Consider the following 228,716-nt stretch of genomic DNA (forward strand, 5'->3'; position numbering starts at 1 on the left):
CGCAACACGCTACGAGAAGACGGCCAGAAACTATCTCGCCGTCGTAACTCTGGCCGCAATCGTCCTCTGGCTTCGATAAATGTCCACACAACCTAGGCTTCGGAATCGGGGTTCCGGCTTGAAGGAATTTCGGAGCGCGCTTTCGCGCGCTGATGTCTGGATTCCGGGTCTGGCCATGCAGCTTCGCTGCAAACCGCCCGGAATGAGGAGCAAATGTTTGGCTTGAAGCCAACCCCACACACCCTCATTCCGGACAAGTGAGGCGGCAGCCGAGCGCCGATCCGGAATCCAGACATCAGCGCGCGCGAAAGCGCGCTCCTCATCCCTTCCCTTCTCCTCCCTCTCCCCGGAAACGGAAAGGCCCCCCGCGAGCATCCTCGCGGGGGGCCTTTTTCTTTGTTTCAGATCGCGCCTGTCAGTGCGACAGCACGGCCAGCAGTAGCAGCGCGACGATGTTGGTGATCTTGATCATCGGGTTGACCGCGGGACCGGCCGTATCCTTGTAGGGATCGCCGACCGTGTCGCCCGTCACCGACGCCTTGTGCGCCTCCGAGCCCTTCTGATGGACCACACCGTCCTTGTCGGTGAAGCCGTCCTCGAACGACTTCTTGGCGTTGTCCCAGGCACCGCCGCCCGCCGTCATCGAGATGGCGACGAAGAGGCCCGTGACGATCACGCCGAGAAGCATGGCACCCAGGGCAGCGAACGCGTCCGACGGCGTGGCGACCATGTAGATCACCCCGAACACCACCAGCGGCGAAAGCACCGGCAGCAGCGAGGGCACGATCATTTCGCGGATAGCCGCCTTGGTCAGCATGTCCACCGCGCGGCCGTAATCCGGCTTCTCGGTGCCCTGCATGATGCCCGGCTTTTCCTTGAACTGGCGCCGCACCTCTTCCACGACAGCACCCGCCGCACGCCCCACGGCGGTCATCGAGATACCGCCGAAGAGATAGGGCAGCAGACCGCCGAACAGCAGGCCGGCCACCACGTAGGGGCTGGAGAGCGAGAACAGCGAGTTGACGTCGATGCCTTCGAAGATCGAGCCCGGCGCGGCGGTCGCCGCGAAGTGGCGAAGATCCTCGGTGTAGGCCGCGAACAGCACCAGCGCGCCGAGACCGGCCGAACCGATCGCGTAGCCCTTGGTCACCGCCTTGGTGGTGTTGCCGACCGCATCGAGCGCGTCGGTGGTGGCCCGCACTTCCGCCGGCAGATCCGCCATTTCCGCAATGCCGCCCGCATTGTCGGTGACGGGGCCGAACGCATCCAGCGCAACCACCATGCCCGCCAGCGCCAGCATGGTGGTGACCGCGATGGCGATGCCGAACAAGCCGGCGAGCTGGAAGGTGACGATGATGCCCGCGATGATGATGAGCGCCGGCAGCGCGGTCGCCTCCAGGGAAACCGCGAGGCCCTGGATCACGTTGGTGCCGTGACCGGTCACCGAGGCCTGCGCGATGGAACGCACGGGACGATATTCGGTGCCGGTGTAGTATTCCGTCACCCAGATGATCAGCCCGGTGATGACGAGACCCGACAGCCCGCACAGGAACATGTCGGTGCCGGTGAAGGTCTTCGGTCCGGCGGTGAACTCGGTGTCGAAGCCGATCCAGAAGGCGACGATCAGCGCCAGTGCCACCGCGGAGAGCACGGCGGTTGCGATGAAGCCCTTGTAGAGCGCGCCCATGATGGAATTGGAGGCGCCGAGCTTGACGAAGAAGGTGCCGGCGATCGAGGTGATGACGCAGGCGCCACCGATGACCAGCGGCAGCATCATCATCTGCGCGGCGACCGCCCCGGTGAAGAAGATCGAGGCCAGCACCATGGTGGCGACGACGGTGACCGCGTAGGTCTCGAACAAGTCGGCCGCCATGCCGGCGCAGTCGCCGACATTGTCGCCCACGTTGTCGGCGATGGTTGCCGGGTTGCGCGGATCGTCTTCGGGAATGCCCGCTTCCACCTTGCCGACGAGATCGCCGCCGACATCCGCACCCTTGGTGAAGATGCCGCCGCCGAGACGCGCGAAGATGGAGATGAGCGAGGCGCCGAAGCCGAGCGCGACCAGCGCGTCGATGACTTCGCGATCGGTGCCGTCAAGGCCCATCGGCCCGGTCAGCACCCAGAAGTAGACGGCGACGCCCAGCAGCGCGAGGCCGGCGACCAGCAGGCCGGTGATGGCGCCCGACTTGAAGGCGATGGCAAGGCCAGCCCCCAGCGAACGCGACGCGGCCTGTGCCGTCCGCACATTGGCGCGCACCGAGACGAGCATACCGATAAAGCCGGCACTGCCCGAAAGAACGGCGCCGATCAGGAAACCGATGGCCGCGGTGATGGAGAGGAGCCACCAGGCGATGAAGAAGACGACGACACCGACGATGGCGATGGTGGTGTATTGCCGCGTCAGGTAGGCCTGCGCGCCTTCCTGGATCGCACCGGCGATCTCCTGCATTCTCTGGTTGCCGGCATCCGCCGCCATGACGGACTGGATCGCCCAGACGCCATAGACGATCGAAAGAAGACCGCACAAGATTACGACATAGAGCACGATAGGGCCCCTCCCCTTATTTTATAGAGGTCACGCCCGGATCACCTTGCGGCATTTCCGGACACTTCACTGCACACGCAAGCAGACTCGCCCGCTTGCGGGATTTCACGCAGGCAAACCGTATCGAGACTTCTCACGAGGTCAAGCACAGGTTGCAGCGTTGGGGCGAAAGTAGGGGTGTCAGAACGACGCGCGCCGTTCCCGGATGGCGAGCCAGACGAGCAGCGCAAGACAGAACGCCACCACCGGAAACAGCATCCAGTTGATGGTTTGCCAGCCGTAGTCGTTGAGCACGTTGCCCGACGCGAACGAGGCCATCGCGACGAAACCGAAGACCAGGAAGTCGTTCGTCGCCTGCACCTTGGTGCGTTCCTCGGGGCGATAGGTGTCGGTGACCATCGAGGTCGCGCCGATGAAGCCGAAGTTCCAGCCCAGCCCCAGCAGGATGAGCGCGAACCAGAAATCCTCCACCGCGACGCCGGAAAGCGCGACGATACCGCAGCCGACCAGCAGTGTCAGGCCAAGAGCGACGATCCGCGATTTGCCGAAGCGCGCGATCAGCGAGCCGGTGAAGAAGCTCGGTATGTACATGGCAAGCACGTGCCACTGGATGGCAAGGGCGGCATCTGTCTGGGTGTGGCCGCAGGCGATCATGGCCAGCGGCGTCGCCGTCATGACGAAACTCATCAGCGCATAGGAGCCGATGCCGCAGGCCACCGCCACGATGAAGCGTTCCTGGCGGATGATTGTCAGGATCGGCCGACCGCTGACCGCCCGTTCCTCGGCCGTCGGCTTGGGAATGCGCACGAAGAAGACGAGGCAGAACCCGATCGTGTTCAGGACAGCGATCGCCGCGAACGAGCCGGCGAACATGATCGGCGCCAGCATGTCCTTGGTGGCGATCACCGTTTGCGGTCCGACAATGCCGGCGATGAGCCCGCCCGCCATCACCCACGAGATCGCCTTGGGGCGGAAGGCATCGCTCGCGGTATCGGCGGCGGCGAAACGGTAGCTCTGCACGAAGGCGCCGGCGATGCCGCAGCCCATCGTGCCGATCAGCAGGGTGACGAAGCTCGCCTGGATGATGCCCAGGCAGGCCAGAAGCCCGCCGAGCCCGCCCAGCACCGCCGCCCCCATGTAGGCATTGCGGCGCCCCAGATGACGCATGATATAGCCGGCCGGCAGCGTGCCGCAGGCCGTGCCCAGCACGAAGAATGTGACCGGCAGTGTCGCGAAGCTCTTGTCGGAGCCGAGCAATTCGTGCCCGGCCAACCCGCCGAGCGCGACCACGATCGAGGCCGTCGCCCCGCCCACGGACTGCGCCACCGCAAGCAGGAGAGCATTACGGCGCGCGAGCCGGTCACCGGCTTCGATATTCAACTGTGCTTGGACGGTCATGGCGGAATCCGGATCGTAGGCGGGACCTTCCGATACGTTCGATGGGCTGTCTCCGCAACACATTTTGGAATCCGAACAGTTCCAGGGCGTTCAAGCTCTCACCTTTGATGCCGTTGAATCAGTTTCTCAACGATATGAATCAAACTTCAAGCGAAATATTGCAAGTTACTGATATCAGGAGATTTACAGACATGCCTGACGCAACCGGAGGTTTTGTGCTGCAAAAGCGGGCGGCAGAACGCAGGGACGGAGAGCACCCCATCCGGCACGCTCTCCACCGTCATCCCGGGCGCTGCAACGTACAACGTTGCAGCGCCCGGGATGACGCCGGAGAGGTCCGTTGATGAAGCGGGAACGACACCGAACGGGACGGACACACACCCGGCAACGGCTTCAAAAATGCGAGTACCCGGCCGCCGCGCCGAAATCGTAAACCTCGCCGGCGCGCCGGTAAGAGACCTTTGCCCCCGCCTCGATCCGGCCGATTCGGGAAAGCGACACCCCGCTTTGTGCCACCGCCGCCTCGAAGGCGTCCGTCTTTTCCGGTGCCACGGCAACGAGCAGTTCGTAGTCGTCGCCCCCCGTCATCGCGGTGACGAAGGCCGCATCGTCTCTCACGGTCAAAGCCGCGGCATCGGACAACGGCACCGCGTCGAGATCGATCTCGGCTCCCACACCCGATGACCCCGCCATCTTGGCGAGATCGCCGACGAGACCGTCGGAAATATCCATCGAGGCGCGCGCATGGAGACGCACGGCTTCCGCCGCCTGCGTGCGCGGTTCGGGCAGGAGATAACGCTGGAGGAGATGGTCGGTCTGCGCGGCATCGAGCCCCCAGGCCCTCGCCTTGTCCCGATCGTGCCGAAGCGCGAGACCCAGCGCCGCATCGCCGATCGTGCCGGTGACATAGAGACGATCGCCAGCCCGCGCGCTCGAGCGGCGCACGGCACTCCCCCTCGGCAGCGCGCCGATGGCGGTGACGGAGAGCACCGGTCCCGCGCTCACCTTGATCGTGTCGCCGCCATAAAGGGGAAAGCCGTAGGCCTCCTGGTCCGCCTTCAGACCGGCGCAGAAATCGGCGACCCAGCGCTCATCCCAGTCGGGCGCGAGCGCGAGGCCCAGCAGATAGCCGAGCGGCCGCGCGCCCTTGGCCGCGAGATCGGAGAGATTGACCCTGAGCGCCTTTTGCGCGATCGCGCCGGCCGGGTCGACGGTGAAGAAATGAATGTCGGCGGCCAGCGCGTCCTTGGTGAGGACGAGGTCCTCACCTTCCGCCGGGCTCAGAACGGCGGCGTCATCGACGAGCCCGACGCTGCCGGGATCGGTGGCGAGCGGCGCCAGATACCGCTCGATCAGCTCGAACTCGTGCGCCCGCTCCCCCGCCATGGTCTCCCGCTACTCGCTGCGCCGGGCGTCGAACTCGCCGGGCCGTATTTCGCGCCCGATCCGGTCGAGCACCCCGTTGACGACCTTCGGCTCATCCTCGCTGAAGAAGGCCTTGGCGACCTCCACATATTCCGAGATGATCACCCGTGCCGGCACTTCCACGCGCCGGATCAACTCGTAGACACCGACGCGCAGGATCGCGCGGAGGATGGAATCGATCCGCTTCAGCGGCCAGTCCTCCTGCAGCGCCTGATGGATGCGCGGGTCGATCTCGCGCTGTTTCGCCACCATGCCCTGCATCAGATCGCGGAACCAGTCGGGATCGGCCTCGCGGTACTGCTCGCCGTCGATCTCCTGGCCCAGCCGGTACATCTGGAATTCCAGGATGATATCGGCCAGCGTCTGGCCCGACATCTCCATCTGGTAGAGCGCCTGCACGGCGGCGAGCCGCGCGAGCCCGCGCTTGTTCGCCGGCCGCATCTCGCGCACGCCCTTCCCGGCCGCGCCCTTTCCCCCGGACGGGCCGCTCTTGCCGCCTTGCGATTCCGGCTTTTCGTCTGCCATCATCTTCAGGCCCCGATTTTCTCTCGCACGGCGATCATCGCGAGCGCCGCCTCGGCGGCGAAGCCGCCCTTGTTCTTCTGGTCGACCTTGGCGCGCGCCCAGGCCTGGTCGGAATTTTCCACCGTCAGAATACCGTTTCCGAGCGCCACGCCCTGATCGACGACCATGTCCATCACGGCGCGGGCGGATTCGCCGGCCACGATATCGTAATGCGAGGTCTCGCCGCGAATGACGCAGCCCAGCAGCACGAAACCGTCATAGTCCGTGCCGCCGTCATCCGCCGCGATCAGCGCCATGGAGAGGGCTGCCGGGATTTCCAGCACGCCGGGCACGGAAATCCGGTCATAGGTCGCCCCGCCGAGATCCAGCGCAGCCACGGCCCCGCGCACGAGTTCGTCGGAGATATCGTCGTAAAAGCGCGCATCAATGATGAGCAGGTGCGGAGCGGCCATGGCTTGGTGCTTTCATATTCTTGTGTGAGGTGGCGACAGGAACCACTTATGCGGGCCTTTGTCCAGACCCTCGGTGGTGCAGTCGCGGTGCTGGGTGAATGGGGTGTCGGCTTGACGAGGCAAGGAATGAGACACGCGACAATGTCGCGGCGCGGGACGGGTTCCCATCATCCGCAGCAAACCTCGCCAGCGTCACCCCGGAGGGCACGTGGAAAGACGAGTCGTGACGCTCTGGCGTTTCATCCTTTCGATGTCATCCCGGCCGCAGCGCCTGCGGAGAGCCGGGACCCAGTAACCTCAGCCGCCGGCGCGGGACGGGAGGAGCCAGTCCACCTCTATCGCGCAAGAGCGTTTGACGGCGCTGTTTACTGGGTCCCGGGTCAAGCCCGGGATGACATCGCGAATGTCCGGACCACCGAGTTTTGTCGCCATCTTCATGAAGCAGCGGGAATGACACCATTGCCTTTCACGGCAATAAGAACGGAAGAAACACCTCCCGCCCCTCAGTCGAACTCGCGAAGCCATGTAAAAATATCGATTCAAAAATCAAAAACGAATAAATTACCTTGCGTAATTTATGTGAATCATGGCTACATAAAATTCTCATTAATTTTACACATGAGCGGACAACAATGGCATATCGAAAGAAGAATGGTAGGGACACATGGCACTGGTGCAAAAACTGCAGCAATTGGCCAACCTCGGATTTTGATGAGAAGGTGAGAAAACCCACCTCCGGGGAGCTTTGCAACGAATGCCAAGCAAAAGATGGTGCCGGGACTTGCAAAAAGTAAAGCTCTGCAAAAAGCGACCGACTCTCAGTCGAACTCGCGCAGCCGCGCCACGTAGCGGGCCATCATGTCGACCTCGAGATTGATCCGGTCGCCCACCTGCCGGTCGCCCCAGGTGGTGACGGCCACCGTGTGGGGAATGAGGAAGACGGAGAATTCGTCGCCCTCCACCTCGTTCACCGTCAGCGAGGTACCATCAAGCGCGACGGAGCCCTTCTTGGCGATGAAACGGGCAAGCTCGTGCGGAGCGCGGAAGCGGAAATAGACGCTGTCGGGATGATCGCGGCGTTCCACGACCTCCGCCAGACCGTCCACATGGCCGAGCACCAGATGCCCGCCAAGCTCCGCGCCAAGGCTGAGCGACCGCTCCAGGTTGATCCGCGAGCCCTCGCTCCAGGTGCCGGCCGTGGTCAGACTCAGCGTCTCGGCGCCCGATTCCACCTCGAACCAGCCCTCGTCGCCGTCCATGCCCGTGGCGATCACCGTGTGGCAAACACCGGAACACGCGATGGAGGCGCCGATGTCGATGCCTTCGATGTCATAGCCGCATGCGATCCGGGTACACCGGCCCGCGGGGATCTCCCCGGCTCGAACGACCCTGCCGATATCGGTGACGATGCCGGTGAACATGTCTCTATTCCTCGCGACGATAATGAACGACCCTGTCCCGTCCCAACCGGCGCGTGCTGACGCGCGTGAAGGCGGGGTTTCCGGTTATCGTTTCAAGCGGCATCTGTCCAAGCGGCGCAATGCCGCCCTCGCCGATCGGCTCCGCCCCGGTGGACAGCACAACTTCATCGACCAGCCCGCTCTTCACGAAGCTCTCCGCCGTTGCCGCGCCGCCTTCCACCATCAGCCGCGTGACCCCGCGATGCGCCAGCGCATGAAGCGCGGCGCGAACATCGATGCGGCCCGCCTCGTCCGCCGGCACGGTGATCACCTCCACGCCGGCCTTGATCAGCGCCGTGGTCCGCTCGATTGTGGCGGCGGCCGTTGTCAGCACCTTCACCGGCACCTGACCCGCCGTCTTCACGAGTTGCGAGCCGATGGGCAGGCGTGCGGCGGAATCGAAGATGTAGCGCACCGGCGAGCGGTCGGCGAGCCCGTCGAGGCGCACGTCCAGCATCGGATCGTCCGCCAGCGCCGTGCCGATGCCGACAAGGATCGCGTCGGCTTCCGCCCGCATGATATGGACGAAGCGCTGCACCTCGCGGCCCGTGATGAGAACCTGTCCGCCGCCTCTTCGCCCGATGAATCCGTCGGCGGAAACGGCAAGCTTCAGCGCGACCTGCGGCCGGCCTTCGGCGAACCGGCGGAAATGGCCGATATTGGCCGCCCGGCATTCCCCGCCCAGCACCCCGCGCACGACCTCGACGCCCGCCTCGCGCAGCATCATGGCACCCTTGTCGGCGACCCGCGGGTTGACGTCGGAGGTTCCGATGACGACGCGGGCGATGCCGGCCTGCGAAAGAGCGAGCGCGCAAGGCCCGGTGCGGCCCCAGTGGGCGCAGGGTTCCAGCGTCACATAGGCGGTTGCCCCCCTGGCCTTCTCGCCGGCCTGGGCAAGCGCCACCACTTCCGCGTGCGGACGGCCCGAGGGGGCCGTCGCTCCGCGCCCGACCACCACCGGCACGCCGTCCTTTTCCGCGACGATGACCGCGCCGACGGATGGGTTGGGCCAGGTCACGCCGCGCGTGCGCCGGCCCATGGCCAGCGCCATGCGCATGAAACGTTCGTCGTGGGGAAGAACCTTGCCGCTATCGGGCGCGACATCGTAGCCCGCTGCCGGCGACACGGAGGAAGCGTCGGCCACGGCGCCTTCCTCGCAGCACACGTCTTGCGACCCCCGCCCGCTCACGACGGATCCCGCTCCGGGGGCAGGTCTTCCGCGTTGAGCTCGCCGAGCAACGTCTCGAAGTCCTTCGCCTCGCGAAAGTTCTTGTAGACGGAGGCGAACCGCACATAGGCGACGTCGTCGAGCTCGCGCAGGCCTTCCATCACCAGCGTGCCGATCTGCTCGGCCGGAATGTCGCTTTCGCCCGAGGATTCAAGCTGTCGCACGATGCCGGAAATCATCCGCTCGATGCGCTCCGGCTCCACCGGCCGCTTGCGCACGGCGATCTGCACCGAGCGTGCGAGCTTTTCGCGGTCGAAGGGCGCGCGCCGGCCGTTGCGCTTGATCACGCTCAGCTCACGCAGCTGCACGCGCTCGAACGTCGTGAACCGTCCGCCACATGTGGAGCACACGCGGCGTCGCCGGATCGCGGTGTTATCCTCGGTCGGACGACTGTCCTTGACCTGGGTTTCCTCACCGCCGCAATAGGGACACCGCATGCACGCTTCCTAGTACTGATAGATCGGAAAACGGTCGGTCAGTGCGATGACGCGCTCTTTCACGCGTGCCTCGACTTCCGCGTTGCCGTCCTCGGAATTCGACGTACGCAGGCCGTCCATGACCTCCGCGATCATCGCCCCGATCTCGCGGAATTCCGCCTGGCCGAAGCCGCGCGTCGTGCCCGCGGGCGTGCCGAGACGGATACCGGAGGTGACGAAGGGCTTTTCCGGGTCGAAGGGGATGCCGTTCTTGTTGCAGGTGATGTTGGCCCGCCCAAGCGCTGCCTCGGCCTTCTTGCCGGTAGCGTTCTTGGGGCGCAGGTCGACCAGCATGGAATGGTTGTCGGTGCCGCCCGACACGATGTCGAGCCCCTGCTCCTGCAGGCTGGCGGCCAGCGCCTTGGCATTGGCGACGACATTCGCGGCATAGGTCTTGAAGGACGGCTGCAGCGCTTCCTTCAGAGCCACGGCCTTGGCGGCGATGACATGCATCAGCGGCCCGCCCTGAAGACCGGGGAAGACGGCCGAGTTCATCTTCTTGGCCAGCGCCTCGTCATTGGTCAGGATCATCCCGCCGCGCGGGCCGCGAAGCGACTTGTGTGTCGTCGTCGTCACCACATGCGCATGCGGGATCGGCGAAGGGTGAACGCCGCCGGCCACAAGGCCCGCGATGTGCGCCATGTCGACCATCAGATAGGCGCCCACCTCGTCGGCGATCTCGCGGAAGCGCTTCCAGTCCCAGATGCGCGAATAGGCTGTGCCGCCGGCCAGGATCAGCTTCGGCTTGTGCTCGCGCGCCTTCTCGGCCACCGCGTCCATGTCGATCAGGTGATCGCCCTCGCGCACGCCGTAGGAGACGACATTGAACCACTTGCCCGACATGTTGACGGGCGAGCCGTGGGTGAGGTGGCCGCCGGAATTGAGATCGAGGCCCATGAACGTGTCGCCGGGGTTGAGCAGCGCCAGGAACACGGCCTGGTTCATCTGGCTGCCGGAGTTCGGCTGCACATTGGCGAAGCCGCAATCGAACAGCTTCTTGGCGCGCTCGATGGCCAGTGTCTCGACGATGTCGACATACTGGCAGCCGCCATAGTAGCGCTTGCCCGGGTAGCCCTCGGCGTACTTGTTGGTGAGGATCGTGCCCTGCGCCTCCAGAACGGCGCGGCTGACGATGTTCTCGGAGGCGATCAGCTCGATCTCGTGGCGCTGGCGGCCGAGTTCCTTGTCGATCGCATCGGCAATCTCCGGATCTGCCTCGGCAAGCGGCTGGGTGAAGAAGTCCAGCTGAACGGGCTCATCGACGGAAGATTTCGAAATCGACATGAGGCACGCCTTCCTGCGTTTCGGGTGTTCAGGTGTTCGAACTGTTCGCAAGCCGGATCACGGCCATCAAGGCCCATTCGATCCGCGTTGCCGCCAATAGCATACCGCCCGGGGCGAACCAAGCCCGTTCGCTAACCATAAGGTCGGATATCCGGTCGGATTTGCCGGCGTCTGCCCCTTAAGTGGGGACAGGCCGGCAAAAGACAAACCGGCGGCCCGAAGTCTCTCACCCAGCGCAGCGCACAGGCCCTTCCCCCACAGGAGAGGCGATCGGAGGCGCACCTTCATGGTCCGTCGCAGAAAACCCGACCGGAACCGTCGTGGATATGAGTTGGGCAGATCCGGGCCTCGATCACCGGATACCTGCCATTTCGGTAAAACCCTCCAGTGTCATCCCGGACGCGGAGCGGTGCGAAGTGCCGCTTCGCAGACCCGGGATGACGCGGGAAAGCCCAATCAATGAACCCGAACCTTCAGCCGTACGACCGTGTCCGCACGGCCCGTCCTCCTCAGGCGCCGCCCTGCTCCAGCCGCCGCTTCAGCTTGCGCACGGCGAGCCGGCCGAGCTCCTCCTGCGAAACGGTGAGCGGTCCGATCATTGACACCTCGACGCCGGTCGCCTCGTCGATGGCCGAAACCTTCACCTGCCGCCCGACGCGCGTGAATTCCAGGAAAATCCGTCCCGGGCCGGACGGCGTGCCGCCCTGTGTCATGCTGTCTTCACTCCTGTCGCCCGCCTGTGTGCCGCCCTCGCGTGCCGCGCCACAATGCTTGTGCCTCCAATGCACGTTTCGTATATGCAATTTGCGCAAGCACGAACATGGGGCCTGATATGGATTTGCTATCGTCTCCCCGCGAAGGGACATGCCGTTGCGGACAGATCCGCATGAAGATTTCCGCCAGGCCCCTCGCCACTTTCGCCTGTCATTGCCGCGAATGCCAGCGCATGAGTTCAAGCGCCTTCTCGCTGACCGTGATGGTTCCCGCCGAAGGGTTCGAGATCGTCGAGGGCGAGCCCGTCAAGGGCGGGGCCCGCAGCGCCGGCATCGACCACTATCATTGCCCCCATTGCATGAGCTGGCTGTTCACCAGGGTCGCCATGCTGCCCCAGTGCGTGAATGTCCGCGCGACGATGTTCGACGAGCCGGACTGGTGCCACCCCTTCGTGGAGACCATGACCCGCGAAAAGCTCGCCTGGGTCACCACACCGGCCACCTACAGCTACGATGGCTTTCCCCCGCCCGAGGAATTCATGACGCTGCTCACGGAATACGCGTCGGCGACCTGAGCGCACGGGCGACCCCGCCCATTCCTTTCCCCGATCGCCTGCCCGTGAAACCGAAAAGGGCGCCCTCTTTCGAAGGCGCCCCTGAATGTGCCGGAAATCCGCGCGCGAGAAACCGCCGCCCTATTGCAGGACGATCTGCGGCCCCTCGATCTCGCTGCCGTTGAGACCATCGCGATTGTAGATATCCTCGCGGAAGTTGACCACGCCCTTGTCGGTCGCCCAGGCGGTCACATACGCCAGATAGAGCGGCACCTCGTTATCGAGCGTGACATCCACCCGTTCGCCGGAGGCGATGGTGGAATCGACGCGCGCGCGATCCCAGTCCGGCGTTGTCGTCTCGAGCAGCCACGTCACCATGTCGCGCACGTTCTGAACGCGCACGCAGCCCGAGGAGTCGAACCGGTAGTCCCTGGTGAACAGGCTCTTGGACGGCGTGTCGTGCAGGTAGACCTGATACTTGTTGTGGAAGTTGATGCGAACCGAGCCCAGCGAGTTGTCCGCACCCGGATCCTGACGGAAGCGCAGCTTGGTGGCATCGTCGGTGTTCCAGTCCACGTCGGTGGCCTGCAACTCGTTGCCGTGCCAGTCGTAGATGCGGATGTGGTTCTTCGCCAGATACTTCGGATCCCGCTTCATCTTCGGGATCAGGTCCTTGCGGATGATGCTGACCGGCACCGTCCAGAACGGATTGAAGTTCAGCTGATAGATCTTGGAGGCCAGGATCGGCGTCTGCCGGTCGATCTTGCCGACGACGGCCGTGTGGCGCGAACGCACCACGCCATTGTCGACCGCCTCGATCTCGGCCGCGGGAATGTTCACCATCACATAGGTGTCGCCGAGATAGCCCGACATGGCGCGCACGCGCACCAGGTTGGTCTGCAACTGGCGCAGGCGCACCGCGGCCGGCACATTCATCACCGACTGCACGACAGGACCGACCACGCCGTCCGGCGTCAGGCCATGGCGGATCTGGAAATGACGCACGGCGGCGTCCACGTCACCGTCGAAACGCTGGCCGCTGATCTTGTCAGCGGAAAGATCGCCGGAGGAGACCAGCCGGTGCCGCAACGCAACCACCGCGCCGTCCCAGGAGCCGAGCTTCAGGCTGCGTCCCGGCGTGCTCACTTCCGCCCAGCCGCCATTCGACACGATCTGCTGGTACTGGTGGATCGCCTGCTCGATGTAGGTCACCGTCGACGGCGAGAGCGTCGGCTGGTGGGTGCGGATCTGATCCAGATTCTTCATCGTGTCGTCGAGCTTGGATTCCCACTCCTCGTGCTGCTGGTAGTTGCGCAGCGCTTCAAGCGGCGATTCCGCGAGCGCCGGCCCGGCGCTCAGGCCGGCAGAGAGGGACGAGGCAAGCAGCAGCGCGGCCACAACCGCGAGGCGGCATGCCGTCGATCGGGTCTCGCCGGCGGCGAAGTTTCGGTTCACGGAGTAGTCTCCCGGATGCGGTTCGCGCAGGGGCCGCGAGGCCTCGCGCATGACGGATTTCTGGTTTGCGGTATCACCTGCGCCCGGGCAAGGCAACAAAGCCTGACTCTCGGGCACGAATTCGTGGCCCACCTGCTTCATCGGCAATGACACGGACATACATGCCGCGAGCGCGCTTATTTCGCCCGTAACCGCGGAACACTCGATACCCACGAGGCCCATTGCGACGCGTGCCCCGCAACGCCCGATCATGTCGAATCATTCGCGTCTTGCCGGGGCCGAACCTGATCGTGCGCCGAGATTCCACTTCATTATGGCAAGTTAATGTCCCGTGCGGAAGCCGCAGGACTGCCGGGCACGCACAAAAAAGCCGCACGGGCATCCGCGCGGCATCCGGCAGTGCGAAATATCGGGAAACACCGCCCGCCACCTGCGCTCAGGCGGCACCGCCTGAGCGACAAGGAGGGGGCTCGGATCAAGACCGGGAGCGCATCCATGCACATCGCATCGATGCGATCCGCAACAGGCACTTACAGCCGATAGAGGATCTGGTCGGTCCAGAACCGTTCCAGCCGGCGCAGCGACTGGTTGAGCTGCTGGAAGTCTTCCGGCGCGATCTCGCCGACCGTTTCCACCGAGCGCATGTGCCGCTCGTAGAGATCGTTGACGATGTTGGCCACTTCCAGACCGCTCTCGGTGAGGCTGACGCGGACCGAACGGCGGTCGACGCGGGAACGCTCGTGATTGATGAACCCGGTATCGACCAGCTTCTTCAGGTTGTAGGAGACGTTGGAACCGAGATAGTAGCCACGCGACCGCAACTCGCCCGCCGTCAGCACGCTGTCGCCGATGTTGAACAGCAACAGTGCCTGCACGCTGTTGACGTCCGAACGACCCATCCGGTCGAATTCATCCTTGATGACGTCAAGCAACCTGCGGTGCAAACGCTCGACAAGAGTAAGCGCCTCCAGGTAAAGCGGCTTGATTTCCGTATTACCTTCGTCCTGCGCCAGGACCTCGACTGCCCTTTTTGCCGTGATCATCTGGTTACGCCCCTTATGTCCTGTTCATGTGCGGTTTTGTTCCGCTTGATGAGGACATTAGACGTGCTGTTATAAAATCTGCTTAAAAAGCAGCATGAATCTTCTCTTAAAGACCCCTTGGAAACTTTAGAAGAATCCCACTCCGCGAACCGTGCTCCGCACCACGTTCGCCCAAGGGAATCCCTCGCGCACAAGCCCCCCGACCAGGCACCGCGAGACCTTGCCGCGCGACGCCTGACTCTGCCGCAACTCAAATTTTTTTCTAAAATGGAAGCGGTCGACGCAACCACGCCGGGCGAAAACCAAAGCCGGCAAAGCGCGTAACGATCAAGAAGCGGGAGGCTGTAACGCGGGAAGGACGGGTCCGAAGGAAAGATGTTTGCGGGGACGACCGGGCCCGGCCCCCGGCGCCCCTCCCCTATTCCTTGCGCCGCTCGCGTTCCGACAAGACCGTCAGCGTCAGATAGACCGCGATCGTCACCATCATGAAAGTGATCTCATAGGGCCGCGAGCCGAAAATATCCTGAAACATGGTGTGCATGACGACCTGCGAGAGCACCCGGAGAAGCCACATGACAGGGCCCCAGGAGGCGGCCAGCCACAGGCCGATGCCGGCCACCATGTCGAGCACGCCGAAATAGGCCGTCACCACCTGCCATTCGACCGGCATGTCGACGAACATCACCCCGCGCCACGGCACATATCCGACGATGCGCGCCCAATGGATGATGCCGCCGCCGATCAGCAGGATCGCCAGGAACCGCAGGTACCACACCAGTATCGTGCGCCATGGCGGGCGCGCACGGGCGAAATCCTGCAACAGGGTCAGCATGAATGGCACATTCCGATTATGACCGGGCCCTCATGCCCCGGCACGTCCACCGCGACGGGACCCACTGGGCCCCGCCGGCATCACACGCCTTGATGAAGCGCGGCCTCAACGCAGGTCCAGATCCCCTTCCTGCGGTTGCATGAAATGCCTGTCGATGGCAAGCGATTCCACATCCTCCAGCCGGGCCGGCTGCCAGTCGGGCGCGTTGTCCTTGTCGACAAGCACCGCCCTGACACCTTCGTAAAAGTCGTGTCCGTCGAGAATGTGGCTGAGGATCCGGTATTCCATGATCATGCAGGCGTCGAAGTCGCGACTGGCGCCCTCGTGCACCTCCTTGAAGGAGACCTTCAGGCTGGTCGGCGAGCGTCCGCGCATCGTCGCCGCCGTTTCCTTCGCCCATTCGGCATCCGCGCCCGAGACCGCATCCAGCGCCGCCAGCACCTCCTCGACGCTGTCGCGGGAGAAGCAGTCCTCGATGGTCTGCGCGCGCGGCTCCAATTCCGCCACCCCGGACGGCCGCACGGCGAAGCGCGCCAGCGCCGTCTTCGCATCGCTCTCCTGCACCAGCGCCTCCAGGATCTGGTCGAACTGGTCGCCCTCCGCGCAATGGGTCAGCACGCCCGCCCACAGCGCGTCAGCCTGCTTGAGCCGGCCGCCGGTCAGCGCGCAATAGAGCCCCACGGCCTGCGTGCGCAGACGCGGCAGCAGATGGCTCGCCCCGACATCGGGAAAGAAGCCGATACCCACTTCCGGCATGGCGAACAGCGTTTTCGCCCCGCCGACGCGATAGTCGCCATGCGCCGAAAGCCCGACGCCGCCACCCATAAGGATGCCGTCGATCAGCGACACGACGGTCTTGGGATAGTGCTTCAGCCGCGCGTTCAGCCGGTATTCGTCGGCGAAGAAGGAATTGCGGGCGGCCCGGTCGCCATCCCTCATCTCGTAAACGGCTCGAATGTCGCCGCCGGCGCAGAAGGCCTTGGGATGCATCGAGCGCAACACGATGTGATCGATCTCAGGATCGTTCTCCCAGGCGTCGATCTGCATGCGGATCGCATTGATCATGCCATGGGTCAGCGCATTCAGCGCCTGCGGCCGGCAAAGCGTGATGATCCCGGCATGGCCGCGGGCGTCAAACAGCACTTCGAACTGGGCAATCGGATCGTTCACGCGTGATTTCCTTCCTGGTTGTTCTTGTCAGGTCGCGGCCCCGGGGGCCTTCTGGAGAGGAGGTTATCGTGTTGCCCGCATGGAAGAAAAGGGCGACATGTGCGCCCTCATGCGGAAAAGGCGGCCGGACGCCAAGCACGCGGACACCTTTTTCATCAGGCATCTTCATTCAATCTTTCCGACGTCATCGCGGGCGCGCCGCAGCACGTCAGTGCTGTTGTGCAGACCCGGGACCTCGAGCAGCAGGCACCGAGGCAGATCCCGGATCTGCGAAGCGGCACTTCGCGCCGCATCGCGTCCGGGATGACGCTGGAGGGATCTGTTGAAATAGCACGGACCGGCTTGTCCAGGCTCGCTTGCCGCCCCGCTCACCCCGCCAGCAACTCGCGCGACACGATCAGCCGCATGATCTCGTTCGTGCCCTCCAGAATCTGGTGAACGCGAACGTCGCGTAAGTAACGCTCGATCGGATAGTCGCGCAAATAGCCGTAGCCGCCGTGAAGCTGCAGCGCCTCGTTGACGACCTTGAACCCGGTATCGGTGGCAAGCCGCTTGGCCATGGCGGCAAAGCGGGTGGCGTCGCTTTCCTTGGCATCCACCTTCATCGCCGCCTTGTGCAGCAGCAACCGTGCCGCCTCCAGCTCGCTCGCCATGTCGGCGATGCGGAACTGCAGCGCCTGGAATTCGGCCAGAGCCCGGCCGAACTGCTTGCGCTCCTTCATGTAGGCGATGGCGCGCTCAAGGCATGTCTGCGCCGCCCCCAGCGAACACGCGCCGATATTCAGCCGCCCGCCGTCGAGCCCGGCCATGGCGATCTTGAAGCCCAGCCCCTCGCCGCCGACGAGATTTGCCGCCGGCACCCGGCAATCGGAGAAATTGACCTGCGCCGTCGGCTGGCTCTTCCAGCCGAGCTTCGCCTCCTGCGCGCCGAAGGAGAGCCCCGGCGTGTCCTTCTCCACCACGATGCAGGAGATGCCCTTCGGCCCCTCCTCGCCGGTTCTCACCATCGCGACATAGAGATCCGCCGCCCCGCCACCGGAAATGAACGCCTTGGAGCCGTTGAGAACGTAAGCATCGCCGTCGCGCACGGCCTTGGTGCGCAGCGCCGCCGCATCCGATCCCGAGCCCGGCTCGGTCAGGCAGTAGGCGGCGAAATGCTCCATCGTGCAAAGCTTCGGCAGGAATCGCCGGCGCTGTTCGTCACTGCCGAAGCGGTCGATCATCCAGGCGGCCATGTTGTGGATGGAGATATAGGCGGCCGTCGAGGTGCAACCCTTGGCCAGCTCCTCGAAGATCACCGCCGCATCGAGCCGGGAAAGTCCGGAGCCGCCGACATCCTCGCCCACATAGATGCCACCGAAACCCAATGATGCCGCCTTGCGCAGCGTCTCGACGGGAAAGAACGACGCCTCGTCCCACTCGCGCGCATGAGGCTCCATTTCCTCACGCGCGAAATCGGCGGCCATTTCCTGAAAGGCGCGCTGCTCCTCGCTCAGGGCAAAATCCATCCCGTCTCCTCCCCGTACCGGCCTCCCCGCCGGATCGATGGTCTTTTCTGTCGGCAATCGGGATATCGGGCGGAGCGGGAAGCGTCAATCGGACAAGAAGGAGGAAGGAACGGGAGCAACGGGTGCCCCGCGATCTCTCCACCGTCATTGCCCGGACTGCGCCAGGGCCCGGACTGCGCCAGGGGATGACGGTGGAGGGCGCCAAGAACCGCAACAAGGATGCGGCGCAGGTGCCTGCGCCCATGTGCCGACCCCATTCCCCCACCCGCGTCATGGTGCTACACCATGCCTCACTGGGAGAGACACGCCGAATATTGGAGCCAGAGAATGAACGTCGAACCGCGCAAGCGCCGCCCCATGCCCGAGATTGACATGAGCGGGATCCTGGGTGGCAAGCGGATGCGACGCAACCGCCGCGCCGACTGGTCGCGCCGGCTGGTGCGCGAGAACACGCTGACCGTCGACGACCTGATCTGGCCAATCTTCGTCATCGACGGCGAGAAGCGCCGCGAACCGGTTGCCTCCATGCCGGACTGCTACCGTCTGTCCGTCGACGAGGCGGTGCGCGAGGCGGCCCTTGCCGCCTCCCTCGGCATTCCGGCGCTGGCGCTGTTTCCCTATACGGACGACGCCTTGCGAGATGAAACCGGTTCGCAGTCGCTCGATCCCGACAATCTGGTCTGCCGCGCCTGCCGCGCCATCAAAAGGGAAGTGCCGCATATCGGCCTTGTCACCGATGTCGCGCTCGACCCCTACACCAGCCACGGCCACGACGGGCTGCTGGAAGGCGAAACCATCCTCAACGACGAGACGGTGCGCGTGCTGGTCGCCCAGGCGATCAACCAGGCGGAGGCCGGCGCCGATGTCATCGCGCCGTCGGACATGATGGACGGCCGCGTCGGCGCCATCCGCGCAGGGCTTGATGCGGTCGGCTTCCAGGATATCCAGATCATGGCCTACTCGGCCAAGTACGCCTCGGCCTTCTATGGGCCCTTCCGCGATGCCATCGGCACCAACGCGTGCCTGAAGGGCGACAAGCGCACCTACCAGATGGACTACCACAATTCCGACGAGGCGATCGTGGAAGCGGGGCTCGATCTCGACGAGGGCGCCGACATGATCATGGTCAAGCCGGGCCTGCCCTATCTCGACGTGGTGCGCCGTCTGAAGGACGCGTTCGCGGTGCCGACCTACGCCTACCAGGTGTCCGGCGAATACGCGATGATCTGCGCGGCCGCCCAGAACGGCTGGCTCGATTTCGACAAGGCGATGGTGGAAAGCCTGGTCGCCTTCAAGCGCGCCGGCGCCGACGGCATCCTCACCTACTTCGCCCCGAAGATCGCCAAGCAGCTCGCCAAGGGGCTTTGAAGGGCGGGACGTTCGGCGTCTGTTGCCCATCCTTTGCGGCCCATCCTGAGGAGCCGTCGCAAGACGGCGTCTCGAAGGGTGGGCCGCTTGTCCGCGTCCACGGGATCGGCCCTCGAACCCTCCAACACCGGAATCAAAATCCCAACAATTCCATTCAACCATATGATCCAATAAGTCTTTTCACCCACCTACAACAGCTGCCCACCCGTGGGATCGCCCGTCATGTCCGTCCACGACCTCCTGCCCGCATTGATGCCGGCTGACCGGTTCGGCCTCCTTTGCCTCTATGTGATGGCGCTGACGGGTACGCCGGGGCCGGCCAACATGGCCCTCGTCGCCCTTTCCGGCACCCACGGCATCGCCCGCACGGTCCCCTTCTTCCTCGGCACGTTGGCGGGCTTCGCGATGACCTACTGGCTCGCCGCCCTCGGTCTTCTGGCGCTGGTTGCCGGGCTTCCGCTTGTCTGGGGTGCGCTGAAGATCGCCTGCATCGCCTACATTCTCTATCTCGCCTGGCTGGTCGCTACGGCCGGCCCGGCCACGCCCGACGTCACGAGCGCCCGCGCCGCCCCCGGGTTCCTGCGCGGGTTCTGGATCCATCCGCTCAATCCAAAAGCGTATGCCATGCAGGTCGCCGCCATCTCGCAGTTCACCGTGCCCGATCGCTACGGTGCCGATGCGCTCGTGATCTGGCTCACGTTCTTCCTTCTCGGCGGCGCCATGAACTTCTGCTGGATGATCGGCGGCCGGCTGCTGACGCGGTTCATGCGCATGCCGCGACTCTTTCGCGCCATCAACGTGACGCTCGCCATCCTGATGGTCGCCAGTACGCTCGCGAGCCTCGTCTCCGCCTGATCACTCCCCCCAGCTTGCCAACCGGCGCAAACGGGTGCACATCGCGGGATCATTCCCAAACCACCTCCGGTGCCATCATGCCGCTCGATGCAAGTTCCTCCGCTCTTCCCGTCACCCTTGCCGACATCAAGGAGGCGGCGCGGCTGATCGAGGGGCAGGTGGTGCGCACCCCCTTCCTGCCGGCCCCCAGCCTGTCGCGCCTCACCGGTGCGGATGTCTGGGTGAAGTTCGAAAACCAGCAATACGTCAACTCCTTCAAGGAGCGCGGCGCGCTGGTGAAGCTTCTCTCGCTCACCGAGGAAGAGCGCGCACGCGGCGTCATCGCCATGTCGGCCGGCAACCACGCGCAAGCCGTCGCCTACCACGCCTCGCGGCTCGGCATTCCGGCCACCATCGTCATGCCCAAGACGACCCCGCACGTGAAGGTCGCCGCCACCCGCTCCTATGGCGCCAGCGTCGTGCTCGCCGGCGAGACCATCGCGGATGCGCAGATCGAGGTCGAACGCCTCATCCGCGAGCGCGATCTCACCCTTGTCCACCCCTATGACGATGTCCGCGTCATCGCCGGCCAGGGCACCATCGCGCTGGAGATCCTGGAAAAGACCCGCGAGGCGGGCGTCTCGCTCGACTGTCTGGTGGTGCCGATCGGCGGCGGCGGGCTCATCTCCGGCATCGCCGTCGCTGCCAAGGCGCTGGCCCCCGAGATCGCGATCATCGGTGTGGAGGCGGCACTTTACCCATCCATGCACGCGATGCTCAACGGCGAGGAATCGCGCTGCGGCGGCAACACGCTGGCCGAGGGCATCGCGGTCAAGAACGTCGGCGCGCTCACAAGCCAGATCGCCGAACGCCTGGTCGACGACATCGTGCTGGTGGAGGAAGCGGCCATCGAGCGCGCCGTCAACGCCTTTCTGGCGTTGCAGAAAACGGTGGCCGAAGGCGCGGGTGCTGCCGGCCTTGCCGCGCTGCTGCAGGAGCCGGAGCGCTTCAGGGGCAAGCGGGTCGGCCTCGTCCTGTGCGGCGGCAACATCGATCCGCGCCTGCTCGCCTCCATCATCGTGCGCGAGCTCGCCCGCGAGGGCCGCATGGTGGCGATCCGCATGGGCATTCCGGACCGGCCGGGCGTTCTGGGCGAGATCACTTCGCTTATCGGCCAGATGGACGGCAACGTCGTCGAGGTCGCCCACCATCGCCTGTTCCTCGACGTGCCGGCCAAGGGCGCCATTCTGGACGTCACGATGGAAACCCGCGACAACGCCCACGCGGAAGAGATCATCGCCGCGCTCGAAGGCCGCGGCTACCACGTCAAGCGCGTGGCGGCGGCCGAGACGGCGGACTGAGGGCGCTTCCGTTCGCCGCCCCCGGGCCGCCTCTCCCCGCGCATGCCATCGCGCCACCGTCATTGCCCGGACAAAGCCGGGCAATGACGGAAGAAGGACCGCGGGAGCGACAAAGGGACAGGCGTGCGGCCAATGATGAAACCACACCGCCGTTCCGACCTCGCGTCGGCAGTCCGCATAGCCTGAATTGCCCCCCGGATTGAAAACACCGCGACGGCACCCCAATTTCCTTGGGTAACCGCCACACGAGGACGCGCCGACCATGAGCACCATCGAAACCAACGCGCTTTACGACCGTGATCCGCTGGAGCACATGGCGCTCTTCGAAGGCGTGCGCACGAAGCGCATCTTCGCTTTCATGATCGATGTGATCGCCATCGCCATCCTCACCTTCATGGCCGGCATCGCGGTGTTCTTCCTCGGTATCTTCACCCTCGGGCTTGGCTGGCTCGCCTACGCCTTCCTGTGGCAGGGCGTGGCGATCCTCTATTCCGCCTTCACGCTCGGCGGCCCGTTCTCCGCTACACCGGGCATGCGTGCCTTCGGCATCGAGCTGCGCCTCGTCGACGGCCGCCGTCCGACGCCGCTTCTCGCCATCGCCCATGTGGTGCTGTTCTGGGTGTCCTTCACCATGATCACGCCGCTCGTCCTGCTGGTCTCGCTTTTCTCCAACAAGAAACGCCTGCTGCACGACATCATCGTCGATGGCGTCGTCGTCAACTCGAGCGCACTTGCCCGCACTTTCTGACCAGCGCTTGCGCCGGGCTTTTGAAGCCGCTACCCGTGTCTGATTGAACACGGTCGGCAGAAACCCGTAGGGGCTCGGCTTCCGGCACGCCATCGAGATCGCGCCAGCGCGCTGTGACGTCGCGAAACACTGGGGCGTCGCCCGTTCGCCTGTCAAAGGCGGAGGACGATCCGCCGCCGGTGCGCTGGCCGCTTGATGGTATAAGGTCAGGGGAATCAATTGCGAGCGGGCGACGAATGACGGTTGCCGATATCCAGATGGCGCTCACCTTCGCGGTGATCGCGGCAACGATTCTGCTTTATGCATGGGAGCGTTTTCCGATCGAGCTGACGGCGCTCGGGTCGGTCGTCGCCTTCGTGCTCATCTTCACCGCCTTTCCCCTGGCAGGCCCCAATGGCCAGCTGGGGCCGACGGAACTGCTGATGGGCTTCGCCAATCCGGCGCTCATCACCATCATGGCGCTGCTCGTCGTCGGTCAGGCGCTGTTTCACACCGATGCGCTCGACAAGCCGACACAGATCGTCCTGCGTACCTTCCGCAGGTTGCGGCTGGCCCCCGTCACGCCGATCCTCATCGGCGTCGCCGCCATCTCCGCCTTTCTCAACAACACGCCCGTCGTGGTGATGTTCCTTCCCGTCCTTGCGGCCGTCGCCGCCGCCGCCGGCACGTCGGCCGCGCGCGTGCTGATGCCGCTCTCCTTCATCGCCATACTGGGCGGCATGACCACGCTGATCGGCTCCTCGACCAACCTGCTGGTGGCCGATGTCGCGGGCCGGGTGAGCCACGTTTCGATCGGCTTCTTCTCGTTCACGCCGCTTGGTGGGCTTCTCGCCTTCATCGGGTCGCTCTACATCATCTTCGTCATGCCGCGGCTGCTGAAGCCGCGAAAGACGATGGCCGACGAGATTCAGGGCCCGGCGGGCGGCAAGCAGTTCATCGCCCAGATCCCGGTCACCTACAATCATCCGCTGGTGGGCGCGCGCTCCGTCAAGGGCATGTTCCCGACGCTGCGCGACATGACGGTGCGCCTCGTGCAGCGCGGCGAAAAGCCGTTCCTGCCGCCATTCGAGGGGGTGGAGCTGCAGCCGGGCGATACGGTCATCGTCGCCGCCACCCGCCAGGCGCTGACCAAGGCGCTGTCGCTGCGCCAGCCGATCATGCGCTCCGATCATGGCGAGGCGGACGACGAGGACCGCTCGATCACCGATGGCGCGGTGTCGCTGGCCGAAGCGGTCGTGGCGCCGGGCTCACGCATGATCGGGCGTACCACCACACAGTCCAGCCTGAAGGCGGAATCGAACTGCGTCGTGATGGGCCTCCAGCGCCGCAGCCGCATGCCGCGCATGGCGATGACCGACATCCGTCTGGAGGCCGGCGACGTGCTGCTGCTCGCCGGCGTCCATGAAGACATCCAGTCCCTGCGCGGCAACCGCGACGTGCTGCTGATGGACTGGTCCACCGCCGAAGTGCCCAAGCGCCGCTATGCGCCGCGCGCACTCTTGATCTTCGTCGCTGTCGTGGCCATCGCCGCCAGCGGCATGGTGCCCATCGTCACCGCCGCGATCACCGGCGCGCTGACGATGATGCTGTCGGGCTGTCTCAATGTGCGCCAGGCGCTGCGTGCGCTCGACAGCCGTATCTTCATGCTGATCGGCGCCTCCCTCGCCGCGGCGACCGCGCTGGAGCGCACCGGCGGCGCGCAGGCGGTGGCCGAAGCGCTGATGACCGCCATGGCCGGCCAGCCGCCCGCCGTCATCCTCTCCATGCTGTTCCTGCTGATCGCCGCGCTCACCAACGTCCTGTCGAACAACGCCACCGCCGTGCTGTTCGCCCCCATCGCCGTCAACATGGCCGCGCGCACCGGCGTCGACGTCAACGCCTTCGTGACGTGCCTGATCTTCGCCGCCAACTGCTCCTTCGCCACCCCCATCGGCTATCAGACCAACCTGATCGTGATGGGGCCGGGCCACTATCGCTTTTCCGACTTCCTGCGCGCGGGAACGCCGCTCGTCTTGATCATTTGGCTGTCTTTCTCGTTGCTGGCGCCGTGGTATTATGGATTTTGACCTGAAGGATCTCACAGGCGGATGCGACGTTTCTGGCGGCGTGGCCTGCGCATTTTCCGCATGTTGAATTTTCTCGTTCCGGTTCATACCCTTACGAGAACATTCGAGCGACAACATAGCCAATTTTCAAGAGCTGGTTCCGGTGCGAGGCTTGGGGCATGACGAAGCCCATTACGGACAATCCGCAATTCTACCTGACGGCGCCGGCGCCCTGCCCCTATCTGCCGGATCAGGAGGAACGCAAGGTGTTCACCCACCTTGTGGGCGAGCGTGCGGGTTTTCTCAATGACGTGCTGACCCACGGCGGCTTCCGCCGTTCACAGAACATCGCCTACCGGCCCGCCTGCGATACGTGCCGCGCCTGCACCTCGGTGCGCATTCTGGTCGACGAGTTCGACTACACCCGCTCGCTGCGCCGGGTGCGCAATGCCGGCAGCGCCTATGTCGGCCGGCAAGGGCCGCCCACCCCCTCGACCGAACAGTACGATCTCTTTCGCACCTATCTCGCCACCCGCCACGGCGACGGCGGCATGGCCGACATGCGGCTGCTCGACTATGCGTTGATGATCGAAGACACCCATGTCGATACGCTTGTCATCGAATACCGCCGCCGCGCCGGAAACAGACCCGATCTTGCCGAGGAGGATCGCGGCGAGGGCCCGCTGGTGGCCGCGGCCCTCACCGACGTGCTCTCGGACGGGCTGTCGATGGTCTATTCGTTTTTCGATACCGAGATCCGGCACTTCTCGTTCGGCACCTACCTGATCCTCGACCATATCGAGCGCGCACGGCGAATGGGTCTGCCCTACGTCTATCTCGGCTACTGGGTGCCGGGTTCGAAAAAGATGGAATACAAGACCCGCTTCCAGCCGCAGGAGCATCTGGGTCCGCAGGGCTGGATCAGAACCAACGGCAGCTGAGCGGCGGCCGGTTTCCGCGCGTATCAAGGTACATCCACGCCGCTTCGCCTCACCCCAGATGCGCGGCGATCTTGTCGAAGACGTCGCGAAACATCTCGGGCGTCAAACGCCCCGTATTCGTGTTGTAGCGCGAGCAGTGGTAGCTGTCGAAAAGCGTGTAGCGGCCGAGATCGTGAACCCCGCCATGGCTGAAGGGGTACGCCGCGCGGCGCTTTTCCAGCGTCGTCAGCACCGTCTCGTGCGCCACCCGGCCGAGCGCCAGGATCGCCGAGAGGTTCTCCATGGAGCCGAGCGTGTTGACCAGGAACGGCCGGCAGGCCTTGATTTCCGGCCCCGTCGGCTTGTTTTGCGGCGGCACGCAGCGCACCGCATTGGTTATCGCGGCGCCCTCAAGCTCCAGCCCGTCATCGGGCCGCGCCTTGAACGTGCCGCATGAGAAGCCGTAAGCGGCGAGCGTCTCGTAAAGGAGGTCGCCGGCATAGTCGCCCGTGAAGGGCCGGCCCGACTTGTTGGCACCGCGCAGGCCCGGTGCGAGACCGACGACCAGCAGCCGAACCGCTCCCGCACCGCCGCGCGGCAGAAAGCTCGGCACCGGCGCATTGAACCAGTCCGGCTCCCGCGCGCGCCATTCGTCTCGAAATTCGGCAAGGCGCGGGCAGAAGGGACAGTCGCGGTCCGGGTCGGTGGCATTGATCATGGAAACGGGATGCTCGTGGCGTATCGGTGAAGCGCGGGAACCGGTGTGCGATCCGAATCGCGCACCCGGTTTCGCCACATTACCCCAGAACCGCCCGCCTCGCGGTGCGGCGGGCGGACCCGGCCGGCAGCCGAGGAAAAACCGCGGGGATAAATCGCCGTCGACGCGCCCTGCGACCAGGCCACGGCACGACGACATCGCCCCCCTTGCCCGCTTTTGCGCACTTTTCGCATTTTCTAATCGAAAGGCCGCTTTTCATTGAAAACCGAGCGAAATTCGAAACGAATTCGAAAACGGCATAAAAACGGCGTCAAGCTGTTGTCAGAAATACATTTTTTCATTTCGTGCGGCATTGACGGACAAAACGGCCGCTTCACTTGCGCGAAAGATATCCCCCCATGCGGAAGACGTGTCCCCGCCTGCGCGCGAAGGGCAGCGACCTGAAACCACACCGGACCAGCCACACGGCGGAGACCGCCTCAGCATGCAACCGGACGCCCGGCCCCGGGCTAGGGACACGCGGGCAAAGGCGTTCGGAAAAAAAGCAAAAGGCCGGGTCCTGGAACCCGGCCTTTCTGTATGCCTTGGCGCGATTTGTCTTCGAATTCAACATGCTGGCACCGGCCCGGCTTGGTGGTACAGAGCGCGGCCGGGACCGGAAACCGGCTTACAGATCGTCGAATTCTTCTTCGCGCTCGCGCTCGGCCTGCCGCTGCTGGCGTTCGGCCGGATCGCGGCCGATCTTGTTGGCCAGCGTGTTGAGATCGATGAAGTGGTCGGCCTGACGGCGCAGGTCGTCGGCGATCATCGGCGGCTGGGTCTGCAAGGTGGAGACGACCGAAACCTTGCGGCCACGCCGCTGAACCGCTTCCACCAGCGATCGGAAGTCGCCGTCGCCGGAAAACAGCACCAGGTGATCGACATACTCCGCCATTTCCATGGCATCGACTGCAAGCTCGATATCCATGCTGCCCTTGATCTTGCGGCGGCCGGAAGCATCGATGAATTCTTTGACAGGCTTTGTAACGACTTTGTAACCGTTATAATCAAGCCAGTCGATGAGCGGGCGGATCGACGAATACTCCTGATCCTCAACGAGAGCCGTATAATAATACGCTCTCATCAGATATCCCTTGCCCTGAAATTCTTTCAGCAACCGCTTGTAGTCGATGTCGAAGCCGAGGGATTTTGCGGTTGCGTAAAGATTCGCACCGTCAATAAACAGCGCAACCTTCTCGCGCGGGTCAAACATCTTTATTCTCTTTTCTTCTATGGGTTTGGACTTGCCATGTGCACAGATAAGAATGAGGCCGATCGGCTGCGAAACCCCGAACCAGAGGCGTAATGAGCACTAAAAATGAGGCACGGAGCCCGAGCCAATGCGACCAACTTCGTTTTTTGCGTCTCTAATATAAAATATAATCGTACGCAAGAACACAGTACGACTACAGATTTTGTACGAATTAAGGATCACATCCGAAATTTTCCGAAAAACTTTGACCTTCAAGACAAATTTCGGCTGAGCGGGAAGGTTACCCCAAGCGTTTCGCCACGAGACCATTCGACTTGAAGTCTGAACCCGAACGTATATCCGAACGGACACCTCGCACAGCCGCTATTCCGCCGCCCCGCCGCCGCCGGCCGGTCCCTCTGCGTGACCGGAGGTGGATGTGCGAACGCGATGCGTTGAACCTCACCGCGAACCCTTGCATTTGCGGGACGAAAACCCTAATAAGGCGAGTTCAATCCCATGCGCGCGAAAGAGCGTCCGGCCCTCTTCGGGAATGACCGTGAGGCCCGCAGACATCGCGAAACATCGCGCGCCAACGAGACATCGGGCCGGAATTGGCGCAATTGCGCCATTCGCGACCCGCGACTGGAGACCTGCAATGGCGCGTGTGACTGTCGAAGACTGCATCGACAAGGTCGACAACCGCTTCGATCTGGTGCTTCTGGCCAGCCATCGGGCCCGGATGATTGCCTCCGGCTCGCCGCTGACCATTGACCGCGACAACGACAAGAACCCCGTCGTCGCGCTGCGCGAAATCGCCGATCAGACCGTCAGCCCCGAAGACCTGAAGGAAGACCTGATCCACTCGCTGCAGAAATACGTCGAAGTCGACGAGCCGGAACCGGAAGCCGTTCCGATGGTGCCGAGCGCCTCCTCCGCCATGCAGACGGGCGATTCCTCCGAGCCGCCGGTCGAGTTCGACCGCATGTCGGAAGAGGATCTGCTCAAGGGCCTGGAAGGCCTGGTTCCGCCCGATCGCAACGACGATTATTGAGATCGGCAGCGGTGCGCCTCGTGCGTTCCGCGCGCCCACGTAACGAGCGCCTGCCGTGCGCTTGTAACGAACCTGTATCACGAGGGCGGGCGCGCATCATGCGCACCGCCCTTTTGATCATCGCCCGCCCTTTCGCGTGGTCGGGTTTCTTGCCGGATAGCCCGACGGTGGAAAGTTCGCTCCGCATCACCGGTTGCGGCGCGCTCTGGCGCTTCGCAGACGGGTAACTTATCTGAGGTAAGGTCCCTCGTCTGTTTGTCCGAAATCGGCCCTCGCGGGGCCAGCTTCAGGAATGCGTCGCCACCGCCATGATGCGCCAATACGAACTCGTCGAACGGGTCAACCGCTACAACCCGACCACCGATGAGGCGCTGCTCAACAAGGCCTACGTCTATGCCATGCAGAAGCACGGCACCCAGATGCGCGCCTCGGGCGACCCCTATTTCTCCCATCCGCTCGAAGTCGCCGCGATCCTGACCGATCTCCGACTGGACGACGCCACCATCGCCGTCGCCCTGCTGCACGACACGATCGAGGACACGGACGCAACCCGCACCGAGATCGACACGGTCTTCGGCGAAGAGATCGGCAAGCTCGTTGACGGGCTGACCAAGATCAGCCGGCTCGACCTCGTCTCGCGCCAAGCCAAGCAGGCAGAGAACTTCCGCAAGCTGCTGCTGGCGATCGCCGACGACGTGCGCGTTCTACTGGTCAAACTCGCCGACCGGCTGCACAACATGCGCACGCTGCATTTCGTCAAGGAAGACGAGCGCCGCAAGCGTATCGCGGAAGAAACGATGGAAATCTATGCGCCGCTCGCCGGCCGCATGGGCATGCAGGACCTGCGCAACGAGCTGGAAGAACTGGCCTTCCAGACCATCAATCCGGAAGCCTTCCAGACCATCACCGAGCGGCTGGCAAGCTTGCGCGAAAAGAACACCGAACTCATCGGCGGCATCGAACGCGACCTGACCGAGCGGCTGGCGGAGCGCCATATCAACGCCACCGTGCGCGGCCGGATGAAGCGCCCCTACTCCATCTTCCGCAAGATGGAGCAGAAATCGATCGGCTTCGAGCAGCTCTCCGACATCTACGGCTTCCGCGTCGTGGTTGACGATCTGGAGACCTGCTACGCGGTGCTCGGTGTGGTCCACACCGCCTGGCCGAGCGTGCCGGGCCGCTTCAAGGACTACATCTCGACGCCGAAACAGAACGACTACCGCTCCATCCACACGACCGTCGTCGGCCCATCGCGCCAGCGCGTCGAACTCCAGATCCGCACAAAGGGAATGGACAGCGTCGCCGAATACGGCATTGCCGCGCACGCGCTTTACAAGGATGGCATCAAGGGTGGCCGCAACATCGCACGGCTTGCCGATGAATCGCGCGCCTACGATTGGCTGCGCCAGACCATCGACATGCTTTCGCAGGGCGACACGCCGGAAGAATTCCTTGAAAACACCAAGCTCGAACTCTTCCACGACCAGGTCTTCTGCTTCACGCCGAAGGGCCGGCTGATCGCGCTGCCGCGCCGTGCGACGCCGATCGACTTCGCCTACGCGGTCCACACCGACATCGGCAATACCACGGTCGGCTGCAAGATCAACGGCCAGATCGTGCCGCTGGTGACGGTGCTGAAAAACGGCGACGAGGTCGAGATCATCCGTTCCGGCGCCCAGAAGCCCACCGAGGACTGGCTCACCATCGCGGTAACCGGCAAGGCGCGCGCCGCCATCCGCCGTGCCATCCGCGAGGCCCAGCGCGACAAGTACGCGACGCTCGGCCGGCTGATCCTCCAGCGCGGCTTCGAACGGCGCGGGCTGGAACTGAACGACCAGGTGCTCGCTCCCGTGCTGTTGCGCTTCTCGCAGGGCTCCGTCACGGATCTGATGGCCGCCGTCGGGCGCAGCGACATTCACGCCGCCGACGTCCTCAACGTCATCGACCCGACCCACGAGGAGGCCCATCACGAACAGATCGGCACCGAGCGGGCGACGTCACCGGAGATGGCGCGCGAGGACGGGTGGTTCGACCTGGAGGGCGGCACGGGGCTGAAGTTCCGCGTGCCGGCGGGCTCGGCCCAGGAAACCGCGTCCCTGCCGATACGCGGTCTCAAGGGCAATCTTCCCATCCGATTTGCACCTGATGGCGGGGCGGTGCCGGGAGATCGTATTGTCGGCATCCTGACGCCCGGAGAAGGCATCACGATCTATCCGATCCATTCCAAGACCCTCAGGGATTTCGACGACTACGACCAATGGCTCGACGTACGCTGGGACGTCGACAGCGAACAGGCCGAGCGCTTTCCCGCCCGTGTGGCGGTCGCGGCAATCAACGAGCCCGGCTCGCTTGCCGAAATCGCCCGGATCATCAGCGCCAACGACGGCAATATCGACAATATCAAGATGAAACGCCGCGCCGCCGATTTTCATGAGATGACAATCGATCTCGAAGTATGGGATCTGAAACATCTTAATCGTATCATCAACCAGCTGCGCGGAGCCTCCGTGGTGTCCGGAGCGCAGCGTGTGAACAACTGAAGACCTGCTGACAGCCCCGCGTGGTGGCACAGGGAAAGGAAGACATGACGAAGGACGAGGTTCTGGCCGTTTTCCGGGAATCAGGTGCCATTCTTGAGGGCCATTTCATCTTGTCCTCGGGCCTCAGAAGTCCGGTTTTCCTGCAAAAGGCGCGGGTCTTCCAGTATCCGGAGCGCACGGAGATCCTGTGCAAGGCGCTGGCCGAACGCATCCGTGCGGCGAATCTCGGGCCGATCGACTACATCGTTTCGCCCGCTTTGGGCGGCATCATTCCCGGCTACGAAACCGCCCGCCATCTGGGCGTGCCGGCGATGTGGGTGGAGCGCGAGGGCGGCGAATTGCGGCTGCGCCGGTTCAACCTGGAAAAGGGGGCGCGGGTGATCGTGGTAGAGGACATCGTATCCACCGGCCTGTCGTCACGCGAGACTGTGAACGCGCTGAGGGCCATGGGCGCCGTTGTCGTCGGCTGCGCCTGCCTGATCGACCGCTCGGCTGGCGAGGCCGATTGTGGTGTTCCGCTGATCGCGCTCGCCGAATACAAGGTGCCCGCCTATCCGGCCGATGCTCTGCCGCCGGAGCTCGCGGCCCTTCCCGCGGTCAAACCGGGCAGCCGCGGGCTTGCCTGAGTTGATCTGGATGCTCACATCCGCGAAAGGCCCTTGCGGGGGCGTCACGCGTTCAATGCCGATACCGGCCGAGTAAAAAATGCTGTTCCAGCGTCGCAATCCTCCTCATTGGCTCGAAAGGGTCCGCATCGCACTGTGGCCGCGCCACAGCTTTTCCCGCTCGGCCAGGTATTTCGCCAAGCGCGTGCTCCGTCTGACGGCGAGCCCGCACGCGGTGGCACTGGGCTTTGCGGCCGGAGCCTTCGCCTCCTTCACCCCCTTCGTCGGCTTTCACTTTCTGTTGGCCTTCTTCGTCGCCTTCGTGATCGGCGGCAACATGCTGGCCTCCGCGCTGGGCACCGCGGTCGGCAATCCCCTCACCTTTCCCTTCATCTGGGCATCGACCTACCGGCTTGGTCATGTGCTGCTTGGCCATGACCCGGCCACACGCGGCCATCACCCGCTGAAGCTCGACCTGCTCCACCAGTCGCTCGACGCGATCTGGCCGATTTTCAAGCCGATGCTTGTCGGCGCCATTCCGCTCGGCTTCATCGCGGGCACTATCGCTTATTTCATCGTCTACGGTATGGTACGCACCTATCAGGCGACGCGCCGCGAAAAGCTCTCCGCACGCCGCGAGGCAACGCGCGCCGAGCCCCGGGAAGTCCACCCGGGAACGATGGATCCGAGCTCACTGGAGAAGACCTCATGACCATGCGTCTGCGCCTGGGCGTGAACATCGACCACGTCGCCACGGTCCGCAATGCGCGCGGAGGCCCGCATCCCGACCCGCTGCGCGCCGCGCTTGCCGCCGAAGCCGCCGGGGCCGACGGCATCACCGCACATCTGCGCGAAGACCGCCGCCACATCCGCGACGAAGACATCGCCGCGCTCAAGCAGAAGCTCGCCATTCCGCTCAATCTGGAAATGGCAGCGACGCCCGAAATGCGCGACATCGCCCTGCGAACACGCCCGCACGCCGCCTGCCTCGTGCCCGAACGGCGCGAAGAGCGCACGACGGAGGGTGGGCTTGATGCCGAGGGCGGGTTCACCTCGCTGCAGCCGATCGTCGAGGCGCTCTACGAGGCCGATATCCGGGTCTCGCTGTTCATCGAGCCGGACGTCCGCCAGATCGACGCCGCCCGCGCGCTGGGAGCACCCGTCGTGGAACTTCATACCGGCGCCTATTGCGAGGCGGCGCTTGAGGGCAATGAACAGGCCCGCGCCGCTCAGCTGGAGCGTGTGCGCGAAGCCGTCCGCCATGCCGCGCATATCGGACTGGAGGTGCATGCAGGCCACGGGCTGACCTACGACACGGTCGCCGACATCGCCCGTATCTCCGAGATCCGCGAACTCAACATCGGCCATTTTCTGATCGGCGAGGCGATCTTCGTCGGGCTGGAAGGTGCGATTGCCGGGATGCGCCGGCTGATGGATGCCGCGCGCGGAGCGACGCCGGCGGCATGATCATCGGCATCGGCTCCGACCTGATCGACATCCGCCGGATCGAGCGGACGCTGGAACGCTTCGGCGAACGCTTCACCCATCGCGTTTTCACCGAGATCGAGCGCGCGCGCTCGGAGCGGCGAAAGGAACGCGCGGCTTCCTATGCCAAACGGTTCGCCGCCAAGGAAGCGACCTCAAAGGCGCTGGGCACCGGCATTCGCGGCATTCGCTGGCAGGAAATGGGCGTGGTGAACCTGAAATCCGGCCAGCCGACGGTGGCGCTCAACGGCAAGGCGGAGGCGCGGCTGGCGCGCATGGTGCCGGAAGGCTTCGCCGCCCGCATCGACATTACCATCACCGACGACTATCCGCTTGCGCAGGCCTTTGTCGTGATTTCCGCCTGGCCGGCGGATTGGCCTGTCGCGCTTGACCCGGACAAATGATGTGTCATCCGTAGCGCCCGCGTTGCGCGCAACTCCCGGAGCCGGTATCAAGACCCTCGTTCGCGCATGATGGTCTTGCGGAATCATGATCCGATTCCCCGCGCCTGACATCCCGGGTGGGGACTTCGGGCCAAGGCCGGCCCTTCGGGGGCGGCCATCCGGAGATGTGGTGCTTTCCGCCCCCCGGACATGCGCAGCATAGGGACCGGACGGCATCGGGCGACAGCAGCCCGGCCCTGCATTTGAAATGCCTGGCGTGCCCCACAAGGCGCGCCGGCAAGGATATGAAAAGCCGCCCGCTTCAGCCGGGCCGACCTGTGGACGCGCGCCGCTTCGTGGCCCAATGGCACGAAGTGACGCGAAGCAGCATGAACGCGAAGGACCCGATGAGCGACGCGAGCGATAAAGACAGTCAGAAAGGCGGCTGGGGCGAAACCGTGAAGGTCGTCATCCAGGCGCTGCTGCTGGCCCTGGTTCTCAGGACCTTCCTCTTCCAGCCCTTCAACATTCCCTCGGGATCGATGAAGGATACGCTGCTGATCGGCGACTACCTGTTCGTCTCCAAGTTCAGCTACGGCTACAGCCGGTATTCCTTCCCCTTCGGCCTGGCACCGTTTTCCGGCCGCATCTGGGAAGGCGATCCGCAGCGCGGCGACATCGCGGTGTTCAAGCTTCCGCGCGACAATTCCACCGACTACATCAAACGCGTGATCGGCCTGCCTGGCGACACGGTGCAGATGATCGACGACCGGCTCTACATCAACGGCAAGATCGTTCCGCGCGAGCGGATCGACGACTACATCGAGACCGACGCCTACGGCAAGACCGAGCGCGTACCGCGCTACCGCGAGACGCTGCCCAACGGCGTGTCCTACGACACGCTCGACCTCATCCCCAACGGGGCGGCCGACAACACCGAGCTGTTCAAGGTGCCACAGGGGCACTACTTCATGATGGGCGACAACCGCGACAATTCCGCCGACAGTCGCGTCCACGGTTCCGGTGTGGGCTACGTTCCGCTTGAGAATTTCGTCGGCAAGGCCGAGATCCTGTTCTTCTCCGTGAGGGACGGCGAACCGGCATGGATGTTCTGGAAATGGCCCTGGTCCGTACGCTGGGACCGGCTTTTCAAGACGCTTTGAGGATTGAATGGCACGTGACAACGCCACTTCGCTGAAACGGCTCGAACGCGAACTCGGACACGAATTCTCCGACCGCTCGCTGATCATCCGTGCGCTCACGCATGCGAGCGCACTGCCCTCGGCGCGCAGTGCGACGGAGAATTACGAGCGGCTGGAATTCCTGGGCGACCGCGTCCTCGGCCTCGCCGTTGCCGACATGGTGTTCCAGACCTATCCGAAAGCGGAAGAGGGCGAGCTGGCCCGCCGGCTGAACCACCTCGTCAAGCGCGAGACCTGTGCCGAGGTCGCGGCCGAAATGGGCCTTGGCGAGATGATGGTGATCGGCGAGAGCGAAGCCCAGTCGGGCGGCAGGAGCAAGGTGGCGCTGCTCGCCGACATGTGCGAATCCGTACTGGGCGCGCTCTACAGGGATGCCGGCTGGGAAGCCGCCCGCCGTTTCATCGACAACCATTGGCGCGGCCGGATGCTGGCCTGGAGCGGCAACCAGCGCGACGCCAAGACGACATTGCAGGAATGGGTACAGGGCAAGGGCCTTGCCACCCCCAACTACAAGATCGCCGAGCGTTCCGGCCCGGACCACGCCCCGCTCTTCACTGTCACGGTGGCGGTGGACGGGATGGATAACGGATCCGGCACCGGACCTTCCAAGCGGCTGGCGGAACAGGCCGCCGCGGAAGAGGTACTGCGCCGCGAGGGCGTCTGGTCGGAGAGCGGCAAGTGAGCGCGAACGAAAGCGAAAACGAGATTGAAACGCCCGTGACATCATCCCAGACCGCCGAACCCGGCGCCCCGGCCGAAACCCGCGCCGGCTTCGTGGCCCTCATCGGCGCCCCCAATGCGGGCAAGTCGACGCTTCTGAACCGCCTTGTCGGCGCCAAGCTGTCGATTGTCACCCACAAGGTGCAGACGACACGCGCCATCATGCGCGGCGTGGCGATGCACGAGGCGTCCCAGATCATCTTCGTCGACACGCCCGGCATCTTCGCGCCAAAACGCCGTCTCGACCGGGCGATGGTCGACACCGCGTGGGGCGGTGCGGAAGGCGCCGACATCGTCGCCCTGCTGATCGACGCGCGCAAAGGCATCGACGACGAGATCGCCCCGATCCTCAAGCGACTGGCGGAACTCAAGCGCCACAAGGTTCTGATCCTCAACAAGATCGACCTGACCAAGCGCGAGGAACTGCTGGCACTGGCGAGCCGCGCCAATGCCGAGGTCGGCTTCGACCGCACCTTCATGATTTCCGCGCTCGATGGCGATGGCGCCGACGATCTTCTGAACTATTTCGCCCAGGAATTGCCCACGGGCCCCTGGCTCTACCCGGAAGACCAGATCTCCGACCTGCCGCTTCGCATGATCGCGGCCGAGATCACCCGCGAGAAGCTGTTCCTGCGCCTCCACCAGGAAATCCCCTACGCCTCCACGGTTGAAACCACCCAGTGGAAGGAACTGAAGGACGGCTCGGCCCGCGTCGAACAGACGGTCTACGTGGAACGCGAGAGCCAGAAGAAGATCGTGCTGGGCAAGGGCGGCCAGACCATCAAGGCCATTTCCCAGGGCGCCCGACAGGACATCGCGGCGATGGCGGAACGGCCGATCCACCTTTTCCTGTTCGTCAAGGTGCGCGAGAACTGGGGCAACGATCCCGAGCGCTATCGCGAAATGGGCCTGGAGTTTCCGCGCTAGGCGACTGGCACGGGCGGGTGGAGTTCGCAGCGAGGCGGAGAGCCGGGCCCCAGTAATCGGGATGCCCGAATACGGACCAGCGCTTTCCCGACACGGGCCTCACACCATGGCGTTTACTGGTTCCCCGCCTGCGCGGGGATGACATCGAGCTTGGGGTGATCCGCGTTCGATGCATCACCATCCGCGCACGCCTCGCCCCTCCGCTCATTCTCCCCTCGCCCCGCGCGGAATCGTCTAGTCTCACCCCATGGAATGGACCGACGACGCCATCATCCTTGGCACACGAAGACACGGCGAAACCTCCGCGATTGTGGAGGCCATGACGGCGACACGCGGCCGGCATATGGGACTGGTGCGCGGCGGGCGCTCGCGCAAGATGCAGCCGACCCTGCAGCCGGGCAATTCCGTCCACCTCACATGGCGCGCGCGCCTCGACGGCCATCTCGGCAATTTCCAGGTAGAGGGCCTTGAACTGAGGGCGGCCGCCCTGATGGAAACGCCCATCGGCATCCACGGCGTGCAGACGCTGGCGGCCCTGCTGCGCCTGCTGCCCGAAAGGGACCCGCACCCCAACCTCTACGCCGCCCTTCAGGTGGTGCTGGAGCACATGGACGACGCCGGCCTCGCCGCCGCCCTGCTGGTGCGCTTCGAGCTGGAAATGCTGAACGAACTGGGTGTCGGGCTCGATCTTTCGGCCTGTGCCGCGACGGGCGTGACGCATGATCTCATCTGGGTGTCGCCGAAATCGGGACGCGCCGTCAGCCGCGAGGCCGGCGCACCCTATGCAGACAAGCTTCTGCCCCTGCCGGCCTTCCTGCACCGCCTGCACGGCACCAACGAGCCCGCGAGCGCGAGCCTTGAAGAACTGAGCGATGCCTTCCGCCTGACGGGTTTCTTCCTCGACCGGCATGTCTACGGTCCGCGCGAATTGCCATGGCCGACATCGCGCGAGGCGTTCGTGACCGCAATGAAGCGGGCGCTGGCACCTTAGAAAACACCGCTCCCTCCCGGATATCCGCAGCGTTCTCGAAACGGTTGATATTCGAAATTATTCAGTTACCTTACGTCATATTCATATTGGAGAATATCTTATGACCATTGAAACTTTTCGAGATGCTAACGATGCCCCGCCGCCCCCGGGCGGTCTGGAATTCTTCGAAACGAAAGATCTGATTTCTCCATTTGGCTACAAGGCCGTGGAAATCGACGGAACGTGGTTCTGGATGCCCGGAACGGAAGAAGACTACAGAAAGGCCGAGTCGGAGAGACTGAGACTGGAACCGTCGGACGTGGAGATCCGGTTGTCTTGTTACCAGACTGGCCCCAAGACCTGTGGCGGCATGTGTGGCACAGGGTTTTGCAGGTTGATGTTCAATCCAGCGCAAAATTTTTACTATTGCGCCTGCGGGTAGCGCAGCTTCGCGGCAAGTCGTTTGCGATTTGCCGCTTCCTCTCCCCTTCCGCGCTTTCCCGTCTTGCGCGATTCGGCGCCGCGCGGTAGCCAGAACACATGGGAAACGAGCTGATTCCGCCAGGAGGCGCCGGGGGTCCTGAAGGACCGGACGGCATCGAGCAGATCAACCTGCGCGAAGCGCTGGAAGAGCGCTATCTTGCCTATGCGCTCTCCACCATCATGCACCGTGCGCTGCCCGATGTGCGCGACGGCATGAAGCCGGTGCATCGCCGACTGCTCTATGCCATGCGGCTGTTGAAACTCGACCCCGGCCAGGGTTTCAAGAAGTGCGCCCGCATCGTCGGCGACGTGATGGGTAAGTTTCACCCGCACGGCGACAGCGCGATCTACGATGCCCTCGTGCGTCTGGCACAGGATTTCTCCCAGCGCTATCCGCTCGCCGAGGGCCAGGGAAATTTCGGCAATATCGATGGCGATAGCGCGGCCGCCATGCGTTACACCGAGGCGCGGCTGACCGAGACCGCCCGCCTGCTGCTCGAAGGCATCGACGAGGACGCCATCGACTTCCGCGAGACCTATGACGGTCTCGATCAGGAGCCGATCGTGCTGCCGGGCGGCTTTCCCAACCTGCTCGCCAACGGTTCCGCCGGCATCGCGGTCGGCATGGCGACCTCCATCCCCGCCCACAACGTGGCGGAGGTTTGCGACGCCGCCCTGCACCTCATCAAGCACCCGGGCGCACCGATCGAGAAACTGGTGGAGTTCGTCAAGGGTCCGGACTTTCCCACCGGCGGCGTTCTGGTGGAGGATCCAGCCTCCATTCTGGAGGCATACCGCACCGGGCGCGGCGGCTTCCGCGTGCAGGCCAAGTGGGAAAAGGAAGACACCGGGCGCGGCACCTGGGTAGTGGTGGTCACCGAGATCCCCTACCAGGTGCAGAAGTCGAAGCTGATCGAGAAGATCGCCGAACTGCTGATCGCCCGCAGGCTGCCGCTGCTCGCCGATGTTCGCGACGAGTCTGCGGAAGACATTCGCGTCGTGCTGGAGCCGCGCTCGCGCAATGTCGACCCGGCGCTGCTGATGGCCTCGCTGTTCAAGCTGACCGAGCTTGAAAACCGCTTCCCGCTCAACATGAACGTGCTCTCGCGCGGCCAGGTACCGAACGTTCTGGGCCTGAAGGAAATCATCGCCGAGTGGCTGGAGCACCGCAAGGATGTGCTGATCCGCCGCTCCCGGCACCGGCTGGCGAAGATCGAGCACCGGCTTGAGGTGCTGGCTGGCTATCTCGTCGCCTATCTCAACCTCGACGAAGTGATCCGCATCATCCGCTACGAGGACGAGCCCAAACGCGAGTTGATGAAGGCGTTCGAGCTCTCCGACGTTCAGGCGGAAGCCATCCTCAACATGCGGCTGCGCTCCTTGCGCAAGCTGGAAGAGATGGAAATCCGCGGCGAGCACGACAAGCTGTCGGCCGAGCGCGACGAGCTGAACGCGCTGCTCGCCTCCGACGAACTGCAATGGAAGCAGATTTCCGGCGAGATCCGCGCAGTGCGCAAGTACTATGGCCCGGAAACCGAACTCGGCAAGCGCCGCACGCAGTTCGGCGAGGCCACGGATATCGACGTGGAGGAAATCCACAACGCCATGATCGAGCGCGAGCCGATCACGGTTGTCGTCTCGCAAAAGGGCTGGATCCGGGCCATGAAGGGCCACATCCAGGATACCTCCACTCTGTCGTTCAAGCAGGGCGACGACCTTGCCTTCGCCTTCCCGGCCGAGACGACGGACAAGCTGCTTGTGTTCTCCACCGGCGGCCGTTTCTTTACGCTGACCCCCGACCGTCTGCCGGGCGGACGCAGCCAGGGGGAGCCGATCCGCCTGCTGGTCGACATGGACCAGGATCAGGACATCGTTGCCGTGTTCGTGCACAAGCCCGGCCGCAAGCTGCTGGTGGCGGCGACCGATGCGCGCGGCTTCGTGGTGGGCGAGGACGACGTCCTCGCCAATACCCGCAAGGGCAAGCAGGTGCTGAACGTCTCGGCCAGCGAGGAAGCCAAGATCTGCGTACCGGCGGACGGCGACCGCATTGCCGTCATCGGCATGAACCGCAAGCTCTTGGTGTTCCCGCTGGAACAGGTGGGCGAGATGACGCGCGGGCGCGGCGTTCGCCTTCAGCGTTACCGCGACGGCGGCATTTCCGATGCGGTGGTGTTCAAGGCCGACGACGGGCTGACCTGGGTGAATTCCTCCGGTCGCAGCTTCACCCGCACGCTGGAAGAGTTGACCGACTGGTGCGGCGACCGCGCCCAGGCAGGCCGCCTGCCGCCCCCGGGTTTCCCGCGGTCCAACAAATTCGGCACGAACGGACTTTGAGGCGAAATCCGGCTGTTCAGGCAAGAGCCTGGAACAAGCGGCCCATCCGGGACACGCGCCTAGCGTGCACTCTCCGCCGGCCAGAACCCGGTCTTGGGGTCACGCCGCATGACGCGCACCTCGATTTCCGGCTCAAGGCATCGCGTGCACTTGAGGCCCGCGGCAACCTCCTCGAGGCTCGCTTTCTGGTCGAGCCGGTCGATATTGAGATAGCGCAGCCGCGCGCAGTTCGGGCAGCAGATGGCAAGCCGCGCGCCTTCGGCGTTGATTTCTGCGACGCTCGCCACGATCACCCCTTTTCCCGCAACAGGCGGCCTTTTTCGCGCTCCCAGTCGCGCTTCTTTTCCGTCTCGCGCTTGTCGTGCAGCTTCTTGCCGCGCGCGACGGCCAGTTCCAGCTTCGCCCGGCCGCGATCGTTGAAGTAGAGCTTCAACGGCACCAGCGTCATGCCGTCTTTCTGAACCGCTCCGAGCAACTTGTTGATCTCATGCTTGTGCAGCAAAAGCCGGCGCGGGCGCTTGGGTTCGTGGTTGAAGCGGTTGCCCTGCAGGTATTCCGGAATGAAGCTGTTGATGAGATAGATCTGGCCACCCTGATCGGTGGCATAGGACTCCGCTATCATGCTCTTGCCGGCGCGCAGCGACTTGACTTCGGTGCCCGTGAGCTCCAGCCCCGCCTCCAGCGTGTCCATGATCTCGTAGTTGAACCGGGCCTTTCGGTTTTCGGCGACAACCTTGCGGTTCGTCTGCTCGCTCGCCTTTTTCGCAGCCATCGCGATCACCCTTCGTGACGCATGAGGCCGGACCTCGAAACGAGTGCCCGGCCCCGCAATTATTTCGTGAACTCAAGCGGATCGGCGCAAGCGCGGAACGCCCGCTTCAGTCCGGGCCTCAGTTGATCAGGCCCGCATGCACCATCGCCTCGCGGATTTTCGTCTGGGTGGGCTCGGTGACGGGCACCAGCGGCAGGCGCAGGCGGTTTTCCATCTTGCCCATCAGCGACAGAGCATATTTGGCCCCGCCCGGGCTCGGTTCAAGGAACATCGCGCGATGAAGCGGCATCAGCCGGTCCTGATAGGTCAGCGCCGTGGCGAAATCGCCAGACAGGCAGGCCTGCTGGAACTCCGAGCACAGCTTCGGCGCCACGTTGGCCGTCACCGAAATGCAGCCGTGCCCGCCATGGGCCATGTAGCCGAGCGCGGTGCCGTCCTCGCCCGAGAGCTGGTTGAACTCCGCCCCCATCGCCTCGCGCTGGTCGGAGACCCGCATGATGTTGGCGGTGGCATCCTTCACGCCGACGATGTGTTCACAGTCATCGAACAACCGCTTCATCGTCTCCGTGTTCATGTCGATCACCGAACGCGGCGGGATGTTGTAGATGATGATCGGAATGGAGACGGCGTCGTTGATCGCCTTGTAGTGCTGGTAAAGCCCTTCCTGATTGGGCTTGTTGTAGTAGGGCGTAACCACCAGCACGCCGTCGGCACCCGATGCCTCGGCCGACTGCGCAAGCTCGATCGCCTCGATGGTGTTGTTCGAGCCGGCACCCGCGATCACCGGAACGCGACCACCGGCCGCATCCACGCACAGCTTCACCACGCGCTTGTGCTCATCGTGGGACAAGGTCGGCGACTCGCCCGTGGTTCCCACCGGCACGAGACCATGGGAGCCCTCTTTTATCTGCCAGTCCACGAAATCCTGAAAACCTTTCTCGTCAACCGAACCATTGCGGAACGGTGTCACGAGTGCGGTGTAAGATCCCTTGAACATTCTGGCTTCCTCTAGTTCTGCCGTTTTCCTGCCGCCTTCGCGCGGTTGGATAGCGCCGGACAATAGTCGTCCGTCGAAGCCTCGGCAAGCCGCGGTTTCGGCGCAGGTGTGGGTGTTTTCCCGCCTTGCTTCGGCCACACAAATGCCGTGGCTCGGGCGAGTTTGGTAAACGCGGCGTTAATCGGTCGCGATGTAGCATCGTCGCGACGTTGATCCGGCGATTTTGGGGCCGCCAACTCTCTCCCAATGACTTATGCCAAATGCGAGACGCATGAATGGCCAATTCCATGACACGCATGACGCGCGATCCCCGGTTCAAGGACCAGGGGCGCCCCGGTAGCCGCGGCCTGTTGATGCGCACGGGTCTGCGCACGGTGCTGGCCGCCGCCCTTGCCGGACCGCTCGCCGCCCTGCCCTGCCTGGAGGCAGCCTACGGCTTTGAACGCTCCAGCACGATGCCACGGCCGAAGCCGCAGGCAGCAACGCCCGCAGCGGCGGCGGAAACGGCCACGGACGCAATCACCCAGATGGTTGCGGGAACCACGCCCGTGCCCGACCGCAAGCCCGAGATCACCGGCGCGATCGCCTATGCGGATCCCGCGCCTGCGCCCGCTTACACCGTTCCCACGCCCACACGTTCGCCGTTGCAATCGGAAGACGAGGATGCGGCGGAGACCAGCGGTATCGCCGCGCCCGACAGCGCTGGCTCCGTTGCCCAGCTGAAAAGTGCGCTGGACGCCATCGACAAGAACGACGTCGCCGCCGCCATGGCGATTCGCAACCGCATGTCGCCATCGCTCGACCGCCGCATCATCGACTGGCGGATCATCATTTCCGGCGATCCGATCATCCCGTCCGCCTTCATCACCCGGTTTGCCCGCGAGGCGCCGCATTGGCCCAATGCCAAGCTGATGCGCCGGCGCGCCGAGGTGGCCTTTGCCCGCGAGAAGCCGGAAGACCGGGCCGTTCTCGCCGCCTACCGCAGCGCCGGACCGATCACGCTGACCGGCAAGGTCGCCTATGCGCGCGCGCTGATGGACGCGGGCAAGACAAACGACGCGGCCCGGATCATCCGCGAAATCTGGCACACGGATACCTTCGACGAAGGTTCCGAGCGAATGATCCTGCGCGATTTCGGCTCCCTCCTGCGCACCTCCGATCACGACCGCCGGGTTGAGATGCTGCTCTACAGGGAACGCACCAACGATGCGCTGGAACTGGCCGGCAAACTCGGCTCCGCGGAACGTGCCTATGTGAAGGCACGCGTCGCGGTGATCCGCCGGGCCAAGGATCAGAAGAAGCTGATGGACGCCGTTCCGCGTTCGCAGCGCTCGCGCGCGGGCTATGTATTCGCCCGCATTCAGATGCTGCGCCGCGCGGGCGACGACCGCGCCGCCGTCAACCTGACACTGAAGGCGCCGACCAAATCGGAAATGCTGGTCGATCCGGACGAATGGTGGATCGAGCGGCGGCTTGAATCGCGCATGGCGCTTGATCTGGGCGACGCGCGCGCAGCATATGCCATAGCCGCCAATCACGGCGCCGTTTCGCCCGCGAAATATGCGGAAGCCGAATTCCATGCGGGCTGGTACGCGTTGCGGTTCCTGAAAGACGCACGACGCGCCGAACCGCATTTCCGCAACATCGCGCGCGTCGGCACGACGCCGATCACCACATCGCGCGCGCAATACTGGATTGGTCGCGCCCTGGAAGCGCAGGGAAAGAAGCAGGCGGCTAACGCGGCTTATAGCCAGGCCGCCATCTTCGGCACCACCTATTATGGCCAGCTTGCCCGCACCCGGCTTGGTATGGCTCAGGCAGCCGTGCCGCACGCCCCGAAGCCGACCGCGACCGACAGGCTGGCGTTCGAGCATAACGAGCTGGTTCATGCCATCCGGCGCATGGACAAGGCCGGCCAGTTCGACGAGACGACACTGCTCTTCCGCACTCTGGCCCTGACCCTGCCGACCGCAGGTCAGGCCGCGCTTCTGGCGAAACTTGCGGAGGATCGCGGCACGCACCAGCTGGCGCTGATGGTCGGCAAGCTGGCGGCGGGGCACAACAACGATGCCGCCCCCCTCGCCTTCCCCACCGAGGCGATCCCGCGCAAGGCGAGGATCTCGGCGGTCGAAAAGCCGGTGGTCTATGCCATCGCGCGGCAGGAAAGCGCGTTCAATCCGCAGGCCAAAAGCAGCGCCGGCGCGCTGGGGCTCCTGCAGCTCATGCCCGGCACCGCAAAGGCGACCGCCCGCAAGGCCGGCATGAAATACTCCAAAAGCGCCCTGACAAACGATCCCGCCTACAATGCCACGCTTGGGGCGGAGCACCTGCGCGAACTCATCGACGAGTTCGACGGCTCCTACATCATGACGTTCGCCGCCTACAATGCCGGGCGACGCCGCGTCTACGAATGGGTGGAGCGCTTCGGCGATCCGCGGTCCGGCAAGGTCGACCCGGTGGACTGGGTGGAGCGCATCCCATTCACCGAGACGCGCAACTACGTCCAGCGGATCACCGAAAACCTGCAGGTCTATCGCGCGCGCATCGACGGCAAGGGCCTGAACATCGCGGCGGATCTCTCGCGCGGCAAGCCGAACTGAGCGAGCCCCGCCCACTGGGCGATACGACCTGACAGACGGCAAAGAAAAAGGCCCGGCGGAACACCTCCACCGGGCCTTTTCATTTCGGATTTGAAGAGACGATCAGAACGTGCGCTGAACGCGGAAGACGCCGACGAACGTGTCGTCGTCCAGATTGGTCGCCCGGCCACTATCCAGGCTCCAGTCGGCACCTTCGTATTCGAGTTCGGCGCCCATCAGGAAGCCCGCAACCGGCGACCAGACCAGATTGCCCTGCACACCCCACTGATCGATATCCAGGTCGTCGCCAACTCCGCTCATGTCGTAGCGCGTGTAAGTGGCAGTCAGTGCGGAAGAGAGCGTCGGCATCCAGTAGTGCGTAACGCCGCCGCCGAAGCCCCAAGCCTTCGCCGACTTGAGTTCGTCGCCCGAACGGACGAAATCCGGGAAAACCGCATCTTCATGCACATAGCGCAGTGCACCCTTCGAATACGCGCCCTGGAAACTGACCGTATCGCCGGGCGCCAGCATCGGCGCATTGAATGTGACGCCAGCTCCGACCGCGAAACCGATCTCGGAATCGCCGATTCTGGAATTGCCATAGACCTGGTGCAGAGCCCCCATGACCTGTGCCGATCCCCAGCCTTGATCGACACGCAGGTTGGCAACCAGATCAGGCCACTTGTGACCACCGTACAGATCGTTTTCGCTCGACGCATCAAGCGCGCGCACCGTCTGATTGCGCACGAAGGTCGCATCTTCCGCGGACACCGTGGCCGAGAAGCCGTTGCCGAAGCCGTAGGTGTAGGCGAACAGGTTCGTGCGGTGATCCGAGAAGCCCTGCTGGATGATCGAGCCCCAGTTATCGCCGGTGTAGAAGTCGAAGAACGACTCGGCGCGACCGAAGGTGAACCCGCCGAACTGGATGAACCCATCGCGGAGCTCCACCGCTGGGTTGCCATTGTCGCCCGAGTCGCTCGTGAACCACAGGTCGACGAAGGTGCGCAGCAGGCCATACTCGGTCTGGGTGCGCGAGTCGAACTTCACATACGCACGCGCACGGGTCGTCGTGGCGTTGCCGTTGCGCGAGCCCCAGGCTCTGTTGCCGTCGTCGGCGAAGTCCTGGAAACGCAGCTCGACACGCATGCCGCCCTGAATGCGCAGGCAGGTCTCGGTGCCGGGGATGTAGAAGTAGCCGGCGCCATAGGCATCGCAGACACGGACGTAATCGACCGGCTCGGGAGCGGCAGGCAGGTCCGCCGCCCGCGCGGCACCGAGGCCAGCAAAACCGGCAAGGCCGGCGAGCAGCAACGTGTTCTTCTTCATGTGGTTGATTCTCCGAAACATTCTCGAGGGCCAACGGATTGCCCTCGCATCAAATATCTGCGCGGAACCTAAAGGCCGGAACAATTCGGGACAACGGAAGTCTTGCTGATCGCGCGGTATGAACATGCATTCGCGCCACAGTGTGACGGATATGAAACATATATTTTAAACATGGCAGGAAAACGAACCGCACTACCGGGACTGTCTCCAACCACATCAGCCTTCGCTGGACGCGGCCCGGCACAGACCTTTCCGCCCTCCCCCAGCGCATACCCTTCCCGGCACAAAAAAGCCCGGCGGATTTCTCCGCCGGGCTCCCGTATCGGATCTTTGAAAGATCAGAACGTGCGCTGAACGCGGAACATGCCGACGAGATCGTCGTCGTCCACCAGGGTCGTACCGGCGGTGTCGCGGTCGTAGTCGTTCTTCAGGTACTCGAGCTCGACACCCATCAGGAAGCCGGAGACCGGCTGCCAGGCCAGGTTACCCTGAACGCCGAGCTGATCGACGTCATAGGTTGTGCCGTAGCCGTCAAGCGAAGCGTAGCTGGCGGAGAAGCCGGACGTGATCGTCGGGGTCCAGTAGTGCTTGAAGCCGCCGCCGATGCCCCACGCCGTGGTGGCGTCGACATTGCCGTTCTTGATGACAGCGTCGTACTCGAGGTTGGACGAGACGTAAGCCACCGCGCCCTTCGCATAAGCCGCCTGGAAGGAAACGGTATCGCCCGGCGCGATCATCGGGACGTTGAAGGTCACGCCCGCACCGATCGCGTAGCCGACTTCCGAGTCATTGACGGTGCTGTCGCCATAGACCTGGTGCACGGCACCCATGATCTGAGCCGACCCCCAGCCCTGATCAACGCGCAGGTTGGCGATGAGATCAGGCATCTTGTGGCCGCCATAGACGTCATTCGCGTCGCCGTCAGCGTCGAACGTGCCGTTGCCGATGATGCCGCGGGAGAACGTGCCGTCTTCAACCGACACCGACGCCGACAGACCGTTGCCGAAGCCGTAGGTGTAGGCAAAGACGTTGGTCTCGTGGTCGGAGAAGCCCTGGTCGAGGATCGAACCCCAGGCGTCGCCGGTGTAGAAGTCGAAGAAGCCGTGGGCGATACGGCCAAAGGTGAAGCCGCCGAACTGGATGAACCCGTTCTCGAGCGTCACGGACGCGGAGTCGTTCCCCGAATCCTGGGTGAACCACAGGTCAACGAACGTGCGCAGCAGGCCGTATTCGGTCTGGGTGCGCGAGTCGAAGCGGACATAGGCACGAGCGCGGGTCGTGGTGGCGTCGCCCTCACGGGAACCCCAAGCCGAGTTGTCGTCGTTTGCGAAGTCGCGGAAACGGAATTCCACGCGCATGCCGCCCTGGACGCGCAGGCAGGTCTCGGTACCCGGAATGTAGAAATAGCCAGCACCGTAGGCATCGCAGACGCGGACGTAATCGACCGGCTCGGGAGCTGCCGGCAGATCAGCCGCCTGGGCGCCCGCCACAGTGCACAAGCTCGCAGCAGCGGCCGCGAGAACAAGCGATTTGGTCATTTGTTGACTTCCATATCAAGAAAGGGAGGACGCCGTTGCCGGCGCCGTTGCCTCAATGGGTGCAACTTACCTTCCTCCGCCTGCTACGCAATCGCAGATTCACCAAAGCAGCCCCCACTCACTTACATTGAATGGCACAGTTGCACGAAAGTCACGGCTACCGCGACGGGACCCGTAAAAAGTTACCACCATATATTTCCGGTTTGTTTCGAAAGCTTTTCTGAAGAAGACAAGCGGATTCACTTACCGTACGCGTCAGGAGAGACAATTCCGAGGATCAGGAACGGAAAGCACCACACCGGACTATTCCACCATGAGCGACATGATCGGTCAGCGAGACAACACACTAGCCTCGTGGAACGGCAGCTTTCCACCAGTCGCCCACCACTCGCGTGAGCGCTGGACGTCAGCGGTGCCGGATTGACCACACAAGGGTACGCGCTGCGAACGGGGGACAACCGCGTGTGAACACGAAAAAGCCCGGCGGATTTCTCCGCCGGGCTCTCATATCCGATCTTTATGAGATCAGATTAGAACGTGCGCTGGACGCGGAACATGCCAACCAGATCGTCATCGTCGGCGATCGTGGAGTTGCTGTCGTAGTCCTCGTTCAGGTACTCGAGCTCGACACCCATCAGGAAGCCGGAAACCGGCGACCAGACCAGGTTGCCCTGAACGCCGATCTGGTCGACGTCGTACTCGCTGCCGTAAGCGTCAAGCGACGCGTAGCTGGCGGTCAGAGCAGACGACACGGTCGGGGTCCAGTGGTGAGTGAAGCCACCGCCAATGCCCCAAGCCGTCGCGGCATCGACATCCGTGCCGTTCTTGATCACGCCGTCGACGTCAAGGTTCGACGAGACGTAGGCAACAGCGCCCTTCGAATAGGACGCCTGGAAGGAGACGGAGTCACCCGGTGCGATCATCGGAACATTGAAGGTCACGCCGGCACCGATCGCGTAGCCGATCTCGGAGTCGTTGACGGTGCTGTCGCCATAGACCTGATGCAGGGCACCCATGACCTGGGCGGAACCCCAACCCTGGTCGACGCGCAGATTGGCAACGAAGTCAGGCAGCTTGTGACCGCCATAGACATCAGCATCAGCCGAGTTCTTCAGCTCACCACGGGAGAACGTGGCGTCTTCGATGGACGCCGACGCGGAGAAGCCGTTGCCGAAGCCGTAGGTGTAGGCGAAGACCGTCGTCTTGTGATCGGAGAAGCCCTGGTCGAGGATCGAACCCCAGGCGTCGCCGGTGTAGAAGTCGAAGAAGCCGTTGCCGATACGACCGAAGGTGAAGCCGCCGAACTGCACGAAGCCGTTCTTCAGCGTCACGCCCGGGTTGTCGCTGCCCGAATCCTGCGTGAACCACAGGTCAACGAACGTGCGCAGCAGGCCGTATTCGGTCTGGGTGCGCGAGTCGAAGCGGACATAGGCACGAGCGCGGGTCGTGGTGCCATTGCCCTCACGGGTGCCCCACTCCGAGTTGCCGTCATCGGCGAAGTCGCGGAAACGGAGTTCCACGCGCATGCCGCCCTGAACGCGCAGGCAGGTCTCGGTGCCCGGGATGTAGAAGTAGCCAGCGCCGTAAGCGTCGCAGACGCGGACGTAATCAACCGGCTCCGGAGCCGCCGGGAGGTCGGCCGCCTGGGCGCCCGCCACGGTGAACATGCTCGCGGCAGCAGCGGCGAGAACAAGTGTCTTGGTCATTAGTTCGCTTCCATATCAAAGCAGGTGGGACTTCAGGTGCGAGATCCCCTCCTCGCAAGCCGGAAGATACCCAACGTAGTTTTCAGCGCAATCGAAGAAGCGCTCAAGGACGCCTACCCGCGTTACATTCGGAGACACAGTTGCAAGAAAGACACGATTCCCGAGCGGTCAGTGCTATTCTTCTCCTATTAAGCAATATATTTAAATAAACCGCTACGTCAGAACTCCGTATTCATGTTTTTTCTACTGATTCAAATCGATGTATGATCGTATTCGCATCCCCTATGGAATCGTATAGTTTTTCAAATGGAAATTTAATATTAATGATAGAGACCCGATTATACAAAACGGCGCGCCGTACCATGCCGACGCGCCGTCTCTTAGTCTGCAATATCGCGTTCCTAGACGAAAAAAGCCCGGCGGATTACTCCGCCGGGCTCTCGGATCCGATCTTTTCAGATCAGATTAGAACGTGCGCTGGACGCGGAAGACGCCGACCAGATCGTCGTCGTCAGCCAGGCCCGAAGCGGTATTCCAGTCGAGCGACTCGTATTCCAGCTCGACACCCATCAGGAAGCCGGAGACCGGCGACCAGACCAAGCTGCCCTGAACGCCCCACTGATCGACATCGATATCGGCAGCCGCGCCGAGATCGTTGCTGAACGAAGCGTAGTTGGCCGTCAGAGCGGACGACAGGGTCGGGGTCCAGTGATGGGTGATACCACCGCCGATGCCCCAGCCGGTCGACGTGTCCATGTCCGTCGTGGTCAGGCCGACGGCATCCGGCATCGCGGCCGCTTCATGCACGTAGCGCAGAGCGCCCTTCGAGTAGGCACCCTGGAAGCTGATCGTGTCGCCCGGAGCAAGCATCGGCGCGTTGAAGGTCACGCCAGCGCCGATCGCCCAGCCGATTTCAGAGTCAACCAGAGGACCGTAGTTGGTGGTCACACCAGCAACCGTACCGGTGTACGCACCGCCGTAGACCTGGTGCAGAGCACCCATGAGCTGGGCAGACCCCCAACCCTGGTCGACGCGCAGGTTGGCAACCAGATCCGGCCACTTGTGACCGCCGTAGGCGTCATTGGTCGCAAGGGTATTGAAGCCGGTACCGAGAATACCGTTACGAACAAAGGTCGCATCTTCCGCGGACACCGTGGCCGAGAAGCCGTTGCCGAAGCCGTAGGTGTAGGCGAACAGGTTCGTGCGGTGATCCGAGAAGCCCTGCTGGATGATCGAGCCCCAGTTGTCGCCGGTGTAGAAGTCGAAGAACGACTCGGCGCGACCGAAGGTGAAACCACCGAACTGGATGAAGCCGTTCCACAGCGTCACGGACGGCGTCGTGCCGGTGCCGGAATCACCCGTGAACCACAGGTCAACGAAGGTGCGCAGCAGGCCGTATTCGGTCTGGGTACGCGAGTCGAAGCGGACGTAAGCACGCGCACGGGTCGTCGTGGCGTTGCCGGTGCGGGTGCCCCACGCCGTGTTGCCGTCATCGGCGAAATCACGGAAGCGGAATTCGACGCGCATGCCGCCCTGGACACGCAGGCAGGTCTCGGTGCCCGGAATGTAGAAATAGCCGGCGCCGTAAGCGTCGCAGACGCGGACGTAATCAACCGGCTCCGGAGCAACCGGCAGGTCGGCAGCCTGAGCGCCGGCAACAGCGAGCGTACCCGCCGCGGCGCCGAGGATGAGGGTCTTCATAGTCATTTCCTGACCTCCAAATAGTAATCAAAAGGAAGAGGCCCGGGTCGTTTACCCAAAGTTCCGACCACTTCCGTTTCCCCGCGATTTGCGTCTTGCGTCTTTCGCACCAGCACATGCCGTAGAGTCGAAAGACGAAGTAGCAGAGACACGACGTTCCCGCCGTTCGCAAAGCCACAATATCCAGATCGTTCGCCCGTTCAACTGACAACGACCGCCACGGCAGGCCAAAGCGCCGCTTTTGGGTCACGGTGTTGCAGGAACGACACGAACACCAAGCTGAACTTAAGCTTTCGATAAGAAAATATGTGTTTCAAATAACTATTTGTTCAAACTGTTCGTCTTCTAGTCGTGACAATTATGCCGGATTCCCTAGCGAATCTCCACGCGAACACGGGCCGACGCTCCGGTCGAATCAAGTACAGACAATGTCGCGAACCCGATACCTCGCGGTATCCATGAAAATTGTCTGCGATGTACTGTCGTTGCGATTAAATGTTCATTTGAAAACAAGTAGAATGGCGGACGCCCCCGCGCGAGCCGGACCACCACGCCACCGATGCGCTGCGCGCCCACGGTTTCGATGTCGAGAACGGCGCCGTCGGGCGGAAACGAGATGGCAAGCCCCTCGCCCGCCCCCGAACCCCGGCGCACACGAACCTCGCGCAACGGCACAGGCAGTTCTGCCCCGGAAGCAGCTATCGCTCCGCGCGGCGCGGCGGCGAGCGGAACGGGCGGCCTGCCGAGGCGGGCAAAGGCATCCAGGAGTATGGGGGCGGCGGCACGGAACCCGGTCGCTCCGGCAATGGCCGCCCCGTCCGCACGCCCTGTCCAGACCGCGATCACCACTTCGCCGTCAAACCCCACGGCCCATGCATCCCGGTAGCCGTAGGACGTCCCCGTCTTGAACGCGATGCGTCCGGCGAGGGAGGAGGATGGGACAGGCGTGCCGGAAAGGATGTCGCTGACATACCAGGCGGCCAGCGGGCTCAGCACATGCCGTCCGGTGCTAGCGGCCCCGGCAATCGCAGGCGAGGCCGATTCTTCACGCAAGGGGACGGAAAGCCCGCCGCGCGCAATCGCACAATAAAGGCCGGCCAGATCGTGCAGCGTCACGCCGATACCACCGAGCCCGATGGCAAGACCCGGCGCCTCCCCGGCAGGCAGTTCGGGCGCAACACCGGCCGCCCGCATCCGCGCCATCAGCCGCGAGGGGCCGACAGCATCAAGCATCGCCACCGCCGGCACGTTGAGCGAAAGCTCCAGCGCCTCGCGCACCGTGACAGTGCCACGAAACTCATGGTCGAAGTTCTTCGGTGCATAGCCGGAAATCGTCGTCGGCCGGTCTTCGATAAGGCTCTGGGGCGCGGCGAGCCCCTCCTCGAAGCCGAGCCCATAGATGAGCGGCTTCAGCGTGGAGCCCGGCGAGCGAACGGCCCGCGTCATGTCAATGGCGCCCTGACGATTCGCGTCGAGATAGCCCGGCGAGCCGACGGAGGCGAGAACCTCCCCCGTCGCGTGATCGACAGCGATGATCGCCACCGACCGTTTCGGCCCGAGCCGCCCCGCCCTCTCCCGCGCCAGATCCTCAAGACGCGCCTGCAGGCCGGCATCGATGGTCAACCGGTGGACGATAGCCTTCGGGGCGGCCGAAACCGCCCGGTCCGCGGCATGTGCGGCCAGCATCGGAAAAGGCCGGCGCCTGTCGGGCATGCGTTCGCGCGCCGCCGCTTCCGCCTCGCCCGATGCAATCACACCCGCGGAGACCATGCGGGCGAGCACCCTGTCGCGCGCCGCGCGTGCGGCTTCGTGATGGCGGTCGGGGCGGCGTGTCTCGGGCGATTGCGGCAACGCGACCAGAAGTGCAGCCTGCGCGGCGGTCAGCCGCTTCGGCTCCTTGCCGAAATAGGCAAGCGCGGCCGCGCGCACGCCTTCGATATTGCCGCCATAGGGCGCCTTCAGAAGATAGAGCGAGAGGATTTCGTCCTTGGAGAGCTGCCGTTCGATCTTCCAGGCGCAGAGAATCTGGTGGATCTTGCCGACCAGCGAACGTTCGCCGCCGCAGTCGAGCAACCGTGCCACCTGCATTGTCAGCGTCGAGCCGCCGGAGACGATCCGCCCGGAGGAAAGCCCCTGCCAGGCAGCGCGCAGCAAAGCCCGAAAATCGACGCCGCCGTGCCGGTAGAAGCGCCCATCCTCGTAGGCGAGCAGCATCCGCTCGAATTTCGGATCCACATCTTTTGCCGCAACCGTCAGCCGCCAGCGTTCGTCGGAAGCCGCGTAGGCCCGCAACAGCCGGCCGTCCCGGTCCAGCACCTCGACGGATCGGGAAATGGCGGAAGGTTCGGGGATCCCGTCGCCGATTAGGTCCGGCCCTATTGTATAAAGCGTGGCGCCGCAGACGATGAGGAGCCCGGCAACGCTTGCGCCCATCACCGCCAGGACATGAACGAGCCGACGGCGAGAGGGCTTCCCCGCCGGCCGCTGCCCCGGCCCCGGTTCGGCACCACCTGCCCTTGCGTGGCCGACCACGTCGGCCCCCTACCGATTCGGTCCGACGACCTCAACCCGCTCCGTCCCGGTGCGGGCGAAGCGGTCCGGCCTGTACATGTCCTCCACCTGGGCTGGCGGACGGGCATAGCTTCCAGGCGTCACCGCCCGCACCAGGTAGGCGAAGGTGGTGTTGCGCACGCCCGAACCATCGCGATCGAACGTGGCGACGAAACGGTCGTCCCTGAACTCGGTGTGCGTCACCTGGCTGTCGAGCGCCAGCCAGTCGAGTCCGCCGAGATCTCCGCTCCTGACGAGCCGCGGATTGTCGATCTCGAAGCCGGCCGGCAGCGGATCCACCACCATCAACCGCCCCGAGAGATCGTCGAGCGCCTGGACCCGCAACACGACGACCATCCGCTGGTTCTGCGCGACGGTGGCCGCATCCACGGGCTTGCCGTCGAGATCATAGGTCTCGCGCGTCAGCGTGAAGCCATTGCCTGCCGGCGCAAGCGGGCCGATCGCGGGACCGGTGACGGTGGTCGCCACATCGACCGCATCCGCACCGGCGTTGGAAACCTGCAGCGCCGCATTCATCAGCACCGCCCCGCCAAAGAGGCGGGTCGCCGGGCTCCCCAGAGCATCGCCATCCAGCGTCAGATCCGCCGCCTTGTCCTTTTTCAGCAGCGCATCGGCCGCGAGCAGCATCCACGCCTTTTCCTGCGTGCTGAGACGCGCACGCGCGGCGACATCGGCCGCGATCCGGTGTGTCAGGTCGTCGAAATTGAGATTGCTCATCCCCGAATCCGCGGCAAGCGCCAGAACGCCGGCCGTATCGCGAAGATAGGAGCCGTAATCGGACCGGTAGTGCCAGGGTTTGCCGTCGGTGGACCGGATTTCAGTGACAGCGGATGCGAAGGCCGTCTGAGCCCGGGCCTTCTCACCGTAAAGAGCCGCCGCAGCCCCCAACTGCGCCCGCGCAAGCGATGTGGCGAAGTCCGCAAGCTTGGTGTCGATGTAATAGCGGATGTCGCCGATGGAAGAGCGCCCCGCTCGCGTCAGCACGTAAAGCGCATAGGCCACATCCTCGCCACCGTCGTGGAAATCGGAGGCGTAGGCGAGACTGTTGGCGAGATTGTCGAGCGCCTGGGAATAGGCAAGGCTCGGCACGTCGTAGTCGGCCTCGCGCGCCCGCGTCAGGAAATCCGTGACATAGGCGTCCAGCCACAGAGAGCGACCCTCGTCATTCGGGCTCCACACACCGAAGGCGCCGTTGGAAGCCTGGTTGGAGAGAATCCCCGCAAGGGCCCTCTGCACCCGGTTACGAAGCTCCGCATCCTTCGTCATGCCGGAGGCTTCCGCCACCTTGTTGAGATAAAGAAGCGGCAGTGCGGCGCTGGTCAACTGCTCGGTGCAGCCATAGGGATAGCGGTTGAGCGAGGAGAGCAGCCCGACCACGTCGAGCCCGGCCAGCGCACCGGCGGAAAAGCTCACATGGGAGGCTTCCGGCCTCAGCCCGTCGAGCATGCTCGAGCCCAGATAGATCGACTGCCCCGGCACCAGCGAGACCACCGTTCGCCGTGTGACGTCGGGGGTCAGATCGCGCACGCCGAGCGCCAGCGTCTTGGTGGCGACGGGGCCGTCGGGACCGTTGATGACGAGGGTGAGTTCCGCGTCGCCGACGATCCGCCCCTCGATCGGCACGCGCACAGCCTTGTGCTCCTTGGCCGCCAGCTCGACGGTCAGATCGGAATCGGCTGCCGCGATGGCGATTTCCGGTGTCTCGGTGAAGGACAGCCGGTAGGTGCCCGCCGGCCCCTCCACGTTGTCGAGCTCCACCAGCATGCGGGAATTGTCGCCGGGATTGAGAAAACGCGGCAGGCTGACGGAAGCGACGACCGGATCACGCACGATCACGTCCGCGCTCGCATGCCCGATGCCGGCGGCGCTCCACGCCACCGCCATCACCTTCACCGTGCCGTTGAAGTCGGGAATGTTGAAATCAACGGTCGCCTCGCCGTCGTCATCGACCTTCACCACGCCGGAAAACAGTGCCAGCGGCTTCTGCGTCGGCGGCGGACCGTCTGCGCGAAGGCCCATGCCATCGCCACCGGAGCGGACCGCGCCGCGCGTCCCCGCCATGCGGTCGATGAGCTGGCCGTAGAGATCGCGCATCTCCACGCCAAGCTTGCGCTGGCCGAAATACCAGTCGTCCGGTGCCGGCGGCTCGTAACGGGTGAGATTGAGAATGCCGACATCGACGGCCGCGACCGTGATATAGGCCTCCTCGCCCGGCGCCAGGTTGGCGAGCTTCACCGGCACCGCCAGCGTTCCGTTCGGCCGCATGGTTTCAGGTGTCGACAGCTCGATCGAAAGATCGCGTTTGCCCGGGTCGACGTCGAGCCAGGTGAGCCCGATCGCGCGCGAGGGCATGCGCTTGGCCGCGATGTCCATCGGCCGGTAGAGCGTGACGGTCACATAGGCGCCCGGACCCCAGGCATCGGTGACCGGAAGATCGACGCTCGTCTCCTCGGCTCCCTTCACCTCCACCAGCTTGGTGTCGATCAACCCGTCGGCCATCACCGCGATCAGCGCAATGCCGCCAAAGCGGGGCTGAAGCCGGAGCTTGGCGACCTCGCCGGGGCGATAGCGCTGCTTGTCGAGGCCGACCTCCAGCACGTCGGGCGTATCGGCGCTCGCCTTGGCCACGTACCAGCCGGCGGAAAACTCCACGCTGGTGGCCGTCTGGTCCGGCCCGCCGGAAATCTCCAGCCTGAACCGTCCCCAGTCGACAGGCAGTGACAACCGGCCGGGATCCCTCGCATCGAGATCCAGCGTACCGGCGGAGATACGCCGCGTGGTCTTGACCGCATCAAACTGCCAGGAACCGTTGGCCTTGAACCACTGGTAGTGCGTTTCGATCTTCGACAATGTCCAGGCGACGTCCTTCGCCGCCATCCGCTTGCCGTCGCGCCCGGCGAGAATGACGTTGAATTCGGCCGGCCCCCCTTCGGCGACCGAATCCTCAAAGAGCGGGCGGATACCGATGCGCGAGCTGTTCGGCATGACCTCGCGCGTCAGCGTCCGCTCCACATAGCGCCCGCCAGCATCGACCAGCCTCGCGACCACGTCCGCCTTGGAAAGCTGCGTATCGACGGGGCTGTCGGGAAGCGTCAGGTCGAAGGAAAGCTTGCCTTGCACATCCGTTTTCAGACCGGCCGGCAGGGACGCGGAATTGGGATAGGCCTCCTCATCCGCAAGGCCGAATTCGTAGCCCTTGAAGGCGGACCACTCACGCGTCGGACTGAGCGTGACCTCGCCTTCAAGCTTCATGCCGGCAGCAGGCGCGCCATAGAGATAGTCCGCCTTGAGCGAGATCGTGGCGGGCACGTCCGGGTCGAGCCGGTCCGCTTGAGATTCCAGCTCGAAAGCCACGCGCTCGGGCTCGAAATCCTCCACCAGGAAACTCACGTCAGCGAGCGCATCGCCCTTCGGATCGGCATAGACGGCAAGCGACCAGGTGCCTCGCATCGCACCGGACGGCAGCTTCAGATCGACCGCGTGTCCGCCAAGCCCAGCATCGGTCACGACGGCCCGGCGCTGCTCCACGCCATCGGGGCGCTTGAACACGAAGGTCAGCGGCACGTCCGGCTGGGCCATCGCCTTGTCATCACGCGCCAGCGCAACGGCATGCACCGTGGCTCCCGGCCGGTAGACCCCGCGCTCGGTATAGGCGAAGACATCCATCGGTCCGGGCGCGGGCCGGCCGTCGACACCACGGTCAGTCAGATCGAAAGGCGCCTTGGTGAGATCGAGGAAGGCATAGTCGCCCCCCTTCACGTTCGCATTCAGCACCGCCGGGCGATTCCCGCCGGTACCGCGCGCAAGGCCGGGATCGAACGTCGCCTGCCCGCCAGCGTCCGTAACCGCGCTGCCCAGCACGTCGTTGTTGGCGGCCACCAGTGTCACGGTCACACCCGCGACCGCTTTGGCGGTCGAGAGCGAGCGGACGAAGACATGCAGCCCGTCGCGTCCCGAATAGGAGGTCAGCCCCAGATCGGAGACGATGAACCACTGTGTCGCGAAAGGGCCCCACTGGTTGGAGCGGTCATCCGGCACCTTGGCGACCAGTGCATAGGCTCCCGGCTTCAGATCGAGGCCGATATCGTCGAGCGGGATAGCGGTCGTGACATCCTGGTTGAGTTTCGAGCCGACATCGATCTTGCCTTCCCAGACCTTGGAGCCGACATCGTCGGCCATCTGGTCGGCGCGCCAGGAATTGAGCTGGTCGAGGAAATTCCCCTCCCGCACGAGCCCGGCGAGCGCACGGTCGCTCACCCGGTAGATCGTCCCGGTCAGTTCCCTGGTGTTGACAGTGACGACGGGAATGGTCGGATCGTCTCCCCTGGGCAACACATAGGCCCTGCCGACAAAGCGAACCGACGGCGCCCGGTCGCGCACGTAGACCGTGAGATTGGCGCCCTTTTCCAGCTTCTCGCCATCGGCCGCCGGAATGCCCGCCCGTACGGAGATGTCATAGCGCGCGCCATGCCGCACGCCATCGACGCAAATCTGCGCGTCTTCCACCGTGACCGAGGTGCCCGGCGCACCAAGCACGGAGACAAAATCGGCGAGGTTCGGCCGCAACGTCTGCAACTTGTCCGAAAAGATCAGGCAGATGCGCGGCGCGGCCGCATCCGAATCCACCTGATGCTCGACGATGCGAAAGCCATATTCGGCGACCAGCCGGTCATAGTCGCCGCGAAGCCGCGCATCCTCGCGAATGGCAAGCGCCGCGCGATAGCTGCGGATGGCGGGTTTCCAGAGCTGGCGCGCCTTCAGCGAGACGGCCAGCGCTTCCAGCGACTGGATACGCGTATCGTCATCGGCCGAGCTGAGATAGGCGTTGACGGCGGCCGCCGTCGCGGTTTCGCGCATGCGCTGCTGGTCCTGCCAATCCTTCGGGTTGGCGGAATTGGCGGCCTTGGCCGCGGACAGCCAGAGATCGGAGCGTTCGCCGGCGAGCACAAGCGCGCGGCCGAAGAAGGTCACCGCTTCAATCGGGTGGCCGGACGCCATGGCCCCTTCCGCGTTGCGGATCAGTGCGTCGAGACCGAGGGAGCCGGGCGTGTAGCGTGTGGCGAGGCTGGCGGCGAAACGGTCCGCCTCCTGGCGCAGCGAAGAGGGCAGATAGTCCAGTTCCGCCCGCCGCGCCTCGCTGTCACGGGGCGATGCCTGCGGCTTGACCTCCACCACCCGACCGGCGACCGCGCCTGCAAAACGCCGCAGGTCGCCGAAATCGCGCTTCAGAAAGCACCAGCGGGCGCTCTGGTTGTAGGTGAAGGCCTTGCATTCGGGATCGTCGAGACAGACGGCCTTGCAGGCTTCCAGATCGACGTCTTTCGCGGTCCGATAGTCGGCACCGAAATAGTCCGCATCCGGAACCGTGACGATCCGCTTTTCCGCAGCGGTTGCCGGTATGGCGGTCAAAAGCACGGCGCCGATCGCCGCCGCAGCTCCCATCATGGCCGCTTTGGAGGCAAACCGCCGTAATTTTCCGCCACGCATGACGCTCTCTCCCGATTTCTTCGACCCGTTGCGGGCACCAGAGGGGCGATGCGACGTACGTACCAAAAGCCCCCGAAGCGTGAAACAGGGAGTGAAGACGCCTCGCGTGGAAAAAGCAAGGCGAGAGCGGCGTTTTACGCGCTATTCAAGCGGGGCGGCAAGGACGCGTCAGCCCGGCGTTCCCCAGCTTTCGCGCTTGCGGTAGAGCGTGGAGGGCGAAACCCCGAGCGTGCGTGCGGCGCGCGGCAACGATCCGTTGCAGGCCTCGATGGTCGCCTCGATGAACCGGCGTTCCATTTCCGCCAGCGTTTCGCCGACGGCAAGGCCAAGCATCGTGTCCCCCTCCGCTCCCTGCGGGCCGGGCTCCGGCCCACCCGCCGGATCGGCCTGCGGCTCGGCTTCAGGGGCGGTTGCCCCGGCGGGGTGCGCCACGCCGCTCGCATCGCCAGTCTCGCCGCTGATCCGTGCCGGCAGCATGTCAGCGGTGAGCACCTCGCCTTCATGAGCCTCCACGGCGCAATGAATGACGGCCTGCAACTCGCGCACATTGCCCGGCCAGTCATAGGACGCGAGCATCGCGCGCGCCTGCGGCGTGAGGCTGCGGAAACTCTTGCCCGCCTCCGCTGCCGCTTCGCGCAACATGCGCACCGCGATATCCACCGCATCGCCCTCACGCTCGCGCAATGGCGGCAGATGGATCGGCAGAACATGCAGACGATAGAACAGATCCTCTCGGAACCGCCCGGACGTCACCTCCTGCATGGGATCGCAGTCCGTGGCGCAGATGACCCGGACATCCACCGCCATCTCCCGCCCTGTGCCATGAGGCGTGAACCTGCCGGTCTGCAGGAAATGGAGGAGCTTCGCCTGAAGCTCTATATCGAGCGCACAGACATCGCGGATGAACAGTGTGCCCCCATCGGCCCTGAGTGCGGCCCCTCCCGGCCCGAACGTGGTGGCGGGTCCCGCATCCGGCGCATGGCCAAAGATCTCTGCCTCCAGCCGATCCGCCGGCAAATGCGCACAATCGAGAAAGACGAACGGCTCCTGCGCACGCGGCCCGGCCTGGTGGATGGCTTCGGCGCAGACTTCCTTGCCGGTCCCGCTCTCACCCGTGATGAACACCGTCGCGCGCGAACGCGCGACACTTTCCACCATCCGGTAGACCGAGCGCATCGCCACAGAGCGTCCAATGAAACCGAAATAGCCGGCGGGGCCCATATCCGGGCTCAGGTCTTCCACCGCAGCATGCAGGATAGCGCGCTCGCGCGCATTGCGCAGTGTCGTCGACAGCCGAAGAGCCTCCACCGGCTCGACAAGAAAGTCGAAAGCCCCGCGCACACGGGCGGCATCGACGGCTCCTCGTGCCGTGAGCACCAAAACGACAGTATGCGACAAATCGCGCTCCGCAAGCATACGGATCAGCGCCGCACCATCCATGTCGTCCAGCTCTTCGGCAACCAGCACGACCCGCTGGCACGCGCCTTCCAGAGCCTTGAGCGCGGTCGCTCCATCGGGCGCGGTCTCGACGGCGATCCCGGCCTCGCGAAGCGCGCTCCTGCGTGCGTCGTTCTCCAGCACTTCGCCCACGGCCAGCACCGGCGCGTTGCCGAATTCCCTATTGGTCATAGCTCGTCTCCTGGCGACCCCGTCTCGCCACACGCCGGCAAGGAGTCGACGCTCCCGGAGACTTACGCGAATCCCATTTTGCAAAGCTTAAGAGCGGTGACGAAATTGCGCCTATTGCGGATGGCAGAAGACCCCGCCTGCGACATATTGCACCCGCACAGTACATACCGCAACGTCAATGCAAGCCATTGCCATCACGTGACCATTCTTGAAGTGCATTGCACAAGACTCGTGCTTGACCTGACAGCCGCATCGTCCGAAATTCCCTCCGAACCCGGACTGCGAATTAGTCTACTTAAAAAAAGGAACCTACACCCATGTTTGCTCAGAAGCTTCCCGATGTGACCTTCCACACGCGTGTGCGTGACGAGTCCATCGAGGGGCCCAATCCGTTCCGCTGGGAAGACAAGACCACGGCCGACTATTTCGCCGGCAAGCGCGTCGTGCTCTTCTCGCTGCCCGGCGCCTTCACGCCGACCTGCTCCACCTATCAGCTCCCCGATTTCGAGAAGCTCTATCCGGAATTCCAGGCCGAAGGCATCGACGAGATCTACTGCGTCGCCGTCAACGACGCCTTCGTTATGAACGCCTGGGCGAAGGCGCAAGGCGTCGAGCACGTGAAGGTGATCCCGGACGGTTCCGGCGAGTTCACGCGCAAGATGGGCATGCTGGTCTGCAAGGACAATCTGGGCTTCGGCATGCGCTCCTGGCGCTATGCGGCGGTCGTCAACGACGGCAAGGTCGAGCAGTGGTTCGTCGAGGAGGGCTACTCCGACAACTGCGATACGGACCCCTATGGCGTCTCCTCCCCGCAGAACATCCTGGAGAACCTGCGCGCCCGCAAGACCGAGGCGGCCTGAGCACCCCAAGGTCCTTCAAGAACATCTGGCAATACCCCGGGCCACGAGGCCCGGGTTTTTTTGTGTGGTCAGTCGCAATGCGCGCGGTCATGCAGCGCCGCTGCGGCACGTTTCTTCAAGCCGCCAAGGCCATTGCATCGATGCGGAAACGGGCGCTATCACTTCGCGCCTCACCCCCGGGCCCGCCTTCGCCGTCCATGCGAGCCAGCCCTCGGACTTCACCCAACACGAAGCATCGCGCGAAAGGCCCACTGAAGCCGCGCCCCACGGTGTTTCATCCCCATCCTGCGGGACACGATTGCGGAGATACTTTGAAATGGCTGATTGCGGTTGGGCTCTGGCACTGCATGGCGGTGCGGGTACGATCCTCAAGGAAACGATGACGCCGGACCGCGAAGCGGGCTACCGGGCGGGCCTTGAGGCCGCATTGGCGGCGGGGCGCGAGGTGCTCTCGGCGGGCGGCAGCGCGGAGGACGCGGTCGTGGCCACGGTCATGGTCCTGGAAGACAATCCGCTCTTCAATGCCGGACGCGGCAGCGTCCTGACCAGTGCGGGAACGGTCGAGATGGACGCCGCGATCATGCGCGGACGCGATCGTGCGGCGGGAACCGTCGCCGGCATTCACGGCGTGCGCAACCCGATCTGTCTGGCGCGGAGGGTCATGGAACGGTCGGATCACGTGATGTTCTGCGGCGCCGGCGCGCAGGTCTTCGCGCTCGAGCAGGGTTTTGAGGAACTGCCCGCCTCCTATTTCGAGACCGAGCACCGGCGCAACCAGTTGCGCGAGGCCCAGGAGAAAAACGAGATCTCCCTCGATCACAACGACCACAAGTATGGAACCGTCGGCTGCGTGGCACGCGACCGCAACGGCGATCTGGCGGCCGCCACATCGACCGGCGGCATGACCAACAAGCGCCCCGGCCGGGTCGGCGACAGTCCGGTGATCGGTGCGGGGACATATGCCAGCAATGACGGTGCTGCGATTTCCGCGACGGGCCACGGCGAAGCCTTCATCCGCGAAACGGTGGCGCGCGATATCGCGGCGCTGGTGCAGTATGCCGGGCTCGACCTGACGGAAGCGGTGCGGCGCAAGGTGATGGTGGACCTGCCCCGCATCGGCGGCGACGGCGGCGTGATCGCCATCGCACCGGCGGGCGCTCCGGTCCTGATGTTCAACACGCGGGGCATGTACCGCGCATCGGCTTGCGAAGGCGGCGATGCCAAGCTGGGGATCTACGCCGACTGAGGCACCATCTGCCCCATCGCGTCCGCGCGCACCCTGTCCGCGGACGCGATGGGGCCCTCCTTCGGGACGACCCACATCCCACGTGCCATCACGCGAAACTCTCACGCCACCCGATTTTTGGGGAATAAAGGGGCATCATTTCCTGCTCGCCAACGTCGCCATACGGCACGTGAGCCGTAAAACGCCTTATATTTCAGATATCTCATTTATTTAAGTCAAATATACATCATATTTCATGATGAAAAGTCATGAGATAATTGTAAAACCACATAAGATACATAGAAGATAAATTTAGATACATATATCTAATTATAAAATAGAGATAACAACTTGAATCACCCAACGGTATCATCAGTCTGCCGCTGATGTCGGCAAAATGGATTCAAATTGGGCGGCGATTGCCGTTCATTTGGTCAATCGACCAATGTAACAAATCATACATGCCTGTTACGATCGCTAACGAATAGAACAGATCGAAGCGCACTTCCGCGTGCGAGGAACTGACCTATGCCAAGCGATAACGGCGCCCTGCTGTCCGTCCGTCAACTCAACAAGAGCTTCGGCGGGATCAAGGCCCTGTCCGGGGTCGACTTTGAGATTCCGCAAGGCGTTCTGGCCGGTCTCATAGGGCCGAACGGATCGGGCAAGACGACCGCCTTCAATCTGGTTACGGGTGTCCTGAAGCCGACCTCGGGACAGATCGTCTTCCGCGCCGTCGACGTGACGGGCAACGCCCCGGAACGCAATGCCGAACTGGGCATGGCCCGCACCTTCCAGAACATCCGCCTGTTTCGCGACCTGCCCGTCATCGACAACGTGATGGTCGGCCTGCACATGCGCAACGGGCCCGGCTTCTGGTCGACGGTTCTGGGCCTGCCGCGCGCCTCGATCGCGGAACGCAACATCCGCAAGGAGGCGTTGGAAGCGCTCGAGGTCCTGGGGCTTGCCGACAAGGCGCACCAGATTGTCGCCAACCTGCCCTATGGCGACCAGCGCAAGGTCGAGTTCGCCCGCGCCCTCGCCACCAAGCCGCAACTGCTGCTGCTCGACGAGCCGACGGCTGGGATGAACCCGCAAGAGACGGCCGATCTTGGCAAGACGATTTCGAAACTCCACAAGGACCTCTCCCTGACCGTTCTTCTGGTCGAACACGACATGAAGATGGTGATGGGGATCTGCGAAGAACTGACGGTCATCAATCAGGGAAAGATGCTGGCCTCCGGCACGCCGCAGGAGATCCAGAACAATTCCGCCGTCATCGACGCCTATCTGGGCCGCCGCCGCGAGAAGCACGATGCTTGACCTCGAAGACGTTCATATCAACCGCGGGGGCACCCATGCCGTGCGCGGGGTCTCCCTCACTGTCGGGCGCGGCGAGATCGTATCGCTGATCGGTGCGAATGGTGCGGGCAAGACGACGACGCTTGCCGCCATCTCCGGACTGTTGCGTCCGCGAAAGGGGAAAATACTCTTTCGCCCGCAAGAAAACGCGCCGGCCATCGATCTGACGACCATGAAGGCGGAACAGATCGTTGCCGCGGGCATTTCCCACTGCCCCGAAGCAAGGCAGATCTTCGGGAATCTCAGCGTCACGGAAAACCTGAAGATCGGCGCCTATCTGCGCAACGATGCCGATGGCGTGGCCAGGGATCTCGCCGACATCCACGCCCGGTTTCCGATCCTTCACGAACGCGGCTCCGTGCCGGGCGACAAGCTCTCGGGTGGCGAACAGATGATGCTCGCCATCGGCCGCGCCCTGATGAGCCGGCCGAAGCTGATCCTGTTCGACGAGCCCTCCCTCGGCCTCGCCCCCATCCTCGTGGAGCAGATCTTCGAGATCCTCGAAACCATCCGTCGGGACGGTGTGACCGTTCTGCTGGTCGAACAGAATGCGTCCATGGCCCTGGAATTTTCCGACCGCGCCTACGTGATCGAGGCGGGCGAGATCACGCTCGCCGGCACGGGCAAGGAACTCGCATCCAACAGCGACGTCCAGCGCGCCTATCTGGGAGCCGCCTGATGACCCTTCCCTATCTGATCGACCAGCTCGTCAACGGCCTGATCCTCGGCAGCATGTACGCGCTGGTCGCCATCGGCTTCTCGATGATCTACGGCATCGTCCGGCTCATCAACTTCGCCCACGGCGACATCCTCACCATCGGCGCCTTCGCCGGGCTGGCGGCCTTCGCCTCCGCCGACCTGCCCTTTCCCGTGGTGATCCTGATCGTGCTCGTCGCCGGGGCCGTCGTCGGCATGGTGATCGAGCGCACGACCTTCCGTCCGATGCGCGGCTCGCCGCAGGTGACCGGCTTCATCGCCTCGCTCGCCGTTTCCATCATCCTGGAAAACCTGGCGATCATGATCCTGTCCGCCCAGCCGCGCACCTTCCGCATTCCGGCCTACCTGAACGCGCTCGTCGATTTCGGCCCCGTCTCGATCCGGGTGATCGATCTGATGATCGTTGTGCTCGCGATTGTCCTGGTGATCGCGCTGACGTCCTTCGTGCGCTTCACCAAGGTCGGCATCGCCATGCGCGCGACAGCGGAGAATTATGATGTCGCACGGCTGATGGGCATCAACATCAACCGCATGATCATGCTCGCCTTCGCCATTGGCAGCGCGCTCGCCGCCGTCGCCGGGCTGATGTGGGGCAGCAAGTACGGACAGATCAGTCCGCTGATGGGCGTCCTTCCCGGGCTGAAGGCCTTCGTGGCCGCCGTTATCGGCGGTGTTGGCTCCATTTCCGGCGCGGTTCTGGGTGGCTACATCCTGGGGCTTGCGGAAGTGCTGTTCGTCGGCCTGCTGCCGCCCGCCCTTTCCGGCTACCGCAACGCCTTCGTCTTCGGCGCGCTCATCCTCGTGCTGCTCGTTCTGCCGAACGGCCTGCTGGGCCGCAACACGGAGACACGGGCATGAGCGACCGCGACACCTTCCTGCCGAAGTTCGCCGCCCTTGCCCTCATCGGCGCAGGCCTCGTCTTCTGGGCGCGCTCGGTCCTCGACCCCTATGCGCTCTCCATCGTCATGTTCGTCGGGATCAACGTGATCCTCGCGGTCAGCCTCAACATCTCCAACGGCTTCACCGGCCTGTTCTCGCTGGGCCATCCCGCCTTCATGACCATCGGCGGCTACATGACCGCGATCCTCGTCATGCCCGCCGCCCGCAAGGGGCTGATGCTGCCCGACCTGCCGGCCTTTCTGGCGGGACAGGAATGGAGCTTCCTTCCAGCCCTTCTGGCCGGCGGGTCCCTCTCCGCGCTTGTCGCCGTCATCGTCGGCTTTCCCGTCCTCAGGTTGCGCGGACACTATCTCGCGGTCGCGACGCTGGGCCTCATCTTCATCGTCCAGAGCCTCGCGGTGAACCTCGACGGCGTCACCCGCGGCGCGCTGGGCCTCAGCGGCCTGCCGTCGCTCACCACCACCTGGTGGGTCTACGGCTTCGTGCTGCTGACGCTGTTCGTGTGCTGGCGGCTGAAGCATTCCTCGCTCGGCCGCACCATGCTCGCCATCCGCGAAAACGAGCTTGCCGCCGCCTGTCTCGGCGTCAGGGTCGCGCGCACCCGGGTCTTCGCCTTCGCGCTCGGCGCCTTCTTCGCCGGCATCGCCGGCGGTCTGTGGGTGCATGTGGTGACGCTGATCAGCCCGGACAGCTTCTCCTTCGGGTTGGCGTTCCAGCTCGTCGTGATGGTCGTCGTCGGCGGCACCGGTTCGATCACCGGCGCCAGCATCGTCGCCGCCGTCCTCACGCTTGCCACCGAGTTCCTGAAACCGGTCGAGGAGAGCCTGAACCTCTACGGCGCCAGCCAGATCGCCATCGCGGTCGGCGTCATCCTCATCCTCATCTATCGTCCCGCCGGCCTGTTCGGCACAGCAGAGCCCCAACCGCTGAACCTCATAAAACGACTGGGCAGCCGGCACACCTCACCCGCCAACTCACCTGAATGAACAGAAAGGCAATCCCCATGCAGACTTGGATCAAGGGTTTGGCATCGGCAGCCGTGGGCGCGCTCATCGCGGCCTCCGCAGGCTCCGCCCAGGCGGCCGACCCCATCGACATCGTCGCCCTCTACAACCTCTCCGGCGGCGGTCAGGCCTCCCTCGACGTGCCCTCGCTCAACGGCGTCAAGCTGAAGGCGAAGATGATCAACGAGGCCGGCGGGCTGCTCGGCGGCCGGATGCTGAACGTCACCGCCTTCGACACCAAGGACGACACGCGCGAGGCCGCCACCGCCGCCAAGCGCGCCGTCGCCATGAAGGGCGTCAGCGCCGCGATCGGCTTTTCCGACACCACCTACGTGCTTGCCGCCGCCCCGCTCTTCCAGACCGCCGGCATCCCGTTCGTGACCTCCGGCGCCACCTCTCCCGACCTGCCCGTCATGGTCGGCGACGAGATGTTCCTCGTTCCCTTCGGCGATGACGTCCAGGCCGAGGCCATGGCCGAATACGCCTACAACAAGCTCGGCATCCACAAGATCGCCATCTGGACCGACCGGGGCATGGATTACACCACCGGCCTGACCAAGTACTTCACCAAGCGCTTCGAGAAGCTCGGCGGCAAGGTCGTTCTCTCCGACGTCTTCATGACCTCCGACCAGGACTTCTCCGCCCTCGTCTCGCGCCTGAAGTCCACCAAAGGGGTTGAGGGCGTCTATGCCGCCTCGGGACCCGATACCGCCGGCATCATCATCAAGCAGATCCGCGAAGCCGGTCTCGACCTGCCGATCATGGGCGGCGACGGCCTCGACACCGACCTCGTCGTCTCCGTCCCGGGCAAGGAAATGGCCACCGACGTCTACTTCACGACGCACGCCTATGTCGGCCTCGACACCGGCCCGGCCAACGAGTTCCGCAAGGCCTACACCAGGGAATACGGCCACGAGCCGGAGAACGCCTTCGCCGCTCTCGGCTTCGACGCGATGGGCGTCGTCGCCAACGCGATCGAGAAGGCCGGCTCCGCAGACCCGGCAGCCGTCACCAAGGCGCTCGCCGCGACAAAGGACTACGAGGGCGTCACCGGCGCACTGACCTATCCCGAAGGCAGCCATGTCCCCTCCAAGCCGGTCGCGATCATGCACGTCGACAAGGGCAACGTCGATTTCGACGAGACGGTGACCCCGCAGGACTGACGATCGTTCCACACAGCTGTCCCGGCCGGCGACCGGCTCCGCCCGGCCGGCCGGGATCCTTCAGATCATCGCGGACATCCCGTCCGCCTGGGAGACTTCAACTTCAACATGACCGACGGACTTTTGCGCGACGGTGATTGCGCGCCATTCGCGATGGAAAATCCGGGCTCGACCTCGCCCATATTCCTGACGTCCGACCATGCGGGCCGCGCCATTCCGAAGCGCCTGGGATCCCTTGGGCTATCACAGGAAGATCGCGGCAAGCACGTAGCCTACGACATCGGCATCTACGGGGTGACCACCCGGATCGCCCAGGCGCTCAAGGCGACCTACATCTATCAACCGTATTCCCGCCTCGTCATCGACTGCAACCGCCTGCCCGGCAACGCACAGTCCGTGGCGCCGGTCAGCGACGGTGTCCGGGTTCCGGGCAACGTGGATCTCGCACAGGCTGACATCGAGGCCCGCCAGAACGAGATCCTGATGCCCTATCAGGACGCGATCGCGCGCACGCTGGACGAGCGCGAGGCGGCGGCCCTGCCGACATTGTTCTTTGCGATGCACAGCTGCACCCCGGTGATGGGATCGATGCCGCCGCGCCCCTGGCATATCGGCGTCATGGCTGTCGACGACTGGCGCATCGGCGACGAGCTGATCGCGCTTCTGGAAAAAGAGACCGATTTCTGCATCGGTCGCAATCAGCCTTATGAGATCAATCCCGCAACCGACTACACTGTGCCCGTCCACGCGATCGCACGGCGCCTGCCCTATGTCGAGATCGAGATACGGCAGGACCTCATCGGCGAGGAGAACGGTCAGCGAGAATGGGCGGCGCTTCTGAGCGACATTTTCCCGCGCGCGATCGCGAATTCGGAGATATTGGCCCATTGAGCACACATGGAAGCCAACCGGCGGACGCGCCGTCTTCAGGCCACTCCCTTCAGGAGCGGGTGCGTCAGCAGCTGACACGTTTCACGGATGCGGAACGCCGCGTCGCGCAGGCGCTGCTGGCGGACTATCCCGTGGCCGGTCTGGAGACCGTCGCCCGGTTCGCCAAGCGGGCGGGCACGAGCGGGCCGACGATCCTGCGCTTCGTCTCACGCCTGGGCTTCCAGACCTATGCCGATTTTCAAAACGCCCTGCACGAGGAAATCCACGTCCGCCTGCAGGGCCCGCTGACCCGCTACCCCTCCCAGGGCCATCCGGAAAAGCGGGACCTGACCGAAAACGTCACCCAGGCTCTCGCGGACAATATCTCGAAAGTCGGCAAGACCTTCCACCAGGACGACCTTCAGGAGATCACCGCGCTGCTTTGCGATGAAGCGCGGACGGTCTTTTTTCTGGGCGGCCGCTTCAGTCACATACTGGCGACGTACTTTCATCACTATATGAGGGAGCTGCATCCCAGGGTACGGCTCGTCAGGGACACCAGCGCGGCCTGGGCCGACTACCTGCTGGACGTCAAGCCGGGCGATGTCCTGGTGACGTTCGATTTCCGGCGCTATCAGGCCGACGTTCTGGAATTCGCCAAGGCCGCAACGGCGCAGGGTGCGACGATCATCCTGATCACCGACGTCTGGTATTCGCCCATTGCCTCCCTCGCCCACAAGGTCGTCGCCTGCCCGGTCGAGATCCCCAGCGCCTTCGACAGCGGGGTCGCGGGACTTGCGACCGTCGAAATCATCGTTTCCGCCGTAGTCGAGGAACTCGGCACGGATGCCAAGGAGCGGATGACCACGCTGGAAGGTTTGCGCAAGTCGTTCCGGCTCGGCCAATAGACACAGCCCTCACCTCTCATTCGGGATACGCCTGCCATGATCCACGAAGACCTCACCATGTTCTGCTACGCCGACCTCTCTGGCGCCGTGCGTGGCAAGGGCCTGCCCGCCAACCTCGTCGAAAAGCGCCTGACAAGTGGTGTCGGCTGGACCCCCACGAACATCATGTACACCGCGATAGGCACGATTGCGCCCTCGCCCTTCCTCTCGTTCGGCGACGTGATGCTGAAGGCCGACCCGAGCACCCGTGTGGAAGTCGATTTCGAGGACGGCACGCCCGCGGAGCGCTTCTATCTCTGCGATGTCACCAACACCGACGGCAGCCGCTGGGACTGCTGTCCGCGCAGCGCACTCAAGGACGCGGTCGAGGCCTTGCGCAAGGAGACGGGCCTCACCTTGAAGGCGACCTTCGAGCACGAGTTCGTCTACGAGGGCGCCAATGCGGGCGCGGCCGACATGTACGCGCTGGAGGCGATCCGCAAGCACGGCGCGTTCGGCGAAACCTTCCTCGCCGCGCTGTCGCAGGCGGGCGTGGAGGTGGACAGCTACCTGTCCGAATTCGCAGCCGGCCAGTTCGAAGTGACGATGCCGCCCTGCGATCCGCTTGCGGCCTGCGACAAGGCCATCATCGTCAAGGAGATGGCCCGCGCGACGGCCTGGCGGCTCGGCTCGTCGGTCAGTTTCTCGCCACGCCTTTCCCCCAACGGACTGGGCAACGGTGTGCATGTCCATTTCAGCCTGTGGGACGAGAACGACAAGCCGGTGAGCCACGACGCGGACGGCCCGCTCGGCGTCAGCACGCCCGCTCAGGCGTTTCTGGCGGGCATTGTGCGGCACATGCCGGCGCTTCTCGCCTTTACCGCCCCCTCGCCGATTTCCTACCTGCGCCTGATTCCGCACAGCTGGACCGGTGTCTGGTCGAATATCGGCCTGCGCGACCGCGAGGCCGGTATTCGCATTTGCCCGACATTCGGCCCGGCGGAAAAGGTCGCCCGGCAGTTCAACTTCGAATACCGCGCCGCGGACGCGACCGGCAATCCGTACCTGATGATGGCAATGATCCTGCAGGCCGGCCGGCTGGGACTGCGCGACAAGCTGCCCATGCCCGAGCCGACCGTGAATGTCGATCCGGAGGAAATGAGCGAGGACGATCGCAAGAAGAACAACATCGTCCGTCTGCCGGCAAGCGTGGGCGAAGCGCTGGCCGCGCTGAAGGCCGACGAGGAGTTGGCCGAGTGCCTGCCGCCCGCCCTGCTTGATATCTTCGTGACCAACCGGACAGCGGAAGAAAAGCTGTCGGCGGGATGGTCGGCCCAGGAACTCTGCGAGCGATACGCCCGGGTCTACTGATCCGCGCAGCGCCTGACCGGCCGGCCACGCGCCGGCCGAAACTCACCCATCGAGAGAGCGATTTTCATGCAGCGCGAACAAGATGCACGGCTCACCCGGATCAGGCCGTTCGATCCCCAAAAGACATGTCTTCTGCTGATCGACACCCAGAACTGCGTCTGGAACGACGACGTCGCGGCCCGTTTTCCCGAGTTCGACGCCACCATCCGCACCACGGTGCTTCCCAACCAGAAGAAACTCATCGCGGCGTTCCGCAAGGCGGGCGGCGAGGTCATGTACACGGTCATGGAAAACCTGACCAGGGACGGACGCGACCGCAGCCTCGACTACAAGCTTTCCGATTTCTTCATAGCCAAGGGATCGTGGGACGCTCGGGTCCTCGACGAGCTCGCGCCCGGAGACGACGACATCGTCCTGTCGAAGACCTCCTCGGGCGTCTTCAATTCGACCAATATCGAATACGTCCTGCGCAACATCGGCATCGACACGGTGGTGATAACCGGATTTCTGACCGACCAATGCGTCGATCATGCCGTGCGCGATGCCGCCGATCGCGGCTTCTATCCGATCTGCGTGTCGGATGCTTGCGCAACCCATTCGAAGGAACGTCACGAGACGGCGCTGAACGCCTTCAAGGGCTATTGCCGCACGGTGACAACGCAGCAGCTCATCAATGAACTGGGCGACGCCTGACGCCCCGTTCGCGGGATAATCAGGCGGCAGACCCAATGGCGTTTTTCTCCGCTCGCCCCCAATCACGGGCGAGCGGACAAGCGCCTTCGATGCCTCTCACCGATGTCTCTCACCGGCCGCAGGCTCAGTTCCACGGTCCTTCGATCAGGTCGCGTGTCTCCGCCAGACCAGCCTGCCAGACCGCCAGCATCTCCTCGTCCGATTTCTGATAGACGCCGCCGAAATTTCCGTCGCCAATGAGGTCCCGGACCGCGGCAGGTCCCTTGACCCGCATCCTTGCGAAATCGACGAGCGGCTTTTTCTTCTCCGGCTGTTCCACGCCCGCCAGACGCGTCCAGGGGAAGTTCTCCATCCACGATGCGTGGGAGGCGAGTGGGTCGATTTCCTGCACCTTGGCAAGGGTCCGGGGGGCATTCCACCAATTGTGGAATTTCACCGCGACATCCGGATTGTCGCCCATCCATTCGGCGATGAAATTGGCCGCCGGCTGGTTGCCACCATGGCCGTTGACGATCAGGACGCGCCGGAACCCGTGCTGTTTCAGGCTGTCGAGAATATCGCGCACAACCGCCAGATAGGTCGAAATCCGCAGGCTGACCGTGCCGGGATAGGCCATGAAGGACGGCGTCACACCGTAGGCCACAACCGGGAACACGGGCACGCCGAAAGGTTCGGCCGCCTCGCCCGCCATGCGCTGCGACAGGATGCTGTCCGTTGCGAGCGACAGATAGGCGTGCTGTTCCGTGGAGCCGAGAGGAAGAACCGCCAGATCATTGGTCTTCAGGTAGTCCTCGACCTGCGGCCAGTTCATATCGCTGATTTTCATGAAGTTTCCAGTTTCTTCTTGTTGAGGCGTTCACGCGGTGTGCGTCAGCAGGGGTTTCAAGACACGATCGACGTCGGCCGGATCCGGGATGTGCCGGTATTCGAACATGAACGTGCCCGGGCGGGCCATCTCCGCTGTCTTCTCCGTTCCCGTTGCATAGACCACCGCGTCGCAGACCTTCAGGTGGTCCGCCACCATCGGATCATCGAAGTTGATCGCCGTCACGTTCGTCACATGGGACGCGAAGCGCCGCACGGCGGAGCGAAAGCTCGGAAGAAAATCGGGGAACTGGGACAATACGAGCAAGCGGGCGGTCGGCATGAGCGATGCCAGCTGCATGCGGGTCGTCTCCGAGGGGATGAAACGAATGGTCACGATCCGTGCCGAAGGCATGAGCTGTTTCAATTCCTTGTGGCGGTTCGTGAACGTCACCACGCAATCGGAAGATGCCGCGAAAGCTCGGGCCTGGGGATCATGGCGCAGGGCGTCGAGCGTCGTGCCTTCCACAAGCACCCGGCTGCCGAGCTGTTCGCCCAGAAGGCGGCAATAGCTGTTCGTTGCGTCGGGAAACAGGCCCGCCATGACGAAATGCGCCCGAGGGCCGATCCGTTGGCGATAGTCGACCCGTGTCTTCACGATCGTACTGAAGTCGGCAGCGCTGATACCGAGTTCAAGCGCCTTGTCGATCGCCTGGTCGATCTCCCGGTGCAGCGTGTCGATATCGGAATGCTGGGCCGCGCGCGCCTGGGAACTGTCGGTGATGAACGTGCCAGCTCCCTTGCGGGCCTCCACCAGACCTTCCGCCTTCAGCTCACTGTAAACCTGGGTGACCGTCATCGGCGCGACCCCGGCAAGCTTCGCCATCTCGCGCACGGACGGCAGAGCGTCGCCCGCCGTGAGTTCCCCGAACGAGATTGCGAACTCGATCGCGCCCTTGAGTTGCGCGCGGACTGGCATCGCCAGGGATCGATCTACGCGGAAATCCATAAATCAACCTTGTCACAATGGAAATTGTTATATCTCAATATCACAGCTCTCCTCTCATGCGACAGACTTCATCATCCCAAATTATGAGCATGATGGCTAAAATCTGAGCATACTTTGACATTGACAACGATCAGCGTCCGATGAAATCGTTATATTAAACTATATCACCTAGAAGCGAGGGAAATCGCATGAATGCCATGTTCAAGGCGTTGGGGCTGGGCGCGATCGTGCTCGGCGCCAGTCTGAGCGGCGCGGCCGCCGTGGAGCGCGGCGGCATCCTGACCTATGCGCGCCAAGCCGACAGCCGGCTGCTGGATCCCGTCTACAACCAGGGCAACGTGAACATCTGGGTTCTTTCCAGCATGTACGACACCCTCATCCTGCCGACCGACGACGGCAAGGGGCTGAAGCCCGGCCTGGCGACGAACTGGCAGGTTTCCAAGGATGGCCTGACCGTTACGCTGCATCTGCGCGACGACATCAAGTTCTCCGACGGAACGCCGATCACGGCCGAAGACGTTCGCTGGTCACTGGAGCGCGCCGCCAATCCCGAGCATGGTATCTGGAACTTCATGCTGGGATCGATCGACAACGTCGAGGCCAGGGACGAGAAAACCATTCTGCTTCACCTGAAGCACACAGACCCCGCCATTCTCCCGGCGCTGTCCGTCTTCAATGCCGCCATCATGCCGGAAAAACAGTATGAGGCGACGAAGGGCGCGAGCGACGAGGACAAGGCGAAAACCTTCGCCCAGCATCCCGTTGGCTCCGGCCCCTTCGTCCTGACCACCTGGGAGCGCGGCTCCTCCATGAAGCTGGCGCGCAATCCCCACTACTGGGCCAAGGGTGAGGACGGCAAGCCTCTGCCCTATCTCGACGGCATCAACTTCGAGATCATTCCCGACGACGCGACCCGCATCCTGAAGCTCCAGTCGGGAGAAATCGACGGGGCGGAGATGATCCCCTACGCCCGGGTCAACGAGCTCAAGCAGGACCCCGCCGTCGACATGGAGCTGTTCCCTTCAACGCGGGTGCAGTACGTGACGCTCAATGTCCGCCCGAAGCTTGAGGGCGAGAAGAACCCGCTTTTCGATCTCAAGGTTCGCCAGGCACTGAACTACGCGGCCAACAAGCAGGCGATCATCCAGATCGTCACCCATGGCGTGGGCAAGCCGATGACGTCGTTCATGTCGTCCGGCACCCCCATGCAAACCGGCACCAAGCCGCTCTACCCCTATGATCTGGCCAAGGCCAAGGCGCTTCTCAAGGACGCCGGCTATCCCGACGGCTTCGAGACCAGCATCATGGTCATCGCCGGCAACCAGGACGAAATCGGCATCGCAACCACCCTGCAGCAGATGTGGAGCCAGCTCGGCGTCAAGCTCGACATCCAGCAGGTGGACGACGGCACGCGCGACACCGTCTATCGAAACGGCACCTTCCACATGCGACTTTCGGTGTGGACCGACGACATTGCGGATCCCAGCGAGTTCGCCTCCTACGCGCTCTACCCGCCCACCATCGGCGCCCTTCACACGGGCTGGTCGAACGACAAGGCGACCAAGCTTTTCGAAGCTTCCCAGCAAGAGCTCGATCCGAAGAAGCGGCTTGAGGAATACGCGCAGATGCAGAAGATCTTCAACACCAGCGGACCGACCGTTCCCCTCTACGAGACGCCCTACGCGGTCGCGTTGTCGAAGAACCTCCACGGCTTCAATCAGATCCCGCTCGGCAACAACATCTTCCGCTGGGCCTGGTTGTCCAGGTAACGCCCACACGAGTTGACACAGACGGAAGACCGGGATCCCCCGGCCTTCCGTTCGTCGCTACGCAGAAGGGGTGCCGTTTCGTTGGCCAGTCTGAGCTTCATCCTCCGCCGCATCCTTCAGATGATCCCCACGATCCTCTTCATTCTGGTCGTGACCTTCGTTCTCGTGCGCCTCCTGCCCGGAGACCCGGCGACGGTGATGCTGGGAGACCGCGGCCGGGAGGCGGACATCGCCCGCATCAATGCCCAGCTTGGCCTCGACAAGCCACTGGTGGTGCAATTCCTGTATTTCATCGCGAACGTGTTCAGCGGCAATCTCGGCAATTCCATCGCCCTGCGCGTTCCCGTCACCACACTGCTGGTCGAACGCCTGCCCGTCACCTTGCTGCTGACCGGCATGGCCGCCGCCATCGCCGTCATCTTTTCCGTTCCGCTCGGTTTCTGGGCAGCACTTCGGCAGAACCGGGCGAGCGACACGATCATTCGCGGAACGTTCCAGGTCGGCCTTTCCATGCCCGTCTTCTATGTCGGGCTCCTGCTGCTGATCTTTTTCGGCGCGCACCTGCACTGGTTCCCGATCGGCGGCTACGGCCACGGCTTTGGCGACCATCTCTATCACCTGTTCCTGCCCGCCGTGACCCTGGCGCTGAGCCTTTCGGCCGTGCTGATGCGCAATCTCAGGTCCGCGATCCTCAATGTCATCGATGCGGAATACGTGGACTTCGCCCGCTCCAAGGGATTGCGCGGCTACGTGATCCTGGTGCGCCACGTCCTGCGCAACGCCGTCATCTCGACCGTCACCCTGTTCGGCCTGCAGGTCGGCGTCCTGCTCGGCGGCGCCGTCATCACGGAAACGGTCTTCGCCATTCCCGGTGCCGGGCGGCTGATGATCGACAGCATCTACGGCCGCGATTATCCGGTCATCCAGGGACTGACGATCTCACTGGCCATCGTCGTGTCGCTCATCTTCCTGGCGACCGACCTCCTCCAGGCCTGGCTCGATCCGAGGATCATGCGATGAGCGATATTGCGACCTCTCAACCCGATGGCGATGCGGGGCGCAAGAAGGGCCGACGCATATCGATTTCGTTTGCCACCGGCATCGTGATCCTGATCGTCAGCCTGATCCTGGCGTTCTTTCCCTCCGCCTTCGCCCCTTACGACCCGAACGTCTTCGACTACAACGCCATTCTCCAGGCCCCGAGTTCGGCCCATCTCTTCGGAACGGACAATTTCGGCCGAGACATGTTCTCGCGCGTGATCCACGCCTACACGCTCGACATGCAGATCGCGGTGTTCGCCACCATTGTACCCGCCATCGTCGGAACGCTGATCGGCGCGTTCGTGGGCTATGTCGGTGGCATCACCGAGAGCGTGTTCGGCCGCATCGTCGACGCCACCATCACCTTCCCTTTCCTCGTACTGGTCATCGCGATCGTGTCGGTTCTCGGGCCCGGTCTGATCAACATGTACATTGCCGTCGGCATCATCGACTGGGTGTTCTACGGCCGCCTGACGCTTGGAGAGATCAAGGTGCAGAAGCGTCTCGATTATGCCGCGGCCGGTCAGGTGATGGGATATCGCCCCAGCCGGATCATCTTCCGCCATCTGCTGCCCAATTCGATGACGCCCGCGCTCGTCTACTGGATGACCGACATGGCGCTCTGCATCCTGCTCGGCTCCAGCCTCGGCTACCTCGGGCTCGGCGCGCAGCCCCCGGCGGCCGAATGGGGCGTGCTGATCGCCGACGGCAAGAACTTCATGACAAGCGCCTGGTGGATCTCGGTTTTCCCCGGCATCGCCATCGTTATCACGGGGCTGGGCTTTAGCCTTCTCGGCGATGGTATCACCGAGCTGCTGAGGACGAAGTGATGGCCGAGACAGCCCCCGTCCTGAAGGTTCGTGGACTAACGACGACGTTCGAAACCGCGCAGGGCCGCGTCACCGCCGTCGACAACGTCGATCTCGACGTCTTTTCCGGCGAGGTTCTCGGCCTTGTGGGTGAATCGGGCTCGGGCAAGAGCGTCACGCTGCGCTCCCTGATCCGCCTCATTCACGCCCCTGGCAGGGTGACCGGAACGGTGGAATGGGAGGGCCGCAATCTGGTCGACCTGCCCGACCCCGCGCTGCGCCGCGTGCGCGGCGGCGAGATCGCGATGATCTTCCAGGAACCGATGACCGCACTGAACCCGATCCTGCCCATTCGGGTGCAGATCGACGAGAACCTGCGCGCGCACACGACCATGGATGCCGCCCAGCGCCGCAAGCGGATGCTGGAGCTGATGGATATCGTCGGCATCCCGGCCGCCGCGCGCCGGCTGGAGGAATACCCCCACCAGTATTCGGGCGGCATGCGCCAGCGCGCGATGATCGCCATCGCGCTTGCAAGCTCCCCCCGCCTGCTGCTCGCCGACGAGCCGACGACCGCGCTCGACGTCACCATCCAGGACCAAATTCTGAACCTCATCCTCGATCTTCGGGAGGAGTTTTCGATGAGCGTGGTCCTCGTCACCCACGATCTGGGTGTGGTGGCGAGCACCTGCGACCGGGTGGCGGTGATGTATGCCGGGCGGATCGTGGAGACCACCTCCGTACACGACATATTCGCAAGGCCGCACCATGCCTATACCCGGGGCCTGATCGGGTCTGTGCCGCGCGGCGGCAGCGAACGCACCATGTTGATGTCCATCGAGGGCACGCCGCCGAGCCTCGCCCACATGCCACGGGGCTGCTCCTTCAACCCGCGCTGCACCTTCGCAACCGATAAGTGCGCAAGCTCCGTGCCCCATCTTGAACATATCGAACCGGAGCACACCGTCGCCTGCTTCCACCATGAAGCGGTCGCTCGTGCGGGAGTGAGTCAATGACGCAAGTGCAAGCGCAGGCCCCGATCCTGTCCCTTCGCGACGTCTCCAAACGCTTCTTCGCCAAGCAGAGGCTGCTCGGCCAGCTAATGGGCGAAAGCCCGCGTTGCGTCCACGCCCTCAACGGGATCGACCTCGATGTCCATGGCGGCGAGACGCTCGGCATCGTGGGAGAATCGGGCTGCGGCAAGTCCACGCTGGCGCGCTGCCTGGTGCGTCTGCTGGAACCCGACACTGGCACCATCACCTTCGAGGGCCAGAGCATCGGCGATCTGAAGCGTGCGCGGCAGCGCACCTTCAACCGCCGCGTCCAGATGATCTTTCAAGATCCCTACAGCTCGCTCAACCCGCGCATGACCGTTCGCCAGATCCTCAAGGAGGCGCTGAGCGTGCACAAGATCAGGCCGAAGGACCGGATCGATGCGCGCATCGCGGAACTGATGGAGATCGTGCGGCTCCCCGCCGACGCGGTCGATCGCTATCCGCGCGAGTTCTCGGGCGGCCAGCGTCAGCGCATCGGCATTGCCCGGGCCCTTTCCGTGGAACCGGAAATCCTGATCGCCGACGAACTCGTCTCCGCGCTCGACGTCTCCGTTCAGGCCCAGGTCATCAACCTGCTGTTGCAGTTGCAGGACGAGCTGAAGCTGACGATCATCTTCGTCGCCCACGATCTGCGGCTGGTACGCCACATCTCGCACCGCGTGGCGGTGATGTATCTTGGGCGGATCGTCGAAATCGCCCCGACAGAGGACCTGTTCACGGCGCCCCGGCATCCCTATTCGAAGGCCCTGCTCGACGCCGCCCCCGATCTCGACCCGGCCAAGCGCAGGAGAGGCGCCGCCGCCCGTGGCGAACTTCCAAGCCCCTTCGACATTCCCCCCGGCTGTCCCTTCAACACACGTTGCGCCCACGCGACGCAAGATTGCAGGCGCCTGCTTCCCGCCCTGACCCCACGCTCGAAGGACCACATGGCCGCGTGCCACAAGGTCGACTTCGGAGCGGACGCCGCCTAATCGCGCCCACGGGCCGCCGCGCATGGACGAACGGAAAGAAGAGGCCGGCCGCAGCCGGCGTCTTCCATGCTTCAGGCCATGCCGCGAGGATGCGCGTCAGAACGTCGTCCAGTCGCCCTCGGCCTCGAACTCAGCGGCCGCCTGATAGATCGTCGCCTCGTTCCAGTCTCTGGCGACCAGCATCATTCCGACCGGAAGATCATCGGAAAGGCCGCAAGGGATCGACATGGCCGGATGCCCCGTCACGTCGAACTGGCAGGTGGTGCCCACCATCTCGAAGGCGCGGGCGATGATTTCCTCAAGTGGCGCATCCGGCTCGGGCAGCTTGGTCGCCACGCAAGGCAGCGTCGGCATCAGCAGCACGTCATATTCGGCGAACCTGGCGTCATAGGCTGCCTTCATGACGCTCGCGAGGTTCTGGCACTTGGCATAGAAGCGCCCGCGATAGTGATCGAGCCCCCACTGACCGACGAGCATCGAGATCTTCAGCGTCTTGGAAAGATCGTCCGCCCGCTGCTTCCACGCCGAATGGGCATCGAGCAGGCCGACGTCGTAGCGCCCCTTCCAGTTGAAGCCCATTCCGTTGCCATGCATCATCTGCGCGGTCAGGCCTTCCAGCGCGATCGGCCCCCAGACAGCAGCCGTCAGCGGATGCTCGGGGATGGAAACCTCCTCCACCGTCGCACCCATTTTTTCGAAACGCGCGGCAGCTTCCCTGACCTTGTCGGCAACGGCCGTCTGCATGCCCGCGGCGGTGAAACCTTCCTTCAGGATGCCGATCTTGAGGCCCGCGGCCCCCTTGCCAAGCGCTTCCGTGTAGGGCGCCACTTTTGGTGAATACTGGCGCGGATCGAACCCGTCGGCCCCGGCGAGCACTTCCAGAAGCAGCGCGTTGTCGGCGACATTGGAGGTGATTGGCCCGGTGTGATCGATGGTCGTCTCGATGGGCATCACGCCCGTGTAGGGGACGAGCCCGTGCGTCCCCTTCATGCCATAGGTGCCGCAATAGGCCGACGGAATGCGGATGGAGCCGCCCTGATCGCCGCCGATGGCCATATCCACCTCGCCCGCCGCCACAAGGGCAGCCGAGCCGGAGGAAGACCCGCCTGCCGAATACCCCATCTTGCGCGGATTGTGGACCGGCCCCGGATCGGAGGTGTGGCTGCCGCCGGAAAGACAGAAATGCTCGCACACCGCCTTGCCGACGATGGTCGCACCTTCATCGAGCATACGGGTGACGATGGTGGCATCAGCTGCCGGAATGAAGCCTTCCAGCGTGGAGGCGCCGTTCATCATCGGCACGCCTGCAAGCGCGACGTTGTCCTTCAGGACCACCGTCTTGCCCGATAGCTTGCCGCTCTGCGCACCCTTCACTTCAGACTTGTAGTACCAGGCGCCGAACTTGTTTTCAGAAGGACCCGGACGATAGCCGGGCGTGCGCGGATAGGCGGTCGCCGGGATCGGATCCGGCAAGGCGTCGATCAGGTCATAGGCATCGAAATTCCCCTGCATCAGGGCGAGATAATCGCCAGCCTCCGCTTCCGACATGGTCATGCCAAGCTTGGCGGCGATTGCGGCGACTTCCGTCGCGGATGGGCGTGTGACGGCCATGAGTTTTCCCTTCTTCCAGATGAGACAGTTCAGTTCAGCGATTTGGTTTGGAGATGCGGCGCAGCCGGGGCCAGGTCAGACCGGGCTCGCGGCGCGCGTATCGGTCAGGCGCAAGACATGGCGATCTTCCCGGCCAGCAGGTCTTCTCGCGCCACCGTGCCGGAAATCTGGCCCTTCTGGATGGACAGGACCCGGTCCGACAGCGAGGTGATGAAGTCGAGATTCTGCTCCACGATGATCATGGAGAGCGACTTGCGTGCCTTCAGGCCCGCCAGTGTCTCGATGATCTCGTCGATGATGGAGGGCTGGATGCCCTCGGTTGGCTCGTCCAGCAGGATCAGATCGGGCTGGGTACAAAGGCAGCGCGCCAGCGCCAGCAATTGCTGCTCGCCGCCCGAAAGCGCCCCGCCGCGCCGGTCGAGCAGCCGCACGAGGCGCGGGAAATCCTCAAGCACCGCGTCGATGATGGAGAGATCCTCCTTCGCCGCGGTCACAAGTCCCATGCGCAGGTTCTCGTAGACCGACAGGGAGGGAAAGATCTCGCGCCCCTGCGGTACGAGCCCCAGCCCCAGGCGGGCGCGATCATGGGTAGCAAGCGCGGTGATATTCCGTCCGCGATAATGGACCGCGCCGCCGGTCGCGGGCAGCGCCCCCATCAGCGTGCGCATGAGCGTGGTCTTGCCCATGCCGTTATGGCCCAGAATGCCGAGATACTCGCCCGGCTCCATGGCGAAGGTAACGCCCATGAGAATCGGTACCCGCCCGTAATTCGCGCGAAGCCCCGCGACCTGAAGAAGCGCGCTCATGCCGCCACCTTCTTTCCAAGATAGATGTCGCGCACCCGCTCGTCTGCGAGCACGGCGGCACAATCGTCCTCCATCAGGATGCGGCCCTGGTGGAAGATCGTGACCTTCTTGGCGATCATCTTGATGAACTCCATGTCGTGCTCGACCACGATCAGCGCCTTGGTGCGGTTGATTTCGCGGATGATCTCCGCGGTACGGCCCGTCTCGTCATCGGTCATCCCGGCGGCAGGTTCATCGAGCAGGATCAGTTCCGGATCGGCGGCAAGCACCGTGCCGATCTCCACCCATTGCCGCTGGCCGTGAGAAAGCTGGCCAACGATCGCATCGGCGATGCCTGTCAGCCGCGCCCGCTCCAGCACCTCGTCCACCGCCTCGCGGATTCTGGGACCCGTGGCATGAGCACGCCGCGCGGCAAGCCAGATATGCTCACGCACAGATATCTCGTTGAAAACATTAGGCACCTGCGTCTTGATGCCGATGCCAAGCCTCGCGATCTCGTGCGAAGCATGCCCTGCAATCGAATGCGTACGGAAGGTGACGCTGCCCGATGTGGGCGTGAGCTGGCCGGTCAGCATCTTGAAGAAGGTGCTCTTGCCTGCCCCGTTCGGGCCGATAAGGCAGCGAAGCTCCATTTCGCCCAGCGTGAAATTCACGTCGTCATTGGCGACCACGCCGCCGAAGCGCATGGTCAGGTTCTTCGTCTGGAGGAGAGGTACAAGCTCACTCATCCCTTCTCTCCTTCCATGGCGGGCACATCGAGGGAGGAGGACGGCAGTGTTGATTTGCGCTGCCCCCACCAATACGCGAGATGCTCGAAGGCCTGCTGGATGGAAAGCACGATTCCCTTCGGCAACAGCAACACGAAGCCCACGAGAATGACGCCCAGAACAAGGTTTGAATTGAAAGTCTGCTGGGTACCGATCTGCGAGACGAGATACTGGATGAGCACGCAACCAAGGATCGGGCCCACCAACGTCCCGAGGCTGCCAACCGTGATCCAGATGATGATTTCCGCCGACAGGCTGAGGCTGAAGATGGTTGGCCCGACAAAGGCGCCCCAGTTCACGTAAAGCGCACCTGCGAGCCCGGCGATCGCCCCGCCGATGACGAAGACGCCGAGCTTGACGAGCCGAGGATCGTAGCCCAGCAGGGCCGCGCGTGTCTCGTTCTCGCGAACCGCTATCGCGATCCGCCCGAAGGTCGATCCGATCAAGAGCCGAAGCCCGAGATAGACCACGATCAGCAACCCGCCAGTTACCCACCAGGCGTGTTCAGGATAGAGAATGTCGCTCGGATCGAACGGCATGTTGAAGGTCTGGATCGCCGGAATGCCGTTGAAGCCGCCAAGACGTACGGAGCCGATGGTGTATTCGTTGCCTGCGGTGGAATTGACCACGTTGAACAGGATCAGCGTCACGGTCAGCGTTATCACGCCGAGATAGACATCCGAGATCCGGCCATAGAAGACGAAATAGCCGAGAGCGCCAGCAAAGAGCGCCGGCACGAGGATCGCCAGCACGATTGCCGGCGTGGAATCCCCGAAATTGCCGACCGCCACCGCATAGGCATAGCCGCCCAGTCCGAAGAAGGCGGACTGGCCAAAGGACAGGATGCCGCCGAAGCCCCAGATGAAGGCGAGGCTCAGCGACAGCACCGCCATGGAGGCGAAAAGCGTGAGCTGCATGACGGTGAAGAGGTCGAGATAGCCCGGAGCCAGCGCGACCACGACGATGGCGACGAGAACGGCGAGTGCTTGCGCGATGAGCTTGTGATTGCGGGTCATCTAGAGCTGCCCCTTGAAGAACCGGCCGGAAATTCCCTGCGGCAGCAGCCGGATGAGAATGATGGCGGAAGTGAAGAGGATGACCTCGCCATAGACCGGCGTGGTGAAGTAGGCGCCGAGCTGGTTGATGAAGCCGAAGAGACTGGAGGCTGCGACCGTGCCCGACAGGATCGCCGCGCCGCCGCCCACCACGGTGATGAAGGCCTTGGCGATATAGGCCGCGCCCATAACCGGCGTGATGCCGGAGACCGGCGCGAGCAGCCCGCCCGCGAGCCCGGAAAGCGCCGCGCCAAGCGTGAAAGTCATCATGTAGATGCGGGCCGGATTGACGCCGAGCTTCGCCGCCATTTCCGGGTTTTGCATGGTGGCACGCGCAATCAGCCCGAAGCGGGTATGGCGCATGAGTGCATAGATTATCCCGGCGGCGACCAACGCCATGGCGAGCAGGAACAGCGTGTAGTAGCTCGTGCGATAGGCCCCCACCGAAAACCCGCCGAGCGGTGTCGGTACGCCCTTTGTCGTGTTGCCGAATATCGTCGTGACGAAACCGACGATGAAGAGGCTCAGGCCCCATGTCGCCAGCATGGAATCGATCAACCGCCCATAGAGAAAGCGGATCAGGCAGCGCTCCACGACGAGCCCGACCAATGCGACGAAGGCTGGCGCGACCACCAGCATGGCGATCCAGATGTTCAGCCCTGCATTGGCCGAGACCACGGTGGCATAGGCCCCCAGCATCACGAACTCGCCATGGGCCAGATTGATGATGCGCATCATGCCGAAAATGATCGCGAGCCCCAGGCAGAGCAGGAACAGCGAGGCCGCGCCATTGACGACGTCGAGCGCCACAATGACCGCAAGATCCATTTCGATCCCCTTGAGATAAGAAGTGAGAACCAGGCCGGACTGGAGGCCGGAAACGGGCACGAGCGACGCGCCTTTACAGCCCTGCCCGACCATGACCGGACAGCAACGGGAGGGATCGGATCAGATGTCGATCTCGTATTGCCGGGTATCGTTCGGGTTCTTGATGAGATCGCACACGGCTGCGGTATCGAGCGGCTTCTGGTCGGGATAGCTTTCCAGCACCGACCACTTGCGGTCCTTCACCTCTGCGAGGAAGGCGTTGCGGGTGGCGTGATGGGTGGCGCGGTCGAGCGTCACCGTGCCGCTCGGACCATCGAAGGAAATGCCGCTTTCCAGCGCCTCGATCACCTTCATCCGGTCGATCGTGCCCGCTTTCTTCACACCTTCCGCCCACAGGTGGAAGCCTTCATAGGTCGCAGCCGCAAGTTCGGAGATGTAGGGGATCTCGGGATGTGCTTTCTTCAGCTTGCCCACATAAGCCGTGCTGGCGGGCGTGGTCAGTTCCTCGAAATAGCCATAGGCGCCGAGAACGCCTTCGCTCTCCGTCGCATCGAGCGTCGACGGCTCGTTGACGAGACCGAAGGTGGTGGACGCGATCGGAATTTCGCCTTTCATGCCCGCGGCGGCCCACTGGCGATAGAAGGCGGTGTGGTTGCCGCCCACCAGGGCGGAGAGCACGAGGTCGGGCTTGGCCGCCTGGATCTTGGAAATGGTCGGGCCAAAATTGGTGACGTCGAGCGGGAAGAAGTCGACGGAAAGGATCTCGCCGCCATGGTCGCGGGCGTATTTGGTCATCCACTTGGCGGTGATCTGCCCGTAATTGTAGTCGGCGGCGAGGATATAGGCCTTCTTGCCGGCCTTCTCCATCGCGTAGGGCACCAGCTTCTCGACCGTCTGGGCGGGCGTCGTGCCGGTGCAGAAGATGTTGCGGTCGCACACGCCCCCCTCATAGAGGGTGTTGTAGAAATAGAGCACGCGGAACCGGTCGAAGGTCGGCCGGATCGCCTCGCGCGAGGCCGAGGTGATGCCGCCATGAACCACCGCGACCCGATCCTTCACGGCAAGCTGTTGCGCATATTGCGAATAGAGCTGGATGTTCGACTGGGTGTCGTAATGCACCAGCTTCAGCGGGCGGCCGAGCAGCCCGCCGGCGGCGTTCACCTCCTCGATCGCAAGCGCAAGACTGTCGACCATCGGTACGCCGGTAGCGGCCAGCGGGCCGGACTGGTCATGCAGGCTGCCGACAAGGATCGGATCCTCGCTGCCATAGCCATAGCGCATGATCACAGCGGGCGCGGCGAGCATGGTTGTGGAGGCGGCTATGGAATTACGCAGGAAGCGGCGGCGCGAGAGTGTCATTGGAGGTGTCCCCTGAGCTGGTCGGCTTATGGGGATATAGTTGAATTGGCAATAGATGAAAAATCAAGTATCTTTTTTGCATGCCCGCCGGGAAGCAACACGAATTGGCGGAAATCCGCGCCGCGGTACGCGGGACCCAAAGCCATCGGGGATCAGAGCGAGGTAACGACCGTGAAGTCATACCCATCCACCCGCGCCAGATGAACCTGCTGGCGAGCCCCCACAACGGGAGAGACATGATTTCCGCGCGCGGTCCGCTGCTGCACCGTACGCCCGATTGCGCGGCGAATTTCCGAAGCCTGGGCAACCCCGGCTTCCTCCACCAGCGAGGCAAGGCAATGCACACCTTCGTAACAGGACTCGCCGAACCCGTTCACCGGCGGCGGCGTCTCACCGAAGGTCGTGTGGTAGCGTTCCAGAAAGGCCCCGTTGTTTCGCGAACGCAGGCTGGAGAAATAGGCCGACGACACGTAGAGGTTCTCGGTCGCATCCTCTCCAAGGCCGTAGACGATGGTTTCCTCGATCGCCGTGGAGAAGCGCAGCATCTTGCCCGCGAGCCCGGCTTCCGCAAAAGCTCTGTTGAAATGAATCGCCTCTTCTCCAAGAAAATAGGAAACAACCATGTCGCTGTGGCTCTGCCGGATGGCATTAAGCAGGCGCCCGTAGTCCCGGTCGCCGATGGACATCAGGTATTCGCCTGTCACTGTCCCGCCATTGTCGCGGATCGCGTGCCGGGCCTCCGCGAAGCTCATGCGCGGCCAGATATAGTCACTCCCGCAAAGAAAATGGCGCCGCGCACGCTTGTATTCGCTGAGCCATGCAAGCGCGGGAGCCAGCAGTTCCGCCGTCGTCTCCCCCGTGGTGACCACCGACTGATCCGCCTCGTACCCCTCGAACTGCGGTGTGTAGATATAAGGAACCCGCCGGTCGATCACCTCGGAGACGAGCGCGCGCGCGTAGCTTGGAAACATTCCGACAATGGCATCGACCTGCTCCACCTCGATGGCGAAATTCGTGGCCTCGACGGCCTGGCGCGCGCCGCTGCCCAGATTGACGATCACCGCCTCCGTTTCGCGCCCCAGCACGCCCCCGGCATGGTTCAGCTCATGGACGGCGAGCCTCGTGCAGGCGACGCCGGACGGCGCCCACAAACCGCAGGCGCCTTCCTGCTCAAGCAGCAACGCGATCTTGAAAGGAGGCATGACCGTTCCCCATCAGCGTCCGGCGACGACCGGAGTTCGGGAAGACTTATGCAGGAGCCATGCCGAACTCCACGGGCTTTCGATAAACTATTTCGCCGTTCGTGCCACGAACTCTGCGCGAGATCGCCGCATCCACGGCAGATCTCGGGAAAACCACTTGGACAAGATGCCACGGAAATGTGCAATCAGCACCGCAGGACTTTTATGCACTTGCGCGACACTCGACCTCGCTAAACTGTAACCGTTTCTGAAACTTCTGACGTCGAATGTACGTCCAAATTTGGAATATGACAGTTGCACCCAAGCGGCTGCGAAAATATATGAAATGGCAATTATTGAAAAAGAGGCCAAGCGATGTCCGCATCCTCCCACAAGCCGGGAGCCCACCGTGATCCGCACAAACTGTTGCACCTGATCGGCGGCGTGAACCGCCGGTTCGAACAGCAGATCGAGGAACGGCTAAAGCCCGCGCGCACATCGATTGAGCAGTATCGCATTCTCGATGCCTTGGGTGCGCGCAGTGGACGTACCATGAGCGAACTGGCAGGCCTCGTCTTCGTGGATTCCCCCACCCTCACCAAGATTGTCGACCGCATGGTCGCCAAAGCCGAGGTCTACCGAGCACCCGATCCTCACGACCGACGCAAGGTTCTCGTCTTCATCTCCGAAAAGGGCGCGGAGACGTTGCGCGAGCTGAAGCTTCTGGTGGCCGAACCGGAAGCGGCCCTCGCCGCCCGACTGCCCGCCGGTGACACCGACCGACTCTGCTCGCTGCTTGAGAACCTGCTGGCCGAGGATTGAGCCCGGCCTGACCAGCTCACTTGCGGCAATAAAGGGCAGGAGCCTGACCAGCTGGCTCAACCGCCAGGGGACCAATCTTCGCGTGCAAGGCTGTATGGCGGAGAGATGGGGAAAGCTCGAACCCGCACGGTTTGCGAGACCAACGGCCGCCCGAGCTTATGCGAGGCCCCGACTGGAGCGAAGCCCGAAGGGCGACAGTGCGAGGTCAGATAATGGCGGAGGGGAAGCTCTCCAGGCAAAATCGCACACCATATCAGGATGACTTCCATCATATTGTTTTTATTTTGAAATTACAGACACCCGCGCGATTTCCCCACTCATCGAATATCATCCAATATCGTCAAATCGCGCGTCTTGTGATGGCACAATGATGGGGTACTTCTGACCTGGCCCACATGATGAAGCCCTCTCCCCGATGCTCACCGACACACAGGTGAAGGGTCTCTATTTCTCTCCGAAGACAACTTGCCGGACCAGCTCGGTCTGCCGGGCGTCTTCCTTCGCTCGGTTGCTCAACGGGTTCTTCAGCCAGGCATAGAAGCCGCTGGCCCGGATGCGCAGGCACGGACACATCGTCCGCACCGATGCGTCGGGCGTGTTGAGCGCGGCGATTTCGGCGTGGTCGCCGATCCGCAAGGGCGGATGCAGGGTGGCCCCTTCGTCTCGGGCGAGAACCCGACCTGCACCACCTTCGAGGTCACGCTGGAGGAATGGCTGCCGGAGCCCCCGGCAACGGCCTGATAGCCCTTTCCATCATTGCGCCCGCGCGTTCCATTGGGCGCGGGCGCAATGTTGAATGTCGGGTCAAGTCGCGGAATTGGCGGCGGTGACAACGAATTCGCAGGTGACGCAGACGGGGCATTCCCCGGGTGCGAGCCAGCCTTCGAAGACGCGGCCATCCATATCGACGACCAAGATCCGCAGCCGCGCGGCCTCCGGGTCCGCAGCCGCGTCGTAACATCCCTCAAGGACGACGAATTCGGAGGCGTAGGACCGCATCGCCGGTCCCTCCTCGAAAATCGCGCCATTGAGGCTGCCGATCCCCCGGATTTCCGCCCGCGCAAAGCCCTCATCCCGGCAGATGGCGGCGAGCGCGGCACAGACATCCTGATTGGGCCGCAAGGTCACGGCGAGACCGTCGGGATCCCGCGCATCCCCTGCCTCGTCGCTGCCGGTTTCGCTGTTGTCGTTACCCGCGCCGGCCGCAGCGGCTTGCGCGGCAAAGAGCCGGAAGCAGGTTTCGGGATCGTCCTGCGAGATGAAGGCGGCGCCGTGAAGGCCTGTCCCACGCACCTCGATCGGAGCCGCCGCGCGGCTGTCCGGGCACAGCAGGTGCCCCATCTCGACGGGACCGCCCTTCGCCTGCCAGCTTCCGTGACAATGGACGAAGGTCTCTCCGTCACGCCAGCCGACAATCGCTCCGGCGAACAGAACCCGCCCGCCCGCATCGTGCTGCACGGTTGGAGAATACCACGCGGCGTGTCGGTCATCGGGCGCGGCGGCGGGCATGACGAAGGCGAAGGGCGAAAGCCGCCCCCCGTCGAATTCGATATAGGCGCTGTCGCAGCCCGAGGCGCGAAGCCCACGTCCCAGCCCCTCTTCCACGGTTTCACCCTCTTCGATGGTGAAGGCGATGGGCCGCGTCCGGGCATGCGCCCGGGCATCGCGGCGCGCGGCGGCCGGACCCGGATGACGGATCGGCGGGTTCAACGGCATGACGTTCTCCTCCTCGCCCGCATGGCGCGGGCCTCCCTTTCTTGTGCGGCGGTCAGCGCCTTTTTCAGGCTTCCTCCGACAACCGCAACAGTCCGCGCGCCTCCAGGGTCTCGCGCACCAGTTTCTTGGTGATCTTGCCGTAGGCGGACTTGGGCATTTCCTCCAGAAAGAAGATCTGCTTCGGGATCTTGTAGCGCGAGACCTTGGCCGCCAGCAGAGCGGCGATCTCGTCCTCGCTCACGTTCGCGCCTGGCTTGGCCACACAGACCGCGATGCCGACCTCCCCCCATTGCGGATCGGGAATGCCGAGCACCGCAACCTCGCTGAGGCCGGGGTGCAGCAGGATCTTTTCCTCGATCTCGCGCGGATAGATGTTGGAGCCACCCGAAATGTACATGTCCGACGCGCGGCCCGTGATGAAGAGGTATCCCTCCTCATCGAGATGGCCGAGATCGCCGGTGCGAAACCATCCATTGCGAAAGGCCTTCGCATTGGCCTCGGGATTGCGGTAGTAGCCCGCAAAGACGCCGGGGCCGATGACGCAGATTTCCCCCGTCTCACCCGGCGCCAGGATCGTGCCGTCGTCGGCCTGGATCGATACCTCCATCCCCGTGCGCTCATATCCGCAGGTGCCGGGGCGCGCGGCCGGCGTATCCCCGAGCGTGTGGGCATGGGCCGGCAGACAGGTGATGTTGCCGGTCACCTCGCCAAGGCCATAGTATTGCACCAGCACCGGCCCCAGCTTCACCAGCGCCCGCTTCTGATCCTCCCGGTACATCGGCGCGCCGGCATAGATGATGTAGCGCATGGAACTGCGGTCGAATTCATCCACTGCGGGATGCTCGATCAGCCTTTTCACGATCGTCGGCACCGTGAACATGGTCGAGACACGCCAGCGCTCGACCAGCCTCCACACTTCGGCCACATCGAAATTGGGCGAGCCCGGCAGGATCGTGGCCACCCCCGCAGCGACCTGAGTCAACTGGTGAACCCCCGCGCCGTGCGACAGCGGCGCGACCACGATCGAACGGTCGTGTTCGGTCAGCCCCGGCATCAGGTCGCACAGATGGTTGGTCACGACATAGGACATCTGTCCGTGCGTGAGAACGGCAGCCTTCGGCCGGCCGGTCGTACCGGAGGTGAAGAAGAACCAGCACGGATGGTCGCGTTCGACCGGCGCGTCGGGCACGCGAGCGCCCAGATGCGCCGAAACGAGGTCGTCGTACTCCTCGCCGAAATCCGACCCGCCGATGGAGATGACGAATTGCGGCGGTGTCGCCAGCGCAAGGCAGGCGGCGACGTGATCGGGAAATTCCGCGCCGCAGATCATGCCCTTGGCGCCGCTGGCCTCGGCCAGGTAGGCCACTTCGTCCGGCGTCTGGCGGAAATTCGTGGGCACCCAGACCGCGCCGAGACGGAAGCAGGCGAACATGGACTCGAACATCTGGTTGCAGTTCTGCGACTGGACCAGCACCCGATCGCCCTTGGCGATATCGAACCTGTCGCGCAGTGCCTGCGCCATGGCGTCGATCCGGGTCTCGAATTCCGACCAGGTCCAGACCGCCTCGCCGAAGACGAAGGCGGGTTTGTCTCTCTGGCGCCGCGCCGCCCGCGTCACGAAATGAGCGAGGTTCGCCACCTTGACCGAACTCGGCCCGAAGTCCGGATCGAAATCGAAGGCGCTCATTTCACCCGCTCCAGGATCGACACATAGTTGGCGACAGCGGCGCCGCCCATGTTGAAGACGCCGGCAAGTTCGGCGTCCGGGATCTGCATCTCGCCCGCCTCCCCCATCAACTGCATGGCGGCAAGCACGTGCATCGAAACGCCCGTCGCGCCGATCGGGTGCCCCTTGGCCTTGAGACCGCCAGACGGGTTCACCGGCAGCTTGCCGTCCTTGCGCGTCACGCCTTCGCGGATAACCCGGTCACCCTGGCCCGGGGCGGCCAGCCCCATGGCCTCGTATTCGATCAGTTCGGCAACGGTGAAACAGTCATGCGTCTCCACGAGGTCGAGATCGTCGAGCGTCAGGCCGGCCGCAACGAGTGCGCCGGACCATGCGCGGCGGGCGGCGTCGAAGGCGGTCGGATCGCGCCGGCTGAGCGCCAGAACATCGTTGCAGTGGGCGCGGGCCCGAAAGCCGATTGCGCGCGAGAGGTCCGCCGCCGTCTCGGCGTCGGCAAGCACCAGCGCCGCCGCGCCGTCGGAAACGAGGGAGCAGTCGGTCCGCCGCAAGGGCGCCGCGACATAAGGGTTCTTGTCCGAAACGGTGTTGCAGAACTCGAACCCGAAATCCTTGCGCATATGCGCGAAGGGGTTCGCGCAGCCATTCGCGTGGTTCTTGGCCGCGATCATCGCGAGCGCGTCCGACTTGTCGCCGTGCTTCTGGAAATAGGTGCGCGCGATGGCGCCGAAGACCCCGGCGAAACCGCCCTCGATATCGGCCTCTTCCGGGCGGTAGCAGGCGCCCAGAAGAATGTCCCCGATCTCCGCCGTGGGCAGCGCGGTCATCTTTTCCGCCCCCACGACCAGCGCGATCCGGCCGCGCCCCGATTCAATGAAATCCATCGCGCCGTAAAGCGCCGCCGATCCCGTGGCGCAGGCATTTTCAAAGCGTGTCGCAGGGGTTGAGGCAAGCCCCTCATGCACCATTCCCACCAGTGCGCCCTGGAAGTCCTGCTTCGAAAAGCCGTTGTTCATCACACCCACGAAGATGCCGTCGACGGCCTCCGCCCCGACGCCTGCGTGCTCCAGCGCTTCGGCCACCACCTCGGCCATCAGCGCCTCTGTCGAGGGCGCCGCGCTCTTGCCGAACTTGCCGTGATGCCAACCTACGATCTGTGCCTTGTTCATGCTGATCTCCTCCCCGATCCCATCCCGGCGGAAGCTCCGCGCGGGGCGAACATGCGTTCCAGTTTCTGTGCGATGTTGCGCTCCTCCGCGCGCAGCCACGCCACGATTTGCTCCTGTCGATCCGGCCCCATCCGGCTGTCGATCGCAGCGACGCTGAGAGCCCCGGCGAGACGGCCGTCGGGATAGCGGACGGCGAGCCCGACGGCCCAAGAATTGGCCAGAACCAGCCCCGGGTTGAGCGAGTGTCCCTGTGCCCGCGTCTGGCGGATCTGGTTCCAGATCACTTCGGGCGTATAGGCGGGAAAATCCGCGACAAGCGCCGCGGCATTCTCGCTCAGCACGTGCTCGATTTCCTCGTCGGGCAGTTCGGCCAGAAGCGCGGCCGACCCCGCGCCCACGCCGAGCGGGTGCTGAGCCCCCGCCTGAAGCACGTGGGTGCGGATCGGGAAATTCCCTTCCTCGCGCTGAAGACAGACCGAGTATCCCCGCCGCATGACCGAGAAGAAAGCGGTGTCGCCACTGAGGTCCGCCAGTCGCCGCAGGCTTTCACCCGTGATCTCCAGCAGGCCATGCCGTCCGGTAGCCAGCGCGCCCATGACGAAGGCCTCCTCGCCAAGATGGTAGTCCCGCGTCAGGTCGTCCTGCTCCACCAGCCCGGCGCGGATCAGCGCCAGCATCAGCCGTCGCGTCGTCGGCTTGTTCAGGCCGCTCTCCGCCATGAGGCCTGACAGCGAAATGCCGCGCGCAGCGTTACGCCGGACAATCGCAAGTAGTCCGAGTGCCCGGTCCACGCTCTGTGCACCCGAAATCTTCTCCTCCGCCATCAACCCCCTCGTTGCAGTATTTATCCATAATATGGACCAATGGATATTGAACCTGATCCATTATTATTTACTTTTTCAATTGTGAAAACCCTTTTCATAGAACTTATTTTATCCGATGCTACCGCTGCATCCAGAACAATAGGTCCATATTATGACGTACGGGAGGTGGAGACATGGCGGGACGTGTGGAGGGGAAGACAGTCCTGATAATCGGCGGAGGATCTCCGAAGGACGGGCTGAACAATGGCAAGGCGGCGGCACTGCTTTACGGGCGCGAAGGCGCGCAACTGGCGATCGCCGACCGCGACACGGAAGCGGCGGAGCGCACCTGCGCAGCCGTTCGCGCCGAAGGAGGTGAGGCCATCGCGCTGACGGCCGACGTGACGGACAGCGCCTGTCTTGCCCATGCGTGCAGCGCCACCCATGCCGCCTATGGACGGATCGACATCGTGCACAACAACGTTGGCATCGCCGAGACCGGCGGCCCGGTGGAGACATCCCAGGAAAGCTGGGACCGGGTGATCGCGGTGAACCAGACCGGCATCTTCCTTGTCTGCAAGCATGCGATCCCCTTCATGCTGGACCAGGGCGGCGGCGCGATCGTCAACATCTCCTCGGCCGCCGCGCTCCGCTGGATCGGATTTCCCTACGCCGCCTACACGGCATCGAAGGCCGCGGTTCTGGCGCTGACGCAGAACATCGCGCTGCAATATGCGGGACAGGGCATCCGGGCCAATTGCGTCCTTCCCGGCCTGATGGACACGCCGATGATCCGCGAGCCGCTTGCCGCCCGCTATGGCGGCGAAATCGACACGATGATCGCCAGGCGCAATGCCCAGAGCCCGACCGGCAACATGGGCGACGCCTGGGATACGGCCTATGCCGCGCTCTTCCTCGCCTCGGACGAGGCGCGCTACGTCACCGGCACACAGATCGTCGTCGACGGCGGCCTGACCCAGCGCTGTGCCTGACCGCGCAATGACCGCGCGACGCGCCTGGCGAGACGGACGGCGCATCGCCGCCCACCCCGTCAGACCCTGAGGCCGGCATTGATGAAGCCGCCGTCGACGGCCAGAACCTGCCCCGTAACGTAGCTCGCCCGGGGCGACAGCAGGAACGCCACCACCTCGGCCACTTCGGCGGTCGTGCCGTAGCGCCGCATCGGTACACGGTCGCTCCATTGCGCCCGGATCTCGGGGCCGTGAACCTGCCGCGCCAGCGGCGTATCGATCGGGCCGGGGGCAACCGCGTTGACGCGGATACCCTGCGCGCCCATCTCGGTCGCCATGACCTGGGTCATCAGGTTCACCGCGGCCTTGGAGGCGCCATAAGCGCTTCGCCCGCGGTTGCCCGTCAGCCCGGAAACGGAAGAGATGTTGACGATACTGCCGCCGCGCCCCTTGGCGATCCAGTGCCGCGCCGCCGTGCGAGCCACCTGAAACGTCCCCACGAGATTAACGTTCAGAATGCTGCGGAACTGGTCCGACGGCGTGTCGACGGCCAGCTTGTCCGTCGCGATCCCGGCCGAATTGACCACCCCCGACAGATCGTCGCGCTCGCAGACCTTTGCGAACGCCGCTTCGACAGCCGCCTCGTCCGACACGTCGCAGGTCAGCGCACGCTCTGCCGGAAGGCCAAGCTGATCGCATGCGGACGAAAGCACGTCGCCGCGCAGATCCATCAGATAGACGTCCCACCCCTCGGCATGAAGCCGCTCCGCGGTGGCCAGGCCGATGCCCGAACCGCCCCCGGTCACGACCACCGCCCCGGCCTTGCTGGCTTCCAACATGAACTTACCTCCCGCTGGCTCTCTGCCCCGCGCGCCCCCTGACCGAAGTGACCGATCGGCTTCAAAGGAAGCCGATCGAGAACCACGGAACGGCCGCTATCAGGACCACACCCAGGAACAACGCCACGAGATATCCGACGATCGGACGCATCCCTTCATCCGGATTGACCTGACCAATGACGCACGCCGTGTAGTAGCCAACCCCGAAAGGCGGCGCGAAGAGACCGATGCCCATCGAGAGGATGACGACGATCGCGTAATGCACCCCGTTGATGCCCACCATCTCGGAGATGGGGAAAAGCAAGGGACCGAACAGAACAATCGCCGGAATCCCCTCCAGCACGCTGCCGAGGATGATGAAGACGACGATCGACACCGCCATGAAGCTGACGCTCCCGCCCGGCAGCGTCGACATGAAGGTCGCAAGCTCGGCGGAAAAACCCGATTGCGTCAAAGCCCAGCCCATCGCCGTCGCCGCGCCGATGATGAAGAGGATCGCGCCCGACAGGCTCGCGGTCCCCACCAGAATGGGATAGAGGCGGCGCCAGTCGAACTCGCGATAGACCAGCAGGCCGGCGACAACGGCATAGACGATGCCGATGGTCGAGACCTCCGTCGCGGTGGCGACGCCCTCGACCACCGCGGCGCGGATCACGAAAGGAAGGACGAGCGCGGGCAAAGCGATCACGAAGCTGCGCCCGATCTGCCGCGCCGTGGCCCGCTTGATCCTCGACATGTCCTCGCCCCGGGTCCGCCACCAGGCGACGATCCCCAGCGCAATCGCGAGAACCACGGCCGGCACCAGCCCGCCGGTGAAGAGCGCCGAGATCGACACCCCCGTCACCGACCCGATGGTGATGAGCACGAGCGAAGGCGGAATGGTCTCCGACATCGCACCGGAGGCCGAAAGGATGGCGACCAGTTCGCCGGGCTTCGATCCGCGGCGCTTCATTTCGGGAAACAGCACCGGCGCGACGGCCGCCATGTCCGCAGCCTTGGCACCGGAGATCCCCGAAACGAGGAAGATCGCGCCCAGGAGAACATAGTTCAGCCCGCCCCGGATATGCCCCACGAGATTGGCCAGAAAACCCACCATCGCCCGCGCCATGCCGGTCATCTCGATGAGATAGCCGAGCAGCACGAACAGCGGCACCGCCAGAAGGATGAGCGAGGACATGCCGCCGTCCATCCGCCCCACGATGATCGACAGCGGGATGTGCGTGGTGAGGGACAGGTAGGCAAAGGTCGCAAGCCCGAAGGCAAAGGCGATCGGAACGCCCGCAAAGATCGCCCCGGTGAGGAAGATGACAAAGAAGATCACCAGATTGACGTTGCCCAGCGTCGCGAAGACCGGCTGCAGCAGGACGAGGATACCTCCGATGACGAAGAGGGAGACGACCGCCCCCAGCACCATCAGCGGGCTTCCCACCTTCAGCATCCGGACCAGAGAGATCAGGATCATCAACGTCGAGGCGACCGGAAGCGCAGCCGCACGCCAGGCCGCCGAGATGCCGAGCCCCGGCGACGTGACAATCACCTCGTGCAGGGCGAAACTGTAGGAGGGCTCAAGGATCAGTGCGACGAAGGCGGCCGCCGTGACCACGGCGATCACCTCCGCGAAGGCCTGTTTGCGGGGCGACAGCATGCCGACGATCGCCGTCATGCGCATATGCGCGCCGTTTCGCAGCGCGATACAGGTTCCCAGCAGGCCGAGCCAGAGAAAACAGAGCGAGGCAAGTTCGTCCGACCAGACGAAGGGCCTTTCCAGTACATACCGTGCGGTGACGCCCGCAAAGAGCACCACCACCTCCACAATCACCAGGATGACCGCCGGGATCTCGATCACGTAGCCCAGCAGCCTGTCGACGCGGTCGAGCCAGGGCGAACGCACGCCCAGACCCACCGCAGGTCGGTCGACCAATACCTCGCCCATCGGTTCAGGCCAGCTTGCCGACGGCCTGCTCCAGCAGCCCCCAGGCTGTCGGGCCGAACTTTTCCTGCCAGGTCTCGTAGAACTTGGCGCTGCGCAGCTTCTCGCGGAACGGCCCCGCCTCGGGCGAGTTGAAGGCCATCCCCTCTTCCTGAAGCGTCTCGGCAAGCGAGGCGTTCAGCGCTTCCACATCTGCGCGCTCCTTGACGGCTGCGGCGTTCAGGTGCTTGGCCACGACATTGCGAATGTCCTCGGGCAGCGCCTCCCAGCGCTCCTGATTGGCGAGGAACCAGAAGCCGTCCCACATGTGGTTCGTCATGGAGCAGTATTTCTGCACCTCGTAGAGCTTGGCCGTCTGGAGGATGGCCAGCGGGTTCTCCTGCCCCTCGACGACGCCGGTCTGAAGGGAGGTGTAGACTTCCGAGAAGTTGATCGAGGTGGGAGCCGCGCCGAACGCCTCGTACATCGAGGTCCACAGCGGGCTGACCGGAACGCGGATCTTGAACCCCTCCAGGTCGGCCGGTGTCTCGATCGGCTTGCTCCGCGAGGTCGTCTGCCGGAAACCGTTGTCCCAGATCTTCTCCATGGCGAGGATGCCGTATTTGGAGATCTCGCCGCGGACATGGGCGCCCAATTCGCCATCCATCGCCTTCCACACCGTGCCGTAGTCGGGAAAGGCGAAGCCCACTCCGTTGATCGCCGTGACCGGAACGAGGGTCGACAGGATCAGACCGGAAAGGGTGAAGAATTCCACCGCACCGGCGCGCAATTGGCTCAACGTCTCGGTATCCCCGCCGAGCTGGCTGCTCGGGAAGATCTGGATCTTCATGTCGCCGCCGGTCTCCTCGGCGATGGCATCGGCGGCCTCCTTGGCGCGGATGTTCAGCGGGTGCGAGAGCTGCAGGTTGTTCGCGTATTTGTAGTTGAACGAGGCGGCTTCCGCCCGGCGGATTCCGGGCATTGCCAGCGCCGCCGCACCGCCAAGCGCAGTCGTGACGAAAGTTCTGCGAGAAAAATTGGACATATGCTCCTCCCAAGCAGCAATGGCGCCCGGTTTATCCAGTGCGCCGCCGTAGTGGTCCACTATATGGACCATCCCAACGACTTCTCCTCCGGAAGACAGGTTACGGAATGGCTCTTCCTTATGTCAAACTTTATTGTAAGCTATATTAGAATACATCATCGCATCATGTGCGGTCCATATTATGATTAGTCAAACAAGCTGCATGGCGAGGACAATGCGAAGGCGCTGAATATCAGCGCTATGTGGCACCGATCACGAGGACGGATCGTGCCGCCTCGACGACATCATCAGTGATCGTCTTGAGCCCGTTAATGCGCAAGATGCGCTCGATCTGGACAAACAGCCGGTGCACGAGACGGAAATTGCCGTCCGTGATCCGGACAATCGTGGCAACGGCCTGGGTATCTGTGAAGTCGGCGTCATCAAGGTTGAGCCCGAGCTGTCGCCAGCGTCGGGTGAGGACGAACGTCAGTTCCTTATCCTGCAAAGGCCGATAAGCATGGGCGAAACCAACGCGGCTGGAGAGTTGAGGGTAGCGGGCAAGCTTCATCTGAATGCAGGAGCGCGAACGCACGGGCATGTAGGCCTGACATAGAAGCTCTCCATGAAGCGGCTTTGCATCGGCCTTTCCTGGCGCAATGTCGTGCCATCCAACACCACGATCCTGCTGCCAAGCAAGCGTCGCATTCGAGTTGAGCTGAGTGCCATTGTAGCCGACCACCTTGCAGAGACAGCCGCCCTATTCCGAGATGGCTTCCAATTCTCCACCCAAGCGCTCACCAGCGGAAACTCCAGGTGCCATCCCTCCCCTCACTCTTCCGAGAAGAAGTCCTCGTCCAGCCGCTTGAATTCGATGATCCGGTGCGTGCGCACGCCGACGCCATGCTCGATCATCAGGCTCGCGAGGCGGGCGCCGTCGATGAGAACGACGCGCTGGGCGAGATGCTGAACGAACTGCTGGGCGCCCGCGCTGAAAGTGGACGTGGTGACGAACACGCCCTTCGTCGCCCCGAGCCCCACCAGCGAGCCGACGAATGCCTGCACGTCGGGCCGGCCGACCGTGACATGCCCCGCGTACCGCTTGGCCTGGACATAGACCCGATCAAGCCCGAGGCGATCCTCGTTGATGACCCCGTCGACGCCGCCGTCGCCGGTGCGGCCGAGCTGCTCGGCAGCGTTCCGGTGCGAGCCGCCGTATCCCATGGCGACAAGCAGATCGACGATGAGCTGCTCAAAGAAGGACGGACCGTTCTGCAGGATCCGTTCGATCAGATCACCCCGCAGCGCGGCATCGAGCGCCTTGTGGGCGGCCTCGATCTGTTCCTCAGGTGTGGAGCTGCTATCGCGGGGGGAGGCGGCATGTGCCGTCGCCTCGCCTGTCGGGGTGCCGTTGTTGCTGCTTTTGTAGAACTCGCGGAAAGACGCAAATTGCATCAGAAGGTCAACATCGATGCGCTCCGGCGAAGACGCCAGAAGCGCCCTGCCCTCGTCCGTCGCGATGAAGCGACCGCGCGCCGGCGAAGCGACAAGACCAGCCTTGCCCAGGTAGAACTTCGCCCAGTGAATGCGGTTGTGCAGGATCCGTTGGCGTCCACTCGGCAGCAACTCCTCGCGTTCCTCCATCGTGAGCCCGAGTTCATCGGCAATCCGCTCCGCCACCTCCGGCACACGCCGCTCGCCTTCGGCGGCCTGGCGCAGGACGGGGAGCATCAGGGTCTGGTAGTCGGGAATGGGCACGGCCTACACCTCTCCGGATAGAGCATTGCCTACGGCTTGATGACCGGCCAACCATGCCCCCTCGATCTGCATATCGTTTGCGAGAAAGAACTCGTAGCCGAGCGGTTCAGCCCCTGCCCTCTGCAGGCTATATTTCATCGCGTTTTCCCCTTCTTCCGCAATTTTGCAGTTGAGGCTGGGCGAGCGCCCCACTTCAACTTTCAGGATTTTCCAATCGAAGGCACATTTCGGTATGGCCTTGTTGAAGGCGTAACACCGCGTCTTCGGCGATCCTGAATAGCCGACCTTGATCACGCTCAGACCCTCGACCTCGGCAGCCGGCCTACCCAGAAAGTGAGAGAGATTGCCGTGCAGCTTCAGGATGTAGAGGTGCTTTGAACCATCCGCTTCCTCGACGGTGTAGGGTGAAGTTGGGCGTGGAACCGTCGAACTGACCGAGAGCTTGCGTCAAAACGGCTCCGGCGTTGTATCGAATGTCCGGCGACCTCCGAAGCAGGGAACCTCCACGACAGGCAGGTCAAGCAGACCGCGCGCCTCGCTCGCATCAAACCGTTTGCAGTATCGGGCGATCGCTATGCGGCTCGAGGGATCGCCCGCCGTTCGCGGAACGAATTCATCGATCATTGGCCTATGTTCGTCTTCAATCTTCCAGGCGCGTGCTGCCTGAACGCCGAAGTTCCATCGCCCCGCCATGCCCGGATCGGCTTCCTTGCGGGCGAATGCATCGTCCGGCATGAAATCGCGGGCCGTGCCGGGCTGGCCCGTCAGCTCAAGAAAGCCTACCAGTCTGCCTCTGAGTTGCGGTGAGTGCGGGGATGTGCTGGTGACATAGACCGCCACGATGCCTCCGGGATTGAAGTCTTCCAGAAAGCGGGCGCGGTCGGCCTCGCTGGAAAAGCCGATAAAGCCCCATTCATGGGGGTCGAAACCCCAGGCCGATGTCAGCCAGACGTCGGGCGGATCGCGGTCGAAGGGATCGTCCGGCAAAGCAGCCTCCGCCCGCACATGCCGGGGCGCGATGATGTTCGCCTGAATCAGGCCATCGATGACTTCTGGATGGATCGTCCAACGATAATGGGCGTGGGCGATGCCGTCCGCCCCCTCGGCGAGGATCGTCGTCCAAATCTCATCGACATAATCGCCTTCCTTCGGCGTCAGGCCGAAACGCGTGCCGATCTTCTTGCCGAGTTCACCGTAATAGCGGTTTGCGCCACGAAAATCCTGCCAGCCTGCCGCCTCGGAAAGCTCCGTCGCGGTCAACGTCCCGGCGCGGGCATGGGCCTGCAGCATCGCGCGTTCGTAGTCGGCCAGCGGCGTCAGCCGGAAATAGTCGGCATATTCCTCCGCGGTCCCAATGTTCGGTGCCCGTCGTCCCTCGGATTTGACGGCGTGGGAATTGTCCACCCATTGGCGGGCATCCGCCATCGCCTCCTCCACCGTATCGGCCGTGAAGCGCGGTGCCACCTGACCTCCGCCAGCGAAGATCGCGGCCTGCGCCTTGCCGTTGCGCACGTCGCCGACGATCAGATATCCCCTGTGGTTCTCTTCCTGCCGCATGGCTCTCCCCCTCTTTGTGTACAATCAGCCCACCTTCTTCCTCCCCCGTCCGGCTTTCGGCTGGGCCGCGCGTTCAGCCTTGATGCGCTCCAGCAGGACGCTTGCGGGTTCGTCGGCGGGATCCTGGGGCACGAGTTCGCCGCGAAAGGCCTTGGCGAGGAGCGCCTCGTCGAGCTTGCCCAGAAGCGCAAGCGCCCGCTTCGCCTCCGCCGCCAGCCGGTCGATCTTCCCGAAGGCGGCCTCGATGCGGCGGACGATTTCTTTTTGTTCCGGAAGGGGAGGAAGCGGGATCTCCAATTCACGGACTGTCTTTCCGTTGATCTTCGGCATATTGCCGGCAGTTCCAGTAGCTCGGCTTTGGAAGTACCGCCGTACCTGCTCTGTATTCAGAAAGCGCCAAAGATATCGAGTTAATATCTCGTTGCTTACCCGGACTCTCATCATCAAATCAGGGTAGATATATTCCAGTTCCGGCCCCTCAAAAATCGCCGAAGCCCCAAGATGCTCAAGAGAATTCGCTCTCTGTATAAGTATATCTCCCGGTCGAAGCCAAAATCTCGAAGAGATATCGACATCATTCCCGATGTATTTTATTGTATATTCGTTTAAGATCATTTTTCCTGAAGTTGTGGCGGATAGCTTCAGGGTTTTTGTCCCGACCGGATCGGTTGACGTTTTGGGAGACCATCCGTTGGACGGACCTTCGCGGACCAATGTACCAATGGCCCTGCTCTTCCATTTGCTGCTCCCCCTATTCTGCCCCCTCCATTCCCGTGTCAGTTCCCCATTGAACGCCTTGGTCAGCACCGCCTGTTTGTAGCGGGTGACGAGGGTGTCGATGCGGGCGAGGTCGGTGCGGGCGCGGGCGGATTTCGCGCTCAGGCTCTCCAGCTTGGCGACGATGCGCTTCTGTTCGGCGAGCGGAGGAAGAGGAATAGTCGTCTGCTCAAACTTGCCTTTTGTGACATGACGCAATCCGACGCCCCCATGGGCCTTTCCAATCAGTTCGTCGAGCTTGTGATTGATGCCCAGCCTAAAAAACTTGCGATTTATATCCTGTTCACGGAATTCGACTTTGAAGATGTGCTGATTGAGGACAGCTTTGCCACCATGCCAAACATGTGCCCCAAAGGACGTTCCTGGTGTGCCTGACCAAGCAAAGAGCAACTGGTCTTCATCTATTAAAAAGCGCGGGTCGACTTCACCGGAAAAATAGTTGAAAGCCGCATCGGGGTTGTTCAAATTTTGGATTCTGACGATTGGTAATCCGGAATCGGACCAGTCACTTGGTTTGAATGCCTTTCCGTTGACCAGATTACATAGGTCTCGAATCTCAGCAGTCGCCCACCCCCTCGGCAGCCCACTCATTCCGCCACCTCGGCCGCGTCTGCCGCGCCGTCCTCCAGCTCCGCGCCCAGCGCCTCGATCTCGGTCATCGCGGCCTGCAGATGTCCGAGGATGGCGGCGGCGATGTCTTCCGGCTCGATCAATCCCTCTTCGGCCTCCTCCTCCGCCTCGCGCAGCCAGGTGATGTCGAGATTGTCGCCGCGCGCGGCGATCTCCTCGCGGGTGAAGCAGCGCCAGCGGCCCTCCTCTCCCTCGTCCTCGCCGCGCTCGGCGCCCAGTGGATCGGGGCCGTAGGCTTTCTCGAAACCGGCGAAATGCTCCGCGTTGAGCTGGTTGGTCTTGCCGAATTTCGGCATCTGGGCGCGTAGGTCGTAGACCCACACCTCATCGGTGTTGCCGGCCTCGGTCCTGGCGCGCGTGAAGAAGATGACGTTGGTCTTCACCCCTTGCGCATAGAAGATGCCGGTCGGCAGGCGCAGGATGGTGTGGAGATCGCACCAGTTCATCAGCATCTGCCGGAGCGCCTTGCCGCGCCCCTCCTCGAACAGCACGTTGTCCGGCACGACGATTGCCGCCCGCCCGCCCGGTTTCAGCGCACGGATGCAGTGCTCGACGAAGGGAAGCTGGTAGGAGGAAACGGAATGCGTAACAGAGAGATCATCGCGCGTCGGCGCCCCGCCTGCCGGGCCAAACGGCGGATTGGTGAGGATCAGGTCGGCTCGTGCGAGGCGTGATCCGTCCGGTGAAAGCGTATCGCCCAGATCGACATTCTCGGTCGCAAGCCCATGCAGGTAGAGGTTCATCAGCAAGAGCCGATAGGTGGCCGGCACGTTCTCCATGCCGTGGAAGGCCTGATTGCGCTGGAACTCCTGCTCGCGCGTTCCAAGATCGAAATAATTGTCGCTCGCGCGCCGCATGGCGGTGTCGGCGGCGATGAGAAAGCCGCCCGTGCCGGCGGCCGGATCCTGAATGATCTCACCGGGCCGCGGCTTCATCAGCCGCACCAGCACCTCGATCAGCACGCGCGGGGTGAAATACTGGCCGGCGCCGCGCTTGGTCTCTTCCGCGTTCTTCTGCAGCAGGCCCTCGTAGAGATCGCCGAACTGGTCGCGTTCCTCGGAGAACCAGTTCAGGTCATCGATGGCATCGACCAGCGTCTTCAGGTTCTGCGGCTCGCGGATGAAGGTGGAGGCATTGTCGAAGATCGCCTGCACCATGTAGGGAAGCGCCACGCCCTCGGCATAGGCGAGCTTCTGGTCCTTGCCGGCGTCCCTGTCCGGCGGCAGCAGCAGCGCATCTTCCTTGCCGAGCTTGGCGTTGGCGTTGCCGAGCACGACAAGCGTTTCGCGGTAGAGCTGGAGCTTGGCCAGACCATCGGCCGCCACGATATCCGCCCACCGGTGGCCTTTCGGGATGGCGCGGGTCTCGCGGTCGCGCTCCTGCATCATCTTGAGAAACAGCAGGTAGGTCAGCTCGGTGACATACTGCTGATAGGTGATGCCGTCCTTGCGCAGCACGGCGCACAGGCGCCAGAGCTTCTGGACGATGGCATTGGCGTTCATGGACGGGTCCCGTTCGAATTCGTTGTTGTGGTTGTTCTTAGGCTGATTCCGGTGCCCGTATCACGCGGCCGATGGTGGCCATATCGCCTCGTTGATCTGCCTGAGCACCTCGTCCAGTTCGCCGTCGAATTCCTGTGCGATGCGCTTGAAGCCGCCGCGGTCGGCGAAGGCGCCCTGGTCGAACAATGTCGGGTCGGCGACGGGCTTGTCCTTCAGCGCCCGACCTATGCGACGCAGCCAGTCCTTCTGGCGCTGGGTCCAGGGGCGGGATTTCTCGATCGCGACGATCGCATTTTCCACCCGCTTGGCATAGGGCACCAGCGGATCGCCGATCGCGGCCTGTCGGACGAAGCCGATGATGTGGGCCGCGATGTCCGCGTTGCGGGCGCTGCCATAGGCGGCCCGCAGCATGGCCTCGGAATAGTGATGCTCGTCGAGGAGCGCGGCCAGTTCCGACAGCTCCTTGCGGGTCAGCTCGCGCGGGCGCTGGGTCGCGGCAATCATCGCCGGCACGGCGTTCATGTTCTGCCGCACGTAGCGCTCGAAGCCCTCGATGTAGTCCTCCGGCGTCGCGTTATCGCCAAAGATCTCACGGATGTGGAGGAGTTCATCCTCGTGCGTGGAGATGGCGACACCATCGCCGGGCCCGCGCCGCCGGACAGGCGGACGATCGAGGATCTCGATGGCGCGGGGATGCTCGTCAAACCAGTGGCCAACCTCGTGGCCGGCCCGGCGCGACAGGTCGGTGACGGCTTCTTCCGGCGTCTGGCCGGCGGCGCGGGTGAACTGCTCGATCTGGTCCTCATCGAGGCGGCGAGCGAGCGAGCGCATGCGCACCACGATCTGGCCCGCCACCCAGTTCCGGTCCTCGTCCGTTTGCGCATGGCCGAGGTCGGCTGCGAGCTGCGCCATGGAGATATCCGGCCGCACCACGACAGGGCGCATGTCCGACATGTTCTGGAGGTTAGCGTAAAGATCGACGGCATCGAAAATGCGGAAGTTTTCCTTGCCGATCTCCGGGCAAAGGCGCGTGGCGCGGCCTATCATCTGGTCATAAAGAATGCGGCTGGCAACGCGGCGCAGGAAGACGAGATTGCAGATGGAAGGAATGTCGACGCCCGTGGTCAGCAGATCGACGGTGACGACATATTTCGGCAGCGGGTCGTTTCGGAACTTCAGGATGAGGTCCTGGTTTCCGGGCACGCTGCCCGTGATCTTCATGACCATGCCGTGCGGGACGGCCGAGATGCCGTATTCTTCCCGCAGCTCTTCCGTCAGGATATGCACGACATCATCGGCGTGGCTGTCGCGGGCGGCGAAGATGAGCGTCTTGCCCGGGCGGTCCGGCGCAATTTCTGCGGCCAGCGCCCGGCAGACGACACGGTTGAAGTTCTCCGAGTAGACGCGCTTGTTGAAGGTGGCGAGGTCGTAGTCGAGAGAGACGTCGTCCGGCAAGTCGAAGAGATCGATCTGGCCAGTGCGCGGATCGATGATCTCGACCTCCTCCCCGCCCTCGAAATGGATGCCGGCCTCGGCAAGCGCGGTGGTGATGCGCCGGGGCGGCAGATGGTCGTTGAGCCAGCCTTCCACCACCGCCTGCCGGTAGCCGTAGGAAAACACCGGATCGCCGAAGATCTCGCGGGTGTGCAGCGCTGGCGTGGCGGTGAGCGCGATCTTCACCGCGTCGAAATAGTCGAGCACCTGGCGGTAGGCGCTCTGGTAATCGTCGACATTGCGGAAGCCTATGTCGGTTTCGCGCAACTCGGCATCGAGCGTGTAGCCGCGGTGGGCCTCGTCGACGATGATGCAGTCGTAGGTGCCGGGCGTCGGCCGGCGGTCGGGATCATCCTCGTTGAGGATGCGGGCGACTAGCGACTGCACCGTCGCGACCTGGACCTGATCCTCCGGTTCGGGCAGCCGCTGGTCGAGACCGGCGACCTTGTAGATCTGCGCGAACTTCAAAAGTCCCTCGAGTTCGGTCGTCTCCAGCGCGTCTGTCGTCTGTTCGCCCAACGCGGTCCGGTCCACCAGAAACAGGATGCGGCGGAACCGGCGGTGCTTCAGCAGCCGATACATCAACGCGACGCAGGTGCGCGTCTTGCCGGTGCCTGTCGCCATGGAAATCAGGATATTCCGCTGTCCGGCCTCCACCGCCTCTTCCACCGCGCGGACCGCATCTTCCTGATAGGGCCTCAGCGCACCATAGCCGAAGCCTTCTTCAGCCAGCCCCTGAGCCGCCGCGTCGACATCCGTCTCCAGCTTGGCGACGAGATCGCTCGGCGAAAACCATTCCGGCAAGACGCAATCCTGGTTCGTCGCGCGGCGCACGTCGCGATACCAGATGCCGGAGACCGTCTGCCACTGGCGCACATAAGACCGACCATTGGTGGCGAACACGAAAGGCACACGGAAGGGATCGTCCAGCCCATGCTGCCAGGGTGCGTCAGGATACCGGTTCCCGGGCTCCAGACGGATATCGCGGGCATAGCGTTCGGCCTGGCGCAACGTACCGGGCACATTGGTCGACTGGCGCTTCGCCTCGATGACACCCACACACGTGTGCCCGACGAAAAGCGCGTAGTCGACCGGACCGCTTTCGGTCGGCCATTCGGCGATCGCGATATTGCGGCCAGCCTCCGGCCTCGTGCCGGCGGAATGGCGCAAGGTCTTGCTGTCGGCCTCCCATTGCTTGTCGATCAATTGAACGTCGATGAGCAGGCGCGTGTCGGCTTCGTCCAGCTCCAGTTTGCCGGCCGCATCACGGCCCGCCTGCTTCAGCTCGACGCGAATCTGGGCTGGTTCGGCCGCAGCTGCGGCTTGAAGAGCCTCAAGCTGTTTCGCGAGTTCGTTCTGGCTGGCTTCGAATTCAGCCGCCGTCTGCTCCCAGACCACGCTCTCTGCCCTCGCCTGTCCGGCGAGTTCCTCCGCCGCCTGCCGGGCGCGCACCTGTTCTTCTGCGGAGGCGTGCGCGGCTCGGAGTTCGGCCTCCGCGGACAGAACAGCCTTTCTCAGTTCCGCCAGTTCCTGACGGAGGGCTTCATCTTCTCCCCGGGGATCGGGAGGCGGAACGAAGGCACCGGGCTTGAAATTCGGATCGCGCCCATAGGTCTGACGGAACCAGACGCCCAGCGAACGGCAGAACTTGAGGGCTGAAAGCGCCTCGGCATGGGTGCCGGTAAATTCATGCGTTGCCTCGTTGCCTTGCCGCCGGACGGCGTGAAAAACGTCGGCAACCTGCCGGGGAAGAATTCCCTCATAGACCAAGCGGCGCAGGAGATCGTTCTGGTTTTCTCGGCGGTCGGGATCGTATGCAGCGGAGCGCGCAGCAATCTCCTTGAGCAGAAGTTCCGCGAATTGGCGGCTTTTGATAAGCGAAGTGTTGGCGTCCTCCGCAAAGAAGCGCTCGGCCAATACACCAAGTTGGCGCAAGGGCCCGCTCAAAGGTTGCAAATGATCAAAATTCGCGGAATGCATGAGCACAACCAAATGGAGAACTGCTTGCTTCGTTATATATACCAATAAAAACAACGTTTGTGCCGCCTGGGCAATAGGCGGTCGGGATGCTGGATTGCGCGTGACGCTTTTCCGCACGAACGCGCGCCTTTGAACAGGTTAGAGGCTTTCTCCCCCTCAAACCCCAGTCACTCGTGGCGCAGTGACAAGCATGAAAGGCATGCTTGGTGATGCGAACAAGATGCAGATCTCTGCACCTGTTCAGCCGGGCAACTCTGGCGGCCCGGTGGTGAATGCGCGCGGCGAGCTGATTGGCGTGGTCGTGTCTGTCCTGGCTCACCGGTCGGCGCTGCCCAGTCCTTACATCCGCTCCGGTTTGTCCTGAACGTTTCAGGATCAACAGGATCGCCTTCTGCGGGTGTGCAGGGGCCTGGCGGAACGTCTCGGCCACTTCGTCGCGACATCTGCCTGCGGCTTCCTGTTCCGCATGCCATCGAAAAGCCCGTTCAACGCGGATGGATCACGCTTGCCATAATGCTGAAGCGTTGTGGGCGAGATGCTCGTGGCCGAGATTCTGGCTGAGAGCGCCCATTTCCTCCAGAGTGTTCGCCATGCGCCTGAACATCGTCGCAAGCGTGTCGCGGATCGCGTGCGGGTGAAAGCAGGGGATCCCGGCCGCAGCCGTCGCCGTCTTGAGGATGGCGCGAACCGGCGTCACCGTTTTCCAGAACGCCTCCGGCCTTGGTCCCTGGAGAGCGTCGAATGGATTTGGCGCGCGCGGAAAGACGGGGGAACCGGCCGAGGCGCCATCGGCGCGGCGTTCCGCAAGCCAGTCGACGACGATCCGCTCGATATACTCCCCGACCGGAAACCACTCCGCAGCAAGGCGTCGGTGTAAGAGATGAGGGAGGATTCAATGTCTCCATCTGACAAATTTAATAGGAAGAAGCGCTACACGTTAGCGGCGCCGTCCGATGGGCCCGGCTTCGATCCGGGAGACGGGCGAAGCATCGTCCAAGAGTTCTGCGGAAAAATGATCGATCACTTCCGGCCTCCCAGCGACAGTGGTTCGAAACCAAGCAAGTCAGAGAGACGCCATCGCGTGCAACCGGAGCTCAGCCTTCACCGGTGATGGAAATCCGGTGCGCTGCCCTACCCAGCGCCAGATGGTCGGCACGCTGCAATCGTAACGAAGAGCGACATTGCGAACAGAGACATACCGCTCCCCAAAGGGCTCGTCCTGCGCGTCCAAAGGCGGCTGACCAGAACGCCTCGCCTCGTGCTCGCGCCGTTCACCTTCTCGGCTGGAAGGTTTGCGCGCTTCTACCGCGATGGACAGAGCTTTCGCCTGATCCGCAGAACCATTTGGGGGTTTGGCTGAAGAAGGAGTACAGAACCCGTCATACGGGAATTCAAATTGGGAGTTAGCCATAGCCCACCGATCTCTTGTCCCCGTCTCCGGGGATGTTGAGGTCTTGATGAGCACTCCTGCGCTCTCACTGAAAAGGCCTACCTTTTGGTGCCAATTCAGCTTTAGCTAAGAGCTGTCGATTGCGAATGAGATCCACAAGCAGCTGCCTGGCAAATTTTGCATCGACGGCAGACGCTGGCGAGCCGATGGGTACACGTCCCAAAATTCCAATTCGGACACAGCCGGGGGAATTGTAACGTGCAAGATCAGATGGCAGTGGGCGGGATTAGGTGAGATTATCCGGGAACAGCCGGGAAATCGTTGAAATGGCGGGGAAAAGGCGTCTTCAGGCGAGCGCAAGCGCCGGAACGGTGCGCAAGATCAAATGGCACTGATGGCGGATGGTTTCTGTAGGGTGCGCAAGATCACTTGGCATCGGGATCGGAAGCTGTACGGCGCTCGACGAGGATGCCGAGGATGCGGGAGAGCGCGGACAGGATGGATGCGCCGATCCAGCCGGTGACGAAAAGAAAATCGCGGAGAAGCGGCGCCGTATAAGCGGCAAAAAAGCCGCTGCCGACGGCAACGACGAGGACGAGTGTCGCCACCTCCGGTGCGCGGCGCCAGTCGGCGTACAGGATAGGCAGCGCCGCCACGATCAAGACGAGAATCATCAAGACGACGGCGACACCAGTGCCAAGGTCTTCAAACGCAGACATAAACGCCCCCCTAAACCAGCTTAAATCGACCTTCCATACCACATGACGCGGCCGGCTACGTGGATGTCGGACGCTTCATTCGCCGGGACGTCCTCGGCCTCGAAGCGGTCGTTGTCGCTGATGAGGCGCAGGCTCCCGTCGCGCTTGATCTGCAGGCGCTTGACCAGGACCAGACCACCGAGGACGACGACATAAATCGCATTGTCGCGCACTGCGTTGATGGAGGTGTCAACCAGCAGGACGTCCCCGTCCCGAATGGTCGGCTCCATGCTGTCTCCTTTGGCCGTCAGCGCCCTAGCTGCTCTCGGATTTATCCCGCGACGGTGGAGCCATTCGGCGCGGAATGCCAGTAATCCCGTGTCATCTTCCCGCTCAGCCAGTGCACCATTCCCGGCCGACGCGTGGACGGACAGCCGGCGGATCATCGTAAAATCCCCGCCGGAGGCCAATTCGGTGATCAATTCCGAATGCGGAAGATCGTCTTCCTCAACATGGGGCAGCATCTGGCCTTCGCCAGATACAAGCCAAGAGATTGATACGCCTGCCGCTTCCGCCATGGCGCAGATCGCGCCGGCCTTCGGTTCGCTGCGCCCATTCAAATAATTTTCCAACGTCGTCCTCGCGATCCCGGACTTCGCCGCCAGCGCGTTGCCGCTTCCGGCAAGCCTGGCGCATTGGCGGATCCGTTCTGCCAGCCCGACTACATACTCAGTCATGGCATGAACCCGGAACCGCGTTCCGAGTATCTGAGGATACTGACGTAACGAACATTGTCAAAATAATACAATGACTTACTGAATTTGAGTATGACGATGGGCGCAACTCAACCCGGAACGGAATATTTTGGTTGCCATACATACTCAAATCGGCCATGGTGTCACCACTTGTTACTCACATCCGTTAATTCATGGGCCGGCCGATCTCGCACACCAGGGCCGCCCAGCAATGACAGGGATCGCGCATGCCCCGCGTTTGGGACAGACACGCTATTGCCGCCGAGATCCGCAGACGGGGCTCCAACCTCACCCAGCTTGCCCGCGATGCGGGCGAGCCGGACTGCACATGTCGGCAGGCCATGTCGCGGTGCTACCGCAAGGGCGAATGGATCATTGCCAATTTCCTGGGCGTCCACCCGTCCGAGTTGTGGCCCGAGCGCTACGCCAAGGCTCCAACCGGCCGCGATACTAACGCGAAGCGCGATAAGCACCAAAGCCAGAATGAGCGCTCCACAACTGACACGAGGTGCGCCGCATGACCCGCCTTGTGTCCATTTATCGGCTTTTCGCTGACACCACCCTGCCGCGCGATCTCGCCGCAGCCCTCGCCCTCGCTCTCTTCATCGGCTCGGCCCTCGTCTGGATTGCCGCACTGACGGGGGAGATGTGATGGGACCGATCATTGGCGCGGTTTTCGCTCTCCTGATCATCGCGATCGTTCTCAGCCTGATGGTCGCAGGCCTTGCCGCCGCCCGGCGCGAGGAATTCGAGATGCATGCGAGCTGCCTCGATGACGAGGAAGACCGCTCATGAGCAGCTTCTGGCGCGATTACCGCGATGAGTATGGCGACGCGGCGCTGCCGCCCGCCGGGCGCAAGGCGCTCGGCCTGCCGCCCGCGGACGCGCTGACCAACGACGCACCCCAAAACCCCGGCGCGGATCTGGCCCCGCCCGCGACCGGGGAAGAAGCGCCGGCGACGAACCTCCCACGTCGCCGGCGCCAGACACTTCGCATCACGCTCGACGAGGCGCATCGCCGGATGCTTGCCGACGTTTCCGCCGAAGCGGGAACGAGCGACGCGGAGACGGCTCAATCGATCATCTCGCACGTGCTCGACGACGACGCGTCGGCGCACGGGAGATAAACATGCTGAAGACGATACAGATTTCAGACATCGACGCTTCCAACCGACTGCGGCCGATCAATCCGACGTGGGTTTCGGCGTTTGCCGAACAGATCGCCGCCGGAGAGGATTTGCCCGCGATTGAGGTTGTCGAGACTGACGGCGGATACCGGCTTGTTGCCGGAGGGCATCGGCTCGCGGCCCACGCGAAGCTCGGGTTGACGGAAATCAAGGTCGAAGTTCTGCCAGAACGCTTCGCAGATCCGGATCAGGCACTGCTGCGCGAAATCCACGAGAACATGTTCAATTACGGCCTGACGGCGCTTGACCGGGCCGTGCATCTGGCTGCGTGGCGCGAGGTCTACGAACGGACGAACGAGACCGACAAGCGCGGCGGCAAGCGACGCGGCAAGGCTGCGACGGAGACCAATTCGCAAGACTTTGCGAAAAGGTTTTCTCTCGCAGCGGCCGAGGCGCTGGAGATCTCCGAACGTTCCGTGCAATTGGCAGTCAAGGTCGCATCCGACATTGCAAAGGACGTGCGCGAACGCATCGCGTTTCTGGCGATCGCCGACACCATGTCGGAGCTGCTGCAGCTCACCCAACAGACGGCCGAACGGCAGCGGGCTATCGCGGACATGCTCGCCGCCGAACCTCCGCGCGCGTCAAGTGTGGCGGAGGCGGTTGCACTGATCGATGCGGCCCCGAAGCCGATCACGCCTGCCGCCTGGGAGAGGCTTTCCGACAAGTTCTCACGGCTCAAACCGACCGAGCAGGCGCGGTTCTTCGCGCTGCATCGCGCCGAATTCGAGGCGTGGCTGGAGGCCAATCGCTGATGGCAAAAACGCGCGGCGATACGCTGACGGGCGATCTGCTCTCCTGGGAGCCGGAGCCGGTTTCGGTCGGCTTCGACGAGGGGCAGGTGCGCGGAAACCGGATGGCGAACCGCATTTCCCAGGCCGTCGCGCTTGCTTTGAAGAGCAGCGAACTCGGCCGGGCGGAGATCGCCGCGCGCATGAGCGATGAACTCGGTTACCCGGTCAGTGAGGCGACGCTCGACGCCTATGCGTCCGAGGCCAAGGAAAGCCACCGGATTACGCTGGAGCGCTTCATTGCGCTTATCGAAGTCACCGGATGCCATGACCTGCTCGGCTTCGTCGCCGAATTCTTTGGTTTCCGGGTCGTGCCCCAGAAATACGCCGATCTCATTGAACTGCATCTTCTGGAAGAACATGAGCGCGACGTGACCGCCCGCAAGCAGGCCCTGCAGGCGCGCTGGAGGGGCACGCGATGAGCACCCATCCATGCCTCTCCTGTCAATTGCCGGACTGCGACGAGAGCGACCGGCGCTGCGCATTGAAGAAAGCGCTGCGCGAGTACTCCTACAGGTCGAAGCAAAATCTGCCAATCTCCGATGAGTTGCGCGGTACTTACACCCTTGCCTACGCGGAGATCTACGGATCCGGGCGGAACCGTAGCGGGGTAGCCACGTCATGAAAGAGTGGCTGACCGCCGCAGAGCTGGCCGCCGAGGCGCTGCCCGATTTTCCACATACCGAGCGCGGTGTGCGCAAGATCGCAGATCGCGAGCGCTGGAACGACAACCCGGCCTATGCACGTGATCACTCAGGGCGTGGAGGCGGTCTCGAATATCATGTCGCCCTGCTGCCGACGCTGGCCCGTGTGGCCTACGAGACGCGCAATCGGCGGATCGAATTGCCGGCCGACGATGAGGGGGCGGAGCCTTCGACCCTACCGGCGCCCGGCACGGATCGTGCTGCGATGGAGCGGGACGCGCGGCTGGCAATCGTCGCAGCATTCGAGGCCTATGCGAAGGGCCAGCGGCTCGGTCAGGCGAGCCTGACGCAGACCTTCGTTTCCCGCTACAACACCGGAAAGCTCGCGGTCGACGACTGGATCCGCGAGCTGGTGCCGCATCTTTCCAAGCGGACGCTGGCCCGCTGGCGCGCCGCCAAGAAACAGTCGCCAGACAAGCTCGCCATTGATCGCTCAGCGGCGCGCAAGGGCAAGGGCGTGCTGGAGACCGCCAACGGCGGGGCGCTGCGGACCTTTATCCTCGCGCTCATCGCCCACCAGCCGCACCTTTCCGGCGCACATGTGCGCACGCTGTGCCGGGACGAATTCGGCGACACGATCACCGCGATCAAGGCTGGTGTCGAGACGGCGCTTCCCATGCCGCCGGTGCGCACGTTCCAGCACTTTTTAAAGCAGCTTAAAGCGTCGGAAAAAGTCGCGTTGACGCGGCTGACCAACCCGGACCGCTACCGCTCGACAATGGCGCCGTCCGGCGTCGGTTCGCTTCGGTTCATTACCGAAGCGAACGAACTCTGGCAGATCGACGCCTCGCCCGTCGACGCGCTCTGCACGGACGGGCGACACGCGATCTACTCCTGCATCGACATCGCGACGCGGCGGACCTGCTGGTACGTCTCGCGCACGCCGCGCGCCTCGGCGGTGGCTCTGCTGATCCGCAAGGCGATCCTCGCCTGGGGTGTGCCCAAGAAGGTCAAGACCGACAACGGCTCGGATTTCGTGGCGCGGGATACCAAGCGGCTGTTCCACTCGCTCGACATCGAGCCGGAGCTTTCCACCGAATACACGCCGCAGCAGAAGGGCCATGTCGAGCGCTCGATCCGCACGTTTCAGCATGATTGCGCGACGCTGCTTCCCGGCTTCGTCGGTCACAATGTCGCCGACCGCAAGGCTATCGAGGACCGGAAAAGCTTTGCCGACCGCCTCGGCGCCGATACGGCCGACATGTTCGGCGTGTCGCTGACCGGGCCGCAGCTGCAAACCTATGTCGACGATTGGGCTCGCTACATCTACGAGGCCCGCCCGCATTACAGTCTTTCCGGCATGACGCCGGCCGATGCGGCAGCGGCATCGGGAACGGCGATCCGTACCGTCGATGAGCGCGCGCTGGACGTGCTGCTGATGCCCGCCGCGGGCAAGGATGGCCTGCGGAAGGTGACGAAATTCGGCATCCGGATCGATGGCTTCCACTACGTGATCAATGCCGCGATGCCCGGAGATGCCGTTTTTGTCCGAATGGACCCGAACGACGCCGGCCGGGCTTATGCCTTCGACGCCGACGATGGCCGCTACATCGGAGAGGCCGTGTGCCCCGAACTGGCGGGCCTGCACCCGAAAACCATCATTGCCGCCAAGAAGGAAGCCCAGTCTCAGACGCTCAACGAGGCGACACGCGACGTCAAGGCGCGGATCCGCGACATCACCAAAGGCCGGCCGCTCATCGAGCGCGCGATCGATGTGGCCAAGCGCGATGCGTTGGCGCGCGAGGACGGCAAGGTCGTCGCCCTGCCGAAGCGCACGCAAGAGCACTCGACGCCGGCGATCGCCGCCGCCCTCGATGTGAGCGCGCCGGAGCCGGTCAAGACGCCTCTTTCCGGCCGCGCCGCGGACTTGCAGGCGGAGATAGAGGCGGACCTGGCAACGGGCGCCACCGCACAGCCGGCACCCGTGACGCCGCTCCGCAAACAGGAAACCCCGCAGAACCGCTTCCGCCGCGCGCTCGCCCTTGAGGCCGCGATCGCGGCCGGCGAGCCGGTGGAGACGGCCGACGCGATGTGGCTCGGCGGCTACCAGACCGGACCAGAATACACGGCCATGAGCCAGATGTACGAGGATTTCGGCGAGGTCTAGTGCCCGCCCAACAAAAAAAGAGCCCCGGCGAACCGGAGCCCTCAAGACCATTTTCGAAGGACCATAAGATGACGGCACCATTCAAGAACGTCAAGACGGCAACGGGAACGGCAGCGGGAGGCTCTATTGCGCCGCTGAAGAACGTCGCCGCGCTGATGACCCTGATCGAGACCCTGCGCAACCGGGCGATCGGCCTGCCGGGGATCGGCGTTTTTTCCGGCCACTCGGGCTACGGCAAATCGGTCGCGGCGCAATACGCCATGAACCGCACCGGCGCGATCTATGTCGAGGTGCGCGACTACTGGCGGCAGAAGCGGCTTTGCGAGGCGCTGCTCAACGAGTTGGGCGAAGTCCGCCCGCGCGGCACGGTCGCCCGGATGATGGATGACATCATCTACCGCATGTCTGATGCGCCAGACCGACCGCTTATCATCGACGAGGCCGACAAGCTCGTCGACGGCCGCATGATCGAGTTGGTGCGCGACATCCACGAAACGACGCAGGCGCCAGTCATCCTCATTGGCGAAGAACTGCTGCCCAAGAAGCTCGAAGCGCACGAGCGGGTGCATAACCGCGTGCTCGACTTCCAGCTCGCCAATCCTTGCGATGCGGACGACACCGCCGCGCTCGCCCGCCTGCTGGTGCCCGACCTCACGCTCTCGGCGGACCTGCTCGACGACGTGCGCACCCGCACGGCCGGCAAGGCGCGGCGCATCGCGACGACGCTGCACGAAATCGGCCAATACGCCCGCAACCACGGCCTCACCGAGATCGACCGCGCCAGCTATGGCGGGCGGATATTCACGGGCGAAACGCCTATCCGGGCCCGGGCCGGCAAGACTTCGGGAGGGCGGAACTGATGGCAGCGGTTCTGAAACTTCGCGAGCAGGCCAACGGTCGGCCGATCCTGCGCGGGCATGAGCATTTTTGGAGCGTGATCCTCGACCTGACGCGGGCGGGGGAGACGTTCACGCTCAAGGATGTCGCCAGCGGGTGCAACGATCGCACCGACAGCTCTGTGACCGACTACGTGCGGCGGCTGACCGTGGCTGGCTACCTCGATACCGTCGGTCAGACCGACGAGGGCCGCTATTCCAAGCCGATCTACAAACTGATCAAGCGACAGGCGGAGGCGCCGCGCCTGCGCCGTGACGGCACCGAACTGCCGCCGCCGGCCCAGCAGCTCATGTGGAACACGATGCGCAACCTGCTGAAAGGCGGGTTCTGCGCACGCGAGCTGGCGCAATTCGCCTCAATCGACGAGGTGACCGTGCCGCTGGTGACCGCCAAGAGCTACCTGAAGCATCTGGACAGTGCCGGATACCTGCATTGCCTGGAGCCCGGCCGCGGGCGGCACCTTGCGCGCTGGCGGCTGAAGCCGTCCATGAACACCGGCCCCAAGGCGCCGAAGATCCTGCGCACCCAGGCCGTCTACGACCCGAACCTCAACGAGATCCCCGGAACGGCGGATGCCGAGGAGGTGCAGCCGTGAATGCGCAGGAAACCATGATCGACAAGGCCCGCGCCGCGTGGGGCGACACTCTGCCGGAATGGCTGGAAGAACTGGCCGGCATGGCAGACCGGATCGGCCTTGCGGCCACGGCCAAGCGCGTCGGCTATTCGACCAGCGCCGTCTCCACCGCGATCCGCGGGGTTTATGCCGGCGATCTCGGCCGGATCGAGGACCGGGTGCGCGGGGCGCTGATGGGCGCCGTTGTCGAGTGCCCGGCGCTCGGCGAGATCGGGCGGCATGCCTGCCTCGACTGGCAGAAGCGGGCGTTCGCGCCATCGAGCGCTGCGCGTGTGCGGGTCTATCGCGCCTGCCGCGCGGGCTGCCCTCACTCCAAGCTGAAGGGAGAGCGCGATGGCTAAGCTTTCCGAAATGATCGAGATCGCCCGCGGCGCTATCCAGCCGTACCGGCAGACCGGCGTTGAACTGTCGGCGGAAGCCGTTCGCGAAACCCACGACGCCCTGGAAAAGGCGCGGGACAAGGCCCTTGTTCTGGAGGCGGAGAACGAACTGCTGAGGGGCTGCGCGGCCGTCGGCATCGATTACCCGGCTGCTTGGGATCATTGGAACTGCCGCTGCCAGATCGTGACTGCGGCAACGTCACTCGGATCCAATGTGGTGCGCTTCCCGGTCATCCCTCGCCCCATCCCGATCCGGACGCCTCCGGAAGGCGGTGCGGCATGAAGTCGATCAACAAACAGGGATGGACCTACGGCGAACTGGCGTTGGCGGTCGGCATGCGGGCGCTGGGTGAGGATGCGGAAACCATCGGTGGAATGCTGAACCGCGAGCCAAAGACGGTTACCCAGGCGCTCGCCTTCGCACGCGGGCTGCTGGCCAAAGAGGGATGGCCCGCTTTGCTTTTGCGCAACCAGGACGCGCTGGAACGCCGGCTGCGCAACGATCGCCCAGACGATCCCGACCGCGTCGAGCCATTCCGGCCGAGGCGGGCGCATCCCGCCCCGGTGATCACGCGGCCGGATCATGCGCGCGATGTCACAGCTGAGAGGCTCGGAGACCCGACGCCCGAGCAGCGTGCCCGTATCGCCGAACGCGACACCCAGGAAGCGGAGCCGAAGCGCCCGCGTCGTTATTTTTGAAGGAGGACTGAGAGATGGAAGCGATTGAGAACACGGCGGCTCCCGACGTCGCCACCGCCGGCCGGATCGAAGTTGGCGGACGGACATACATGCAGGACGCCAAGGGCTCGCTTGTTCCGGTGGAACTGGTGAAGCCGCAGGATGCGCTGCAGGACGAGACCACGCGGAAGATCATGCACTTTGCGCGTGAGCTTTCGGCGCAGATCGCGCGTTTCAAGGCCCATGTCTTTGAGGACATCGGAGCGCTTGATGCGCTCTTCGCCCAGGAATACGAGACGAAGCTTGGCGGTCCGAAGGGACACAAGACGCTGATGACCTTCGACGGGTGTCAGCAGGTGAAAGTGCAGGTCGCCGACCTGATCGATTTCGGCCCTCAGCTCCAGATTGCCAAGGAACTGATCGACGAGTGCCTTAACGAATGGTCCTCCGACAGCCGGCCCGAGATCCGCGCGATCGTGACCCGCGCCTTCAACACCGACCGCGCCGGCCAGATCAACCGGTCCGAGATCTTCATGCTCTTGCGCCTCGACATCGAGGACGAGCGCTGGAAGCGGGCGATGGAGGCGATCCGCGACGCAATGCGCGTGGTCGGCAGCAAGACCTATGTCCGGTTCTACGAGCGCGATGCGCCGGACGGTCCCTGGCAAACGATCTCCATCGACCTCTCGAAGGCATAGGGGGAGCATCATGACGAGCATCTGGTTCAACCCCGAAAGCGCGCAGTTGAAATCGTATTCTTCGACTTCGCGCGGCCGCAAGGCGGTTGTGAAGATCGAGATCGAGGTGACTGACCTGTCCTACCTCGGTTTCCTCCTGCAGGATCTGGCGCGCGCTGAATACGAACAGGCCAGCCCGTCGTCTCCCTATCGCCCGCAGCCGAAGTCCGCCGACGAACGCGAGAAGCGCCGCCGCCTGCGTAACCAAGCTGCCCTGGCGCTTCCGGCGCCGGGAGGCGATCCGTCATGAGCGAGCGCCTGGAGAAACTCGTCGAGGATCTGAAACGCCGCCTTGATGTCGATCCGGCGGCTGAAGTGATCGGCGATCTCGTCGCCCGTGAAGGTGCGCGAGCGCGGTTCATTGGCGGCACCTACGAGCTGCGTCTTTCCGGTGTGGCGGGTACCTGCACGGCGGGCGGAAGCGGCCTCTTGCAGTCATGGTGCCGCAACGCCGAGCGCCGGATCGAGAGGGGGCGTGCATGACTTCGTACACCCTCGATCACATCCGCGCGCTTGTCGTGCTTTCCGAAACCACGCTGAGCCGCACGAAAACCGGATACGCCCGCGAAGACCGCGCACTGCACCGCGCGTTCGAGGTCGATGGGGCAGTCGTCGCTGACCTCATCACCGCCGGCCTCGTCGAGTGCGACGAGGACGACGAAGGCGCCTACTGCGGGCTGACAGACGCGGGCTACGAGCTGATGGGGGCGCACTGATCATGGGCGCCCGCCAGCAGGACCTGTTCGGAAAGCCGGCGCGAGGCAAGCGCCGTTGGCGGGCGCACGTGATCGACGCCGGCATCAATCCCTGCATCGGGCCTCAGCACATCGCGAAGTTTTCCTGCCAGCGCTGCCAATGGGCATCCGATTGGGAGGCCTTCGAGACGATTGGCGCGATCAAGCGCGGCATCCCTTGCCCCAAGTGCAACGTGGGCGGAGGCGCATGACATGCCCGGCCGGTTGGATCTCGTCGCAGAGCGGCAGGAACTGATCGGCCGGGCGCACCGGAGCCGGTACCGGCTGCACCGGCGGCCGGAGCTGCTGCGGCAGCTCAAGCAAGCGACCAATGAATTGCTGCGCGCGGAACTGGCGCCAGCCGAAACACCGAAGGAGCCATTAGGGCTTATCGAGGACGACGAGGAACCGCGCGATCCGTTGCGGTGGTGGGACAGATAGGAGGACGCCATGACTGAAACGAGCGTGACAGGTGATCGAGCGGCCGACGTTGCGGCCATCATCGAGGGAGTGTTTTGCACTGTTGACCTGCCATTGAATGATCAGCTCGGGATCCTGACAGCACTGCTGGCCAAACGCATCGCCGCGATCGGCTCCGACGCTCAGGTGCGCAATGTGGCGGCGGGAGCCACGGACATTATCACCCGATCGGTGGAGCGTCGCCTCGCTGAAAAGCGGGGGATGCTGTCATGAGCCGGATCGAAACTCCGAAGAACTGGACGCCGGCGATCGCGCACCGATTTGCGATGGTGCGGATCGAGCGGATCAAGCATGCGCTCGCGGAGATCGGCTACCTCTACGGCGATGTCTACCAGCCGGTCACGGATGAGGCCGACAGCCTCGCATTCGACGGTCTCAATGATCTGGTCGATGCGATCAACGAGGCGCGCGATCAGGAGGCGCAGCTATGAGGACCAAGATCATCATCGCCGCGCTCACTGCAGCGCGCGAAATCGTTGAATACGACCGGCAGGCCACGCTCGAATGCTGCTGCGAATTCGACCAGGAAACGTTTGAGCCCATCATCGAGACCATCGACGAAAGTGGCCGGGCCGGGATGGCCGCGTATGACGCCGTGCTCGCCAAGATCAACGCCGCGCTGGCGGAACTGGGGGTGCGGACATGAGCATCACTGACGAGATGATTTTGGGCGTTCTGAACCAGGGCCAGCCATATGGAACGCCAACCTATGTTGTGCGCAACAAACTCGGCCGAATTGCCACAACGCGGCAAGTCCTCGCCCATCTGAAGCGCCTTGAGAAGCGTGGGATCGTTGAGCGCGCCTTCTTCAGCTATTCGAACTCAATCGCATGGGTGCGGACATGAGCGCCGCCCTCAAGGCCATCCACGTCAAGCGCCGGCAGATGGGTCTCGATGACGAGACCTATCGCGCGCTCCTGGAGCGCGTGACGGGCCTCGGCTCGTCGAAGCACATGAACGAGGCCCAGCGCCGGCTCGTGCTGGTCGAGATGGATCGGCTCGGCGCGCCGAAGACACCTCGCCCTCGGAGTGATCGCGCAAGCGGACCGTACGCCCCCAAGCTGCAGGCATTGTGGATTGCTGCGCACAACCTGGGCGTGGTGCGCGATCGCTCCGATGCGGCGATGCTTTCGTTTGTCCGGCGCATGACGGGGATCGATCACACGCGGTTTCTGCGGGATCCCACCGACGGCTCGCGGGCCATTGAAGCGCTGAAGAAGTGGATCCAGCGTGCCCTCCGCGCCGACAACCTCTTCAGCCACAGCAAGCACCGCCCGGCGCTGCTCAACGACCACCGTTTCCAGGTGCTGTCCCTGCAATGGGCGCGGCTGATCGCGCTCGATGCGACGCCGGCCGCGATGATGACGTCCTGGACGCACGCCCGGTTCGGAGCCGCGGATTTCGGTCGGCTGACGGACGGTGACTGGATCGACGCCATGAACGAGCTGGGCGCACTCCTGCGCGAGGCGCTGGTGAGCAAGGGAGCGGCGGCATGACCAGCAAGGAAGCAGCCCTGACCATCCGCCAGCTCAAGGCAATCGCCGACAACCTCGACGAGCGCGCAAAGGCTTTCGGGGCTGCTTTGGCAGCCAAGCTCCACGCCATCGCCGGGGATCTTCGGCGCGAAGCGGCCGTAATCGCCTCCGAGCAATCCGGAGAGCCGGCATCATGACCCACGGTATCCTCATCACTGACCATGCGGTCATGCGATACGTCGAGCGGGTGATCGGCATCGACCTCGACGCCGTGCGGGCGAAGATCGCGAACGAGATCGCGCGCACCCAGGCGCGGGCCGACCTTTCGCAACTTCCCGACCGCTACGCGATCCGGACAGCCGACGCGACCTATGTCATCCGCCGCAACGTGATGACCACGGTGCTCCGGCGCGGCGGCACCACGTTCTTTCCGATCGAGGGGGGCGGATCATGACGGACCTGCCGCGTCCGCCCGCCCATATCGCGCCCTATGTGGAAGCGCTCGGCCACCAGCGCGCAGCGGAGTTCCTGCTCGCGTTCGGCGGGGCGGCGGCCTATGTCGCGGAGAACCCGCAGGAACGCGGCAAGATGACCGAGGCGATCGGCGAGGACAGCGTCAGGGCGCTCGGGGCCGTGCTGGGTTTCGGGCGTATCGACCGGGTGCCGGTGGCCGGATGGTGGGTTGCCCAGGTGCTTTACTGTCGCGGGGCCTCGATCAGCCAGATCGCACGCGAACTCAGGACCAGCGACAAGACCGTGCGCAAGTGGCTGGGCGAGATGCGCAACAGCCAGCGACAGCTCAAATTGTTTGCGGATTGATCTCTGGTTCGCACGCCGGTGCGGGCATTTCAACGCACGGCGCTGATGCACTGTGGCGGACAATCGAGCCGCCCGCAACTGCCCTTTAAATCGCACTTGAACGGCCGGCTCCCACGCGACCACTCGCAGGGATCCGCTAATGACCGTCATCACCAAACTGAGCCCCGCCGGTGTCGCCGATCTCGGCGCACATGAGGGGTTCGTCTCTCGCACCTATCGCTGCCCGGCCGGCGTTCTCACGATCGGCTTCGGCTTCACGATGGGCTCGATGGTTTTCGCCGACTACTGGCGGACAAAGTACGGCAGAGGACTGAAGCCCGGCGACACGATCACGCGCGAAGAAGCGGAAAAGCTTCTGATCGAGCTGGTCAATCACGAATACGGGGTGACCGTCGCCGACAAGATCAAGCCGCAGAAACAGTGCGAGTTCGATGGAGCCTCGTCGGTCCTCTACAACTGCGGCAAGGGCGCCGCGAACTGGCGCTGGGCCAAGGCGCTCGCCGCCGGCGATGTGAAGAGCGCCGCAGCGCTGCTGCGCACCACGGCCGTCACCGCGAACGGCAAGCGTCTGCCGGGGCTGGTCAAGCGCCGTGCGGCCGAGGCCCTGATGATCGAACGCGGCGTCTATTCCAGCCGCAAGGCGATCCGCATCGAGCCCGCAACCGACATTGCGCCCGCCGCGACCGCCGACGACGAGCTGGCGCACTATCAGGGCATCCTCGCGCGCCTCGGCCACTACAAGGGCCAGCTCGACGGACTGGCGGGGCCGAAAACCACCGCCGCCGTGCGCGCCTTCCAGGAAACCCAGCCGAACCTCAACGTGGACGGCATCCTCGGCACCGGCACCGCCGCCGCGCTCGACCGGGCCGATGCGGCCGGGGATCGGGCCAAGGACGTCGGTGCCGCCGCCTTCGTTTCCATCGGCAGCGCCGCCGCCGCTGCTGGTGGCGCTCCGGTGTGGGTGTATTGGGTCGCCGGAGCGGCCACTGCCTTCGCGTTGCTCGCCGCCGGTGTCTACGCCTGGAGGTATCGCGACGAGATCCGGGCGGCGATCAAGCGGAGGGCCACGGCATGAAGGGCTATCGCACCACACTGATCAACGGCGCGGTGGCGCTTGTTCCCATCGCCGCGGAACTGCTCAAGTTCCTCGGTGCCTTCGATTGGCAAGCCTACCTGGAGCCGCGCGACGCGCTCTGGGCGATGCTAATCATTGGCGGCCTCAACATCTTTCTGCGTCGCATCACGTCGACGCCGATCGGGCGGTCAAGCTGATGGGGCCGCTCGCATTCGTTGGTCCGGTCATGTCGATCGTCTCCCGGGTTCTGACCGGCGGCGGCTTCTCCGCGGTCATCCAGGACGTGGTCAAGGCGGTGGCCGAGGGCAAGATGACTGCCGACGAGGCCAACGCGCGGATCGCGGAGGCGCAGGCCTCGGCCGAGGCGGACATGACCAAGGCGCTGGCGGCATCGGCTTCGGAGATTTTCGCCGTTGCACAGGAGACGATCCGGGCGTCGTTCCAAAGCGACGATCCGATGGTGCGGCGCGCCTGGGCGATCGTGGTCTGGTCGCAGACCTTCGTCCTGCTCTGGTACCAGATCGGGCTCCCGTTCTGGATCAAGGCATTTGGCGGCACCTTCCCTCGCACGGGCGACGACATGCTCGCCTGGGCCTATGCGCTGGTCGGCGGCGCGCTGGGGCTCGCCGGTCTTGGCGCGGTCCGGAGCGTCGGCGCGAACTTCATGAACAAGCGGTAGGGGCGATGCAGGAAACCTGGACATTCGCGGAGATCCTGGCGCGCTTCGGTCCGCTGATCATCATGGTGCTGTCGCTCGGGTGGAGCGTCTACCAGTTCCGGTCGTCGGCCCGAAAAGACGAGTTCAAGGAGCTGCGCGAGGAAGTGCGCAGCGAGATGGCGAAGCAGTCATCCCAGTTGCAGAAGCACATTCAGGAAGGAGCCAGTTCGCGGGCCGATATCGCCAATCGGCTTTCGGCGATCGAGGGTGACCTGAAGCATATGCCATCGGCCGACAGCTACCAGCGGACGGAACTCGCCCTTGTCGGGCTGCGCGGCCAGATGGAGGTGCTCACCGAACGCCTCAAGCCCGTCGCGGAGATTTCCAACAGGTTGCAGGAATTCCTTCTCGAAGAAGCCAAGGAGCGCCGCGACAGGCAATGAGCATGGACAAGATCATCCGAGAAGAGGCCCGCCTCATCATCCTGCGCGCGCTGGCCGATGAGCCGGACGGACGCTGCAATTCCTCGCTGCTGGTGCGGCATCTGGAGGTGTTCGGCATCAACCGGCCGCGCTCCTGGACCGAGGCCGAGGTGCGCGAGCTGGAGAACCGCGGCGCCGTGCGCGTGATGGAGGCCGGCTCCGTTCTGGTGGCGCAGCTCACGGCGCGCGGCCAGGACCATCTTGAGCGCCGCGCGTTCCTGGACGGTGTGAAGCGCCCCAGCCTGCCGGAGGCGTAAGCGATGGCGAAGCAGCGCGGCCGTGGCCGACTATCCGACATCGAGTTGCTGCCTCCCGAGTGCGACCAGGTCATCGCCTGGGCGGCTGAAGAGCTGCGCGGCCATAAGCGGACGCAGACGGACATCTATGAAGAGTTCTACGCGAAACTCGAAGAGCTGCAACGGGAGTATCGCGGCGAGCTGGACTTCAAGATCCCGTCCTTCAAGGCGTTCAATCGCTATTCGATCAAGCAAGCGACGCTGACCCGCCGGCTCGAAGAGACGCGGACGATCGCCAGAGCAATCTCGCGGAACTTCGACGCCGAAGCGAGCGACGATCTCACCCTGATCGCCGCCGAGGCGATCAAGACGCTGGTCTTCGAAGTGATCACGGCCGCCGGAGAAAACGGCATTGAGGCCAAGGACGCCATGAACCTTGCCAACGCGCTGCGCGCCGCGACGCAGGCCCAGGGCGTCTCGACCGTGCGCAGGCAGAAGGTGGAGAAGGAGTTCGAAGGCCGGGCTCGCGAAGCCGTGGACAAGGTCGCCAAGGCCAAGGGCTTCTCGGCCGAGACAGCGAATACCTTCCTCGAAATGATCGGGGTCAAACCCGCATGAATGCGCCCCTCTCCCGCGAACAATGGGAAAAGCTTCGTCGCGAGACGATGGATACCATGCCGCGCGTCATCGGCGAGGTCGGACGGGCAAAGGCGCTTCTGCCCTATCAGGGGCAAGCCGTGGGGCTGCTGGAAAGCACCGCTATCCGCGTTCTTTTCATTGAGAAGTCTCGACGGATCGGCATGACGTGGGGGCTTGCCTCCTATGCGGTGCTTCGTGCCGGGCGAATACGCGAAGCCGGTGGCATGGATGCGATGTACATCTCCTACAGCCAGGAGATGACACGCGAGTTCATCGACGCATGCGCGATGTGGGCGCGCGCGTTTTCGACTGCGGCGATCGCCCAGGATGAGTACCTGTTCGACGACACGGATCCGGATCACCCGGAAGACACCCGTCAGATCCAGGCCTTCCGGATCCGCTTCGCCAGCGGGTTCGAGATCATCGGTCTTTCTTCGGCTCCGCGCACCCTGCGCGGCAAGCAGGGTCTCGTCATCATCGACGAGGCGGCCTTCGTCGATAATCTGAAGGAACTGCTGAAGGCCGCACTCGCCTTCCTGATGTGGGGCGGCCAGGTCGTGGTCTGCTCCACCCATAACGGCACGGAAAACGAGTTCAACGTCCAGATCCAGGAGATCCTCGGCGGGCGCTCGAAATACGCCCACATGCGCGTCGATCTGGATCAAGCGTTGAAGGACGGGCTCTACCAGCGGATCTGCCTTGTACGCGGCATCGAATGGTCGCCGGAGGGCGAGGCCGAGTGGCGCGAGGAACTCATCGGCTTCTATGGCGACGGCGCCGACGAGGAGCTGTTCTGCATTCCGTCCATGGGTTCCGGCGCCTGGCTGACCGCTCCGCTGATCGAGGCGCGCATGACGGCGGATGCGCCGGTGCTGCGGCTGGAGCTACCGGCGGATTTCCTCCAGCGACCGGAGCTGGAGCGCGCCGTCCTGTTGGCGCCGTTCATGGCAAATCTGGAGGAAGCACTCGACGCGCTCGACCTCACGCCGCTCTTTGCCTTTGGCTTTGACTTTGCCCGCGTCGCGGATCTGACAGTCGGCGCGCTTCTGGCGATAGAGAAGGATCTGAAGCGCCGCGAGGTGCTGTCCTTCGAGCTGCGGGGTGTGCCCGGCGACGAACAGAAGTTGATCGTGCGCACGGTGCTGAAGCATGTGCGGCACCGGTGCGTCGGCGCGGCCTTCGATGCGACCGGTATGGGCTGGACGGTAGCGGAAGACATGGGCCGTGAATTCGGCCTGCGGGAAAAGGACGATGACGCCGGCCTCGTCTGGGCGGTCAAGTTCTCCCAGGACTGGTACCGCCTCAACATGCCGCCGCTCAAGACGGCGTTCGAGGACAATGCGATCACGATCACGGCTGACGCCGACCACTTGTCGGATCTGCGCGCGGTCAAGCTGGTGCGCGGCATTCCGAGAGTTCCGGAGACCCGTGAGACCGAGAAAGGCGACGGATCGAAGAAGGGCAAGAAGCGCCATGGCGACTACGCGGTCGCGCTGGCGCTCGCCCATTTCGCGAGCCGGATGCAATGGCACGAATACGCCTACACACCCGCGCCACCGCCACGGTCGCGTTACGATGAGCCGGCGGGCATGAGCGATGACGGCGAGCGGCCATTCCGCATGGCGACCATGCGGCGCAAACGGGGGATCTTCTGATGGCGGTAACGCTCTACGACCCATACGGCCGGCCGATCGACCGCGGCGCGCTCAAGACCGAGCAGGCCGCGCCCACGGTGACCGGTATCCGCCAACCCTATTCGGGCGGGCATCCGGCCGCGGGCCTGACGCCGGGCCGGCTCGCCCGGCTGCTGCGCGAGGCGATCGACGGAGACGCGCAGCGCTACCTTGAGCTGGCCGAGGACATGGAGGAGCGCGACCTCCATTACGCCGGCGTGCTCGGGATCCGCAAGCGGCAGGTCTCCGGCCTCGAAATCACCGTGGATGCGGCGAGCGACGAGCCCGATGACATCCGCGCGGCCGACCTGGTGCGCGAGGTCATCGAGCGCGACCCGTTCACCGACGAGCTGTTCGACATTCTCGACGCCGTCGGCAAGGGATTTTCCGCGACCGAGATCATCTGGGACACGTCCGAGGGACAGTGGCGGCCGTCCTCGCTCAAGTGGCGGGATCCGCGCTGGTTCGAGTTCGACCGCGACGACGGCGAGACGCTTCGCCTGAAGGAGATGGGCGGGCCGGTGCCGCTGAAGCCGTTCGGCTGGATCACTCATTACGCCAAAGCCAAGAGCGGGTTGCCGATCCGGGGCGGTCTTGCGCGCGGCGTCGCCTGGAATTTCCTGTTCAAGAGCTTCACGATCAAGGATTGGGCGGTTTTCTGCGAGGCGTACGGCCAGCCCTTGAGGATAGGCAAGTACGGGCCAGACGCCAGCGAGGAGGACAAGGAGACCCTCTTGCGCGCGATCCAGAACATCGGCGTCGACTTCGGGGCGATCGTGCCGCAGTCGATGATGATCGAGTTGGTCGAGGCGAAGATCAGCGGCAATCTGGAACTCTACGAAAAGCGTGCCGACTGGCTCGACCGGCAGACATCCAAGATCGTCTTGGGACAGACGCAAACGACGGATGCGACGGCCGGCGGCTACGCCACGGCCAAGGTGCATGACGGTGTGCGCGACGATATCGAGGCCGCCGACGCGCGCCAGCTCTCGGCCACGCTCGGGCGCGATCTCGCCAAGCCGCTGGTCGACCTCAACATGGGACCGCGCCGGTCCTATCCGCGCATCCGGATCGGGCGGCCCGAAGAGATCGACGTGGACAAGCTGGTGTTGAACGTCAGCAAGCTCGTGCCGCTGGGCCTCAAGGTCGGTATGTCGACCATGCGCGACAAGCTCGGCCTACCGGACCCGGATCCCGACGAGGAGCTGCTGGCGCCGGCAGGCCAGGCGGCGTCGCAGGATACCGAGGATCCGAAGCCGGAAGAGGAACCGAAACCGTTCAAGGTCGGTTTCACGGCGCAGATTGCCGAGAAGCCCGACATGTCGGGGCAGCGCCCCAAGGCAGTCGCACACCGGACGCAGACCGCACCCGTCGATGCCGTCGATACGGCACTCGACGAGATCCTAGGCGATGAGGGCTGGGAACCGCTGGTCGCGCCCGTCGTCGCGGGGCTCGAAGACAAGCTGGCGAAAGCTCAGACGCTCGATGACGTACGGGCGATTATCACCGATCACCTCGCAACGCTTGACGTCGATGCCTTCGCCGAGACGCTGGCGCGGGCGACGTTCGCGGCGCGGATTTCCGGCGAGGCTGACGAGGATCTGGCGTGACGGCGGTCCTCAAACCGCTGCCGCCGCGCGAGGCGATCGCGGCGCTGAGACGTCGGCGACAGACACTGGCGCCAACCTTCGCCTGGCAGGACGTCTACGCGGCCGAGCATGCGGCGATGTTCACGGTTGCGAAGTCGGCGGGCTACGACATCCTGACCGATATTCTGGCGGGCCTTGAAACGGCGTTGAAGGACGGCGGCACGCTGCGCGATTTCACGCGCGACCTGACGCCGATCCTGCAACAGAAGGGCTGGTGGGGGCGCAAGGCCGTCGTGGATCCGGAGACGGGCGAGCCGGTGCTTGCCCAGCTTGGCTCACCCCGTCGGCTGCAGACGATCTTCGACGTCAACATGCGGGTGAGCTATGCGGCCGGCCACTGGTCGCAATTCCAGCGCACCAAGGCGGCGCGGCCCTACCTGCGCTACGTCGCGATCCTCGACGAGCGTACCCGGCCGGAGCACGCCGCCCGGCACAATCTCTGCCTGCCGGTCGATCATCCCTACTGGAAGACCTGGGCGCCGCCCTGCGGCTGGAACTGCCGCTGCACCCTGCAGAGCCTGTCGGAGCGCGACGTGGAGCGGATGCGCTCTCAGCTCAAGTTCACGCCGCCACCGGACGAATACCGCGAGTGGACGAACAAGCGCACCGGCGAGGTGCGCAGCGTGCCGGTCGGGATCGACCCGGGCTGGGACTACAATCCGGGTGAAGCCGGGCATCTGGCGACGTTGCAGAAGCTCGAAGCCAAATACGACCGCCGCGGCCAGGGATTGCTCTTCGGCGAGCTGCCGAAGGAGTGGCCCAAGGGGCCGGAGACCCCGGAAGCCGCGGAAGAGCTGGCGAGCGAGATTGACCGCGCGCAGCGGGAATGGACCGACAGCCTGGACGAGGACAAACTCGACGCAATCGCCTTCTACAAGGCGGAGGGGCATCGTCTCGCCAACAGACTTCTGCGCGACGGCTGGTACGGGCTCAACGGCGAAGAGGACGACGCCGAGATCGAGGCCGCCAAGGAGATGACCGCGGATCTGCACCGCGCGTTGAAGACGGCAGCCTTTCCCCGCACCGTCACGACGTTTCGCGGGGTCGATGCGGATACGGCCGAGCAGTTCGCCAAACTGGAACCGGGCGACCTATTTCTCGACAAGGGGTTCTACTCGTCATCGCTCTATGAGCCGATCGCGCAAGCCTTTGGAGATTTCGTCGTTGAAACCCGAGTTCCGAAGGGCGCACATGCCGTCGCGCTTGTCCATTACATTCCCGACGTAAATCATGTAGAATATGAGGTGCTGCTCGACGCGGGATATAGGTTCCGCGTCATCGAGAAGACGGAAGACCGCCTGGTCCTGGAAGTCATCACCGGACGCGAAGATGAAGCCTGAAACGACGACACGCGACGATCTGATCGAACGGCTGGCTCGTGTCGTGCCAAGCCGGAAGGCTCGCGCGACCTTTCTGCGCGCCGATGACGCCACGCTTCGCCGGATCGTCGAGCGGATGGAGGCCTCGGCCGAGGAAACCCGGCGGATCGGCCACATCCATTCGACCGGCATCGGGTTCGTGAAGATCAGCTGACTGCTTCACCTCTACGTGCGACTAAACAGATCCCTCATTTCTGCCAAGGTCTGCATGCCGCCCCGACGGGTGGCCCGGAGCGAATGCTCCGGACGGCGGGCCTCCATCGCCAAACTTCAGCCCGCCCGGCAGTACCACGAGACAACCGCCGCACCCGCTGCTCGCGCGAGCGCCGGCACTGTGGCTGAGTCTCGGAATATATGGAATGCAGGACATACGGTGCGGCAAATGCCGACGCCTCTTGATGAAGACCGCAGAGAGAGCGATAGCTGGACTGTTGGAAATCAAATGCCCGCGTTGCGGCACGATCAACGCTTTGAGGCCGATAGAGCCCTTCCCCGAGCGCCCCGGCGAAGACCGGAAACGAGCTGCCGGATGAAAGCTCAGGCCCATGAAGTGGCAATTGCACAATGTCGACGCCATCCCCTGGCTGATCGACCAGTCTTCCGACAACTTCGACGCCCTGGTGACGGATCCGCCCTATTCTTCGGGCGGTCTTCACACCGGCACCCGCACAGCCGACAGCCCCAATGGGAAATATCTGAACGATCCGGGCAAGTACCCGGAATTCACCGGCGAGAACCGCGACCAGTTCTCCTACATGCAATGGTCGACGCTGTGGATGACGCACGCCCACCGCGTGCTCAGGGCCGGCGCGCCGGTGATGGTGTTCTCGGACTGGCGGCAATTGCCGGTGCTCACCAGTGCGCTACAGGCCGCCGGCTTCACCTGGCGCGGCATCGTCGCCTGGGACAAGACGGAAGGCGTCCGCCCGCAGAAGGGCCGTTTTCGCCAGCAGGCGGAATTCGTGTGCTGGGGATCAAAGGGCAAATGGCACAGCTCCGACGGCCCCGTGCTTCCCGGCGTCTTCCGGTATTCCGTCGCGGCCGGCGGGCCGAAGCTGCACACGACCGGAAAACCGGTGCCGCTGATGGCCGATCTGGTCAAGGCATGCCCCTCCGGTTCGGTGCTCGATCCCTTCGCGGGATCCGGCTCTACGGGCGTGGCCGTCATCCGCTCCGGACGCTTCTTTGTCGGCTGTGAGCGCGAGGAAGCCTATTTCAACGTGGCGTGTGATCGCCTCTCCGAAATCGCATAGCCCGCGCGGGCCGCGGCAGCGCCTCCAGGCGCTTGTCGCGCTCCCGTTGTAGCGGAAATCTCCTCCCGCGCTTTCTACCCCCTTTAAACCCCCTTTAACGGCGACGTTAATCGCGACCGGAGCAGCCCGACCGCGGCTGGCCGGTCCCTGGTCGCGTTTTGGCGATTTGCGGCGGGGAGAGATCTCGTCGTGGCCTTGCTTCGTATCCGGTTCGGGCGCACCGGGGTGCGAATGGTTCGAAGCAGGCGCAACGGCGACGATGCCGGCATGCTAACCGAACCCGCCAACACCTGCCAAGCCTGTCATTCGACCGTGCTCGATCGGAGCGCGGCGGACGCCGTTTCCGGTGGCAAATGGGTGAAGCTCATCCCCGCCGGGGTCTTCTCCGGCCGCGACGGCCGCGGGCCCTATGTGGCCGGCGACGCCGCCAGCATGCGGGCGATCATCGACGCCACCCTGCAGCGCGCCGGCGATACCGAAATCATGGTCGACTACGACCACCAGTCGGTGTTCGCCTCAGTTCCCGGTGTCGGCGGCATCGCGCCGGCGGCTGGCTGGATCAAGGAATTCCAGGTTCGCGCCGACGGCATCTGGGGCCGCGTGGAGTGGACGGCAGCCGCCGCGCAACGCATCCGCGCCGGCGAATACCGCTATCTCTCGCCCGTCTATCACCACTCGAAGACCACCGGACAGCTCGGTCCGATCGTCTGCGTGGCGCTGACCAACACGCCAAACCTTGATCTCGCCGGCGCCGTGGCGGCGCGGGCGCAGCTCAGCCCTTCCGAACACAACCCGGTCAATGGAGATCCCATGAAGACCATCGCCAAGGCCCTCGGTCTTCCCGAGGACGCGAGCGAGGCGGACATTCTCGCCAAGCTCAATCCCGCCGTGGCAGCGCAGACGGCGCTGGCCACGATCGCCAAGGCCTGCGGGCTCGACGAGGCGGCCAAGCCCGACGACGTCGTCACCGCCGCCCAGTCGGTCACGACGTCGCTTGCCGCCGTCGCCAAGGCCGTCGGCGCCAAGGCCGACGCGAACGCCAACGAGCTGGTGACGGCCGTGCAGAAGGCCGGCAGCCCGGACCCCGCGAAGTTCATCCCGGCCGACCAGGTCGCCGCGATGATGGCGGAGTTCAAGCAGCTCAAAGACGGCATCGACAGCGACAAGGCGGAGACCGCCGTCAACAGCGCGATCGCGGACGGCAAACTGGCCCCAGCGCTGAAGGACTGGGGGCTGGCGCTGCACCGCACCGATCCGAAGCAGTTCGCGACCTATGTCGGCGCCGCGCCGAAGCTCACCGGCGCGCAGCTCGGCGACCGGAAGAAGGATGCGGCCGAGCCGACGCTCGATGACGCCGACCAAGCCGTCATGCGGGCGATGGGGATCTCGGCCGAGGACTACCTGGCCGCCAAGAAGAAGGACGCAGCCGAATGACCGCGCTTTCCCAGGACCGAAACACGCCCCGGCTGCAGGGTGACATGCGCCGCGGCGACGTCGCCGCCGCCACGCTCATCTATGCCGGCGCGATCGTCATGCGCGATGCCGCCGGCAACCTCAACGACGGCGCCACGGCGACAGACCTTGTCGGCGCCGGTCGGGCCGAGGAACAGGTCGACAACTCGTCCGGCTCCGCCGGCGATCTCACCTGCAACTACCGCTCCGGCGTCTTCCGCTATGCCAACTCGACGTCGACCGACGAGATCACCAAGGCCGACATCGGCGCGGTGTGCTTCGCCGTCGATGACCAGACGGTCGCCAAGACCGACGGAACGGGCACGCGCTCGCCGGCCGGCTTCATCGACGGGGTCGACGATCTCGGCGTCTGGGTGCGCTTCGACGAGGCGCTGCTCAACGCCTGGATCGACGGCGTCGCGTAACCGGCACCGCACAAGAGGACACCCCCATGCTCATCAATGCCCAGAACCTGAATTCGCTGCGGGTCGGCTTCTCCACCGCGTTTCACCGCGGCCAAGGACAGGCGGCATCTCAGTATGCGTCGGTTGCGACGGTGGTGCCGTCGACGCTGAAGGAACAGAAATACGGCTGGCTCGGCAAGTTCCCCGGCGTGCGCGAGTGGATCGGCTCGCGCGTCGTCCACAACCTGGAACAGCACGACTACTCCATCAAGGAGAAGCCCTGGGAGCTGACCATCGGCGTCGACAAGGACGACATCGAGACCGACAACCTCGGCATCTACGGGCCGATGTTCGAGGAAATGGGCGCTTCGACCAAGGCCAAGCCCGACGAATTGGTCTTCGCGCTGCTGAAAGCCGGTTTCGCGACCGAGTGCTACGACGGCCAGAACTTCTTCGATACCGACCATCCGGTGATCGGCGAGGACGGCGAAATGACGACGGTCGCCAACACCGACGGCGGTGCCGGCACGCCCTGGTTCCTTCTGTGCACCAACAAGCCGCTGAAGCCGTTGATCCTGCAGAAGCGCAAGGACTTCAACTTCGTCGCCAAGGACCGCGAGACGGACGACAACGTCTTCGACCAGAAGGAATACGTCTACGGCGCGGACGCCCGCATGAATGTGGGTTTCGGCTTCTGGCAGCAGGCGTGGGGCTCCAAGCAGACGCTCAACGCGGCGAACTATGCGACCGCGCGTGCAGCCCTGACTGGCATGAAGGGCGACCACGGCCGGCCTCTCGGCCTGATGCCGAACCTCCTCGTCGTGCCGCCGACGCTCGAAGGCGCCGGCCGGGCACTGCTGACGTCGCAGCTCGTCAACGGCGGCGAGACCAACCAGTGGGCGGGTTCGGCCGAGCTGCTCGTCAGTCCCTGGCTCGCCTGACGAATGCGCGGATCCTCGCGGGGGCTTTTCTGTCCCCGCGTCCTCCGCGGTGAGCGCCGTGCGGCGGCGTTCCCCCCAGAGGACGGAGACACTCCATGACGACTTCGGACGATCTCACCCGCATCGACGGGATCGGGCTCGCGACGGCTAAAAAGCTCGCGGCGGCTGGCGTTATCAGCTTCGCGCAGGTCGCGGCCTTCGCAGAAGCGGTGCCCGAGGCCGTGGCGGCGCTCACGTCGGACGACCATGCCAGGGCCTGGGCCGCGCAGGCCGCCACCTTCGTCTCCGCCGATGACGGCAAGGGCGGCGAGGAAAAGGCCACGGAGAACCAACCCGGCTCGGCCGGAGTGGATGAAACCAAGGATGCCCCCGAAGAGCGCGACGCCGACGGGGGAGCCGGCAATGCGGCCGGCTCCTTCACCGAAGCTCCGAAGGCGGACAAGGCATCCAAAGCTTCAGCCGACGAGACGCCAGCCCTGCGTATCAAGGCCAAGCGCCGGAAGGGCTTCTGGCGCGCCGGCGTATTTCACCCTGGCGAGGCGGTCGAACATCCGGCCGGCACGTTCACGGCCGATGAGGTCGCACGCCTGAAGGCCGAGCCGAACCTCGACGTCGAGGAGATCTGATCTCCCCATGACCTACGCCACCCAACAGGACCTGATCGACCGCTTCGGCGCCGACGAGCTGATCCAGCTCACGGATCGTTTGAGCGTGCCGCCGGCGGCGATCGACGCGGACGTGGTGGCGCGGGCGCTGAGCGACGCGGATGCGCTCATCGACAGCTACCTGCGCAAGCGCTACGCGCTGCCGCTCGATCCCGCGCCGCCGGTCCTGGTCAAGATCGCTTCCGACCTTGCCCGCTACAACCTCTATGACGACGGCGCCGACAAGGACGGGCCTGTCGTCCGGGCTCAAGGCTCCGCGCTCGCCTGGCTGCGCGACGTTTCCAAGGGGCTCATCGAGCTGGACGACGGGACCGGCGATGCGCCGGCGGCGTCCGGGGGCGGTCAGGTCCGGGCCTCGTATCCCGATCGCGTGTTCACGCGCGACAGCCTTCGGGGGTACTGATGACTGGCGCCCGGATAACCATTGAGATCGACGACAAGCTGATCCTCGCCAAGCTCGACCGCGTGGCGGCGCAAGGGCGCGACACGGGCCCGGCGATGGATGCGATCGGCGCCTACATGCTGACCTCCACCCAGCAGCGGTTCGAGCGCGAGACGTCACCGGACGGCACACCCTGGCAGCCGCTTGCCCGGCGCACCGTGCGCGAGCGGGCAAAGCGCGGGTTCGTGCCCGTGCGGATCCTGCGCCGGCGCGGCTTCCTCTATCAGAGCCTGACCTTCGAGGCGTCGCCTTCGGAGGCGGCCGTGGGCACGAACAACCCCTATGCCGGCATCCACCAGTTCGGCGGCACCATCAAGCGCGAGGCGCGGCGGCAGACGATCTACCGGACCTACAACGCCCGCACCGATGAGCTGTCTCGGCAGTTCACGGCGCGCAAGCGCGCGAACTTCGCCCAGGACGTGGACGTCGCCGCACACGAGATCACGATCCCGGCGCGGCCCTATCTCGGCATCGACGAGGCCGACCGGGCCGAGATCGTCGCCATCATCGAGGACCATCTGGATGGCGGGCCGCTCGCGGGAGGCGCCGCATGATCGTTGCGGAGACCATCGAGCGGCTGCGGACCATGGATCCCGCCCCCTTCCGGATCATCGAAGGTGTGGCGGAGCTTGCCGCGCTCAACGACGCGCCGCGCGCGACGCCGGCGGCTTACGTCTTCATCGACGACGAGGCGGCGGCCGCGAACCGTCGCATGCCGGGCGTGCTGCAGCGCGTTGAGGCGGATCTCGTCGTGGTGATCGTCGCCCGCAACGTTTCCGATGCGACCGGTGGCGCGGCGGCGGCCGACATCGAGGCGCTGAAAGCCCTGGTACGGGGGCGGCTCATCGGTTGGCAGCCGGCCTCGGCCGATGACGTCATCACCTATGTCGGCGGCAAGGTGGTCAAGGCGCGCGGTCGCGCCGTCTGGTTCGAGATGACGTTTGCTGCCGCCTACTACATCGAGGAGAGCGCGTGATGCCGGTGAGAAGCGGCGGCCGCTACTACGCGGACAAGGGCACGGGCAAACGCACCCGGGCCCCGAAAGCGGAGCAGATCGAACAGCCGGCCGAGAAGGCCGACGACACGGAAGCAAAGGCTGGCGCCGACGCGCCCAAAGCCGAAACCAGGCGCGGCCGCAAGCCGGCGCCCAACATGGAGGGTTAGACCATGGCAAGGCGTTTCTGGCGCAAGCTCGCGATGCTGGCGAAGCTTGAGACCACCTATGGCACCGACGCGACGCCGACGGCCGCCATGCAGATCTCGAACGTGCAGTTCGACCCGATGCAGGGCGAGGAAGTGAGCCGCGACCTGCTGCTGCCCTATCTCGGGCATCAGGGTGTCGTGCTCGCGGGCATCTACGCCCAGCTGCAGTTCGACGTGGAGATCGCGGGTTCGGGTGCTGCCGGTACCGCACCTGGCTTTGGACCGCTGTTGCGCTCCTGCGGGTTGGCCGAGACCATCACGACGGACACGTCGGTCGCCTATGATCCGGTGTCATCCGGACAGGAAAGCAGCTCGCTCTATTTCAACATGGACGGGGTTCGCCACGTGATCCTCGGCGCGCGCGGCAATGTGCAGCTCAACTTCGCCCCGAAGCAGATCCCGCACTTCCGCTTCAACATGATGGGGCTCCTCGGCACCATCACCGACGCGGCACTGCCGGCGGCGGACCTTTCCGCCTTCGTGACGCCGCTGGTGGTCAACAAGGTCAATACGACGCTGAGCCTTCACGGCACGGCCCAGGTGGGCGAAAGCCTCGCCATCGATCTCGGCAACCAGGTCGAGGCGCGGTTCCTAATCGGGGACGAAAGCATCGAGATCCCGGACCGGAAGGCGACCGGTACCGCCGTCGTCGAGGCGAAGACGCTTGCGACAAACGACTGGTTTGCTATCGCCACCGCCCGGACGCGTGGGGCGCTGGCGCTCGCGCACGGCACCGTTGGCGGGAACATCGTTCAGGTCGCAGCGCCGGCGGTGGAGATCGGCCGGCCTTCGACCGGCCAGACGCAGGGCATCACCAACTATTCGCTGCCGCTGATGCTCTGCCCCGACACCGGCGACGACGAACTGGCGCTGACGTTCCTGTGACGTCGGCCGCATCACCTCTCAAGGAGCTTTCAATGAGCAAAGACGAAGAGGCCATCGAGGTCGAACTGCAGGCAAAGCGGCTCACGGCCAAGCGGATCACGCCCGACATGCTCGATGCCGAAATCGCGGGCGAGGACTATCACGTTTTTCCGGGTTCGTGCCTCACCGTGTGCGCACTGACGCTGCGCAACGGCTTCACCGTGACCGGGGAGAGCGCCTGCGCCTCGGCTGCGAATTTCGACGCGGAAATCGGCCGGACGATCGCCCGCACCAATGCGCGCGAAAAGCTCTGGCCGCTTCTCGGCTTCCGCCTGCGGGATCAGCTTTCGGCGTAGCGCTTCCATCTCTTCAAACACCGTTTAAAAGCCGGCGGAGACACCGATGATTTTCAAATGCAGCTGGAGCAGACGGCGGTACCGAAACGGATACTACACCGCCGTCTATACGGGCTGGTTCCTGTTTGGCGTTCTCCCCCTCTTCATCAGCCGCATTGAGCGGTCCGACATCTAGCGCCACGAGGTTCCCATGTTCATTGCTACCGACACCCTGCTGTTCAAGGAAGAAGTCCGGGTTTCCGTACCCTCGGCCGAGGAGGCCGGCAAGCGGGAGGTCCAGACCTTCGTCATGGATTTCGAGGCGCTGCCGTCCGAGGAGACGGAAGCGATCGCCGAGCAGATCCGCACCGCCAAGAGCACGGCGGAACTGATCAGGCTGGAGATCGACCAGCTCGTGCGCGTCTCGCGCGGCTGGCAGGACGTCGTCGGCGTCGCGACCAACAAGCCGCTGCCCTTCTCCGAGGATGCGCTGCGCAAGCTCTGTCGCTTTGCACCCTTCCGCCGGGCGGTGGGCGAGGCCTATGCGCGCGGCCTCAACGGCGACGGAGGGCCTGCGGGAAACTGAGAGCGGCCGGCCGCGCCTGGGCGCTGGCGCAGACCGGCCGGGCGGACCGCGAACGGCCGCTCGGCATCGATGCCGAGATGCAAGGCGAGTTCGCCGCTCTCGGCGTGATGGTCGCGGCGACAGAGGACACATCGAGGCCGATCGAGGTCTGGTCGCCGCACTGGGAGGGTTTCACGCTCTTCCTCGATCTTTCCACCCAATGGCGGGCGACGGCGTCGCCGGCGGGGCTGATCTGGCTGGGGCTCGATTACGGGGCGGCGGAAGTGGTGATGAGGGCGCGCGGCGGCCGGCTCGATGCGGATCTGCTGAGCCTGCTCCGGGACCTCGAACAGGCGGCGCTGCCGGTGCTTAATCAGGGTGACTAGATGACGTTTCAGGTCTCGGCCAGGCTCTCGCTCGATCGCGGCACATTCTCGGCCGACGCGCAGGCGGCCGGCCGGGACGTGCGCGGCATCGGCCAGGCGGCGGAGGGAGCTGCCCGGGATGCCGCCGAGGCGGCCGCCAATCTCGACCGGATGGTGTCCGCCGCACGCGGCACGACGGCGGCGGCGCAGGCGCAAGGCGCACTCGCGGCAGCCACCGCCCAGAGCTATCGCGAAACCATCCAGCTCATCCGCGCCGAGCAGGAGGCCGAGAGCGCACGGCTCAGAGCCCAGATCAGCGCGACCGGCCGCGCCCAAAGCCTGCAGCGGCTGGCCCAGCTCGGCCGCGACGCCCAGGCGGCGACAAAGGCGCTGACGGTCGCGGAGACCGAACAGGCGGCGGCGAGCGACCGACTTGCCGCCTCGGCGCGCAACCTCGGCCAGATCCAGCAGCAGCACGCGAGCGCCCAGGCTGCCCAGCGCCAGACCTATCAGGACGCCTTCAACCAACGGCTCGGGGTGAGCACACCGACGGTTTCCGCCGAGGGCGACGACCGGGGCGCCGACATCGCCGCCTATGGCCGATCGCTCGATGATCTGCGGGCGAAATACAATCCGCTCTTCGCGGCGCAGCGGCAGTATCGCAACGAGCTGGCCGCAATCCGGTCGGCGGAACGGCTCGGTGCGATTTCTGCGCAGGAGAGCGCGGCAGCGATCGAGCGGACGAAGGGTGCTTTCGCGCGTCAGGTCATCGGCATGCGGGCCGCGACGAGCGCGATGAAGCTCACCGGCTTCCAGGCGACGCAGCTCTCCTATCAGATCAACGATATCTTCGTCTCCCTCCTCTCGGGGCAGAACCCGGCTCTCGTGTTCGCCCAGCAGGGGACGCAGGTCACTCAGATTTTCGGCGGCGTGCGCGGCACGCTTGCCGCCTTGGGTGCGGTCCTCACGCCGACGACGCTCGCATTCGGCGGGCTGACCGCTGTCGTCGCGGCCGGTGCGGTCGCCTATCAGGGATATCTCACCAGCACGAAGGAAGTGGAGACTGCACTCGGTGGTCTCGGTCGGAGCGCCGGGGCAACAGCCGACGATCTGGAGGCGCTGGCGCAATCGACGTCCGGCCCGGCCGGATTGTCCGTCAAGGAGACGCGCTCGATCGAGGCGGCGTTGCTCAGGACCGGGCGGATCGGCGCGGAACAGTTCGGCTCGCTGATCGGGCTCACGAAGGATTTCGCCGCGACGATTGGCGGGGATCTGGACAGCGCGGCGGACCTGCTCGCTCAGCTCGTCTCGAAGCCCGCCGAAGGCGCGCGCAAGCTTGCCGAGGAGTACCGGCTCCTGGATGGAGCGACCGCCCGGCGCATCGAGAAACTCGTCGCGCAGAACCGGACGCAGGAAGCCCAAGGCGCGCTGATCGACGCCTTGCCGGACAAGCTCGCCAAGGCGGACAATGCGACGACAGCGCTCGGCCGGGCGTGGGACTGGGTCGGCAACAAGGCCTCGAATGCCGCCGATGCCATCGGCGGCGCGATCGACCGGGCGATTGACGGGCCGAGCTTGAGCGAGCGGATCGAGGAGATCGATCGGAGCCTGAGCTTGTTGCAAAGACCCGGTCGCGGTGGGAGATCCGGCGCCGCGAGCCGGCAAGTCATCATCGATGAGTTGCAGCGCGAGCGCGACGTGCTCGAAGGCCTGCTCTCTATCGACCGAGAACGGGCCGCGCTGATTGCCAAGGAACAGGCGGACCGGCAAAAGGCAGCGGTTGCCCGTTCCGTCGCGGACAACTCGCCTGCCACGGAACAGACGCGGCGTCTGGAAGAGTTGCGCAACCAGGTGCTGTCCCTGGAAAACGGCTTTGCTGGCACCACGACAGCGGACGAACAGGACCGGTTGGCGGCCGCGCTCGATGCCAAGCGGCGGGCGCTTGAAACCTACATTCCCGAGGCCGAAAAGCAGCTCCAGCTTGATGCGCTCGACCGGCAGATCGCCGAGGCGCGCGACCCGATCCGCAAGGCCGAACTGGCCGCACGGCGCGAGGCCTTGTCGCTCGCCGGTGAGGAAATCACCACGGCACGGGCACAAGCCCAGATTGAGCGGGCCCGGACGAAGGCAATCGAAGACAGCCTGTCGGCCAACCGGCAGAGGGTCGCGGAGCTACGCGAACAGGCTGGCGCCCGGGCGGCCGCCAATGATGCGATCGCCGGCGGGATGTCGTCGGACCTCGCGACCTCGACCATGCGGACGGAACTGGAGCTGGCGCCGCTGCTGCGGGCGGCTCTGGCCGCGCAAGGGGACGAACGCGCGCGGATCCTTGCGCTGGTCGAGACTTTGCGCGAGGCCAATGCGGCGCTAAACGCCGAGGAGCGGCGCGGATCGGCGATCGAGGCGAACCGCGAGGCCGAGACGAAGCTCGACCGGCTGCGCACGGAAATCAGCCTCGTCGGGCAGTCGGAGACGATCCGCACGCGCATCCTCGCGCTTTATGATACGGAGGCCGAGATCCGCCGACGCGGCATCGCCGGAACGCCGGAGGCCGAGCGCATGCGGGCGCTCGCCGCCGCCACGGCCGATGCGACCTCGGAGCTGGAGCGCCAGAAAGCCGCGTGGACCGACATCGAGCGCACCGGCGAAAGTGCCATCGACCGGCTGGTCGGCGTGCTTGGCGGCGACGACATCGGCGAGGCGGTCACGGGGCTTCTCGACGACATCAAGAAGCAGTTCCTGACCTTCGCAGTCGCCAATCCGCTGAAGAACGCACTGCTCGGCCAGAACCTGCCGACGCTGAGCGATGCGGGCGGGATCCTCGGCCGGCTGTTCGGCGGCGGCGGCGCAGCGGCCGGTGTGACCGGATCGAGCGTCGGGGCGATGACGGTTTCGGCGGGGACGGTGATCGTCAACGGGACGGCGCTTTCCGGCTTGTCCGGACTTTCCGGCATTCTGGGTGGTGCGGCCTCACCTGGAGCGGCGGCGAACGACGCCGTCGGCCAGCGCATCGACGGCGCCTTTTCGCAATTTGAGAACAGGCTCGCGTCGGGCGCCGGCGGCACGATCGAGGCAATGATCCGCCAGACGGCGGCGCGTTATGGCATCGATCCGACGTCGTTTGCCACCGTTGGACGGATCGAGAGCGGGTTCAACCCGAATGCCGTCAATGGATCGATGCAAGGGCTGTTCCAGTTCGCCCCCGGCACGGCCGCGCAATACGGGCTCAACGAGCCGTTTAACGCCGGTTTAAACGCGGATGCAGCGGCGCGGCTGTGGCGCGACAACAGCCGGGGGCTGACCTCGGTGCTCGGCCGCCAGCCTTTCGGCTGGGAGGCCTATGTCGCGCACCAGCAGGGGCTTGGCGGCGCATCGGCGCTGTTCGCCGATCCGAGCCGCAACGCCGTCTCCGCGCTCAACTCGCTCGACTTCTACCGCAGCCGGCCCGGCCTGGCTGCGTCCGCGATCACTGGCAACGGCGGCTCGGCCGACATGACGTCGGGCGCGTTCCTCGATCTGTGGAAGCTGAAATTCCAGGACATGGGCGGCTCGCTCGACACGCTGGCCAACCGGGCGACCTCCGTGACCGACAGTCTCGGCAGTTTCGGATCCGGCCTCGGCGAGGCATCGCGTTCGATCCTGTCGTCGTCGAACGGCATCGGCAACGCGGGCGTCCAGCTTGCGACCAGCACGGATACGCTCGCCCAGGGTACCGAGGGGGCGTTTTCGACGCTGCTTGGCGGGCTCGGCCGAGGCGTCGACGGGCTGCTTTCCGGGCTCATGTCGATCATTGGCAATATCGGCGGCAGCGGTGGCGGCGGCGGGTTTTTTGGCGTGATCGGGTCGTTCGTCTCCGGCCTGTTCGGGGGCGGCGGCGGGGCGGCAACGGGGGCGCCGCTCAACCTGCTGGCCTTCTCGGGCGGCGGCGGCACTGGCACGGGCGCCGACGACGAACCGGCCGGCATCGTCCACAAAAACGAGTACGTGTTCGACGCCCCGGCGACACGCGCGATCGGTGTGCCGGTTCTGGAAGCGTTGCGCAAGGCAGCCAAACGCGGATACCGCGAGGGCGGGCTTGTCGGCGGCGGGACGGCATTGGCGCCGATGATGGCCGGCTTAGCCCAGGCCGGGAGGCCGGCGCAGTTCGGCGCGCAGGTGGTGGCGCCGGTGTTCCAGACCATCATCCAGGACAGGACAAACAAGGGGGTGGAAATCACCCAGCGCGAGGAAGATGACGGGCGCGGCGGACGGCGCTCGGTGGTGATCATCGACGAAATGGTCGCCCAGCAGCTCGGCCGGCCGGGCTCGCGCAGCCAGCAGGCGCTGCGCGGCTTCGGCGTGCGGCCAGGGACCGCGGCACGATGAGGACGGCGGCACGATGAGCGTTCCCCTTTGGCCTTCGGAGCTGCCGCGCCCGATGCGCTCCGGATACCGGGGCGGGATCGGCGACGGCCGACAGGCGACACGGCCAGAACAGGGCCCGGTCCGGGTGCGGCGGCGCTATTCGAGCGTTGCCATGCCGCTTGCCATGACGGTTGACGTGACGCTGGACGAGCGCAAGCGGTTCGAGCGGTTCTGGCGCGAGGACACGTCGGAAGGTTCCTTGCCCTGGCTGATGCCGGACCCGGAAAGCGACGGGCACCCGATCCTGACCACTGATGGTGCGCCGCTGCTGACGGCCGATGGCGCGCCGCTGCTGCTCTCACATTGGTGGCTGGTGATGTTCGATACGCAAAGCGCACCGAGCTGGAGCCCGCGCGGCATCCGCTGGCAAGTCCAGATGACGCTCATGATCATGCCTTGACGCCGGAGAGACGATGCCCCGCCTTGTATCCCTCAATGCCCGTTCCGCCCAGGACGCGACCGCCTCAGACGAGGTCGAGGTGGTGCTGATCCGCATCACGCATCCGGACCTCGACACGACGATCCGGCTTTCAAGCGACCCGACCGAGCGGCTGAGCCTTGAACCGCTGACCTATGGCACGCGCTCGACCTGGCAGACGGATGACGGATCGCCATTCCTGTTCGTGCTGCTGTCAACGGTCCTGCCCGACGACCAGGAGGAGACGCCGCCGGCGGCGACATTGATTTTGGAAGTCGTGGACAAGGACATGGCGAAGCCGCTGCGCTCCACCATCACGCGGGCGACGGTGGATTTCGCGGTGGTTCTGGCATCCGATCCGGACGTGATCGAGGCCGAATGGCTGGGGCTGGAGCTGATCTCGGCCGAGGGCGACAGCGGCCAGATCACGCTGTCGATATCGCGCGATCCGATCACGTCGGAGCCCTGGCCGTCGCGGCGGATGACGCGGGACGCGTTTCCGGGGCTGCACAGATGACGGCTCACCTGCACTGGAGCGCTGAATTCGTCGGCATCCCCTGGGCCGATCGCGGGCGCAGCCGCGAGGGTTGCGACTGCTGGGGGCTGGTGCGGCTGGTGCATGCGCGCTTCGGCGTCGCTCTGCCTACCTACGACGAGGACTATGCGACGGCCGACGAAGAGCGCGAGATCGCGGCCCTTATCCACGGCGTCCTCGATGTCGGGCCGTGGCGCCGCGTTGTCGGCCGCCCGCCGGCGGAGATGGATGTGGCGCTGTTCTCGCGCGGCCGGCACGACAGCCATGTCGGCGTCGTTGTTTCACCGACGCACATGCTTCACATGTTCGGCGAGGATGCGGCCAAGCTGGAGCGGTGGGATACGCCGGTCTGGCGTCGCCGGCTGCAGGGGTTCTGGCGACACGAACGGGTGCCGCTACCCGCCGCCTGAAACCCCGATTGAAGGCCGGTCGCACCCAGGTGCGAATGTGGCGGCGGGGCTGTTGCAGGCAGGATGCCAGCAACCCGAGACGACCGCAACCGGCCCGTTTGATCCATGCAATCCGACACACAAGACGCCACGATCAGCGCGCTTGCCATGCCCGGACTAGACCCCGGCACGGCGCGGATTTCGCGCGTGCTGCCGGCGGGTGCGACGGTGGCGGAAATCGTCGCGGAGATGCTGCCGGGCTACGTGGGCCCGCAAGCCGGCATCCGCGTGGTGCTGGTCACCGAGCGCGGCAGTCTGGTGGTGTCGGCGGAGATCTGGCACCGGGTGAGGCCCAAGGCGGGCGTGCGGGTGATCGTGCGCGTGGTGCCCGGCAAGGGTGCGCTGAGGGCGATCCTGACGATCGTCGTGCTGATTGCCGCCGTCGCGATCGCTGCGTTTCTGGGGCCGATGCTCGCCGGCACGTTCGGACTGACGGCGGCAACATGGACGACGATCATCACCACGACGATCGTCACAGCCGGCAACCTGCTCATCAATGCGCTGATCCCTGCCAGACCGCCCCGGATCGCCGATGCGGCCAAGGAGGCGAACCGCTACACGATCAGCGGCCTGCGCAACCAGGCAAACCCGGATGGAGCCATTCCGGCGGTGCTGGGCAAGATGCGCGTCGCGCCGGTCTATGCCTGCGCGCCCTACACCGAGGTCGTCGGCGACAACCAGTATATCCGCGCGCTCTTCTGCGTCGGGTACGGGCATGTGAAGATCTCGGACATCCGGCTGGGCGAGACCTCGATCGACGAGTACGACGAGGTGGAGCTGGAGGTGCGCGAGGGCGTCGCCGGAGACGATCCGATCGCGCTTTACCCGCAACAGGTGATCGAAGAGGGAATGTCGGTCGAGTTGACGCGGCCCTATCCGCGCGACGACGCCGGCGAGATCGTGTCGGGCTCGACGCCCGAGGACAAGCCGGTGGTGCGCCGCACGGCGACGGACGTGACCGAGGTGGCCGTTATCCTCGGATGGCCGCAGGGGCTGGCGCGGATCAATGACGAGGGCAAGCCGCGATCGCTCGCTGTGGGCATCCAGATACACTACCGCAAGATGGGCAGCCTGACCTGGATTGGCGAGCCGAATTTCAATGTCGTGGCCGCACAGACGCGGCCCTTCATGCGCGCCTACCGCTGGACGCTGCCGGAGCGCGGAACCTACGAGATCAGGTTGCGGCGCTATACGGCCGAGCGCACGGCCTCGCGCTACACCGACAACGTCTTCTGGCAGGCGCTGCAGAGCTTTCGGCCAGAATATCCGATCAACTTCGAGCACCCGCTGGCGCTGATCGCGGTGCGCATCAAGGCGACCTATCAGCTCAATGGGCAGATCGACGATCTCAACTGCATGGCGAGCCGCGTTGCGCCAGATTGGGATGCCACGTCCGGCACCTGGATCACGCGTGAGACGCGATCGCCGGCGGCGGCCTATCGCTGGGCCTTGCAGGGGCCGGCGGCGACCTATCCGGCTCTCGACCAGCGGCTCGATCTCGACCAGATCGCCGACTGGTCACAATGGTGCGCGGCCAAGGGGCTCACCTACGACCGGCTGCACAATTACGACGCCTCCCTGCAGGAAGCGCTGCTCGACATCACGTCAGCCGGCCGCGCCACGCCGCGCGATGACGGAGTCAAATGGGGCGTCGTGATCGACCGGCCGCAGAGCCTTGTGGTTGATCACATCAACCCGAGGAACAGCCGCGACTTCCGCTGGAGCCGCCCCTATGCCCGGCTTCCGGACGCCTTTCGCGTGCCGTTTACGGACGCTTCAAACGACTTTCAAAAGGGCGAGCGCCTGGTTCCCTGGCCGGGGCATACGGGCACAATCACCGTGACCGAGCAGCTGGAGCACCCGGGCAAGACGGACCCGGACGAGATCTGGATCGAGACACGGCGCCGGCAGCACGAGATCGAACACCGGCCAGACAGGTTTCAGGTGACACAGGATGGAGCGGCCTGCGTCGCCGTGCGCGGTGATCAGGTGGCGGTTTCCTACGACACGCTGGAGCGCACGCATATGGTTGCCCGCGTGCGCCGGGTGCTGGATCAGCTCGTGGAGCTGGACGGCGATGTGGCGATCGGCGACGGCGCCTGGGCGATGCGGTTCCGGGTGTTTTCCGGCGACCAGGACGTGCTCGGCGAGAGCTTGGTCCGGCCGATCCTGACCGGGCCCGGCCTGACCGGCGCCATACGGCTGGCCGGTTCGGGCGCGGTGCCGCGGGCAGATGAGATCGTCCATATCGGGCCGGCGGCGAGCGAGAGCCTGATCTGTATCGTCAAGGCGGTGGAACGCGGCGAGGATAGCGCACGGATCCTGCATCTGGTGGCGGCGGCGCCCGAGATCGACACGCTGACGGATGCTGAGGAGCCGCCCGCCTGGGACGGCCGTGTCGGCAGCACGATCGGCCTGTCGGAGACCGTTCCCGCCGTTCCGGTCTTCGTGGGCATCTATGACGGCCTCGACGGGACCGAGGACCCGGACGGGCTGACCGTGCGCATCGAGCCGGGGCCGGGCAATGCGGCGGTGGTCGGCTCCTACCAGATAGACCACAGGCTTTCTGGCGCCGGAACCTGGACGACGAAGACCGTCACGGCCGCGGCCGGCGGCGGCGACATTGTCGGCTATCACGCCGGGCAGACGGTGGAGATCCGCGCCCGTGCGCTCAGCATCTACGGCATCGCCGGCGGCGACACGCCCGTCATATCCGTGACGATCGGCTCGGCCGACGTCGTCGTGCCCGATGTGGCAACGCTGCAGGTCGTGCGGCTCGCCTCGGGCGTGCGCCGCTACACCTGGACGCTGGGCGAGGGAGACACCTCCAAGCTGCTCGGTTACCGGATCCGGCTCAGGCCGGGCACGGGCTACGACTGGGAGGATCTGGGGCCGGCCCATACCGGCCTGCTCTCTGCATCGCCCTGGGAGACCAGCGAACCGCTCGCCGAGGGCACGTTCACGATCGGCGCGGTGGCGGTGGACTTCGACGGCAACGAGAGCCCGACGCCGCTCCTCATCGAGACGACGCTGGGCCCCAGCTATGGCGCCGGCGTGCTCATCCAGCGCATCGAGCGCGACCTCGGCTGGCCCGGCACGACGACGGGCGCAAGCGTCGTGGCCGACGATCTCGTCGGCGGGGCAACGCTGCCGTCGAGCTTCACCTACACGCTGCCGGTAATCGACCTCGGCTCGGACACGAGCGTCACGGTCGCCGCCGTCGCCTACGGCCTTGCCGGCACGGCCACCCTGACGATGCGCACGGGCCTTGCGAGCGACGGCGCGCCTGTCGGCTCCGCAACGGCACTCGGTACCACGCTGGCCCGCTACATCGAGATCGAGATCTCCGTTTCCAACGCCAGTGCCGAGGCTGTCCTCGGCGACCTGGTGACGCTGATTACCCCCGCTTGAGAGGACTGACGACATGGTCGATGGCGTGAAGAGCACAAATGTAACACCGGCGGCGACGCTGGATGAGTTTCTCGGCAATCGTGTTGTCGATGGAGTGGTGGTGGATACGGTTCGGGTGCCTGCGAAGAACGTCGGGGCGCAACTGGAGACCCTGCGCGGCCCGAAATACGAGCTGCTGTCGGAGCTGGAAGCGGACCTCGACTGGGCGGCCGATGCCGAGGGACGCGTCTACGGCGATCCAACTGTCGGCAATGTTGGGGTCTATTTGAAATCGGGGGCGGTAGGGGAAGGCTCCTGGACGCGGATTGGACCGCTGCCGGAGACGGCAGCGGCTAGCGCGCTCGCTCTCAAGCAAAGCTGTCTATATGCAACAACCGGCAACATCGTGCTGTCCGGGGCACAGACAGTGGACGATGGGGCTCCGTACGATGGCGCTCGCATCCTGGTGCGAGATCAGACGAACACGGCCGAACATGGCATCTACCTCTACAACTCGGCAGGCGCATGGCCACGGGCGGCCGATTGGGATGCTGGTGGAGACGCGGCCGGGGGTACGATGGTCGCGGTTGATGCGGGCGAAACCTATGGAGGGTCTATTTTCAAGGTCACCTCTCCCGTATCCGGCGCCATCACGCCTGGTGTGACAAGCGTTGCCTTTTCGAGGGCAGGTAAGCTGCGCTTGGATCCGGGGTCTGCTGCGGCTCCGTCCCTCACGTTTGACGGTGCCACCGGCTGGCATTCGGAGGACGGGATTTCTCATGATTTCCATTCGGCAGGTTTTAGGGTCCTGCGCCTCAACGCGTACGGGTTGATGATTGGTACGACCAGCTTCAATCCATTAACGGCAAATGAACTTGGCATGTCGCTGCGGGCGTCAGGCGGAGCGGCGTCATTTTCATCCACGGCATCAGCCATTCAGGCCAATCGTCAAACGGGTGACGGCGCCGTTATAGGGTTGTGGTCTGCCGGAGTATCCGCGGGGTCGATCTCCATCGCCGGAGGCGTTGTCACCTACGGAACGTTCGTCGGCGCTCACTGGTCACGGCTGGCGGTCAATTCACGGCCGGAAATCCCTGTTGGCACGATCATGGATTTCATCGATGGCGCCGTGATCTGGCGTTATCTGGTCTGGCAGGAAATGATATCCATCCCAGTGACTGGGCCTGATGGGGACATGATCGGGTTTGAGCAGAAGGCCCAGACGTTCCGGCGCGAGTACGACGGCGCAGAGATCGACGGCGCGGTCGTTGATGTGGTCGGGACGGATGGCTCGACCGTCTATCAGGCCACGGTCTGGACAGACCCGGACCGGCACCTTCCGCTTTGCGAAATCTCGCAGACACCCTCTTCGAATTGCGTCTACGGCGTGTTCTCAGCGTGGGATGATGATCCGGATTGCGAAGGTCCGTCCGTATTCAACGACATGCACGTTGCGGGCCTCGGCGCCTATGTCGTTCGCATGCAGCCGGACGCTACCCCCTCCCGCGGTGACCTCGTTGAGAGTGCGGGAGACGGCTGCGGCAGAATGCAGGCCGACGATATTTTCCGGACTTCAACCATTGCTCAGGTGACAGGCACCGATCATGTGCATGAATATGAGGATGGATCATTTACGGTCCGGGCCACATTGCACAAGGGTTGATTATGGACACTCCTATTGCGCTTTTGCTTCTCGGCCAGTCGAACGCGATCGCCAACGCGGAAAGCACTGGCGGCACGTTCCACGTCACCGACCAGATCAAAATCTATAACGCGCAGTCTCAGTCGCTCGAAACGCTGGATCTCGAACACGTCGCTCATTTGATCACAGACAGCAGTTCCGTCACGGGCTACAACACGATCGGCGGCGGAAAAAACAACATCATGGGCGGGCTGGCGTGGAGGATTCTCCAGGAGACGGGACGCAGCGTTGTTGTTGTCTGCAATGGGCATGGCGGGGAGCCGTTTAACCGCTGGATCGAGAACGGAACGTCCTCAGAAAACTATGTGGATTTACTCGCAGACGTTCCGACTGCGATCAGTCTCGCCGGCATTTCGTCGTTTGATATAGTCCACATTCAGGAGGGCGAGGCCGACGCGGCCGGCGGAGACAGCCAGGCACAAATAACCGCGGAGCGGAATACGCTCATTGCCCAGCTTCGGGCCGAGCCGTGGATCAGATCCGACACGTATTTCACCGTTGGGGAGCCATGCCAAAGCGGTCTAGAGGTTCCCGCGCTCTACTACCTGAATTGGTCCGTGCAGGAGGTGATCAACGATGGCGATCCATACACGTGCTACGTCCCTACAACCGGAATTCCATATGTCAGTGAAACGAACAAAGGTCACTTCTCCGGCCAAGGCCTATACGATCTTGGCTACTTCCGGGTGTTTGGATCGCTCCCCGCCGAGGCGAAGGTTACGCCCCGCCCGAGGCCAATTTTGACGAGCGGCATTCGTTTTTAGTTGCCATTCGATCTTGCGCGCCGTGCCATCTGATTTTGCGCGCTACAGGAATATCCTCAGCGGCTCACAAGCCTGAATTTCATGATGGGCTGGGTGATGGGCCAGAAGCCGGGTAAAAAATGAAAATCAATAAAATCAGATATTTACATGGCCAAGTGGCGGAGAGGAAGGGATTCGAACCCTCGATACCATCACTGGTATACTCCCTTAGCAGGGGAGCGCCTTCGACCACTCGGCCACCTCTCCGTTCGAAACGCTGTATGCCTGATGGCCGGCGACGATGCAAGGCAGAAAGCCCGCGGCGGATGGAAGTTTCAACAAGGACCCGAGGCGCAGTCCACTCACCCGCCCTATACGAGCGAGTGGACTGCGCCCCGCACATGACCTCCACGGGCCATTTCGAAAGCCCTTTTGCCTACCCGACCGGCAAGACGCTCGTGCCGTTCAAACGCGAAGCGCCCTTGCCCCTTGCCCCCAGACCGCCCTTGCGCGAACGGGCAAGTGGTGGACAATCCTGCAGCGCCCGACACGGGCAATGACCGCGCCGCTGCAATGTCGACCCTCAATGCATGCCCAGCCATTCGCGCGCCGCGCGCTGGGCCTCGGCGATATCGGACGAGCTCATTACTTCCGATATCTCCTTGCGGTAACGCGCCGCATCGCCGTAGCCCTTCATGGCGGCCAGGTTGAACCACTTGTGCGCAGACACCAGGTCTTCCGCAACGTCACGCCCCGACGCATAGCTCATACCCAGTTCAAACAGCATCTCTGCATTCATCTGCTGCGAACCCATCGCGGCCATGTCTTCGCTCAGAACCTCAAAACGAGCCATTGTCTTCACCCTCTACTGAAAACCGTTCCCTATCACTGCAGACCATCTCTTGTGCGGTCCATGTCCTGACACGGAGAAGTCTCACCCAATGGCTTCAAGCGGGAGTAAATTTTCTCGGTTAACGAGGCAAATACAAATTAAAAACGAACGGTAAACGTAAGGGTTTCCTAACCCACCAGCGCCATTTCCACCAATAAAAACAATATGCCGCCTGGGACTACCGACTATTAACGATCACACTTCAATAACCATCGCGACACATGCCCCAAAAAATTCCGATTGTCCTATCGCGGAAAAACAACGGCAGCCCCTCCCCCGCCATTGCCTCGCTCCAGGCGCAAACTCGCTGCGACGGCCGCTTCAGAATATCGCATACCTGCCGTAACGGCACGTCTTGCATGGTGTTCGAAAGCCGATACGCTCTTGTCCAATACGCGTTCGATGTCCCGTATCCGCCGAAATTGCCGGCGCGCACGTGGCGCGAACCGGCCCGCACCTGCACGGGAGGAAATCGCAGGTGACGGCACGAGGCCACCGGGGGCGGTATCTCAGGAAAGCAACAACATAAGATCAAGTGGAGGAGACAAGCATGAGGAAAGCAATCAAGGTCCTGTCGGTCGCAACCGGCATCGCGATCGCCGGGGCGCTGACGATGGGGGCGGCGGCGGCGGCCGATGCCGAAGGCACCTGGGCGCGCCCCTCCGGCAGCTCGCAAATCCGCATCGCGCCGTGCGGCAGCGCCCTTTGCGGCAAGCTCGTATGGCTGCGCGACAAGGGCAAGAAGGACGAAAACAACCCCGACACCTCCAAGCGAGATCGCTCGCTTCTCGGCGTCCTTACCGTCTACGGCATGAAACCGGCGGGCGAGAACGAATGGCGCGGCAAGGTCTACAACGCCGAGGATGGCAAGACCTACACGGGCAAGATGGAACTGATCACCCCAAGCAAGCTGAAGCTCTCCGGCTGCGTGCTGGGCGGGCTCATCTGCAAGGGCGAGACATGGCGGCGGGTGAAGTAGGCCCGACGCCCGCGAGCTTCCGTCCCTGCTCCGCTTGAGTTGCGCATTGGGTCGACCGCCCGACAGGCTCGGCAGCCTCACAGACTCGGCAGACTCAGGCAGCCTCTCGGGCGGGCTCGCCCGGCTCGCTCTTGTAGAAATCAAGGGCACGGGCCGCGGCCGAGATGACGGGAACGTCACACCATTCCTGCGGTGTCAGGAAGACGCCGCGGTTGCGCGCCCGCAAGCCGGACTTCGGCGATGCCGTCCACCAGATGATCACCGGGGCGAGCACCAGAGGCACCGCGACCGGCCACAGCCACACCACCAGCGCCGGCGCGAAATAGTGGGCAAAGAGCATGGTGCCAATACCGAAGAGAACCATCCACCAGCTCGCCTTCCACGCGGTGACGAAGTCGAGCGAGCCATCCTCCCGCTCGCTGGACGGCCAACCGAAATCGGCGCCCGTGAGCACCTGATAGACCGAGCGGCTCTGAAACATCATGTGGATCGGCGCCAACAGCGAGGCGAGCAGCAGCTCAAGCAACGCGGAGAGCGACGCACGCCCGCTGCCGCCATAGGGCCCGTCATCGCCGGTCATCACCGCGCGTGCGAGCAGCAGCGCCTTGGGCAGGATCAGCAGCGCGACGACGCCAAACAGCAGCGCCAGCCCCTTCTCCGTTTCGGGATGCGGAAACCGCGGAAAGAGCGAGTCGGACATGAAATAGACCGGCGGCGGCGCAAACAGCGGTGCGGCAACGCTCGCGACCAGGAACATCAGCCAGATCGGCGAGGCGATATAGCCGAAAATGCCCTGGATAATGTTCAGCCGGCTCCAGAACTTGAGCTTCGGCGCACCCAGCAGGCGGGCGTGTTGCAGATTACCCTGGCACCACCGCCGGTCCCGCTTGGCATATTCGATGAGATTGGCCGGCGCTTCCTCGTAGGACCCGCCGAGATCGGGATCGAGCCTCACCCGCCAACCACCACGCGCCAGCATCGCCGCTTCCACGGTGTCATGAGACAGGATATCGCCGCCAAAAGGCGGCTTTCCGGCCAGAGACGGCAAACCGCAGGTCTCCGCGAAGGCGCGCATCCGGATGAGCGCATTGTGCCCCCAGAACGGGCCCTGACGCCCCTGAAGGGCCGCGACACCGCGCGAGAACAATGGCGAATAGAAACTGGCTGAAAACTGGATCATGCGGCCGAACAGCGTCTTGCGGCCAATGATGAGCGGCACCGTCTGCAACAGGCCAAGGTCGGGCGCGGCCTCCATCCTGCGAACCATCTCCACGATGGTCTCCGCCTTCATTAGGCTGTCGGCGTCGAGCACCAGCATGTAGTCGTAAGCGCCGCCGTTGGTGCGGATGAATTCGCTGATATTCCCGGCCTTGCGGCCCGTGTTGGGCGACCGGTGGCGATAGAACAGCCGCCCCCCCGCCCCAAGCGCGGCCACCGCGCGGCGGTGAAGCCGTTTCTCGTCGGCCTGGGCCTCGGGCCTGGTGGAATCGGAGAGGACGTGGAAATCGAAAGTATCCATCACGCCCAGATCATTCAGCGCGCGATACATTGCGTCGAGACGCGCGAAGACCGCATCCGCCGCCTCGTTGTAGACCGGAATGACGATGGCCGTCCGTCCACTCGGTGTGCCATCGAAGGAGGAAACCTTCTCCGCACCGAAGATGAGACCCAGCACCGCCGTACAAGCGCCCCAGGACAGCCAAAGCGCACAGAACGCCACAAGCGTGATACGCACCACGTCGACCCAGTCGAAGCCATCGGCAACGGCGATGGAACCGAACATGGCGGCGGCTGCCACCGTCAGCCCGAGCGTCAGGATGATCGCGCCGGACCGGCGCAGGCCGACCAGCAGTGTCTCTAGTTTACCGGGCTTGCTGGGACCTGGCTGCATGGGACGACACTCCGAAACGCTCTCGCGAAGAATGAAGGGGCTGCGTCAGCCTGACATTTTGCGGGCAACAAGCCAGCGCCGGTTCAAGCTCGGCAGGAAAGCCGCAACAATCACCCCTGAGGCGTGCGCACGCGGCCGAACAGTCGCGCGAAAAATGGCGTACGCGCGCGCTCAAGAACCTGCGTCGGCATGGCCAGCGGTGCCACAGGCGCGGGCAGACAAAGCGCCGACATCACGGCCAGACGAATATCTTCCTCCACCACGCCAGCCACGATCCGCTCGACCAGCACCTCCATGTCGCCCAGCGCGCATAGACGCGGAGAACTCTCGATGACGTCTCTGACCGCATCGCGCAGCGTTGTGTCGTCGATATCCGACCGACCAATCGACCGGCGAAGAGCATCGCACGCCGCGCCCTCGGGCTCGTTGGTTCCCAAGGAGAAGCTGATATCGTGCTGAAGCATTTCGGCTCTCATACTGCTTGACCCCATTGATACGTCCAGGTTTCGGAAAGTCGTTCCTGATCGAGAAAAAGCGCCGCGCTGAGTTCAACGGGTTTGCCCGCATCCTTGCGTCTGACATCCACGATCAATCGCCAAACGTCGTTACCCGGCAATTTGTTCAATATTTTGTGCGTGATTTTGCCGTTTCCGACGTTGAGATGCACCTCGATCGCCGCGTCGTCGCCAAGCCCGACAAGGGGATCGCCAGCAAAATCAACGAGAAACTTGCGCAAGCTGGGATCGGCCTCGGACGAAGCCGTGCCGCCTTGCCCGGTGCGGGTGCGGATCACGCGGGCGAGCGGTACATCGCCCTCGACTTCCATTGCCCACAACATGCGGTAGTGCAGCCAGTGCTCGGCTCCCGCCTCCAGGCCATTCTCCGGCATCCAGAACGCCACAACATTGTCGTGAACTTCTTCCTTGGAAGGAATTTCCGCAAGGAAGACCGACCCCTTGCCCCATTCCCCCACCGGCTCGATCCACACCGAGGGACGACGTTCGTAGCGCGCCTCTGTGTCGAGATAGTGGTCGGGCGTGCGGTCGCGCTGCAAAAGCCCGAAGCCACCCGGATTGTCTTCCGAAAAGATCGAAAGCTGCAGCTGTCCGGGATTGGTGAGCGGACGCCAGATGCGTTCGCCGCTGGCGCGCAGGATGACAAGCCCATCGCTGTCGTGCACTTCCGGGCGGAAGTCGTCGAAGCCGGTATGGTCATTCTCGCCAAAGAGATACATCGAGGAAAGCGGGGCAAGCCCGAGCCGCGAAACCGCACTGCGCAGGAAGATGGCGGCCTGAACGTCGACGACGGTCTCTACCCCCGGCGTGATGGAGAAGGCGTAGGCACCTGCCACCCGCTCGCTCTCAAGTTCGGCGTAAAGCTTGATTTCGCGCGCGCCCTCGTCCGGCCGTTCGATATAGAACCGGGTGAAGCGCGGGAACTCCTCCGCGCTGCCGGAAGCCGTGTCGACCGCCAGACCGCGGGCCGATAGCCCGTAGATATTGCCGCGCCCCAGAGCGCGGAAATAGCTCGACCCCAGGAAGGAGATCAGCTCGTCACGGTAGTCGGAGCGGTTGAGCGGATAGTGAAGGCGGAAACCGGCCACGCCGGGAAGATCGATCTTTTCGAACGTCTCCTGGTCCAGCGGCTCGCGATATTCGAAATCGTCCGCCTTGAACTCCATCGGACGCAGCTGGCCCTCCACCACCTCGAACAGGTGTACGGGCTTGTCGAACAGCCAGCCCGGGTAGAACGCCTGAAGCTCGAAATTGCGTTCGTCGCCTTTCCAGCGCGCATGATCGGGCCGGAAGCGGATCCGCCGATGGGCGTCGTAGTCGAGATTGGCGACAGCCTCGGGCAACGTGCCCTGATCATCCTCGTAAGGAGCCCCTGCACGTGCTTTCATGCGGGCCACGAGCCAATCCCAATTGAACGGCGGTGGGGTTTGATCCCCGGCTTTGCCCGCATCGCTCGCGGGCGCGGCGTCCTTGGCCGGTTCCTCCGTCTCGTCCGCGAAAGCGGGCAAAGCGGTGGTCCCGATGAGCGCGGCTATGAAGCTGGCGCTGATTTTCAGGCAGTCGCGTCGATCAAATGTCGGCATGGAATCTTTATCTGGCACGTTTAGGACCTGACCGCCGGGCACGGCAGCGGCGCACTCAAGGGGCGTCCCCGCGCTTCAAGAGCGAGGTCCCGCTGGTCGCCTGCCTTTTCCCGATATGCGTATTTGGGACGTAAAGACCGAGCGTTCGGTCCGCAGTGCAAACGCAATATTTCCAGGTTGGTTCCCTGCGTTGCTGACATGCGGCGAAAACCGGCTGTTATCTCTGTATATTACCATCACACAGGGGAAAATCGGAAACGATCACGGCGAAGGCATGGCAAAAATCAGGTATTCCGATGCCGGACCCTGATTGCCATTGCCCGCGGTAAATTCCTCCGGCGATCGCGTCGTGGGATCGCCAGAAACCGGCCACCGCCAGCGGTCGCGGACGCGGCGCCCGCAACCAACCCTGCGTTGCAAATGGACTATGAGACGCCGGCCTTGCACGCCCCTGCGACCGCATGTCGCCGCGTGCCGGGCACGACTGATCAGTCGATGCCGATCTTCTTGCGCAAAAGCTCGTTGACGGCCTGCGGATTGGCCTTGCCCTGCGACGCCTTCATGACCTGGCCGACGAACCAGCCGAGCAGGCCCGGCTTTTCCTTCGCCTGCGCCGCCTTGTCGGGATTCGCATCGACAATCTCCGCGACCATCGCCTCGATGGCGCCAAGGTCGGTGACCTGCTTCATGCCACGCGCTTCGACGATCTGCTTCGGATCGCCGCCCTCGGCCCACACGATCTCGAAGAGGTCCTTGGCGATCTTGCCGGAAATGTCTCCGGCCTTGATGAGATCGATGATTCCGCCAAGCTGATCGGCCGAGACAGGGCTCGTGGTGACGTCGTACCCTTCCTTGTGAAGCCGGGCGAATAGCTCGTTGGTCACCCAGTTCGCGGAAAGCTTGGCATCACGCCCCTTCGCAACATCCTCGTAGAAATCGGCCGATGCCTTTTCCTGCACCAGAATGTCGGCATCGTAGGATGAGAGCCCATAGTCCGTCATGAACCGGGCCTTCTTGTCATCGGGAAGCTCAGGCAGGTCCTTGGCGAGTTCCGTTACATAGGTGTCATCGAATTCCAGCGGCAGAAGGTCGGGATCGGGGAAGTAGCGGTAATCGTGCGCCTCTTCCTTGGAGCGCATGGAGCGCGTCTCGCCCTTGCCCGGGTCGAACAGGCGGGTTTCCTGATCGATCTTGCCGCCGTCTTCCAGGATGCCGATCTGGCGGCGCGCCTCGTATTCGATCGCCTGGCCGGCAAAGCGGATGGAGTTGACGTTCTTGATCTCGCAGCGCGTCCCGAACTCGCCGCCCGGCTTACGCACGGAGACATTGACATCGGCGCGCATGGAGCCCTGCTCCATGTTGCCGTCGCAGGTGCCCAGATAACGCAGAATGGTCCTGAGCTTGGTCAGGTATGCCCTCGCCTCGTCGGAGGAGCGCAGGTCCGGCTTGGAGACGATCTCCATCAGCGCCACGCCCGAGCGGTTGAGATCGACGAAGGACATGCTCGGGTGCTGGTCGTGCAGCGACTTGCCTGCATCCTGCTCCAGATGCAGACGCTCCACACCGATCTCCACCTGCTCGTCATCGGACATGTCGAGCAGGATCTTGCCCTCGCCGACGATCGGCTGTTTGAACTGGGAGATCTGATAGCCCTGCGGCAGATCGGGATAGAAGTAGTTCTTGCGGTCGAAGACGCTCTTGTTGTTGATCTCGGCCTTCAGACCGAGGCCGGTACGGATGGCCTGCTTGACGCATTCCTCGTTGATGACGGGAAGCATGCCGGGCATGGCTGCATCGACAAGCGAGACGTTGGAATTGGGCTCCTGACCGAATTCGGTGGAGGCTCCGGAGAAAAGCTTCGACCTGGAAGTGACCTGGGCGTGCACCTCCATGCCGATGACGATTTCCCAATCGCCCGTGGCGCCCTTGATGAACTTCTTCGGGTCGGGGATGCGGGTATCAACGATCGTCATGGCTGCAAAGGATCCTGTCTGCGGCAAAGCGGAAGGACCGGCGCGGCGGGTTCGCATTTCGCGCGCGCGGTCTTTTGTGTTGCGTAGTGCCTCTTTCGTCGCGCCGCAAGAGGTTCTTGAACCGGTCTTAGCCCGACGGCTTGCTGCCCTTGCGAAGAATGAAGCCGATGATCACCGCAACGGCCTTGTAGAGCTCCTCCGGGATCTCCTCGTTGAGTTCCACCTGCGCCAAGGCCTGCGCGAGGATCGCATCCTCTTCCACCGGCACGCCGCTTTCCTGCGCAAGCTTCAGGATCGCATCCGCGACATGGCCCGCCCCCTTGGCGGTCACGCGGGGCGCGCCGACGCTGTCGTAGCGCAGCGCCACGGCAACCCGTTTCGGGTCGCCCTTCTTTTTCACCTCGCCGCTCATGTACGCCGGTCCAGAAACTGGCCCGAGGAGAGCTTGCCGAAAGCCACGGCAGGCTGTTTCGGCCGGCCCTGACGGATTCGCACGCTCGCCACGTCGATACCGGCGAGTTCTAGGACGCCGGCAAGCTCGTCCGCGCCACCGCGAAGAGCCATCGCGACGTCCGGCCTCTCCGCCCACACCGTAACCGCCGTGCCGCCGCTCCCGAGCGCGACGAGGCTCTCCACCGGCCCTGTCTCGGGCACATCGAGCGCGAAATGCAGCCGCCATCCAACCGCCTCGGGCTGATCGCACGTCCCCCCGCCCTGCTCGTCCCGCGAGATCTGGAACTGGGCCATCGCCGTGCCGGCCCCAACCATGAGCGGGATCTCGAATGTCCAGTGCGTCGCCTGCGCACCGCGAACCGAACTGGCGGCATCCGTTCCCGAACCGTGCGACGCGAACTGGGAAAGGCGGACACGCGAAAGCGCGGCCTCGGTGTCGGAGAGAAGCGCACGTGCCGCCTGCTGGGGAGAGGCGCTCTCATCAAGGCGCGCTGAGGCTGGCGGTTGTCCCTGCGGCTGCGCACCCGCGCGTGGCGGCGGCGGCGGCGTACCCGCGCGCGGGGCCTGAGGCAGATCGGCATCGTCACCGAGAAAGCCGGAGAGAACGGCCCGCAGAAGAAACAGCGTGCTCTTCAAATCCGCTTGCCCGCCGCCTTGCACATTCGCCGTAACAAGCGCTTGAAGCGCGTCCGAGGCGCCAGACGTGGCGGCGGCTTGTACCGTCTGCGCCCTGGCACCAGCCGGCGGGTCCTGCCTTTCACGCAAGGCCTGTGGCGCCCCGATTTGTGCTGCCGCGCCCTGCCCCTTCGCCTGAGCCGCTCCGGCCTCGCTGAAAAGCCCGGAACGGGCGGCGGCCGAGCGCACCTGCTCACCCGTTATTCCGTCCGCCGGCACACGGAAGCCCAGAAGATCGCGCACCACCTGTTGCAAAACCGGCGGCAGCGGACCGCTCTTGCCCGAAACCGCCGCCGCATTGGCAAAGAGTGGGGCAAGCGAATCCTGCCGCGCTGCGGCTGACGGACGGGCCTCATCAATCGCCTTGTTGAGGATTTCCGGCGATGTGTCGGTGCGGCTTGTCCCTTGCGGCCCACCGTGCAGCACCGTGGCCTGCGCCGGAGACGTTGCGCGCGCCGATGCGAGCGCCTTGGCCGCGTCGCCCGTCAAAGGCTGGCCCTGACGGTTGGCGAGAAGCGAAATCTCGGGGCGTTCGGCGGTCCCCGTGATCTTGACGAGCACCGTGGCCCCCGGTTCGGGCAACGTGGCCAGAGGCACCTTGACCACGGTCTTGCCGATGGCAAGTTGCGGCGTGCCATCGCCCGCCGGCTGCTGAACGCGTGCGGTCGTTACCGTTCCGGCCGCAGGCAACGCCCGGGGGCCGGAAACGATCGTTACCGGCTCCCCCGGCTGCACCCGCGCCGCATTCACCGTGCGCGCGACATCGCCCGCCAGCGGCTTCGACTGCGGATCGACCAGAGCCGAAAGCCTCGGCTCGGTTCCACCGGCCTCCGCCTTCACGGCGATCGATGTGCCGGGCGTCAGAGAGACCGGCAACCGGACCTCGACCTGCGTGCGGCCAATCGACAGCCGCGCCGTGCCGTCCGCCGCCTGGGAAACGACGCGGGCACTGACCAGATCCCCCGCGGATACGTTGAGCGACGGCGGCTGAGAGCCGGACGCCGATGTCGCCGGCTGCGGGGTGACGAGCTGCGCGGGGAAACTCGGGCCCGTGCGCATCTGTCCCGCACCGCCTTGCCCGCCGCCGGGCTGAGTGGACGCGACCTGGGCACGCACCGCATCGGCGGACACGGGCCGGCCCTGTTCGTCGACGACGATTGCAAGCCGTGGGGCCACGCCACCCGTCTCGACCTTGACGGCAACCGTCCGCATGCCCTCGGGCAGCGGCGTCGGCAGCTTTGCGGCAAGCTCAGCCCCGGAAAGCGCAAGGCGCGTTGTCCCGTCCGCTGCGCTCCCCGTGACCCGGGCCGTCAATACGGCCCCGGCGACCAGAACCGGAGGTTGAACCGGCGCTTGTGGCGTCGGGGCCACCTGTCCCGGATTTGCGGGAGTCGTTCCCTGCATCGCGGCGCGTGCGGCCTGGGGAGCAAGAGGCTGGCCATTCGTATCGACCATCAACGCAAGGCGCGGCTCGGTACCACCAGCCTCCACCTTGAGGGCGATCGCCGTGCCGGGCGGGATCTGCACCGGCAGGCGAACCTCGATCTGCTGTCCCTTACCCAGCGCCAGCCGCGCCGTGCCGTCCTGCCCCTGGGAGACTACGCGGGCGTTCAGAACCTCGCCCGTCGCAGGCGCGACAAAGCCCTGGCCGGTAGAGGCCGGCGTCGGCAGTGCGATGGTCGAAACGGTGGACAACGGCCTGCTCCGTAAAAATGCGCCTCGCGGACAAGAGAACAGGCCTGCCGGTTAATTCGCGGTATCTGCTATGCCCATTGGTACCATCAAGACATCAAATCACGCTGCTAATTGCCCCAAACAACGGGCACAGACATCGAATTGACTTCGATCAAGGCCAATCACCTCCCCAAGCGTCATCCTCGTTCACAGTACGCTGGCATCTCTGCCGGCAATCGCTTGTGGAGGGGAATCCATGGGAATTCTGAAGCATGCCGGCGATCACATGCAGATGATGGGCGAAATGATGCGCCAGACGGATATCGACGTCTCCAAGGCCGGAGGCCCAAGCGGCGATGCCTTCCTGCGCGGCTCCATCGTGCGCTGCCTGTTCTGCAAACACGGCGACGAATGCCGTTCCTGGCTTGCCGAAGGGCATGAACATAGCGAACCGCCCGCCTTCTGCCGCAACGCCGGCCGGTTCGAGAGCTTTCGCGAGGCCCTGTAAGAGCTTCGCCGGGACATGCCGGCGCGCCGCGTGACCTCACCGGGAAATGAAAAACGCCGGCTCCGCTCTCGCGGGCCGGCGTTTTTCATCAGATCTGTCGGACCTTGATCAGGCCCACCACTTCTCCGCCTGGAAACGCCCGGCGGCGTTCTCGATCACCTGCGCCACCTGAAACAGCGTCTCCTCGCCGAACGGCTTGCCGATGAGCTGAAGACCGAGCGGCAGACCCTTCTCGTTGAGGCCGGCGGGAACCGAGATGCCCGGCAGGCCCGCCATGTTCACGGTCACCGTGAAGATGTCCTGCAGGTACATGGAGACCGGATCGGTGATCGCGCCGGGCTCGAAGGCCGCATCCGGCGTCGTCGGCGTCAGGATCGCATCGACGCCAGCCTCGAACGCGAGGTCGAAGTCGCGCTTGATCAGCGTGCGGACCTTCTGCGCCTTCAGGTAATAGGCGTCGTAATAGCCGGCCGACAGCACATAGGTGCCGATCATCACACGGCGCTTGACCTCGGCACCGAAACCCGCGGCGCGGGTCTTTTCGTACATGTCGGTGATGTCGTTGCCCGGAACACGCAGGCCGAAACGCACGCCATCATAACGCGCAAGGTTCGACGAGGCCTCGGCCGGCGCGACGATGTAGTAGGCCGGCAGCGCATAATGGGTGTGCGGCAGGGAGATATCGACGATCTCCGCGCCTTCCGCCTTGAGCCACTCGATGCCCTGCTGCCACAGCGTCTCGGTCTCGGGCGCCATGCCGTCGACACGGTACTCCTTCGGAATGCCGATCTTCAGCCCCTTCACCGGCCGGCCGACAGCCGCCGCGTAATCGGGCACCGGACGATCCACCGAGGTGGTGTCCTTGAGATCGACAGAGGCCATCGATTTCAGCAGCAGCGCCGCGTCCTTGACGGTGCGCGCGATCGGGCCGGCCTGATCGAGCGAGGAGGCAAACGCCACCACGCCCCAGCGCGAGCAGCGCCCATAGGTCGGCTTGATGCCAACCGTGCCGGTGAGCGCTGCCGGCTGGCGGATCGAACCACCGGTATCCGTCGCTGTCGCCCCGGCGCAGATGCGCGCGGCCACGGCGGCGGCGGACCCGCCCGAAGAGCCCCCCGGCACCAGCGCGGCATTGGAGCCCTTCGCCCGCCACGGGTTGACGACCGCACCGTAATAGCTCGTTTCGTTGGAGGAGCCCATCGCGAACTCGTCCATGTTGAGCTTGCCCAGCATGACCGCGCCATCGGCCCACAGGTTGGAGGTAACGGTCGATTCGTAGCGCGGCTTGAACTCGTTCAGAATATGGGAACAGGCCTGGGTGTGAACGCCTTGCGTCGCGAACAGATCCTTGATGCCGAGCGGAATGCCCTCAAGCGCGCGCCCCTCGCCCGCCGCAAGCTTCCTGTCGGAGGCGGCCGCCATCTCGCGCGCCTTGTCCGGGGTCGTCACGATGTAGGCGTTTAGGGCCTTCGCGCCCTCGATCGCGCCAAGATAGGCATCGGTCAGTTCAACCGCGGAGAAGTCCTTCTTCTCCAGCCCCTCGCGGGCTTCGGCAATCGTCAGGTCTGTCAGGTCGGTCATGGAAAAATCTCGGGTCGGGCCGAAAGCGGCATGGTTCGCGAAAGCACAGGCGGCGGTTACTCGACCACCTTCGGCACCATGAAGAAGTGATCATCGCTCATCGGCGCATTGGCGACGACATCTTCGGCGCAATCGCCGTCGGTGACCTCATCGACGCGTTTGCGCATCGTCGTCTCCACCGCCGAGGTCATCGGCTCCACACCGGAGACGTCAACCTCGTCGAGCTGCTCGACAAAACCGAGGATGGCGTTCAGTTCGCCCTTCATCTTTTCGGCTTCGGCATCGGTGACGGCAATGCGCGCCAGCCGGGCAACGCGTTTCACCGTGGCGGTATCGACGGACATGGAAATCTATCCCGTTGGCTTGAGCGAACGACTTGGCGGCGTATAGCACCGCCGCTTGCGCGCGCGCAACGCCTGTCCCACCCGCGATGCGGCATCGAATGCGGCATCGGGCGGGGATCGCGGCGTCACGGCTGGCTTACGCGCCTGTGAGCGGGCTTGATTGGCATAAATCCCCCTTTCGGGCGATGACTGCAAGACCCTGTGGCCGAGGCCACGCATATTGTCCGGGAGGAATTTCGAAATGATCGCCACAAGGTTCCCTGCCGGGACCGTCAAACGGTTCGCCGCAGCCCTTTTCATGGCGGTTATACTGGCCATGGTAGCAGCGCGTCCCGGCCTTGCCGACGAGGTCAGCACCTATGTGAAGGACGGCGCCGCCATCGGTGGCATCGACCCCGTCGCCTATTTCACCGATGGAAAGCCCGTCGCAGGGTCCGACGCGTTCACCGCCACCCATGATGGCGTAACCTGGAAATTCGCCACTGCCGAGCATCGCGACATGTTCGAGGCGGACCCGCAGAAATATACGCCCGCCTATGGCGGCTACTGTGCGACAGGTGCGAGCTTCGGCTACAAGATCCCGATTGATCCCGCCACCTGGGACATCCACGCCGGCAGACTCTACCTCAATGCCGGCCCCGCGCCGCACAAGCGCTATCTCTCGGACGTCGAAGGCACGATCGGACGCGCCGACGAGAACTGGAAGAAAATCAGGGACGTACCGGCCGACAAGCTGTAGCGCCGGGTGAACCGCGCACGCTATTACGCCACACCGCGGTTGCACGACACAAGCGCGCATTAAATACTGTTACGGGAGAGCCGACCGCAACCGCGCCCACCTCACTCCAGGCTATCCACCGTCATTGCCCGACAATGGATCCCCCGGAAGAAGCCGGGGGATGACGATGCAGAGATCGCAGCGCGAAGGAGCGACACCGCCCCCCCCCCCGAGAGAAACCCCTCTCACCGATCGCTTCAGGCGGTGAATGCCTCGCCGATCGCCGGGACCTTCACCTTGGAGGCCCCTGCACCCATCGCGGTCAGGAACGTATCGGCCGTTGGATCGATGATCGGGAACGTGCCGTAGTGACACGGGATGATCGTCTCGAAATCGAAGAAGCGGGAGCAGGCCACGGCAGCCTCCTTGCCACCCATCGTGAAACGATCGCCGATCGGCACGATGCCGATCTTCGGTTCGTGGAACTCGTTGATCAGCCCCATGTCGGTGAACGCGCAGGTATCGCCCATGTGATAGAGCGTCCTCTCGCCGGGCGCGGAGATCACAAGTCCATTCGGATTGCCGAGATAGATCGGATCCAGTTCGCCGCTGGAGCAAGACGAGGAGTGGTGCGCCATGGTCAGCGCCACCGTGAACGGCCCCACGTCCACCCTGCCGCCGGAATTCATCGGATTGACATCCTTGATGCCCTGCTGCGATGCCCAGTTGCAGATCTCGGCATTCCCCGTCACCTGCGAACCGGTCTTCTTCGCAATCGCAATCGTGTCGCCGACGTGATCGTCGTGGCCATGGGTCAGCAGGATATGTGTCACGCCCTCGGCCACCTGATCGACCGAAAGATCTTTCGGAAAAACCGGATTCCCGCTCAGGAACGGATCGATCAGAATGACCGCGTCCTTGATCTCGATGCGGAAGGCGGCGTGGCCGTACCAGGTGATCTGCATGGTTTTCTCCCGTGAAGCTGTAATGGAATCAGGCGCCGCAGGCCCTCTCGGGCGCAGCCCCCTCTGAAACTGGCCCATTTCGAACCGGCAAGTGTGGGCGAAGTATAGGGCGTCTCCACCGCCTCTCAAGCGCTCAGGGAGCATGCCGTAACGTCATATTTTTTGCAGTGCAACGACATCACGAGTATGATCCCGTGTGTATTCATTTTCCCAAATTCCGTTTCGAGGGCTGCCATGTTTCCCTTTTTCTGGCCGACCGAGGTGAAGTTTCCCGGTGCCGACGGCAACTTCCAGACGATCTCGCCCGCAAGTGGCTGGTTCTCGACAACCGTCAACTACAAGGGTTCGCCTGAAATCGAGCAGCGCGTCGCAAACGAGATCGCGAGCAACGGCAAACAGCTCGGCATTATCACCGAGGCCGTACTGGAACTGGCCGGCAGCAAGAATGGTGAAAAACTCGACCGACTGCGCGACCTGAACGCACGCATCGCCGAGATCAAGGAACGCACCCTCTCGCAGATGCGCCGAGAGGCGCGCGATACGCTTGAAGCGCTCGCCAGGCGCGACAAGGATGAGGCGCGGCAGGTGGCGGAACAGATGCTGAAACAGCTTTCCTGAGCGAGTACCGCATTCAATCGGACCGAGGTCACATCCCTGACGTCATCAATGACTTTCCCGCGTCATGGTCCGTGTTCGAGCCTGGCGTGGCTATCCGACGTTTCGAGAATATGTTCAGGTGCTCGACCGCACGCAATTAAATGCGTACAACGCTTCGCAACATGATGGCTGCGGGACGAATACAGAAACGGTCACGGTCCCGCGGCGCGCCGTCCCAACGCATGATTTGTTGGGAACACTCTTTGCATCACGGTCCGAAACGACATGTATCTGCGCCTGAAACAAATCCGCAACCGGCTCGCTTATGTTGCAACTGTCACCGGACTACGTTCGCGGAAGCACTTCTTCATCCATATCCCCAAAAACGGCGGCATGTCGGTCCGCAAGGCGTCGCAGCTCGAAGGCAGGATTCTGCTTGCCAATCGAAAGCACCTGCGAAGCACTGCCTATGGAAATGCCCTGTTCGAAACCATGAAGCGGGACGGCCTGGCCCCGGGCTTCGAGCATGCCCGGCTGCGCGACGTCAATGTCTACGTGCGCAAGGCCAATACGCCCTTTGCGGTGGTGCGCAATCCGTGGTCGCGGACCGTCTCGCGCTTCACATTCGGCCAGCAGCAGCTTCCCCCCGACGAGCAGAAGGACGCTTATACGGTCGCAAGGTTCGAGGCCTTTCTCGAAGAACGGCACATCTGGGGCGACAGGGATTTCTATTGGCATCGCGCCATCCGCGGCTGGTATCCGCAACACGATTACGTCGTGGATGAGAGCGGAGCCATCGCTGTCGACATCCTGAGGCAGGAAAGGCTGTCGGCGGACCTTGTCCGGTATTTCGGCCTTGAAAACGAAATCGATCGCCGCAACGTCTCTGAAGGTCCGAAAAAGGATTATCGTTCCTACTACACGGACAGGACAATCCAGATCATCGCCGACTGGTACGCAAAAGATATAGAGACTTTCGGGTTCGATTTCGATACGACGGCGACGAGGAACACCTTCTTCGACGACTGAACTTCGACGATTGAACAGCAAACGCCCATGGCTGCCGACCCCACCCTTTCCCTCGCCGACTTCGCCGCCGCCCTGCCCCCTTTCGGGCGGCTGATCGGCATTGATCTTGGCACCAAGACCATCGGCCTTGCGCTGTCGGATGGACGTCGCTCGATCGCGAGCCCGCTCGAAACCATCCGCCGCACCAAGTTCACCGCCGATGCCGACCGGCTGCTGGCCATCGTCGCGGAGCACGAGGTGGCAGGGCTCGTCATCGGGTTGCCGCTCAACATGGATGGCAGCGAGGGCCCGCGCGTCCAGGCGACACGCGCATTCGCCCGCAATCTCGCTGGCCGCCAGCAGATGCCGATGACCTACTGGGACGAGCGCCTGTCCACCGCAGCTGTCACCCGTACGCTGCTTGAAGCTGATACTTCCCGCGCACGTCGCGGCGAACTCGTGGACAAGATGGCGGCGGCCTACATCCTGCAGGGCTTCCTCGACCGCATGGCGCACCCGATTCGCCGCGACTGACGGCGCGCGCGTTTCATCCGATCTTAAACCTCATGCGGTATCCGAAGCCTCAGCGACCAACGGGGAAGCAGGTCGCGCGAGGGGGTATCCATGAAAGTCCGTTTGCTTATGCTGGCGCTCGTGAGTGCGCCGACACTGGGTGGCTGCGCCGCCGTGGCAGTGACCGGAGCCGTGGTCGGCGGCACCGCGAAGATAGCGACCACCGCCGTCGGCGCCACTGTTGGAGCAACCACAACGGCCGTCGGCCTCGTCGTCCCCGGTAGCGACGACGATGAAGCCGGGAACTGAGCGCAAGCGCTTCCCGTCTCACATCTCCGGAAACGCGTATTCCACCAGGGCCTTGGCGTCGAAACGCGAATCCAGCATGCCATAGGTCGCCCGCCACTGGCCACCGAGGCGTGTGTCGATGAAAGCATCGGCCACCGCGCGCGGGGCGACCTGACGCAGGCAGGCGGCAGCCACCGTCAGTGCGAGTTGTTCGGTCAGGATGCGTGAGGAGCCCGGATCATCCACGCAGGCCCTTGCGGCCGCCTTCAGCACCTGGCTTGAAACCGGACCGCTGGAGCCAAGATCGCGCTCCACCTCGCCGATCACCGCATCAAGCGATTCCGGCGATTTCTGGAGTGCGCGCAGCACGTCGAGACACATGACGTTGCCCGCCCCCTCCCAGATCGCGTCGAGCGGCGCCTCGCGGTAGATGCGGGCCATCGTGCCCTCTTCCACGTAGCCATTGCCGCCAAGGCACTCCATCGCCTCGTAGACGAGCGGCGGCGTCGCCTTGCACACCCAGTACTTGGCCGCCGGCGTCACCAGACGGGCGAACAGCGCCTCCCGCTCGTTGTTCGGCCCGTGATCGAAGGCACGCGCCAGCCGTATCGAAAGCGCGGTCGCGGCCGCCACGTCGAGCGCCATGTCGGCCAGCACCCGCGTCATCATCGGCTGATCGATGAGCTTTGCGCCAAAAACCTGACGGTGACGGGCATGGTGGACGGCCTCCCCCAGCGCGGCGCGCATCTGGCCGGCGGATGCCAGCGCGCAGTCGAGCCGTGTCAACGTCACCATCTCAAGGATGGTGCGCACGCCGTGGCCTTCCTCGCCGACGAGCCAGGCGCCCGCGCCGTGGAATTCCACCTCCGAGGAGGCATTGGAGCGGTTGCCGAGCTTGTCCTTCAGCCGCTGGAGGCGGATGCGGTTGACCGTGCCGTCGGGCAGAAAGCGTGGCATCAGGAAGCAGGTCGGGCCGGCCTGCGTCTGCGCCAGCACCAGAAACGCGTCGCACATCGGGGCGGAGAAGAACCACTTGTGGCCCGTCACCTCCCACATGCCGTTGCCGCTCTGGCTGGCAGACGTGGTGTTGGCGCGCACATCCGTGCCGCCCTGCTTTTCCGTCATACCCATGCCGATCGTGACGCCCGCCTTCTGCTCGGCCGGCAGGAAACGATGGTCGTAGCGGCGCGAGGTGATGCGCGGCAGCCACATTTCCAGAAGCTCCGGCGCCGCTTTCAACGCGGCCGTCGCTGCATTGGTCATGGTCATCGGGCAGATGTGCCCGCATTCGCCCTGCGCCGTCATGTAAAGGCGCGCGCCGCGCAGCGCATGGCGCCGCCCGGTCAACGCCTGATCCCTGTCCCAGGCGGAACAGTGCAGGCCTCCCTCCACCGAACGGCGCATGAGCGCATGATAGGCGGGATGGAACTCCACCATGTCGAGCCGCCGACCCTGCGCATCATGGGTGCGCAGGGTCGGGGTATTGGTGTTGGCCAGCCGGGCCATTTCCAGCGCATCGGCCGAGCCCCAATAGGCGCCGGCGCGGGTCATGTCTTCTTCCGTCTGCGGATCCAGCAACGCATCTAGCGCGCTGCGCAGCACCGGATCGCCTGTGAACAGGTTGCGGCCGGCATAGGGTGGCGTCTGGTTGAACACCTCGTGGGTGACGCCCGGATCGTGATCCATTCCTCAGGTCTCCGCCAGTTTTGCGCGCGATTCGTGATTTTCGCCGAGCCTAGAGCAACCCACCTTAAGGTGGAATCACCTGAACACGGATAAGTTGGTCGCCCCCAGGAGCTCCGGAGCTTTTCGGAACCGGCGCGGGGGATAACGGGCGAACGGATTGAATGCCCGCTTGTGACGTCTCGCGACTCCGCCTATACAACCCACTTTAATGACAGCACATACAAACGATAACGCGGCTTCGTTCCCGCACCGCCACTTGCTTGGCATCGAAGGCCTGCAGCCTTCCGAGATTCTCACCCTGTTGGACTTAGCCGACCAGGCGGTCGAGGTTAGCCGGCAGGTTGAGAAAAAAAAGGCCGTTTTGCGCGGCCGCACCCAGATCAACCTCTTCTTCGAAGCCTCCACACGCACGCAATCCTCATTCGAGCTTGCGGGCAAGCGGCTTGGCGCCGATGTCATGAACATGTCGGTCGCCTCGTCCTCGGTGAAGAAGGGCGAGACCCTCATCGACACGGCGGCGACGCTCAACGCGATGCATCCCGACCTGCTCGTCGTGCGCCACCACGCCGCCGGCGCGGTGAAGCTTCTCGCCGACAAGGTCGGATGCTCGGTGGTCAATGCCGGAGACGGCGCCCACGAGCATCCCACCCAGGCGCTGCTCGACGCCCTCACCATGCGCCGCCACAAGGGCCAGATCGCGGGGCTGACGGTGGCGATTTGCGGCGACATCCGCCATTCGCGGGTCGCGCGCTCCAATTTCCTCCTGCTGAACGCACTGGGGGCCCGCGTGCGCGTCGTCGCACCGCGGACCTTGCTTCCCGCCAGCGTGGACCGGCTGGGCGTCGACGTCTACACCGATATGCGTACCGGGCTGAAGGACGTCGATATCGTCATGATGCTGCGCCTCCAGCGCGAACGCATGAGCGGCGCCTTCGTACCCTCCGTGCGCGAGTACTTCCGCTACTGGGGGCTTGATGCGGAAAAGCTGAGCTATGCCAAGGACGATGCGCTGGTCATGCATCCCGGCCCGATGAACCGGGGCGTGGAAATCGACCCGGAAATCGCCGACGGCCCCCGCAGCCTCATCCGAGAACAGGTGGAAATGGGCGTCGCCGTGCGCATGGCCGTGCTGGAAGCCCTCGCCGCCCACCTGCCCAACAATTGATCCGGAGCTTTCGATGAACGGTGACGCAAATGGCGGCAATGGCACCCCCGCGCCGGTGGTGTTCAGCAATGCGCGCATCGTCGATCCCGCGCGCGACCTCGATACAAAAGGCACAGTGATCATCGCCGACGGCGTGATCCAGGCCGCAGGTCCGGATGTGGACGGCAAGGACGCCCCCGCAGGCGCCGTGATCACCGATTGTGGCGGGAAGGTCGTCGCCCCCGGCCTCATCGACATGCGCGTCTTCGTCGGCGAGCCGGGCCACGAACACCGTGAAACCCTGCGCTCCGCCTCCAAGGCGGCGGCCGTGGGCGGCGTGACGACGATCATCACCATGCCCGACACCGAGCCCGTCATCGATGAGCCGGCGCTGGTCGATTATGTCCTGCGGCGCGCCCGCGACACTGCGATTGTGCGGGTCCACCCGGCCGCGGCCCTCACCAAGGGCCTGGAAGGCACCGCCATGACGGAAATCGGCATGTTGAAGGAAGCCGGTGCGGTCGCCTTTACCGATGGCCGCCATTGCATTGCAAATGCCCGCGTGATGCAGCGGCTGATGACCTATGCAAACGAATTCGGCGCGTTGGTCATGCACCATCCCCAGGACGCGAACCTCTCCGACGGCGGTGTCATGAACATGGGCGAGACCGCCTCGCGCCTCGGCCTGATGGGCGTCCCGCTGGAAGCTGAGATCATCATGCTGGAACGCGACCTGCGGCTTGCGGCCATGACGGGCGCGGCCTACCACGCGGCGCAGATCTCGTGCGGAGAATCGGCCGAGATCGTGCGCGCGGCCAAGGCGAAGGGCCACAACGTGACGGCGGGGGTTTCCATCAACCACCTGACGCTCAACGAAAACGACATCGGTCCCTACCGGACCTTCTTCAAGATGTCGCCGCCACTACGCCTCGAGGACGACCGCCGCGCCATGGTGGAGGCCGTGCGCGATGGCATCATCGACGTCATCGTCTCCTCGCACGACCCGCAGGACGTGGAAACCAAGCGCCATCCGTTCGCCGAGGCCGCCGACGGCGCCATCGGACTTGAGACGCTGCTTCCCGCAGCCCTCCGTCTGGTCCATTCCGAGGACGTGCCGCTGATGACGGTGTTGCGCGCGATGACGAGCCGGCCGGCACAGCTACTGGGGCTCGACACAGGCACGTTGAAGCCCGGCGCGCCCGCCGACGTGATCGTCTTCGATCCGGACACACCGTGGGTGCTCGCCAAGGAGGACATCGTCTCCCGGTCCAAGAACTCTCCCTTCGAGGATGCGCGTTTCCAGGGCCGCGTGTTGCGCACACTGGTTGCGGGACGCACCGTACACCCCTACTCTGGGTGAATTGTCTGATGTACCGATGTCGTTCTATCGCGGGTTGAGGGAGCCAACGTGCCTGATCCGATCAGCTGGGCGATCGCCTGGCCGTATTTTCTCGCCGCACTGATCGGCGGCTATCTGCTGGGCTCGATTCCCTTCGGCCTGCTGATCACGCATGCCGCCGGTCTCGGCGATATCCGCTCCATCGGTTCGGGCAATATCGGCACGACCAATGTGCTGCGCACCGGCAAGAAGAGCCTCGCGGCTGCGACCCTTCTGGGCGACATGCTGAAAGGCACCGCCGCCGTGCTGATCGCCTGGTACTGGGCTGGCATCGACCATGCGGTGATCGCCGGCTTTGGAGCATTTCTCGGACACATATTCCCCGTCTGGCTGAAATTCCGGGGCGGCAAGGGAGTGGCGACCTATATCGGCATCCTTTTGGGCCTCTTCTGGCCCGGCGCGCTGATTTTCTGCGCGATCTGGATCTACGTCGCGGTATTCACCCGCTATTCGTCCTTTTCCGCGCTGAGCGCGAGCCTCGCCGCGCCATTTGTCCTGGCCGCCCTTGGCCAATGGCAGTTCGCCGAACTTTTCGCCCTGCTGACGCTTCTCATCTGGGCCAAGCATCACACGAACATTTCCCGCCTCATCAAGGGTACGGAGGCGCGTATCGGGGCGAAATAGCCGGATTTCATGAATGGTTGAGACGCCGCCCGCACCGGCCAGAGGCCGGGTATTAAGCGACCGCCAGAAACTGGCATGGCTGCGGCTGATCAGATCGGAAAACGTCGGCCCCGCCACCTTCCGCACCCTTCTCAACCATTACGGTTCGGCGGAGGCGGCGCTGGATGCGCTTCCGGCGCTGTCACGGCGTGGCGGCGCACGGCGCGCCATCCGCGTCTGTCCGCCCGCCGATGCGTACGACGAGATCGATCTGCTGGAGAGGCTTGACGCCCGCCTTGTGGCGCTCGGCGAACCGGATTATCCCGCGCTGCTGCGACATGCCGACGGTCCGCCGCCGCTTCTGGCCATGAAGGGAGGCGCCGGACTGTTCGTCAGGCATCATCCTCCCGTCGCCATCGTCGGCGCACGCAACTGCTCGCTGGCAGGCAGCAAGATCGCCGGCCAGATCGCGGGGGATCTTGGCGCCGCGGGGTTCATCATCGTCTCCGGTCTTGCCCGCGGTATCGATGCCGCCGCACATGCGGCCAGCCTGCGCACCGGCACCGTCGCCGTCTTCGCCGGCGGTCTCGGTCATCTCTATCCGCCCGACAACGAGGCCCTCGCCGCGCGTATCATCGCCGAAGGCGGCGCATGGGTCAGCGAAATGCCGCCTGGCTGGCAGCCGCGTTCGCGCGATTTCCCCCGCCGCAACAGGCTTATATCCGGCATTTCGCATGGTGTGGTGCTGGTGGAGGCGGCGCGCCGCTCCGGCTCGCTCCACACCGCCCGCTTCGCCGCCGAACAGGGCCGCGACGTGCTCGCCGTGCCCGGCTCTCCGCTCGACCCGCGCTGTGACGGCTGCAATGCCCTCATCCGGGACGGGGCCGTGCTGGTGCGCAACGCAGATGACGTGATGGCCGCGCTCGACGTCACCCGGTCTCTGCCGCCGCTTCCCCCACTCGTGGAGGAGCCTGGCCGCGAGGGGGATCTGCGCCCCGACGATGTCGGTACCGATGCCCGCCAACGCATCATCAATGCCCTGGGGCCGACGCCGGTCGACGTTGACGAATTGATCCGCCATACCGATCTGAGTGTCAGCGTCGTCCATATCGTGCTTCTGGAACTGGAACTCGCCGGCCGACTGGAACGCCATCCGCCGAACCGGGTTTCCCTTTCGGGTTGAGCGAGACCTTTATCCGGTCTCCCGCTTGCCTTCGTCCGGATCGGCTTCGATACGAGCCATGTCGAGAAGATAGGCGAGCATCGGCAGGTCGATATTGCGTGCCATATCCCGCATTTCCTTGCACATACGGGCAATGTAGCGTCTGGTTTCCTTAACGTCGGAAGGCCTCTGGGCGGTCATGAATACCCTCGAAAGGCGGTTTCTGCGGCCGCCAATGAAACTAAAAATTGCAAATCTCCATGAATACAACCTTAGCGCTTTTGACAGGGGGAGATCAAGCAGCGCGCAAGAGCTGGACAAGATGCCCGCAACAGGTCATTTGACAGCGCCCCTCCGATCTTGGAATGTCCGTGCGATCCGCAGCCTCATCCGGACGGGCGGCAACAGTGCCGCATGTCCTTCAGTTAAAACGAATATTTATCCCAGGCATACATGAACGTCGTCATCGTCGAATCGCCCGCCAAGGCAAAGACAATCAACAAGTATCTCGGTTCGGACTATCTCGTCCTGGCCTCGTATGGTCACGTTCGCGACCTGCCCCCCAAGGACGGATCCGTGCGCCCCGACGAAGACTTCGACATGAGTTGGGCCGTTGATTCCAAGTCGCAGAAGCGCCTCAACGAGATCGCCCAGGCGGTCAAGGGAGCCGACCGGCTCGTCCTCGCAACTGACCCCGACCGTGAGGGAGAGGCCATTTCGTGGCACGTGCTGCAGGTGCTGCGCGACAAGAAAGCGCTGAAGGACACGCCGGTCGAGCGCGTCGTTTTCAACGCCATCACCAAGAGCGCCATTCTCGAGGCGATGGCCAATCCACGCGCCATCGACGAACCGCTGGTGGAGGCTTACCTGGCCCGCCGCGCGCTGGACTATCTGGTGGGTTTCACGCTGTCGCCGGTGCTCTGGCGCAAGCTGCCGGGCGCCCGTTCGGCCGGCCGCGTGCAGTCGGTCGCGCTGCGCCTCATCTGCGATCGCGAGGCCGAGATCGAGCGCTTCGTGGCGCAGGAATACTGGTCGATCCTGGCCAATCTGACCACAACAAAGGGCGACTCGGTGCAGGCCCGCCTTGCCGAGTTCGACGGCAAGAAGATCGGCCGCCTCGACATCGCCGGCGAGGAAGAAGCCACCGCCATCCGCACCATGCTGGAAGGTGCCGCGTTCAAGGTGGTCTCGGTTGAATCCAAGCCCACGAAACGCAACCCCTACGCGCCCTTCACCACGTCCACGCTGCAGCAGGAAGCCTCGCGCAAGCTCGGCTTTGCGGCGGCGCGCACCATGCAGGTCGCGCAGAGGCTGTATGAAGGAGCCAATCTCGGCGGCGAGACGGTCGGTCTCATCACCTACATGCGTACCGACGGTGTGCAGATCGCCGGTGAGGCCATCGGGGCGGCGCGCTCCGTCATCGCCCGAGAATTCGGCGAACAGTACGTGCCGGAGAAACCGCGTCACTATTCCACCAAAGCCAAGAACGCGCAGGAGGCCCACGAGGCCATCCGTCCGACAGACATGTCCCGCCTGCCCAAGGACATGCGACGCTTCCTCGATGACGACCAGGCCCGGCTATACGAACTCGTATGGAAGCGCACCATCGCCAGCCAGATGGAATCGGCGACGATCGAGCGCACCACCGTCGATATCGACGCCACTTCCGGCGGCAAGAATGCACAGCTTCGTGCCACAGGCTCTGTCATCCGCTTCGACGGCTTCCTGACGCTCTATCAGGAAGGCCGCGACGACGACGACGACGACGAATCCCGTCGCCTGCCGCCGATGGACGCCGGCGAAACGCTGATGCCGCAGAAAATCGAGAAGGCGATCGAAGCCAACCAGCATTTCACCGAGCCGCCGCCGCGGTTCACGGAAGCAACGCTGGTGAAGAAGATGGAAGAGCTCGGAATCGGCCGTCCCTCCACCTACGCCTCCACCTTGCAGACCCTGCGCGACCGCGACTATGTCGTGCTCGACAAGAAGCGCCTCATCCCAGACGACAAGGGCCGGCTCGTTACCGCCTTCCTGGAGAGCTTCTTCAACCGCTATGTGGAGTACGACTTCACGGCGGATCTTGAGGAAAAGCTCGATCGGATCTCGGCGAACGAACTCAACTGGAAGGATGTTCTTCGCGATTTCTGGCGCGATTTCTCCGCCACTGTCGAAGATATCAAGGACCTGCGCGTCTCCCAGGTCATCGATGCGCTCAACGAGATTCTGGCCTCACATATCTTCCCGCCCTCCGAGAGCGGCGGCGATCCGCGCGTCTGCCCCGTCTGCGGCAACGGCCAGCTGTCGCTGAAGATCGGCCGCTACGGATCCTTCGTTGGCTGCTCCAACTATCCCGAGTGCCGCTACACCCGGCAATTGGGCGTCAGCGGCGATGACGAGGCGGGGACGGCAACCGACGGACCGAAGGTCTTGGGCCAGGATCCCGAAACCGGCCTGGACGTGAGCCTGCGCACCGGCCGCTTCGGCCCCTATGTGCAGCTCGGCGAGGAGGAAAAGCCCAAGCGCTCATCGCTGCCAAAGGGCTGGTCGGCGGAAGCCATGGACCTGGAAAAGGCCCTGCGCCTGCTGTCCCTGCCGCGCGAGGTGGGCTTGCATCCCGAGACCGGAAAACCCATTTCGGCAGGCATCGGCCGCTATGGACCGTTCGTGCTGCATGACGGCACCTACGCCAATCTCGACAGTGTCGACGAGGTCTTCGAAGTGGGCATCAACCGTGCGGTTGATGCGATTGCGCAAAAGGCAGCCAAGAGCGGACGCGGCCGTGCTGCAGCGGCGGCGCTCAAGGAACTCGGCGAGCATCCCGATCTCGGCGGACCGATCACCGTACGCGACGGGCGGTACGGCCCCTATGTCAACCACGGCAAGATAAACGCGACCCTGCCGCGCGACATGGACCCTGCCTCGGTGACGGTGGACCAGGCCGTGGAGATGATCGCCGCCAAGGCGGAGAAATCGGGCAAGAAGCCGGCGGCCAAGAAAGCTGCCACGAAAAAGCCCGCCGCCAAGAAAAGCGCGGCCAAGTCGAAATCGACTGACGCAAAAAAACCCGCAGCCAAGAAGGCACCGGCGAAGAAATCGACATCCGCGTCGAAGGCCAAGGCAAAGACCAACAACGAATAGGCAAGGCACAATTGGTATCTCGCAAGTCCCGCCGGAGAGACGACGACCTCCCCTCCCGCGAGGAAATCCTCGCATTCGTCGCCGAGAATCCCGGAAAGGCCGGTAAACGCGAGATCGCCCGCGCCTTCGGCCTGACCGGGGCGGCCAAGATCGGCCTGAAGCAGTTGCTGCGCGAGCTGGCCGAGGAAGGCTTGGTGGAAAAACGCCACCGCCGCCTCGCCACGCCCGGCTCGCTGCCGCCCGTCTTCGTGGCGAACCTCACCGGCCGTGACGCCGACGGCGAACTCCTCGGCCAGCCCGCACGCTGGTTCGAGGAGGACGGCCCGGTGCCGGCGGTCCTCGTGATCCCGGATCGCCACCGCAATGCTCCCCAACCCGGCGTCGGCGACCGCGTCCTCGTGCGCCTCATCTCCGGCGAGCCAGGTGACGAGGCTGCCCATGTGGCGCGGGTCATCAAGGTTCTCGAGAAACAACAGGGCTCGCTTCTCGGTGTCATCCGCCTGAAGGAGGGAGACCCGGTCGCCCGCCTTGTCCCCGTCGATCGCAAGCAGAAGGAACTGCCCATCGACGTGAACGATCTCGGCGGCGCCGGGGATGACGAGCTGGTCGCTGTCGAGACGACACGAACCGGGCGCTACGGCATTCCCAAGGCCAAGGTGATCGAGCGCATCGGCTCCATGAAGTCGGAAAAGGCGATCTCCATGATCGCCCTGCACGAATACGGCATCCGCCACGTCTTCCCGCAAGCCGTCCTCGATGAGGCGGATCGCGCCAAGCCGGTGAGCGCGAAGGGCCGCGAGGACTGGCGCAAGCTGCCGCTCGTCACCATTGATCCGCCCGACGCCAAGGACCACGACGACGCCATCCACGCAGAGCCGGATCAGGACGAGGCGAACCCCGAGGGCTGGATCGTCACCGTCGCCATCGCCGACGTCGCCGCCTATGTCCGCCCCGGCACCGACATGGACCGCGAGGCGCATCTCAGGGGCAATTCGGTCTACTTCCCCGATCGCGTCATCCCGATGCTGCCGGAACGCATTTCCAACGACCTGTGTTCGTTGCGCGAAGGCGAGGACCGCCCCGCCATGGCCGTGCGGATGATCTTCGCCGCAGACGGGCGCAAGAAGAGCCACACGTTCCACCGGGTGATCATGCGCTCGGCCGCCAAGCTCGCCTATGCGCAGGCCCAGGACGCCATCGACGGACGCACGGACGACAAGACCGGCCCGCTGCTGGAAACCATCCTGAAGCCGCTGTGGGGGGCCTACGAATGCCTCAAGCGCGGACGCAATGCCCGCGAGCCGCTTGATCTCGACCTGCCCGAGCGCAAGGTGCTGCTGACCAAGAACGGCCTCGTCGACCGGGTCGTCGTGCCCGAGCGCCTCGACGCGCACAAGCTCGTCGAGGAGTTCATGATCCAGGCGAACGTCGCCGCGGCCGAGACGCTGGAGAAGCGGCGCACGCCCCTTCTCTACCGCGTTCATGATGCGTCCAGCCCGGAGAAGCTGGAATCGCTGCGCGATTTCCTCTCCACCCTCGACATCAGCCTGCCCAAGGCCGGCAACCTTCGCCCGAGCCACTTCAACGGCATCCTGCGCCGCGTGGTGGACACGCCCAACGCGGAGCTGGTCAACACCGTCGTGCTGCGCTCTCAGGCGCAAGCGGAATACGCGCCGGGCAATATCGGGCATTTCGGCTTGAACCTGCGCCGCTACGCCCATTTTACCTCGCCGATCCGCCGCTATTCGGACCTGATCGTCCATCGCGGCCTGATCCGTGCGCTGGATCTGGGCGACGACGGCCTGCCCGAAGCGATCGAGAAAAAGCTGGAGGCGATCGGCTCGGAGATCTCCGCAACGGAGCGCCAGGCAATGAAGGCGGAGCGCTCGACGATCGACCGGCTGATCGCGCACTGGCTTTGCGACCGCATCGGCGCGCGCTTCACCGGGCGCATCGCAGGCGTCACCAAGTCCGGGCTTTTCGTCCAGCTTGATGAGACCGGAGCGGACGGGTTCATTCCGGCCTCGACGCTGGGGGCCGATTACTATCACTATGACGAAAGGTCGCATGCCCTTGTCGGGAGGACGACGGGCGAGACATATCGGCTCGGCGCGCGCGTTGAAGTGCGGTTGGTGGAAGCCGCACCGCTGGCGGGCGCGCTGCGTTTCGAAATGTTGAGCGACGGCATCAAGGGCCGTCCGATGCGGGGGCGTGCGGGCAAGGGAAGCCCGGGCCCCAAGCGGGGGCCTGCGAAGGGCCCCAGGAGGGGCCCAAGCGCCCGCAAGACGGCGGTCGCCGGGAGGAAGGGAAAAAACAATGACGGTGGAAATAAGGGGCGGCCGGGGACTTGAGCCGCCTCCGCTGCCCAGGCGGAACCTGTCAGAGGCAATGAAACGCGGGGCCATGTGCCGTTGTCCGCGATGCGGCAAGGGTCGCCTGTTCGACGGCTACCTGAAGGTGCGCCCGGTTTGCGAGACCTGTGGCGAAGAGCTCTTTCATCACCGCGCCGACGATGCGCCGCCCTATTTCACCATCCTGATCCTTGGGCATGTGCTGATTTCGGTGGTGATCGGCGTGGAAGCCGCCTTCCGTCCGCCATTGTGGGTTCACATGGCGATGTGGATCCCGCTATCCACGCTGCTGGCCCTTCTCCTGCTGCGCCCCATCAAGGGAACGCTTGTCGGGCTTCAATGGGCCCTTTACATGCATGGGTTCGACCCGAATGCGGAAGACGACTACGCCCTGATGGCGGGGGAACAGGGAGGTTCCAACGGCGCATGACCAATCTCGTTGAGCGTTTGAGTACCGCCGAGAGGCGGATGGACTACGAAAATGTGCGCCCGCGTGATGCCGCAACGCTTCTGATCCTGGACCGTACAGCCGGCGGCGAACCGCAGGTTCTGATGGGCAGGCGTCACACCCGTCACAAGTTCATGCCCGGCAAGTTCGTCTTCCCCGGCGGGCGTGTCGATCCGACGGATTCGCGCGTTCCGCTGGCCGGGGACTACGAAGAGCCGGTGAAATCCAAGCTCATGCAGGCCATGAAGCACCGCAAGGGCGAGGCGCGCGCGCGCGCCTTCGCGGTGGCCGCCATCCGCGAGACCTACGAGGAAGCCGGCGTCTTCATCGGCCGCAAGGACGGTGCCGGCTGGCGCGCTCCGGACGATTTCGCCGCCTTTGCCGAGCGTGGCATCTCGCTCGATCTCTCGCCGATGCGCTTCGTGGCCCGTGCCATCACGCCGCCACGTCGCCCGCGCCGCTTCGACACGCGCTTCCTGGCAGTATGGGCCGATGCGATCTGCGACCGGCTGCCGGAGGGAACGGGACCCACCGGCGAACTGGAAGAGCTGTGCTGGCTGAGCCTTGAAGAGGCAAAGTCGCTCGAACTTCCGACCATCACCCTCACCATCATCGAGGAGCTTCAAAAGCGCCTCGCGGACGATCCCGAGCTCGATCCGTCGACGCCGGTGCCCTACTATCACTGGCAGCGCAAGGGCTTCGTGCGCGAAGAGGTGTGACGCGCGTCAACGCCGCTTGCGACGTCTGGCCGGGGCATGATCGCATCCGGCCATGCCCCTCCACACGTACCCCGTGCTTGCCGGTACCCCGTGCTTGCCGGTGCGGAGGTATTGTTGTCCGGTTTGAAGTCCTCTCCACCCCCTCTTCCGTCATTGCCCGTCGAAGTCCGGGCAATCCACTGCCGACTGCGGCATGCGCGTTGCGCGCTGGAGCACACTGACTTCGCCGGGTGATGACGGTGGAGGGATCGAACCCCGGTTTCCACATTTCGGAAACTGCGTTGATGACGCTGTAGGACCCCGGCCACGCCGCAAAGCTCCCGTTGCCTCGCCTTCCGTTTCACGCCAAATAGGACCGGCAGACCGAGCCGTCGCGTTCCGGTTCCCCCTTTTCGCATTCAGGACCGAGCCCATGCCCGAGGCGCTTCCGCCGCACCTCCCGCTTCTTTCCACCAGCGCGCGCTGGCGCGGGCTTGCTGCGGCGATTTCCACGATCACGGCAGTCGGCATCGCGCTTGGTCTCGGCTTGCCGCTGCTATCCCTTCTTCTCGAACAGCGCGGCATCTCGCCGGCCTGGACCGGCATCAACACCGCGTTTGCGGGCATCGCCTCGGTCGCGGTCACCCCGTTCGTCACGCCATTGGCAAAGCGCGTGGGCACGGCCCGGCTCGCCTTCTGGATGGTGATCGTCTCTGCCCTCTGCTTCTACCTGTTTTACGTGATCGAAGCCTTCTGGGCCTGGTTTCCGCTGCGCATCGTTTTCCATGGAGCTGTGACGGCGACTTTCGTCCTCTCCGAATTCTGGATCAACGCGCTGGCTCCGGCAGGCCGGCGTGGCCTGGTCATGGGCATCTATGCCACCATTCTCTCGCTCGGCTTCGTTGCGGGCCCGGTGATGTTCGCCGCGATCGGCAGTCTCGGCGCCCTGCCCTTCGCGATCGGCACCGCAATCCTGTTCCTCGCGGCGTTGCCGGTCCTCCTCGCCCGCGACACCAGCCCGCCTCTGGACGGCGGCCACGACCGACCGTTCATCCGCTTCTTCCTCATAGCGCCGATGGCGACGCTTGCCGGCTTCGTCTTCGGCTCGGTCGAATCAGGCGCCATGTCGCTTCTGCCGATCTATGGCGTGCATATCGGGCTCGAACCCGGCAACGCCGCCCTGCTCGTCTCCGCCTTCGTCGGCGGCAATGTCCTCATGCAGGTGCCGCTCGGACTTCTCGCCGACCGCTTCGAACGCCGTCAGCTACTTGCCCTGTGCGCGCTCGTCGGCCTGTTCGGCGCCCTCGCCATTCCTTTCATGGGCAACTCGCTCCCCGCCCTGTCGATCCTTCTTGTCGCCTGGGGCGGTATCATCGCCGGGCTGTACACGATCGGGCTGACGCATCTGGGCGCACGCTTTACCGGCGCAAACCTGGCTTCCGCCAATGCCGCATTCGCCATGATGTACTCGCTCGGCATGCTGGCGGGCCCGCTCGCCATGGGCGCGGCGCTCGACACCGGCTATCCGCCAGCCATGCCCTGGACCATTGCAGGCTTCTTCGTGCTCTATCTCGTCGTCGCCTATCGACGCATGTACAAGCCGGAAGGCGTCTGACGCGACGTCGGCTCCGCCTTTGGGGCCCCCGTGCCTCAACAGCCTGCTTGACTTTGTACCGCCGATGCGTAGGTTGTCGCACGATTTCCATGCCATCGCCCTCCCCTTCCGCCGGATGCCGGCCGAGAGGGCGTCTACCCAAGGGATTACGGCAATGGCCAAGGCCACAACGATCAAGATCAGACTGAATTCGACGGCTGACACCGGCTACTTCTACGTGGCGAAGAAGAACAGCCGGACGATGACCGAGAAGATGTCGAAGAAGAAATACGACCCGATCGCGCGCAAGCACGTCGAGTTCAAGGAAGCGAAGATCAAGTAGGTCTTCGCCGCCCTGACGGTTCCAAAGAGCGCGGCTCCGGCCGCGCTTTTTTATTGCCCGCGCATGGGTGGAAGATCGCTTTGAGATCTGCCCCTGCGACATGCTATCTGTGGATTTGGCACCCCCGTCTCCTGTACGATCAGCGGAAAGCCGCTCCTTTTTCAGTCGCCGGGTGACGCGGCATCGGGTTCGCGCACTGACAGTCGATGTCAGCGATCGGAACTTGAGGTCAATGTCGTGGCTGAAGGTGAAATGTCGTGACTGAAGGTGACCGGCGGGAAGCGGGCGTTACGAGGAGGCCACTCTGACCCGCTTCCCGGCCGGCCTAACCCCACGGACCCAGGAGATGCGGCGGACCTGAGCACTCCGTAGGGTGTCTGACGAGCCCGCGCAGGGCCTTACCGAGGAACTGCCCGTTTCTGGTCTTCGTGAGAAGCGGCCCCGGAAACCAACCGGATGCCGGGATCCCGAACCCATCGGACAGACGATGCGCGAGGCACGAATTACGCTGGTCACACTAGCCGACGCCGCGGAATTATCAACGCTTTGTTCGCGATTCGGACCAATGTAGTTTCAATTTTAGTAAATTGTTAACCTTAAGCTGACGCTGCGTGACAGGTCGGTCGTGACCCGGCCGCGCGGCCAGGCGAACGCACATCCGTTTCTTTCGAAATCGTGCTGTCGGGAGGGCCTCAGGCGGCGTCCGCCACCACCCTGTTGCGCCCGTCGCGCTTGGCCGCATAAAGTGCGGTATCGGCCCGCTTGATGAGCTGCTCGACCGTGTCCTTGCGTCCGGTCACGGCGGCCACGCCGACACTCACAGTCACATCGAGCGTCTGCGCCCCGCCCTGCACGATGAACGGCTCGCCGGCGATCCGTTTGCGCACCCGTTCGGCCACTCCATAGGCGAGCGACAGGTCGGTGTCGGGCATGACGATGACGAATTCCTCCCCGCCATAGCGGCACACCAGGTCGGGACCGCGCAGGGACCGACGGAGCCGACGGGCGAATTCCTTCAGCACCTCGTCGCCGGCATCGTGGCCGTGCGTGTCGTTGATCGCCTTGAAGTAATCGATATCGCAGATGAAAAAGGTCAGTGGGGAGCGCCGCTGCTGCGCCTGTTGGAACAGGCTTTCCAGATGCGCGAGCAGGTAGCGGCGGTTGTGCAGGCCGGTCAGGTCATCGGTAACCGCCAGTTGCATGGTTTCCTGCACCGAATCGCGCAGGCGGTCACCAAAGCGCTTGCGGCGGATCTGTGTGCGCGCGCGCGCGGTCAGCTCATTGGTATCGATGGGCCTGAGGATGTAGTCGTTGACGCCGATCTCCAGCCCGCGCAGCAGCCTCTCCTCATCCTCCGGCTCGACGATAAGCAGGATCGGGAGAGTGCGCGTGCGCTCCAGCGAACGCAGTTGCGAGCACAGCCTGAGGCTGTCGAAATCGTCCAGCGACAGCGACAGCAGAACGAGATCGAAATCGCCGTCCGCGATCCTGAAAAGCGCGTCCTCGGGGTTCGTCTCCACCGCAATATCGAACGCGTGCGACAGCTTGCCGGCAATCCGCTCGAAGGACGAACGTCGATCATCAACCAGAAGCGCCTTGCCGGGCAGCGCGCGAAGCTGCTCGTCGACGTCCTCCATCTCGTCCAGCCCCATTTCGCGGCTGGTGTGGGCGCGCATGCGCAATTCGTCCGCCGCACGCTTCAACCGGACAAGGTTCTTCACTCGTGCGATCAACGCGATTTCGCTGATGGGCTTTGTGAGAAAATCGTCGGCGCCCGCCTCCAGCCCGCGCACGCGGTCGGCCGGCTGGTCGAGCGCCGTCACCATGATCACCGGCACGTGCCGCATCTCCGGATTGGCCTTCAGCCGGCGGCAGACCTCGAACCCGTCCATGCCCGGCATCATCACGTCGAGCAGGATGATGTCGCAGTCTTCGTTGTCGCAGATCTCCAGGGCCTCTGGACCGCTGGTCGCGGTCAGGACCTCGAAATACTCCGCCAGCAGCCGCGCCTGGAGCAGCTTGACGTTGGCGGGTATATCGTCGACGACTAGAATGCGTGCGGTCATGGGTTCGTGCGGGCTCCCGCTTCAGGCTTCCCCGAGATAGGAACGGACGGTTTCCAGAAACTTCGCGACGGAAATCGGTTTGGAGATGTAGGCTTCGCAGCCACCCTGACGGATTCGCTCCTCATCGCCCTTCATGGCGAAGGCGGTGACGGCGATCACCGGAATGGTCTTGAGATCGTCGTCTTCCTTGATCCATTTGGTCACCTCCAGACCCGAAACCTCGGGCAACTGGATGTCCATCAGAATCAGGTCGGGACGGTGAGCGCGCGCCAGATCGAGCGCTTCCAGACCGTTTCGGGTCTGAAGCGTTGCGTAGCCATGCGCTTCGAGCAGGTCGTGGAAGAGCTTCATGTTCAGCTCGTTGTCTTCCACGATAAGCACGGTTTTAGCCATCAGGACGCCTCTACTGGCGGGGCGAGGACGGCTGACGGCGTGCGCACGGGGACTTCCCCGTTCCGCACATTCGGCAACCCCGTCCCCCGGATATCGGTGAAAAGACTAATTGAGATTCGTTTCGGAAAGGCAAACAGGTGGTCGAATTCGGTCGAGACAGCACATTGACGCCCCAGGAAGCGGAGGGGATTGCCGTAGAGGCCTTGGGCTATATTGCCCGCGAGCCGGATCATCTGGGCCGCTTCCTCGCATTCTCGGGCCTGGGGCCCGAGACGCTGCGCGATGCGGCGGCAGAGCCCGGCTTCCTGGCCGGCGTCCTGGAATTCCTCATGTCCGACGAGCCGTTGCTCCTTGCCTTCACCGAAAATGCGCGGATCCGGCCGACAATGATAGCGGTCGCCCATTTCCGCCTCGTGGGATCGATCGACGACGATGTCTGAAGCCAGGAACGGAGTAAACCCCGCATTTGCCCGGATCGAAGCGCTGACGCTCGCGGCCCGGCCTCTCATCGTCTGCGATGTCGATGAAGTCGTCCTCCAGTTCATCGCTCCGCTGGAGCGTCTCATGAACGACGCGGGCATGGAGTTCATCGACCATCGCTACCGCCTGACGGGCAATATCCGTCACGTAGAGACGGGCGACCTCGCCTCCAGAGACGAGGTCCGCGCCCTTCTCCACGGCTTCTTCGAGGATCACGGGCGCCTGCAGACGCCGGTGCCGGGCGCGGCGGACGCACTAAACCAGCTGTCCGAGCGCGCCCAGGTCGTGATGCTGACCAACATGCCCGCCCGCTTCCTGACGACCCGCGAGGAAGTGCTCGCGCGCAACGGCATCAGCTTCCCCGTCATCGTCAATGACGGACCGAAGGGCCCCGCCGTCTCCGCGCTTGCCGAGCGGGTGCAAGCACCGCTGGTCTTTCTGGATGACAGTCCCTCCAACCTGACCTCGGTTCGAGACACCGTCGAGGAGGCGCATATCATCCAGTTCATCGCCGATCCGCGCTTTTTCGCTCTCGCCGACCCGGTCGAGGGCGCGCGGCTGATCAGCAATGACTGGACCGTGACCCGGCGCTACATCGAAACGGTGATCCAGAAAGAAGCGCGGTCGGATTGATCCGGCGCCAATTCCTGCCGCGCCGGCATATCGCCTGCGCACCTCGAGGCAGGGGCAGGTCCCTCCCCAGCGGGGGAAGGAATACTGGCCTGTTGGAAAAGGCCGGATACCCTTGCCGCCCCGTGCCACCGCATCGCCCCTGCGCTATATTGGTGCGCAACGCAGATCATGGGGTCTTCCAGACATGCAACCAGGCGATCCCATTCCAGGCCGGACGCTAAAGGCGTTTTGCCGCGATTGCCTGGCGCCAACACGGCCCGGCATCCCGCGCTGCCCCTCCTGCGGCAGTCCGCGCATCGTCGCTCATGAGGAACTGGGCGAACTCGCCCTTGCCCACATCGATTGCGACGCCTTCTACGCCTCCATCGAGAAACGCGACGATCCCTCGCTTGCCGACAAGCCGCTGATCATCGGCGGCGGCCGGCGTGGTGTCGTCTCCACCGCCTGTTACATCGCCCGCATTTCCGGTGTGCATTCGGCCATGCCGATGTTCAAGGCGCTGGAAGCGTGCCCGGATGCGGTGGTGCTCCCGCCCGACATGGAAAAATACGGCCGCGTGGGACGCGAGATCCGCACCATGATGCGTGAGCTCACCCCGCTGGTGGAACCGATCTCCATCGATGAGGCCTTCCTGGATCTCACCGGCACCGAGCGTCTGCACCACGCGGCACCTGCCGAAACGCTCGCGCGCTTTGCCGCGCGGGTGGAGCACGAGGTGGGCATCACTGTCTCCGTCGGCCTGTCGCACAACAAGTTCCTCGCCAAGATCGCCTCCGACATGGACAAGCCGCGTGGCTTCTCGGTCATCGGGCGGGCGGAAACCGTCTCGTTGCTGGCCGGTATGCCAGTCTCGCGGATATGGGGCGTGGGCAAGGCACTCGAAGGCAAGCTCGCCGCCGAGGGCATCAGGACGATCGCACAGCTTCAGGCGGCCGACGAGACAGAGCTTGCCAAGCGCTACGGCGCCATGGGCCTGCGCCTCGCCCGCCTCGCGCGCGGCCGCGACGAACGCAAGGTGACACCCGACAGCGAGGCCAAGAGCGTTTCCGCCGAAACCACCTTCAACACCGACATCTCGGATCCGGCCGAACTCGTGAAGATCCTGCGCCGGCTTTCCGAGAAGGTCTCCTACCGCCTGAAGAAGGCGGGCATTGCGGGGCGCACGGTGACATTGAAGCTGAAGACGCCCGACTTCCGCACCCTAACCCGCTCCCGCCAGCTTGCCGACCCCACCCAGCTTGCCGACCGAATCTTCCGGATCGGCCGCGAGCTGCTGGCGGGCGAAACCGACGGGCGCCGCTTTCGCCTTCTCGGCATCGGGGTCGCAGACCTCAGCGACGGAGCCTTCGCCGATCCCGCCGATCTTGTGGACGAAGCAGCCACACGCGCCGCCAGGGCAGAGCACGCCGTGGACAGCCTCAGGGAGAAGTTCGGCAGGGACGCGGTTGAACTGGGGCTCGTGTGGAGTGGCAAACGGTAGGCGCGGAGACGTAAGATCCGCTCGGCCCGGACCTGAACCAAGTGCTCATCCCGGCCGGCAGGCCTACAAGTGACATCCGGCTCCTCACAACTGATTTCCAGCCGTCATTGCCGGATCCGACCGGCTCACTCGCCCGGGCAAGGCGCCGCCGGTTTTTCGTATTCGAGGGCGCTCAGCCCCCCATCGACGGAAAAATCGCCATAGTCGAGGCGAAGCCGGCGGGTGACGCCGTTGGCGTACTGAATGAACGAAATCTCGTAGACCGGCTCACTCTCTTCCATCGGCGTATTCGGAGCGTAATAGCTCACCGTGACAGGCCAGGCGGTCCCCGCCCGCTTGCCGATCCTGGCGACGACCGCAGCATCGTCCTCGCCACGCTTGTGATCGCCCGCCTGCGGCAGGTTTTCCTCCGCACCGATCGGCTTGCCGATGACGGTCAGCGTGGGAAAAATCGCGCGGCCGCTCTCCGACCCGTCGAACGTATCCGCCTCCAGAATGTTCTTGCCCGCCTGCGCGGTATCGATGATCGCCTGGGTGTGCTCCACCGGGAAGAGCGCCTTTCCCTTCAGCGTGAGGCTCTCCTCCTCCGGCCGCTTCAGATCGACGGCAACCGCATCGTCCGCATGCCGGGCCCGGCCGAGAGTGTTCTCGGTCGCGACACCGTTGGCGAAGGTGCGCACGGTGAAATCGAACCCCTCCGCCGACTCGTAGGACGAGGTTTGCAGATCGGTCAGCTGCGAGCCGCCCTTGGTGTCGAAGATGCGCATCACCAGCCGGAAGGTCGATGTGTACCCCTCGCACCGCGATCCGTTGACCTCGTAGACGATCCGCCCGTCCGCCCCCGCAATGCCGGACCGGTCGGTGGAATCGTCAAGCTTCAGATCGTAAACCGCGCGGTGCGGTGCCAGATCGACCGCGGCTTTCTGCGCCGCTGCCGAAAACGAACTGCCCCACAGCGTGATCGCAACAACGGCTCCCCCTGCAAGCGCACGGGAAAATTGGATGGAACGCAAACCGTACTGAAACACCGACAAGCCTTTCGATCAGGGAGCATGCACGCCCCGCGCGAGCCGCCCGCACGCGCGCGAGAACATATGGGCTTACCATGCGCCAGATCGCACGCGCATGCCATATCGGGCCTGCATGAAAGAGCAGGATAACCTTGTTGCCGCCTCAGACAAATTGGGCCAATGTCGCCAACTCGTTCATCCAGATGCCTCCTTCCACCAGGAGAGACCCCATGACCGGTCCGATCGAAAAACGGCTCGCCGACCTCGGCATCGTCCTGCCAAGCCCTGCCGCGCCGGCCGCCAACTACATGCCCTATGTCGTAAGCGGCCTGCATCTCTACATCTCGGGACAGTTGCCGTCCGATGCCGCCGGCGCTTTGCTGAAAGGCCGCTGCGGCGAGACGCTGTCGGTGGAGGAAGGCCAGAAGGCCGCCCGCCTGTGCGCCATCAACCTGCTGGCCCAGGCGAAGGCGGCGACCGGCGATCTCGGCCGTATCGCACGGCTCGTCAAACTCACCGGGTTCGTCAACTCGACCCCTGATTTCACCGACCAGCCCAAGGTGATCAACGGCGCTTCGGACCTGATGGTCGAGGCACTGGGCGACAAGGGGCGCCATGCGCGCTCCGCCGTCGGTGTCGCAGCCCTGCCGCTCGGCGTCGCCGTCGAGATCGAGGCGATTTTCGAACTCGCCTGACGATGCGCCCGAGGCTCGCCTTTGCGGCCTTCTGACAGGACAAGCCAACCATGCCCGCCCCCGAATGGCTTACCGCCCGCCCGATCGCCCATCGCGGATTGCACGACGCCTCCGCCGGGCGCATCGAGAACACGCCCTCCGCGGTCGCGGCGGCGGCCGGGCGCGGCTATGCCATAGAGGTCGATCTGCAGGAGACATCCGACCACGGTGCGCTCGTCTTTCACGACAATACGCTCGACCGGCTGACCGGCGAGACGGGACCGGTACGCGCCCGCGCTCTGGCCGATCTCATGCAGATCCCGATGCGCGACGGCGGTGACAGTCTGTGGGATCTCGATGCGCTGCTCGGCCTCGTCGCGGGCCGGGTGCCGCTCGTCATCGAGCTGAAATCGCTCAACGCCCGCGACGGCCAGCGCGCCTTCGTGAAAGATGTCACCGAGCGGCTGGCCCGCTACGACGGCCCCGTGGCGCTGAAGACATTCGATCCGGAAATGCTCGCCAATATCCGCGCGCTTGCGCCGCAGATCCCGCGCGGCATTCTTGCGGAGAACACCCGCACCGATGAATGGCGCCGCCATTTCGGGCTTATGGAACGCTTCATCCTGCGCCACATGATGCACTGGCCGCGCACCCGGCCCGATTTCATTTCCTACGGTGTGCGCTCGCTGCCCGCGCCTGTGCCGTGGCTCATGCGGCGCCTCTTCCGCGTGCCTGTCATGACCTGGACAGTGCGCACCGCAGAGGACAGAGCCATCGCCGCCCGCCATGCCGACCAGATCGTCTTCGAGGGGTTCGATCCCGATCGCCTCTAGTGGGCGCCTTCCATGCCCTCCCGATCACGCCCCGAGTTGGACCTTCTTCACCACCGCCCTATAGAACTCCCGCCGCAACGCACTAGATTTGGAGTGACCCTCCTTCCCCGAACCGGCGAGCGATGACAGACAGTTCCGAGCACATCATCCGCGTCCATTCCACCCTGGCCGACATTCCGGCCGCCCAGTGGGACCGCGTGGCAAATCCCGGCTGGAAACTGGCCGAGGGCGGACGACTTGAATCATCACCTGAAGACATCACCAGCGCGACTTCGAACGGCGCCCCCAAGCCCCTGAAACGCGGGGCGGATCGCCCGCGATCTGAATCGCCACGCGAGCCGGATGAATCGATACGTGAAGTTCCCGATCCCGCATCCAAACCGCCTGAATCAGAAACTGAGGACCTTGAATCAACGTCTCAGGACGCGGAATCAGATCCTCAGGAAACCAGCTTCAACCCCTTCGTTTCACACGCATTTCTACATACGCTCGAAGAATCCGGCTGCGCGGTCGCCAACACCGGATGGCTTGGCCAGCACCTTGTGCTGGAAGACGGAGCCGGCACCCCGCTCGCCGCAGCCCCCTGCTATGTGAAGACCCATTCCCAGGGCGAATACGTCTTCGATTACGGCTGGGCAGATGCCTTCGAGCGCGCGGGCGGACGGTATTATCCCAAGCTCCAGGTGTCGGTTCCCTTCACCCCCGCAACCGGACGACGCCTGCTTGTCGGTCCCGATATCGATCGCGACACCGGTCGCGCCGTTCTCGCCTCCGGCCTTCACCAGTTGTGCGACCAGCTCGGGACCTCCTCCGTCCACCTCACCTTTCTGCCGAAGGCGGAAGCCGCATTTCTGGAACGCGGCGACTTCCTCATCCGCACCGACCGTCAGTTCCACTGGCCGAACCATGGCTACGGCACCTTCGAGGATTTCCTCTCCTCGCTCGCCTCACGCAAACGCAAGGCCCTTCGCCGCGAACGCCGCGAGGCGCTAGCCGATGGCATCACCGTGGAATGGCTGACGGGCGACGACATCACGGAAGATCACTGGGACGCGTTCTACGCGTTCTACATAGACACCGGTTCGCGCAAGTGGGGCCGGCCCTATCTCAACCGCACCTTCTTTTCACTGCTCGGCGAGCGGCTCGGCGAGCGCGTGCTGCTGATCATGGCGAAGCGGAACGGGCGCTACATCGCCGGCGCGCTCAACATGATCGGCTCGCACACGCTTTTCGGTCGCTACTGGGGCTGCGTGGAGGATCACCCCTTCCTTCATTTCGAGCTCTGCTACCATCAGGCGATCGATTACGCGATCGCGCACAAGCTCTTGCGGGTGGAGGCAGGCGCACAGGGATCCCACAAGCTGGCACGCGGATACCTGCCGGAGACGACATGGTCGGCCCACTGGATCGCCCACCCGGGCCTGCGACATGCGGTTGAGGATTATCTGGAGGAAGAGCGCCTGGCCGTGGCCGAGGAGCAGGAGATCCTGAGCCACCACGCTCCCTACAAACGGGACGAATCCTCCGGACAAGAGCCCTGAAACGACTCGCGTTTTTGACGAAGTTGAATCAGTCTCGCAGCTTTTGGCAGCCCTTGCGGCAACCTCTGTCACGTTTTGCCGGATGCGATTCTGGGCTATAGGAAAAACGATTTCAGCAATGCGAGCCAGCAACAAGAGATGGGAACCAGGTCCATGACCACGCCCGAGTATGACGACCAGAATGTCTTTGCCAAGATCCTGCGCGGCGAGTTGCCCTGCCACAAGGTCTATGAAGACGACAACACCCTGGCCTTCATGGATGTCATGCCGCGTGGCGACGGGCACGTTCTGGTGGTCCCTAAGGCAGCCTCGCGCAACATATTCGACATCGCGCCCGATGACCTCTTCTCGCTGATGGCGACGGTACAGAAGGTGGCCCGCGCCACCGTGGCCGCTTTCGAGGCCGATGGCTGCACCATCCAGCAGTTCTCCGAAGAGGCCGGCGGTCAGGCCGTGTTCCATACCCACGCCCACGTCATCCCGCGTTTCACCGGCGTGAGCCTGCGCCCGCATACCGGCGAAATGGGCGATCAGGACGTACTCGCCTCCCAGGCCGACCAGATCCGCAAGGCGTTTGGATGAGACCCGCTTGAACAGGGCCATATGAGCGCGAGCGCCGTTCGGCGCTCACCGCCGCCATGCCCGATCAAGGACATGCACGTTCAAGGACATCCCCAGTCAAAGGCATGCCCGGTCAAAGCCCGAGGGCCAGCCAGCCTGCGATCAGCAGAACCTCGGCCGTCAGCACACCGACAATGAGCCGCTGCCCCATCACGAGGAAAGCGACGAACCCTAAAAACGCCGCAGCCAGCCTCAGCCAGAGGGGCGCCCCTTCCAGCGCGCCGGAAGGAAACAGGATCAGCCGGGCGATGACACCGGCGACCAGTGCGGTCGCCACCGCCTTGACCCAGCCGAGAAACTCGCTGTCCTCGCGCAAGCGGCCGGCGACCAGCACGCCGATCCAGCGCCACACGTCGGTGGCGAGCCATCCCGCAACGACGATCATCACGTAGGGCCACCACCAGGCATCGACGGCGCCGCTCATGGGCGCACTGCCCGGACGATCCGGGTACCGAGATAGGCGAGCGTGCCGCCGAGAAGTCCTGTCCACAGGAGATCAAGCCCCGGCAGATAGACATAGAAGATCGGCCCGAGCACCAGCCCCGCGATCATCGCCGCCTTTTCCGAAGAAATCTTCGACGCGCCCCACAGCGAGCACAGGAAATAGACCGGCGTCAGCAAGAACAGCGCCGCCGTAACCGGGGTCGGCATTTCTCCAACCAGCTGATAGGCGATGCCGGTCACGCAGAACACGAACGCCGAGATCGTCGCGCCAAAACCTATGAAGAACGGCAGCCTGCCCTCCCGCGGGATATGCGGCAGGTGGATCATGGCGTAGACCCAGGCTGTCACTGCCACGAAATGCGAGGCGAGAAACAGCTTCCAGCGCGGTGTGAGGCCATTTTCCTCGCGCAGGATCGGCAGCAGCGCCACGGTCATCGGCATCAGCCTGACGGAGGCCAGCGCCACGGCGATCGCGGCCGGCACAATCCCCATGCCGGAGGTAATCGCCCCCGTCATCACAACGATGGACGGCAGCGCCCAGACGAGACCGGTGAGCATCAGCGTTTCGCCAAGCGTCAACCCGCTCTCACGCGCAAGTCCCGCATAACCGATAAAGGCGGCGGTCAGGATGACAGCGGGAAGCGATACGATGGCGCGCGCCCCGCGGAAGAACCAGACATGGGAGGGAAGTCGCTGATCCGGCGGAGAGCTGACATCGAAATCGGACAAGAGGCGAATCCGTTTGAATTTTTTAAATGCGTGACAAGCAACCTAACAAGCGAACGCCGTTAGGTCAGCCCTCATGACGCATGGAAAATCCAAAAACCCATGCGCTGGGCGCATGGCATGAACTCGTTGCCTTCACCGCACAAGAGCTGGAATGCTACTAGAGTGTGGCCCTGCCCTTGCGGTTCGTGCAACACGCGAAGGAGATTTCGATGGCGACGCTGGTTTCGTTCGCAGGTCTGCCCGGCACGGGAAAATCAACGATCGCGGCCGCGCTGTCCAGGCGCACCGGTGCGATCTTCCTGCGGATCGACGAGATCGAAGCCGCGATACGCACCCACGGCACCGCGCGCGACATAGGACCCGAGGGCTATCACATCGCCGCGGGCCTCGCCGCGTCCAACCTGCTGCTCGGCCATGACGCGATCACCGATTGCGTGAACCCCTGGCCGCTCACCCGCGCAATCTTCTCCGATGCAGCACGGCGCGGCGAGGCAGACATGATCGGCGTGGAGGTCACATGCAGCGACGCGGAAGAGCATCGCCGCAGGATCGAGACGCGGCCACTCGACGTCCCCGGCGGCAAGCCCCCCGACTGGAAAGGGGTCCAGGAGAGGGATTACACGCCCTGGCTCGATGCGGACCTGCACATCGACACAGCCATGACCTCGGTCGAGGAAGCCGTATTGATGATCGCCGAGCGACTGGCGGCCTGATACGGAACCTGCGGCCAGCCATTCGAGAATAAAAAAGGGCCAGCCCCATCGGGCCGACCCTTTCTCGTATCCAGTTTTTGTTGCCCGCTAATCCGCCAGCGGCACCTTTGGCACCAGCGAGCGCTTGGCATCCGCGCCGCCGCTTCCGCCCTTGGGGCCCGACGACTTGGACTTCGCCGGCGTCTTGCGCTTCTTCGCAACCGCCGGTTTCTTCGGCGCGACAGGCACATCCTCGATGGCTTCCAGCTTCAGCCCCGGCTTGCCGCCATCCGGCGTCTCGACCGACACCTTCACCGTACCGCCCTTCTGAAGCTTGCCGAACAGCACCTCGTCAGCCAGCGGCTGCTTGATGTTGTCTTGGATGACGCGCGACAGCGGGCGGGCGCCCATCTGCTGGTCATAGCCCTTGTCGGCCAGCCACTTGACCGCCTCGTCGGTCAGCTCGAACGTCACGCCGCGATCGGCCAGCTGCGCCTCCAGTTGCATGACGAACTTGTTGACGATCTGGTAGACGACCGCCATCGGCAGATTGCCGAACGCGATGATCGCGTCGAGACGGTTGCGGAACTCCGGCGAGAACAGCCGGTTGATCGCTTCCTTGTCATCGCCTTCGCGCTTGGTGCGTCCGAAGCCGATCGCTTCCTTCGCCATGTCGGCCGCGCCGGCATTGGTGGTCATGATCAGGATCACGTTCCTGAAATCCACCGACTTGCCGTTGTGGTCGGTCAGCTTGCCGTGATCCATGACCTGCAGCAGGATATTGAACAGGTCCGGATGCGCCTTCTCGATCTCATCGAGAAGCAGCACGCAGTGCGGATGCTGATCGACGCCATCGGTGAGCAACCCGCCCTGATCAAAACCGACATAGCCCGGAGGCGCACCGATCAGACGCGAGACGGTGTGACGCTCCATGTATTCCGACATGTCGAAGCGGATCAGCTCCACACCCAGCGAGGAGGCGAGCTGACGGGCGACTTCGGTCTTGCCGACGCCGGTCGGTCCGGAAAAGAGATACGACCCGATCGGCTTTTCCGGTTCGCGCAAGCCCGCCCGCGCCAGCTTGATCGCCGACGACAGCGCATCGATCGCCGCATCCTGACCATAGACCACACGCTTGAGCGAGGCGGAAAGACCCGACAGCATCTCCGCGTCATCGCGCGAAACGGATTTCGGCGGGATGCGGGCCATGGTCGCGATGGTCGACTCGATCTCCTTCACGCCGATGGTCTTGCGGCGCCGGCTTTCCGGCAGCAGCATCTGCGAGGCGCCGGTTTCGTCGATCACGTCGATCGCCTTGTCCGGCAGCTTGCGGTCGGAAATGTAGCGTGCCGACAGCTCCACCGCCGTCTTGATCGCGTCGTTGGTGTAGCGGACCTTGTGATAGGTCTCGAAGTAAGGCTTCAGACCCTTGAGGATCGCGATCGTATCGGGCACCGACGGCTCGTTCACGTCGATCTTCTGGAAGCGGCGGACAAGCGCCCGGTCCTTTTCGAAGAACTGCCGGTACTCCTTGTAGGTGGTGGAGCCGACGCAACGGATCGTGCCCGATGCAAGGGCAGGCTTGAGCAGATTGGAGGCATCCATCGCCCCGCCCGACGTCGCGCCCGCGCCGATCACCGTGTGGATCTCGTCGATGAACATGATCGCGCCGGGATAGTCCTCGATCTCCTTGACGACCTGCTTCAGCCGCTCCTCGAAATCGCCGCGATAGCGCGTGCCGGCGAGCAGCGCGCCCATGTCGAGCGAGAAGATGGTCGAATCGCGAAGAACCTCCGGCACATCGCCATTGACGATGCGCCGGGCCAGGCCTTCCGCGATCGCGGTCTTGCCCACGCCGGGGTCGCCGACGAAGAGCGGATTGTTCTTCTGGCGCCGGCAAAGAACCTGAATGGTGCGCTGGATTTCCTTGTCCCGCCCGATCAGCGGGTCGATCTTGCCGTTGCGTGCCTTCTCGTTGAGGTTGACGCAATAGGCTTCCAGGGCATCGGTCTTTTTCTTCGACGTCTCCTGATCCTCCACCGTCGCCGCGTCCTCCTCCACACCGCGCACCGGACGGTGCTCGGAAGAACCGGAACGCTTGGCGATGCCATGCGAAATGTAGTTGACCGCGTCGTAGCGGGTCATGTCCTGCTCTTGCAGGAAATAGGCCGCGTGGCTCTCGCGCTCGGCGAAAATCGCCACGAGCACGTTGGCGCCGGTCACCTCCTCGCGGCCGGACGACTGCACGTGGATCACGGCGCGCTGGATGACGCGCTGGAATCCGGCCGTGGGCTTGGAATCGTCGTCCGTGTCATGGACGAGGTTTTCCAGTTCGGTGTCGATATATTCGATGAGGTTGCGGCGCAGGAGGTCGAGATCGACGTTGCACGCCCGCATGACGGCGGCCGCGTCCTGATCGTCGATCAGAGACAGCAGAAGGTGTTCCAGCGTCGCGTATTCCTGGTTGCGGTCGTTTGCATAGGCGAGAGCCTGATGCAGTGCCTTTTCCAGGCTGCGGGAGAATGACGGCACGTGGGTCCCCTTATTTCTTCTCCATGACGCATTGCAGCGGATGCTGATGTTTGCGCGCGAAATCCATGACTTGCGTCACCTTGGTCTCTGCGACCTCGTAGGTGAACACGCCGCACTCCCCGACCCCGTGATGGTGAACGTGAAGCATGATGCGGGTGGCGTCCTCCTGATTCTTCTGAAAGAACCGTTCCAGTACATGCACGACGAATTCCATCGGCGTGTAATCGTCGTTCAGAATCAGCACGCGATACATGTTTGGCCGTTTGGTCTTCGGCCGTGTCTTGGTGACGACGACGGTTCCCGTGTCCCCGTCATTATCCCGCCGATTGTCTTTACTCATCCCCGTCCGGTCTGCCTCGCCGCCGACCCCGTGGCCGACCAGCCCTGCCGTTTGCCTTGGCCTTCCAGAGATGGAACGACCCGGCCGGCATCATTGTTCCCAACCAGCGCCACCCAGGGCGCTCCGCTTTCATCAACCGGCGACAGCGCGGTGGCAGCAGCCGCCATTCCTGTCACCATACATTTCGTTCACCAGTTTCGTTCGACAAGCCCCCTAAATCGCGTTTGCCCGATCCAGGTCCCTTGCGGTTACGTTGCCGGCGAGACCGTCGCCTTTTCAGGGCCGTCACTGCAGGAGAGGAACGTCCTCCCCAGAAACGCAACCCGCCCCCGAAACAATCCGGCTCGAAAAGGCCAGCAAAACCGCCCCTCGCTCCGAATGTGCGAAGCCGACGCACGGCTCGTTCACATATTTGGCACATCGTCCCGGCGCCCCTTCCGGCAACCCAGAGACCGCGAAACCGGCACCCAGGCCATCGCAACCCGGCACCTTTGGCGAGAGCAACTGTCCGCCGCTCCGACACTTCATGTAGGTCACATTGTGTGAATTGTAAGCCGCTTGCCGGTCGGCGCAATGGGGCTTGTCCGCATTCGCTGCGTCAATTTTATCAAAATCGCACGAGGAACAGCCCCCGACACCGCGAAAAATCGCGAGGGGGCATGAGGAACCCACCGTTTCCGCCAAGTCCGGCATGCACGGGATGGAGAGTGCGCGAGGGCCGGCTCGAAATGGGGCCGGACACAGGCACATCCCCGCAACGCAAAGAGGCCCGGCATGCCGGGCCTCCGATCACATCCAACTGTTCACCTTCACGAGAAAGGTCCGCAACGTGAGCTTTCGTCACGAAGATGAAGCCAAACCTTAAGGCGCCTACTTGGACGCCGCCTTGGAGGCCAGCCCCTCATAGGGCTTGTAGATTTCCTTGCCGAGGTCGAGATACATCTCGGAAAGCTTGTTGAACTCGGTGACCATATTCTCGTAGGCGCTCTTCATATAGTCCGCCTGAACTTCGAACGCCTTGTCCGGAGCCTTCGCCGCAATCATCTTTTCAAAGGCAGCGGTCGACTCTTCAACAGACTTCTTCGAGAAATCGGCATACTCGGTCGCGATCGCCTGGAGCCCCTTGGACACGGCGCCAAAGCTCTTGGTCGCCAGATCCACACTCTCCTTGCTCGCCTTCTGAAATTCATCAATGCCGTTAATCATCTCACCAAACCTCATCTTCGACTTGCACCAGTGACGAAGTCCCCGGGGAACCTTCCGGGTACCAACAACAATAGCGCGCATTATATGCACTGCACAAAATATGTCAACATACGAATATTGCACTGCAATATTTAAGACTCCGTCCCGAAGCGAGACGCATCCGCACAATTTGTCTCGCGGGCTTTACCGATTCGTAACCGCGTTTCTTCATGCTACGGACACATCGTAAAGGCGGCCAGGGAGCCGTCGGGTCCGGTCCTTGCACAGGCGGGGAGGGCCGAAAAGCAAGGCGGGCGCTGGATTCAGCGTACCACGGACAGACAGGAGCCGTGGCATCGTGCGCCCGAAAGCGTCAATATGTTCAGGCCGGGATCCGAGCAAGTCCGGCCGGTAATGAGGTTGTCTCGATCATGCATTCGCGTAACCGTCGGTCCGCTACGCTGTCGACGCTGATCAGGTCATGGGCGATCCTATGCATCGCCGTCGCCGCCACGCTCGCTGCGGCACCGCCTGCTTCGGCAAACAGCAAATACTCCGGCATCGTGGTCGACGCGAAGACAGGCAAGGTTCTCTATTCGAACCACGCCAATTCGCGGCGCTATCCCGCGTCGCTGACCAAGATCATGACGCTCTACATCCTGTTCGAGGAACTCGAGGCCGGCCGGATGTCACTAAACACGCCGCTCAAGGCGTCCCGGCACTCTTCGGGCATGCCGCCGTCCAAGGTGGGGCTGCGGCCGGGCGAAACGATCAAGGTGCGCGACGCCATCGGCGCGCTGGTGACCAAATCGGCCAATGATGTCGCCGCCACGGTGGGCGAGAACATCGCAGGGTCCGAGCCCGCCTTCGCGCGCCGCATGACCCGCACCGCACACCAGCTCGGCATGCGCAGCACCCAGTTCCGCAACGCGTCGGGTCTGCCGAATAGCAATCAGTACACGACGGCGGCCGACATGGCCCGCCTCGCCCGTGCCATTCAGGAGCGCTTCCCGACCTACTACAAGTACTTCTCGACGCGCGTCTTCACCTACAAGGGGCGCCGCTATGGCAACCACAATCATCTTCTCGGCCGCGTGAAGGGTGTCGACGGCATCAAGACCGGCTATATCCGCGCCTCCGGCTTCAACCTTGTCACCTCCGTGCGCGACAAGGGCCGCCATATCGTCGCCGTCGTCTTCGGTGGCCGCACCGGCCGTTCGCGCGATGCCCAGATGCGCCAGCTCATCGCGCAGTACCTGCCCAAGGCCAGCACCGGATCGAAGCGCGACTCGATCGTCATAGCGCGCAAGGCGCCGTTGCCCTCCGCCAAGCCCGGCGATCCGGACCCCGCTCCCATCGTTGTCGCGGAGATTCCGTTGCCCCCCGTCCTGGCTGGCGACACGGCTGATGACGAGACGACAGACGCCACAGACGATCTTGTGCCGCCGGCTCTCGCGGAAGGCGATGCGGACGCGGAATCGACCATCGAGACGGCCAGCATCCTGCCTGCGCCCAAGGCGATTGATGTCGCCATCGCCCGCGCCCACGCAATTGCGCACAAGGCCGAGATAACCGGCAAGCCCGGCCCCAAGGCCAAGACGATCACGGTTGCCACCGCCCCGGCCGACGCCGCAGCGGTTCCCGAGCGTCCCGCCGGCTGGCATGTGCAGATCGCGGCCGCTCCCACGGAAGCCGGCGCCCTCGCCATGCTGAAGAAGGCGCAGGAGAAGGCTGCTGGCACCCTCAAGGGTCGCAAGCCCTTTACCGAAGCCATCCAGAGCGGTGGCCAGACACTCTATCGCGCGCGCTTTGCCGGCTTCCCCAATCAGGATGCCGCGGTCGCGGCGTGCAAGTCCCTCAAGCGCGCAAAGGTCGGCTGCTACGCCACCCAGTGAAGTTCGAATTGTCGCCTGCGGCCGGCGGAGCGTTATGTCCTCCGGCCGTTTCTTGGAAAGCCCCGGCTTTCCCGCCTCCAGCTAGTTTCGCGTACGGGAGGATCCATGATTTCTGAGAAGCCTGTCCTTGGCCTCGTTGATTTTGGCCGCAAGGAACGTAGAGCCCCCCTGATCGGGGTGCATTCGAAGCATGAGTCGCCGGTGGGCCGCTCGGATTTCCGCCTCCCCGGCGCCGGGCGGAAGCCCAAGCACCTGATAGGCCTCCTGCTCGCTCATGGGGCCCGTGCCCGGCGTTCCGTCATGCCGCGCTGCTCCATCCGCCTCGAAGTCTACACGCCATCCGGGATGCCGGCGGTCGAGATAAGCTTCGAGTAGGGCGCGGCTCTCGCCGTCTCCCGCGCTCTCCTGCCACAAAGCCAGTGTCTCGTCGCGCGTCAGCGCGTCGAGATCCCGCCCGTCGAAGGCCCCCGCGATCACCCGGCCGCTCAAATCACCCGAATCGTGATCGAGTTCCATTTCCAGCATGGCCGAACGCACCGTCGAGCGCTTGCCCGGCGATGGCCGCGAGCGTGTCCGGCCAAAACCGGCAACACTGCGCCAACCAAGCACCGACAATGCGAGCGCCCCGATGGGCAGGGCAAACGCCAGCCGTCCGCTGAACGCGAATATGGCCGCCACCGTCAATAACAGCACGCCGCCCGCCATGCGCACCCAGAAGGCGAGCCGGGCCGGATCTGCGGCGGCGAAGGAATTGGCAAACAGCAGGCCCAGCAGCAAGAGCACGGCGCCAATCAGAAAAAAGGCCATTCCCATTTAGCTCCGCATCTGGCCGATGAGTGCGCGCGCGCCCGTGTCACCGCGTTTGCCGAGATCCTCCAGCGCCGCCCTTCCGCCGGCCGCATAGGTCGCGACGGCGCTCAAAAGCTCGCGCAGCTCCTTTGCCGAAGCCGTGGAAAACCGACAGAAGGCGCCGCCCGTCAGCCGCGCGATCTCGCGAAAGGTCGCTTCCGCCGCTGGTTCGGCACCTTCCTGAAACAGGAAGGCCGGCACGCCCAGCAGCCCGAGTTCTCCGGCGAGCGCGCACAGGTCGTCGGCCTTTTCCTCCATGCAATCGCCCACATAGACAAGCGCTTGAACCTTGCGCGTCCGCGTCTCGTTGATCGCATGACGCAGCACCTTACGGATCTGCGTATGTCCGCCACGGCAGTCGATCCGGCTCATCAGCGCGCCGAGCTTGCCGGCGTCGCCCGCCCACTTGCTCGCCCTGCATTCGCCCAGGCCCCGGAAATAGACGAGTTGCACATCGAGCCCGCCAATGGCGGCGGTGACCTCGAACATGTCGCCCTGAATGGCACACGCACGATCCCACGTCGGCTGCCGGCTCATCGTGGCATCGAGAGCGAAGATCAGCCGTCCTCTTCCCGCTGCAGAAGCCGGCTGTTCCAACGCCAGCGCCCGCGTCTGCTCAAGGAAAGCGTCGATCTCGCCACGGCTGGAGCGCTGCCGAACCTCCGGCGTCGTACCGGCCTCGCGCCGTGTCGGCGTTTTCTCCTCGGCCATGCTGTGGATCCTCCTCGCTCATCGTGCCTTGGCCCCAATTTGGAGTGCCGTACCGCTCCCCGCAAGAAATCAGGCTCTTTTGCACTGCCGCGATGCGCAATTGTCGTTCCGCTGCTCAACGATAGTGCATTCCCACCTGCGCTCTGCTAGACCCCTGCGCACCAATACCGATCCCCATGAACGATCCGGAGAGAGCCCGTGACGGCCCCGGCAACACCCCGCCTCATTCGCACCACCAAAGACCTTCAGGCTTGGTCCGACAGCTGCCGCATGGACGGCCGAAGCATCGCCATGGTTCCCACCATGGGCGCCCTCCATGCCGGACACCTGTCCCTCGTCGAAGCCGCCGCCGCGAAGGCCGACGCCGTCGTCGTGTCGATCTTCGTCAATCCGACTCAGTTCGGCCCCGGCGAGGATTTCGACGCCTATCCGCGAACAGAAGCCTCCGACGTGGAAAAGCTGACGGGACGCGGCGTGGAGGTCGTCTTCGCTCCCAATGCGGCGGAGATGTATCCGGAAGGGTTTGCGACCACCATAACCGTGGACGGCCCGGCGAGCGGACTGGAGACCGATTTCCGCCCGCATTTCTTCGCCGGCGTCGCCACCGTGGTGACGAAGCTGCTGCTCGCGGCACGGCCGCACCATGCCTTCTTCGGCGAAAAGGACTACCAGCAGCTTCTCGTGGTCAAGCGGCTCAGCCGCGATCTCAACATCGGCACGGAGATCGTCGGCCGCCCGACCGTACGCGAGGCCGATGATCTCGCCCTGTCCTCCCGCAACGCCTATCTGGATGCTCCCGCCCGGCACAGCGCGAGCCGGCTTCCGGCAGTCTTGCGACATGTGGTGGTGGCACTTGAAGCCGGAGCCCCGGCGGAGACCGCGCTCGCCGACGGCCGTGCGGCGCTCCAGCATGAGGGCTTCGAGGTGGACTATCTCTCTCTGTGCGACGCGGACACTCTGGCCACCCCGCAGCCCGGCAAGCCTCGCCGCCTTCTGGTCGCGGCCCGGATCGGCACGACGCGTCTGATCGACAACATGGCGGTCGCGCCGGGTATCTGAGGAAACGGGCGGCCTGGCAATGCGCGCAGTGCCGGTGCCCCACCCCCGCGATATCTGAATTCCCGTCCTACAGCAGTCCCAGCTCGGCCAGTTGGCGGCGCATCTCCGCAGGCATGTCGGGCGCGTCGGAAACGGTGTGCGCGTCTCGCGGCGCATCCTCCGGCTTGAGATAGCGCCAGCCCTGGAACGGGCGGCGCGGCTGCGTCTCGGTTCGCACGAGAAGCGGCTCCATGACGAGTTCGCACCGCTTCACGCCAGACGCATCGGTGAAGGGGCGAATGTCAGTCAATGGCGAGCGCACCTGAACCTGGCCCTTGATCACCCAGTAGAGCGAACCGCCATCCAGGATCTCCTCGCGCCGCGACGGCACCATGCGGGTGACATGGATGCGCTCCCATTCACGGCCCGCTTCACGCGCCTCATCACGCGAAAAGTCGATCCAGGCCTGAAGGTCTTCCACGGAATCGACGCCGACACAGAGTTTGACGAGATGGAGGGTCATGGGGCTGATTTAGCAGCTGTCGGCTCCCAGTCAAAGCCGGCCGGGCGTTATTCACAGCACCGCCTCAGCCAGCCTCCTCCATCACCAGTTCCTCCAGCAGGACAATCGCCGCCCCCTGCTCGACCTGATCGCCCTCACTCGCCTGGACGCGCTCCACCCGCCCGTCGCGCGGCGACGTGACCGCATGTTCCATCTTCATCGCCTCGACGATGAAGAGCCGGTCGCCACGCGCGACCTCGGCACCTTCCTCGACGAAGACCGCGATGACCTTGCCATGCATCGGCGCTGTGACGGCGGCGTGCCCGCTGTCGTCCTCCGCCTCGCGCAGCAGGCTGTCGGCAAGCGCCACCTTGACCGCGCGCCCGGCCTCCAGCGCGACAACCCCGCCGGCAACACGCACGACGTCCGCATCTGCCATGCCCGAGCGCTCCAGCGCTCCGCCATGCCAGCGCAGCCGCATCTCGCGTTCCTCGCCATTGACCTCCACACGAACGCCAACCTCCCTGTCCCCGGAGAGCTGGAAGGCATCGCACACAGACCAGGGATCGCGCCATTCACCCGGCTGCGCCGTCTTCTCCTGCGACCCGACCAGCAGCGAAAGCGCCGCCTCGATCGCCGCCTGCGAGACTTCTGCGCCTGTGAGCGTGGCGATTTCCCGGTCGATCAGCCCCGTATCGAAACCGCCCGCGCGCACAGCCGGGTGATCGACGAGCGCGCGCAGGAAGGCCAGATTGCATTGTGGGCCGGCAACGGCCGTGCGTGCGAGCGCTCCGGACAGCCGGTCGAGAGCCTCCGCCCGGGTGCTTCCATGAGCGATCACCTTGGCGATCATCGGGTCGTAGAACGGCGAGACCTCCGCCCCCTGCTCCACTCCCGTATCGACGCGGATGCCTTCGCCCTCGGGAAGCCTCAACAGATCGAGCCGCCCGGTCGAGGGCAGGAACCCGTTGTCGGGATCCTCCGCATAAAGGCGCACTTCCACCGCATGTCCGTGAAGCACGAGGTGCTTCTGTTCCATCGGCAAGGGCTCGCCGGACGCGACCTTGAACTGCCATTCGACGAGATCGGTACCGGTGACGAGTTCGGTTACCGGATGCTCCACCTGGAGCCGCGTGTTCATTTCCATGAACCAGAAGCCGTCGGGTCTCAGCCCCTTTGACCCGTCCGCGATGAACTCCACCGTGCCCGCGCCCACATAGCCGACGGCAAGCGCGGCGGCGACCGCGGCGTCGCCCATCGCCTTGCGCACCTCCTCGCTCATACCGGGCGCGGGCGCCTCCTCGATCACCTTCTGATGGCGGCGCTGGGCCGAACAGTCACGCTCGAAAAGGTGCACCGCGTTGCCGTGACCGTCGGCGAAGACCTGGATCTCGACATGGCGGGGATTGGTCACGAATTTCTCGATCAGCACGCGCGGATCGCCGAAGGCGTTCTGCGCCTCGCGCTTGGCCGAGGTCAGCGCGTCATCGAATTCGATGACCTTGTCAACGCGGCGCATGCCCTTGCCGCCGCCACCCGCGACAGCCTTGATCAGCACCGGATAGCCGATCTCATAGGCTTTCTGGCGCAGGAACTGCGGATCCTGAAGGTCGCCATGATAGCCCGGCACCACCGGCACGCCGGCCTTCTCCATCAGCGCCTTGGCCCCGTCCTTCAGCCCCATGGCGCGGATGGCGGAGGCCGGAGGCCCGACGAAGACGATGCCCGCGCGCTCGCAGGCTTCCGCAAATCCCGCGTTCTCGGAAAGGAACCCGTAGCCCGGATGGATCGCCTCCGCCCCGCTCTGGCGCGCGGCCGCAAGGATCTTTTCGATATCGAGATAGGATTCGGACGCCGGGGCGGGACCGATCGCGACAGCCTCGTCGGCAAGCCGTACATGCAGCGCGTCACGATCGGCCTGCGAATAGACCGCGATCGTGCGCAGCCCCAGCCGGCGCGCAGTCTTGATGATCCGGCAGGCGATCTCGCCCCGGTTGGCGATCAAAAGCGATGTGAGCATAGGTCCCCTGAACGTTCCCTTAGGCCCGGTATGCGGGCTCGATCTGGCGTCAGAGGAAAGCCCAGCGGGAGCGGAACCGCAAGACCCGCAAGTGACGTTTGGTCAGGATAAGCGTTTTTCGGGTGGGGCCGACCCGTTATGTTGCTGAACTATCCACCGTCATTGCCCGGCGAAGTCCGGGCAATCCACCGCCAGTCGCAACATGCCCGGAAAGCGCTGGATCTCCCGGACAAAGCCGGGGGATGACGATGGAGGGATCGCGATGCTCTTGCCTCTTTCCCCGCCAGCTTCACCCCGCCAGCGTTACGGGCACCTTGAGGTAGGTCACGCCGTTTGCCTCCGCCGGCGGCAGCTTGCCTGCACGCATGTTCACCTGGATGGAGGGCATCAACAGGTTCGGCGCGGCAAGTGTCGCGTCGCGCGCCTCGCGCATGGCGACGTAGTCGTCCTCGCTCTTTCCCCCGCCCACGTGAATGTTGCGCGCCTTCTCCTCGCCCACCGTCGTCTCCCACGCGTATTCGTCGCGCCCGGGCGCCTTGTAGTCGTGGCACATGAACAGCCGCGTTGCCTCCGGCAGGCTCAACAGCCGGTGGATGGAGCGGTAGAGCTGGCGCGCGTCGCCGCCGGGGAAATCCGCCCGCGCGGTACCGAAATCCGGCATGAACAGCGTGTCGCCGACAAACACCGCATCACCGATCCTGTAGGAAATGCAGGCCGGCGTGTGGCCCGGCGTGGCGATCACCTCGCCCTTGAGCGCGCCGATCTCGAAGATCTCGCCGTCGGTGAACAGATGATCGAATTCCGATCCGTCGCCGGAAACGTCCTCGGCGTTGAAGACGGGTCGGAAGATCTTCTGCACCTCGCGGATGCGCTCGCCGATGGCGACGGGGGCGCCGGTCTTGAGCTTGATGTAGGGCGCGCCGGACAGATGATCGGCGTGGGCGTGGGTCTCCAGCACCCAGACGATCTCCAGTCCCCTGTCTTGCGCAGTCTTGAGGATCGCGTCGAGCGACTTCGTCGAGGCCTTGCCTGACTTGTGATCGTAGTCGAGAACAGGATCGATCACGGCCGCCTTGCGGTTTTCGGGATCGGCGACGAGATAGCTGACCGTATTCGTCGGCTCATCGAAAAATGCCTGAATATCTGGGGCGTTCATCGTTCTCTCCTCGGTCTTTGATGGCCGTATTCGTGTCAGGGAGCCGCGTCCGGATAGGTTCGGCCCACCCCCATGCGAGGAACGTTTGTCACGGAGCATCGTTCGCTCGTTCTTGACAAATATATTCACACATTCTAATGTTAGCAACATCTAATATATCACTTCGTCGAGGATGGAAGCGATGCGCCCCTTGAGCGATCCGGATGACCTTTCCGCGCGTGCCGGCGATGCGGCCCGTCTGCTGAAACTGCTCGCCAGCGAGAGCCGGCTGCAGATCCTGTGCGAACTGGCTCAAAGCGAGGCTTCCGTCACCGCCCTCTCCAAGGCGGTTGGCTTGGGTCAGTCGGCGCTTTCCCAGCATCTGGCGAAGATGCGGGCGGAAGGACTCGTCACGTTCCGGCGCGATGGCCAGACGCTCTACTACCGTATCGAGAACCCGGCCGCCGAGCGCATCCTGCTGCTGCTCAAGGATGTCTTCTGCGAGGCCTGACGCGAAGCCGCGCCATCCGTTCCGCCGGCGCCCGATCACCCCACGAAAACCCGACACGTTCCGCGCTCCGTCCCCTCCCGAAACCGGACCGCGATGACAATAAGGACCCCGATCATGAGCCTGAAATCGATCGATGCCCGCAAGGCGCAAACAATGGTGGAAGCCGGCGCGCTGCTGATCGACGTGCGCGAACCGTGCGAGTTCGACCGCGAACGCATTCCCGGTTCGATGCTCCATCCGATGTCGAAGATGCGCGAGGCGAAACCGGTTACGAGCAACTCGGGCAAGGTCATCTTTCTGTGCGCCACGGGAGCGCGGACGAACGCGAACAGCCCCGTACTCGCCGGTTGCACCGACTGCGAGGCCTATGTGCTGGAAGGTGGTCTCGGCGCATGGAAGCGCGCCGGCCTGCCGGTGGAGCGCCAGGAGCGCCAACCCGTCTCCATCCTGCGCCAGGCGCTGATGGTGGCCGGCGTTCTCGCCATCGCCGGCTTCGTGCTCGGCACCTATGTGGCGCCTGCCTGGCACCTGCTGTCGCTGCTCGTCGGCGCGGGGCTGCTCTTCTCCGGCACGACAAACTTCTGCCCGATGGCCTTCTTCGTCTCGCTGCTTCCGTGGAACCGCAACAAGCCGCGCCTGCCCGGCGCCACCGGCATCGGCCAGTTCGGATGATCACAGCGCTTGCCAGCGGCGCCCTCGTCGGGCTGTCGCTCGGGCTGATCGGCGGCGGCGGCTCGGTGCTGGCCGTGCCGCTGCTGGTCTATGTCGTCGGAGTCCCCTCCCCCCACATCGCCATCGGCACCAGCGCGCTCGCCGTTGCAGTGAACGCGGCCGCAGGCCTTGCCGGACATGCCCGCGCGGGCACGGTCAAATGGCCCTGCGCGCTGGTATTTGCGGCAAGCGGTCTCGTCGGGGCCGCCGTCGGCTCTACCGTGGGCAAGGCGGTCAATGGCGATGGGCTGCTCGCGCTGTTCGGCGTGATCATGATCGTCGTCGGCATCTCGATGCTGCGCCGCCCCGCCAGCCATGACGACCCGGATGTCCATCTTGATCGCACCTCCGCCCGGCGCCTGCTGCCGCGCCTCATTATCACCGCCTTCGGTGTGGGGCTTCTGTCGGGCTTTTTCGGCATCGGCGGCGGGTTTCTGATCGTGCCGGGACTGATCGCGGCGACTGCCATGCCGATCTTGAACGCGGTCGGCTCCTCGCTCGTCGCCGTCACCACCTTCGGGCTGACCACCGCATCGAACTACGCGCTATCGGGGTTGGTGGACTGGGCTCTCGCGCTGCAGTTCATCGCGGGCGGCATTGCCGGAGGGCTCATCGGCACCTGGGCGGCCGGCCGCATGGGGAAGGGCAAACGCACCTTGACCCGCGTTTTCTCCGCGGTTGTGATCTGCGTCGGCGTCTATGTGGTCGCCCGTGGCGCGACAGCTTTTATCTGAAGACCGTCACGTCAGCGCCGCGCACCGCTCAGGCAAGTGACGTCATGACCTTCTTCCCGTTGCCGGGGCGCTGGGAAAGCTTGTCCATGATCACCTTGAAGATCTCCACGGGACGGAACGGGAATTCGATGCACCCGTCGACACCAAGTTCCGCCAACGCCTCCTTGGTGTTCGCGTTCATGTTCGGCGGAACCAGCACCACCATTTTGGCCGCCTTGTTCTTGTGAGCCGAATTCTCCAGATATTGCAGGAGGTAATGCACTTTCTTGGAATAGACAAGGAAGGTCACGTCGTAGCTGTGTTCGGCGAACGTGTTGGCGTGCAACGTATCCTCGGAGATCAGTGTCACCGTGCACCCCACCTCGCTCAGCGCGGAACTGATCGGCGCGATCGCCTTGGTGTTCGAGGCCACGATGGACACTCTGATCGGCGGCTTTTCCTTCTGTGTCGCCTTGTAGGCCTTGTAGAGCTTGGCCAGTTGCTGGCGCGAATGCTCCGCCATCCGGCGAACGCCAGCGATCCGCGACTCGATCGTCGCGATCAGCATGTCGTAATCCACCGGCTTGGTCAGGTAGTCGTCGGAGCCGAGCTTCTTGCCTTCGATCACGTCCTCGCGCGCGGACCGCGCCGTCAGAAAAATGAACGGCACCTGATCGAGCGCCGGCATGGTGGAGCGGATCTTTTTCAGCAATGCCGGGCCATCCATCTCCGGCATCATGATATCGCACAGGATGATATCGGGCTTCATTGTCTGGAGAATGTCCAGCGCCTCACGACCATTGCGGGCCGCCACCGCGCCATAGCCGGAATCCTGCAACTCCCCGATCAGGTCGCCAAGCAGCAGCCCCTCGTCTTCAACGCACAGGATGTTGATCTCACCAGTCATAGCAATCAGCCTCGCTCGAAATAGCCGTTCCGCCCTTCCTCAAGGGCTCTCTGCTCAAGGGCCCGCGCCTCTCAACCGGCAAGCCCGAGGGGCGGCGCAGGCGGCGCCTCCTCGCGCTCTGCTTCCACTGCCGGTCGATCATCCGCTTGTTCCGTCCCGCCCTGCCCTGCCCCGGCCGGTGCGGAAGGAACCTCGCTCTGGTGCAAAGGCAGGCGCAGCGTTACCGTGCTCCCCTTGCCCACCTCACTTGTGACCGACATCCGCCCCTTGTGGCGCACGACGATCATTTCAGTGAGGTTGAGGCCGATTCCCGTGCCGGGAATGCCGCTCGATGTCGAGGCCCGGTAGAACCGGCCGAATACCTTCTTGATCTCGTTTTTCGGTATCCCGACGCCAAAATCCGTCACGTCGATGCATACGCTGTTGTTCTCGCGATGCAGATCAACCAGCACCTTGTCCTTGCCCGGCGAGTACTTGATCGCGTTGCCGATGACATTCATCAGGCATTGTTCGATCATCCGCCTGTCGAAATTCACAAGCAGGTCGCCCACGGATTCGCTCAGAACGACCTGATGGGTCTTGTTCCCCTGCTGCTGCTGCTCGCACACAGTCCTGACGACTGGCAGAAGCGCATTCGGCTGAGGCACGATTTCCAGCGCCCCGTCCTGCGAAACGGCGAAGTCGATGAAGCGTTCGATCAGATAATTGATCCGTCGAACCGCCTCGCGCATGTTGTCCAGCCGCTCGCGCACGGCATCTGGATCCAGTTGTTCGAAGCGACGATGGAGGCGCTGGGCGGCACCATCGATGATCGCCAGCGGCGTGCGGAATTCGTGTGACGCCATGGAAACGAACTGCCGCTGCATCTCGTTCAGCCGTTTCTCCTTGCGCAGATGCTTCACGAGCTGATCCGCATGGGCCCGCAGCTTCTTGTGCTGTTCCTTCAGGTCGGAGATATCGGAGAAGACGACGACGTACCCGCCGGTTGCGATGCTGGAGACCTGGATGCGGAACCATCGGCCGAACATGCGCCGGTCGCTCTGCCCGGAAACCTCGGAGAGGAATTCCCGCAAGTCCTGCGCCTCGCTCCACTCGAAAGGAAACGCCTCCTTCAGGTGCGAACGTTGATCGAGGTGCACGTCGATCAACGGGAAAAGGGACTTCATGTTGGAATTGGCGAGCGTCAGTCGTCCTTCGCTGTCGATCATCACCAGCGCATCGGGAATGGCATCGACGGCGGAGGAAAGAAGGTCGCGGCTTTCCTCAAGTTCACGCGATCGACTGCGAAGGGTCTCCACCAGCCGGCTCTGGTTTTCCTCCAGCCGCGTTTCGACCGCCCGGTAATCCGTTATATCGGAATAGACAGTCACCTGTCCGCCATCGGGAAGCGGCGTCACCTGAACCTTCAGCATCCGGCCGTCGGGAAGCGCACGGTCGAAGGCCGCGATCTCGTCCCTCCTGGCGGCGCCGGTTATGCTCGAAACGAATCCCTCGACATCGCCGGGCCCGTAGTCTCCCCGCTGCGCGAAATAACGAATGAGATCGGCCAGGTTCGGATCGGACTCGAACAACGCCTCGGGCAGGTCAAGCAGATCCTTCGCGCGCCGACTGAACACCAGCAAATTCAGGTCGCCATCCATCAGCGCGATGCCCTGATGGATGGAACTCAGGAGCGCAGGGACCAGTGCAGTATCCTTGACATTCTCTTTGATGAAATGTCCAGAGTGCATCGCTTTTCCGATCCGAGATGAATCTTGTCTTTCTGACCGGATAACGGATGGATGTTAAATTGGAGATAAATAAAATCTCTCAATTTGTAATTCTCTGATAACTCCCAAACTTTGCTATTTATTACTATGTAATTATACCAGACAGTTAAAGGAAAGAGGAACTACATACGGAATACTCCGAATGGAGTCTCTTCAATTGGGGCGTTGAGCGTCGCGGAAAAGGCAAGGCCGAGCACCCGGCGCGTCTCCGAAGGGGCGATGATGCCGTCGTCCCACAGGCGGGCCGTGGCGTGGTAGGGATGGCCCTCCGCCTCGTAGAGCTCCCGGATCGGCGTCTTGAAGGCATTCTCGTCCTCGGCACTCCAGACGCCCCCTTCCGCCTCGATATTGTCGCGCTTGACGGTGGCGAGCACCGAAGCGGCCTGCTCCCCTCCCATCACGGAAATCCGCGCATTCGGCCACATGAACAGGAAGCGCGGGGAGTAGGCGCGTCCGCACATCCCATAATTTCCCGCGCCGTAGGAGCCGCCGACGATGACGGTAATTTTCGGCACCTTCGCGCAAGCGACGGCAGTGACAAGCTTGGCGCCGTCCTTGGCGATCCCTCCCGCCTCGTATTCGCGCCCCACCATGAACCCGGTGATGTTTTGCAAAAAGAGAAGCGGAATGCGCCGTTGGCAGCACAACTCCACGAAATGCGCGCCCTTAAGGGCCGATTCAGAGAAAAGGATGCCGTTATTGGCAACGATTCCGACCGGCATTCCGAAAATTCTCGCAAACCCGGTCACCAGCGTCGTGCCATAAAGCTTCTTGAACTCGTGGAACTCCGATCCGTCGACCAGCCGCGCGATCACCTCACGAATGTCGTACTGTTTGCGCAGATCCGCCGGCACCACGCCGTCAAGCTCGGCGGTGTCGTAGAGCGGATCGCACGGCACGGCGAGGTCGATCTCCGCCTGCTTCACGGTGTTCAGGTTGGCAACCGCGCGGCGCGCCATGGCGAGCGCCTGATCGTCATCCACCGCGTAATGATCCGCGACGCCGGAAACGCGCGCATGCACATCCGCCCCGCCGAGATCCTCCGCCGAGACCTCTTCTCCCGTCGCCGCCTTCACCAGCGGCGGGCCGGCAAGAAAAATCGTACCCTGCCGGCGCACGATGATGGTTTCGTCCGACATGGCCGGCACATAGGCGCCCCCCGCGGTACACGAGCCCATAACCACCGCGATCTGCGGAATGCCCATCGCCGACATGGTGGCCTGATTGTAGAAGATGCGGCCGAAATGTTCCTTGTCGGGAAAGACATCGGTCTGGTTCGGCAGATTGGCCCCGCCGGAATCGACCAGATAGATGCACGGCAGGCGGTTTTCGCGTGCGATTTCCTGGGCCCGCAGGTGCTTCTTCACCGTCATCGGATAGTAGGTGCCGCCCTTGATGGTGGCATCGTTGCACACGATCATGCACTCGCGACCCGAAACCCGACCAACGCCCGTGATCAGCCCGGCCCCGTGGATCGCGGCGTCATACATGTCGTTGGCGGCCAGCGGCGACAGCTCCAGAAACGGCGCACCGGGATCGATGAGCCGCGTGACGCGCTCGCGCGGCAACAGCTTTCCCCGCCCCACGTGACGCTCGCGCGCCCGCTCAGGACCGCCGAGCGCCGCCGTCTCGCGTCGCGCGCGCAGATCCTCGATGAGCGCTCCCATCTCCGCCGCCTGGTTGCGATAGAGATCGGAAGACGGAGAAATTCCGGATTTCAGCAGCGCCACGACAATACTCCCCCACATGTCTGACAATAAATGAAAGGATGGATAAAATGGCGGTCAGTCGACCTCGTCGGCCGGCACGATCCATGTCTCCGCCAGTCCGGCCGCGCACCACTCGGCCATGGCCGGATGGGCCATCACCGCCTCCATGTAGGCGCGCGCCGCCGCATCCACGGCCACCTCATAGGTGACAAAGCGGCTGACTACGGGCGCATAGAACGCATCGGCGGCGGAAAAGGCTCCATAGAGAAAATCTCCACCCTGGCCGAAACGCGCCCGCGTCTCGTTCCAGATCGCCATGACCCGCGCCACGTCGGCCTCCACCGCCGCATCCTCGGGCCGAGCGGCGGGCGTGCGCCGGATATTCATCGGGTAATGACCGCGAAGCGCAGCGAAGCCGGAATGCATCTCCGCCACGATCGCGCGGGCGTGGGCGCGCGCAGCCTGTTCCTGCGGCCACAACCCGGCCTGCGGAAAAAGCTCCGCAAGATATTCGATGATCGCCAGACTGTCCCAGACGGTGACATCTCCATCAATCAGCACCGGCACGCGGCCGGCGGCCGAATGGGAAAGGATGGCCGCATGCGTCTCAGGCGTGTCGAGCGGGATCACCACTTCCTCGAAATCGGCCCCTGTCTGCTTCAACGCGAGCCAGCCGCGCAGCGACCAGGTCGAATAGTTCCTGTTGCCGATAACAATCTTCAAACTCGACACTCCTTCATGATCACCCGGCAAGAGACTTAGACCTTCTCTTGTGGCAGCTCAACGGAGCCCCCCGCATCCCGCCAGGCGCCGAAGCCGCCCTCGATATGCGCGACGTTTTCGAGGCCCATGTCCTTCGCGGTCTTGGTTGCCAGCGCCGAACGCCAGCCCGCGGCACAAAAGAAGACGAAACGCTTGGGTTCGGCGAAAATGGTCCGGTGATAGGGGCTGTCGGGATCGATCCAGAATTCCAGCATCCCGCGCGGCGCATGCACCGCACCGGGCACGCGCCCCTGCCGATCGAGTTCGCGGACATCGCGCAGATCGACAAAGACCGTTTCCGCGTCGCCGTGAAGCGCGATCGCTTCCTCCACAGGCAACGTGACGATCTCCGCCTCCGCCTCGTCCACGAGCTGACGGTATCCCTTTTTCATCGCCATCGGCGTCCTCCCCTTGGTGCCGTTTTGTGCGCGCGGAGTTTCGTGCGCCTCGTCCGGATTCACAAGGGGGTTTTGTCTTAAGAGGTTCGCTCCGTGGGCGGCACGCCCTGCACCGGCGAGCGAATGCGCGGCCTTCCCGGCCGATGAGAACCCGCCCGTCAAACGCAAAAGGGGCGCGGTCCGGCCCGCGCCCCTTTCGAATTTCACCATGCCGGCGGCCGGCTTATTTCACGGCAAGTGTCGTCACCGCCGGGTCGAATCCACCAAACAGGTAGACGAGCAACATAGCGCCTCCAAGGGTCAGGACCGTCCAGGTCATGAACCCCCAGCAGGACTTCTGTACGTGATCGTCCATGGAACTCCTAATTTCTGAACAGGGCGATGCCGGCCCGTTTGGAAAAACCGCACCGATGCACCGCGAAGCCACGCCCATTTAACGACTTGGTAACCTCTGTGCAAGAGCGAAGAATCCCGACCTGTGGAGTGGGTGGAGAATTGTCGGACGCCGCCCGTGCTTTTGGCTCTTAAGGTGATGATTTGTCACCATCATTCACGCAACGCTAGGCGTCGATCTTCGTCCGCCCTATGCTGTGCGTTCGGCCTCGTCACCGACGACACGGAACGTCATCATGCTTTTCCTGCCGCTCGATCTTGCAGCCCTCGCCTGGTTTACCTGTTCCTGGCTCGGCTATAACTGGCTGGTGGAACGCAGCCGCTGGAAAACATCCAGCCTCTCCCATGCCATGGACAGCTACCGCCATCAATGGATGCACGCGATGCTGGCCCGCCCGTTGCGGATGATCGACGCGCAGATCATGTCGGGCCTGCAGCAGGGCACCGCGTTCTTTGCATCCACCTCGCTGCTGGCGCTGGGCGCCTGTTTCGCGCTTCTCAATGCCACGGACCTGGCACTGGCGGTCTATGCCGATCTGCCGCTCGCCATCGCCACGACCCGCGCCGAATGGGAGGCCAAGGTGCTCGGCCTGCTGCTGATCGCCGCCTACGCCTTCTTCAAGTTCGGCTGGTCCTACCGGCTCTTCAACTATTGTTCGATCATGGTCGGCGCGGTGCCGAACGAGGAAAAGGAGCCATCGCCCGAAGCACGGGCACTGGTGGCGCGAGCCGGCGACCTCAACGTGCTCGCCGGGCGACATTTCAGCCGCGGCCAGCGCGCCTTCTTCTTTGCCGTCGGGTTCCTGTGCTGGTTCGCCGGACCTATCCCCTTCATCGCCGGCACCACCTGCGTGCTCGTGGTGCTCTTGCGGCGGCAATTCTTTTCCGCGGCGCGAACCGCGGCAACCACCCAACACATTGACTCAAAAGGCTGAAATATCGGCTCCAGGCTGCAAGCCTCGCCTCGTGCAGCATCGAATACGTACAAAACGTGAGATTAGTCACAGTCGTGTTTGCGCGGAAGTGTTTAGCTTCGCAGGGCTGCGGGCATTATTCAATTTCCGGGGTGCGGCAATGACGACGCTCTATCTCAGACTGGGCGGGCGCGAGAATATCGAACGTTTCACATATGTAATTTTCGACTTGATGCGCCACGACGACATTCTCGCGGAAGAACTGGACCGTATCGATCACCCCTGGGTGATCGATCGCCTGAATTCCCTGCTCGTTTTCATTTTTGGCGGCTCGCCCTTCTACGAGGGGGCCTCGATCAGATCCGACTTCAGGGCGCTGCTGGCGAGCGATCATCACTACAACCGCTTCGCCTGCCATTTCCAGACAGCACTCCAGGCAAACGCAATCGACGCGACGCTTCGCCGGGAAGCGCAGGCGGTGATCGAACTGGTGCGGGACTACGTTCTGGAGCGGCAGCTGGCGTAACGCGAAAACGGGCAGCCGGAAACCGGCTGCCCGCCGCTCGTTCACGTAGCGTTATCCTGCTCTGGCGATCATTCCGGTGCCAGCAGATCAGAGCGGACGTTACCGACGATCGTGCCAGTATCGACTTCGCACCAGCGCCCGGCAAGCAACTGACGCCGCGCGGTCACGTCGGCCCCGGCCCACTGCCCGGCCGGAATATCCGGCTCGCACCAGTTCAGGCGAATCCCGCCCGTTCCCGCGCGCACCCGCCCGGCGACCTGTGAATTCGGATCCATCTCCACATTGACCACGAGATCGGAGAGCGCCCGATAGCTCTGGTAGTAGTGCGACTGGGCAAGGACGGCGGGAGAGAAAAGAGCAAGGGCGACCGTGACAAGCGCACGAACGCATCGCCTTGCCGCGGCGGGCAGATCCCGCCGCGCGTTCATGTCACGCATCATTGACGAGCGCCGCTTCAGCCGAGGTCGGAAACCGTACTCACAATCTTGCCGACAAGACCGTATTCGATGGCCTCCTCCGGCGACATCCAGTAGTCGCGATCCGTGTCCTTGTCGATCCGCTCGACCGGCTGGCCGGTGGCAATCGAGAAGATCTTGTTGAGACGGTCGCGCATGCGCAGCATCTCGCGCGCCTGGATCTCGATATCCGTCGCAGGGCCACCTGCGCCACCGGAGGGTTGATGCAGAAGGAAGCGCGTGTTCGGCGTGCAGTAGCGATCCTCCGTGGGCACCGCGACATAGATGAGCGCACCCGCGCTCGCCACCCACCCCATGCCGAGCATGCGCACCTTGGGCGCGATGAAGCGGATGGTGTCGTGGATCATGTCGCCGGATTCCACATGCCCGCCGGGCGAGGACACGATCACATTGATCGGATCGTCTGAAACCTGCGCCATCGCAAGCAGACGCGCGCACACGTCGCGTGCCAGCTCCTGGGAAATCTGGCCGGTAATGAGAACCGTGCGCGAATCGAAAAGATGCTTGTCGACCTGGATCGACCCTGGCGTCTTGGTCTTTTCCTCGTCTTCTTCCTCGTCATCGAGGTGGGGAGGAACCGACGTGAAATAAGTGCTCATGCGCTGGATAGGCTCCATTGATTAAAGGCGCGGCGCTTCAAGCCGCTCCATTGTCCGACTCCATGTGTATGCGATGCCGCCCCGCCTCGCAAACCATGTCAGGCCAACCTTCGTTCAAAAGGTTAGCGCCCCGTCGGTCTCCACATGGGGCGCGCGGCTCCGCGAGAAAAGAGTGTCGCAAAAACAAAAAGGGAGAAGCAAACCGGTCCGGTCTCTTTCACAGGGTCAACCCTCAGGATCGAGCGGCGATCACCACCCGGTTGCGCCCGCTCCCCTTGGCGCTGTAGAGCCCGCGATCGGCGCGTCCGATCAGATCGAACAGCGTCGTGGCGCGCTCCTGCGCCGCGGCAACGCCGATGCTGACGGTCAGCCGGATGAGGACGTCCTGCCACGGGACAGCCAGCCTCGAAATTCTCACGCGCAGCTTTTCCGCCACCTGCAACGCGTCGTCGAGATCCGCCCCGCGCAGCAGCACGACGAATTCCTCCCCGCCGAAGCGCCCGAAGAGGTCCATCTTGCGCAACTCATCCCCCACCGCGTCGGCAAAGATACGCAGCACGAGGTCGCCGGCAAGATGCCCGAACTGGTCGTTGACCAACTTGAAATGATCGATATCGATCAGAAGCAGTGACAGGGTTTCCCTGTCCGCCCGGCTCCCCTTCAACAGCTCCACCGCCCCCCGTTCGAAAGCACGACGGTTCAAGATGCCGGTCAACGGATCGACCTCAACCTCGTGTTGCAATTGTCCGAAGACCCGCTCTTGCCAGAGCCAGAGGCTGCCCAGCACCAACGCGCAGATGAAGATCAGCGCCCCCAGCAATGCAAGGCTCACCCAGATGTTGTCGGCGATGCTGCCCCCCGAATACCACGCCAGCAAGCTGTAGATGCCGCGCAACAGGAAGCCGGCGGCATTGCCCGCGCAAGCCACAAGCAACAGCATGCGAATGGGCCTCGCGCCATTTTTCAGTCGCATGAATTCGAAAAGGCAGCCGAGCGACAACCCGGCGATAAGGAGCGATGCCGCCGCTGTGCGCAGCGTGGTATCGGCATAGAAAGGAGGAAAGCGGCACAATGCCAGCCAAAGACCACAAGACAAGACCAGCGGCCAGACGAGGCATTGGCGTCCATTTTGAGCCCGGATCGCGTTCCAGCCGATCGCCAGCGCCGCAAACAGCGCCGCATTGGCGATATCGATGGTCAGCAGATCCGGAATGCGGCCTCGGGCGAGGTACAGAAAACACCCCAGCGCAGTCAGGCCGAACGCAGTCGTGGCATGACCAAGGGCGGGCTCGGTACGATAACGCCACCAACCAATGCCGAATCCCGATCCGGTCAGAACACAAATCGTACCCAGCACAACAACGAGTGTGAAACTGTCCAGTCGCATCAAGCGCGTCTCGCTCAAGAGCCATGGCGCCTCCCGTAAGAAGGCATCGCGATTATAGACGAGCCCATAAAGAAGAACAGTTAACGTCCTTCAACCGCACCGGACGCACTTTCGCACCTCGACACACTGAAGACCCCGATCTTGTGTCCAGCCTTGAGGTATAGCCTAGCCGTCCGGTCCACAAGATCGGGTAACAGTTTGGCAAAAGACCCGCTGCGGCTTGCTGAAGTCGTGCGCAGACGAGCTTTTTCCTGAGATGAAGCGCGTGTTCAGCCCGCCCCGTGGCCTCCAATCACTTTCGTGGAGAATTCACCTCTTTCCCGACACAAGCACATGACATCTCACAGCTAGACCGAGGCCTGGAAAATCTCCCGGCCAATCAGCATGCGACGGATCTCGCTCGTTCCCGCGCCGATTTCATAGAGCTTTGCGTCACGCAGCAGCCGACCTGTCGGATATTCGTTGATGTAGCCGTTGCCGCCGAGGAGCTGGATCGCGTCGAGCGCCACCTTCGTGGCGTTTTCCGCCGCATAGAGAATGGCGCCGGCAGCGTCCTGACGCGTCGTTTCGCCCCGGTCGCACGCCTGCGCCACGGCATAGACGTAGGCACGACTGGCATTCATCGTGACATACATGTCGGCGACCTTGCCCTGCACGAGCTGGAACGTGCCGATGGGCTTTCCGAACTGTTCGCGCTCGTGGATGTAGGGCACCACCACGTCCATCGCCGCCTGCATGATCCCGATGGAACCGGCCGCCAGCACCGCGCGCTCGTAATCGAGCCCGGACATCAGGATGTTGACGCCCTTGCCCACCTCGCCGAGCACGTTTTCCTCGGGCACCTCGCAATCGCGGAAGACGAGTTCGCCCGTCTCCGACCCGCGCATGCCGAGCTTGTCGAGCTTCTGGGCAACGGAGAAGCCGGGGAACCCCTTCTCGATGATGAAGGCCGTGATGCCGCGCGGGCCGGCATCCGGGTCCGTCTTGGCGTAGACGATCAGCGTATCGGCCTGCGGGCCATTGGTGATCCACATCTTCGAGCCGTTGAGGATGTAGCGATCGCCTTGTCTTTCCGCCTTCAGCTTCATGGAAACGACGTCGGAGCCGGCACCGGGTTCCGACATGGCGAGCGCGCCCAGATGCTCGCCCGAAATCAGCTTGCCCAGATAGCGCTTCTTCTGGCCGTCATTGCCCCAGCGCCGCATCTGGTTGACGCAAAGGTTGGAGTGCGCCCCGTAAGAGAGCCCGATGGAGGCGGATGCCCGGCTCACCTCCTCCATCGCCACGCAATGCTCCAGATAACCGAGCCCCGCACCGCCCCATTCCTCCTCGACCGTGATGCCGTGAAGGCCGAGGGCCCCCATCTCCGGCCACAGCTCGCGCGGGAACCAGTCCTCCCGGTCGATCCGTTCCGCCAGAGGCGCAATGCGGTCCTGCGAAAAGGAAAGCACGCTGTCGCGCAGCATGTCGGCGGTCTCGCCGAGATTGAAGTTGAACGCGGCGGGTGCGTTGGGGATCATGCTTTTCTTCCTCCCTGGCGGACCTCCCAGTCCACCTGACCAAGATTATCGTGCGGTTTCACCGGTCTGAATGTCCGCCGCCGCGTACGACCGGCGGAGGACCTCTGGCTGACGATGAGATCGCAGGGCCGGTGCGCCACGTCGCTGCAATTGCACGCGGCCGGCCGGCACGCACGGACTCTCCTTACGGAAATTTCCGGGGAAACCTAGGGGGCAATCCGCTAGTCCGCCAGCCCCTTAATGCAGACGAGCGAAAAAAGGCCCGTCGCGACGTGGGTCTCTTCTCCCCCCGCGATCCCGTACACATCCGACCGACAGACGGTGAGCGTACGCCCCGGTTTCACCACGCGGCCACGCGCCACAAGCTCTCTCCACCGCCGGGATTGAGGAGATTGATCTTGTACTCGCTCGTCAACACCCCGGTTCCGGGCGGATAGAGCGATAGCGCGGCGTATCCGGCCGCACTGTCCGCGATGGAGGCGGTGGAACCGGCGTGGAAAAAGCCGTGCTGCTGGGTCAGCTCGCGCGCATGGCGCATTTCCAGATCGACCTCGCCCGGCGCCAGATGCGCGATGACGGCCCCCAGATGGTCCATGAACGGCTGGCGCGCGAAACTCGATCTGACGCGCGTCTCCCAATCCGCGTCACGCGGTTCAAACGCTACCATGTCTCCTCCCCCATGCCTCAAACCGCTCGCCGACTCGGCCGCGCTTCACCTCATGTAATTCGGCCAGAGCGGCGGCGTCGCCATCTCCAGTACGTTGCCGTCGGGATCCTCGAAATAGAGGCTTGTTCCACCGGCGGGCCATGTGACCTCGGAGGTGATCACCACACCCTTTTCCCGCAAATAAACCCGCCATGCCTCCAGATCGCCAGATGCGATCTTGAATGCGAAATGGCTGTGCCCCTGGCTGTGATGGCCCGGAATCAGGCCGCCCGGCGTGCGGATATCTTCGTCCGTATGCCCGCGTTTGAAGACGATCAGCGTCTGGCCGGGGCCTGCGTCATAGGCGAAGAGCCGATCCCCCTCCACCATGCGCGCAAGCCCGAGCACGCCCTCGTAGAATTCGTGCGCGGCGTCAATGTCGTCCACATAGACCGCTGTCTCCAGGATTCCGCCGATCTTGGGCGCCTGGGTCATGACGTATCCTTTCTTTTCAGCCGCTCGCTTCAGGGAAGCACGAACCACCAGGCCGCGAGGCCCAGGAAGGCGAAGAAGCCGACAACATCGGTCACCGTCGTCACGAACACGGACGAGGCAACCGCCGGGTCGATGTCGAGCTTGTCGAGCGCGAGCGGGATCAGGATGCCCGCCATTCCCGCCGCCAGCATGTTGATGATCATGGCCGCCGCGATCAGCCCGCCGATCTGTTCGTTGTGGAACCAGAAGGCGGCGATCAACCCCATCAGCACGGCGAACAGCACGCCGTTGATAAGCCCCACCGCCGTCTCGCGCAGGATGATGCGCACCGTGTTGAAACTGCCCAGATCACGCGTTGCCAGAGCGCGCACGGCCACCGTCATGGTCTGCGTTCCGGCATTGCCGCCCATCGATGCGACGATCGGCATGAGAACGGCAAGCGCCACCATCTGCTGGATCGTCGCATCGAACAGCCCGATCACCATCGAGGCGAGCACCGCCGTGCCGAGATTGACGAGCAGCCAGACGAAGCGGCCGCGCACGGTTTCAACGATGGAATCCGAGATCTCCGCATCGCCGCCGACGCCGGCCAGCGCGAAGATGTCCTCCTCTGCCTCCGCCTGGATGACGTCGACGATGTCATCGACGGTCAGCACGCCAACGAGCCGGTCGGAATCGTCCACCACGGCGGCGGATATCAGGTTGTAGCGCTCGAAGGTTGTCGCCACTTCCTCCTGATCCTCGGTGGCCTTTATGGCGTGCACGGTCTCGCCCATGATTCCGCTGACCGGCTCGTTGCGCTTCGTGCGCAAGAGCTTGTCGAGCGCTACCGTACCCATCAGCCGGAAGCCGGGATCGATGACGTAGATCTGATAGAAGTCGTCCGGCAGCGCATCGGACTCGCGCAGGTAATCGATCGTCTGGCCGACCGTCCAGAACGGCGGCACCGCGACGAAGTCGCTCTGCATGCGGCGTCCGGCCGATTCTTCCGGGTAATCCAGGGCCCGGCGCAGCTGCAGCCGATCCGACTGCTTCAGCTCCTGAAGAATCGCTTCCTGGTCTTCCTGTGGCAGGTCTTCCAGGATGTAGACGGCATCGTCCGAATCGAGTTCGGAGATTCCTTCCGCGACATTGCCCGCCGGCATTTCTTCCAGCAGGCGGGCGCGGACGGAATCATCGAGTTCGGTGAGAACCGCGAAGTCGAAGGCGTCCCCCAGCAGCCTGACCAGATTGGCCTGGTCTTCCGGGTGGAGCGTTTCGATAAGATCGCCAAGGTCGGCTTCGTGCAGGTCGCCGGCGAGTTCGAGCGTGGCCTCCCGGTCGTCGGCCTCAAGGGCCGTCTCGACAAGACCAACGAACTCCTTGGAGACGTAGCCATCCTCATCGCGAAAAACGGTTTCCGCAGGATCGGCGACGGCAGCATCGACGGAATCGGTCTCGGCCACGATCTCCTCCTGCGGTTGGGTTGCCTGCGGTTGAGTTAGCCTGCGGTCGGGGTGAGTATTGTGGTCCGTTCGGCACGGCGAGGGGACCGGTGCGCAAAAGCTACGAAATTATCGACGCTTAAGGAACTGCCTTTTCACGCAGATGACATTCGGGCGTCGGAATTGCGCAAGAAATCCGGGAAAGAGCGAAAATAAAAAAAGGCGACCCGAGGGCCGCCGTCTTTTTTGCCGAAACTCCGGGTCGATTGCTCACCGGAGGTCTGTCACCCGAAGCCATCGGGTGAAGAATGGTGCGGTCGAGAAGACTCGAACTTCCACGGGTTTTACCCCACAGCGACCTCAACGCTGCGCGTCTACCAATTCCGCCACGACCGCACGTGACTGGCAACCGAGACACTGGGCCTCGGCGGAGGACCATGTATCAAACCCCCCGCCCCTGTTCAAGGAGCATTTCACGAAAATCAGATACGGGCGTTCTCAGCCTGTGGACGGAAGTCCGGAGCCCGCGTCAGAACCTCGGTAATGGAGATGCCGATGCGGTCGCCGCGCAGCACTACCTGCCCGCGCGCAACGGGGATGTCATTGGCGAGAATCTCGACGTCATCTTCCTCGGAAACGTCGAGCTCGATCACCGCACCGCGGCCCATGCGCAGCAACTGATGGATCGGCATCACCGCCCGGCCAAGCACCACAGAGATATGGACGGAAATCTTGTCAACGCTGGTCATACAGACGATCCGGGCCTAAGAAGGCGCTCGAGGAACATGGAACGGACGCTCCGAACATACGCCCTCGGGCGGACGGGGACTCAACCATCCCGCTTCGGTGCGTTAACGAAACCTTGCCCGTCAAGCGTTACCCAATGGTTAACAGGCATTAACGCATGAACCCTGAGACGCGCGATTCGCTCGCCGTGTCGATGCTGCCACAGCCCGGTTCCGCCCCGATTGAATGGCACGTCGAAGACACCCCCGTCGCCTACCCCGCGGCTCTTGCCGCCATGGAAGCGCGTGCCGCGCAGATCGCCGAGGGAACCGCCCCCGAACGCGTCTGGCTGCTTGAGCATCCCCCGCTCTACACCGCCGGCACCAGCGCCCATGAAGAGGACCTCGTCGCCCCCGATCGGTTTCCCGTCTTCCACACCGGCCGCGGCGGACAGTTCACCTATCACGGCCCCGGCCAGCGGGTCGCCTATGTGATGCTGGACCTGAAGCGCCGGCAGCAGGATGTGCGCGCCTTCGTCGCCTCCCTGGAGGCATGGCTGATCAACACGCTGTGGCAGTTCCATGTGCGCGGCGAGCGGCGCGACGACCGCGTCGGCGTGTGGGTGCGCCGGCCGGAAAAGGCAATGGACGCCGAAGACAAGATCGCCGCCATCGGCATCCGCGTGCGCAAGTGGGTGACCTTCCACGGTATCAGCCTGAACGTGGAGCCGGAGCTGGAACACTTTTCCGGCATCGTGCCATGCGGCGTCACGGACCACGGCGTCACCAGCCTGGTCGATCTCGGCCTGCCGGTGACAATGCCGGAAGTCGATTCGATCCTGCGCGGCGAGTTCGAGAAGATCTTCGGAGAGACGAAGGCGGTGTAAGGCGGGTTGCGCAAAGCCCGTCCTCCGAGGTTATCCCCCCGCAAAAGCCTTGTCAGATCAGGCAACACCACGCCCGCATCTTACCCCGTCGGGCGCACGTCGAATCCGTTCGTGACGATACCGGCCTCGCCGAGCACCTTCACCTCGGAAACGCGCGCCCAGCCGGGGCCGTCGAGGGCTACCGCAAGCATCGCGTCCACTGACCCCGTTTCGCCGGAAAAAACCGCTTCCACCTCGCCGGAACGCAGATTCCGCACCCAGCCGGAAAGCCCCAGCTCCCGCGCCCGGTCCGCACACCACGCGCGGTAGCCCACGCCCTGAACCCGCCCGGCGACAAGAACATGCACGGCGCGTTGCCGGCTCGGCTCGTTCGCGCTCATCGCGGCCTCCGTGTCCGGCAAAGCGCGCCGTTCAGCCAGGAACGACGCTCTCGCTCCACTCCACCACCAGTGCGCCCGCTTCGCGCGGCGTATCGGCGATCGCCAGCGGGCTCTCCGCCTGCAGTTCCGCCCGGCTGCCATAGCCGTAAGTGACACCGATCGCCGCCACGTTGTTGACGCGCGCGCCGGCGAGATCATGCTTGCGGTCGCCGATCATGATCCCGGCCTTCGCATCGACGCCCTCGCGTTCCAGTAGATGGGCGATCAGGTCGCCCTTGGTCGACAGGCTGCCATCGTCCGCCGCTCCGTAGATGCCCTTGAAATACTCGGCGAGGCCGAAATGTTCCACGATCCGCACCGCCGGTTCGCGCAACTTGGAGGTCGCCACATAGAGTGTGTGGCCGAGGTCTCTCAAGGCGGCGAGGACTTCGGGAATGCCGTCGATCACCTGATTCTCGAAGAGCCCCACTTCGCCGTAGCGGTTGCGATAGTGGCCAACCGCCTCGCGCACCCGGTCCGGGTCATCCCCGCCCAGAAGCACCGCGAAGCTCTCGCCGAGCGGCGGCCCGATGCACCAGCGCAGGTCATCCGCTTCGGGGATCGTCTCAAGCCCCATGCATTCCAGCGCGTATTGAAAGGAACGGGTGATGCCGGGAAACGGATCGGTCAGCGTGCCGTCGAGATCGAACAGGACGGCACGCCCGGTGGCGACAGCGAAAGGTCTGGCGTTCATTCAAATTCCATGATCACGGCGTCGACCGCGAGGCTCTCGCCCGGCGCCGCCTTGATGGCGGAAACCGTGCCCTCGCGTTCGGCCACCAGCACGTTTTCCATCTTCATAGCCTCCACGATGGCGAGCCGCTGCCCGGCGCTGACCTTTTCGCCCTCCTCCACGTGAATGGAGATGACAAGGCCCGGCATCGGACACAGCAACATCTTGGAGGTGTCGGCGGGCACCTTCTCGGGCATCAGCCTGTCGAGTTCGGCGGTGCGGGGAAGCATCACGCGAGAATCGACCGAACATCCCTGCCAGTCAAGCCGCCAGCCATTCTCGATGGCCCTCACCTGCACGGCCACCACCTCGTGCCCGACCCGGCCACACCACAACAGATCTCCCGGCAACCAGTCGCTGGTGACGGGGAATGTCTGACCCTCGATGGTCACGTCGATCTCCACCGGCAGGTCGGGATAGCCCTCCGCCAGTTCGATCTCCAGGTATTCCTTGTCAAGCTTCACCACCCAGTCGCGATGCAGCTTGCCCGAATGCGGACGCAGCCGGCCGGTCAGCCGGTCGAGGCGGTCCTTGCGCACCACCTCCATGGAAAGCGCCACCGCCGCCAGCACCACCATTTCCTCGTGCGTCGGCGATGTCGGTTGGAAGCCTTCCGGGTATTCGTCGGCGATGAAGCTGGTGGAAAGCTCACCGGACTGCCAGCGCGGATGCTTCATCAGCGAGGACAGGAACGGAATGTTGTGGCCGATCCCGTCGATGACGAACTGGTCGAGCGCCAGCCCCATCGCCTTGATGGCGGTAGCGCGGTCGGGCGCATGGGTGATGAGCTTGGCGACCATCGGGTCGTAGAACATCGAGATCTCCGCCCCTTCAACCACGCCGGTATCGTTGCGCACGGTGATGCCGGCGTGCTTCTCTTCCTCCGGCGGGCGATAGCGCACCAGCCGGCCGATGGAGGGCAGGAAGTTGCGGTAGGGATCCTCGGCGTAGATGCGGCTCTCGATCGCCCAGCCGTCGAGCTTGACGTCGGCCTGCGTGATCGCGAGCTTTTCGCCCGCCGCCACCCGGATCATCTGTTCCACCAGATCGATGCCGGTGACGAGTTCGGTCACCGGATGCTCCACCTGAAGCCGCGTGTTCATCTCGAGAAAGAAGAAGCTCTTGTCCTGGCCGGCGACGAATTCCACCGTGCCGGCGCTGTCGTAGTCGACCGCCTTTGCAAGCGCCACGGCCTGCTCGCCCATCTTGCGGCGCGTCTCCTCATCGAGCAGCGGCGACGGCGCCTCCTCGATGACCTTCTGGTTGCGGCGCTGGATGGAGCACTCGCGCTCGCCCAGATAGACGGCGTTGCCGTGCTTGTCGCCGATCACCTGGATTTCGATGTGGCGCGGGTTCTCGATAAATTTCTCGATGAAGACACGGTCATCGCCGAAGGAGGACGCGGCTTCCGAACGTGCGCGCTCGAAGCCCTCATGGGTCTCCTTCTCGCTCCACGCGATGCGCATGCCCTTGCCACCGCCACCCGCCGACGCCTTGATCATCACCGGAAAGCCGATTTCCCTAGCGATCTTCACGGCCTCGTCCGGCGTTTCGATCACGCCGAGATAGCCCGGCACCGTGGAGACATTGGCGGCATTGGCGAATTTCTTGGACTCGATCTTGTCGCCCATCGCCTGGATGGCGCGCGTGTTCGGGCCGATGAAGACGATGCCGTTTGCCGCCAGCGCCTCGGCGAATTCCGCGCGCTCGGAAAGAAAGCCGTAGCCGGGATGCACCGCCTGGGCTCCGGTCTGCTTGCAGGCCGCAATGATCTTGTCGATGACGAGATAGCTCTCGGCCGCAGCCGGCGGACCGATATGCACAGCCTCGTCGGCCATTTCCACATGCAACGCATCGGCGTCCGCATCGGAATAGACCGCCACCGTGGCGATGCCCATGCGCCGCGCCGTCTTGATGACACGGCACGCGATCTCGCCGCGATTGGCGATCAGGATTTTGTCAAACATTGCTTCTCCCAGCCTTAAACCGGCTCCTCGGGCTGCGTTGTAAGCCTGCATCACGCGCTGCGCAACTATACGGAAGGCAGGGGTATCGGCGCCCCGCCCTTCCCATACGTCCGCCGGACAGACAGGGCGGCACCGGCACCGAACACGGTGCAACTAACGCATCGACCACGTAAAATTAACGGCTGCGTGTCTCAGTATTTTACTCATGGAAGCAAAAGCGCTTTCGCCGCGGCGAAAGCGAGGGGGACACCATTACCATGACGACCACGACAGAACGCAGGCAGTCTCCGCGCCTCGCACGCATCGTCTTCCTGGCGTCCGGCAGTCTCTTCGCCCTGACCGCATGCTCGCTCCTTCTTCTCGGCTACCTGGCTTCCCGCACAGCCAACATGGAGGCATCGTCGGGCGACCGGCGTCTGTTCGACAACGCCCTGCAAAGCAGGCTCCGACTGATCACGCGCGACCAGCACACCCTCGCGCGCTGGGACCGCACCGTCGCCAATGTCGTTCTCACCTTCGACAAGGCCTACGTGCTCAGCGAAATGGTGGATTCGCTGTGGCACGACTTCCGCCACGACCGATCGTGGTTCATCACCGCCGGAGGGCGGGTCCTCGCGGAGGCGTGGCGCGACGAGGTCGATTTTTCCGGGCGCCTGCTCCCGCCGGGCCATGACATCCGCCTCATCGTGGAAGAAGCGGCACAACGGCATCTGGAAAACCGCATCGTCATCCCGGGCGGTTACGGCCAGCGCGCCGTGCCGACCACACATCTGGAACGGGTATCCGCCACGGGCTTCGCCATGGTGGACAACCGGCCCGCCATGGTCAGTGCCATGGCGATCGTCCCCGACGATGGCACCGTCGCCCTGCCGGACGGCCCGCCGACGATCCTCGTCTCGGCCCGCTACATCGATGCCACCCTGATCGACGATCTAAACGCACAACTGGGTTTCAGCGACGTTGCCTTCTCGGGCGCGGCGCGCAATGGCGCAAGCGGACACACGATTCTCTCGGTGGATGAAAAACCGCTGGGAACCTTCACGTGGCGCGCCCAGACACCGGGCAGACAGATATGGTCTACGGCCATTCCGCTGATCGCGCTCATCGCCGGCACGCTCGCGCTGGCGACACTCCTCGTCGCGCGCCGACTCGGCCGGCTCACGAAGCGCCTGGAGGAAAGCGAGAGCCGCAACCGGTATCTCGCCAGCCACGACACGCTGACAGGACTTGCCAACCGCCTCCAGTTCGACGCGGCGCTGACGGTAGCCCTGGAGAAACTCCCCGAGACCTCCTTCGCGCTCCTCGCCTGCGACCTCGACCGCTTCAAGACGGTCAACGACACCTACGGTCATGGTGCGGGCGACGCCGTCATCCGCACGGTCGGCGAGCGGCTTCACGAGGTCATCGGCGGGGCCGGCCTCGTCGCACGGATCGGCGGCGACGAGTTCATCGCGCTCATTGCCGGCCGTACGGACCGACTGTACCTCGAAACGCTCTGCCGGCAGGTCATCGCCGCGATTTCCGCCCCGATCGCGATCACCCATGACGCCACTACCGACGTCGGCGCCAGTATCGGCGTCGTCACCGCGGGCCTTGCCGAAACGAACAAGACAAAGCTCCTCGCGGCGGCCGACCGGGCGCTCTACGCGGCCAAAAGCGGCGGACGTGGCCGCAGTGTCTTTGCCGAGGACATCAAGGACGACGACGCGCCCCGCACCGAAGGATCCGGCGGTTCCACGCTCGCGGTGCGTCTGGGACCGCGGCATCAGGACCGCACGCCCGCGACGACAGGCCACAAGAGCGGCGCCCGCAAATGACAATAGTATAACGTGCCCCCTTTCCTCTAATCAGGTCGGCAAGCAAAGAAAAACTGCCTGCTACAGGAGGTCGCTGTGGGCCACAACCACACGCACGATCACGACGCCGACCATGTACACTCACGCGGCAATGGGCATGGGCATCATCACCATCACGTCGACCCGAATGCCGGCGATCTGCGCATCACGTTCGCCATCGGCATCAACTTCCTGCTGACCCTCGTCCAGATCGTCGGCGGCATCATGGCCGGAAGCCTGGCGCTCATCGCCGATGCGCTGCACAACTTCTCCGATGCCATTTCTCTCGTGATCGCCTTCGGCGCGCGCAAGATCGCGCGGCGTCCCTCCGACGCGCAGATGACCTTCGGCTACGACCGCATCGAGATCGTCGCGGCGCTGATAAACTACACGACGCTGATCATCCTCGGCCTCTACCTCGTCTACGAGGCGGTGCTGCGCTTCATTGAACCGGAAGGCGTCGACGGCTGGATGGTCATCATCATCGCCATCGTGGCGCTGGTGATCGATCTGGGCACCGCGCTGCTGACCTACGCGATGTCGAAGTCGTCCATGAATATCCGCGCCGCCTTCCTGCACAACGTGGCCGACGCGCTGGGCTCGGTCGCGGTCATCGTCGCCGGTACACTGATCCTGCTCTACGACTGGCGCCTCATCGACCCGATCGTCACCCTGCTGATCGCCGGCTATATCCTGTGGCAGTCTTTCCTCGAGATCGGCCCGGTCATCCGCATCCTGATGCTGGCAAGCCCGCCGGACATCGCGGCCCAGAGCGTGCTCGATTCCCTGCGCGACATCGAGGGTGTGGCAGACGTCCACCATGTCCACCTGTGGCAGATGAACGAACACCAGAACGCGGTCGACGCCCATCTCGTCATCGCGGAAGGGTTCTGGGAGCGCGCGGATACGATCAAGGCGTCCGCCAAGCAGCGCCTGAAGAGCGAATTCGGCGTCGGCCACACCACGCTGGAAATGGAATGCACCCACCACGTCTGCCTGGAAGCGCGCGCGATCGGACATTGAGGGGAGGAGGAGCGGCTGCCCGGACAACGGGTTCGCGTTCCAATGACGACACTCTCCGCTCGTCAACCCGGCTCTGCGAAGCGGGACTTCGCACCGCATCACGTCCGGGATGACACCGGAGAGATTTGCTGAAATGGCGGGAACCGAGGATCCAAGCTCGCGGGCAGGTCAGCGCAACCCGCGTTCACAGCGGCTTTAGCTCACGTGTTCCATGACCGATCAAGCAGCGAGTTCCCGGCGTCGCTGAGTCGACGCCGGTTTCCCTGCCTCGGTCGCTCCCCTCGCCCCTCCGACGCGGGA

224 protein-coding genes, 2 tRNA genes and 3 pseudogenes are annotated in these 228,716 nt (G+C 64.0%); 133 read left to right on the forward strand and 96 right to left on the reverse strand.

The genetic code is table 11. The annotated features are described in order from the left end of the window. Positions 1-79, forward strand: a pseudogene (locus tag C8N35_RS07985) (IS5/IS1182 family transposase); the annotation flags it as partial. A gap of 336 nt (positions 80-415) precedes the next feature. Here the strand turns inward: C8N35_RS07985 and C8N35_RS07990 are convergent. The 10 genes from C8N35_RS07990 to C8N35_RS08035 all read right to left on the reverse strand — a co-directional run bounded on the left by C8N35_RS07990 (position 416) and on the right by C8N35_RS08035 (position 11,506). Continuing rightward, positions 416-2,545, reverse strand: a complete 2,130-nt coding sequence (locus C8N35_RS07990; RefSeq protein WP_210203456.1) for a sodium-translocating pyrophosphatase — start codon at positions 2,543-2,545, stop codon at positions 416-418. Between the two features lie 180 nt (positions 2,546-2,725). Beyond that, positions 2,726-3,943 (reverse strand): MFS transporter, encoded by a 1,218-nt coding sequence (locus tag C8N35_RS07995; RefSeq protein ID WP_107989171.1) that lies wholly within the window; start codon positions 3,941-3,943, stop codon positions 2,726-2,728. A 393-nt stretch (positions 3,944-4,336) separates the two neighbouring features. After that, positions 4,337-5,329, reverse strand: a complete 993-nt coding sequence (gene thiL / locus C8N35_RS08000; RefSeq protein WP_107989172.1) for a thiamine-phosphate kinase — start codon at positions 5,327-5,329, stop codon at positions 4,337-4,339. A gap of 9 nt (positions 5,330-5,338) precedes the next feature. Further along, positions 5,339-5,809 carry a transcription antitermination factor NusB gene (gene nusB / locus C8N35_RS08005; protein ID WP_210203476.1) on the reverse strand — a complete coding sequence of 157 codons (471 nt, stop codon included), beginning with the start codon at positions 5,807-5,809 and terminating at the stop codon, positions 5,339-5,341. 89 nt (positions 5,810-5,898) lie between these two features. After that, entirely contained in the window at positions 5,899-6,345 is a 447-nt protein-coding gene (ribH, locus tag C8N35_RS08010; protein WP_107989173.1) for a 6,7-dimethyl-8-ribityllumazine synthase, read from the reverse strand. Between the two features lie 818 nt (positions 6,346-7,163). Next, positions 7,164-7,766: a riboflavin synthase gene (locus tag C8N35_RS08015; protein WP_107989174.1), complete on the reverse strand. Its 603-nt coding sequence runs from the start codon at positions 7,764-7,766 to the stop codon at positions 7,164-7,166. Positions 7,767-7,770: 4 nt separating this feature from the next. Beyond that, the gene (ribD, locus tag C8N35_RS08020) at positions 7,771-8,931 is read right to left on the reverse strand and encodes a bifunctional diaminohydroxyphosphoribosylaminopyrimidine deaminase/5-amino-6-(5-phosphoribosylamino)uracil reductase RibD (protein ID WP_428977106.1); all 1,161 of its coding nucleotides are present in this window, start codon (positions 8,929-8,931) and stop codon (positions 7,771-7,773) included. A 59-nt stretch (positions 8,932-8,990) separates the two neighbouring features. Next, positions 8,991-9,470, reverse strand: coding sequence for a transcriptional regulator NrdR (gene nrdR / locus C8N35_RS08025; protein WP_107989175.1), 480 nt, complete (start codon positions 9,468-9,470; stop codon positions 8,991-8,993). A gap of 9 nt (positions 9,471-9,479) precedes the next feature. Continuing rightward, positions 9,480-10,793, reverse strand: coding sequence for a serine hydroxymethyltransferase (gene glyA / locus C8N35_RS08030; protein ID WP_107989176.1), 1,314 nt, complete (start codon positions 10,791-10,793; stop codon positions 9,480-9,482). A gap of 509 nt (positions 10,794-11,302) precedes the next feature. Next, the gene (locus C8N35_RS08035; protein ID WP_107989177.1) at positions 11,303-11,506 is read right to left on the reverse strand and encodes a DUF6898 family protein; all 204 of its coding nucleotides are present in this window, start codon (positions 11,504-11,506) and stop codon (positions 11,303-11,305) included. A gap of 119 nt (positions 11,507-11,625) precedes the next feature. Here C8N35_RS08035 and C8N35_RS08040 point away from each other — a divergent pair, with 119 nt between their 5' ends. Beyond that, positions 11,626-12,081 carry a GFA family protein gene (locus C8N35_RS08040; RefSeq protein ID WP_107989178.1) on the forward strand — a complete coding sequence of 152 codons (456 nt, stop codon included), beginning with the start codon at positions 11,626-11,628 and terminating at the stop codon, positions 12,079-12,081. A 120-nt stretch (positions 12,082-12,201) separates the two neighbouring features. Here C8N35_RS08040 and C8N35_RS08045 read toward each other — a convergent pair whose 3' ends face one another. The 5 genes from C8N35_RS08045 to C8N35_RS08065 all read right to left on the reverse strand — a co-directional run bounded on the left by C8N35_RS08045 (position 12,202) and on the right by C8N35_RS08065 (position 18,068). Next, the gene (locus tag C8N35_RS08045; RefSeq protein WP_245926731.1) at positions 12,202-13,515 is read right to left on the reverse strand and encodes a L,D-transpeptidase family protein; all 1,314 of its coding nucleotides are present in this window, start codon (positions 13,513-13,515) and stop codon (positions 12,202-12,204) included. Positions 13,516-14,045: 530 nt separating this feature from the next. Then, complete coding sequence (gene ldtR, locus C8N35_RS08050) at positions 14,046-14,558, reverse strand: transcriptional regulator LdtR (RefSeq protein WP_107989179.1); 513 nt, start codon at positions 14,556-14,558, stop codon at positions 14,046-14,048. A gap of 418 nt (positions 14,559-14,976) precedes the next feature. Further along, on the reverse strand, positions 14,977-15,390 hold the full coding sequence (locus C8N35_RS08055; protein ID WP_107989180.1) for a DUF6163 family protein: 414 nt from the start codon (positions 15,388-15,390) through the stop codon (positions 14,977-14,979). A 105-nt stretch (positions 15,391-15,495) separates the two neighbouring features. Beyond that, positions 15,496-16,560 carry an enoyl-CoA hydratase/isomerase family protein gene (locus tag C8N35_RS08060; protein ID WP_107989181.1) on the reverse strand — a complete coding sequence of 355 codons (1,065 nt, stop codon included), beginning with the start codon at positions 16,558-16,560 and terminating at the stop codon, positions 15,496-15,498. A 368-nt stretch (positions 16,561-16,928) separates the two neighbouring features. Continuing rightward, positions 16,929-18,068, reverse strand: a complete 1,140-nt coding sequence (locus tag C8N35_RS08065; RefSeq protein ID WP_107989182.1) for an isobutyryl-CoA dehydrogenase — start codon at positions 18,066-18,068, stop codon at positions 16,929-16,931. Positions 18,069-18,440: 372 nt separating this feature from the next. On the opposite strand from C8N35_RS08065, the gene hemB reads away from it, so the two are divergent. The 6 genes from hemB (at position 18,441) to C8N35_RS08095 (ending at position 25,365) form a co-directional block, all read left to right on the forward strand. Beyond that, positions 18,441-19,436 carry a porphobilinogen synthase gene (gene hemB, locus C8N35_RS08070; protein ID WP_107989631.1) on the forward strand — a complete coding sequence of 332 codons (996 nt, stop codon included), beginning with the start codon at positions 18,441-18,443 and terminating at the stop codon, positions 19,434-19,436. Between the two features lie 222 nt (positions 19,437-19,658). Beyond that, entirely contained in the window at positions 19,659-20,291 is a 633-nt protein-coding gene (locus tag C8N35_RS08075; protein WP_107989183.1) for a LysE family translocator, read from the forward strand. 77 nt (positions 20,292-20,368) lie between these two features. Next, complete coding sequence (locus C8N35_RS08080; RefSeq protein ID WP_107989184.1) at positions 20,369-21,631, forward strand: threonine ammonia-lyase; 1,263 nt, start codon at positions 20,369-20,371, stop codon at positions 21,629-21,631. Between the two features lie 262 nt (positions 21,632-21,893). Next, complete coding sequence (locus tag C8N35_RS08085) at positions 21,894-22,379, forward strand: RDD family protein (RefSeq protein ID WP_107989185.1); 486 nt, start codon at positions 21,894-21,896, stop codon at positions 22,377-22,379. A 236-nt stretch (positions 22,380-22,615) separates the two neighbouring features. Beyond that, the gene (locus C8N35_RS08090; protein ID WP_107989186.1) at positions 22,616-24,445 is read left to right on the forward strand and encodes an SLC13 family permease; all 1,830 of its coding nucleotides are present in this window, start codon (positions 22,616-22,618) and stop codon (positions 24,443-24,445) included. Between the two features lie 158 nt (positions 24,446-24,603). Beyond that, on the forward strand, positions 24,604-25,365 hold the full coding sequence (locus tag C8N35_RS08095; RefSeq protein WP_107989187.1) for an arginyltransferase: 762 nt from the start codon (positions 24,604-24,606) through the stop codon (positions 25,363-25,365). Positions 25,366-25,414: 49 nt separating this feature from the next. Here the strand turns inward: C8N35_RS08095 and C8N35_RS08100 are convergent, their stop codons facing one another. Both C8N35_RS08100 and C8N35_RS08105 read right to left on the reverse strand, forming a co-directional pair. Then, positions 25,415-26,062, reverse strand: a complete 648-nt coding sequence (locus C8N35_RS08100) for a uracil-DNA glycosylase (RefSeq protein ID WP_107989188.1) — start codon at positions 26,060-26,062, stop codon at positions 25,415-25,417. A 667-nt stretch (positions 26,063-26,729) separates the two neighbouring features. Continuing rightward, a complete protein-coding gene (locus C8N35_RS08105; protein WP_107989189.1) occupies positions 26,730-27,314 on the reverse strand; it encodes a LabA-like NYN domain-containing protein in 585 nt (194 codons plus the stop codon). A 637-nt stretch (positions 27,315-27,951) separates the two neighbouring features. Here C8N35_RS08105 and rpoZ point away from each other — a divergent pair. The 12 genes from rpoZ (at position 27,952) to parC (ending at position 39,996) form a co-directional block, all read left to right on the forward strand. Continuing rightward, entirely contained in the window at positions 27,952-28,347 is a 396-nt protein-coding gene (gene rpoZ, locus C8N35_RS08110; RefSeq protein ID WP_107989190.1) for a DNA-directed RNA polymerase subunit omega, read from the forward strand. 308 nt (positions 28,348-28,655) lie between these two features. Continuing rightward, a complete protein-coding gene (locus tag C8N35_RS08115) occupies positions 28,656-30,887 on the forward strand; it encodes a RelA/SpoT family protein (protein WP_107989191.1) in 2,232 nt (743 codons plus the stop codon). Positions 30,888-30,931: 44 nt separating this feature from the next. Then, complete coding sequence (gene pyrE / locus C8N35_RS08120; protein ID WP_107989192.1) at positions 30,932-31,513, forward strand: orotate phosphoribosyltransferase; 582 nt, start codon at positions 30,932-30,934, stop codon at positions 31,511-31,513. 79 nt (positions 31,514-31,592) lie between these two features. Then, positions 31,593-32,204 carry a DUF2062 domain-containing protein gene (locus C8N35_RS08125; protein WP_107989193.1) on the forward strand — a complete coding sequence of 204 codons (612 nt, stop codon included), beginning with the start codon at positions 31,593-31,595 and terminating at the stop codon, positions 32,202-32,204. Then, the gene (locus C8N35_RS08130; protein ID WP_107989194.1) at positions 32,201-32,959 is read left to right on the forward strand and encodes a pyridoxine 5'-phosphate synthase; all 759 of its coding nucleotides are present in this window, start codon (positions 32,201-32,203) and stop codon (positions 32,957-32,959) included. Before C8N35_RS08125 ends, C8N35_RS08130 begins: the two co-directional genes overlap by 4 nt. Next, the gene (acpS, locus tag C8N35_RS08135) at positions 32,956-33,381 is read left to right on the forward strand and encodes a holo-ACP synthase (protein ID WP_107989195.1); all 426 of its coding nucleotides are present in this window, start codon (positions 32,956-32,958) and stop codon (positions 33,379-33,381) included. The genes C8N35_RS08130 and acpS overlap by 4 nt, the downstream gene beginning before the upstream one ends. Before the next feature lie 368 nt (positions 33,382-33,749). Then, the gene (gene lepB / locus C8N35_RS08140) at positions 33,750-34,523 is read left to right on the forward strand and encodes a signal peptidase I (RefSeq protein ID WP_428977103.1); all 774 of its coding nucleotides are present in this window, start codon (positions 33,750-33,752) and stop codon (positions 34,521-34,523) included. A gap of 7 nt (positions 34,524-34,530) precedes the next feature. Next, a complete protein-coding gene (gene rnc, locus C8N35_RS08145; protein ID WP_107989196.1) occupies positions 34,531-35,244 on the forward strand; it encodes a ribonuclease III in 714 nt (237 codons plus the stop codon). A 35-nt stretch (positions 35,245-35,279) separates the two neighbouring features. After that, the gene (gene era / locus C8N35_RS08150; protein ID WP_210203477.1) at positions 35,280-36,209 is read left to right on the forward strand and encodes a GTPase Era; all 930 of its coding nucleotides are present in this window, start codon (positions 35,280-35,282) and stop codon (positions 36,207-36,209) included. A 247-nt stretch (positions 36,210-36,456) separates the two neighbouring features. Then, positions 36,457-37,200 carry a DNA repair protein RecO gene (gene recO, locus C8N35_RS08155; protein WP_107989197.1) on the forward strand — a complete coding sequence of 248 codons (744 nt, stop codon included), beginning with the start codon at positions 36,457-36,459 and terminating at the stop codon, positions 37,198-37,200. 100 nt (positions 37,201-37,300) lie between these two features. Further along, positions 37,301-37,621 (forward strand): hypothetical protein, encoded by a 321-nt coding sequence (locus C8N35_RS08160; protein WP_107989198.1) that lies wholly within the window; start codon positions 37,301-37,303, stop codon positions 37,619-37,621. Between the two features lie 98 nt (positions 37,622-37,719). After that, positions 37,720-39,996, forward strand: coding sequence for a DNA topoisomerase IV subunit A (gene parC / locus C8N35_RS08165; RefSeq protein WP_107989199.1), 2,277 nt, complete (start codon positions 37,720-37,722; stop codon positions 39,994-39,996). Positions 39,997-40,055: 59 nt separating this feature from the next. On the opposite strand, the gene C8N35_RS08170 is transcribed toward parC, so the two are convergent. From C8N35_RS08170 to dapA, 3 genes are all read right to left on the reverse strand, one after another. After that, positions 40,056-40,283 carry a hypothetical protein gene (locus tag C8N35_RS08170; RefSeq protein ID WP_146177357.1) on the reverse strand — a complete coding sequence of 76 codons (228 nt, stop codon included), beginning with the start codon at positions 40,281-40,283 and terminating at the stop codon, positions 40,056-40,058. A 2-nt stretch (positions 40,284-40,285) separates the two neighbouring features. Next, on the reverse strand, positions 40,286-40,768 hold the full coding sequence (gene smpB, locus C8N35_RS08175; protein ID WP_107989201.1) for an SsrA-binding protein SmpB: 483 nt from the start codon (positions 40,766-40,768) through the stop codon (positions 40,286-40,288). A 118-nt stretch (positions 40,769-40,886) separates the two neighbouring features. Beyond that, the gene (gene dapA / locus C8N35_RS08180) at positions 40,887-41,765 is read right to left on the reverse strand and encodes a 4-hydroxy-tetrahydrodipicolinate synthase (RefSeq protein ID WP_107989202.1); all 879 of its coding nucleotides are present in this window, start codon (positions 41,763-41,765) and stop codon (positions 40,887-40,889) included. Positions 41,766-42,040: 275 nt separating this feature from the next. Here dapA and C8N35_RS08185 point away from each other — a divergent pair, with 275 nt between their 5' ends. Next, positions 42,041-44,365 carry a lytic transglycosylase domain-containing protein gene (locus C8N35_RS08185; protein WP_107989203.1) on the forward strand — a complete coding sequence of 775 codons (2,325 nt, stop codon included), beginning with the start codon at positions 42,041-42,043 and terminating at the stop codon, positions 44,363-44,365. A 102-nt stretch (positions 44,366-44,467) separates the two neighbouring features. On the opposite strand, the gene C8N35_RS08190 is transcribed toward C8N35_RS08185, so the two are convergent. From C8N35_RS08190 to C8N35_RS08220, 7 genes are all read right to left on the reverse strand, one after another. Next, positions 44,468-45,670, reverse strand: a complete 1,203-nt coding sequence (locus tag C8N35_RS08190; RefSeq protein ID WP_107989204.1) for a porin — start codon at positions 45,668-45,670, stop codon at positions 44,468-44,470. Positions 45,671-46,008: 338 nt separating this feature from the next. After that, entirely contained in the window at positions 46,009-47,208 is a 1,200-nt protein-coding gene (locus C8N35_RS08195; protein ID WP_107989205.1) for a porin, read from the reverse strand. A gap of 530 nt (positions 47,209-47,738) precedes the next feature. Continuing rightward, a complete protein-coding gene (locus C8N35_RS08200) occupies positions 47,739-48,914 on the reverse strand; it encodes a porin (protein ID WP_107989206.1) in 1,176 nt (391 codons plus the stop codon). Positions 48,915-49,379: 465 nt separating this feature from the next. Further along, the gene (locus tag C8N35_RS08205) at positions 49,380-50,621 is read right to left on the reverse strand and encodes a porin (RefSeq protein ID WP_107989207.1); all 1,242 of its coding nucleotides are present in this window, start codon (positions 50,619-50,621) and stop codon (positions 49,380-49,382) included. A gap of 366 nt (positions 50,622-50,987) precedes the next feature. Beyond that, positions 50,988-53,147 (reverse strand): penicillin-binding protein 1C, encoded by a 2,160-nt coding sequence (gene pbpC / locus C8N35_RS08210; protein WP_245926732.1) that lies wholly within the window; start codon positions 53,145-53,147, stop codon positions 50,988-50,990. Positions 53,148-53,156: 9 nt separating this feature from the next. Next, positions 53,157-58,673, reverse strand: coding sequence for an alpha-2-macroglobulin family protein (locus C8N35_RS08215; protein ID WP_107989208.1), 5,517 nt, complete (start codon positions 58,671-58,673; stop codon positions 53,157-53,159). A 168-nt stretch (positions 58,674-58,841) separates the two neighbouring features. Then, on the reverse strand, positions 58,842-60,302 hold the full coding sequence (locus tag C8N35_RS08220; RefSeq protein ID WP_107989209.1) for a sigma-54-dependent transcriptional regulator: 1,461 nt from the start codon (positions 60,300-60,302) through the stop codon (positions 58,842-58,844). A gap of 317 nt (positions 60,303-60,619) precedes the next feature. Between C8N35_RS08220 and C8N35_RS08225 the strand changes: the two genes are divergently transcribed. The 11 genes from C8N35_RS08225 (at position 60,620) to C8N35_RS08280 (ending at position 71,354) form a co-directional block, all read left to right on the forward strand. Continuing rightward, positions 60,620-61,162, forward strand: a complete 543-nt coding sequence (locus C8N35_RS08225) for a peroxiredoxin (protein WP_107989210.1) — start codon at positions 60,620-60,622, stop codon at positions 61,160-61,162. A 316-nt stretch (positions 61,163-61,478) separates the two neighbouring features. After that, on the forward strand, positions 61,479-62,408 hold the full coding sequence (locus tag C8N35_RS08230; protein WP_107989211.1) for an isoaspartyl peptidase/L-asparaginase family protein: 930 nt from the start codon (positions 61,479-61,481) through the stop codon (positions 62,406-62,408). A 507-nt stretch (positions 62,409-62,915) separates the two neighbouring features. Then, positions 62,916-63,710: an ABC transporter ATP-binding protein gene (locus tag C8N35_RS08235; RefSeq protein ID WP_107989212.1), complete on the forward strand. Its 795-nt coding sequence runs from the start codon at positions 62,916-62,918 to the stop codon at positions 63,708-63,710. Continuing rightward, on the forward strand, positions 63,703-64,428 hold the full coding sequence (locus C8N35_RS08240; RefSeq protein WP_107989213.1) for an ABC transporter ATP-binding protein: 726 nt from the start codon (positions 63,703-63,705) through the stop codon (positions 64,426-64,428). The genes C8N35_RS08235 and C8N35_RS08240 overlap by 8 nt, the downstream gene beginning before the upstream one ends. Beyond that, positions 64,428-65,324: a branched-chain amino acid ABC transporter permease gene (locus tag C8N35_RS08245; RefSeq protein ID WP_107989214.1), complete on the forward strand. Its 897-nt coding sequence runs from the start codon at positions 64,428-64,430 to the stop codon at positions 65,322-65,324. Before C8N35_RS08240 ends, C8N35_RS08245 begins: the two co-directional genes overlap by 1 nt. After that, entirely contained in the window at positions 65,321-66,352 is a 1,032-nt protein-coding gene (locus C8N35_RS08250) for a branched-chain amino acid ABC transporter permease (RefSeq protein ID WP_107989215.1), read from the forward strand. The genes C8N35_RS08245 and C8N35_RS08250 overlap by 4 nt, the downstream gene beginning before the upstream one ends. Before the next feature lie 17 nt (positions 66,353-66,369). Beyond that, positions 66,370-67,533 (forward strand): ABC transporter substrate-binding protein, encoded by a 1,164-nt coding sequence (locus C8N35_RS08255; protein ID WP_170122049.1) that lies wholly within the window; start codon positions 66,370-66,372, stop codon positions 67,531-67,533. 108 nt (positions 67,534-67,641) lie between these two features. Further along, complete coding sequence (locus tag C8N35_RS08260) at positions 67,642-68,424, forward strand: N-formylglutamate amidohydrolase (RefSeq protein ID WP_107989217.1); 783 nt, start codon at positions 67,642-67,644, stop codon at positions 68,422-68,424. After that, positions 68,421-69,311: a MurR/RpiR family transcriptional regulator gene (locus C8N35_RS23595; protein WP_170122050.1), complete on the forward strand. Its 891-nt coding sequence runs from the start codon at positions 68,421-68,423 to the stop codon at positions 69,309-69,311. Before C8N35_RS08260 ends, C8N35_RS23595 begins: the two co-directional genes overlap by 4 nt. A gap of 36 nt (positions 69,312-69,347) precedes the next feature. Next, complete coding sequence (locus C8N35_RS08275; RefSeq protein ID WP_107989219.1) at positions 69,348-70,661, forward strand: glutamine synthetase family protein; 1,314 nt, start codon at positions 69,348-69,350, stop codon at positions 70,659-70,661. Positions 70,662-70,727: 66 nt separating this feature from the next. Further along, a complete protein-coding gene (locus C8N35_RS08280) occupies positions 70,728-71,354 on the forward strand; it encodes a cysteine hydrolase family protein (protein ID WP_107989220.1) in 627 nt (208 codons plus the stop codon). Between the two features lie 124 nt (positions 71,355-71,478). Here the strand turns inward: C8N35_RS08280 and C8N35_RS08285 are convergent, their stop codons facing one another. Together C8N35_RS08285 and C8N35_RS08290 are read right to left on the reverse strand one after the other, a co-directional pair. Beyond that, positions 71,479-72,180, reverse strand: a complete 702-nt coding sequence (locus C8N35_RS08285; protein ID WP_107989221.1) for a creatininase family protein — start codon at positions 72,178-72,180, stop codon at positions 71,479-71,481. A gap of 30 nt (positions 72,181-72,210) precedes the next feature. Beyond that, entirely contained in the window at positions 72,211-73,137 is a 927-nt protein-coding gene (locus C8N35_RS08290; protein WP_170122051.1) for a GntR family transcriptional regulator, read from the reverse strand. A gap of 218 nt (positions 73,138-73,355) precedes the next feature. Here C8N35_RS08290 and C8N35_RS08295 point away from each other — a divergent pair, with 218 nt between their 5' ends. From C8N35_RS08295 to C8N35_RS08315, 5 genes are all read left to right on the forward strand, one after another. Then, a complete protein-coding gene (locus C8N35_RS08295; protein WP_107989223.1) occupies positions 73,356-74,936 on the forward strand; it encodes an ABC transporter substrate-binding protein in 1,581 nt (526 codons plus the stop codon). 81 nt (positions 74,937-75,017) lie between these two features. Next, positions 75,018-75,956, forward strand: coding sequence for an ABC transporter permease (locus C8N35_RS08300; RefSeq protein WP_107989224.1), 939 nt, complete (start codon positions 75,018-75,020; stop codon positions 75,954-75,956). Next, positions 75,953-76,807, forward strand: a complete 855-nt coding sequence (locus tag C8N35_RS08305) for an ABC transporter permease (protein ID WP_107989225.1) — start codon at positions 75,953-75,955, stop codon at positions 76,805-76,807. The genes C8N35_RS08300 and C8N35_RS08305 overlap by 4 nt, the downstream gene beginning before the upstream one ends. Next, positions 76,807-77,802, forward strand: a complete 996-nt coding sequence (locus C8N35_RS08310; RefSeq protein ID WP_107989226.1) for an ABC transporter ATP-binding protein — start codon at positions 76,807-76,809, stop codon at positions 77,800-77,802. The genes C8N35_RS08305 and C8N35_RS08310 overlap by 1 nt, the downstream gene beginning before the upstream one ends. Next, positions 77,799-78,812 (forward strand): ABC transporter ATP-binding protein, encoded by a 1,014-nt coding sequence (locus C8N35_RS08315; protein WP_107989227.1) that lies wholly within the window; start codon positions 77,799-77,801, stop codon positions 78,810-78,812. Before C8N35_RS08310 ends, C8N35_RS08315 begins: the two co-directional genes overlap by 4 nt. A gap of 96 nt (positions 78,813-78,908) precedes the next feature. Here the strand turns inward: C8N35_RS08315 and C8N35_RS08320 are convergent, their stop codons facing one another. The 7 genes from C8N35_RS08320 to C8N35_RS08350 form a co-directional block, all read right to left on the reverse strand. Further along, a complete protein-coding gene (locus C8N35_RS08320; protein ID WP_107989228.1) occupies positions 78,909-80,423 on the reverse strand; it encodes an amidase in 1,515 nt (504 codons plus the stop codon). 104 nt (positions 80,424-80,527) lie between these two features. Beyond that, on the reverse strand, positions 80,528-81,229 hold the full coding sequence (locus tag C8N35_RS08325; protein WP_107989229.1) for an ABC transporter ATP-binding protein: 702 nt from the start codon (positions 81,227-81,229) through the stop codon (positions 80,528-80,530). Next, a complete protein-coding gene (locus C8N35_RS08330) occupies positions 81,226-81,957 on the reverse strand; it encodes an ATP-binding cassette domain-containing protein (RefSeq protein ID WP_107989230.1) in 732 nt (243 codons plus the stop codon). Before C8N35_RS08330 ends, C8N35_RS08325 begins: the two co-directional genes overlap by 4 nt. Continuing rightward, entirely contained in the window at positions 81,954-83,012 is a 1,059-nt protein-coding gene (locus tag C8N35_RS08335; RefSeq protein ID WP_107989231.1) for an ABC transporter permease subunit, read from the reverse strand. The genes C8N35_RS08330 and C8N35_RS08335 overlap by 4 nt, the downstream gene beginning before the upstream one ends. Beyond that, positions 83,013-83,879: a branched-chain amino acid ABC transporter permease gene (locus C8N35_RS08340; protein ID WP_107989635.1), complete on the reverse strand. Its 867-nt coding sequence runs from the start codon at positions 83,877-83,879 to the stop codon at positions 83,013-83,015. A 120-nt stretch (positions 83,880-83,999) separates the two neighbouring features. Next, positions 84,000-85,238: an urea ABC transporter substrate-binding protein gene (locus C8N35_RS08345; protein WP_107989232.1), complete on the reverse strand. Its 1,239-nt coding sequence runs from the start codon at positions 85,236-85,238 to the stop codon at positions 84,000-84,002. A gap of 152 nt (positions 85,239-85,390) precedes the next feature. After that, a complete protein-coding gene (locus tag C8N35_RS08350) occupies positions 85,391-86,440 on the reverse strand; it encodes a substrate-binding domain-containing protein (protein ID WP_107989233.1) in 1,050 nt (349 codons plus the stop codon). A 354-nt stretch (positions 86,441-86,794) separates the two neighbouring features. Here C8N35_RS08350 and C8N35_RS08355 point away from each other — a divergent pair, with 354 nt between their 5' ends. Continuing rightward, the gene (locus tag C8N35_RS08355) at positions 86,795-87,241 is read left to right on the forward strand and encodes a MarR family winged helix-turn-helix transcriptional regulator (RefSeq protein ID WP_107989234.1); all 447 of its coding nucleotides are present in this window, start codon (positions 86,795-86,797) and stop codon (positions 87,239-87,241) included. A gap of 465 nt (positions 87,242-87,706) precedes the next feature. On the opposite strand, the pseudogene C8N35_RS08360 reads toward C8N35_RS08355, so the two are convergent. From C8N35_RS08360 to C8N35_RS08385, 5 genes and pseudogenes are all read right to left on the reverse strand, one after another. Beyond that, positions 87,707-87,826, reverse strand: a pseudogene (locus tag C8N35_RS08360) (IS3 family transposase); the annotation flags it as partial. Between the two features lie 219 nt (positions 87,827-88,045). After that, positions 88,046-88,957, reverse strand: a complete 912-nt coding sequence (locus C8N35_RS08370; RefSeq protein WP_107989235.1) for a PCC domain-containing protein — start codon at positions 88,955-88,957, stop codon at positions 88,046-88,048. 64 nt (positions 88,958-89,021) lie between these two features. Continuing rightward, complete coding sequence (locus tag C8N35_RS08375; protein ID WP_107989236.1) at positions 89,022-90,644, reverse strand: acyl-CoA synthetase; 1,623 nt, start codon at positions 90,642-90,644, stop codon at positions 89,022-89,024. Further along, complete coding sequence (locus tag C8N35_RS08380; RefSeq protein ID WP_107989237.1) at positions 90,641-91,810, reverse strand: acetyl-CoA acetyltransferase; 1,170 nt, start codon at positions 91,808-91,810, stop codon at positions 90,641-90,643. The genes C8N35_RS08375 and C8N35_RS08380 overlap by 4 nt, the downstream gene beginning before the upstream one ends. Further along, a complete protein-coding gene (locus C8N35_RS08385; protein ID WP_107989238.1) occupies positions 91,807-92,634 on the reverse strand; it encodes an IclR family transcriptional regulator in 828 nt (275 codons plus the stop codon). Before C8N35_RS08385 ends, C8N35_RS08380 begins: the two co-directional genes overlap by 4 nt. 173 nt (positions 92,635-92,807) lie before the next feature. Here C8N35_RS08385 and C8N35_RS08390 point away from each other — a divergent pair, with 173 nt between their 5' ends. Then, a complete protein-coding gene (locus C8N35_RS08390) occupies positions 92,808-93,605 on the forward strand; it encodes an SDR family NAD(P)-dependent oxidoreductase (RefSeq protein WP_107989239.1) in 798 nt (265 codons plus the stop codon). 59 nt (positions 93,606-93,664) lie between these two features. Here C8N35_RS08390 and C8N35_RS08395 read toward each other — a convergent pair whose 3' ends face one another. The 10 genes from C8N35_RS08395 to hsdR all read right to left on the reverse strand — a co-directional run bounded on the left by C8N35_RS08395 (position 93,665) and on the right by hsdR (position 107,054). Then, a complete protein-coding gene (locus C8N35_RS08395; protein ID WP_107989240.1) occupies positions 93,665-94,423 on the reverse strand; it encodes an SDR family NAD(P)-dependent oxidoreductase in 759 nt (252 codons plus the stop codon). A 61-nt stretch (positions 94,424-94,484) separates the two neighbouring features. Continuing rightward, positions 94,485-96,356: a TRAP transporter large permease gene (locus C8N35_RS08400; RefSeq protein ID WP_107989241.1), complete on the reverse strand. Its 1,872-nt coding sequence runs from the start codon at positions 96,354-96,356 to the stop codon at positions 94,485-94,487. Between the two features lie 4 nt (positions 96,357-96,360). After that, entirely contained in the window at positions 96,361-97,377 is a 1,017-nt protein-coding gene (locus C8N35_RS08405; RefSeq protein ID WP_107989636.1) for a TRAP transporter substrate-binding protein, read from the reverse strand. 238 nt (positions 97,378-97,615) lie between these two features. Next, positions 97,616-98,098, reverse strand: a complete 483-nt coding sequence (locus C8N35_RS24485; RefSeq protein ID WP_210203458.1) for a TniB family NTP-binding protein — start codon at positions 98,096-98,098, stop codon at positions 97,616-97,618. A gap of 89 nt (positions 98,099-98,187) precedes the next feature. Beyond that, a complete protein-coding gene (locus tag C8N35_RS08415) occupies positions 98,188-99,114 on the reverse strand; it encodes a restriction endonuclease (protein ID WP_107989242.1) in 927 nt (308 codons plus the stop codon). A 3-nt stretch (positions 99,115-99,117) separates the two neighbouring features. Continuing rightward, complete coding sequence (locus tag C8N35_RS23600; protein WP_146177359.1) at positions 99,118-99,408, reverse strand: hypothetical protein; 291 nt, start codon at positions 99,406-99,408, stop codon at positions 99,118-99,120. 153 nt (positions 99,409-99,561) lie between these two features. Then, positions 99,562-100,671 (reverse strand): hypothetical protein, encoded by a 1,110-nt coding sequence (locus C8N35_RS08420; protein WP_107989243.1) that lies wholly within the window; start codon positions 100,669-100,671, stop codon positions 99,562-99,564. 24 nt (positions 100,672-100,695) lie between these two features. Next, entirely contained in the window at positions 100,696-102,039 is a 1,344-nt protein-coding gene (locus tag C8N35_RS08425; RefSeq protein WP_107989244.1) for a restriction endonuclease subunit S, read from the reverse strand. Further along, complete coding sequence (locus C8N35_RS08430) at positions 102,036-103,580, reverse strand: class I SAM-dependent DNA methyltransferase (RefSeq protein WP_107989245.1); 1,545 nt, start codon at positions 103,578-103,580, stop codon at positions 102,036-102,038. The genes C8N35_RS08425 and C8N35_RS08430 overlap by 4 nt, the downstream gene beginning before the upstream one ends. A 60-nt stretch (positions 103,581-103,640) precedes the next feature. Then, the gene (gene hsdR / locus C8N35_RS08435; protein WP_107989246.1) at positions 103,641-107,054 is read right to left on the reverse strand and encodes a type I restriction-modification system endonuclease; all 3,414 of its coding nucleotides are present in this window, start codon (positions 107,052-107,054) and stop codon (positions 103,641-103,643) included. 178 nt (positions 107,055-107,232) lie between these two features. On the opposite strand from hsdR, the pseudogene C8N35_RS08440 reads away from it, so the two are divergent. Together C8N35_RS08440 and C8N35_RS23605 are read left to right on the forward strand one after the other, a co-directional pair. Then, a pseudogene (locus C8N35_RS08440) lies at positions 107,233-107,418 on the forward strand (trypsin-like peptidase domain-containing protein); the annotation flags it as partial. Between the two features lie 177 nt (positions 107,419-107,595). Further along, a complete protein-coding gene (locus C8N35_RS23605; RefSeq protein WP_146177360.1) occupies positions 107,596-107,931 on the forward strand; it encodes a hypothetical protein in 336 nt (111 codons plus the stop codon). A gap of 186 nt (positions 107,932-108,117) precedes the next feature. On the opposite strand, the gene C8N35_RS23610 is transcribed toward C8N35_RS23605, so the two are convergent. From C8N35_RS23610 to C8N35_RS08455, 3 genes are all read right to left on the reverse strand, one after another. Continuing rightward, positions 108,118-108,465: a hypothetical protein gene (locus tag C8N35_RS23610; RefSeq protein ID WP_146177361.1), complete on the reverse strand. Its 348-nt coding sequence runs from the start codon at positions 108,463-108,465 to the stop codon at positions 108,118-108,120. A gap of 404 nt (positions 108,466-108,869) precedes the next feature. Further along, the gene (locus C8N35_RS08450; RefSeq protein WP_107989249.1) at positions 108,870-109,163 is read right to left on the reverse strand and encodes a hypothetical protein; all 294 of its coding nucleotides are present in this window, start codon (positions 109,161-109,163) and stop codon (positions 108,870-108,872) included. Between the two features lie 20 nt (positions 109,164-109,183). Next, positions 109,184-109,879 carry an XRE family transcriptional regulator gene (locus C8N35_RS08455; RefSeq protein WP_107989250.1) on the reverse strand — a complete coding sequence of 232 codons (696 nt, stop codon included), beginning with the start codon at positions 109,877-109,879 and terminating at the stop codon, positions 109,184-109,186. Positions 109,880-110,124: 245 nt separating this feature from the next. Here C8N35_RS08455 and C8N35_RS24490 point away from each other — a divergent pair, with 245 nt between their 5' ends. From C8N35_RS24490 to C8N35_RS08730, 57 genes are all read left to right on the forward strand, one after another. Next, entirely contained in the window at positions 110,125-110,418 is a 294-nt protein-coding gene (locus C8N35_RS24490; protein WP_107989251.1) for a helix-turn-helix domain-containing protein, read from the forward strand. Then, positions 110,415-110,549, forward strand: a complete 135-nt coding sequence (locus tag C8N35_RS24355; protein WP_281261773.1) for a hypothetical protein — start codon at positions 110,415-110,417, stop codon at positions 110,547-110,549. The genes C8N35_RS24490 and C8N35_RS24355 overlap by 4 nt, the downstream gene beginning before the upstream one ends. Further along, complete coding sequence (locus C8N35_RS23840; protein ID WP_170122052.1) at positions 110,549-110,692, forward strand: hypothetical protein; 144 nt, start codon at positions 110,549-110,551, stop codon at positions 110,690-110,692. The genes C8N35_RS24355 and C8N35_RS23840 overlap by 1 nt, the downstream gene beginning before the upstream one ends. Further along, positions 110,689-111,024 carry a hypothetical protein gene (locus tag C8N35_RS08465; protein WP_107989252.1) on the forward strand — a complete coding sequence of 112 codons (336 nt, stop codon included), beginning with the start codon at positions 110,689-110,691 and terminating at the stop codon, positions 111,022-111,024. Before C8N35_RS23840 ends, C8N35_RS08465 begins: the two co-directional genes overlap by 4 nt. Positions 111,025-111,026: 2 nt before the next feature. Continuing rightward, positions 111,027-111,839, forward strand: coding sequence for a ParB/RepB/Spo0J family partition protein (locus C8N35_RS08470; RefSeq protein WP_107989253.1), 813 nt, complete (start codon positions 111,027-111,029; stop codon positions 111,837-111,839). Further along, the gene (locus C8N35_RS08475) at positions 111,839-112,297 is read left to right on the forward strand and encodes a hypothetical protein (protein WP_107989254.1); all 459 of its coding nucleotides are present in this window, start codon (positions 111,839-111,841) and stop codon (positions 112,295-112,297) included. Before C8N35_RS08470 ends, C8N35_RS08475 begins: the two co-directional genes overlap by 1 nt. A gap of 199 nt (positions 112,298-112,496) precedes the next feature. Beyond that, a complete protein-coding gene (locus tag C8N35_RS08480; RefSeq protein WP_107989255.1) occupies positions 112,497-114,686 on the forward strand; it encodes a Mu transposase C-terminal domain-containing protein in 2,190 nt (729 codons plus the stop codon). Between the two features lie 68 nt (positions 114,687-114,754). After that, complete coding sequence (locus C8N35_RS08485; protein WP_107989256.1) at positions 114,755-115,546, forward strand: AAA family ATPase; 792 nt, start codon at positions 114,755-114,757, stop codon at positions 115,544-115,546. Continuing rightward, positions 115,546-116,178: a hypothetical protein gene (locus tag C8N35_RS08490; RefSeq protein ID WP_107989257.1), complete on the forward strand. Its 633-nt coding sequence runs from the start codon at positions 115,546-115,548 to the stop codon at positions 116,176-116,178. Before C8N35_RS08485 ends, C8N35_RS08490 begins: the two co-directional genes overlap by 1 nt. After that, positions 116,175-116,558: a transcriptional regulator gene (locus tag C8N35_RS08495; protein ID WP_245926735.1), complete on the forward strand. Its 384-nt coding sequence runs from the start codon at positions 116,175-116,177 to the stop codon at positions 116,556-116,558. Before C8N35_RS08490 ends, C8N35_RS08495 begins: the two co-directional genes overlap by 4 nt. After that, the gene (locus C8N35_RS08500) at positions 116,551-116,880 is read left to right on the forward strand and encodes a hypothetical protein (RefSeq protein WP_107989258.1); all 330 of its coding nucleotides are present in this window, start codon (positions 116,551-116,553) and stop codon (positions 116,878-116,880) included. Before C8N35_RS08495 ends, C8N35_RS08500 begins: the two co-directional genes overlap by 8 nt. Next, positions 116,877-117,296, forward strand: a complete 420-nt coding sequence (locus tag C8N35_RS08505; protein ID WP_107989259.1) for a hypothetical protein — start codon at positions 116,877-116,879, stop codon at positions 117,294-117,296. Before C8N35_RS08500 ends, C8N35_RS08505 begins: the two co-directional genes overlap by 4 nt. A 14-nt stretch (positions 117,297-117,310) precedes the next feature. Further along, positions 117,311-117,973 carry a DUF3164 family protein gene (locus tag C8N35_RS08510; protein WP_107989260.1) on the forward strand — a complete coding sequence of 221 codons (663 nt, stop codon included), beginning with the start codon at positions 117,311-117,313 and terminating at the stop codon, positions 117,971-117,973. Between the two features lie 10 nt (positions 117,974-117,983). Beyond that, positions 117,984-118,262 carry a hypothetical protein gene (locus tag C8N35_RS08515; RefSeq protein WP_107989261.1) on the forward strand — a complete coding sequence of 93 codons (279 nt, stop codon included), beginning with the start codon at positions 117,984-117,986 and terminating at the stop codon, positions 118,260-118,262. Continuing rightward, positions 118,259-118,495 (forward strand): hypothetical protein, encoded by a 237-nt coding sequence (locus tag C8N35_RS08520; RefSeq protein WP_107989262.1) that lies wholly within the window; start codon positions 118,259-118,261, stop codon positions 118,493-118,495. Before C8N35_RS08515 ends, C8N35_RS08520 begins: the two co-directional genes overlap by 4 nt. Next, positions 118,492-118,728 carry a hypothetical protein gene (locus C8N35_RS08525; RefSeq protein ID WP_107989263.1) on the forward strand — a complete coding sequence of 79 codons (237 nt, stop codon included), beginning with the start codon at positions 118,492-118,494 and terminating at the stop codon, positions 118,726-118,728. Before C8N35_RS08520 ends, C8N35_RS08525 begins: the two co-directional genes overlap by 4 nt. Positions 118,729-118,730: 2 nt before the next feature. Then, complete coding sequence (locus C8N35_RS08530) at positions 118,731-118,958, forward strand: hypothetical protein (RefSeq protein WP_107989264.1); 228 nt, start codon at positions 118,731-118,733, stop codon at positions 118,956-118,958. 1 nt (position 118,959) lies between these two features. Next, positions 118,960-119,187 carry a hypothetical protein gene (locus tag C8N35_RS08535; protein ID WP_107989265.1) on the forward strand — a complete coding sequence of 76 codons (228 nt, stop codon included), beginning with the start codon at positions 118,960-118,962 and terminating at the stop codon, positions 119,185-119,187. Between the two features lie 9 nt (positions 119,188-119,196). Continuing rightward, the gene (locus C8N35_RS08540; protein WP_107989266.1) at positions 119,197-119,439 is read left to right on the forward strand and encodes a hypothetical protein; all 243 of its coding nucleotides are present in this window, start codon (positions 119,197-119,199) and stop codon (positions 119,437-119,439) included. Further along, on the forward strand, positions 119,436-119,657 hold the full coding sequence (locus C8N35_RS08545) for a hypothetical protein (RefSeq protein WP_107989267.1): 222 nt from the start codon (positions 119,436-119,438) through the stop codon (positions 119,655-119,657). Before C8N35_RS08540 ends, C8N35_RS08545 begins: the two co-directional genes overlap by 4 nt. Further along, on the forward strand, positions 119,654-119,872 hold the full coding sequence (locus C8N35_RS08550; RefSeq protein ID WP_107989268.1) for a hypothetical protein: 219 nt from the start codon (positions 119,654-119,656) through the stop codon (positions 119,870-119,872). Before C8N35_RS08545 ends, C8N35_RS08550 begins: the two co-directional genes overlap by 4 nt. After that, the gene (locus C8N35_RS08555; protein WP_107989269.1) at positions 119,869-120,072 is read left to right on the forward strand and encodes a hypothetical protein; all 204 of its coding nucleotides are present in this window, start codon (positions 119,869-119,871) and stop codon (positions 120,070-120,072) included. Before C8N35_RS08550 ends, C8N35_RS08555 begins: the two co-directional genes overlap by 4 nt. After that, complete coding sequence (locus tag C8N35_RS08560; protein ID WP_107989639.1) at positions 120,069-120,722, forward strand: gp16 family protein; 654 nt, start codon at positions 120,069-120,071, stop codon at positions 120,720-120,722. Before C8N35_RS08555 ends, C8N35_RS08560 begins: the two co-directional genes overlap by 4 nt. Beyond that, complete coding sequence (locus C8N35_RS08565) at positions 120,719-120,898, forward strand: hypothetical protein (RefSeq protein ID WP_107989270.1); 180 nt, start codon at positions 120,719-120,721, stop codon at positions 120,896-120,898. Before C8N35_RS08560 ends, C8N35_RS08565 begins: the two co-directional genes overlap by 4 nt. After that, entirely contained in the window at positions 120,895-121,155 is a 261-nt protein-coding gene (locus C8N35_RS08570) for a hypothetical protein (RefSeq protein WP_107989271.1), read from the forward strand. Before C8N35_RS08565 ends, C8N35_RS08570 begins: the two co-directional genes overlap by 4 nt. Beyond that, on the forward strand, positions 121,152-121,520 hold the full coding sequence (locus C8N35_RS08575; protein ID WP_107989272.1) for a hypothetical protein: 369 nt from the start codon (positions 121,152-121,154) through the stop codon (positions 121,518-121,520). The genes C8N35_RS08570 and C8N35_RS08575 overlap by 4 nt, the downstream gene beginning before the upstream one ends. Before the next feature lie 139 nt (positions 121,521-121,659). After that, positions 121,660-122,595 (forward strand): glycoside hydrolase family protein, encoded by a 936-nt coding sequence (locus C8N35_RS08580; protein ID WP_107989273.1) that lies wholly within the window; start codon positions 121,660-121,662, stop codon positions 122,593-122,595. After that, a complete protein-coding gene (locus C8N35_RS08585; protein ID WP_107989274.1) occupies positions 122,592-122,792 on the forward strand; it encodes a hypothetical protein in 201 nt (66 codons plus the stop codon). Before C8N35_RS08580 ends, C8N35_RS08585 begins: the two co-directional genes overlap by 4 nt. Next, a complete protein-coding gene (locus C8N35_RS08590) occupies positions 122,792-123,274 on the forward strand; it encodes a hypothetical protein (RefSeq protein ID WP_107989275.1) in 483 nt (160 codons plus the stop codon). The genes C8N35_RS08585 and C8N35_RS08590 overlap by 1 nt, the downstream gene beginning before the upstream one ends. Before the next feature lie 5 nt (positions 123,275-123,279). Further along, the gene (locus C8N35_RS08595; protein WP_107989276.1) at positions 123,280-123,696 is read left to right on the forward strand and encodes a DUF2730 family protein; all 417 of its coding nucleotides are present in this window, start codon (positions 123,280-123,282) and stop codon (positions 123,694-123,696) included. A 2-nt stretch (positions 123,697-123,698) separates the two neighbouring features. Next, complete coding sequence (locus C8N35_RS08600; protein ID WP_245926736.1) at positions 123,699-123,992, forward strand: VpaChn25_0724 family phage protein; 294 nt, start codon at positions 123,699-123,701, stop codon at positions 123,990-123,992. 3 nt (positions 123,993-123,995) lie between these two features. Further along, entirely contained in the window at positions 123,996-124,589 is a 594-nt protein-coding gene (locus C8N35_RS08605) for a DUF3486 family protein (RefSeq protein ID WP_107989278.1), read from the forward strand. Next, positions 124,586-126,265 carry a terminase large subunit domain-containing protein gene (locus tag C8N35_RS08610; RefSeq protein WP_107989279.1) on the forward strand — a complete coding sequence of 560 codons (1,680 nt, stop codon included), beginning with the start codon at positions 124,586-124,588 and terminating at the stop codon, positions 126,263-126,265. The genes C8N35_RS08605 and C8N35_RS08610 overlap by 4 nt, the downstream gene beginning before the upstream one ends. Next, on the forward strand, positions 126,265-127,893 hold the full coding sequence (locus C8N35_RS08615; protein ID WP_107989280.1) for a DUF935 domain-containing protein: 1,629 nt from the start codon (positions 126,265-126,267) through the stop codon (positions 127,891-127,893). The genes C8N35_RS08610 and C8N35_RS08615 overlap by 1 nt, the downstream gene beginning before the upstream one ends. Beyond that, complete coding sequence (locus C8N35_RS08620) at positions 127,890-129,272, forward strand: phage minor head protein (RefSeq protein WP_107989281.1); 1,383 nt, start codon at positions 127,890-127,892, stop codon at positions 129,270-129,272. The genes C8N35_RS08615 and C8N35_RS08620 overlap by 4 nt, the downstream gene beginning before the upstream one ends. Then, positions 129,262-129,465, forward strand: a complete 204-nt coding sequence (locus C8N35_RS08625) for a hypothetical protein (RefSeq protein WP_107989282.1) — start codon at positions 129,262-129,264, stop codon at positions 129,463-129,465. The genes C8N35_RS08620 and C8N35_RS08625 overlap by 11 nt, the downstream gene beginning before the upstream one ends. A gap of 205 nt (positions 129,466-129,670) precedes the next feature. Beyond that, positions 129,671-129,844 (forward strand): Com family DNA-binding transcriptional regulator, encoded by a 174-nt coding sequence (locus C8N35_RS24495; protein ID WP_107989283.1) that lies wholly within the window; start codon positions 129,671-129,673, stop codon positions 129,842-129,844. Positions 129,845-129,856: 12 nt separating this feature from the next. After that, positions 129,857-130,564, forward strand: a complete 708-nt coding sequence (locus C8N35_RS08635; protein ID WP_107989284.1) for a DNA-methyltransferase — start codon at positions 129,857-129,859, stop codon at positions 130,562-130,564. A gap of 267 nt (positions 130,565-130,831) precedes the next feature. Further along, positions 130,832-131,998: a phage protease gene (locus C8N35_RS08640; RefSeq protein WP_170122053.1), complete on the forward strand. Its 1,167-nt coding sequence runs from the start codon at positions 130,832-130,834 to the stop codon at positions 131,996-131,998. Continuing rightward, positions 131,995-132,441 (forward strand): hypothetical protein, encoded by a 447-nt coding sequence (locus tag C8N35_RS08645; protein ID WP_107989286.1) that lies wholly within the window; start codon positions 131,995-131,997, stop codon positions 132,439-132,441. Before C8N35_RS08640 ends, C8N35_RS08645 begins: the two co-directional genes overlap by 4 nt. Before the next feature lie 26 nt (positions 132,442-132,467). After that, positions 132,468-133,361: a Mu-like prophage major head subunit gpT family protein gene (locus tag C8N35_RS08650; RefSeq protein WP_107989287.1), complete on the forward strand. Its 894-nt coding sequence runs from the start codon at positions 132,468-132,470 to the stop codon at positions 133,359-133,361. A 95-nt stretch (positions 133,362-133,456) separates the two neighbouring features. Further along, positions 133,457-133,987, forward strand: a complete 531-nt coding sequence (locus C8N35_RS08655) for an HI1506-related protein (RefSeq protein WP_107989288.1) — start codon at positions 133,457-133,459, stop codon at positions 133,985-133,987. Between the two features lie 7 nt (positions 133,988-133,994). After that, the gene (locus C8N35_RS08660) at positions 133,995-134,429 is read left to right on the forward strand and encodes a gp436 family protein (protein WP_107989289.1); all 435 of its coding nucleotides are present in this window, start codon (positions 133,995-133,997) and stop codon (positions 134,427-134,429) included. Further along, entirely contained in the window at positions 134,429-135,022 is a 594-nt protein-coding gene (locus C8N35_RS08665; RefSeq protein WP_107989290.1) for a phage virion morphogenesis protein, read from the forward strand. Before C8N35_RS08660 ends, C8N35_RS08665 begins: the two co-directional genes overlap by 1 nt. Next, a complete protein-coding gene (locus tag C8N35_RS08670) occupies positions 135,019-135,444 on the forward strand; it encodes a phage tail terminator protein (protein WP_107989291.1) in 426 nt (141 codons plus the stop codon). Before C8N35_RS08665 ends, C8N35_RS08670 begins: the two co-directional genes overlap by 4 nt. Next, entirely contained in the window at positions 135,444-135,632 is a 189-nt protein-coding gene (locus C8N35_RS08675; RefSeq protein ID WP_107989292.1) for a hypothetical protein, read from the forward strand. Before C8N35_RS08670 ends, C8N35_RS08675 begins: the two co-directional genes overlap by 1 nt. A gap of 3 nt (positions 135,633-135,635) precedes the next feature. Next, positions 135,636-136,556, forward strand: coding sequence for a phage tail tube protein (locus C8N35_RS08680; RefSeq protein WP_107989293.1), 921 nt, complete (start codon positions 135,636-135,638; stop codon positions 136,554-136,556). A gap of 32 nt (positions 136,557-136,588) precedes the next feature. Continuing rightward, positions 136,589-136,891, forward strand: a complete 303-nt coding sequence (locus C8N35_RS08685; protein ID WP_107989294.1) for a Gp49 family protein — start codon at positions 136,589-136,591, stop codon at positions 136,889-136,891. Between the two features lie 190 nt (positions 136,892-137,081). Further along, the gene (locus tag C8N35_RS08690) at positions 137,082-137,456 is read left to right on the forward strand and encodes a hypothetical protein (protein WP_107989295.1); all 375 of its coding nucleotides are present in this window, start codon (positions 137,082-137,084) and stop codon (positions 137,454-137,456) included. Positions 137,457-137,533: 77 nt separating this feature from the next. After that, entirely contained in the window at positions 137,534-137,821 is a 288-nt protein-coding gene (locus C8N35_RS08695) for a DUF1799 domain-containing protein (RefSeq protein ID WP_107989296.1), read from the forward strand. Then, a complete protein-coding gene (locus C8N35_RS08700; RefSeq protein WP_107989297.1) occupies positions 137,822-142,165 on the forward strand; it encodes a phage tail length tape measure family protein in 4,344 nt (1,447 codons plus the stop codon). A 13-nt stretch (positions 142,166-142,178) separates the two neighbouring features. Next, positions 142,179-142,604 (forward strand): hypothetical protein, encoded by a 426-nt coding sequence (locus C8N35_RS08705; protein WP_107989298.1) that lies wholly within the window; start codon positions 142,179-142,181, stop codon positions 142,602-142,604. 13 nt (positions 142,605-142,617) lie between these two features. Then, on the forward strand, positions 142,618-143,139 hold the full coding sequence (locus tag C8N35_RS08710) for a DUF1833 family protein (protein ID WP_107989299.1): 522 nt from the start codon (positions 142,618-142,620) through the stop codon (positions 143,137-143,139). Continuing rightward, a complete protein-coding gene (locus tag C8N35_RS08715; protein WP_107989300.1) occupies positions 143,136-143,567 on the forward strand; it encodes a C40 family peptidase in 432 nt (143 codons plus the stop codon). Before C8N35_RS08710 ends, C8N35_RS08715 begins: the two co-directional genes overlap by 4 nt. A 105-nt stretch (positions 143,568-143,672) precedes the next feature. Continuing rightward, positions 143,673-147,017, forward strand: a complete 3,345-nt coding sequence (gene gpJ / locus C8N35_RS08720) for a TipJ family phage tail tip protein (protein WP_107989301.1) — start codon at positions 143,673-143,675, stop codon at positions 147,015-147,017. Between the two features lie 13 nt (positions 147,018-147,030). Further along, positions 147,031-148,659, forward strand: coding sequence for a hypothetical protein (locus C8N35_RS08725; protein WP_107989302.1), 1,629 nt, complete (start codon positions 147,031-147,033; stop codon positions 148,657-148,659). 2 nt (positions 148,660-148,661) lie between these two features. After that, the gene (locus C8N35_RS08730) at positions 148,662-149,462 is read left to right on the forward strand and encodes a hypothetical protein (protein WP_107989303.1); all 801 of its coding nucleotides are present in this window, start codon (positions 148,662-148,664) and stop codon (positions 149,460-149,462) included. Between the two features lie 156 nt (positions 149,463-149,618). On the opposite strand, the gene C8N35_RS08735 is transcribed toward C8N35_RS08730, so the two are convergent. Together C8N35_RS08735 and C8N35_RS08740 are read right to left on the reverse strand one after the other, a co-directional pair. After that, positions 149,619-149,708 (reverse strand) — tRNA-Ser (locus tag C8N35_RS08735). 316 nt (positions 149,709-150,024) lie between these two features. After that, entirely contained in the window at positions 150,025-150,294 is a 270-nt protein-coding gene (locus C8N35_RS08740) for an SEL1-like repeat protein (RefSeq protein WP_170122054.1), read from the reverse strand. Between the two features lie 589 nt (positions 150,295-150,883). Here C8N35_RS08740 and C8N35_RS08745 point away from each other — a divergent pair. Further along, complete coding sequence (locus C8N35_RS08745; protein ID WP_107989304.1) at positions 150,884-151,312, forward strand: DUF2147 domain-containing protein; 429 nt, start codon at positions 150,884-150,886, stop codon at positions 151,310-151,312. A gap of 94 nt (positions 151,313-151,406) precedes the next feature. On the opposite strand, the gene mdoH is transcribed toward C8N35_RS08745, so the two are convergent. The 6 genes from mdoH to fliK all read right to left on the reverse strand — a co-directional run bounded on the left by mdoH (position 151,407) and on the right by fliK (position 160,097). Further along, a complete protein-coding gene (mdoH, locus tag C8N35_RS08750) occupies positions 151,407-153,203 on the reverse strand; it encodes a glucans biosynthesis glucosyltransferase MdoH (protein ID WP_107989305.1) in 1,797 nt (598 codons plus the stop codon). A 110-nt stretch (positions 153,204-153,313) separates the two neighbouring features. Continuing rightward, positions 153,314-153,667, reverse strand: a complete 354-nt coding sequence (locus C8N35_RS08755) for a hypothetical protein (RefSeq protein WP_107989306.1) — start codon at positions 153,665-153,667, stop codon at positions 153,314-153,316. A gap of 8 nt (positions 153,668-153,675) precedes the next feature. Further along, positions 153,676-155,301 (reverse strand): OpgD/OpgG family glucan biosynthesis protein, encoded by a 1,626-nt coding sequence (locus C8N35_RS08760; protein WP_107989307.1) that lies wholly within the window; start codon positions 155,299-155,301, stop codon positions 153,676-153,678. Positions 155,302-155,789: 488 nt separating this feature from the next. Further along, entirely contained in the window at positions 155,790-157,274 is a 1,485-nt protein-coding gene (gatB, locus tag C8N35_RS08765) for an Asp-tRNA(Asn)/Glu-tRNA(Gln) amidotransferase subunit GatB (RefSeq protein ID WP_107989308.1), read from the reverse strand. A gap of 127 nt (positions 157,275-157,401) precedes the next feature. Beyond that, on the reverse strand, positions 157,402-157,686 hold the full coding sequence (locus C8N35_RS08770; protein WP_107989309.1) for an EscU/YscU/HrcU family type III secretion system export apparatus switch protein: 285 nt from the start codon (positions 157,684-157,686) through the stop codon (positions 157,402-157,404). Beyond that, on the reverse strand, positions 157,683-160,097 hold the full coding sequence (gene fliK, locus C8N35_RS08775) for a flagellar hook-length control protein FliK (protein ID WP_107989310.1): 2,415 nt from the start codon (positions 160,095-160,097) through the stop codon (positions 157,683-157,685). The genes C8N35_RS08770 and fliK overlap by 4 nt, the downstream gene beginning before the upstream one ends. Positions 160,098-160,332: 235 nt before the next feature. Here fliK and C8N35_RS08780 point away from each other — a divergent pair, with 235 nt between their 5' ends. Then, a complete protein-coding gene (locus C8N35_RS08780; RefSeq protein ID WP_107989311.1) occupies positions 160,333-160,584 on the forward strand; it encodes a DUF6455 family protein in 252 nt (83 codons plus the stop codon). Positions 160,585-160,692: 108 nt separating this feature from the next. Here the strand turns inward: C8N35_RS08780 and gatA are convergent, their stop codons facing one another. Together gatA and gatC are read right to left on the reverse strand one after the other, a co-directional pair. Further along, positions 160,693-162,165: an Asp-tRNA(Asn)/Glu-tRNA(Gln) amidotransferase subunit GatA gene (gene gatA, locus C8N35_RS08785; RefSeq protein WP_107989312.1), complete on the reverse strand. Its 1,473-nt coding sequence runs from the start codon at positions 162,163-162,165 to the stop codon at positions 160,693-160,695. Positions 162,166-162,221: 56 nt separating this feature from the next. Then, positions 162,222-162,509 carry an Asp-tRNA(Asn)/Glu-tRNA(Gln) amidotransferase subunit GatC gene (gene gatC, locus C8N35_RS08790; protein WP_107989313.1) on the reverse strand — a complete coding sequence of 96 codons (288 nt, stop codon included), beginning with the start codon at positions 162,507-162,509 and terminating at the stop codon, positions 162,222-162,224. Between the two features lie 241 nt (positions 162,510-162,750). Here gatC and C8N35_RS08795 point away from each other — a divergent pair, with 241 nt between their 5' ends. Continuing rightward, positions 162,751-163,248, forward strand: a complete 498-nt coding sequence (locus tag C8N35_RS08795) for a YHS domain-containing (seleno)protein (protein WP_210203460.1) — start codon at positions 162,751-162,753, stop codon at positions 163,246-163,248. A gap of 236 nt (positions 163,249-163,484) precedes the next feature. On the opposite strand, the gene C8N35_RS08800 is transcribed toward C8N35_RS08795, so the two are convergent. Beyond that, positions 163,485-164,192: a metal-dependent hydrolase gene (locus C8N35_RS08800; protein WP_107989314.1), complete on the reverse strand. Its 708-nt coding sequence runs from the start codon at positions 164,190-164,192 to the stop codon at positions 163,485-163,487. A gap of 234 nt (positions 164,193-164,426) precedes the next feature. On the opposite strand from C8N35_RS08800, the gene C8N35_RS08805 reads away from it, so the two are divergent. The 4 genes from C8N35_RS08805 (at position 164,427) to C8N35_RS08820 (ending at position 166,619) form a co-directional block, all read left to right on the forward strand. Next, positions 164,427-164,810, forward strand: coding sequence for a hypothetical protein (locus C8N35_RS08805; protein WP_107989315.1), 384 nt, complete (start codon positions 164,427-164,429; stop codon positions 164,808-164,810). 264 nt (positions 164,811-165,074) lie between these two features. Then, positions 165,075-165,818, forward strand: a complete 744-nt coding sequence (locus tag C8N35_RS08810; RefSeq protein WP_107989316.1) for a sulfotransferase family 2 domain-containing protein — start codon at positions 165,075-165,077, stop codon at positions 165,816-165,818. A gap of 27 nt (positions 165,819-165,845) precedes the next feature. Continuing rightward, positions 165,846-166,331 (forward strand): Holliday junction resolvase RuvX, encoded by a 486-nt coding sequence (gene ruvX, locus C8N35_RS08815; RefSeq protein ID WP_107989317.1) that lies wholly within the window; start codon positions 165,846-165,848, stop codon positions 166,329-166,331. A 90-nt stretch (positions 166,332-166,421) separates the two neighbouring features. Further along, positions 166,422-166,619 (forward strand): hypothetical protein, encoded by a 198-nt coding sequence (locus tag C8N35_RS08820; protein WP_107989318.1) that lies wholly within the window; start codon positions 166,422-166,424, stop codon positions 166,617-166,619. A gap of 18 nt (positions 166,620-166,637) precedes the next feature. On the opposite strand, the gene C8N35_RS08825 is transcribed toward C8N35_RS08820, so the two are convergent. Next, positions 166,638-168,284, reverse strand: a complete 1,647-nt coding sequence (locus C8N35_RS08825; RefSeq protein ID WP_107989319.1) for an isovaleryl-CoA dehydrogenase — start codon at positions 168,282-168,284, stop codon at positions 166,638-166,640. A 208-nt stretch (positions 168,285-168,492) separates the two neighbouring features. Here C8N35_RS08825 and C8N35_RS08830 point away from each other — a divergent pair, with 208 nt between their 5' ends. From C8N35_RS08830 to rpmG, 10 genes are all read left to right on the forward strand, one after another. Next, on the forward strand, positions 168,493-169,449 hold the full coding sequence (locus tag C8N35_RS08830; RefSeq protein WP_107989320.1) for an aspartate carbamoyltransferase catalytic subunit: 957 nt from the start codon (positions 168,493-168,495) through the stop codon (positions 169,447-169,449). A gap of 13 nt (positions 169,450-169,462) precedes the next feature. After that, on the forward strand, positions 169,463-170,788 hold the full coding sequence (locus C8N35_RS08835) for a dihydroorotase (protein WP_107989321.1): 1,326 nt from the start codon (positions 169,463-169,465) through the stop codon (positions 170,786-170,788). A gap of 48 nt (positions 170,789-170,836) precedes the next feature. Further along, positions 170,837-171,451 (forward strand): glycerol-3-phosphate 1-O-acyltransferase PlsY, encoded by a 615-nt coding sequence (gene plsY / locus C8N35_RS08840; protein WP_107989322.1) that lies wholly within the window; start codon positions 170,837-170,839, stop codon positions 171,449-171,451. Between the two features lie 13 nt (positions 171,452-171,464). Further along, complete coding sequence (gene dprA, locus C8N35_RS08845) at positions 171,465-172,613, forward strand: DNA-processing protein DprA (RefSeq protein WP_107989323.1); 1,149 nt, start codon at positions 171,465-171,467, stop codon at positions 172,611-172,613. 432 nt (positions 172,614-173,045) lie between these two features. Then, positions 173,046-175,730: a type I DNA topoisomerase gene (gene topA, locus C8N35_RS08850; RefSeq protein ID WP_107989324.1), complete on the forward strand. Its 2,685-nt coding sequence runs from the start codon at positions 173,046-173,048 to the stop codon at positions 175,728-175,730. 11 nt (positions 175,731-175,741) lie between these two features. Further along, the gene (gene rnr / locus C8N35_RS08855) at positions 175,742-178,081 is read left to right on the forward strand and encodes a ribonuclease R (protein WP_107989325.1); all 2,340 of its coding nucleotides are present in this window, start codon (positions 175,742-175,744) and stop codon (positions 178,079-178,081) included. Positions 178,082-178,133: 52 nt separating this feature from the next. Continuing rightward, positions 178,134-178,511, forward strand: coding sequence for a DUF983 domain-containing protein (locus C8N35_RS08860; RefSeq protein WP_245926737.1), 378 nt, complete (start codon positions 178,134-178,136; stop codon positions 178,509-178,511). Further along, positions 178,508-179,248, forward strand: a complete 741-nt coding sequence (locus C8N35_RS08865; protein WP_107989327.1) for an NUDIX hydrolase — start codon at positions 178,508-178,510, stop codon at positions 179,246-179,248. The genes C8N35_RS08860 and C8N35_RS08865 overlap by 4 nt, the downstream gene beginning before the upstream one ends. Before the next feature lie 412 nt (positions 179,249-179,660). Beyond that, the gene (locus tag C8N35_RS08870) at positions 179,661-180,842 is read left to right on the forward strand and encodes an MFS transporter (RefSeq protein ID WP_107989328.1); all 1,182 of its coding nucleotides are present in this window, start codon (positions 179,661-179,663) and stop codon (positions 180,840-180,842) included. Between the two features lie 154 nt (positions 180,843-180,996). Continuing rightward, positions 180,997-181,164, forward strand: coding sequence for a 50S ribosomal protein L33 (gene rpmG, locus C8N35_RS08875; protein WP_107989329.1), 168 nt, complete (start codon positions 180,997-180,999; stop codon positions 181,162-181,164). Between the two features lie 692 nt (positions 181,165-181,856). On the opposite strand, the gene C8N35_RS08880 is transcribed toward rpmG, so the two are convergent. Both C8N35_RS08880 and C8N35_RS08885 read right to left on the reverse strand, forming a co-directional pair. Continuing rightward, on the reverse strand, positions 181,857-183,230 hold the full coding sequence (locus C8N35_RS08880) for a PleD family two-component system response regulator (protein WP_107989330.1): 1,374 nt from the start codon (positions 183,228-183,230) through the stop codon (positions 181,857-181,859). 21 nt (positions 183,231-183,251) lie between these two features. Then, positions 183,252-183,623, reverse strand: coding sequence for a response regulator (locus tag C8N35_RS08885; RefSeq protein ID WP_107989331.1), 372 nt, complete (start codon positions 183,621-183,623; stop codon positions 183,252-183,254). 137 nt (positions 183,624-183,760) lie between these two features. Here C8N35_RS08885 and C8N35_RS08890 point away from each other — a divergent pair, with 137 nt between their 5' ends. The 3 genes from C8N35_RS08890 to C8N35_RS08900 all read left to right on the forward strand — a co-directional run bounded on the left by C8N35_RS08890 (position 183,761) and on the right by C8N35_RS08900 (position 186,216). Continuing rightward, the gene (locus tag C8N35_RS08890; RefSeq protein WP_245926738.1) at positions 183,761-184,063 is read left to right on the forward strand and encodes a DUF3572 domain-containing protein; all 303 of its coding nucleotides are present in this window, start codon (positions 183,761-183,763) and stop codon (positions 184,061-184,063) included. Further along, the gene (locus tag C8N35_RS08895) at positions 184,056-184,736 is read left to right on the forward strand and encodes a hypothetical protein (protein WP_107989332.1); all 681 of its coding nucleotides are present in this window, start codon (positions 184,056-184,058) and stop codon (positions 184,734-184,736) included. Before C8N35_RS08890 ends, C8N35_RS08895 begins: the two co-directional genes overlap by 8 nt. Before the next feature lie 184 nt (positions 184,737-184,920). After that, a complete protein-coding gene (locus tag C8N35_RS08900; protein ID WP_107989333.1) occupies positions 184,921-186,216 on the forward strand; it encodes a DNA polymerase IV in 1,296 nt (431 codons plus the stop codon). A gap of 125 nt (positions 186,217-186,341) precedes the next feature. On the opposite strand, the gene C8N35_RS08905 is transcribed toward C8N35_RS08900, so the two are convergent. Further along, positions 186,342-187,229 (reverse strand): cell envelope integrity EipB family protein, encoded by an 888-nt coding sequence (locus C8N35_RS08905; protein WP_170122055.1) that lies wholly within the window; start codon positions 187,227-187,229, stop codon positions 186,342-186,344. A gap of 227 nt (positions 187,230-187,456) precedes the next feature. Between C8N35_RS08905 and C8N35_RS08910 the strand changes: the two genes are divergently transcribed. From C8N35_RS08910 to C8N35_RS08925, 4 genes are all read left to right on the forward strand, one after another. Beyond that, positions 187,457-187,921, forward strand: a complete 465-nt coding sequence (locus tag C8N35_RS08910; RefSeq protein ID WP_107989335.1) for a RidA family protein — start codon at positions 187,457-187,459, stop codon at positions 187,919-187,921. 50 nt (positions 187,922-187,971) lie between these two features. Then, positions 187,972-188,733, forward strand: coding sequence for a glycerophosphodiester phosphodiesterase family protein (locus C8N35_RS08915; protein WP_107989336.1), 762 nt, complete (start codon positions 187,972-187,974; stop codon positions 188,731-188,733). A gap of 122 nt (positions 188,734-188,855) precedes the next feature. After that, positions 188,856-190,274 carry a GNAT family N-acetyltransferase gene (locus tag C8N35_RS08920; protein ID WP_107989337.1) on the forward strand — a complete coding sequence of 473 codons (1,419 nt, stop codon included), beginning with the start codon at positions 188,856-188,858 and terminating at the stop codon, positions 190,272-190,274. A gap of 153 nt (positions 190,275-190,427) precedes the next feature. Then, complete coding sequence (locus C8N35_RS08925; RefSeq protein ID WP_107989643.1) at positions 190,428-190,856, forward strand: HIT family protein; 429 nt, start codon at positions 190,428-190,430, stop codon at positions 190,854-190,856. A gap of 112 nt (positions 190,857-190,968) precedes the next feature. Here C8N35_RS08925 and C8N35_RS08930 read toward each other — a convergent pair whose 3' ends face one another. Together C8N35_RS08930 and C8N35_RS08935 are read right to left on the reverse strand one after the other, a co-directional pair. Then, a complete protein-coding gene (locus tag C8N35_RS08930) occupies positions 190,969-191,319 on the reverse strand; it encodes an AzlD domain-containing protein (protein WP_107989338.1) in 351 nt (116 codons plus the stop codon). Continuing rightward, complete coding sequence (locus C8N35_RS08935; protein ID WP_210203462.1) at positions 191,316-192,068, reverse strand: AzlC family ABC transporter permease; 753 nt, start codon at positions 192,066-192,068, stop codon at positions 191,316-191,318. Before C8N35_RS08935 ends, C8N35_RS08930 begins: the two co-directional genes overlap by 4 nt. A 209-nt stretch (positions 192,069-192,277) precedes the next feature. Between C8N35_RS08935 and C8N35_RS08940 the strand changes: the two genes are divergently transcribed. Next, positions 192,278-192,781 carry a P-loop nucleotide/nucleoside kinase family protein gene (locus tag C8N35_RS08940; RefSeq protein ID WP_107989340.1) on the forward strand — a complete coding sequence of 168 codons (504 nt, stop codon included), beginning with the start codon at positions 192,278-192,280 and terminating at the stop codon, positions 192,779-192,781. Between the two features lie 87 nt (positions 192,782-192,868). Here the strand turns inward: C8N35_RS08940 and clpA are convergent, their stop codons facing one another. The 3 genes from clpA to C8N35_RS08955 form a co-directional block, all read right to left on the reverse strand. Continuing rightward, positions 192,869-195,292, reverse strand: a complete 2,424-nt coding sequence (gene clpA / locus C8N35_RS08945) for an ATP-dependent Clp protease ATP-binding subunit ClpA (protein WP_107989341.1) — start codon at positions 195,290-195,292, stop codon at positions 192,869-192,871. A gap of 10 nt (positions 195,293-195,302) precedes the next feature. After that, a complete protein-coding gene (gene clpS / locus C8N35_RS08950; protein ID WP_107989342.1) occupies positions 195,303-195,632 on the reverse strand; it encodes an ATP-dependent Clp protease adapter ClpS in 330 nt (109 codons plus the stop codon). An 870-nt stretch (positions 195,633-196,502) separates the two neighbouring features. Then, positions 196,503-196,838 carry a phasin family protein gene (locus tag C8N35_RS08955; protein ID WP_107989343.1) on the reverse strand — a complete coding sequence of 112 codons (336 nt, stop codon included), beginning with the start codon at positions 196,836-196,838 and terminating at the stop codon, positions 196,503-196,505. 410 nt (positions 196,839-197,248) lie between these two features. Between C8N35_RS08955 and C8N35_RS08960 the strand changes: the two genes are divergently transcribed. Beyond that, positions 197,249-198,712 (forward strand): D-alanyl-D-alanine carboxypeptidase, encoded by a 1,464-nt coding sequence (locus tag C8N35_RS08960; RefSeq protein WP_107989344.1) that lies wholly within the window; start codon positions 197,249-197,251, stop codon positions 198,710-198,712. Positions 198,713-198,793: 81 nt separating this feature from the next. Here C8N35_RS08960 and C8N35_RS08965 read toward each other — a convergent pair whose 3' ends face one another. Together C8N35_RS08965 and C8N35_RS08970 are read right to left on the reverse strand one after the other, a co-directional pair. Then, positions 198,794-199,519: a DnaJ domain-containing protein gene (locus C8N35_RS08965; protein ID WP_107989644.1), complete on the reverse strand. Its 726-nt coding sequence runs from the start codon at positions 199,517-199,519 to the stop codon at positions 198,794-198,796. A 6-nt stretch (positions 199,520-199,525) separates the two neighbouring features. Then, positions 199,526-200,272: a vWA domain-containing protein gene (locus C8N35_RS08970; protein WP_107989345.1), complete on the reverse strand. Its 747-nt coding sequence runs from the start codon at positions 200,270-200,272 to the stop codon at positions 199,526-199,528. Between the two features lie 198 nt (positions 200,273-200,470). Between C8N35_RS08970 and panC the strand changes: the two genes are divergently transcribed. Next, positions 200,471-201,331 carry a pantoate--beta-alanine ligase gene (panC, locus tag C8N35_RS08975; protein ID WP_107989346.1) on the forward strand — a complete coding sequence of 287 codons (861 nt, stop codon included), beginning with the start codon at positions 200,471-200,473 and terminating at the stop codon, positions 201,329-201,331. A 67-nt stretch (positions 201,332-201,398) separates the two neighbouring features. Here panC and C8N35_RS08980 read toward each other — a convergent pair whose 3' ends face one another. From C8N35_RS08980 to C8N35_RS08990, 3 genes are all read right to left on the reverse strand, one after another. Further along, positions 201,399-201,833, reverse strand: a complete 435-nt coding sequence (locus C8N35_RS08980) for a DUF1489 family protein (protein WP_107989347.1) — start codon at positions 201,831-201,833, stop codon at positions 201,399-201,401. A gap of 64 nt (positions 201,834-201,897) precedes the next feature. After that, positions 201,898-203,832, reverse strand: coding sequence for an acetyl/propionyl/methylcrotonyl-CoA carboxylase subunit alpha (locus C8N35_RS08985; RefSeq protein WP_107989348.1), 1,935 nt, complete (start codon positions 203,830-203,832; stop codon positions 201,898-201,900). 289 nt (positions 203,833-204,121) lie between these two features. Continuing rightward, positions 204,122-204,988, reverse strand: a complete 867-nt coding sequence (locus C8N35_RS08990) for an MBL fold metallo-hydrolase (protein WP_107989349.1) — start codon at positions 204,986-204,988, stop codon at positions 204,122-204,124. Between the two features lie 172 nt (positions 204,989-205,160). On the opposite strand from C8N35_RS08990, the gene C8N35_RS08995 reads away from it, so the two are divergent. The 3 genes from C8N35_RS08995 (at position 205,161) to C8N35_RS09005 (ending at position 206,923) form a co-directional block, all read left to right on the forward strand. Next, a complete protein-coding gene (locus C8N35_RS08995; RefSeq protein ID WP_107989350.1) occupies positions 205,161-205,478 on the forward strand; it encodes an ArsR/SmtB family transcription factor in 318 nt (105 codons plus the stop codon). Positions 205,479-205,592: 114 nt separating this feature from the next. Continuing rightward, entirely contained in the window at positions 205,593-206,150 is a 558-nt protein-coding gene (locus C8N35_RS09000; protein ID WP_170122056.1) for a rhodanese family protein, read from the forward strand. Then, a complete protein-coding gene (locus tag C8N35_RS09005) occupies positions 206,147-206,923 on the forward strand; it encodes a sulfite exporter TauE/SafE family protein (RefSeq protein ID WP_107989352.1) in 777 nt (258 codons plus the stop codon). The genes C8N35_RS09000 and C8N35_RS09005 overlap by 4 nt, the downstream gene beginning before the upstream one ends. A gap of 28 nt (positions 206,924-206,951) precedes the next feature. Here the strand turns inward: C8N35_RS09005 and C8N35_RS09010 are convergent, their stop codons facing one another. From C8N35_RS09010 to C8N35_RS09030, 5 genes are all read right to left on the reverse strand, one after another. After that, positions 206,952-207,809, reverse strand: a complete 858-nt coding sequence (locus C8N35_RS09010) for a response regulator (protein ID WP_107989353.1) — start codon at positions 207,807-207,809, stop codon at positions 206,952-206,954. Between the two features lie 71 nt (positions 207,810-207,880). Beyond that, entirely contained in the window at positions 207,881-209,539 is a 1,659-nt protein-coding gene (locus C8N35_RS09015) for a sensor histidine kinase (protein ID WP_107989354.1), read from the reverse strand. Between the two features lie 161 nt (positions 209,540-209,700). Next, a complete protein-coding gene (locus C8N35_RS09020; protein ID WP_245926749.1) occupies positions 209,701-211,245 on the reverse strand; it encodes a carboxyl transferase domain-containing protein in 1,545 nt (514 codons plus the stop codon). A gap of 117 nt (positions 211,246-211,362) precedes the next feature. Continuing rightward, the gene (locus C8N35_RS09025) at positions 211,363-212,010 is read right to left on the reverse strand and encodes a glutathione S-transferase family protein (protein WP_107989356.1); all 648 of its coding nucleotides are present in this window, start codon (positions 212,008-212,010) and stop codon (positions 211,363-211,365) included. 35 nt (positions 212,011-212,045) lie between these two features. Then, a complete protein-coding gene (locus C8N35_RS09030) occupies positions 212,046-212,441 on the reverse strand; it encodes a rhodanese-like domain-containing protein (protein ID WP_170122070.1) in 396 nt (131 codons plus the stop codon). Between the two features lie 635 nt (positions 212,442-213,076). On the opposite strand from C8N35_RS09030, the gene C8N35_RS09035 reads away from it, so the two are divergent. Next, a complete protein-coding gene (locus C8N35_RS09035) occupies positions 213,077-213,775 on the forward strand; it encodes a DUF599 domain-containing protein (RefSeq protein WP_107989357.1) in 699 nt (232 codons plus the stop codon). Positions 213,776-213,914: 139 nt separating this feature from the next. Then, positions 213,915-214,280, forward strand: a complete 366-nt coding sequence (locus tag C8N35_RS09040) for a globin domain-containing protein (RefSeq protein WP_107989358.1) — start codon at positions 213,915-213,917, stop codon at positions 214,278-214,280. A 68-nt stretch (positions 214,281-214,348) separates the two neighbouring features. Here the strand turns inward: C8N35_RS09040 and C8N35_RS09045 are convergent, their stop codons facing one another. The 9 genes from C8N35_RS09045 to C8N35_RS09085 form a co-directional block, all read right to left on the reverse strand. After that, positions 214,349-214,708 (reverse strand): hypothetical protein, encoded by a 360-nt coding sequence (locus C8N35_RS09045; RefSeq protein ID WP_146177362.1) that lies wholly within the window; start codon positions 214,706-214,708, stop codon positions 214,349-214,351. Positions 214,709-214,734: 26 nt separating this feature from the next. After that, the gene (locus tag C8N35_RS09050) at positions 214,735-215,355 is read right to left on the reverse strand and encodes an ATP-dependent Clp protease proteolytic subunit (RefSeq protein ID WP_107989360.1); all 621 of its coding nucleotides are present in this window, start codon (positions 215,353-215,355) and stop codon (positions 214,735-214,737) included. Positions 215,356-215,587: 232 nt separating this feature from the next. Next, the gene (locus C8N35_RS09055) at positions 215,588-216,760 is read right to left on the reverse strand and encodes a GGDEF domain-containing protein (protein ID WP_146177363.1); all 1,173 of its coding nucleotides are present in this window, start codon (positions 216,758-216,760) and stop codon (positions 215,588-215,590) included. A 329-nt stretch (positions 216,761-217,089) separates the two neighbouring features. Further along, a complete protein-coding gene (locus tag C8N35_RS09060; RefSeq protein ID WP_107989362.1) occupies positions 217,090-218,262 on the reverse strand; it encodes an isovaleryl-CoA dehydrogenase in 1,173 nt (390 codons plus the stop codon). A 340-nt stretch (positions 218,263-218,602) separates the two neighbouring features. Next, positions 218,603-218,929: a PaaI family thioesterase gene (locus tag C8N35_RS09065; RefSeq protein WP_342753492.1), complete on the reverse strand. Its 327-nt coding sequence runs from the start codon at positions 218,927-218,929 to the stop codon at positions 218,603-218,605. Positions 218,930-218,974: 45 nt separating this feature from the next. After that, on the reverse strand, positions 218,975-219,403 hold the full coding sequence (locus tag C8N35_RS09070) for a VOC family protein (RefSeq protein WP_107989363.1): 429 nt from the start codon (positions 219,401-219,403) through the stop codon (positions 218,975-218,977). Between the two features lie 29 nt (positions 219,404-219,432). After that, the gene (gene mgtE / locus C8N35_RS09075; RefSeq protein WP_107989364.1) at positions 219,433-220,848 is read right to left on the reverse strand and encodes a magnesium transporter; all 1,416 of its coding nucleotides are present in this window, start codon (positions 220,846-220,848) and stop codon (positions 219,433-219,435) included. 288 nt (positions 220,849-221,136) lie between these two features. Beyond that, positions 221,137-221,223: transfer RNA gene (locus tag C8N35_RS09080), tRNA-Leu, on the reverse strand. Between the two features lie 86 nt (positions 221,224-221,309). Further along, complete coding sequence (locus C8N35_RS09085; protein WP_107989365.1) at positions 221,310-221,576, reverse strand: FliM/FliN family flagellar motor switch protein; 267 nt, start codon at positions 221,574-221,576, stop codon at positions 221,310-221,312. 155 nt (positions 221,577-221,731) lie between these two features. On the opposite strand from C8N35_RS09085, the gene lipB reads away from it, so the two are divergent. Further along, the gene (gene lipB / locus C8N35_RS09090; RefSeq protein WP_107989366.1) at positions 221,732-222,439 is read left to right on the forward strand and encodes a lipoyl(octanoyl) transferase LipB; all 708 of its coding nucleotides are present in this window, start codon (positions 221,732-221,734) and stop codon (positions 222,437-222,439) included. Positions 222,440-222,519: 80 nt separating this feature from the next. On the opposite strand, the gene C8N35_RS09095 is transcribed toward lipB, so the two are convergent. Genes C8N35_RS09095 through C8N35_RS09105 form a run of 3 tightly spaced genes read right to left on the reverse strand, consistent with a single transcriptional unit; the run spans position 222,520 to position 225,558 of the window. Then, positions 222,520-222,819, reverse strand: coding sequence for an acylphosphatase (locus C8N35_RS09095; RefSeq protein WP_107989646.1), 300 nt, complete (start codon positions 222,817-222,819; stop codon positions 222,520-222,522). A 31-nt stretch (positions 222,820-222,850) separates the two neighbouring features. Continuing rightward, on the reverse strand, positions 222,851-223,552 hold the full coding sequence (locus tag C8N35_RS09100) for an HAD family hydrolase (protein ID WP_107989367.1): 702 nt from the start codon (positions 223,550-223,552) through the stop codon (positions 222,851-222,853). After that, on the reverse strand, positions 223,549-225,558 hold the full coding sequence (locus tag C8N35_RS09105; RefSeq protein WP_107989368.1) for an acetyl-CoA carboxylase biotin carboxylase subunit: 2,010 nt from the start codon (positions 225,556-225,558) through the stop codon (positions 223,549-223,551). The genes C8N35_RS09100 and C8N35_RS09105 overlap by 4 nt, the downstream gene beginning before the upstream one ends. Positions 225,559-225,815: 257 nt before the next feature. On the opposite strand from C8N35_RS09105, the gene C8N35_RS09110 reads away from it, so the two are divergent. Further along, a complete protein-coding gene (locus C8N35_RS09110; protein ID WP_107989369.1) occupies positions 225,816-227,375 on the forward strand; it encodes a diguanylate cyclase domain-containing protein in 1,560 nt (519 codons plus the stop codon). Positions 227,376-227,450: 75 nt separating this feature from the next. Beyond that, entirely contained in the window at positions 227,451-228,416 is a 966-nt protein-coding gene (locus C8N35_RS09115) for a cation diffusion facilitator family transporter (RefSeq protein WP_107989370.1), read from the forward strand. Positions 228,417-228,716 lie beyond the last annotated feature (300 nt).

It is taken from the genome of Breoghania corrubedonensis (assembly GCF_003053845.1).
Taxonomy (GTDB): Bacteria; Pseudomonadota; Alphaproteobacteria; order Rhizobiales; family Stappiaceae; genus Breoghania; species Breoghania corrubedonensis.

Coding starts and splice junctions, on each gene's coding strand:
- C8N35_RS07995 (WP_107989171.1), bottom strand. CDS start 3,943: ATGACCGTCCAAGCACAGTTGAATATCGAAGCCGGTGACCGGCTCGCG.
- thiL (WP_107989172.1), bottom strand. CDS start 5,329: ATGGCGGGGGAGCGGGCGCACGAGTTCGAGCTGATCGAGCGGTATCTG.
- nusB (WP_210203476.1), bottom strand. CDS start 5,809: ATGCGGCCGGCGAACAAGCGCGGGCTCGCGCGGCTCGCCGCCGTGCAG.
- ribH (WP_107989173.1), bottom strand. CDS start 6,345: ATGGCCGCTCCGCACCTGCTCATCATTGATGCGCGCTTTTACGACGAT.
- C8N35_RS08015 (WP_107989174.1), bottom strand. CDS start 7,766: ATGTTCACCGGCATCGTCACCGATATCGGCAGGGTCGTTCGAGCCGGG.
- nrdR (WP_107989175.1), bottom strand. CDS start 9,470: ATGCGGTGTCCCTATTGCGGCGGTGAGGAAACCCAGGTCAAGGACAGT.
- glyA (WP_107989176.1), bottom strand. CDS start 10,793: ATGTCGATTTCGAAATCTTCCGTCGATGAGCCCGTTCAGCTGGACTTC.
- C8N35_RS08035 (WP_107989177.1), bottom strand. CDS start 11,506: ATGACACAGGGCGGCACGCCGTCCGGCCCGGGACGGATTTTCCTGGAA.
- C8N35_RS08040 (WP_107989178.1), top strand. CDS start 11,626: ATGGATTTGCTATCGTCTCCCCGCGAAGGGACATGCCGTTGCGGACAG.
- ldtR (WP_107989179.1), bottom strand. CDS start 14,558: ATGATCACGGCAAAAAGGGCAGTCGAGGTCCTGGCGCAGGACGAAGGT.
- C8N35_RS08055 (WP_107989180.1), bottom strand. CDS start 15,390: ATGCTGACCCTGTTGCAGGATTTCGCCCGTGCGCGCCCGCCATGGCGC.
- C8N35_RS08065 (WP_107989182.1), bottom strand. CDS start 18,068: ATGGATTTTGCCCTGAGCGAGGAGCAGCGCGCCTTTCAGGAAATGGCC.
- hemB (WP_107989631.1), top strand. CDS start 18,441: ATGAGCGGGATCCTGGGTGGCAAGCGGATGCGACGCAACCGCCGCGCC.
- C8N35_RS08075 (WP_107989183.1), top strand. CDS start 19,659: ATGTCCGTCCACGACCTCCTGCCCGCATTGATGCCGGCTGACCGGTTC.
- C8N35_RS08080 (WP_107989184.1), top strand. CDS start 20,369: ATGCCGCTCGATGCAAGTTCCTCCGCTCTTCCCGTCACCCTTGCCGAC.
- C8N35_RS08085 (WP_107989185.1), top strand. CDS start 21,894: ATGAGCACCATCGAAACCAACGCGCTTTACGACCGTGATCCGCTGGAG.
- C8N35_RS08090 (WP_107989186.1), top strand. CDS start 22,616: ATGACGGTTGCCGATATCCAGATGGCGCTCACCTTCGCGGTGATCGCG.
- C8N35_RS08095 (WP_107989187.1), top strand. CDS start 24,604: ATGACGAAGCCCATTACGGACAATCCGCAATTCTACCTGACGGCGCCG.
- C8N35_RS08100 (WP_107989188.1), bottom strand. CDS start 26,062: ATGATCAATGCCACCGACCCGGACCGCGACTGTCCCTTCTGCCCGCGC.
- C8N35_RS08105 (WP_107989189.1), bottom strand. CDS start 27,314: ATGTTTGACCCGCGCGAGAAGGTTGCGCTGTTTATTGACGGTGCGAAT.
- rpoZ (WP_107989190.1), top strand. CDS start 27,952: ATGGCGCGTGTGACTGTCGAAGACTGCATCGACAAGGTCGACAACCGC.
- C8N35_RS08115 (WP_107989191.1), top strand. CDS start 28,656: ATGATGCGCCAATACGAACTCGTCGAACGGGTCAACCGCTACAACCCG.
- pyrE (WP_107989192.1), top strand. CDS start 30,932: ATGACGAAGGACGAGGTTCTGGCCGTTTTCCGGGAATCAGGTGCCATT.
- C8N35_RS08125 (WP_107989193.1), top strand. CDS start 31,593: ATGCTGTTCCAGCGTCGCAATCCTCCTCATTGGCTCGAAAGGGTCCGC.
- C8N35_RS08130 (WP_107989194.1), top strand. CDS start 32,201: ATGACCATGCGTCTGCGCCTGGGCGTGAACATCGACCACGTCGCCACG.
- acpS (WP_107989195.1), top strand. CDS start 32,956: ATGATCATCGGCATCGGCTCCGACCTGATCGACATCCGCCGGATCGAG.
- lepB (WP_428977103.1), top strand. CDS start 33,750: ATGAACGCGAAGGACCCGATGAGCGACGCGAGCGATAAAGACAGTCAG.
- rnc (WP_107989196.1), top strand. CDS start 34,531: ATGGCACGTGACAACGCCACTTCGCTGAAACGGCTCGAACGCGAACTC.
- recO (WP_107989197.1), top strand. CDS start 36,457: ATGGAATGGACCGACGACGCCATCATCCTTGGCACACGAAGACACGGC.
- C8N35_RS08160 (WP_107989198.1), top strand. CDS start 37,301: ATGACCATTGAAACTTTTCGAGATGCTAACGATGCCCCGCCGCCCCCG.
- parC (WP_107989199.1), top strand. CDS start 37,720: ATGGGAAACGAGCTGATTCCGCCAGGAGGCGCCGGGGGTCCTGAAGGA.
- smpB (WP_107989201.1), bottom strand. CDS start 40,768: ATGGCTGCGAAAAAGGCGAGCGAGCAGACGAACCGCAAGGTTGTCGCC.
- dapA (WP_107989202.1), bottom strand. CDS start 41,765: ATGTTCAAGGGATCTTACACCGCACTCGTGACACCGTTCCGCAATGGT.
- C8N35_RS08185 (WP_107989203.1), top strand. CDS start 42,041: ATGGCCAATTCCATGACACGCATGACGCGCGATCCCCGGTTCAAGGAC.
- C8N35_RS08190 (WP_107989204.1), bottom strand. CDS start 45,670: ATGAAGAAGAACACGTTGCTGCTCGCCGGCCTTGCCGGTTTTGCTGGC.
- C8N35_RS08195 (WP_107989205.1), bottom strand. CDS start 47,208: ATGACCAAATCGCTTGTTCTCGCGGCCGCTGCTGCGAGCTTGTGCACT.
- C8N35_RS08200 (WP_107989206.1), bottom strand. CDS start 48,914: ATGACCAAGACACTTGTTCTCGCCGCTGCTGCCGCGAGCATGTTCACC.
- C8N35_RS08205 (WP_107989207.1), bottom strand. CDS start 50,621: ATGACTATGAAGACCCTCATCCTCGGCGCCGCGGCGGGTACGCTCGCT.
- C8N35_RS08215 (WP_107989208.1), bottom strand. CDS start 58,673: ATGCGTGGCGGAAAATTACGGCGGTTTGCCTCCAAAGCGGCCATGATG.
- C8N35_RS08220 (WP_107989209.1), bottom strand. CDS start 60,302: ATGACCAATAGGGAATTCGGCAACGCGCCGGTGCTGGCCGTGGGCGAA.
- C8N35_RS08225 (WP_107989210.1), top strand. CDS start 60,620: ATGTTTGCTCAGAAGCTTCCCGATGTGACCTTCCACACGCGTGTGCGT.
- C8N35_RS08230 (WP_107989211.1), top strand. CDS start 61,479: ATGGCTGATTGCGGTTGGGCTCTGGCACTGCATGGCGGTGCGGGTACG.
- C8N35_RS08235 (WP_107989212.1), top strand. CDS start 62,916: ATGCCAAGCGATAACGGCGCCCTGCTGTCCGTCCGTCAACTCAACAAG.
- C8N35_RS08240 (WP_107989213.1), top strand. CDS start 63,703: ATGCTTGACCTCGAAGACGTTCATATCAACCGCGGGGGCACCCATGCC.
- C8N35_RS08245 (WP_107989214.1), top strand. CDS start 64,428: ATGACCCTTCCCTATCTGATCGACCAGCTCGTCAACGGCCTGATCCTC.
- C8N35_RS08250 (WP_107989215.1), top strand. CDS start 65,321: ATGAGCGACCGCGACACCTTCCTGCCGAAGTTCGCCGCCCTTGCCCTC.
- C8N35_RS08255 (WP_170122049.1), top strand. CDS start 66,370: ATGCAGACTTGGATCAAGGGTTTGGCATCGGCAGCCGTGGGCGCGCTC.
- C8N35_RS08260 (WP_107989217.1), top strand. CDS start 67,642: ATGACCGACGGACTTTTGCGCGACGGTGATTGCGCGCCATTCGCGATG.
- C8N35_RS08275 (WP_107989219.1), top strand. CDS start 69,348: ATGATCCACGAAGACCTCACCATGTTCTGCTACGCCGACCTCTCTGGC.
- C8N35_RS08280 (WP_107989220.1), top strand. CDS start 70,728: ATGCAGCGCGAACAAGATGCACGGCTCACCCGGATCAGGCCGTTCGAT.
- C8N35_RS08285 (WP_107989221.1), bottom strand. CDS start 72,180: ATGAAAATCAGCGATATGAACTGGCCGCAGGTCGAGGACTACCTGAAG.
- C8N35_RS08290 (WP_170122051.1), bottom strand. CDS start 73,137: ATGCCAGTCCGCGCGCAACTCAAGGGCGCGATCGAGTTCGCAATCTCG.
- C8N35_RS08295 (WP_107989223.1), top strand. CDS start 73,356: ATGAATGCCATGTTCAAGGCGTTGGGGCTGGGCGCGATCGTGCTCGGC.
- C8N35_RS08305 (WP_107989225.1), top strand. CDS start 75,953: ATGAGCGATATTGCGACCTCTCAACCCGATGGCGATGCGGGGCGCAAG.
- C8N35_RS08310 (WP_107989226.1), top strand. CDS start 76,807: ATGGCCGAGACAGCCCCCGTCCTGAAGGTTCGTGGACTAACGACGACG.
- C8N35_RS08315 (WP_107989227.1), top strand. CDS start 77,799: ATGACGCAAGTGCAAGCGCAGGCCCCGATCCTGTCCCTTCGCGACGTC.
- C8N35_RS08320 (WP_107989228.1), bottom strand. CDS start 80,423: ATGGCCGTCACACGCCCATCCGCGACGGAAGTCGCCGCAATCGCCGCC.
- C8N35_RS08325 (WP_107989229.1), bottom strand. CDS start 81,229: ATGAGCGCGCTTCTTCAGGTCGCGGGGCTTCGCGCGAATTACGGGCGG.
- C8N35_RS08330 (WP_107989230.1), bottom strand. CDS start 81,957: ATGAGTGAGCTTGTACCTCTCCTCCAGACGAAGAACCTGACCATGCGC.
- C8N35_RS08335 (WP_107989231.1), bottom strand. CDS start 83,012: ATGACCCGCAATCACAAGCTCATCGCGCAAGCACTCGCCGTTCTCGTC.
- C8N35_RS08340 (WP_107989635.1), bottom strand. CDS start 83,879: ATGGATCTTGCGGTCATTGTGGCGCTCGACGTCGTCAATGGCGCGGCC.
- C8N35_RS08345 (WP_107989232.1), bottom strand. CDS start 85,238: ATGACACTCTCGCGCCGCCGCTTCCTGCGTAATTCCATAGCCGCCTCC.
- C8N35_RS08350 (WP_107989233.1), bottom strand. CDS start 86,440: ATGCCTCCTTTCAAGATCGCGTTGCTGCTTGAGCAGGAAGGCGCCTGC.
- C8N35_RS08355 (WP_107989234.1), top strand. CDS start 86,795: ATGTCCGCATCCTCCCACAAGCCGGGAGCCCACCGTGATCCGCACAAA.
- C8N35_RS08370 (WP_107989235.1), bottom strand. CDS start 88,957: ATGCCGTTGAACCCGCCGATCCGTCATCCGGGTCCGGCCGCCGCGCGC.
- C8N35_RS08375 (WP_107989236.1), bottom strand. CDS start 90,644: ATGAGCGCCTTCGATTTCGATCCGGACTTCGGGCCGAGTTCGGTCAAG.
- C8N35_RS08380 (WP_107989237.1), bottom strand. CDS start 91,810: ATGAACAAGGCACAGATCGTAGGTTGGCATCACGGCAAGTTCGGCAAG.
- C8N35_RS08385 (WP_107989238.1), bottom strand. CDS start 92,634: ATGGCGGAGGAGAAGATTTCGGGTGCACAGAGCGTGGACCGGGCACTC.
- C8N35_RS08390 (WP_107989239.1), top strand. CDS start 92,808: ATGGCGGGACGTGTGGAGGGGAAGACAGTCCTGATAATCGGCGGAGGA.
- C8N35_RS08395 (WP_107989240.1), bottom strand. CDS start 94,423: ATGTTGGAAGCCAGCAAGGCCGGGGCGGTGGTCGTGACCGGGGGCGGT.
- C8N35_RS08400 (WP_107989241.1), bottom strand. CDS start 96,356: ATGGGCGAGGTATTGGTCGACCGACCTGCGGTGGGTCTGGGCGTGCGT.
- C8N35_RS08405 (WP_107989636.1), bottom strand. CDS start 97,377: ATGTCCAATTTTTCTCGCAGAACTTTCGTCACGACTGCGCTTGGCGGT.
- C8N35_RS08420 (WP_107989243.1), bottom strand. CDS start 100,671: ATGCGGCAGGAAGAGAACCACAGGGGATATCTGATCGTCGGCGACGTG.
- C8N35_RS08425 (WP_107989244.1), bottom strand. CDS start 102,039: ATGAGTGGGCTGCCGAGGGGGTGGGCGACTGCTGAGATTCGAGACCTA.
- C8N35_RS08430 (WP_107989245.1), bottom strand. CDS start 103,580: ATGAACGCCAATGCCATCGTCCAGAAGCTCTGGCGCCTGTGCGCCGTG.
- hsdR (WP_107989246.1), bottom strand. CDS start 107,054: ATGCATTCCGCGAATTTTGATCATTTGCAACCTTTGAGCGGGCCCTTG.
- C8N35_RS23610 (WP_146177361.1), bottom strand. CDS start 108,465: ATGGCTAACTCCCAATTTGAATTCCCGTATGACGGGTTCTGTACTCCT.
- C8N35_RS08450 (WP_107989249.1), bottom strand. CDS start 109,163: ATGTCTGCGTTTGAAGACCTTGGCACTGGTGTCGCCGTCGTCTTGATG.
- C8N35_RS08455 (WP_107989250.1), bottom strand. CDS start 109,879: ATGACTGAGTATGTAGTCGGGCTGGCAGAACGGATCCGCCAATGCGCC.
- C8N35_RS24490 (WP_107989251.1), top strand. CDS start 110,125: ATGCCCCGCGTTTGGGACAGACACGCTATTGCCGCCGAGATCCGCAGA.
- C8N35_RS24355 (WP_281261773.1), top strand. CDS start 110,415: ATGACCCGCCTTGTGTCCATTTATCGGCTTTTCGCTGACACCACCCTG.
- C8N35_RS23840 (WP_170122052.1), top strand. CDS start 110,549: ATGGGACCGATCATTGGCGCGGTTTTCGCTCTCCTGATCATCGCGATC.
- C8N35_RS08465 (WP_107989252.1), top strand. CDS start 110,689: ATGAGCAGCTTCTGGCGCGATTACCGCGATGAGTATGGCGACGCGGCG.
- C8N35_RS08470 (WP_107989253.1), top strand. CDS start 111,027: ATGCTGAAGACGATACAGATTTCAGACATCGACGCTTCCAACCGACTG.
- C8N35_RS08475 (WP_107989254.1), top strand. CDS start 111,839: ATGGCAAAAACGCGCGGCGATACGCTGACGGGCGATCTGCTCTCCTGG.
- C8N35_RS08480 (WP_107989255.1), top strand. CDS start 112,497: ATGAAAGAGTGGCTGACCGCCGCAGAGCTGGCCGCCGAGGCGCTGCCC.
- C8N35_RS08485 (WP_107989256.1), top strand. CDS start 114,755: ATGACGGCACCATTCAAGAACGTCAAGACGGCAACGGGAACGGCAGCG.
- C8N35_RS08490 (WP_107989257.1), top strand. CDS start 115,546: ATGGCAGCGGTTCTGAAACTTCGCGAGCAGGCCAACGGTCGGCCGATC.
- C8N35_RS08500 (WP_107989258.1), top strand. CDS start 116,551: ATGGCTAAGCTTTCCGAAATGATCGAGATCGCCCGCGGCGCTATCCAG.
- C8N35_RS08505 (WP_107989259.1), top strand. CDS start 116,877: ATGAAGTCGATCAACAAACAGGGATGGACCTACGGCGAACTGGCGTTG.
- C8N35_RS08510 (WP_107989260.1), top strand. CDS start 117,311: ATGGAAGCGATTGAGAACACGGCGGCTCCCGACGTCGCCACCGCCGGC.
- C8N35_RS08515 (WP_107989261.1), top strand. CDS start 117,984: ATGACGAGCATCTGGTTCAACCCCGAAAGCGCGCAGTTGAAATCGTAT.
- C8N35_RS08520 (WP_107989262.1), top strand. CDS start 118,259: ATGAGCGAGCGCCTGGAGAAACTCGTCGAGGATCTGAAACGCCGCCTT.
- C8N35_RS08525 (WP_107989263.1), top strand. CDS start 118,492: ATGACTTCGTACACCCTCGATCACATCCGCGCGCTTGTCGTGCTTTCC.
- C8N35_RS08530 (WP_107989264.1), top strand. CDS start 118,731: ATGGGCGCCCGCCAGCAGGACCTGTTCGGAAAGCCGGCGCGAGGCAAG.
- C8N35_RS08535 (WP_107989265.1), top strand. CDS start 118,960: ATGCCCGGCCGGTTGGATCTCGTCGCAGAGCGGCAGGAACTGATCGGC.
- C8N35_RS08540 (WP_107989266.1), top strand. CDS start 119,197: ATGACTGAAACGAGCGTGACAGGTGATCGAGCGGCCGACGTTGCGGCC.
- C8N35_RS08545 (WP_107989267.1), top strand. CDS start 119,436: ATGAGCCGGATCGAAACTCCGAAGAACTGGACGCCGGCGATCGCGCAC.
- C8N35_RS08550 (WP_107989268.1), top strand. CDS start 119,654: ATGAGGACCAAGATCATCATCGCCGCGCTCACTGCAGCGCGCGAAATC.
- C8N35_RS08555 (WP_107989269.1), top strand. CDS start 119,869: ATGAGCATCACTGACGAGATGATTTTGGGCGTTCTGAACCAGGGCCAG.
- C8N35_RS08560 (WP_107989639.1), top strand. CDS start 120,069: ATGAGCGCCGCCCTCAAGGCCATCCACGTCAAGCGCCGGCAGATGGGT.
- C8N35_RS08565 (WP_107989270.1), top strand. CDS start 120,719: ATGACCAGCAAGGAAGCAGCCCTGACCATCCGCCAGCTCAAGGCAATC.
- C8N35_RS08570 (WP_107989271.1), top strand. CDS start 120,895: ATGACCCACGGTATCCTCATCACTGACCATGCGGTCATGCGATACGTC.
- C8N35_RS08575 (WP_107989272.1), top strand. CDS start 121,152: ATGACGGACCTGCCGCGTCCGCCCGCCCATATCGCGCCCTATGTGGAA.
- C8N35_RS08580 (WP_107989273.1), top strand. CDS start 121,660: ATGACCGTCATCACCAAACTGAGCCCCGCCGGTGTCGCCGATCTCGGC.
- C8N35_RS08585 (WP_107989274.1), top strand. CDS start 122,592: ATGAAGGGCTATCGCACCACACTGATCAACGGCGCGGTGGCGCTTGTT.
- C8N35_RS08590 (WP_107989275.1), top strand. CDS start 122,792: ATGGGGCCGCTCGCATTCGTTGGTCCGGTCATGTCGATCGTCTCCCGG.
- C8N35_RS08595 (WP_107989276.1), top strand. CDS start 123,280: ATGCAGGAAACCTGGACATTCGCGGAGATCCTGGCGCGCTTCGGTCCG.
- C8N35_RS08600 (WP_245926736.1), top strand. CDS start 123,699: ATGGACAAGATCATCCGAGAAGAGGCCCGCCTCATCATCCTGCGCGCG.
- C8N35_RS08605 (WP_107989278.1), top strand. CDS start 123,996: ATGGCGAAGCAGCGCGGCCGTGGCCGACTATCCGACATCGAGTTGCTG.
- C8N35_RS08610 (WP_107989279.1), top strand. CDS start 124,586: ATGAATGCGCCCCTCTCCCGCGAACAATGGGAAAAGCTTCGTCGCGAG.
- C8N35_RS08615 (WP_107989280.1), top strand. CDS start 126,265: ATGGCGGTAACGCTCTACGACCCATACGGCCGGCCGATCGACCGCGGC.
- C8N35_RS08625 (WP_107989282.1), top strand. CDS start 129,262: ATGAAGCCTGAAACGACGACACGCGACGATCTGATCGAACGGCTGGCT.
- C8N35_RS24495 (WP_107989283.1), top strand. CDS start 129,671: ATGCAGGACATACGGTGCGGCAAATGCCGACGCCTCTTGATGAAGACC.
- C8N35_RS08635 (WP_107989284.1), top strand. CDS start 129,857: ATGAAGTGGCAATTGCACAATGTCGACGCCATCCCCTGGCTGATCGAC.
- C8N35_RS08640 (WP_170122053.1), top strand. CDS start 130,832: ATGCTAACCGAACCCGCCAACACCTGCCAAGCCTGTCATTCGACCGTG.
- C8N35_RS08645 (WP_107989286.1), top strand. CDS start 131,995: ATGACCGCGCTTTCCCAGGACCGAAACACGCCCCGGCTGCAGGGTGAC.
- C8N35_RS08650 (WP_107989287.1), top strand. CDS start 132,468: ATGCTCATCAATGCCCAGAACCTGAATTCGCTGCGGGTCGGCTTCTCC.
- C8N35_RS08655 (WP_107989288.1), top strand. CDS start 133,457: ATGACGACTTCGGACGATCTCACCCGCATCGACGGGATCGGGCTCGCG.
- C8N35_RS08660 (WP_107989289.1), top strand. CDS start 133,995: ATGACCTACGCCACCCAACAGGACCTGATCGACCGCTTCGGCGCCGAC.
- C8N35_RS08665 (WP_107989290.1), top strand. CDS start 134,429: ATGACTGGCGCCCGGATAACCATTGAGATCGACGACAAGCTGATCCTC.
- C8N35_RS08670 (WP_107989291.1), top strand. CDS start 135,019: ATGATCGTTGCGGAGACCATCGAGCGGCTGCGGACCATGGATCCCGCC.
- C8N35_RS08675 (WP_107989292.1), top strand. CDS start 135,444: ATGCCGGTGAGAAGCGGCGGCCGCTACTACGCGGACAAGGGCACGGGC.
- C8N35_RS08680 (WP_107989293.1), top strand. CDS start 135,636: ATGGCAAGGCGTTTCTGGCGCAAGCTCGCGATGCTGGCGAAGCTTGAG.
- C8N35_RS08685 (WP_107989294.1), top strand. CDS start 136,589: ATGAGCAAAGACGAAGAGGCCATCGAGGTCGAACTGCAGGCAAAGCGG.
- C8N35_RS08690 (WP_107989295.1), top strand. CDS start 137,082: ATGTTCATTGCTACCGACACCCTGCTGTTCAAGGAAGAAGTCCGGGTT.
- C8N35_RS08695 (WP_107989296.1), top strand. CDS start 137,534: ATGCAAGGCGAGTTCGCCGCTCTCGGCGTGATGGTCGCGGCGACAGAG.
- C8N35_RS08700 (WP_107989297.1), top strand. CDS start 137,822: ATGACGTTTCAGGTCTCGGCCAGGCTCTCGCTCGATCGCGGCACATTC.
- C8N35_RS08705 (WP_107989298.1), top strand. CDS start 142,179: ATGAGCGTTCCCCTTTGGCCTTCGGAGCTGCCGCGCCCGATGCGCTCC.
- C8N35_RS08710 (WP_107989299.1), top strand. CDS start 142,618: ATGCCCCGCCTTGTATCCCTCAATGCCCGTTCCGCCCAGGACGCGACC.
- C8N35_RS08715 (WP_107989300.1), top strand. CDS start 143,136: ATGACGGCTCACCTGCACTGGAGCGCTGAATTCGTCGGCATCCCCTGG.
- gpJ (WP_107989301.1), top strand. CDS start 143,673: ATGCAATCCGACACACAAGACGCCACGATCAGCGCGCTTGCCATGCCC.
- C8N35_RS08725 (WP_107989302.1), top strand. CDS start 147,031: ATGGTCGATGGCGTGAAGAGCACAAATGTAACACCGGCGGCGACGCTG.
- C8N35_RS08730 (WP_107989303.1), top strand. CDS start 148,662: ATGGACACTCCTATTGCGCTTTTGCTTCTCGGCCAGTCGAACGCGATC.
- C8N35_RS08740 (WP_170122054.1), bottom strand. CDS start 150,294: ATGGCTCGTTTTGAGGTTCTGAGCGAAGACATGGCCGCGATGGGTTCG.
- C8N35_RS08745 (WP_107989304.1), top strand. CDS start 150,884: ATGAGGAAAGCAATCAAGGTCCTGTCGGTCGCAACCGGCATCGCGATC.
- mdoH (WP_107989305.1), bottom strand. CDS start 153,203: ATGCAGCCAGGTCCCAGCAAGCCCGGTAAACTAGAGACACTGCTGGTC.
- C8N35_RS08755 (WP_107989306.1), bottom strand. CDS start 153,667: ATGCTTCAGCACGATATCAGCTTCTCCTTGGGAACCAACGAGCCCGAG.
- C8N35_RS08760 (WP_107989307.1), bottom strand. CDS start 155,301: ATGCCGACATTTGATCGACGCGACTGCCTGAAAATCAGCGCCAGCTTC.
- gatB (WP_107989308.1), bottom strand. CDS start 157,274: ATGACGATCGTTGATACCCGCATCCCCGACCCGAAGAAGTTCATCAAG.
- C8N35_RS08770 (WP_107989309.1), bottom strand. CDS start 157,686: ATGAGCGGCGAGGTGAAAAAGAAGGGCGACCCGAAACGGGTTGCCGTG.
- C8N35_RS08780 (WP_107989311.1), top strand. CDS start 160,333: ATGGGAATTCTGAAGCATGCCGGCGATCACATGCAGATGATGGGCGAA.
- gatA (WP_107989312.1), bottom strand. CDS start 162,165: ATGACCGACCTGACAGACCTGACGATTGCCGAAGCCCGCGAGGGGCTG.
- gatC (WP_107989313.1), bottom strand. CDS start 162,509: ATGTCCGTCGATACCGCCACGGTGAAACGCGTTGCCCGGCTGGCGCGC.
- C8N35_RS08795 (WP_210203460.1), top strand. CDS start 162,751: ATGATCGCCACAAGGTTCCCTGCCGGGACCGTCAAACGGTTCGCCGCA.
- C8N35_RS08800 (WP_107989314.1), bottom strand. CDS start 164,192: ATGCAGATCACCTGGTACGGCCACGCCGCCTTCCGCATCGAGATCAAG.
- C8N35_RS08805 (WP_107989315.1), top strand. CDS start 164,427: ATGTTTCCCTTTTTCTGGCCGACCGAGGTGAAGTTTCCCGGTGCCGAC.
- C8N35_RS08810 (WP_107989316.1), top strand. CDS start 165,075: ATGTATCTGCGCCTGAAACAAATCCGCAACCGGCTCGCTTATGTTGCA.
- ruvX (WP_107989317.1), top strand. CDS start 165,846: ATGGCTGCCGACCCCACCCTTTCCCTCGCCGACTTCGCCGCCGCCCTG.
- C8N35_RS08820 (WP_107989318.1), top strand. CDS start 166,422: ATGAAAGTCCGTTTGCTTATGCTGGCGCTCGTGAGTGCGCCGACACTG.
- C8N35_RS08825 (WP_107989319.1), bottom strand. CDS start 168,284: ATGGATCACGATCCGGGCGTCACCCACGAGGTGTTCAACCAGACGCCA.
- C8N35_RS08830 (WP_107989320.1), top strand. CDS start 168,493: ATGACAGCACATACAAACGATAACGCGGCTTCGTTCCCGCACCGCCAC.
- C8N35_RS08835 (WP_107989321.1), top strand. CDS start 169,463: ATGAACGGTGACGCAAATGGCGGCAATGGCACCCCCGCGCCGGTGGTG.
- dprA (WP_107989323.1), top strand. CDS start 171,465: ATGGTTGAGACGCCGCCCGCACCGGCCAGAGGCCGGGTATTAAGCGAC.
- topA (WP_107989324.1), top strand. CDS start 173,046: ATGAACGTCGTCATCGTCGAATCGCCCGCCAAGGCAAAGACAATCAAC.
- C8N35_RS08860 (WP_245926737.1), top strand. CDS start 178,134: ATGTGCCGTTGTCCGCGATGCGGCAAGGGTCGCCTGTTCGACGGCTAC.
- C8N35_RS08865 (WP_107989327.1), top strand. CDS start 178,508: ATGACCAATCTCGTTGAGCGTTTGAGTACCGCCGAGAGGCGGATGGAC.
- C8N35_RS08870 (WP_107989328.1), top strand. CDS start 179,661: ATGCCCGAGGCGCTTCCGCCGCACCTCCCGCTTCTTTCCACCAGCGCG.
- rpmG (WP_107989329.1), top strand. CDS start 180,997: ATGGCCAAGGCCACAACGATCAAGATCAGACTGAATTCGACGGCTGAC.
- C8N35_RS08880 (WP_107989330.1), bottom strand. CDS start 183,230: ATGACCGCACGCATTCTAGTCGTCGACGATATACCCGCCAACGTCAAG.
- C8N35_RS08885 (WP_107989331.1), bottom strand. CDS start 183,623: ATGGCTAAAACCGTGCTTATCGTGGAAGACAACGAGCTGAACATGAAG.
- C8N35_RS08895 (WP_107989332.1), top strand. CDS start 184,056: ATGTCTGAAGCCAGGAACGGAGTAAACCCCGCATTTGCCCGGATCGAA.
- C8N35_RS08900 (WP_107989333.1), top strand. CDS start 184,921: ATGCAACCAGGCGATCCCATTCCAGGCCGGACGCTAAAGGCGTTTTGC.
- C8N35_RS08910 (WP_107989335.1), top strand. CDS start 187,457: ATGACCGGTCCGATCGAAAAACGGCTCGCCGACCTCGGCATCGTCCTG.
- C8N35_RS08915 (WP_107989336.1), top strand. CDS start 187,972: ATGCCCGCCCCCGAATGGCTTACCGCCCGCCCGATCGCCCATCGCGGA.
- C8N35_RS08920 (WP_107989337.1), top strand. CDS start 188,856: ATGACAGACAGTTCCGAGCACATCATCCGCGTCCATTCCACCCTGGCC.
- C8N35_RS08925 (WP_107989643.1), top strand. CDS start 190,428: ATGACCACGCCCGAGTATGACGACCAGAATGTCTTTGCCAAGATCCTG.
- C8N35_RS08930 (WP_107989338.1), bottom strand. CDS start 191,319: ATGAGCGGCGCCGTCGATGCCTGGTGGTGGCCCTACGTGATGATCGTC.
- C8N35_RS08940 (WP_107989340.1), top strand. CDS start 192,278: ATGGCGACGCTGGTTTCGTTCGCAGGTCTGCCCGGCACGGGAAAATCA.
- clpS (WP_107989342.1), bottom strand. CDS start 195,632: ATGAGTAAAGACAATCGGCGGGATAATGACGGGGACACGGGAACCGTC.
- C8N35_RS08955 (WP_107989343.1), bottom strand. CDS start 196,838: ATGATTAACGGCATTGATGAATTTCAGAAGGCGAGCAAGGAGAGTGTG.
- C8N35_RS08960 (WP_107989344.1), top strand. CDS start 197,249: ATGCATTCGCGTAACCGTCGGTCCGCTACGCTGTCGACGCTGATCAGG.
- C8N35_RS08965 (WP_107989644.1), bottom strand. CDS start 199,519: ATGGCCTTTTTTCTGATTGGCGCCGTGCTCTTGCTGCTGGGCCTGCTG.
- C8N35_RS08970 (WP_107989345.1), bottom strand. CDS start 200,272: ATGGCCGAGGAGAAAACGCCGACACGGCGCGAGGCCGGTACGACGCCG.
- C8N35_RS08980 (WP_107989347.1), bottom strand. CDS start 201,833: ATGACCCTCCATCTCGTCAAACTCTGTGTCGGCGTCGATTCCGTGGAA.
- C8N35_RS08985 (WP_107989348.1), bottom strand. CDS start 203,832: ATGCTCACATCGCTTTTGATCGCCAACCGGGGCGAGATCGCCTGCCGG.
- C8N35_RS08990 (WP_107989349.1), bottom strand. CDS start 204,988: ATGAACGCCCCAGATATTCAGGCATTTTTCGATGAGCCGACGAATACG.
- C8N35_RS08995 (WP_107989350.1), top strand. CDS start 205,161: ATGGAAGCGATGCGCCCCTTGAGCGATCCGGATGACCTTTCCGCGCGT.
- C8N35_RS09000 (WP_170122056.1), top strand. CDS start 205,593: ATGAGCCTGAAATCGATCGATGCCCGCAAGGCGCAAACAATGGTGGAA.
- C8N35_RS09005 (WP_107989352.1), top strand. CDS start 206,147: ATGATCACAGCGCTTGCCAGCGGCGCCCTCGTCGGGCTGTCGCTCGGG.
- C8N35_RS09010 (WP_107989353.1), bottom strand. CDS start 207,809: ATGACTGGTGAGATCAACATCCTGTGCGTTGAAGACGAGGGGCTGCTG.
- C8N35_RS09015 (WP_107989354.1), bottom strand. CDS start 209,539: ATGCACTCTGGACATTTCATCAAAGAGAATGTCAAGGATACTGCACTG.
- C8N35_RS09020 (WP_245926749.1), bottom strand. CDS start 211,245: ATGGGAGCGCTCATCGAGGATCTGCGCGCGCGACGCGAGACGGCGGCG.
- C8N35_RS09030 (WP_170122070.1), bottom strand. CDS start 212,441: ATGAAAAAGGGATACCGTCAGCTCGTGGACGAGGCGGAGGCGGAGATC.
- C8N35_RS09035 (WP_107989357.1), top strand. CDS start 213,077: ATGCTTTTCCTGCCGCTCGATCTTGCAGCCCTCGCCTGGTTTACCTGT.
- C8N35_RS09040 (WP_107989358.1), top strand. CDS start 213,915: ATGACGACGCTCTATCTCAGACTGGGCGGGCGCGAGAATATCGAACGT.
- C8N35_RS09045 (WP_146177362.1), bottom strand. CDS start 214,708: ATGAACGCGCGGCGGGATCTGCCCGCCGCGGCAAGGCGATGCGTTCGT.
- C8N35_RS09050 (WP_107989360.1), bottom strand. CDS start 215,355: ATGAGCACTTATTTCACGTCGGTTCCTCCCCACCTCGATGACGAGGAA.
- C8N35_RS09060 (WP_107989362.1), bottom strand. CDS start 218,262: ATGATCCCCAACGCACCCGCCGCGTTCAACTTCAATCTCGGCGAGACC.
- C8N35_RS09065 (WP_342753492.1), bottom strand. CDS start 218,929: ATGGTAGCGTTTGAACCGCGTGACGCGGATTGGGAGACGCGCGTCAGA.
- C8N35_RS09070 (WP_107989363.1), bottom strand. CDS start 219,403: ATGACCCAGGCGCCCAAGATCGGCGGAATCCTGGAGACAGCGGTCTAT.
- C8N35_RS09085 (WP_107989365.1), bottom strand. CDS start 221,576: ATGACCAGCGTTGACAAGATTTCCGTCCATATCTCTGTGGTGCTTGGC.
- lipB (WP_107989366.1), top strand. CDS start 221,732: ATGAACCCTGAGACGCGCGATTCGCTCGCCGTGTCGATGCTGCCACAG.
- C8N35_RS09095 (WP_107989646.1), bottom strand. CDS start 222,819: ATGAGCGCGAACGAGCCGAGCCGGCAACGCGCCGTGCATGTTCTTGTC.
- C8N35_RS09100 (WP_107989367.1), bottom strand. CDS start 223,552: ATGAACGCCAGACCTTTCGCTGTCGCCACCGGGCGTGCCGTCCTGTTC.
- C8N35_RS09105 (WP_107989368.1), bottom strand. CDS start 225,558: ATGTTTGACAAAATCCTGATCGCCAATCGCGGCGAGATCGCGTGCCGT.
- C8N35_RS09110 (WP_107989369.1), top strand. CDS start 225,816: ATGACGACCACGACAGAACGCAGGCAGTCTCCGCGCCTCGCACGCATC.